General features: G+C 67.9%; 199 protein-coding genes, 2 tRNA genes and 2 riboswitches (2 of these 203 cut by a window edge). Of the genes, 100 read left to right on the forward strand and 101 right to left on the reverse strand.

Going from position 1 to position 229,351, the window contains the following annotated elements:
- The 3 genes in view from BLV92_RS03815 to mtgA are tightly spaced (at most 32 nt apart) and all read left to right on the forward strand, a layout consistent with a single transcriptional unit that may run on beyond the window.
- On the forward strand, positions 1-1,671 hold the 3' portion of the coding sequence (locus BLV92_RS03815) for a ribonuclease catalytic domain-containing protein (protein WP_090542389.1). 480 nt of this gene lie to the left of the window's left edge; the window shows 1,671 of its 2,151 coding nt (coding positions 481-2,151); its start codon lies beyond the left edge, outside the window; the stop codon is at positions 1,669-1,671.
- Positions 1,668-2,528 (forward strand): shikimate dehydrogenase, encoded by an 861-nt coding sequence (gene aroE / locus BLV92_RS03820; RefSeq protein WP_090542391.1) that lies wholly within the window; start codon positions 1,668-1,670, stop codon positions 2,526-2,528. The genes BLV92_RS03815 and aroE overlap by 4 nt, the downstream gene beginning before the upstream one ends.
- A 32-nt stretch (positions 2,529-2,560) precedes the next feature.
- On the forward strand, positions 2,561-3,283 hold the full coding sequence (gene mtgA, locus BLV92_RS03825; protein ID WP_090542393.1) for a monofunctional biosynthetic peptidoglycan transglycosylase: 723 nt from the start codon (positions 2,561-2,563) through the stop codon (positions 3,281-3,283).
- A gap of 48 nt (positions 3,284-3,331) precedes the next feature.
- Here mtgA and queF read toward each other — a convergent pair whose 3' ends face one another.
- The 3 genes from queF to ilvA are packed head-to-tail and all read right to left on the reverse strand — an operon-like array spanning position 3,332 to position 6,646.
- Positions 3,332-4,156 (reverse strand): NADPH-dependent 7-cyano-7-deazaguanine reductase QueF, encoded by an 825-nt coding sequence (gene queF / locus BLV92_RS03830; protein WP_090542395.1) that lies wholly within the window; start codon positions 4,154-4,156, stop codon positions 3,332-3,334.
- Positions 4,153-5,076: a 5'-nucleotidase gene (locus tag BLV92_RS03835; RefSeq protein ID WP_090542397.1), complete on the reverse strand. Its 924-nt coding sequence runs from the start codon at positions 5,074-5,076 to the stop codon at positions 4,153-4,155. The genes queF and BLV92_RS03835 overlap by 4 nt, the downstream gene beginning before the upstream one ends.
- Positions 5,077-5,104: 28 nt before the next feature.
- Positions 5,105-6,646 carry a threonine ammonia-lyase, biosynthetic gene (gene ilvA, locus BLV92_RS03840; protein WP_373681868.1) on the reverse strand — a complete coding sequence of 514 codons (1,542 nt, stop codon included), beginning with the start codon at positions 6,644-6,646 and terminating at the stop codon, positions 5,105-5,107.
- A 602-nt stretch (positions 6,647-7,248) separates the two neighbouring features.
- Between ilvA and BLV92_RS03845 the strand changes: the two genes are divergently transcribed.
- The 18 genes from BLV92_RS03845 (at position 7,249) to BLV92_RS03930 (ending at position 29,713) form a co-directional block, all read left to right on the forward strand.
- On the forward strand, positions 7,249-11,298 hold the full coding sequence (locus tag BLV92_RS03845) for a DUF3683 domain-containing protein (protein ID WP_090546805.1): 4,050 nt from the start codon (positions 7,249-7,251) through the stop codon (positions 11,296-11,298).
- Between the two features lie 51 nt (positions 11,299-11,349).
- Positions 11,350-11,781 carry an HIT family protein gene (locus BLV92_RS03850; protein ID WP_090542401.1) on the forward strand — a complete coding sequence of 144 codons (432 nt, stop codon included), beginning with the start codon at positions 11,350-11,352 and terminating at the stop codon, positions 11,779-11,781.
- A 10-nt stretch (positions 11,782-11,791) separates the two neighbouring features.
- Positions 11,792-12,205 (forward strand): gamma-butyrobetaine hydroxylase family protein, encoded by a 414-nt coding sequence (locus tag BLV92_RS03855; protein ID WP_090542403.1) that lies wholly within the window; start codon positions 11,792-11,794, stop codon positions 12,203-12,205.
- Positions 12,206-12,287: 82 nt separating this feature from the next.
- Positions 12,288-13,019, forward strand: a complete 732-nt coding sequence (ubiE, locus tag BLV92_RS03860; protein ID WP_090542405.1) for a bifunctional demethylmenaquinone methyltransferase/2-methoxy-6-polyprenyl-1,4-benzoquinol methylase UbiE — start codon at positions 12,288-12,290, stop codon at positions 13,017-13,019.
- 36 nt (positions 13,020-13,055) lie between these two features.
- Complete coding sequence (locus BLV92_RS03865) at positions 13,056-14,075, forward strand: Tim44 domain-containing protein (protein ID WP_090542407.1); 1,020 nt, start codon at positions 13,056-13,058, stop codon at positions 14,073-14,075.
- A 129-nt stretch (positions 14,076-14,204) separates the two neighbouring features.
- Entirely contained in the window at positions 14,205-14,831 is a 627-nt protein-coding gene (locus BLV92_RS03870; RefSeq protein ID WP_090542408.1) for a ubiquinone biosynthesis accessory factor UbiJ, read from the forward strand.
- Between the two features lie 18 nt (positions 14,832-14,849).
- Positions 14,850-16,427 carry a ubiquinone biosynthesis regulatory protein kinase UbiB gene (gene ubiB / locus BLV92_RS03875; RefSeq protein ID WP_090542409.1) on the forward strand — a complete coding sequence of 526 codons (1,578 nt, stop codon included), beginning with the start codon at positions 14,850-14,852 and terminating at the stop codon, positions 16,425-16,427.
- 43 nt (positions 16,428-16,470) lie between these two features.
- Positions 16,471-17,127, forward strand: a complete 657-nt coding sequence (locus BLV92_RS03880; protein WP_090542411.1) for a methyltransferase domain-containing protein — start codon at positions 16,471-16,473, stop codon at positions 17,125-17,127.
- Between the two features lie 161 nt (positions 17,128-17,288).
- Positions 17,289-17,633 (forward strand): FmdB family zinc ribbon protein, encoded by a 345-nt coding sequence (locus BLV92_RS03885; protein WP_090542414.1) that lies wholly within the window; start codon positions 17,289-17,291, stop codon positions 17,631-17,633.
- Positions 17,634-17,718: 85 nt separating this feature from the next.
- Complete coding sequence (locus BLV92_RS03890) at positions 17,719-18,363, forward strand: DUF502 domain-containing protein (RefSeq protein WP_090542415.1); 645 nt, start codon at positions 17,719-17,721, stop codon at positions 18,361-18,363.
- A gap of 65 nt (positions 18,364-18,428) precedes the next feature.
- On the forward strand, positions 18,429-20,234 hold the full coding sequence (gene aspS, locus BLV92_RS03895; protein ID WP_090542417.1) for an aspartate--tRNA ligase: 1,806 nt from the start codon (positions 18,429-18,431) through the stop codon (positions 20,232-20,234).
- Positions 20,235-20,467: 233 nt separating this feature from the next.
- The gene (gene nudB, locus BLV92_RS03900; protein ID WP_090546807.1) at positions 20,468-20,959 is read left to right on the forward strand and encodes a dihydroneopterin triphosphate diphosphatase; all 492 of its coding nucleotides are present in this window, start codon (positions 20,468-20,470) and stop codon (positions 20,957-20,959) included.
- On the forward strand, positions 20,959-22,377 hold the full coding sequence (locus BLV92_RS33060) for a phospholipase D-like domain-containing protein (RefSeq protein WP_090542419.1): 1,419 nt from the start codon (positions 20,959-20,961) through the stop codon (positions 22,375-22,377). Before nudB ends, BLV92_RS33060 begins: the two co-directional genes overlap by 1 nt.
- A 193-nt stretch (positions 22,378-22,570) precedes the next feature.
- The gene (locus BLV92_RS03910) at positions 22,571-23,170 is read left to right on the forward strand and encodes a TetR/AcrR family transcriptional regulator (protein ID WP_090542420.1); all 600 of its coding nucleotides are present in this window, start codon (positions 22,571-22,573) and stop codon (positions 23,168-23,170) included.
- Positions 23,171-23,244: 74 nt separating this feature from the next.
- On the forward strand, positions 23,245-25,032 hold the full coding sequence (locus BLV92_RS03915) for an acyl-CoA dehydrogenase C-terminal domain-containing protein (protein WP_090542422.1): 1,788 nt from the start codon (positions 23,245-23,247) through the stop codon (positions 25,030-25,032).
- Between the two features lie 142 nt (positions 25,033-25,174).
- Entirely contained in the window at positions 25,175-27,613 is a 2,439-nt protein-coding gene (locus BLV92_RS03920) for a 3-hydroxyacyl-CoA dehydrogenase/enoyl-CoA hydratase family protein (protein WP_090542424.1), read from the forward strand.
- Between the two features lie 30 nt (positions 27,614-27,643).
- Positions 27,644-28,843 carry an acetyl-CoA C-acyltransferase gene (locus BLV92_RS03925; protein ID WP_090542426.1) on the forward strand — a complete coding sequence of 400 codons (1,200 nt, stop codon included), beginning with the start codon at positions 27,644-27,646 and terminating at the stop codon, positions 28,841-28,843.
- Positions 28,844-28,942: 99 nt separating this feature from the next.
- Complete coding sequence (locus BLV92_RS03930; protein ID WP_090542428.1) at positions 28,943-29,713, forward strand: enoyl-CoA hydratase; 771 nt, start codon at positions 28,943-28,945, stop codon at positions 29,711-29,713.
- 66 nt (positions 29,714-29,779) lie between these two features.
- Here the strand turns inward: BLV92_RS03930 and fdhD are convergent, their stop codons facing one another.
- Positions 29,780-30,604, reverse strand: coding sequence for a formate dehydrogenase accessory sulfurtransferase FdhD (gene fdhD / locus BLV92_RS03935; RefSeq protein ID WP_090542430.1), 825 nt, complete (start codon positions 30,602-30,604; stop codon positions 29,780-29,782).
- 137 nt (positions 30,605-30,741) lie between these two features.
- On the opposite strand from fdhD, the gene BLV92_RS03940 reads away from it, so the two are divergent.
- Both BLV92_RS03940 and BLV92_RS03945 read left to right on the forward strand, forming a co-directional pair.
- Positions 30,742-31,224 (forward strand): nitrate reductase associated protein, encoded by a 483-nt coding sequence (locus BLV92_RS03940; protein WP_090542432.1) that lies wholly within the window; start codon positions 30,742-30,744, stop codon positions 31,222-31,224.
- Positions 31,225-31,369: 145 nt separating this feature from the next.
- On the forward strand, positions 31,370-34,681 hold the full coding sequence (locus BLV92_RS03945; protein ID WP_090542434.1) for a sensor domain-containing protein: 3,312 nt from the start codon (positions 31,370-31,372) through the stop codon (positions 34,679-34,681).
- On the opposite strand, the gene BLV92_RS03950 is transcribed toward BLV92_RS03945, so the two are convergent.
- Positions 34,668-35,063 carry an acyl-CoA thioesterase gene (locus BLV92_RS03950; RefSeq protein ID WP_090542436.1) on the reverse strand — a complete coding sequence of 132 codons (396 nt, stop codon included), beginning with the start codon at positions 35,061-35,063 and terminating at the stop codon, positions 34,668-34,670. The two genes, BLV92_RS03945 and BLV92_RS03950, sit on opposite strands and share 14 nt — an antisense overlap.
- A gap of 254 nt (positions 35,064-35,317) precedes the next feature.
- Here BLV92_RS03950 and BLV92_RS03955 point away from each other — a divergent pair, with 254 nt between their 5' ends.
- The gene (locus tag BLV92_RS03955) at positions 35,318-37,207 is read left to right on the forward strand and encodes an ABCB family ABC transporter ATP-binding protein/permease (RefSeq protein WP_090542438.1); all 1,890 of its coding nucleotides are present in this window, start codon (positions 35,318-35,320) and stop codon (positions 37,205-37,207) included.
- Between the two features lie 166 nt (positions 37,208-37,373).
- Here the strand turns inward: BLV92_RS03955 and murU are convergent, their stop codons facing one another.
- Both murU and BLV92_RS03965 read right to left on the reverse strand, forming a co-directional pair.
- A complete protein-coding gene (gene murU / locus BLV92_RS03960) occupies positions 37,374-38,081 on the reverse strand; it encodes an N-acetylmuramate alpha-1-phosphate uridylyltransferase MurU (RefSeq protein ID WP_090546809.1) in 708 nt (235 codons plus the stop codon).
- Positions 38,082-38,149: 68 nt separating this feature from the next.
- Positions 38,150-39,199: an aminoglycoside phosphotransferase family protein gene (locus BLV92_RS03965; RefSeq protein ID WP_177197948.1), complete on the reverse strand. Its 1,050-nt coding sequence runs from the start codon at positions 39,197-39,199 to the stop codon at positions 38,150-38,152.
- 236 nt (positions 39,200-39,435) lie between these two features.
- On the opposite strand from BLV92_RS03965, the gene BLV92_RS03970 reads away from it, so the two are divergent.
- The 4 genes from BLV92_RS03970 to rsmA all read left to right on the forward strand — a co-directional run bounded on the left by BLV92_RS03970 (position 39,436) and on the right by rsmA (position 45,189).
- A complete protein-coding gene (locus BLV92_RS03970; RefSeq protein ID WP_090542440.1) occupies positions 39,436-41,805 on the forward strand; it encodes an LPS-assembly protein LptD in 2,370 nt (789 codons plus the stop codon).
- Between the two features lie 127 nt (positions 41,806-41,932).
- A complete protein-coding gene (locus tag BLV92_RS03975; protein WP_177197947.1) occupies positions 41,933-43,294 on the forward strand; it encodes a peptidylprolyl isomerase in 1,362 nt (453 codons plus the stop codon).
- A gap of 24 nt (positions 43,295-43,318) precedes the next feature.
- Positions 43,319-44,341 (forward strand): 4-hydroxythreonine-4-phosphate dehydrogenase PdxA, encoded by a 1,023-nt coding sequence (pdxA, locus tag BLV92_RS03980; RefSeq protein ID WP_090542444.1) that lies wholly within the window; start codon positions 43,319-43,321, stop codon positions 44,339-44,341.
- 14 nt (positions 44,342-44,355) lie between these two features.
- On the forward strand, positions 44,356-45,189 hold the full coding sequence (rsmA, locus tag BLV92_RS03985) for a 16S rRNA (adenine(1518)-N(6)/adenine(1519)-N(6))-dimethyltransferase RsmA (RefSeq protein WP_090542446.1): 834 nt from the start codon (positions 44,356-44,358) through the stop codon (positions 45,187-45,189).
- A gap of 122 nt (positions 45,190-45,311) precedes the next feature.
- On the opposite strand, the gene BLV92_RS03990 is transcribed toward rsmA, so the two are convergent.
- Together BLV92_RS03990 and panE are read right to left on the reverse strand one after the other, a co-directional pair.
- On the reverse strand, positions 45,312-46,250 hold the full coding sequence (locus BLV92_RS03990; protein ID WP_090542448.1) for a DMT family transporter: 939 nt from the start codon (positions 46,248-46,250) through the stop codon (positions 45,312-45,314).
- A gap of 167 nt (positions 46,251-46,417) precedes the next feature.
- Positions 46,418-47,362, reverse strand: a complete 945-nt coding sequence (gene panE, locus BLV92_RS03995) for a 2-dehydropantoate 2-reductase (RefSeq protein WP_090542450.1) — start codon at positions 47,360-47,362, stop codon at positions 46,418-46,420.
- Between the two features lie 225 nt (positions 47,363-47,587).
- Between panE and gloA the strand changes: the two genes are divergently transcribed.
- Positions 47,588-47,974 (forward strand): lactoylglutathione lyase, encoded by a 387-nt coding sequence (gene gloA, locus BLV92_RS04000; protein ID WP_090542452.1) that lies wholly within the window; start codon positions 47,588-47,590, stop codon positions 47,972-47,974.
- A gap of 82 nt (positions 47,975-48,056) precedes the next feature.
- On the opposite strand, the gene BLV92_RS04005 is transcribed toward gloA, so the two are convergent.
- The 11 genes from BLV92_RS04005 to miaB all read right to left on the reverse strand — a co-directional run bounded on the left by BLV92_RS04005 (position 48,057) and on the right by miaB (position 60,709).
- On the reverse strand, positions 48,057-48,911 hold the full coding sequence (locus BLV92_RS04005; RefSeq protein ID WP_090542454.1) for a M48 family metallopeptidase: 855 nt from the start codon (positions 48,909-48,911) through the stop codon (positions 48,057-48,059).
- Positions 48,912-48,991: 80 nt separating this feature from the next.
- Positions 48,992-49,753: a lysophospholipid acyltransferase family protein gene (locus tag BLV92_RS04010; RefSeq protein WP_090542456.1), complete on the reverse strand. Its 762-nt coding sequence runs from the start codon at positions 49,751-49,753 to the stop codon at positions 48,992-48,994.
- Positions 49,754-49,831: 78 nt separating this feature from the next.
- Positions 49,832-50,395, reverse strand: a complete 564-nt coding sequence (gene gmhB / locus BLV92_RS04015) for a D-glycero-beta-D-manno-heptose 1,7-bisphosphate 7-phosphatase (RefSeq protein WP_090542457.1) — start codon at positions 50,393-50,395, stop codon at positions 49,832-49,834.
- 20 nt (positions 50,396-50,415) lie between these two features.
- A complete protein-coding gene (glyS, locus tag BLV92_RS04020) occupies positions 50,416-52,515 on the reverse strand; it encodes a glycine--tRNA ligase subunit beta (protein ID WP_090542459.1) in 2,100 nt (699 codons plus the stop codon).
- A gap of 16 nt (positions 52,516-52,531) precedes the next feature.
- Positions 52,532-53,539, reverse strand: a complete 1,008-nt coding sequence (gene glyQ / locus BLV92_RS04025) for a glycine--tRNA ligase subunit alpha (RefSeq protein ID WP_090542462.1) — start codon at positions 53,537-53,539, stop codon at positions 52,532-52,534.
- A gap of 245 nt (positions 53,540-53,784) precedes the next feature.
- Positions 53,785-55,554, reverse strand: a complete 1,770-nt coding sequence (gene lnt, locus BLV92_RS04030; RefSeq protein WP_090542464.1) for an apolipoprotein N-acyltransferase — start codon at positions 55,552-55,554, stop codon at positions 53,785-53,787.
- Between the two features lie 209 nt (positions 55,555-55,763).
- Positions 55,764-56,657 (reverse strand): CorC family transporter, encoded by an 894-nt coding sequence (locus BLV92_RS04035; protein ID WP_090542466.1) that lies wholly within the window; start codon positions 56,655-56,657, stop codon positions 55,764-55,766.
- Positions 56,658-57,008: 351 nt separating this feature from the next.
- Positions 57,009-57,695, reverse strand: coding sequence for a gamma-glutamylcyclotransferase (locus BLV92_RS04040; RefSeq protein WP_090542468.1), 687 nt, complete (start codon positions 57,693-57,695; stop codon positions 57,009-57,011).
- 40 nt (positions 57,696-57,735) lie between these two features.
- Complete coding sequence (gene ybeY / locus BLV92_RS04045) at positions 57,736-58,197, reverse strand: rRNA maturation RNase YbeY (RefSeq protein WP_090542470.1); 462 nt, start codon at positions 58,195-58,197, stop codon at positions 57,736-57,738.
- Positions 58,198-58,233: 36 nt separating this feature from the next.
- Positions 58,234-59,313 (reverse strand): PhoH family protein, encoded by a 1,080-nt coding sequence (locus tag BLV92_RS04050; protein WP_090542471.1) that lies wholly within the window; start codon positions 59,311-59,313, stop codon positions 58,234-58,236.
- A 22-nt stretch (positions 59,314-59,335) separates the two neighbouring features.
- On the reverse strand, positions 59,336-60,709 hold the full coding sequence (miaB, locus tag BLV92_RS04055; RefSeq protein WP_090542473.1) for a tRNA (N6-isopentenyl adenosine(37)-C2)-methylthiotransferase MiaB: 1,374 nt from the start codon (positions 60,707-60,709) through the stop codon (positions 59,336-59,338).
- A gap of 528 nt (positions 60,710-61,237) precedes the next feature.
- Here miaB and BLV92_RS04060 point away from each other — a divergent pair.
- Together BLV92_RS04060 and ribB are read left to right on the forward strand one after the other, a co-directional pair.
- Positions 61,238-61,918, forward strand: a complete 681-nt coding sequence (locus BLV92_RS04060) for a helix-turn-helix domain-containing protein (protein ID WP_090542475.1) — start codon at positions 61,238-61,240, stop codon at positions 61,916-61,918.
- 139 nt (positions 61,919-62,057) lie between these two features.
- Positions 62,058-62,247, forward strand: a riboswitch (FMN riboswitch).
- A gap of 169 nt (positions 62,248-62,416) precedes the next feature.
- A complete protein-coding gene (gene ribB / locus BLV92_RS04065) occupies positions 62,417-63,145 on the forward strand; it encodes a 3,4-dihydroxy-2-butanone-4-phosphate synthase (RefSeq protein WP_090542476.1) in 729 nt (242 codons plus the stop codon).
- 439 nt (positions 63,146-63,584) lie between these two features.
- Here the strand turns inward: ribB and BLV92_RS04070 are convergent, their stop codons facing one another.
- Both BLV92_RS04070 and glpK read right to left on the reverse strand, forming a co-directional pair.
- Positions 63,585-64,271, reverse strand: coding sequence for an HAD family hydrolase (locus BLV92_RS04070; RefSeq protein ID WP_090542478.1), 687 nt, complete (start codon positions 64,269-64,271; stop codon positions 63,585-63,587).
- Positions 64,272-64,635: 364 nt separating this feature from the next.
- On the reverse strand, positions 64,636-66,147 hold the full coding sequence (glpK, locus tag BLV92_RS04075; RefSeq protein WP_090542480.1) for a glycerol kinase GlpK: 1,512 nt from the start codon (positions 66,145-66,147) through the stop codon (positions 64,636-64,638).
- A gap of 187 nt (positions 66,148-66,334) precedes the next feature.
- On the opposite strand from glpK, the gene BLV92_RS04080 reads away from it, so the two are divergent.
- Complete coding sequence (locus BLV92_RS04080; RefSeq protein ID WP_090542482.1) at positions 66,335-66,694, forward strand: hypothetical protein; 360 nt, start codon at positions 66,335-66,337, stop codon at positions 66,692-66,694.
- 358 nt (positions 66,695-67,052) lie between these two features.
- Here the strand turns inward: BLV92_RS04080 and BLV92_RS04085 are convergent, their stop codons facing one another.
- Positions 67,053-67,250: a hypothetical protein gene (locus tag BLV92_RS04085; protein WP_166676668.1), complete on the reverse strand. Its 198-nt coding sequence runs from the start codon at positions 67,248-67,250 to the stop codon at positions 67,053-67,055.
- Positions 67,251-68,603: 1,353 nt separating this feature from the next.
- Here BLV92_RS04085 and BLV92_RS04090 point away from each other — a divergent pair.
- Both BLV92_RS04090 and BLV92_RS04095 read left to right on the forward strand, forming a co-directional pair.
- The gene (locus tag BLV92_RS04090) at positions 68,604-69,437 is read left to right on the forward strand and encodes a ferritin-like domain-containing protein (RefSeq protein WP_090542486.1); all 834 of its coding nucleotides are present in this window, start codon (positions 68,604-68,606) and stop codon (positions 69,435-69,437) included.
- A 130-nt stretch (positions 69,438-69,567) separates the two neighbouring features.
- A complete protein-coding gene (locus BLV92_RS04095; RefSeq protein WP_177197945.1) occupies positions 69,568-70,089 on the forward strand; it encodes a hypothetical protein in 522 nt (173 codons plus the stop codon).
- A gap of 169 nt (positions 70,090-70,258) precedes the next feature.
- Here BLV92_RS04095 and BLV92_RS04100 read toward each other — a convergent pair whose 3' ends face one another.
- The 5 genes from BLV92_RS04100 to BLV92_RS31375 all read right to left on the reverse strand — a co-directional run bounded on the left by BLV92_RS04100 (position 70,259) and on the right by BLV92_RS31375 (position 75,378).
- Positions 70,259-71,836: a DEAD/DEAH box helicase gene (locus BLV92_RS04100; protein ID WP_090542488.1), complete on the reverse strand. Its 1,578-nt coding sequence runs from the start codon at positions 71,834-71,836 to the stop codon at positions 70,259-70,261.
- Positions 71,837-72,058: 222 nt separating this feature from the next.
- Positions 72,059-72,679: a PAQR family membrane homeostasis protein TrhA gene (trhA, locus tag BLV92_RS04105; protein ID WP_090542490.1), complete on the reverse strand. Its 621-nt coding sequence runs from the start codon at positions 72,677-72,679 to the stop codon at positions 72,059-72,061.
- Positions 72,680-72,878: 199 nt separating this feature from the next.
- A complete protein-coding gene (locus BLV92_RS04110; RefSeq protein ID WP_090542492.1) occupies positions 72,879-74,174 on the reverse strand; it encodes a cytochrome c in 1,296 nt (431 codons plus the stop codon).
- A gap of 20 nt (positions 74,175-74,194) precedes the next feature.
- Entirely contained in the window at positions 74,195-74,956 is a 762-nt protein-coding gene (locus BLV92_RS04115) for a c-type cytochrome (protein WP_090542494.1), read from the reverse strand.
- Between the two features lie 137 nt (positions 74,957-75,093).
- Positions 75,094-75,378: a hypothetical protein gene (locus BLV92_RS31375; RefSeq protein WP_143040643.1), complete on the reverse strand. Its 285-nt coding sequence runs from the start codon at positions 75,376-75,378 to the stop codon at positions 75,094-75,096.
- An 88-nt stretch (positions 75,379-75,466) separates the two neighbouring features.
- Here BLV92_RS31375 and BLV92_RS04120 point away from each other — a divergent pair, with 88 nt between their 5' ends.
- Positions 75,467-76,393, forward strand: coding sequence for a CopD family protein (locus tag BLV92_RS04120; RefSeq protein ID WP_090542496.1), 927 nt, complete (start codon positions 75,467-75,469; stop codon positions 76,391-76,393).
- Positions 76,394-76,415: 22 nt separating this feature from the next.
- Here the strand turns inward: BLV92_RS04120 and BLV92_RS04125 are convergent, their stop codons facing one another.
- Entirely contained in the window at positions 76,416-76,715 is a 300-nt protein-coding gene (locus BLV92_RS04125) for a hypothetical protein (protein ID WP_090542497.1), read from the reverse strand.
- A 264-nt stretch (positions 76,716-76,979) separates the two neighbouring features.
- The gene (dgoD, locus tag BLV92_RS04130; RefSeq protein ID WP_090542499.1) at positions 76,980-78,128 is read right to left on the reverse strand and encodes a galactonate dehydratase; all 1,149 of its coding nucleotides are present in this window, start codon (positions 78,126-78,128) and stop codon (positions 76,980-76,982) included.
- Between the two features lie 133 nt (positions 78,129-78,261).
- Here dgoD and BLV92_RS04135 point away from each other — a divergent pair, with 133 nt between their 5' ends.
- Positions 78,262-78,960: a FadR/GntR family transcriptional regulator gene (locus BLV92_RS04135; RefSeq protein WP_309147451.1), complete on the forward strand. Its 699-nt coding sequence runs from the start codon at positions 78,262-78,264 to the stop codon at positions 78,958-78,960.
- Positions 78,961-79,395: 435 nt separating this feature from the next.
- Positions 79,396-82,563 (forward strand): sensor domain-containing protein, encoded by a 3,168-nt coding sequence (locus BLV92_RS04140; protein WP_090542501.1) that lies wholly within the window; start codon positions 79,396-79,398, stop codon positions 82,561-82,563.
- 26 nt (positions 82,564-82,589) lie between these two features.
- Here the strand turns inward: BLV92_RS04140 and BLV92_RS04145 are convergent.
- The 4 genes from BLV92_RS04145 to BLV92_RS04160 form a co-directional block, all read right to left on the reverse strand.
- Positions 82,590-82,666: transfer RNA gene (locus tag BLV92_RS04145), tRNA-Met, on the reverse strand.
- A gap of 149 nt (positions 82,667-82,815) precedes the next feature.
- Positions 82,816-84,474, reverse strand: a complete 1,659-nt coding sequence (locus BLV92_RS04150) for an MFS transporter (protein ID WP_090542503.1) — start codon at positions 84,472-84,474, stop codon at positions 82,816-82,818.
- 277 nt (positions 84,475-84,751) lie between these two features.
- Positions 84,752-86,329: a sensor histidine kinase gene (locus tag BLV92_RS04155; protein ID WP_090542505.1), complete on the reverse strand. Its 1,578-nt coding sequence runs from the start codon at positions 86,327-86,329 to the stop codon at positions 84,752-84,754.
- Between the two features lie 12 nt (positions 86,330-86,341).
- A complete protein-coding gene (locus BLV92_RS04160) occupies positions 86,342-87,148 on the reverse strand; it encodes a response regulator transcription factor (protein ID WP_090542507.1) in 807 nt (268 codons plus the stop codon).
- A gap of 232 nt (positions 87,149-87,380) precedes the next feature.
- Between BLV92_RS04160 and recA the strand changes: the two genes are divergently transcribed.
- The 8 genes from recA (at position 87,381) to BLV92_RS04200 (ending at position 95,791) form a co-directional block, all read left to right on the forward strand.
- Positions 87,381-88,460 (forward strand): recombinase RecA, encoded by a 1,080-nt coding sequence (recA, locus tag BLV92_RS04165; protein ID WP_090542508.1) that lies wholly within the window; start codon positions 87,381-87,383, stop codon positions 88,458-88,460.
- A gap of 7 nt (positions 88,461-88,467) precedes the next feature.
- The gene (gene recX / locus BLV92_RS04170; RefSeq protein ID WP_090542510.1) at positions 88,468-89,199 is read left to right on the forward strand and encodes a recombination regulator RecX; all 732 of its coding nucleotides are present in this window, start codon (positions 88,468-88,470) and stop codon (positions 89,197-89,199) included.
- A 101-nt stretch (positions 89,200-89,300) separates the two neighbouring features.
- Positions 89,301-89,993: a DUF2889 domain-containing protein gene (locus tag BLV92_RS04175; RefSeq protein WP_090542512.1), complete on the forward strand. Its 693-nt coding sequence runs from the start codon at positions 89,301-89,303 to the stop codon at positions 89,991-89,993.
- 55 nt (positions 89,994-90,048) lie between these two features.
- Positions 90,049-91,215, forward strand: coding sequence for an ADP-forming succinate--CoA ligase subunit beta (gene sucC, locus BLV92_RS04180; RefSeq protein WP_090542514.1), 1,167 nt, complete (start codon positions 90,049-90,051; stop codon positions 91,213-91,215).
- Positions 91,216-91,317: 102 nt separating this feature from the next.
- Positions 91,318-92,199 carry a succinate--CoA ligase subunit alpha gene (gene sucD, locus BLV92_RS04185; RefSeq protein ID WP_090542516.1) on the forward strand — a complete coding sequence of 294 codons (882 nt, stop codon included), beginning with the start codon at positions 91,318-91,320 and terminating at the stop codon, positions 92,197-92,199.
- Between the two features lie 166 nt (positions 92,200-92,365).
- Entirely contained in the window at positions 92,366-93,088 is a 723-nt protein-coding gene (locus BLV92_RS04190) for a TerC family protein (protein ID WP_090542518.1), read from the forward strand.
- 183 nt (positions 93,089-93,271) lie between these two features.
- Positions 93,272-93,808, forward strand: a complete 537-nt coding sequence (locus BLV92_RS04195) for a pilin (RefSeq protein ID WP_208325585.1) — start codon at positions 93,272-93,274, stop codon at positions 93,806-93,808.
- 192 nt (positions 93,809-94,000) lie between these two features.
- Positions 94,001-95,791, forward strand: coding sequence for a PglL family O-oligosaccharyltransferase (locus BLV92_RS04200; protein ID WP_090542522.1), 1,791 nt, complete (start codon positions 94,001-94,003; stop codon positions 95,789-95,791).
- Positions 95,792-95,861: 70 nt separating this feature from the next.
- On the opposite strand, the gene BLV92_RS04205 is transcribed toward BLV92_RS04200, so the two are convergent.
- Both BLV92_RS04205 and moaC read right to left on the reverse strand, forming a co-directional pair.
- Positions 95,862-96,212, reverse strand: a complete 351-nt coding sequence (locus BLV92_RS04205; RefSeq protein WP_090542524.1) for a nucleotide pyrophosphohydrolase — start codon at positions 96,210-96,212, stop codon at positions 95,862-95,864.
- A 60-nt stretch (positions 96,213-96,272) separates the two neighbouring features.
- Complete coding sequence (gene moaC / locus BLV92_RS04210; protein ID WP_090542526.1) at positions 96,273-96,752, reverse strand: cyclic pyranopterin monophosphate synthase MoaC; 480 nt, start codon at positions 96,750-96,752, stop codon at positions 96,273-96,275.
- Positions 96,753-96,976: 224 nt separating this feature from the next.
- Between moaC and BLV92_RS04215 the strand changes: the two genes are divergently transcribed.
- Positions 96,977-98,731: a M48 family metalloprotease gene (locus tag BLV92_RS04215; RefSeq protein WP_090542528.1), complete on the forward strand. Its 1,755-nt coding sequence runs from the start codon at positions 96,977-96,979 to the stop codon at positions 98,729-98,731.
- A 12-nt stretch (positions 98,732-98,743) separates the two neighbouring features.
- Here the strand turns inward: BLV92_RS04215 and BLV92_RS04220 are convergent, their stop codons facing one another.
- The 6 genes from BLV92_RS04220 to BLV92_RS04245 form a co-directional block, all read right to left on the reverse strand.
- Positions 98,744-99,325, reverse strand: a complete 582-nt coding sequence (locus BLV92_RS04220; RefSeq protein ID WP_090542530.1) for a DUF2946 family protein — start codon at positions 99,323-99,325, stop codon at positions 98,744-98,746.
- A complete protein-coding gene (locus BLV92_RS04225; protein WP_090546816.1) occupies positions 99,318-100,376 on the reverse strand; it encodes a hydrolase in 1,059 nt (352 codons plus the stop codon). The genes BLV92_RS04220 and BLV92_RS04225 overlap by 8 nt, the downstream gene beginning before the upstream one ends.
- A gap of 33 nt (positions 100,377-100,409) precedes the next feature.
- A complete protein-coding gene (locus BLV92_RS04230) occupies positions 100,410-100,856 on the reverse strand; it encodes a nuclear transport factor 2 family protein (RefSeq protein ID WP_090542532.1) in 447 nt (148 codons plus the stop codon).
- 146 nt (positions 100,857-101,002) lie between these two features.
- Positions 101,003-102,028: a lipopolysaccharide heptosyltransferase II gene (gene waaF, locus BLV92_RS04235; RefSeq protein ID WP_090542534.1), complete on the reverse strand. Its 1,026-nt coding sequence runs from the start codon at positions 102,026-102,028 to the stop codon at positions 101,003-101,005.
- A gap of 241 nt (positions 102,029-102,269) precedes the next feature.
- Positions 102,270-102,464 carry a zinc-finger domain-containing protein gene (locus BLV92_RS04240; protein WP_090542536.1) on the reverse strand — a complete coding sequence of 65 codons (195 nt, stop codon included), beginning with the start codon at positions 102,462-102,464 and terminating at the stop codon, positions 102,270-102,272.
- Between the two features lie 79 nt (positions 102,465-102,543).
- Positions 102,544-103,467: a branched-chain amino acid transaminase gene (locus tag BLV92_RS04245; protein WP_090542538.1), complete on the reverse strand. Its 924-nt coding sequence runs from the start codon at positions 103,465-103,467 to the stop codon at positions 102,544-102,546.
- Between the two features lie 450 nt (positions 103,468-103,917).
- Between BLV92_RS04245 and BLV92_RS04250 the strand changes: the two genes are divergently transcribed.
- The 7 genes from BLV92_RS04250 to BLV92_RS04280 all read left to right on the forward strand — a co-directional run bounded on the left by BLV92_RS04250 (position 103,918) and on the right by BLV92_RS04280 (position 112,438).
- Positions 103,918-105,111: a phosphoglycerate kinase gene (locus BLV92_RS04250; RefSeq protein WP_090546817.1), complete on the forward strand. Its 1,194-nt coding sequence runs from the start codon at positions 103,918-103,920 to the stop codon at positions 105,109-105,111.
- Positions 105,112-105,678: 567 nt separating this feature from the next.
- A complete protein-coding gene (gene pyk, locus BLV92_RS04255; RefSeq protein ID WP_090542540.1) occupies positions 105,679-107,115 on the forward strand; it encodes a pyruvate kinase in 1,437 nt (478 codons plus the stop codon).
- Between the two features lie 255 nt (positions 107,116-107,370).
- The gene (gene fba, locus BLV92_RS04260; RefSeq protein ID WP_090542542.1) at positions 107,371-108,435 is read left to right on the forward strand and encodes a class II fructose-bisphosphate aldolase; all 1,065 of its coding nucleotides are present in this window, start codon (positions 107,371-107,373) and stop codon (positions 108,433-108,435) included.
- A gap of 177 nt (positions 108,436-108,612) precedes the next feature.
- Positions 108,613-109,503: a phosphoribosylaminoimidazolesuccinocarboxamide synthase gene (locus BLV92_RS04265; protein ID WP_090542544.1), complete on the forward strand. Its 891-nt coding sequence runs from the start codon at positions 108,613-108,615 to the stop codon at positions 109,501-109,503.
- An 18-nt stretch (positions 109,504-109,521) separates the two neighbouring features.
- Positions 109,522-110,040: a 5-(carboxyamino)imidazole ribonucleotide mutase gene (purE, locus tag BLV92_RS04270; RefSeq protein WP_090542546.1), complete on the forward strand. Its 519-nt coding sequence runs from the start codon at positions 109,522-109,524 to the stop codon at positions 110,038-110,040.
- Between the two features lie 123 nt (positions 110,041-110,163).
- The gene (locus tag BLV92_RS04275; RefSeq protein ID WP_090542548.1) at positions 110,164-111,384 is read left to right on the forward strand and encodes a 5-(carboxyamino)imidazole ribonucleotide synthase; all 1,221 of its coding nucleotides are present in this window, start codon (positions 110,164-110,166) and stop codon (positions 111,382-111,384) included.
- Between the two features lie 16 nt (positions 111,385-111,400).
- Entirely contained in the window at positions 111,401-112,438 is a 1,038-nt protein-coding gene (locus tag BLV92_RS04280) for an L-threonylcarbamoyladenylate synthase (RefSeq protein ID WP_090542550.1), read from the forward strand.
- Positions 112,439-112,527: 89 nt separating this feature from the next.
- Here BLV92_RS04280 and BLV92_RS04285 read toward each other — a convergent pair whose 3' ends face one another.
- Together BLV92_RS04285 and dacB are read right to left on the reverse strand one after the other, a co-directional pair.
- Positions 112,528-113,781, reverse strand: coding sequence for an SGNH/GDSL hydrolase family protein (locus tag BLV92_RS04285; protein WP_090542552.1), 1,254 nt, complete (start codon positions 113,779-113,781; stop codon positions 112,528-112,530).
- A 660-nt stretch (positions 113,782-114,441) separates the two neighbouring features.
- Positions 114,442-116,103, reverse strand: coding sequence for a D-alanyl-D-alanine carboxypeptidase/D-alanyl-D-alanine endopeptidase (gene dacB / locus BLV92_RS04290; RefSeq protein WP_090542554.1), 1,662 nt, complete (start codon positions 116,101-116,103; stop codon positions 114,442-114,444).
- Positions 116,104-116,427: 324 nt separating this feature from the next.
- Between dacB and BLV92_RS04295 the strand changes: the two genes are divergently transcribed.
- The 6 genes from BLV92_RS04295 (at position 116,428) to BLV92_RS04320 (ending at position 122,133) form a co-directional block, all read left to right on the forward strand.
- Positions 116,428-117,090: a response regulator gene (locus BLV92_RS04295; protein ID WP_090542556.1), complete on the forward strand. Its 663-nt coding sequence runs from the start codon at positions 116,428-116,430 to the stop codon at positions 117,088-117,090.
- Between the two features lie 25 nt (positions 117,091-117,115).
- A complete protein-coding gene (locus BLV92_RS04300) occupies positions 117,116-118,417 on the forward strand; it encodes an ATP-binding protein (protein WP_090542558.1) in 1,302 nt (433 codons plus the stop codon).
- A 120-nt stretch (positions 118,418-118,537) separates the two neighbouring features.
- Complete coding sequence (locus BLV92_RS04305) at positions 118,538-120,034, forward strand: DegQ family serine endoprotease (RefSeq protein ID WP_090542560.1); 1,497 nt, start codon at positions 118,538-118,540, stop codon at positions 120,032-120,034.
- 213 nt (positions 120,035-120,247) lie between these two features.
- On the forward strand, positions 120,248-120,751 hold the full coding sequence (locus BLV92_RS04310; RefSeq protein WP_090542562.1) for a carboxypeptidase-like regulatory domain-containing protein: 504 nt from the start codon (positions 120,248-120,250) through the stop codon (positions 120,749-120,751).
- 229 nt (positions 120,752-120,980) lie between these two features.
- Positions 120,981-121,346, forward strand: a complete 366-nt coding sequence (locus BLV92_RS04315) for a DUF427 domain-containing protein (protein WP_090542564.1) — start codon at positions 120,981-120,983, stop codon at positions 121,344-121,346.
- A 46-nt stretch (positions 121,347-121,392) separates the two neighbouring features.
- Complete coding sequence (locus BLV92_RS04320) at positions 121,393-122,133, forward strand: SRPBCC family protein (protein ID WP_090542566.1); 741 nt, start codon at positions 121,393-121,395, stop codon at positions 122,131-122,133.
- 30 nt (positions 122,134-122,163) lie between these two features.
- Here the strand turns inward: BLV92_RS04320 and BLV92_RS04325 are convergent, their stop codons facing one another.
- On the reverse strand, positions 122,164-123,153 hold the full coding sequence (locus tag BLV92_RS04325; protein ID WP_090546818.1) for a helix-turn-helix domain-containing protein: 990 nt from the start codon (positions 123,151-123,153) through the stop codon (positions 122,164-122,166).
- 204 nt (positions 123,154-123,357) lie between these two features.
- Here BLV92_RS04325 and BLV92_RS04330 point away from each other — a divergent pair, with 204 nt between their 5' ends.
- The gene (locus BLV92_RS04330; RefSeq protein WP_090542568.1) at positions 123,358-123,993 is read left to right on the forward strand and encodes a cysteine hydrolase family protein; all 636 of its coding nucleotides are present in this window, start codon (positions 123,358-123,360) and stop codon (positions 123,991-123,993) included.
- A gap of 174 nt (positions 123,994-124,167) precedes the next feature.
- Here the strand turns inward: BLV92_RS04330 and BLV92_RS04335 are convergent, their stop codons facing one another.
- Positions 124,168-124,821 (reverse strand): TetR family transcriptional regulator, encoded by a 654-nt coding sequence (locus BLV92_RS04335; protein ID WP_090542570.1) that lies wholly within the window; start codon positions 124,819-124,821, stop codon positions 124,168-124,170.
- 421 nt (positions 124,822-125,242) lie between these two features.
- On the opposite strand from BLV92_RS04335, the gene BLV92_RS04340 reads away from it, so the two are divergent.
- Genes BLV92_RS04340 through BLV92_RS04350 form a run of 3 tightly spaced genes read left to right on the forward strand, consistent with a single transcriptional unit; the run spans position 125,243 to position 131,249 of the window.
- A complete protein-coding gene (locus BLV92_RS04340; protein WP_090542572.1) occupies positions 125,243-126,460 on the forward strand; it encodes an efflux RND transporter periplasmic adaptor subunit in 1,218 nt (405 codons plus the stop codon).
- A gap of 18 nt (positions 126,461-126,478) precedes the next feature.
- A complete protein-coding gene (locus BLV92_RS04345; RefSeq protein ID WP_090542574.1) occupies positions 126,479-129,724 on the forward strand; it encodes an efflux RND transporter permease subunit in 3,246 nt (1,081 codons plus the stop codon).
- 1 nt (position 129,725) lies between these two features.
- Complete coding sequence (locus BLV92_RS04350) at positions 129,726-131,249, forward strand: efflux transporter outer membrane subunit (RefSeq protein WP_110332487.1); 1,524 nt, start codon at positions 129,726-129,728, stop codon at positions 131,247-131,249.
- A 167-nt stretch (positions 131,250-131,416) separates the two neighbouring features.
- On the opposite strand, the gene BLV92_RS04355 is transcribed toward BLV92_RS04350, so the two are convergent.
- Positions 131,417-132,862 (reverse strand): nucleobase:cation symporter-2 family protein, encoded by a 1,446-nt coding sequence (locus tag BLV92_RS04355; RefSeq protein ID WP_090542576.1) that lies wholly within the window; start codon positions 132,860-132,862, stop codon positions 131,417-131,419.
- A gap of 492 nt (positions 132,863-133,354) precedes the next feature.
- On the opposite strand from BLV92_RS04355, the gene BLV92_RS04360 reads away from it, so the two are divergent.
- Genes BLV92_RS04360 through fghA form a run of 3 tightly spaced genes read left to right on the forward strand, consistent with a single transcriptional unit; the run spans position 133,355 to position 136,804 of the window.
- Positions 133,355-134,788, forward strand: coding sequence for a xylulokinase (locus tag BLV92_RS04360; RefSeq protein WP_090542578.1), 1,434 nt, complete (start codon positions 133,355-133,357; stop codon positions 134,786-134,788).
- Positions 134,789-134,823: 35 nt separating this feature from the next.
- Positions 134,824-135,930: an S-(hydroxymethyl)glutathione dehydrogenase/class III alcohol dehydrogenase gene (locus BLV92_RS04365; RefSeq protein ID WP_090542580.1), complete on the forward strand. Its 1,107-nt coding sequence runs from the start codon at positions 134,824-134,826 to the stop codon at positions 135,928-135,930.
- 28 nt (positions 135,931-135,958) lie between these two features.
- On the forward strand, positions 135,959-136,804 hold the full coding sequence (gene fghA / locus BLV92_RS04370) for an S-formylglutathione hydrolase (RefSeq protein WP_090542582.1): 846 nt from the start codon (positions 135,959-135,961) through the stop codon (positions 136,802-136,804).
- A 99-nt stretch (positions 136,805-136,903) separates the two neighbouring features.
- On the opposite strand, the gene BLV92_RS04375 is transcribed toward fghA, so the two are convergent.
- From BLV92_RS04375 to BLV92_RS04385, 3 genes are read right to left on the reverse strand one after another with little or no spacing between them, the layout of a single operon-like run.
- Entirely contained in the window at positions 136,904-137,686 is a 783-nt protein-coding gene (locus BLV92_RS04375) for a metal ABC transporter permease (protein WP_090546822.1), read from the reverse strand.
- Complete coding sequence (locus tag BLV92_RS04380) at positions 137,679-138,641, reverse strand: ABC transporter ATP-binding protein (protein WP_090542584.1); 963 nt, start codon at positions 138,639-138,641, stop codon at positions 137,679-137,681. Before BLV92_RS04380 ends, BLV92_RS04375 begins: the two co-directional genes overlap by 8 nt.
- A gap of 11 nt (positions 138,642-138,652) precedes the next feature.
- A complete protein-coding gene (locus BLV92_RS04385) occupies positions 138,653-139,591 on the reverse strand; it encodes a metal ABC transporter solute-binding protein, Zn/Mn family (RefSeq protein WP_090542586.1) in 939 nt (312 codons plus the stop codon).
- A 296-nt stretch (positions 139,592-139,887) separates the two neighbouring features.
- Here BLV92_RS04385 and BLV92_RS04390 point away from each other — a divergent pair, with 296 nt between their 5' ends.
- The 6 genes from BLV92_RS04390 to BLV92_RS04415 all read left to right on the forward strand — a co-directional run bounded on the left by BLV92_RS04390 (position 139,888) and on the right by BLV92_RS04415 (position 145,966).
- On the forward strand, positions 139,888-140,685 hold the full coding sequence (locus BLV92_RS04390; protein ID WP_090542588.1) for an L-iditol 2-dehydrogenase: 798 nt from the start codon (positions 139,888-139,890) through the stop codon (positions 140,683-140,685).
- Positions 140,686-140,756: 71 nt separating this feature from the next.
- Complete coding sequence (locus BLV92_RS04395; RefSeq protein WP_090542590.1) at positions 140,757-142,079, forward strand: ABC transporter substrate-binding protein; 1,323 nt, start codon at positions 140,757-140,759, stop codon at positions 142,077-142,079.
- Positions 142,080-142,248: 169 nt separating this feature from the next.
- Positions 142,249-143,193 carry a carbohydrate ABC transporter permease gene (locus BLV92_RS04400; RefSeq protein ID WP_090546824.1) on the forward strand — a complete coding sequence of 315 codons (945 nt, stop codon included), beginning with the start codon at positions 142,249-142,251 and terminating at the stop codon, positions 143,191-143,193.
- Positions 143,190-144,065 (forward strand): carbohydrate ABC transporter permease, encoded by an 876-nt coding sequence (locus tag BLV92_RS04405; RefSeq protein ID WP_090542593.1) that lies wholly within the window; start codon positions 143,190-143,192, stop codon positions 144,063-144,065. The genes BLV92_RS04400 and BLV92_RS04405 overlap by 4 nt, the downstream gene beginning before the upstream one ends.
- Positions 144,062-144,772, forward strand: coding sequence for an HAD family hydrolase (locus tag BLV92_RS04410; protein ID WP_090542595.1), 711 nt, complete (start codon positions 144,062-144,064; stop codon positions 144,770-144,772). Before BLV92_RS04405 ends, BLV92_RS04410 begins: the two co-directional genes overlap by 4 nt.
- 84 nt (positions 144,773-144,856) lie before the next feature.
- Entirely contained in the window at positions 144,857-145,966 is a 1,110-nt protein-coding gene (locus BLV92_RS04415) for an ABC transporter ATP-binding protein (RefSeq protein WP_090542597.1), read from the forward strand.
- An 85-nt stretch (positions 145,967-146,051) separates the two neighbouring features.
- On the opposite strand, the gene BLV92_RS04420 is transcribed toward BLV92_RS04415, so the two are convergent.
- The 7 genes from BLV92_RS04420 to mutL all read right to left on the reverse strand — a co-directional run bounded on the left by BLV92_RS04420 (position 146,052) and on the right by mutL (position 155,198).
- A complete protein-coding gene (locus BLV92_RS04420; RefSeq protein ID WP_090542599.1) occupies positions 146,052-146,345 on the reverse strand; it encodes a contact-dependent growth inhibition system immunity protein in 294 nt (97 codons plus the stop codon).
- A complete protein-coding gene (locus BLV92_RS04425) occupies positions 146,342-147,175 on the reverse strand; it encodes an RNase A-like domain-containing protein (protein ID WP_090542601.1) in 834 nt (277 codons plus the stop codon). Before BLV92_RS04425 ends, BLV92_RS04420 begins: the two co-directional genes overlap by 4 nt.
- Before the next feature lie 122 nt (positions 147,176-147,297).
- Positions 147,298-148,308, reverse strand: coding sequence for a sugar-binding transcriptional regulator (locus tag BLV92_RS04430; protein WP_243843922.1), 1,011 nt, complete (start codon positions 148,306-148,308; stop codon positions 147,298-147,300).
- A 50-nt stretch (positions 148,309-148,358) separates the two neighbouring features.
- On the reverse strand, positions 148,359-149,840 hold the full coding sequence (gene xylB, locus BLV92_RS04435) for a xylulokinase (protein ID WP_090542603.1): 1,482 nt from the start codon (positions 149,838-149,840) through the stop codon (positions 148,359-148,361).
- 208 nt (positions 149,841-150,048) lie between these two features.
- Positions 150,049-151,455: a D-arabinitol 4-dehydrogenase gene (dalD, locus tag BLV92_RS04445; protein ID WP_090542608.1), complete on the reverse strand. Its 1,407-nt coding sequence runs from the start codon at positions 151,453-151,455 to the stop codon at positions 150,049-150,051.
- Positions 151,456-152,082: 627 nt separating this feature from the next.
- Positions 152,083-153,063 carry a tRNA (adenosine(37)-N6)-dimethylallyltransferase MiaA gene (gene miaA / locus BLV92_RS04450; RefSeq protein WP_090542610.1) on the reverse strand — a complete coding sequence of 327 codons (981 nt, stop codon included), beginning with the start codon at positions 153,061-153,063 and terminating at the stop codon, positions 152,083-152,085.
- Positions 153,060-155,198 (reverse strand): DNA mismatch repair endonuclease MutL, encoded by a 2,139-nt coding sequence (gene mutL, locus BLV92_RS04455; protein ID WP_090546826.1) that lies wholly within the window; start codon positions 155,196-155,198, stop codon positions 153,060-153,062. Before mutL ends, miaA begins: the two co-directional genes overlap by 4 nt.
- 167 nt (positions 155,199-155,365) lie before the next feature.
- Between mutL and BLV92_RS04460 the strand changes: the two genes are divergently transcribed.
- A complete protein-coding gene (locus tag BLV92_RS04460; protein ID WP_090542612.1) occupies positions 155,366-156,067 on the forward strand; it encodes a DedA family protein in 702 nt (233 codons plus the stop codon).
- 113 nt (positions 156,068-156,180) lie between these two features.
- On the opposite strand, the gene BLV92_RS04465 is transcribed toward BLV92_RS04460, so the two are convergent.
- Positions 156,181-156,993 carry a mechanosensitive ion channel family protein gene (locus BLV92_RS04465; protein ID WP_090542614.1) on the reverse strand — a complete coding sequence of 271 codons (813 nt, stop codon included), beginning with the start codon at positions 156,991-156,993 and terminating at the stop codon, positions 156,181-156,183.
- A 473-nt stretch (positions 156,994-157,466) separates the two neighbouring features.
- The gene (locus BLV92_RS04470) at positions 157,467-158,384 is read right to left on the reverse strand and encodes a LysR family transcriptional regulator (RefSeq protein WP_090542615.1); all 918 of its coding nucleotides are present in this window, start codon (positions 158,382-158,384) and stop codon (positions 157,467-157,469) included.
- A 103-nt stretch (positions 158,385-158,487) separates the two neighbouring features.
- On the opposite strand from BLV92_RS04470, the gene BLV92_RS04475 reads away from it, so the two are divergent.
- The 3 genes from BLV92_RS04475 (at position 158,488) to BLV92_RS04485 (ending at position 160,344) form a co-directional block, all read left to right on the forward strand.
- The gene (locus BLV92_RS04475) at positions 158,488-159,051 is read left to right on the forward strand and encodes a cytochrome b (protein ID WP_090542617.1); all 564 of its coding nucleotides are present in this window, start codon (positions 158,488-158,490) and stop codon (positions 159,049-159,051) included.
- An 81-nt stretch (positions 159,052-159,132) separates the two neighbouring features.
- Positions 159,133-159,708, forward strand: a complete 576-nt coding sequence (locus tag BLV92_RS04480; protein WP_090542619.1) for a YceI family protein — start codon at positions 159,133-159,135, stop codon at positions 159,706-159,708.
- Positions 159,709-159,762: 54 nt separating this feature from the next.
- Positions 159,763-160,344 (forward strand): YceI family protein, encoded by a 582-nt coding sequence (locus BLV92_RS04485; protein ID WP_090542621.1) that lies wholly within the window; start codon positions 159,763-159,765, stop codon positions 160,342-160,344.
- A 118-nt stretch (positions 160,345-160,462) separates the two neighbouring features.
- Here the strand turns inward: BLV92_RS04485 and BLV92_RS04490 are convergent, their stop codons facing one another.
- The 11 genes from BLV92_RS04490 to ydfG form a co-directional block, all read right to left on the reverse strand.
- Positions 160,463-160,924: a BspC domain-containing protein gene (locus tag BLV92_RS04490; RefSeq protein ID WP_090542622.1), complete on the reverse strand. Its 462-nt coding sequence runs from the start codon at positions 160,922-160,924 to the stop codon at positions 160,463-160,465.
- A 115-nt stretch (positions 160,925-161,039) separates the two neighbouring features.
- Complete coding sequence (locus tag BLV92_RS04495) at positions 161,040-161,912, reverse strand: DUF72 domain-containing protein (RefSeq protein WP_090542624.1); 873 nt, start codon at positions 161,910-161,912, stop codon at positions 161,040-161,042.
- Between the two features lie 640 nt (positions 161,913-162,552).
- Positions 162,553-162,628, reverse strand: a tRNA-Lys gene (locus tag BLV92_RS04500).
- Positions 162,629-162,807: 179 nt separating this feature from the next.
- A complete protein-coding gene (gene ybgF, locus BLV92_RS04505; RefSeq protein ID WP_090542626.1) occupies positions 162,808-163,557 on the reverse strand; it encodes a tol-pal system protein YbgF in 750 nt (249 codons plus the stop codon).
- Positions 163,558-163,581: 24 nt separating this feature from the next.
- Complete coding sequence (gene pal, locus BLV92_RS04510; RefSeq protein ID WP_090542628.1) at positions 163,582-164,091, reverse strand: peptidoglycan-associated lipoprotein Pal; 510 nt, start codon at positions 164,089-164,091, stop codon at positions 163,582-163,584.
- An 18-nt stretch (positions 164,092-164,109) separates the two neighbouring features.
- Entirely contained in the window at positions 164,110-165,402 is a 1,293-nt protein-coding gene (tolB, locus tag BLV92_RS04515) for a Tol-Pal system beta propeller repeat protein TolB (RefSeq protein WP_090542630.1), read from the reverse strand.
- 124 nt (positions 165,403-165,526) lie between these two features.
- Positions 165,527-166,552, reverse strand: a complete 1,026-nt coding sequence (gene tolA / locus BLV92_RS04520; RefSeq protein ID WP_090542632.1) for a cell envelope integrity protein TolA — start codon at positions 166,550-166,552, stop codon at positions 165,527-165,529.
- Positions 166,549-166,995, reverse strand: a complete 447-nt coding sequence (tolR, locus tag BLV92_RS04525; RefSeq protein ID WP_090542634.1) for a protein TolR — start codon at positions 166,993-166,995, stop codon at positions 166,549-166,551. The genes tolA and tolR overlap by 4 nt, the downstream gene beginning before the upstream one ends.
- Before the next feature lie 18 nt (positions 166,996-167,013).
- The gene (gene tolQ / locus BLV92_RS04530; RefSeq protein WP_090542636.1) at positions 167,014-167,691 is read right to left on the reverse strand and encodes a protein TolQ; all 678 of its coding nucleotides are present in this window, start codon (positions 167,689-167,691) and stop codon (positions 167,014-167,016) included.
- Between the two features lie 154 nt (positions 167,692-167,845).
- Positions 167,846-168,352: a tol-pal system-associated acyl-CoA thioesterase gene (ybgC, locus tag BLV92_RS04535; RefSeq protein WP_090542638.1), complete on the reverse strand. Its 507-nt coding sequence runs from the start codon at positions 168,350-168,352 to the stop codon at positions 167,846-167,848.
- 90 nt (positions 168,353-168,442) lie between these two features.
- On the reverse strand, positions 168,443-169,189 hold the full coding sequence (gene ydfG / locus BLV92_RS04540; RefSeq protein WP_090542639.1) for a bifunctional NADP-dependent 3-hydroxy acid dehydrogenase/3-hydroxypropionate dehydrogenase YdfG: 747 nt from the start codon (positions 169,187-169,189) through the stop codon (positions 168,443-168,445).
- A gap of 245 nt (positions 169,190-169,434) precedes the next feature.
- Positions 169,435-169,538, forward strand: a riboswitch (ZMP/ZTP riboswitch).
- Between the two features lie 173 nt (positions 169,539-169,711).
- On the opposite strand from ydfG, the gene glyA reads away from it, so the two are divergent.
- The 7 genes from glyA (at position 169,712) to BLV92_RS04575 (ending at position 174,373) form a co-directional block, all read left to right on the forward strand.
- On the forward strand, positions 169,712-170,959 hold the full coding sequence (glyA, locus tag BLV92_RS04545; RefSeq protein WP_090542641.1) for a serine hydroxymethyltransferase: 1,248 nt from the start codon (positions 169,712-169,714) through the stop codon (positions 170,957-170,959).
- A gap of 6 nt (positions 170,960-170,965) precedes the next feature.
- Positions 170,966-171,457 (forward strand): transcriptional regulator NrdR, encoded by a 492-nt coding sequence (gene nrdR / locus BLV92_RS04550; RefSeq protein ID WP_090542643.1) that lies wholly within the window; start codon positions 170,966-170,968, stop codon positions 171,455-171,457.
- 157 nt (positions 171,458-171,614) lie between these two features.
- Positions 171,615-172,178 carry a GspH/FimT family pseudopilin gene (locus BLV92_RS04555; RefSeq protein WP_090542645.1) on the forward strand — a complete coding sequence of 188 codons (564 nt, stop codon included), beginning with the start codon at positions 171,615-171,617 and terminating at the stop codon, positions 172,176-172,178.
- Positions 172,175-172,591 (forward strand): type IV pilus modification PilV family protein, encoded by a 417-nt coding sequence (locus BLV92_RS04560; RefSeq protein ID WP_143040644.1) that lies wholly within the window; start codon positions 172,175-172,177, stop codon positions 172,589-172,591. Before BLV92_RS04555 ends, BLV92_RS04560 begins: the two co-directional genes overlap by 4 nt.
- Positions 172,588-173,388: a PilW family protein gene (locus BLV92_RS04565; RefSeq protein ID WP_090542648.1), complete on the forward strand. Its 801-nt coding sequence runs from the start codon at positions 172,588-172,590 to the stop codon at positions 173,386-173,388. The genes BLV92_RS04560 and BLV92_RS04565 overlap by 4 nt, the downstream gene beginning before the upstream one ends.
- Positions 173,389-173,420: 32 nt before the next feature.
- Positions 173,421-173,921: a pilus assembly PilX family protein gene (locus BLV92_RS04570; protein WP_244283743.1), complete on the forward strand. Its 501-nt coding sequence runs from the start codon at positions 173,421-173,423 to the stop codon at positions 173,919-173,921.
- On the forward strand, positions 173,921-174,373 hold the full coding sequence (locus BLV92_RS04575) for a type IV pilin protein (protein WP_090542653.1): 453 nt from the start codon (positions 173,921-173,923) through the stop codon (positions 174,371-174,373). Before BLV92_RS04570 ends, BLV92_RS04575 begins: the two co-directional genes overlap by 1 nt.
- Before the next feature lie 28 nt (positions 174,374-174,401).
- Here the strand turns inward: BLV92_RS04575 and BLV92_RS04580 are convergent, their stop codons facing one another.
- The 3 genes from BLV92_RS04580 to BLV92_RS04590 all read right to left on the reverse strand — a co-directional run bounded on the left by BLV92_RS04580 (position 174,402) and on the right by BLV92_RS04590 (position 175,708).
- Positions 174,402-174,851 carry a DUF3318 domain-containing protein gene (locus BLV92_RS04580; protein WP_090542655.1) on the reverse strand — a complete coding sequence of 150 codons (450 nt, stop codon included), beginning with the start codon at positions 174,849-174,851 and terminating at the stop codon, positions 174,402-174,404.
- A gap of 51 nt (positions 174,852-174,902) precedes the next feature.
- Positions 174,903-175,289, reverse strand: coding sequence for a phage holin family protein (locus BLV92_RS04585; RefSeq protein ID WP_090542657.1), 387 nt, complete (start codon positions 175,287-175,289; stop codon positions 174,903-174,905).
- A 116-nt stretch (positions 175,290-175,405) separates the two neighbouring features.
- Positions 175,406-175,708, reverse strand: coding sequence for an ElaB/YgaM/YqjD family protein (locus BLV92_RS04590; protein WP_090542659.1), 303 nt, complete (start codon positions 175,706-175,708; stop codon positions 175,406-175,408).
- A gap of 339 nt (positions 175,709-176,047) precedes the next feature.
- On the opposite strand from BLV92_RS04590, the gene BLV92_RS04595 reads away from it, so the two are divergent.
- Positions 176,048-176,686 (forward strand): peroxiredoxin, encoded by a 639-nt coding sequence (locus BLV92_RS04595; RefSeq protein WP_090542661.1) that lies wholly within the window; start codon positions 176,048-176,050, stop codon positions 176,684-176,686.
- A 98-nt stretch (positions 176,687-176,784) separates the two neighbouring features.
- Here the strand turns inward: BLV92_RS04595 and BLV92_RS04600 are convergent, their stop codons facing one another.
- A complete protein-coding gene (locus BLV92_RS04600; RefSeq protein ID WP_090542663.1) occupies positions 176,785-177,975 on the reverse strand; it encodes an acyl-CoA dehydrogenase in 1,191 nt (396 codons plus the stop codon).
- 96 nt (positions 177,976-178,071) lie between these two features.
- On the opposite strand from BLV92_RS04600, the gene BLV92_RS04605 reads away from it, so the two are divergent.
- Positions 178,072-178,875 (forward strand): IclR family transcriptional regulator, encoded by an 804-nt coding sequence (locus BLV92_RS04605; protein WP_090542665.1) that lies wholly within the window; start codon positions 178,072-178,074, stop codon positions 178,873-178,875.
- A gap of 84 nt (positions 178,876-178,959) precedes the next feature.
- On the opposite strand, the gene BLV92_RS04610 is transcribed toward BLV92_RS04605, so the two are convergent.
- On the reverse strand, positions 178,960-180,189 hold the full coding sequence (locus tag BLV92_RS04610; protein ID WP_090542666.1) for an argininosuccinate synthase: 1,230 nt from the start codon (positions 180,187-180,189) through the stop codon (positions 178,960-178,962).
- Positions 180,190-180,330: 141 nt separating this feature from the next.
- Complete coding sequence (gene argF, locus BLV92_RS04615) at positions 180,331-181,260, reverse strand: ornithine carbamoyltransferase (RefSeq protein WP_090542668.1); 930 nt, start codon at positions 181,258-181,260, stop codon at positions 180,331-180,333.
- A 445-nt stretch (positions 181,261-181,705) separates the two neighbouring features.
- On the opposite strand from argF, the gene BLV92_RS04620 reads away from it, so the two are divergent.
- The gene (locus tag BLV92_RS04620) at positions 181,706-182,053 is read left to right on the forward strand and encodes a DUF3579 domain-containing protein (protein WP_090542669.1); all 348 of its coding nucleotides are present in this window, start codon (positions 181,706-181,708) and stop codon (positions 182,051-182,053) included.
- Positions 182,054-182,321: 268 nt separating this feature from the next.
- Here BLV92_RS04620 and rpsT read toward each other — a convergent pair whose 3' ends face one another.
- Complete coding sequence (gene rpsT / locus BLV92_RS04625) at positions 182,322-182,597, reverse strand: 30S ribosomal protein S20 (RefSeq protein ID WP_090542671.1); 276 nt, start codon at positions 182,595-182,597, stop codon at positions 182,322-182,324.
- Between the two features lie 483 nt (positions 182,598-183,080).
- Between rpsT and murJ the strand changes: the two genes are divergently transcribed.
- The gene (gene murJ, locus BLV92_RS04630) at positions 183,081-184,631 is read left to right on the forward strand and encodes a murein biosynthesis integral membrane protein MurJ (protein WP_090542673.1); all 1,551 of its coding nucleotides are present in this window, start codon (positions 183,081-183,083) and stop codon (positions 184,629-184,631) included.
- A gap of 2 nt (positions 184,632-184,633) precedes the next feature.
- A complete protein-coding gene (locus BLV92_RS04635) occupies positions 184,634-185,479 on the forward strand; it encodes a SirB1 family protein (RefSeq protein WP_090542675.1) in 846 nt (281 codons plus the stop codon).
- A 95-nt stretch (positions 185,480-185,574) separates the two neighbouring features.
- On the opposite strand, the gene BLV92_RS04640 is transcribed toward BLV92_RS04635, so the two are convergent.
- From BLV92_RS04640 to lpxK, 5 genes are all read right to left on the reverse strand, one after another.
- The gene (locus BLV92_RS04640) at positions 185,575-186,333 is read right to left on the reverse strand and encodes a 3-hydroxyacyl-CoA dehydrogenase (RefSeq protein WP_090542677.1); all 759 of its coding nucleotides are present in this window, start codon (positions 186,331-186,333) and stop codon (positions 185,575-185,577) included.
- A gap of 211 nt (positions 186,334-186,544) precedes the next feature.
- Positions 186,545-187,207 carry an adenylate kinase gene (adk, locus tag BLV92_RS04645; protein WP_090542679.1) on the reverse strand — a complete coding sequence of 221 codons (663 nt, stop codon included), beginning with the start codon at positions 187,205-187,207 and terminating at the stop codon, positions 186,545-186,547.
- A gap of 282 nt (positions 187,208-187,489) precedes the next feature.
- On the reverse strand, positions 187,490-188,293 hold the full coding sequence (kdsB, locus tag BLV92_RS04650) for a 3-deoxy-manno-octulosonate cytidylyltransferase (protein WP_090542680.1): 804 nt from the start codon (positions 188,291-188,293) through the stop codon (positions 187,490-187,492).
- 84 nt (positions 188,294-188,377) lie between these two features.
- Positions 188,378-188,578 carry a Trm112 family protein gene (locus tag BLV92_RS04655; protein ID WP_090542683.1) on the reverse strand — a complete coding sequence of 67 codons (201 nt, stop codon included), beginning with the start codon at positions 188,576-188,578 and terminating at the stop codon, positions 188,378-188,380.
- Positions 188,559-189,575, reverse strand: coding sequence for a tetraacyldisaccharide 4'-kinase (gene lpxK / locus BLV92_RS04660; RefSeq protein WP_090542685.1), 1,017 nt, complete (start codon positions 189,573-189,575; stop codon positions 188,559-188,561). Before lpxK ends, BLV92_RS04655 begins: the two co-directional genes overlap by 20 nt.
- Before the next feature lie 605 nt (positions 189,576-190,180).
- Between lpxK and xseA the strand changes: the two genes are divergently transcribed.
- Positions 190,181-191,572: an exodeoxyribonuclease VII large subunit gene (gene xseA, locus BLV92_RS04665; RefSeq protein WP_090542687.1), complete on the forward strand. Its 1,392-nt coding sequence runs from the start codon at positions 190,181-190,183 to the stop codon at positions 191,570-191,572.
- Between the two features lie 373 nt (positions 191,573-191,945).
- The gene (gene sodB, locus BLV92_RS04670) at positions 191,946-192,524 is read left to right on the forward strand and encodes a superoxide dismutase [Fe] (RefSeq protein WP_090542689.1); all 579 of its coding nucleotides are present in this window, start codon (positions 191,946-191,948) and stop codon (positions 192,522-192,524) included.
- 111 nt (positions 192,525-192,635) lie between these two features.
- On the opposite strand, the gene BLV92_RS04675 is transcribed toward sodB, so the two are convergent.
- Positions 192,636-193,211: an isochorismatase family protein gene (locus tag BLV92_RS04675; RefSeq protein WP_090542691.1), complete on the reverse strand. Its 576-nt coding sequence runs from the start codon at positions 193,209-193,211 to the stop codon at positions 192,636-192,638.
- Between the two features lie 64 nt (positions 193,212-193,275).
- Between BLV92_RS04675 and BLV92_RS04680 the strand changes: the two genes are divergently transcribed.
- Positions 193,276-193,878, forward strand: a complete 603-nt coding sequence (locus tag BLV92_RS04680) for a TetR/AcrR family transcriptional regulator (RefSeq protein WP_090542693.1) — start codon at positions 193,276-193,278, stop codon at positions 193,876-193,878.
- 8 nt (positions 193,879-193,886) lie between these two features.
- Here BLV92_RS04680 and clpP read toward each other — a convergent pair whose 3' ends face one another.
- Positions 193,887-194,537 carry an ATP-dependent Clp endopeptidase proteolytic subunit ClpP gene (clpP, locus tag BLV92_RS04685; RefSeq protein WP_090542694.1) on the reverse strand — a complete coding sequence of 217 codons (651 nt, stop codon included), beginning with the start codon at positions 194,535-194,537 and terminating at the stop codon, positions 193,887-193,889.
- Positions 194,538-194,842: 305 nt separating this feature from the next.
- On the opposite strand from clpP, the gene BLV92_RS04690 reads away from it, so the two are divergent.
- On the forward strand, positions 194,843-195,793 hold the full coding sequence (locus BLV92_RS04690; RefSeq protein WP_090542696.1) for a sigma-70 family RNA polymerase sigma factor: 951 nt from the start codon (positions 194,843-194,845) through the stop codon (positions 195,791-195,793).
- Positions 195,794-196,116: 323 nt separating this feature from the next.
- Here the strand turns inward: BLV92_RS04690 and BLV92_RS04695 are convergent, their stop codons facing one another.
- From BLV92_RS04695 to BLV92_RS04705, 3 genes are all read right to left on the reverse strand, one after another.
- Positions 196,117-197,394, reverse strand: coding sequence for an EAL domain-containing protein (locus BLV92_RS04695; protein WP_090542699.1), 1,278 nt, complete (start codon positions 197,392-197,394; stop codon positions 196,117-196,119).
- A gap of 467 nt (positions 197,395-197,861) precedes the next feature.
- A complete protein-coding gene (mdtD, locus tag BLV92_RS04700) occupies positions 197,862-199,304 on the reverse strand; it encodes a multidrug transporter subunit MdtD (RefSeq protein WP_244283744.1) in 1,443 nt (480 codons plus the stop codon).
- A gap of 130 nt (positions 199,305-199,434) precedes the next feature.
- Positions 199,435-200,841 carry an aminotransferase-like domain-containing protein gene (locus BLV92_RS04705; protein ID WP_090542705.1) on the reverse strand — a complete coding sequence of 469 codons (1,407 nt, stop codon included), beginning with the start codon at positions 200,839-200,841 and terminating at the stop codon, positions 199,435-199,437.
- 172 nt (positions 200,842-201,013) lie between these two features.
- Between BLV92_RS04705 and BLV92_RS04710 the strand changes: the two genes are divergently transcribed.
- On the forward strand, positions 201,014-201,352 hold the full coding sequence (locus BLV92_RS04710; protein WP_090542707.1) for a DUF2917 domain-containing protein: 339 nt from the start codon (positions 201,014-201,016) through the stop codon (positions 201,350-201,352).
- A 34-nt stretch (positions 201,353-201,386) separates the two neighbouring features.
- On the opposite strand, the gene BLV92_RS04715 is transcribed toward BLV92_RS04710, so the two are convergent.
- Complete coding sequence (locus tag BLV92_RS04715) at positions 201,387-202,622, reverse strand: citrate synthase family protein (RefSeq protein ID WP_090542709.1); 1,236 nt, start codon at positions 202,620-202,622, stop codon at positions 201,387-201,389.
- Positions 202,623-202,741: 119 nt separating this feature from the next.
- On the opposite strand from BLV92_RS04715, the gene BLV92_RS04720 reads away from it, so the two are divergent.
- On the forward strand, positions 202,742-204,175 hold the full coding sequence (locus BLV92_RS04720) for a CoA transferase (protein ID WP_090542711.1): 1,434 nt from the start codon (positions 202,742-202,744) through the stop codon (positions 204,173-204,175).
- Between the two features lie 80 nt (positions 204,176-204,255).
- Here the strand turns inward: BLV92_RS04720 and BLV92_RS04725 are convergent, their stop codons facing one another.
- Positions 204,256-205,002 carry a GntR family transcriptional regulator gene (locus tag BLV92_RS04725; protein WP_090542713.1) on the reverse strand — a complete coding sequence of 249 codons (747 nt, stop codon included), beginning with the start codon at positions 205,000-205,002 and terminating at the stop codon, positions 204,256-204,258.
- A 147-nt stretch (positions 205,003-205,149) separates the two neighbouring features.
- Between BLV92_RS04725 and BLV92_RS04730 the strand changes: the two genes are divergently transcribed.
- Entirely contained in the window at positions 205,150-205,998 is an 849-nt protein-coding gene (locus BLV92_RS04730; RefSeq protein ID WP_090542715.1) for an aldo/keto reductase, read from the forward strand.
- 21 nt (positions 205,999-206,019) lie between these two features.
- Here the strand turns inward: BLV92_RS04730 and BLV92_RS04735 are convergent, their stop codons facing one another.
- From BLV92_RS04735 to BLV92_RS04795, 11 genes are all read right to left on the reverse strand, one after another.
- Positions 206,020-206,475 (reverse strand): hypothetical protein, encoded by a 456-nt coding sequence (locus BLV92_RS04735; protein WP_090542717.1) that lies wholly within the window; start codon positions 206,473-206,475, stop codon positions 206,020-206,022.
- Between the two features lie 1,686 nt (positions 206,476-208,161).
- Positions 208,162-210,597: a dipeptide ABC transporter ATP-binding protein gene (locus tag BLV92_RS32495; RefSeq protein WP_244283745.1), complete on the reverse strand. Its 2,436-nt coding sequence runs from the start codon at positions 210,595-210,597 to the stop codon at positions 208,162-208,164.
- On the reverse strand, positions 210,594-211,463 hold the full coding sequence (locus BLV92_RS04750; RefSeq protein WP_090542719.1) for an ABC transporter permease: 870 nt from the start codon (positions 211,461-211,463) through the stop codon (positions 210,594-210,596). Before BLV92_RS04750 ends, BLV92_RS32495 begins: the two co-directional genes overlap by 4 nt.
- Positions 211,460-212,482, reverse strand: coding sequence for an ABC transporter permease (locus BLV92_RS04755; RefSeq protein WP_090542721.1), 1,023 nt, complete (start codon positions 212,480-212,482; stop codon positions 211,460-211,462). The genes BLV92_RS04750 and BLV92_RS04755 overlap by 4 nt, the downstream gene beginning before the upstream one ends.
- Positions 212,483-212,524: 42 nt before the next feature.
- The gene (locus tag BLV92_RS04760) at positions 212,525-214,189 is read right to left on the reverse strand and encodes an ABC transporter substrate-binding protein (RefSeq protein WP_090542723.1); all 1,665 of its coding nucleotides are present in this window, start codon (positions 214,187-214,189) and stop codon (positions 212,525-212,527) included.
- Between the two features lie 450 nt (positions 214,190-214,639).
- Positions 214,640-215,662: a HoxN/HupN/NixA family nickel/cobalt transporter gene (locus BLV92_RS04765; RefSeq protein ID WP_090542725.1), complete on the reverse strand. Its 1,023-nt coding sequence runs from the start codon at positions 215,660-215,662 to the stop codon at positions 214,640-214,642.
- 22 nt (positions 215,663-215,684) lie between these two features.
- Positions 215,685-216,203: a cupin domain-containing protein gene (locus BLV92_RS04770; RefSeq protein WP_090542727.1), complete on the reverse strand. Its 519-nt coding sequence runs from the start codon at positions 216,201-216,203 to the stop codon at positions 215,685-215,687.
- A gap of 264 nt (positions 216,204-216,467) precedes the next feature.
- Positions 216,468-218,576, reverse strand: a complete 2,109-nt coding sequence (gene fusA, locus BLV92_RS04775) for an elongation factor G (RefSeq protein WP_090546829.1) — start codon at positions 218,574-218,576, stop codon at positions 216,468-216,470.
- 377 nt (positions 218,577-218,953) lie between these two features.
- The gene (locus BLV92_RS04785) at positions 218,954-219,451 is read right to left on the reverse strand and encodes a DUF192 domain-containing protein (protein WP_090542731.1); all 498 of its coding nucleotides are present in this window, start codon (positions 219,449-219,451) and stop codon (positions 218,954-218,956) included.
- 240 nt (positions 219,452-219,691) lie between these two features.
- Positions 219,692-219,889, reverse strand: coding sequence for a hypothetical protein (locus BLV92_RS04790; protein ID WP_090542732.1), 198 nt, complete (start codon positions 219,887-219,889; stop codon positions 219,692-219,694).
- Positions 219,890-220,226: 337 nt separating this feature from the next.
- Entirely contained in the window at positions 220,227-220,817 is a 591-nt protein-coding gene (locus BLV92_RS04795) for a pseudouridine synthase (protein ID WP_090542734.1), read from the reverse strand.
- 412 nt (positions 220,818-221,229) lie between these two features.
- On the opposite strand from BLV92_RS04795, the gene icd reads away from it, so the two are divergent.
- Positions 221,230-222,486 carry an NADP-dependent isocitrate dehydrogenase gene (gene icd / locus BLV92_RS04800; RefSeq protein WP_090542736.1) on the forward strand — a complete coding sequence of 419 codons (1,257 nt, stop codon included), beginning with the start codon at positions 221,230-221,232 and terminating at the stop codon, positions 222,484-222,486.
- Positions 222,487-223,236: 750 nt separating this feature from the next.
- On the forward strand, positions 223,237-224,835 hold the full coding sequence (locus BLV92_RS04810; RefSeq protein WP_090542740.1) for a multicopper oxidase family protein: 1,599 nt from the start codon (positions 223,237-223,239) through the stop codon (positions 224,833-224,835).
- Between the two features lie 81 nt (positions 224,836-224,916).
- Here BLV92_RS04810 and cspD read toward each other — a convergent pair whose 3' ends face one another.
- On the reverse strand, positions 224,917-225,123 hold the full coding sequence (gene cspD, locus BLV92_RS04815; protein ID WP_017776809.1) for a cold shock domain-containing protein CspD: 207 nt from the start codon (positions 225,121-225,123) through the stop codon (positions 224,917-224,919).
- 567 nt (positions 225,124-225,690) lie between these two features.
- Between cspD and clpS the strand changes: the two genes are divergently transcribed.
- The 3 genes from clpS to BLV92_RS04830 all read left to right on the forward strand — a co-directional run.
- Positions 225,691-226,005: an ATP-dependent Clp protease adapter ClpS gene (clpS, locus tag BLV92_RS04820; RefSeq protein ID WP_090542742.1), complete on the forward strand. Its 315-nt coding sequence runs from the start codon at positions 225,691-225,693 to the stop codon at positions 226,003-226,005.
- On the forward strand, positions 226,002-228,299 hold the full coding sequence (gene clpA, locus BLV92_RS04825; protein ID WP_090542744.1) for an ATP-dependent Clp protease ATP-binding subunit ClpA: 2,298 nt from the start codon (positions 226,002-226,004) through the stop codon (positions 228,297-228,299). The genes clpS and clpA overlap by 4 nt, the downstream gene beginning before the upstream one ends.
- 187 nt (positions 228,300-228,486) lie before the next feature.
- Positions 228,487-229,351, forward strand: the 5' portion of a protein-coding gene (locus BLV92_RS04830; RefSeq protein ID WP_090546831.1) for an amino acid permease. 470 nt of this gene lie beyond the right edge of the window; only the first 865 of its 1,335 coding nucleotides appear in the window; its start codon is at positions 228,487-228,489; its stop codon lies beyond the right edge, outside the window.

Genomic DNA, 229,351 nt, shown 5'->3' on the forward strand with positions numbered 1-229,351 from the left:
GAGGGCAAGGCGCTCGGGCTGCTGACGCGGCCCGACAAGAATTCGATCGAATACAAGGCGCTCGAAGCGGCGGCCGCCGCGCGCGGCATCTCGACCGCGCGGCTGATGCTCGAATGCGGCGGCATCGCGTCGCCGCGCGCGCTGCACGAGGCGCGTTTCCTCGCCGAATTCTTCCCGCACGGCACCGGCTTCCCGCCGGTCGAGGTCGGTCCGCTGCCCGACGATCTGCCGGATGCGGACGCGAACGTCGAGGCGTTCTCGATCGACGACGTGACGACCACCGAAATCGACGACGCGTTCTCGGTCGAGCATCTGGCGGACGGCCGCGTGCGGATCGGCATCCACATCGCGGCGCCCGCGCTCGGCATCGCGCGCGGCGACACGGCCGACACGGTCGCGCGCGCGCGCCTGTCGACGGTCTACATGCCGGGCGACAAGATCACGATGCTGCCGGACGACTTCGTCGACGCGTTCACGCTGAAGGAGGGCGGGATGCGGCCGGCGCTGTCGCTGTACAGCATCGTCAATCGCGACACGCAGGAAATCGTCGCGACCGAGACGCGCGCGGAACGCGTGTTCGTGAAGAGCAATCTGCGGCACAACACGCTCGACGAGATCGTCAACGAGGAAACGCTCGCGGCCGGCACCGGCGAGTATCCGCACAAGGCGGACATCGCGGTGCTGTGGCCGTTCGCGCAGGCGCTGTTCGAGAAGCGCCAGCAGGCGCGCGCCGGTTACGGGCTGCGCCGCGAGGTGCAGCGCAACACCGACTTCAATTTCTACGTCGAAGGCGAGCACGTGACGATCACGCCGCGCCGGCGCGGCTCGCCGCTCGACCTGATCGTCGCGGAACTCGCGATCCTCGCGAACTCGACGTGGGGCGCGCTGCTGAACGATCACGGCGTGCCCGGCATCTACCGGTCGCAGCGCGCGTTCGGCGCGCCGGGCGGCCCGAAGCGCACGCGGATGCAGACCACCGCCGCGCCGCACGAGGGCCTGGGCGTCGCGCAGTATGCGTGGAGCACGTCGCCGCTGCGCCGCTACGTCGATCTGGTCAACCAGTGGCAACTGCTCGCGTGCGTGCAGCACGGCGTCGCCGCGAAGCTCGTCGCGCCGTTCAAGCCGAAGGACGCGGACCTGTTCGCGGTCGTGCAGGGCTTCGACGAGACGTACACCGCGTATGCGGACCACCAGCGGCGGATGGAGTACTTCTGGTGCCTGCGCTGGCTGCAGCAGGAGAACCGCCGCCAGTTCGCGGCGACCGTCGTGAAGGACGACCTCGTGCGCTTCGAGGAAGTGCCGCTGCTGATGCACGTGCCGGGGCTCGGCGTGCATGCGCGCGGCACGCGCGTGCTGCTCGAACTGATGTCGGTCGACGAGCTGACGATCGAGGCGTCGGTGCGGATGCTGCACGTGCTCGACGCGCCGACCGTGACGAGCGGCGCGGAAGCGGGCGATGAAGGCGACGACGCGGGCGACGACGAAGAACTGATCGAGGCGTCGGACGAGTCGGCCGAGAGCGAGGCCGAGGCGCTCGCGGAGGCCGGCGAGGCAGGCGAGACCGAAGCCGGCGAGACCGAAGCCGGCGGGAACGAACCGGAAAACGGGCCAGGCGAGGACGGTGAATCCGCCGAGCCGGCGACGCACCACGCGGCGGGGTCGCGCGAATGAGCGCGGCGGATACGGGCGTCGAGCGTTACGCGGTGATCGGCAATCCGGTTGCGCACAGCAAGTCGCCGTCGATCCACGCGCAGTTCGCGCAGCAGACCGACGAGCGGATCGTGTACGACCGCGTGCTTGCGCCGGTCGATGGTTTCGTCGCGGAGGTGCGCGCGTTCGTCGCGAACGGCGGGCGCGGGCTGAACGTGACGGTGCCGTTCAAGCTCGAAGCGCACGCGCTCGCGGACCGGCTGTCGCCGCGCGCGGCGGCGGCGGGCGCGGTGAACACGCTGCGCTTCGACGCGGACGGCATTTTCGGCGACAACACGGACGGCTTCGGGCTCGTGCGCGACATCGAAGCGAATCTCGGCGTTACGCTGCGCGGCGCGCGGGTGCTGCTGCTCGGCGCGGGCGGCGCGGCGCGCGGCGTCGTGTTGCCGATGCTGGAGCGCGGCCCGCGCGAACTGACGATCGTGAACCGCACGGCCGCGAAGGCCGACGCGCTGGTCGCGCAGTTCGCGGAGGCCGCGCGCGCCGCCGGCTGCGCACTGAACGGCGGCGGCCCGCAGGCCGTCGAGCCGCGGCCTTACGACGTGATCGTCAACGCGACCGCCGGCAGTCTCGACGCGGCGCTGCCGGACTGCGACGAGCGCGCGTTCGGCGCGGGCACGCTCGCGTACGACATGATGTACGGCGCGCAGCCGACCGTGTTCATGCGCCACGCGCAGTCGCTCGGCGCGCGCGCGGCGGACGGCCTCGGGATGCTGGTCGAGCAGGCCGCCGAATCGTTTTACGTGTGGCGCGGCGTGCGGCCCGACAGCGCGCCGGTGCTGGCCGCGCTGCGCGCCCAACTGGCCGCGCAGACGTAGCGGCGCGCGTTCCCGAACGGAGACCGGCGACGATGCCCGCAACGAGACGCGCGCGTTCCCCTGGCTTCGGCCGCTGGCTCGGGTACGCGGGCGCCGTGTTCGCGACCGCGTGGCTCGCGACGCAACTGTTCTACTTCGCGCAGATCGCCGCGTGGAACGTCGTGAATCCGCGTTCGACCGCGTTCATGCGCTCGGACGCGGCGCGGCTCGCGCGCGAGCGGCCGGACCTCGCGATCCAGCGCACGTGGGTGCCGTACGACCAGATTTCGCGCAACCTGAAGCGCGCGATCATCGCGTCCGAGGACGCGAACTTCGCGAACAACAGCGGCTACGAAACCGATGCGATCCTGCAGGCGTGGGAGCGCAACCGTGCGCGCGGGCATATCGTGCGCGGCGGTTCGACGATCACGCAGCAACTCGCGCGCAACCTGTTCCTGTCGCGCGAACGCAGCTACATCCGCAAGGCGCAGGAACTGATCATCACGTGGATGCTGGAGACGCTGCTCGACAAGGAGCGCATCTTCGAGATCTATCTGAACTCGGTCGAGTGGGGGAATGGCGTGTATGGCGCCGAGGCCGCCGCGCGCTACTACTTCCATACGCCGGCCGCGAAACTCAGCGCGGGCCAGGCGGCGCGGCTCGCGGTGATGCTGCCGCAGCCGCGCTATTTCGACGAGCATCGCGGCTCGCCGTATCTCGCGCAGCGCGCGGCGGTGATCGCACGGCGGATGGGGGCGGCGGAACTGCCGCAGTAGGTCGGCCGGCTCGCGCCACCGTCAACACAAACGCAAACGCGTCGCCCGTTACTGCCGCGCGAGCCGCGCGTTATCCGGCATCGGCAGGTTGTAGTTGGTGCGGAACGGGTTGATGTCGAGGCCGCCGCGCCGCGTATAACGCGCATAGACCGCGAGCTTGATCGGCTTGCACGCGTGCAGGATGTCGACGAACATCCGCTCCGCGCACTGTTCGTGAAAGCCGGTGTGGTTGCGATACGAGATGATGTAGCGCAGCAGCCCTGCGTGGTCGATCTGCGGCCCCACGTAGTGAATCTGCACGCTGCCCCAGTCCGGCTGGCCGGTGACCGGGCAGTTCGATTTCAGCAGGTTCGAATACAGCGTCTCTTCGACCGGCGCTTCGTCGAACGTCGCCTTCAGCAGCGACGGGTCCGGATGATAGACGTCCGTGTCGAGGTCGAGCCGGTCGAGCGACAGCCCTTCGAATTCCTCGAACTGAAGCTTGCCGAACGTCGCCGGCTGATCGAGCCGCACCGACACCGACGCGCCGCACGCAGCCGACACGTCGCGCTTCAGCGTCTCGCGGACCACGTCGGCCGATTCGAACGGCGTCTGCGCGAACGAGCCGAGATACAGCTTGAACGACTTCGATTCGACGATGTTCGCCGAATCGGCGGGGATGAAGAATGTCGCGATTGCGATCTGCGGCTTGCCGCGCGCGTTCAGCCACGACAGTTCATACGCGTTCCAGATGTCGGTGCCGAAGAACGGCAACTGCGCGCGGATGCCGATCGCCTCGCGCGCGGCGGCGCGCGGAATCGGAAAGAGCAGCGACGCGTCGTACTGCTCGCTGTAGGCGGCGGGTTTGCCGAGCGGGGATTGTTCGGGAGTCATGATGCGTGTGCTGCGCTGTTTGCTACGTTCGCCACGCCGTTCGCGACGTGCCCGGTCGCGGTGACCGTGCGCGCCGATTCGCAGTGGCGGATCTGGTCGTCGAAGAAAAAGTCGGGTTCGAACTCGCGCAGGAACGGTCCCTTGTCGAGTCCGCCGAGGAACATCGCTTCGTCGATTTCGATGTCCCAGGCCATCAGCGTGCGGATCGCGCGTTCGTGCGCCGGCGCGGAGCGCGCGGTGACGAGCGCGGTGCGGATCCGCATCTGCGCGTTGCGGTCCGCGAGTTTCTGCAACCGGTACAGCGCGTCGAGCAGCGGCCGGAGCGGCCCCGGCGCGAGCGGCAGTTCGCGGTTGTCGCGTTCGTGGCTGATGAACGTTTCGAGGCCGTCGCGCTGGAAGATGACCTCGGCTTCGTCGGAAAACAGCACCGCGTCGCCGTCGAACGCGATGCGGATCTCGTGCGCATTGCGTCCCGCCATTGTCGCCGATTCCGGAAAGACGCGCGCGGCCGGGAAACCGGCGTCGAGCGCGCCGCGCACGTCGTCCTGGTTCGCGGACAGGAACAGCGACGCGTTCAGCGGCTTCAGGTAGCCATAAGGCGGCCGCCCGCGCGTGAACACCCCGCGCTGGATTTCGAGCTGGTGCTCGCGGCACGAGCTGAACGCGCGCAGCCCGCTGATCGGATCGCTGCGCGACAGGATCACGACCTCGACGCGATGCGCGTCCGTGTTCAGCGCGAGCAGCTTGCGGATCAGCGGGAACGCGACGCCCGGCCGGGCCGGCACCTTCAGCCGTTCGCGCTGCAATGCTTCGTACGCGCGCAGGTCGCCGGCCTCGAACACGCGGTTCTCCTCCTCGAAGTCGAACAGCGCGCGCGACGAGATCGCGACGACCAGCTTGTCGGTGAGCGAGACGGGCATGACGGGGCGAAGTCCGGGCGGCGGCGGATCAGCCGAGGAACAGCCGGTACGCCGGGTTGTGCGTCTCTTCCCAGTGCGGATAACCGAGCGTCGCGAGGAAGCGGCGGAACTCCGCGTCCTCGGCGGCCGGCACCTGGATGCCGACGAGGATCGAGCTGTAGTCCGCGCCCTGGTTGCGGTAGTGGAACAGGCTGATGTTCCAGTTCGGCGCCATCGACGACAGGAAGCGCATCAGCGCGCCCGGCCGCTCCGGGAACTCGAAGCGGAACAGGCGTTCGTCGTGCGCGAGCGGCGAGCGGCCGCCGACCATGTAGCGCACGTGCTGCTTCGACAGTTCGTCGCTGGTCAGGTCGGCGGTCGCGAAGCCGTGGGTCTCGAAGGCCTGCGCGATCTGCTGCGACTCGCCGCGATTGCGGATCTGCACGCCGACGAAGAGGTGCGCGCGCTCCGCGTCCGCGATCCGGTAGTTGAACTCGGTGACGCTGCGCGTGCCGACCAGTTCGCAGAAGCGTTTGAAGCTGCCGCGCTCCTCGGGGATCGTCACCGCGAACACGGCTTCGCGCGCCTCGCCGACTTCCGCGCGCTCGGCGACGAAGCGCATCCGGTCGAAGTTCATGTTCGCGCCGGACGTCACCGGGATCAGCGTTTCGTTCTCGATGCCTTCGCGTTCCGCATACTGCTTCGCGCCCGCGACGGCCAATGCGCCGGCCGGCTCCAGCACGCTGCGGGTGTCCTGGAACACGTCCTTGATCGCCGCGCACAGCGCGTCGGTGTCGACGGTCAGCACTTCGTCGAGATACTCCCGGCACAGGCGGAACGTCTCCTCGCCGACCAGCTTGACGGCGGTGCCGTCCGAGAACAGCCCGACCTCGCCCAGTTCGACGCGATGGCCGGCCGCGATCGACTGCGCCATCGCGCACGAATCGTCGGTCTGCACGCCGATCACCTTGATCTCCGGGCGCACCGCTTTCACGTACGCGGCGACGCCGGCCGCGAGCCCGCCGCCGCCGATCGGCACGAAGATCGCGTGAATCGGGGCCTGATGCTGGCTCAGGATTTCCATCGCGACGGTGCCCTGGCCCGCGATCACGTACGGATCGTCGAACGGATGCACGAAGGTGAGTCCGAGTTCCTGCTGCAGCTTGACCGCGTGCGCATACGCGTCGCTGTACGACTCGCCGGCCTGCACGACTTCGACGGTCGGGCCGCCGTGCGCGCGGACCGCGTCGACCTTCACCTGCGGCGTCGTCACCGGCACGCAGATCACCGCCTTCACGCCGAGTTTCGCGGCGGACAGCGCGACGCCCTGTGCGTGATTGCCCGCCGACGCCGTGATCACGCCGCGCGCGAGCGCGTCGGCCGGCAGATGCGCCATCTTGTTGTACGCGCCGCGCACCTTGAACGAGAACACCGGCTGGTTGTCCTCGCGCTTCAGGAAAACCGGGTTGCGCAGACGGGCCGACAGGTTCGGCGCGCGCTCCAGTTCGGTCTCGCGGGCGACGTCGTAGACGCGGGCGGTGAGGATCTTCTTCAGGTAGTCGTCGTGGGAGGCCATGCGGGGACGCTCGATGCGCTTGTCGTACGGGAAAGCGTCAATGATAGCGCCAACGGCGCGCGCTCTGGCCTGATCCGGGGCGCGGAGGCCGGTGTGCCGGCCATTGCCGGCGGGCGGCGAAAGCGTCGGAGCCGCGAGCAGCGGGCCGCCGGTGACCGACCTTCCGGCCGGTCGGCATGATCCCAGTCGACGCTCGCCCGGCGTTTCGCGAATCCACTTGCGAGCGGACCCGTGAGCTCGGCCGAATGCCCCTTTGCGCCGACGGTTTACCGACAGCGCGGGTCCCGATCATGCGTTAAAATCCGCTTTTGGAACAAGGATCGGAAGATGCACTGGCAGCCTCGGACCGCCCATTTGATGCCCGCACGGCGCGAGACCCGCCCTGCGGCGCAGCGGCAAGTCCGCCACGCACGATCGTGTCGCGGAATCTGAGCGCCGGGAAGCCCTCGGCGTGAACCGTGCCGCCGGTCGGGCTTCCCCCACACCTGCGTCCGCATGCAGCGACAAGCGGACCCGAATTCAGCACTGCGCCCCCCACGCGCGCCCGTCAGATGCAGCCGGCGCTCGCCTCGAACGAAAAGAGCGCGCTGCACACTGACCCAAAGAGTCGTCCAAACATGAACGCACCTCAAGTATTCGATCCTCACGGCGCGGCTGCTGCCGTGGCCGCCGATGCCGAACCGCGCCTGCGCGAGATTCCCTATAACTACACGTCGTTTTCCGATCGCGAGATCGTGATCCGCCTGCTGGGCGAGGACGCGTGGACGGTGCTGGCCGAACTGCGCTCGGAACGCCGGACCGGCCGCTCGGCGCGGATGCTGTACGAAGTGCTCGGCGACATCTGGGTCGTGCGCCGCAATCCGTATCTGCAGGACGACCTGCTCGACAACCCGAAGCGCCGCGCGCTGCTGATCGGCGCGCTGAACCACCGGCTCGCGGAAATCGAGAAGCGCCGCCGCGCCGACCTCGTCGCCCACAACGACGGCGCGGGCGTCGATCGCGCGGCGCGCGTCGAGACGCTGGTCGTCGCCGCGCGCCGCGCGGTGGACAGTTTCGCGGCCGAATTCGAGCGGATGGCCGAACTGCGCCGCCGCGCGACCAAGGTGCTCGGCCGCCGCACGCAGAAGGACAACATCCGCTTCGACGGCCTCGCGCGCGTATCGCACGTGACCGACGCGACCGACTGGCGGGTCGAGTATCCGTTCGTCGTGCTGACGCCGGACACCGAAGCGGAGATCGCCGGACTCGTGAAGGCGTGTTTCGAACTCGGGCTCACGGTGATCCCGCGCGGCGGCGGCACCGGCTACACGGGCGGCGCGGTGCCGCTTACGCCGTTCTCGGCCGTCATCAACACCGAGAAGCTCGAACAACTCGGGCCGGTCGAGCTGACCGACCTGCCGGGCGTCGCGCGTCAGGTGCCGACGATCTTCTCGGGCGCGGGCGTCGTCACGCGCCGCGTGACCGAGGCGGCCGAGCACGCGGGTTACGTGTTCGCGGTCGATCCGACGTCGCTCGACGCGTCGTGCATCGGCGGCAACGTCGCGATGAACGCGGGCGGCAAGAAGGCGGTGCTGTGGGGCACCGCGCTCGACAATCTCGCGTGGTGGCGGATGGTCGATCCGGACGGCAACTGGCTCGAAGTCACGCGCCTCGATCACAACCTCGGCAAGATCCACGACATCGAAGTCGCGCGCTTCGAGCTGAAGTGGTTCGACGGCGAGCACGCGCCCGGCGAAAAGCTGCTGCGCACCGAGGCGCTCGACATCGAAGGCCGGCGCTTCCGCAAGGAAGGGCTCGGCAAGGACGTCACGGACAAGTTCCTCGCGGGCCTGCCGGGCGTGCAGAAGGAAGGCTGCGACGGGCTCATCACGTCCGCGCGCTGGGTGCTGCACAAGATGCCCGCGCACACGCGCACCGTCTGCCTCGAATTCTTCGGCCAGGCGCGCGAGGCGATTCCGAGCATCGTCGAGATCAAGGACTATCTGTTCGAAACGTCGAAGCAGGGCGGCGCGATTCTCGCGGGCCTCGAACACCTCGACGAACGTTATCTGCGCGCGGTCGGCTACGCGACGAAGAGCAAGCGCAACGCGTTTCCGAAGATGGTGCTGATCGGCGACATCGTCGGCGACGACGCCGATGCGGTCGCCGCGGCGACGTCCGAAGTCGTGCGGATGGCGAACGGCAAGAGCGGCGAGGGTTTCGTCGCGGTCAGCGCGGAGGCGAGGAAGCGCTTCTGGCTCGACCGCAGCCGCACCGCCGCGATCGCGAAGCATACGAACGCGTTCAAGATCAACGAGGACGTCGTCATTCCGCTCCCCCGGATGGGCGAGTACACGGACGGCATCGAGCGGATCAACATCGAGCTGTCGGTCAAGAACAAGCTGCAACTGGTCGACGCGCTCGAAGCGTTCTTCAAGGCGGGCAAGCTGCCGCTCGGCAAGTCGGACGACGCCAACGAGATTCCGAGCGCGGAACTGCTCGAAGACCGCGTGCAGCAGGCGCTCGACCTGATGACGCGCGTGCGCGAGCGCTGGTCGTTCCTGCGCGACCGGCTCGACATGCCGCTGCGCGAGGCGCAGCACTATCTCGTCACGCTCGGTTACGAGGCGCTCGCGGAAAAGTTCGCGGACCGCGTGGACGCGCAGCCGGACGCGACCGTGTTCCACGTCGCGCAGGACCGCACCGTGCGCGTGTCGTGGAAGCAGGAGATCCGCGCGGAACTGCGGCAGATCTTCAACGGCGGCGAGTTCAAGCCGATCCTCGACGAGGCGCAGGCGATCCACAAGCAGGTGCTGCGCGGCCGCGTGTTCGTCGCGCTGCACATGCACGCGGGCGACGGCAACGTGCACACGAACATCCCGGTCAACTCGGACAACTACGAGATGCTGCAGGATGCGCACAAGGCGGTCGCGCGGATCATGAAGCTCGCGCGCTCGCTCGACGGCGTGATTTCCGGCGAGCACGGGATCGGCATCACGAAGCTCGAATTCCTCACCGAAGACGAGATCGCCGAATTCCGCTCGTACAAGCAGCGCGTCGATCCGCAGGGCCGCTTCAACGCGGGCAAGCTGCTCGAAGGCGCGGACCTGCGCAACGCGTACACGCCGAGCTTCGGGCTGATGGGCTACGAGTCGCTCATCATGCAGCAGTCGGACATCGGCGCGATTGCGAACTCGGTGAAGGACTGCCTGCGCTGCGGCAAGTGCAAGCCGGTCTGCGCGACCCACGTGCCGCGCGCGAACCTGCTGTACAGCCCGCGCAACAAGATCCTCGCGACGTCGCTGCTGGTCGAGGCGTTCCTGTACGAGGAGCAGACGCGCCGCGGCGTGTCGATCAAGCACTGGGACGAGTTCAACGACGTCGCCGACCACTGCACGGTCTGCCACAAGTGCGTGACGCCGTGCCCGGTGAAGATCGACTTCGGCGACGTGACGATGAACATGCGCAACCTGCTGCGCAAGATGGGCAAGAAGAAGTTCAACGCGGGCAACGCGGCCGGCATGTTCTTCCTGAACGCGACGAACCCGCAGACGATCAACCTCGCGCGCACCGCGATGATGGGCGTCGGCTACAAGGCGCAGCGCCTCGGCAACGACCTGCTGAAGAAGGTCGTGAAGAAGCAGACCGCGCGTCCGCCGGCGACGACGGGCCGGCCGCCGGTCGTCGAGCAGGTGATCCACTTCATGAACAAGAAGATGCCGGGCAACCTGCCGAAGAAGACGGCGCGCGCGCTGCTCGACATCGAGGACAACAAGATCGTCCCGATCATCCGCAACCCGAAGACGACGAACGCCGACTCGGAAGCGGTGTTCTACTTCCCGGGCTGTGGCTCGGAGCGGCTGTTCTCGCAGGTCGGCCTCGCGACCCAGGCGATGCTGTGGGAAGCGGGCGTGCAGACGGTGCTGCCGCCGGGCTACCTGTGCTGCGGTTATCCGCAGCGCGGTTCGGGCCAGTACGACAAGGCGGAGAAGATCGTCACCGACAACCGCGTGCTGTTCCACCGCGTCGCGAACACGCTGAACTATCTCGACATCAAGACGGTGGTCGTGTCGTGCGGCACCTGCTACGACCAGCTGGCCGGCTACGAATTCGAGAAGATCTTCCCGGGCTGCCGGATCATCGACATCCACGAGTTCCTGCTGGAGAAGGGCATCAAGCTCGACGGCGTGAGCGGCACGCGCTACATGTACCACGACCCGTGCCACACGCCGATCAAGACCATCGATCCGGTGAAGCTCGTGAACGAGCTGATGGGTTCGGAAAAGGACGGCTACAAAATCGAGAAGAGCGACCGCTGCTGCGGCGAATCGGGCACGCTCGCAGTGACGCGCCCCGATATTTCGACGCAGGTGCGCTTCCGCAAGGAAGAGGAGATCCGCAAGGGCGCGGCGAAACTGCGCGGCATTCCCGTGGGCGGTGTTCCGGCGGGCGGCGCGGACGAAGCGGCAGTCGCGCAGCCAGCGAGCCACGCGAACGGCTCCCCCGACGTGAAGATCCTGACGAGCTGCCCGTCGTGTCTGCAAGGGCTGTCGCGTTACAACGAAGACGCGAACATCGAAGCGGACTACATCGTGGTGGAAATCGCCCGACACGTTCTCGGCGACAACTGGATGGCGGACTACGTCGAACGGGCGAACAATGGCGGGATCGAGCGCGTGCTGGTCTGACGGCTGCGCGCTCGGGTCGCGATAAGGTCGCTATAAGCTACGAGGACGATGATGGGATGCGTATTCTGCAGTGAGGAAGGCGGCGACGTGCTGTGGCAGGACGACCGTCTGCGGGTCGTGCTCGCGACGGCGGAGAACGACTATCCGGGCTTCTGCCGGGTCGTCTGGAACGCGCATATCGCCGAATTCTCGGATCTCGGCGCGGCCGACCGGGAACACGTGATGCGTTCGGTGTACGCGGTCGAGCGCGCGCTGCGCCGCGTGATGCAGCCGGTGAAGGTGAATCTGGCGAGCCTCGGCAACCAGGTGCCGCACGTTCACTGGCACGTGATTCCGCGCTTCACGAACGATGCGCACTTCCCGCTGCCGGTGTGGGCGCCGCGTCAGCGCACGGTGTCGGAGGCGCTGCTGTCGCAGCGGCGCGCACAGGCGACGCTGCTGCGCGACGCGGTGCGTCAGGAAATCGAACAGGCGCTGGCCTGAGGTCAAAAAGATGAGTGGATTGAAAGCCGATACGCCGGTGCCGACCGGCGTCGTGGTGCACGCGCTGTCGCGCGTGCTGGAGTTGCAATATGCGGACGGCCGCAGTTTTCGGGTGCCGTTCGAGCTGATGCGCGTGTATTCGCCGTCGGCGGAGGTGCAGGGCCACGGGCCGGGGCAGGAGACGCTGCAGACCGGCAAGCGCGAGGTGACGATCACCGCGCTCGAAGGCGTCGGCAACTATGCGTTGCAGCCGACGTTCTCCGATGGCCATTCGACCGGCCTTTATTCGTGGGATCTGCTGTACGACCTCGCGACGCGCCAGGACGAACTGTGGGCCGATTACTTCGCGAAGCTGAAGGCGGCCGGCGTCGAGCGCGACGCGCCGATGCCGCCGCCCGCGGCGGCGCACGGCCACTGCCACTGAGCGTTCCTGATACGATCCGGCCTGGCCGCCTTCTGGCGCGCCGCAACATTTCAACGACAAGACCTGCGAAAGGACGAGCGCGATGAGCAAAACCCACTTCGGCTATCAGACAGTCGACGAACAGGAAAAGGCGCAGAAGGTGGCGGGCGTGTTCCACTCCGTCGCTTCGAACTACGACCTGATGAACGACCTGATGTCGGGCGGGCTGCATCGCGCGTGGAAGGCGTTCACGATCGCGCAGGCGAACGTGCGGCCCGGCGCGAAGGTGCTGGACATCGCGGGCGGCACCGGCGACCTGTCGAGCGTCTTCGCGAAGAAGGCGGGGCCGACCGGCGAGGTATGGCACACGGACATCAACGAGTCGATGCTGCGGGTCGGCCGCGACCGGCTGATCGACCGCGGCGTGATCACGCCGGCGCTGCTGTGCGACGCGGAGAAGATTCCGTTTCCGGACAACTACTTCGACGTGGTCACGGTCGCGTTCGGGCTGCGCAACATGACGCACAAGGACGTCGCGCTCGCGGAGATGCGGCGCGTGCTGAAGCCGGGCGGCCGGCTGCTGGTGCTCGAATTCTCGAAGGTGTGGGAGCCGTTGAAGAAGGCTTACGACGTCTATTCGTTCCGCGTGCTGCCGTGGCTCGGCTCGCGCTTCGCGAGCGACGCGGACAGCTACCGCTACCTGGCGGAATCGATCCGGATGCATCCGGACCAGGAAACCCTGAAGACGATGATGGAACAAGCCGGCCTCGACGCCGTGAAATATTACAATTTGTCAGCTGGCGTGGTAGCCTTACACATCGGCACAAAGTATTAGTGTTCCCAACTCTCTGTCTTTAAAGGAATTTCGATCATGTCTGAGCCTCGTGTTAATGCTTCCGGAAAGCTTTCATCGCGGTGGGCCAGACGGATCGGAGTCCTGGCCATCGTCGGTGTCGTCGTTGCCGGCAGTCTCGCGTCGCTCGACGCCGAGGCGCGCCGGATGGGCGGCGGCCGCAGCTTCGGGCGGCAGTCCGCCACCGCCACCCAGCGCAGCACCACTCCGCCGCCCGCGCAGCCGGGTCCGTCGCAGCAGCCGGGCCAGATGCAGCGCGCGCAGCCCAACGGCGCACCCGGCGCGGCGCCGGCCGCCGCCGCATCCGCGCGCTCGCGCTGGCTCGGGCCGATCGCCGGCCTCGCCGCCGGTCTCGGCATCGCGGCGCTGCTGTCGCATTTCGGTCTCGGCGAAGCGTTCGCGGGCGCGATGGCCAACATGATCGTCATCGCGCTGCTCGCGGCGCTCGGGATCTGGCTGATCCGCAAGTTCATGAACCGCCGCCGTCCGGTCGAGGCGTCGTATCAGACCGGCGCGGGCGCCGGCCTGCCGCCTTCTGGCGGGCTGCGCTCCACCGGCTACACGCAGGAGCCGCGCTACACCGCGCCGCCGACCGGCCAGTACCTCGCGCCCGAAGCGAATCCGCTGACGCCGCCGCAGGTGGGCGCGGCGCCGTCGGTGCCCGCGAACTTCGACACCGAGGCGTTCCTGCGCAACGCGAAGGTGTACTTCGTGCGCCTGCAGGCCGCGTGGGACGCCGGCAACATGGACGATATCCGTGAGTTCGCGACGCCGGAAATGTTCGCGGAGATCCGCGTCGATCTGGCCGGTCGCGGTTCGCAGGCGAACCAGACCGACGTGGTGCAGTTGAGCGCCGACCTGCTCGGCGTCGAGGAGCGCGACAACGAGTACCTCGCGAGCGTGCGCTTCGAAGGGCTGATCCGCGAGACGGCGGGCGGCGCGGCGGAGCCGTTCGTCGAGGTGTGGAACCTGTCGAAGTCCCGCCTGACCGGCGAAGGCTGGCTGCTGGCCGGCATCCAGCAGGTCGCGCCGCACTGACCGGTGTCACGCGGCGGCGCGGCACGGGTTCGCTGGCCGGTTGGCCAGCATCTGTGACCGCGCGATCGAACGTTACAATAGGAGCCCGCGCGAGCTTGTGCCCGCGCGGGCTTTCTTATTCCATGTCCGATGACCCTCGCCGCCAAGCCCTTCGCCGCTGCCGTCAATCATCTGCTCGCCCGCGAAACGTGGGCTCGCGAGCGCCTCGCCCCGTATGCCGGCAAGACCGCGCGTCTGTCGTGCCCGCCAGTCGTTCTCACGCTGCTCGTGCAGCCCGACGGTTATCTTGCCGCCGTGGACGCGCATGATGCGCAGCAGGTGGACGTCACGCTGTCGGTGCCGGCCGCCGCGCTGCCGACGTATCTGCAGGGCGGCCAGGCGGCGGTGATGAAGCACGTGAAGATCGAGGGCGACGCGGAGTTCGCGACGACGCTCGGCAAGCTCGCCGAGCATCTGCGCTGGGAGCCGGAAGAGGACCTCGCGCAGCTGATCGGCGACGCGCCGGCGTCGCGGGTCGCGTCGCTCGCGCGCTCGGCGGCGCAGCAGGCGCGCCGCACCGGGCGCAACGTGCTCGACTCGGTGGCCGAGTATCTGCTCGACGAGAATCCGCAACTGGTTCGGCGCACGGAACTCGACGGCTTCAACGCGGAGCTGTCGCGCGCGCGCGATGCGCTGGCGCGCGTCGAAAAGCGCGTGGAGCGCATCGAACAGACATTACAAGCCCGTGGCGGCGCGCGTTCGCGCAGCACGCGCTAGTCAACGGGCCTTAGAAACATGCGCTTGCTGCGTTTCCTGAAGATTTTCTATACGGTCATCCGCTTCGGGCTCGACGAAATGATGTTGAGCCGGATCAACGACCGGCGCGTGCGGCTGCTGCTGCGGATCACGACGATCGGCCGCCGCTTCGATCAACCGCCGGGCGTGCGGCTGCGTCTTGCGCTCGAAAGCCTCGGGCCGATCTTCGTGAAGTTCGGCCAGGTGCTGTCGACGCGGCGCGACCTGCTGCCGCTCGACATCGCGAACGAACTCGCGAAGCTGCAGGACCAGGTGCCGCCGTTCGACTCGGACGTCGCGATCGGCCTCATCGAGAAGTCGCTCGGCGCGCCGGTGGACGTGCTGTTCGACGAGTTCGAGAAGGTGCCGATCGCGAGCGCGTCGATCGCGCAGGTCCACTTCGCGAAGATCCGCAGCGGCCAGCACGCGGGCAAGGCGGTCGCAGTGAAGGTGCTGCGGCCGAACATGCTGCCGGTGATCGACTCGGACCTCGCGCTGCTGCGCGACATCGCGGTCTGGGCCGAGCGGCTGTGGGCGGACGGCAAGCGGCTGAAGCCGCGCGAGGTCGTCGCGGAGTTCGACAAATACCTGCACGACGAACTCGACCTGATGCGCGAGGCCGCGAACGGCAGCCAGCTGCGCCGCAACTTCTTGGGCCTCGATCTGCTGCTCGTGCCGGAGATGTACTGGGAATTCTGCACGCCGACCGTGCTGGTGATGGAGCGGATGGTCGGCGTGCCGATCAGCCAGGTCGAGCGGCTGCGCGCGGCCGGCGTCGACATTCCGAAGCTCGCGCGCGAAGGCGTCGAGATTTTCTTCACGCAGGTGTTCCGCGACGGCTTCTTTCACGCGGACATGCACCCGGGCAACATCCAGGTGAGCCTCGATCCCGCGCACTTCGGGCGCTACATCGCGCTCGACTTCGGGATCGTCGGCGCGCTGTCCGACTTCGACAAGAACTATCTCGCGCAGAACTTTCTCGCGTTCTTCAAGCGCGACTATCACCGCGTCGCGACGCTGCACATCGAGTCCGGATGGGTGCCGCCGCATACGCGCGTCGAGGAGCTGGAAAGCGCGATCCGCGCGGTGTGCGAGCCGTACTTCGACCGCGCGCTGAAGGACATCTCGCTTGGCCAGGTGCTGCTGCGGCTCTTCCAGACGTCGCGCCGCTTCAACGTCGAGATCCAGCCGCAACTGGTGCTGCTGCAAAAGACGATGCTCAACGTCGAAGGGCTCGGGCGCTCGCTCGACCCTGAACTCGACCTGTGGAAGACCGCGAAGCCGTATCTGGAACGCTGGATGACCGAGCAGATCGGGCTGCGCGGCTGGTACGAGCGCTTCAAGGTCGAAGCGCCCCAGTGGAGCAAGACGCTGCCGCAACTGCCGCGCCTCGTGCATCAGGCGCTGCTGCACCGGCAGGACCCCGCGCGCCCGGCGAACGACGAGACGATCCGGCTGATCCTCGCCGAGCAGCGCCGCACCAATCGGCTGCTGCAAGGGCTGCTCGTATTCGGCATCGCGGTCGGCGTGGGGATGGTTGCCGCGCGCGTATGGCTCGCGTTCGCGTACGGCGGTTGACGCGTCGCGCGCGAAACCCGCAGCCACGATCCGGAGATTCGGGATGAACGAACCGAAACGCCCATCGCAGCCCGCCGCGGGCATGCCGGAATTCACGACTCGCGACCCGGCGCAGCCGGCGTTCTGGGACGAGCGGTTCGAACAGGGTTTCACGCCGTGGGACCAACAGGGCGTGCAGCCGGCGTTCGAGGCGTTCGCGGTCGCGCACGCGGGGCTGCCGGTGCTGATTCCCGGCTGCGGCAACGCGTGGGAGGCGCGCTGGCTCGTCGAGCGGGGTTACGAAGTGCGCGCGATCGACTTCGCCGCGGTCGCGGTCGCGAATGCCCGCGCGGTGTTGGGCGAACACGCGCCGGTTATCGAGCAGGCCGACTTCTACGCGTATCGGCCGCCTTTCACGCCCGGCTGGATTTTCGAACGGGCGTTCCTGTGCGCGCTGCCGAAAGCGCAGCGCGGCCGGTATGCGGCGCGGATGGCCGAACTGCTGCCGCCGGGCGGGCTGCTCGCCGGCTTCTTCTTCATCGGCGACACGCCGAAAGGCCCGCCGTTCGGCATCGACCGCGCGGAACTCGACGGGCTGCTCGCGCCGCACTTCGAACTGATCGACGACCGGCCGGTCGACGGCTCGCTGCCGGTGTTCGCGGGCCGCGAGCGCTGGATCACGTGGCGCCGGCGCGCGGCGAAGACGCCGCGCGGGTCTTGATCCGCGGCAAGCCGTCCCAATCTGCGCGAACGCCGCGTCGCGCACCACGCCGCGCGCGGGCCGGACTTCGAGCGTCCGGCAATTCCCAGGCCGGCCGACCGTTTGCGGCTATAATTCAAGGCTTTGCAAGCATTTATCAGAATTTCATCAGGAAAGAGATCATGCCGATCTACGCTTATCGCTGCGACGCCTGCGGCTTCGCGAAGGACGTGCTGCAAAAGCTCAGCGACGCGCCGCTGACGCAGTGCCCGAGCTGCGGCAAGGACGCGTTCCGCAAGCAGGTGACCGCTGCGGGCTTCCAGCTGAAGGGTTCCGGCTGGTACGTGACCGATTTCCGCGGCGGCAGCGGCAGCAATAGTGCGCCGGCGACCGGCGCGAAACCCGCAGGCGACGCGGCGGCATCCGACAGCGGCAAGACGGCGGGCGGTGACGGCGGCGATGCCGCGACGTCCGCCTCGCCGTCCGCATCGGCGAGCACCGCGGCCGGCACGGCCGACGGTTCCTGAGAAACGGTGGTCCGGGTCCTGCCGACCCGGTCACGCAAGCGCTGCGGCGAGTCCCGCGCGGCCCGATGGCGGTTACGGCGGTTACATGACGACGAAGAAAACGACGACGCTCAAGACGGTGTTCCTGACCGGGCTGCTGGTGCTGGTGCCGCTCGCGATCACGCTGTGGGTGCTGAGCCTGGTCATCGGCACGATGGATCAGACGCTGCTGCTGCTGCCCGAATCGTGGCAGCCGGAGCGGCTGTTCGGCGTGAAGCTGCCGGGGCTCGGCGCGGTGCTGACGATCGCGTTCATCTTCGTGGTCGGGGTGCTCACGCATAACTTCATCGGGCAGAAGCTCGTCGAGTGGTGGAACGCGATCGTGCGCCGCATCCCGCTCGTCGGTCCGCTGTACAGCAGCATCCAGCAGGTGTCCGACACGCTGCTGTCGAGCAACGGCAACGCGTTTCGCAAGGCGCTGCTGATCGAATACCCGCGCAAGGGCTCGTGGACAATCGCATTCCTGACCGGCATCCCGGGCGGCGACGTGGTCAACCACCTGCATGAAGACCACGTGAGCGTCTACGTGCCGACGACGCCGAATCCGACGTCGGGCTTCTTCCTGATCCTGCCGAAGCGCGAGGTGGTCGAGCTGGACATGACCGTCGATGCCGCGCTCAAGTATATTGTTTCGATGGGTGTCGTCGCGCCAGCTTCACCGGCAAGGCGTCCTGTCGATCCTCCGCTGTAATACCGGGACGCCGCGCCGGTGCGCCGCGAGCCCGTTCAATTCATGCATAACGAAAGACGAACATCATGTCGATGAGATCTGAATACTGCGGTCTGGTGACCGAACAGCTGCTGGGCCAAACCGTTTCGCTGTGCGGATGGGTGCATCGCCGCCGCGATCATGGCGGGGTCATCTTCATCGACCTGCGCGATCGCGAGGGCCTCGTTCAGGTGGTCTGCGATCCGGATCGCGCCGAGATGTTCAAGGTCGCGGAAGGCGTGCGCAACGAGTTCTGCGTGCAGGTCAAGGGCGTCGTGCGCAACCGTCCGGAAGGCACGGTCAACGCGACGCTGAAGAGCGGCCAGATCGAAGTGCTGTGCCACGAGCTGAACGTGCTGAACGCGTCGGTCACGCCGCCGTTCCAGCTCGACGACGACAACCTGTCCGAGACGACGCGCCTCACGCATCGCGTGCTCGATCTGCGCCGTCCGCAGATGCAGCACAACCTGCGCCTGCGTTATCGCGTGACGATGGCCGTGCGCAAGTATCTCGACTCGCGCGGTTTCATCGACATCGAAACGCCGATGCTCACGAAGAGCACGCCGGAAGGCGCGCGCGACTACCTCGTGCCGTCGCGCGTGAACGCGGGCCAGTTCTTCGCGCTGCCGCAGTCGCCGCAACTGTTCAAGCAGTTGCTGATGGTCGCGAACTTCGACCGCTACTACCAGATCGTCAAGTGCTTCCGCGACGAAGACCTGCGCGCGGATCGCCAGCCGGAATTCACGCAGATCGACTGCGAAACGTCGTTCCTCGACGAGCAGGAAATCCGCGACCTGTTCGAGGACATGGCGCGTCACGTGTTCCAGGAAACGATCGGCGTCGAGCTGGATCCGAAGTTCACCGTGATGAAGTATTCGGAAGCGATGCGCCGCTTCGGCTCGGACAAGCCTGACCTGCGCGTGAAGCTCGAATTCACCGAGCTGACCGATGCGATGAAGGACGTCGACTTCAAGGTGTTCAGCACGCCGGCCAACACGAAGGACGGCCGCGTCGCGGCGCTGCGCGTGCCGAAGGGCGGCGAGCTGTCGCGTGGCGACATCGACGGCTACACCGAGTTCGTGCGCATCTACGGCGCGAAGGGTCTCGCGTGGATCAAGGTCAACGAGGTCGCGAAGGGTCGTGACGGCCTGCAAAGCCCGATCGTGAAGAACCTGCACGACGCGGCGATCGCCGCGATCCTGGAGCGCACCGGCGCGCAGGACGGCGACATCATCTTCTTCGCGGCGGATCGCGCGAAGGTCGTCAACGACAGCCTCGGCGCGCTGCGCCTGAAGATCGGCCACTCGGAATTCGGCAAGGCGAACGGCCTCGTGGAAGCGGGCTGGAAGCCGCTGTGGGTGATCGACTTCCCGATGTTCGAGTTCGACGAGGAAGAGAACCGCTACGTCGCCGCGCACCATCCGTTCACGAGCCCGAAGGACGAGCATCTGGAATACCTGGAAACCGATCCGGGCCGCTGTCTCGCGAAGGCTTACGACATGGTGCTGAACGGCTGGGAAATCGGCGGCGGTTCGGTGCGGATCTATCGCGAGGAAGTGCAGAGCAAGGTGTTCCGCGCGCTGAAGATCGGCCCGGAGGAAGCGCGCTCGAAGTTCGGCTTCCTGCTCGACGCGCTGCAGTACGGCGCGCCGCCGCATGGCGGCATCGCGTTCGGCCTCGACCGCATCGTCACGATGATGGCGGGCGCCGATTCGATCCGCGACGTGATCGCGTTCCCGAAGACGCAGCGCGCGCAATGCCTGCTGACTCAGGCGCCGAGCCCGGTGGACGAGCGGCAACTGCGCGAACTGCACATCCGTCTGCGTCAGCCCGAGCAGAAGGTCGCGCAGTAACTCATACGCGACGCGGCCGGCGGGCCGCATCGGGTGGTCCCGGCCGGCTGGCCGGGACGCTCGCCCGGCATCACGCGAACAGGCAATCCGACATGGAAAAGGCGCATCGAGCGCCTTTTTTGCTTTTTGCGATACATTTGGCGTAAGCCTGTGCGCGGCTGCCGCGATAATCGCGGCCAGCCGCACCATTGCACTATTGCACCCTCGCACGAGCCATCCGAATGCCCGTCATCATGCAGAAGCCGCCGAAGATTCCGGAATCCGTACTTGTCGTCATCCATACGCCGCAACTGGACGTGCTGATCATCGAGCGCGCGGACCGGCCCGGCTTCTGGCAGTCGGTCACCGGCTCGAAGGATCAGCTCGACGAACCGTTCGCGTTGACCGCGGCGCGCGAGGTCGCGGAGGAGACCGGCATCGTGGTCGGCACGCCGGACGTGCCGGCCGATGCGCTCGTCGACTGGCGCAGGGAAATCGAATATGAGATCTATCCAGTGTGGCGTCATCGTTATGCGCCGGGCGTCACGCGCAACACCGAGCACTGGTTCAGCCTGCGCGTGCCGCGTCGCGTCGACGTGACGCTCGCGCCGCGCGAGCACACCGCGTGGCTGTGGCTGCCGTATGAAGAGGCGGCCGCGCGCTGCTTCTCGTCGTCGAACCGCGACGCGATCCTGCAACTGCCCGCGCGTCTGCGCGAAGCAGGACGCCCGCCCGGAGCGTCATGATGATCGACGTCGACCACCGCAGCAGGATGCAATTGCGCCAGTTGCTGCTCGGCCGGCGCTATCGGTCGCGCTACCGCTTCACGAGCGGCAACGACGTGAAGCTGTTTTGTTCAGGGACCGAACTGTTTGGTGCGCTGATCGAGCGGATCGACACCGCGACGCGCGACGTCGCGCTCGAAACCTACATCTTCTGCGACGACGCGGTCGGTCAGGCGCTGTCGGCCGCGCTGATCCGCGCGGCCGGCCGCGGCGTGCGCGTGCGCGTGATTACCGACGGCATCGGCACCGCGCGGCTCGCGCTGTTCGACACGTGGCGCGCGGCCGGCGTCGAGCACCGGATCTACAATCCGCATCTGTTCGGCAGCTTCGGCTTTTCGCGCACGCATCGCAAGCTCGCGGTGATCGACGACCTGTATGCGTATTGCGGCGGCATCAACGTCGTCGACGATCTCGACCAGAACGGCAAGCCGTTGCCGTTTCCGCGCTGGGACTTCGCGGTCGAACTGAGCGGACCGGTCGTCGTCGACGTGCGCGAGGCAGTCGAGTTGCAGTGGCGGCGCATCCGGCTCGGCCATCGGCCGGCGTTGCAGACCGTCGCGTCGTCCGCGTCGCCGCTTTTTCCCGCCGTGCCCGCGACGGCCGGCGTCGGCCCCGGCGCGCCGCGCGCCGCGCCTGCGCCCACTGCTTCTTCGTCGTCTTCGTCCCAATACGTCGCGCGGCCTTCGACCGATCCGGCGCAGGCAGCAGGCCCGCACCGGATGTCGCAGAATCGCGCGGCGCGCCTGATCGAACGGCTGCGTGCGCGTCTGCGCGCGAGCGTGCGCGACCCGCGTACCGCGCGCGTGCCGTGCGTCGCGTTCGTCGCGCGCGACAACGTCGTGAACCGCCGCGCGATCGAGAAGGCGTATCTCGACGCGATCGGGGAGGCGCGCACCGAAGTGCTGCTCGCGAATCCGTATTTCATGCCGGGACGGCGCCTGCGCCGCGCGCTCGTCGAGGCCGCGTCGCGCGGCGTGTCGGTGAAGCTGCTGATCGGCCGCAAGGAGTTCGCGCTGCTCGATCGCGCGGTGCCGTTCCTGTATCACGCGCTGCTGAGCGCGGGCGTCCAGATTGCGGAGTACGAAAAGACGATGCTGCACGGGAAGGTCGCGGTCGTCGATTCGAAGTGGGGGACCGTCGGGTCGTCGAACCTCGACGCGTTGAGTCTTGTGCTGAACAACGAGGCGAACGTGCTGCTGGTGCTGCATCCGGAGATCGCGAAGCTGCGCGCATGCATCCTCGCCGCGTTCGACGACGCGGTGCCGATCGACCGCGCGCACTACGACGCGCGTCCCGCGTGGGAGCGCGCGCTGAACTGGCTTGCGTATTCGACGTATCGCGCGGCGATGAAGCTGCTGACGGTCGGAGGTTACGACTGAACGCGCTGCATGCGGCGCACCGCGACGCGAAGGGTCGTCGCGGATGTAATCGGGAGGCCACCCGGCTGCTGCAAAATTAGAGGACGGGTTAGAAACCGCTTTCTAATAAAGTCCTTGTTTCGAGAACGGTCGTCTACAACAATAGGACGGCCGTTCGATTCCATTCCTGCCACATCGATACGGTAAAAAAGCTATGCGAAAAGGCGAACAGACACGAGCCGCCATTCTCGACGCAGCACTGGACCTCGCGGGCCGCGACGGCCTCGAAGGACTGACGATCGGCCTGCTGGCCGAGCGCATGCAGATGAGCAAGAGCGGCGTGTTCGCGCACTTCGGCTCGCGCGAGGATCTGCAGGTCGAGGTGGTGCGCGAGTATCACCGGCGGTTCGAGGAGGAAGTGTTCTTTCCGAGCCTGCGCGAGCCGCGCGGCCTGCCGCGTCTGCGCGCAATGCTGTCGCGCTGGTTCGAGAAGCGCATCCACGAAGTGACGACCGGGTGCATCTATATCAGCGGCGCGGTCGAGTACGACGATCGCGCGGACAGCCAGGTGCGCGAGCAGCTCGTCGCGAGCGTCACGATGTGGCGCGCGGCGCTGCTGCGGGCCATTTCGCAGGCCATCGAAGAAGGGCATTTGCGGCGCGACACCGATCCCGCGCTGATGCTGTTCGAACTGTATAGCGTGACGCTCGGCCTGCATCACGACGGCCGTTTCCTGCATCTGCCGGACGCGGTCGATCATGCGTGGGCCGCGCTCGAAAAACTGATTGTTTCGTATCAGAGCGACGGCCGCTAGCGGCCGCCGACGCCGGAGGCGGCGCGGCGGCTGCGGGCAGCCCGGAAAACTCGAATCTTTGGAGAGAAGACATCATGGGACAGTACGCCGCCCCGCTGCGCGACATGCAGTTCGTGCTGCACGAACTGCTGAACGTCGAAGGCGAAGTGAAGCAGATGCCGAAGCACGCGGATCTGGATGCCGACACGATCAACCAGGTGCTGGAGGAGGCGGGCAAGTTCTGCTCCGAGGTGCTGTTTCCGCTGAATCAGGTCGGCGACCGTGAAGGCTGCACCTACGCGGGCGACGGCGTCGTGACGACGCCGACCGGGTTCAAGGAAGCGTACCGGCAGTATGTCGAGGCGGGCTGGCCGGCGCTCGGCTGCGACCCGCAGTACGGCGGCCAGGGGTTGCCCGCGTTCGTGAACAATGCGCTGTACGAAATGCTGAATTCGGCGAACCAGGCGTGGTCGATGTATCCGGGCCTGTCGCACGGCGCGTATGAATGCCTGCACGCGCACGGCACGCCGGAGCAGCAGCAGACCTATCTGCCGAAACTCGTGTCCGGCGTGTGGACCGGCACGATGTGCCTGACCGAGCCGCACTGCGGCACCGATCTCGGCATCCTGCGCACGAAGGCCGAGCCGAACGGCGACGGCTCGTATGCGATCAGCGGCACGAAGATTTTCATTTCGAGCGGCGAACACGACATGGCCGGGAACATCGTGCACCTCGTGCTCGCGCGCCTGCCGGACGCGCCGCAGGGCACGAAGGGCATCTCGCTCTTCGTCGTGCCGAAGTTCATCCCGACCGCGGCCGGCGAGCCGGGCGAGCGCAATCCGGTGAAGTGCGGCTCGATCGAGCACAAGATGGGCATTCACGGCAACGCGACCTGCGTCATCAATCTCGACAACGCGAAGGGCTGGCTCGTCGGCGAGCCGAACAAAGGCCTGAACGCGATGTTCGTGATGATGAACGCCGCGCGCCTCGGCGTCGGCATGCAGGGGCTCGGGCTCACCGAGGTCGCGTACCAGAACTCGCTTGCGTATGCGAAGGAGCGTTTGCAGATGCGCGCGCTGACCGGCCCGAAGGCGCCGGACAAGCCCGCCGATCCGATCATCGTGCATCCGGACGTGCGCCGGATGCTGCTCACGCAGAAGGCGTGGGCCGAGGGCGCGCGCGCGTTCACGTACTGGGCGGCGCTGCAGATCGACAAGGAGCTGTCGCACGCGGACGAAGCCGCGCGCAAGGAAGCCGCCGACCTCGTCGCGCTGCTGACGCCGGTCATCAAGGCGTTCCTGACCGACAACGCGTTCGAGAGCACGAACCTCGGCATGCAGGTGTACGGCGGCCACGGCTTCATCTCCGAGTGGGGGATGGAGCAGTACGTGCGCGACGCGCGAATCAACCAGATCTACGAAGGCACGAACACGATCCAGTCGCTCGACCTGCTGGGCCGCAAGGTGCTCGGCGACATGGGCGCGAAGCTGAAGAAGTTCGGCAAGCTCGTCACCGACTTCGTCGAGGCCGAAGGCGTGAAGCCGGAAATGCAGGAGTTCGTGAACCCGCTCGCGGACATCGGCGACAAGATGCAGAAGCTGACGATGGAAATCGGCATGAAGGCGATGCAGAACCCGGACGAGGTCGGCGCGGCCGCGGTGCCGTACCTGCGCACCGCCGGCCATCTGGTGTTCTCGTATTTCTGGGCGCGGATGGCGCGCATCGCGCTCGACAACGAAGCGTCCGGCGATCCGTTCTACAAATCGAAACTCGCGACCGCGCGTTTCTACTTCGCGAAGCTGCTGCCGGAAACGGCGGCGACGATCCGCCAGGCGCGCGCGGGTTCGAAGACGCTGATGGACGTCGACGAAGCGCTGTTCTGATTCCGCATCACGGCGAGAGCCGGCCGGCGCGCGACGTCGCGCCGCCGGCCCTCGCGGCGCTGCCCGTCATCCGCCGACGGCCCGCGGCGCCGCCCGCACCGACCCAATCCGCTCGACATTGCATATCCGCTGGAGGAACAACGTGAGCAATTTCATCATTCGCAAGGTGGCCGTGCTCGGCGCCGGCGTGATGGGCGCGCAGATCGCCGCGCACCTGATCAACGCCCGCGTGCCGGTGCTCCTTTTCGACCTGCCCGCGAAGGAAGGCCCGAAGAACGCGATCGCGCTGAAGGCGATCGAGAACCTGAAGAAGCTGTCGCCCGCGCCGTTCGGCGTGAAGGACGACGCGCAGTTCATCACGCCCGCGAACTACGAGGACGACATCGAGAAGCTCGCGGAATGCGACGTCGTGATCGAGGCGATCGCGGAGCGGATGGACTGGAAACACGACCTGTACCGCAAGGTCGCGCCGCACCTGAACCCGAACGCGATCTTCGCGAGCAACACGTCGGGGCTGTCGATCACCGAACTGTCGAAGGGCTTCGACGACGCATTGAAGGCGCGCTTCTGCGGCGTGCATTTCTTCAATCCGCCGCGCTACATGCACCTGGTCGAACTGATCCCGACGGAACATACGAAGCCGGAAATCCTCGACCAGCTCGAAACGCTGCTGACGAGCGTCGTCGGCAAGGGCGTCGTGCGCGCGAAGGACACGCCGAACTTCATCGCGAACCGCGTCGGCGTGTTCTCGATCCTCGCGGTGATCGCGGAGGCGAAGCAGTTCGGCCTGCGTTTCGACGAGGTGGACGACCTGACCGGCAGCCGTCTCGGCCGCGCGAAGTCGGCGACGTTCCGCACTGCCGACGTCGTCGGTCTCGACACGATGGCGCACGTCATCAAGACGATGCAGGACAACCTCGCGGCCGATCCGTTTTTCCCCGTCTACGAGACGCCCGCGGTGCTCGCGGCGCTCGTGCAGAAGGGCGCGCTCGGCCAGAAGAGCGGCGCGGGTTTCTATCGCAAGGAAGGCAAGACCATCAAGGTGCTCGACCCGAATAGCGGCGAGTACGTCGACGGCGGCGGCAAGGCGGACGAGCTGATCGGCCGCATCCTGAAGCGTCCGCCCGCCGAGCGGCTGAAGCTGTTGCGCGAGACGCAGCATCCGCAGGCGCAGTTCCTGTGGGCGATCTTCCGCGACGTGTTCCACTACATCGCGGTGCATCTCGAATCGATCGCGGACAACGCGCGTGAAGTCGACTTCGCGATCCGCTGGGGCTTCGGCTGGAACGAAGGCCCGTTCGAGGACTGGCAGGCGGCCGGCTGGAAGCAGGTCGCCGAATGGGTGAAGGAAGACATCGACGCGGGCAAGGCACTGGCGAGCGCACCGCTGCCCGCGTGGGTGTTCGACGGCCCGGTCGCGCAGGCGGGCGGCGTGCATACCGCCGAAGGCTCGTGGTCGCCGGCCGCGCAGCGTTTCGTGCCGCGCTCGACGCTGCCGGTCTACGAACGCCAGGTGTTCCGCGCGCCGCTTGCCGGGGAAGCGGGCGCCGATCCGAAGCAGTGGGGCAACACGCTGTTCGAGACCGAGCACGTGCGCGCATGGACCGACAGCCGCGCGGGCGAGGACGACGTCGTGATCGTGTCGTTCAAGAGCAAGATGAACACGATCGGCCCGGGTGTGCTCGAAGGGCTGATCCGTGCGATCGAACTCGCGGAGCAGCGCTACAAGGCGGTCGTCGTGTGGCAGCCGACGTCGCTGAAGCTCGGCACGCCGGGCGGCCCGTTCTCGGCCGGCGCGAATCTCGAAGAGGCGATGCCCGCGTTCATGATGGGCGGCGCGAAGGGCATCGAGCCGTTCGTGAAGAACTTCCAGCAGAGCATGCTGCGCGTGAAATACGCGAACGTGCCGGTCGTGACCGCGGTGTCGGGCATCGCGCTCGGCGGCGGCTGCGAACTGATGCTGCAAAGCGCGAAGCGCGTCGCGCACGTCGAGAGTTATGTCGGGCTGGTCGAAGTCGGCGTTGGTCTCGTGCCGGCCGGCGGCGGTCTGAAGGAAGCAGCGCTGCGCGCAGCCGACGCGGCGAACGCGGTCGGCGCCGCGCCGGGCGACCTGCTGCGGTTCCTGCAGAAGTCGTTCGAGAATGCCGCGATGGCGAAGGTGTCCGGCTCCGCGCTCGAAGCGCGCGCGATGGGCTACCTGAAGCCGTCGGACACGATCGTGTTCAACGTGTTCGAACTGCTCGACACCGCGAAGCAGGAAGCGCGCGCGCTCGCGGCGGCCGGCTACCGTCCGCCGCTGCGTCCGACGCAGATTCCGGTCGCGGGCCGCTCCGCGATCTCGACGATCAAGGCGTCGCTCGTGAACCTGCGCGACGGCCGCTTCATCAGCGAGCATGACTTCCTGATCGCGAGCCGCATCGCGGAAGCGGTGTGCGGCGGCGACGTGGAGGCGGGCAGCCTGGTCGACGAGGAATGGCTGCTGGCGCTGGAGCGCCGCGCGTTCGTCGACCTGCTCGGCACGCAGAAGACGCAGGAGCGGATCATGGGCCTGTTGCAGACCGGCAAGCCGGTGCGCAACTGACGCGGCACGTTACACGGATCGGAGCAAGACATGAGCAAACAGTTGCAGGACGCATACATCGTCGCCGCGAGCCGCACGCCGATCGGCAAGGCGCCGCGCGGCGTGTTCAGGAACACCCGCCCGGACGAACTGCTGGTGCACGCGATCAAGGCGGCCGTCGCGCAGGTGCCGGGGCTCGACACGAAGGTGATCGAGGACGCGATCGTCGGCTGTGCGATTCCCGAGGCCGAGCAGGGCCTCAACGTCGCGCGGATCGGCGCGCTGCTGGCGGGGCTGCCGAACACGGTCGGCGGCGTCACGGTGAACCGCTTCTGCGCGTCGGGCCTGACCGCGCTCGCGATGGCGGCGGACCGCATCCGCGTCGGCGAGGCCGACGCGATGATCGCGGCCGGCTGTGAGTCGATGAGCATGGTGCCGATGATGGGCAACAAGCCGTCGCTGTCGCCGCACATCTTCGACACGAACGAGAACATCGGCATCGCATACGGGATGGGCCTGACCGCCGAGCAGGTCGCGACGCGCTGGAAGGTGAGCCGCGAGGCGCAGGACGCGTTCGCGCTCGAATCGCACCGCCGCGCGCTCGCCGCGCAGCAGGCCGGCGAGTTCGCGGACGAGATCGCGCCGTACACGCTCGCAGAGCGTTTCCCGGACCTCGCGACCGGCCAGATTCGCGTGGATAGCCGCGTCGTCGCGCAGGACGAAGGCCCGCGCGCCGATACCTCGGCGGAAGGTCTCGCGAAGCTGCGCGCGGTGTTCGCGAACAAGGGCTCGGTGACGGCGGGCAACAGCTCGCAGACGTCGGACGGCGCGGGCGCGCTGATCGTCGTGTCGGAGAAGGTGCTCAAGCAGTTCGACCTGACGCCGCTCGCGCGCTTCGTGAGCTTCGCGGTGCGCGGCGTGCCGCCGGAGATCATGGGCATCGGGCCGAAGGAAGCGATCCCGGCCGCGCTGAAGGCCGCCGGGCTCAAGCTGGACGACCTCGACTGGATCGAGCTGAACGAGGCGTTCGCCGCGCAGTCGCTCGCGGTGATCCAGGACCTCGGCCTCGATCCGGCGAAGGTGAACCCGCTCGGCGGCGCGATCGCGCTCGGCCACCCGCTCGGCGCGACTGGCGCGATCCGCTCGTCCACCGTCGTGCACGCGCTGCGCCGGCGCAACCTGAAGTACGGGATGGTGACGATGTGCGTCGGCACCGGCATGGGCGCGGCGGGCATCATCGAGCGCCTGTAGGCGGGTCCCGCGCGGAACGGCATCGACACGGTTCGCAGGCTGCACGGTCTGCGAACCGTTTTTCACTGGAAGGCATCAGAACGACCAGGAGACGAACGGATGAGCAACGACATTCAGGTCGCGCGCGCGGACGGCGTGCTGACGATCACGATCGACCGGCCCGCGCGCAGGAACGCGCTGACCCCGGCGATGTACCAGACGATGGTGGACGCGCTGAACGCCGCGCACGACGACGCAACGGTGCGCGCGATCCTGTTTCGCGGCCATGCGGACATCTTCACCGCGGGCAACGACATCGAGGACTTCCTGAAGTCGCCGCCGGCCGGCGACGAGTCGCCGGTGTTCCGCTTCCTGCTCGCGATCTCAAGCGCAGGCAAGCCGCTCGTCGCGGCGGTGGCCGGCGCGGCGATCGGCGTCGGCACGACGATGCTGCTGCACTGCGACCTCGTTTATGCGGCCGACACCGCGCGGTTCGCGATGCCGTTCGCGCAACTGGGGCTGTGTCCGGAGGCCGCGTCGTCGCTGCTGCTGCCGCGCATCGCCGGTTATCAGGCGGCGGCGGAAAAGCTGCTGCTCGGCGACATGTTCGACGCGGCCGAGGCGCACCGGATGGGCTTCGTGAACCGCGTGCTGCCGGCCGCCGAACTCGACGCGTTCGTGGCCGCGCAACTGGCGAAGCTGACCGCGCTGCCGGCCGCGTCGCTGCGCGCGACGAAGACGCTGATGAAGCGCGCGGGCGAGCACGAGATCCGCACGCAGATGGCCGAGGAGTCGGTGCACTTCGGCAAGATGCTGCTCGCGCCGGAAGCGCGCGAGGCGTTCAGCGCGTTCCTCGAAAAGCGCAAGCCGGACTTCCGGCAGTTCGATTGAGCGGATCGGGCGGCCGCGCGATGTGAGCGGTCTTAATGCGCGGCGGCGGCCCCGCCGCGCGTGCGCTCACGCGGTCTGATAGTCGACGTAGCCCGATTCGCGGCAGAAGCTGACAAGCCGCAGCCCCGCGCGCTTCGCGATCGTGATCGCGAGCGACGACGGCGCGGAGATCGTCGCGACGAGCGGAATGCCGACGCGCGCCGCCTTGCGCACCAGTTCGTAGCTCGCGCGGCTCGACAGGAACACGAAACCCTGCTGCGGATCGACGCGTTCCAGGATCAACTGCCCGATCAGTTTGTCGAGCGCGTTGTGGCGGCCGACGTCCTCGAACGCGCGCACGATCCCGCCGCTCGCGTCGCACCACGCGGCCGCGTGCAGGCCGCCTGTGAGCTTCGTCAGCGCCTGGTGCGCGGGCAACTCGCGTGCGGCGCGCGCGAGCGCGTCCGGCGCGAGGCGCGCGAGGAAGCCCGTGTCCGGCACCAGCTCGGGTTCGAGGTCGAGCAGATCGACGCTCTCGATCCCGCATACGCCGCAGCCGGTGCGGCCCGCGAGCGCGCGGCGCTTTTCCTTCAGGCCGGCGAACGCCTGCTGCACGACGGTCAGCTGCACCTGCGCGTGCGGCAGGTCGCCTTCGTCGTGATACGCGACCTCGATGTCCTGAATGTCCGCGTTGCGGCCGACGATCCCCTCGGAGATCGCAAAGCCGACCGCGAACGCTTCGAGGTCGCGCGGCGTGCACATCATCACCGCATGCGAGATGCCGTTGAACACGAGCGCGACCGGCCATTCCTGGCCGACGTGGTCGGCCAGCGTTTCGACGCGCCCGTCGCGGTGACGGCGCACGGCCAGCTCGACAGTGCCGGGCTGGGCTTCGGTTTCCAGTGGGTTCATCTAACGATCGACTCCGGTTCGCACGGCCGTCCGGCCGCGCGGAAGGTTCTAAAATACCTCAAGCCGGCCGGGCGCGCTGCCGTCGCGAGCCCGGCCGCCAGCGAAGTTCCGGCGAAGCCGCCAACGAGGACACCGTCATGGGATTGAACGAAGCTCCGCTGCTGTTCCAGTTCGAGGTCGCGTCGTCGGAGAACCTCGCGTTCATTCCGATGGCCGTGCGCTTCAATCTGGACCGCTTCGGCCTGCGCATCTCGCTCGCGCAGTGGCAGTTGCTGCCGTACGAGGACCGGCGTCTGCTCGCGCGTTTCCCGGTCGACGACGACACGCAGATCGAGCCGAACTTCGATCATGCACTGTTCGAGATGCTGCGCACGCACGCGAACGTCGAGCCGGAATGGTTCTCGCCGGACGAGTCGCCCGCCTGGCGCGACGCGGCCACGGTGCCGGAGGGCGTCGCCCGTCAGGCGGCGCTCGCCGGGCTCGCGGCGCCCGCCGCCGCGCAGTGGGCGCAACTCGCGCCGTTCCAGCGCTACGTGCTCGCGAAGCTGTCGCGCAAGCCGGAGGCGAACCACGATTTCGTGCCGGCGATGCGCGAATTCGGGCTCGCGGCGCCGCGCTGACGCGGCCGGCCCTTTTTTTGTTTCCTCAAGCTCTTCCGGACGATGCCGTTATTCGGGTTGGCACGACGCTCGCCGGCCCACCGCCGCGGATCGCCGTCAGCCCCCCGGCGCGGCCCGCGCGCGGAACGAACGACGTTCGGAATCCATGAATCTTCATCTGACGACACGTCTGCTCATCAACCTCGCGGTCGTCGCGGCGGCGGTCGGCGCGATCGGATTCGTCGCGTACGCGCAGATCGACGCGCAGCGCGACGTCGATGCGAAGGCCGCGCAGGCGACGCGCATCCGCCATGAGCTGGACCGCTTCCGCAGCACGCTGAACGACGGGCTGGGCGCGCTCGCGCGGATCGATCGCGGCGCGCAGACGGCGGCGGATCTCGACGCGGCGTCCCGCCGCGCGCATGCGCTCGCCGCGCAGGCGAGCCAGTTGCGCGCCGACCTCGCCGGCAGCGCGGCGCTCGCGAGCGCGTTCGACGACGCGAACCGCGACGCGACAGCCGTCGCGCAGGACATCGACGCGACGCTCGCGGCCGCGCATGCTCGCACGCCGCGAGCGCCGGGCGAGCCGGCGGCCGGCGCGGCCTCCGGCGTCGCGGCGTTGCCGGACGCTTCGGTTGCCGCCGCCGCATCGGCGGCGGCGGTTTCGCCGGCCAGGGCCGCCGAACCGGCCGTCGCGGCCGCCGTTGCGCCCCACGGCGCGGCCGCCGTGCCGGCCGCCGCCGCGCCCGGCCCGACGCCGGCCGCCGTCCCGCCGCCGACCAGCGCCGAATACATGCGGCTCGACCAGGAACTGGACCAGGTCGAGCACAAGCTGTCCACGCTGCAAGGCCAGCTGGACATGACCGTCGCCGGCTCGCTCGCGGAGGCGAGCCGCGCGAGCGGGCGCGCGCTGGTGCTGCTCGCGGTCGCCGTCGCGGCCGGCGCGGCGCTGCTCGTGTACGTGTTCGGCGCGCGCGACCACGCGGCGCGCCGCAAGCTGCTCGCGCTGCGCGGGCTGCGGCAGCGCGAGGAGCGTTTCTACGGGCTTTTCGAGGCGCATCCGGTGCCGATGTACGTGTTCGACCGCGACACGCTGTGCTTTCTCGCGGTGAACGCGGCCACGGTCCAGCAGTACGGCTACTCCGAGGAAGAATTCCTGACGATGACGATCCGCGACATCCGCCCGCCGGAGGACGTGAACCGTCTCGAACAGCATCTGCAGCGCTCGGACACGCTCACGCAGCAGGTCCGCACGATGGCCGGCGTCTGGCGTCATCTGCGCCGCGACGGCTCGATGATCACCGTCGACATCTCGCACCATTCGCTGACCTTCATGGGCCGCGCGGCGGTGTTCGTGCTCGCGGACGACGTGACCGCGCAGATCGCCGCCGAAGCCGAGGCGCGGCGCTCGACCCAGATGCTCGAAACGGTGATCGACAACATCCCGCAGCGAATCTTCTGGAAGGACCGCGAGTCGCGTTATCTCGGCTGCAACATGGCGTTCGCGCTCGATGCCGGCCTGTCGTATCCGGAGCAGGTGGTCGGCAAGACCGACCACGACCTCGCGTGGCGCGAATACGCGGAACAGTTGCGCGAGCAGGACCACGGCGTGATCGAATCGGGCGTGCCGCGGATGAACGCCGAAGTCGATCTCGCGATTCACGGCGCGCGCCGCACGACGATCACGAGCAAGCTGCCGCTGCTCGACGGCGAGGGCCGCGTGATCGGCATCCTCGGCTCGTACACGGACACCACCGAGCGCCGGCGCGCGGACCTCGCGCTGCGGCTGCAAAGCCGCGCGCTCGACGCGAGCGTGAACGCGATCGTGATTACCGGCCCGGGGCCGGGCGGGCATCTGATCGAATACGCGAATCCGGCGTTCCGGCGCATCACCGGCTACGATCCGGCCGAGGTGATCGGCCAGGACTGCCGGCTGCTGCAACGCGACGACCGCGACCAGGAAGGGCTGGTCACGATCCGCGACGCGCTCGCCGCGAACCGCGAGGTGAGCGCGGTGCTGCGCAACTACCGCAAGGACGGCGCGCTGTTCTGGAATCAGTTGCTGATCGCGCCGGTGCCGGACCAGGACGGCCGCACGACGCACCACATCGGCATCATCAACGACGTGAGCGAGCTGATCCGCTATCAGGAGCAGCTCGAATACCAGGCGAACTACGACAGCCTGACGCTGCTGCCGAACCGCAACCTGCTGCGCCACCGGCTGCAGCAGGCGCTCGTCGCCGCGCAGCGGCGCGAGCGCGGGCTCGCGGTCGTGTTCATCGACCTCGACGGCTTCAAGAACGTGAACGACAGCCTCGGCCACAGCATCGGCGACGAGCTGCTGTACGTGGTCGCGGAGCGGCTGTCGCGCTGCGCGGGGCCGGGCGACACGGTCGCGCGGCACGGCGGCGACGAGTTCGTGATCCTGATGACCGACGAGGTCGACGAGGACTCGCTGATCGCGTGGATGGAGCGTGCGCGCGCCGCGATCTCCGAGCCGGTGCTGATCGGCCGCACCGAGCTGTACGTCGGGTGCAGCATGGGCGCGAGCGTGTATCCGCAGGACGGCGACGACGCCGAGACGCTGCTGAAGAAGGCCGACGTCGCGATGTACCGCGCGAAGGACATGGGCCGCAACACGTACCAGTTCTTCCAGCCGGAGATGAACGCGAGCGCCGACGCGCGGATGAACCTCGAACGCCGGCTGCGCCGCGCGCTGCGCGACGGCGAACTGCTGCTGCACTACCAGCCGCTCGTGTCGCTGCGCGACGGGCGCATCGTCGGGATGGAGGCGCTCGTGCGCTGGCGCGATCCGGAAGCCGGGCTGGTGCCGCCGTCGCAGTTCATCCCGGTCGCGGAGGAAAGCGGGCTGATCGGCTCATTGACCGAATGGGTGCTGCGCGAGGCGTGCCGGCAGAACAAGGCGTGGCAGGACGACGGGCTGCCGCCCGCGCGGGTGTCGGTGAACATTTCCGCGACGGTGTTCCAGCAGCGCGACATCACGAAGCTCGTGACCGGCGTGCTGGACGAAACCGGGCTCGACGCGGGCTGCCTCGAACTCGAACTGACCGAGAGCGCGCTGATGCGCAACGCGGAAGAGGCGGTGTCGATGCTGAACGAACTGCACGCGCTCGGCGTCGGCCTCGCGGTGGACGACTTCGGCACCGGTTATTCGAGCCTCAGCTACCTGAAGCGGCTGCCGGTGGACCGGCTGAAGATCGACCGCTCGTTCGTGTCGGATATCGGCCGCTCGGGCGACAACGAGACGATCACGTCCGCGATCATCGCGCTCGCGCATTCGCTGCAACTGGAGGTGATCGCGGAGGGCGTCGAGACGTCGGCGCAGTTCGAGTTCCTGCGCGAGCGCGCGTGCGACGAGATGCAGGGTTATTTCTTCGCGGCGCCGCTGCCGAACGACCAGATCCCCGCGCTGCTGGACGCGGGCGCCACTTACGCGGAGCGGCTCAGTCCAGCTTAGGCAGCGCGCGCGGGCGGCGGTCGCTGTCGGTCGCGACGTAGGTGAGCGTCGCTTCGGTGACTTTCACGACTTCGTCGGACAGGCGCATCCGCTGCGCGTACACGGTCACGTCGATGGTCACCGACGTGTTGCCGGTCTTCACGATGTCCGCATAGAAGCTCAACAGGTCGCCGACGAACACCGGCTGCTTGAACACGAACGAGTTCACCGCGACGGTCGCGACGCGGCCGTTCGCGCGGCGGCTCGCCGGAATCGAGCCGGCGATGTCCACCTGCGCCATGATCCAGCCGCCGAACACGTCGCCGTGGACGTTCGCGTCCGACGGCTGGGGAACGACGCGCAGCGCCGGCGGTTTTTCCGGAAGGGAGACGGGGTCGGTCATCGGTGCGTCCATGAGAAAAGCGGGCAGTACGGGGAAATTCGGAGAAGTCCGGCAGAAGCCAGCCACAGGCCAGGCATGCCGCCGCGACGGTGGCCGCAAGCGGCGCATGCTGCGTTCTGCGACAATACGGTTCGTCAGGGATTGTACGGGAAAGCGCGCCGCCGCGAAGCGCGCGGCCCGCCCGGCGGCCCGCGCGGGCGACGGTCCGCGGCCCGCGCCGCCGTCCCTGCGACCGTCCCCCTGCCGTTATACCCATGCGACGCACCTCCTCACCGAACGAATCCCTGCCGCTCGCCGCCGGTCCCCGCAACGACTGGCAGACGATCCTGTCGCTGCTGCCGTATCTGGCGACGTACCGCTGGCGCGTCGGGTTCGCGCTCGCGTGCCTGATCGGCGCGAAGGTCGCGAACCTCGGCGTGCCGGTCGTGATGAAACACATCGTCGACAACCTGTCGTCGGTCCGGCAGTTGACCGCGCTCGGGCGCTCGGAGCATTCGGACGCGATCGTGCTGATGAGCGGCGTCGGCCTGCTGGTGGTCGCGTATGCGGTCGTGCGCCTGTCCACGTCGCTCTTCACCGAACTGCGTGAGATCCTGTTCTCGAAAGTCACCGAAAGCGCGGTGCGGCAACTCGCGCTGAGGGTGTTCCGCCATCTGCACGAACTGTCGCTGCGGTTCCATCTGGAGCGGCAGACGGGCGGCATGTCGCGCGACATCGAGCGCGGCACGCGCGGCATCACGCAACTGATCTCGTATTCGCTGTACAGCATCCTGCCGACGCTCGTCGAAGTCGGCCTGGTGCTCGCGTTTTTCGTCGTGAAGTACGACGCGTATTACGCGATCGTCACGCTGGTCGCGCTCGTCGCGTACATCGCGTTCACCGTGAAGGTGACCGAGTGGCGCACGCACTTCCGCCGCACGATGAACGAACTCGATTCGCGCGCGAACTCGCGCGCGATCGACTCGCTGCTGAACTACGAGACCGTCAAGTATTTCGGCAACGAGGAGTGGGAAACGCACCGCTACGACGAGAACCTGCAACGCTACCGCGCGGCGGCGATCAAGTCGCAGCATTCGCTGTCCGCGCTGAACTTCGGGCAGCAGGCGATCATCGGCACCGGGCTCGTGTTCATCCTGTGGCGCGCGACGCAGGGCGTGATGGCGGGGCGCCTGACGCTCGGCGATCTCGTGCTGATCAACACGTTCATGCTGCAGCTGTACATTCCGCTGAACTTCCTCGGCGTCGTCTATCGCGAGCTGAAGCAGAGCCTCACCGACATGGACCGGATGTTCTCGCTGATGAACGTGTCGCGCGAAGTCGCGGACGCGCCCGACGCGCAACCGCTCGCGGTGCGCGGCGCGCAAGTGCGTTTCTCGCACGTGAACTTCGGCTACGAGCCGTCGCGGCAGATCCTGCACGACGTGAGCTTCACGATCGAGGCCGGCACGACGACCGCGGTGGTCGGCCATAGCGGCTCGGGCAAGTCGACGCTCGCGCGGCTGCTGTTCCGCTTCTACGATCTCGACCGCGCGAACGGCGGCGCGATCCAGATCGACGGACAGGACATCCGCGACGTCACGCAGGACTCGCTGCGCGCGTCGATCGGCATCGTGCCGCAGGACACGGTGCTGTTCAACGACACGATCTACTACAACATCGCATACGGCCGGCCCGCCGCGACGCGCGACGAGGTGATCGCGGCCGCGCGCGCCGCGCACATCCACGAGTTCATCGAAAGTCTGCCGAAAGGTTATGACACGGCGGTCGGCGAGCGCGGGCTGAAGCTGTCGGGCGGCGAGAAGCAGCGCGTCGCGATCGCGCGCACGCTGCTGAAGCGGCCGCCGATCCTGCTGTTCGACGAAGCGACGTCCGCGCTCGATTCGCGCTCCGAACGCGCGATCCAGCACGAACTCGACCAGATCGCGCGCAACCGGACGACGCTCGTGATCGCGCACCGGCTGTCGACGGTCGTGCATGCGGACCAGATCATCGTGATGGATCGCGGGCGGATCGTCGAGCGCGGCACGCATGCGGAACTGCTGCGCGTCGGCGGGCTGTTCGCGCAGATGTGGGCGCTTCAGCAGCAGCACGCGCAGACGGCGGGCGAGGATGCGGACGCGCCGGCGTCGATCGACGGGCGCTGACGTCGTGGTGTGCCGTGGGCGCGGCATGGCGCGATGGACACGGCATTCGCGATCTTCACGACCGGCATGGCGTTGCTGGTGCGGAACGCCCTCAAGGCTGTAGCGGCGCGGCTTCGGCGGCCGGCAGGCCGCTTTGTGTTGCGTGCTTTGCCGTGCCGCCGTGCCGTCAGCGTGAATTTCCGCTGCCGCCGAGTTCCTGGTCAAGCGCCGCCAGTTGCGCCGGCGTGCCGACGTTCTCCCATTTCCCGTCGTACAGTTCGCCGCTCGCGCGCCGCTGCGCGATCGCGTCGCGATAGTACGGCGACAGCGCTTCTTTCGCGCCGCGCGGCAGCGCGCGGAACATCCGCGTGTCGTACAGGCCGATGTTGCCGAACGTATGCCTCGGCAGGCCCGCGTCGAGCGACAGCAGCCCGTCGTCCGTCAGCGCGAAGTCGCCGGCCGGATGGAACGGCGGGTTCGGCACCATCACCAGATGCATGCCCGGCTCCGGTTGCGACGCGAGCCCGGCCGCGCGCGCGTCGAGCCGCGTGTAATCGAAGTCGCTGTGCACGTCGCCGCTCACCGCGAGGAACACCGCCGGTTCGCCGCGCGTCTCGATCAGCGGCAGCGCGTGCGCGATGCCGCCGGCCGTTTCGAGCGCGTCGTGCTCCGGCGAATAACGCAGCGCGACGTTCCAGCGCGAGCCGTCGCCGAGCGCCGCCTCGATCTGCGCGCCGAGCCACGCATGGTTGATTACGATCGTCGTGTAGCCGGCCGCCGCGAGCCGTTCGATCTGCCATTCGATCAGCGGCTTGCCGCCCGCGCGCAGCAGCGGTTTCGGACAGGTGTCGGTGAGCGGGCGCATCCGCTCGCCGCGTCCGGCGGCGAAGATCATCGCCGTGCGGTCGAAGCGCGCGCGGCTCATCGGGGCAGGCTCATGGTGGGCGTGGGAATCCGGAACGTTCAGAACGTGTAGCCGACTGCGGCGCTCTGGCCGCGCAGGTCGTCGATCAGCCGCGCGAACGGCCCGAGCGGCCGGTAGCGATGCGCGACCTTGCCGGCGTAGTCGAGGAAGCGCGGCAGGTCGGCCATGTAGTGCGCCTTGCCGTCGCGATAGTGGATCCGGCAGAACAGCCCGAGCACCTTGATGTGCCGTTGCAGACCCATCCATTCGAGTTGCCGGTAGAACTCGCCGAAGTCCGGATCGACCGGCAGCCCGGCCTTCTTCGCGCGTTCCCAGTAGTACACGAAGCAGTCGAGTTCGAACTCCTCGTCCCAGCCGATGAACGCGTCGCGCAGCAGCGACGCGACGTCATAGGTGATCGGCCCGTACACCGCGTCCTGAAAGTCGAGCACGCCGGGGTTCGGCGTCGCGATCATCAGGTTGCGCGGCATGAAATCGCGCAGCATGAACACCTGCGGCTGCGCAAGCGCGTTCGCGACCAGCAGCGCGAAGGTGCGGTCGAGCACGCCGCGCGTCGCGTCGTCGACTTCGCGGCCGAGATGGCGTTGCAGATACCACTCGGGCATCAGTTCCATCTCGCGGCGCAGGAACGCTTCGTCGAACGGCGGCAGCACGTTCGGCTTCGACGCGCACTGCCAGCGGATCAGCGTGTCCAGCGCGTCGCGCATCAGGTCGCGCGAGCGCGGGCCGGGGCCGGCGTCGGTCAGCGCCGCGAGGTACGACGCGGTGCCGAGATCGGTGACCAGCATCAGCCCCGCGTCGAAGTCCGCTTCGAGCACGCGCGGCACGTGCACGCCCGCGTCCGCGAGCCGTTGCGCGACCTGCACGAATTCGCGGCATTTTTCCGGCGGCGGCGCATCGACCGCGATCAGCGACGCGCCGTGCGCGCCGCCGCTCGCAACGCGGAAGTAGCGGCGAAAGCTGGCGTCGGCGGAAGCGGGCGCGAGCGTCGCGAGATCGAGGCCGTATTGCGGGGCGCGCGCGGCGAGCCAGGCGGTGAGCAGTTCGAGGCGGGCGTCGGTGGGGCGGGGCGCGGCGGTGAGGGTCATGAAAACCGGCTGAAAAATCGGTGGATCAACGTCTTGCCATATAATACCCCACGACTTTTTTGACGCGACTCGCGCCAAAGCCCGCACGAACGGAACGCCCGCCGATTCACCGCCTGCCTGTCCCCGGTGGATCGAAGCGGATCGTGCGCATCGCAGCCTTTCGCCGCCGGCGGCCCGCGCCGGCGAACGGCCGCGACGGAAGGGCCGGCGGCCGGGCCGATTCGCCAAAACCATACATGCCGCCCAGACAGTTTTTCCAGACGATCTCCATCAGTGACGACGGCGTGCCGGGCAAGCGGCGGCTCATCGCGGCACTTCTCGCCGTGCCGGGCTTCGTGCCCGTGCTCGCGCACGCCCAGTTGACGGGCGTGGCCGCGCAGGCGGAGCCGCTGGACGGTCCATGGAGCCTGCGGCTCGCGCCCCAGCTCGAAGAACATCCGCTCGTCGGCAACCAGCGTCCGGCGACCTTCGTGCTCGGCGATTCGACGACCGGCACCGCGAACACCGACATCGCCGCGAAAGGCGCGGCCGAAGTGCGCCGCACCGCGGCGATCGTCAAGGCGGATGCACTGCATTACGACGTCGACACCGACGTCGCGAACGCGTTCGGCAGCGTGGTGGTCGTGCAGAACGGCACGTCGTTTACCGGGCCGGATGCGCGTCTGCGCGTCGAGGCGAACGAAGGCTACATGACCGCGCCGAAGTACCACTTCGCGGCGACGGGCGGCTCGGGCAGCGCGGAGCGCGCGGACCTGCTCGACGACGAACGCTCGGTGCTGACGAACGGCACGTACACCGCGTGCCAGTGCTCGACGCATCCGGCGTGGTACATCAAGGGCAGCGAGTTCGACTTCGACACCGGCGCGGACGAAGGCGTCGCGCACAACAGCGTGCTGTTCTTCCAGGACGTGCCGATCTTCGCGAGTCCGTGGATGTCGTTCCCGCTGTCGGGCGACCGGCGCAGCGGCCTGTTGCCGCCGACCTTCTCGCTCAGTTCGACGAACGGCTACGAGCTGTCGCTGCCGTATTACTTCAACATCGCGCCGAACCGGGACTTCACGTTCACGCCGGAACTGATCTCGAAGCGCGGCGTGTTCCTGCAGGGCACCTACCGGTATCTGTCGTCGAATTACTCGGGCACGTTCACCGGCACGTTCCTGCCGAACGACGCGATCACGAAGACCAACCGCTATGCGGTGTTCTTCCAGCACAACCAGAACTTCGGCAACGGTTTCGGCGGCTACGTCTACTACAACAAGGTCTCGGACAACACCTATCCGGAAGACCTGTCGCAGCCGGCGAACCAGTTCCTCGCCGGCACGCAGCTGCTGTACCAGCAGGAAGCCGGCCTCACGTACAACAACGGCCCGTGGTCGGTGCTCGCGCGCGAGCAGCACTGGCAGACGCTCGAACCGTCGGTTCCGCCTTACGGGCGCGAGCCGCAGTTGAACGTGAAGTACGCGAAGTACAACGTCGGCGGTTTCGACTTCGGCGCGGAAGCGGACTACACGCGCTTCCGCATCACGACCGACAACGCGACCGAGGGCGACCGCGTCGTCTTCAATCCGTACCTGTCGTACTCGCTGATGGGGCCGGGTTATTTCGTGACGCCGAAGGTGCAGTGGCACTTCGCGTCGTACAACCTGAGCAACATCGGGCCGGAATCGCCGGCCGGCACGCCGAAGAACTTCACCGAATCGATCCCGACGTTCAGCTTCGACACGGGGCTCGTGTTCGACCGCTCGGTCCATCTGTTCGGGCAGGACTACATCCAGACGCTGGAGCCGCGGCTGTACTACGTGTACACGCCGTACCGGAACCAGGATTTCGCGCCGCTGTTCGACACGGCCGACTCGGACTTCGGGCTTGCGGAAATCTTCACGCCGAACACGTTCATCGGCAACGACCGGATCGCGGACTCGAACCGCATCACCGCGGCGATCACGACGCGCTTTCTGAACCCGGCGACCGGCGACGAGCGCGCGCGTTTCGTGATCGCGCAGCAGTATTATTTCCGCGACCAGCGCGTGACGCTGCTGCCGGGACAGAGCGGCTCGCAGGCGACGCATTCGGACCTGATCGCGGGCGCGTCGCTGAAGCTCGGGGCCGGTTTCGCCTCGGAAACCGCGTTCCAATATAATGCCGACAACAACCAGCTCGTGAAGGCGAGCGTCGGCTTCGGCTACAGCCCGGGACCGAGCCGGGTGGTGAACGTCGCCTACCGGTACACGCGCTCGAACACGACGCTCGACAACCAGCCGATCAACCAGTTTCTGATTTCGGCCCAGTGGCCGCTGTCGCACCGGGTGTACGCGGTCAGCCGCTTCAACTACGATCTGAACGGCCACCGGATCGTCGACGGGCTGCTCGGCATGCAATACGACGCGGACTGCTGGGCGCTCGGCGTCGGCATCCAGCGATACGCGAACGGTATCAACAACACGGGCGGGCAGAATTCGGCCACGCGCTTTCTGGCGCAGCTCACGCTCAAGGGGCTGTCGAACGTCGACAACGGGCTGGTCGCGGCATTCAAGGCGAGCGTGCCGGGCTACACGCCGCTGCCCGCCCAGCCGCCCTTGCCGTCGCGCTTCACCAACTATGAATGACGCGTGAATCCGTCCGCGCGAGCGGACGGCAGGCACGCGAGGGTGCAAAACGGGGATGCAGTCAGGACGGGCGGGACGGGCAGGACGGATGTTGTGGCCCGCCATCATTGGAGTGTTTGTGGGAATCATGAAGAAGCTTCGCGTGGCAGCGCTCGCTGCGAGTTTCACCGCCGTCGCCTGGCTGTTGCCGGCCGGCATGGCGCAGGCGCAGGAACTGCCTGCAACGATCGGCCAGACGGTCGATACGATCGCCGCGGTCGTCAACGACGGCGTGATCACGCAGCGCGAGCTGGACGATCGCGTCGAACTGATCTCGCGCCGCCTGACCCAGCAGAACGCGCCGGTGCCGCCGGTCGACCAGTTGCGCGCGCAGGTGCTGAACCAGATGGTGCTCGAACGCATCCAGTTGCAGAAGGCGAAGGAAGACGGCATCACGGTCGACGACGTGTCGGTGCAGCGCACGCTCGAACGGCTCGCGCAGGCGAACGGGATGGATCTCGCGACGTACCGCGCGCGCATCGAGTCGGCCGGCGTGCCGTGGACGACGTTCATGAACGACGCGCGCACCGAACTCACGCTGTCGAAGCTGCGCGAGAAGGAAGTGGACAGCCGGATCAGCGTGTCGGACGCCGAAGTCGCGAACTACATCGCGAGCCAGCGCGGCCCGAACGCCGGCCAGACCAACGACCTGCACTTCGAGCACATCTTCCTGAAGGCGCCGCTCAATGCGTCGGAAACCGACATCGAGGCCGCGCAGCACAAGGCCGACGCGCTGCTGAAGCAGGCCCAGGGCGGTGAAAAGTTCGAAAGCCTCGCGAAGTCGAATTCGCAGGCGCCGGACGCCGGCAAGGGCGGCGACATGGGCTTCCTGCCGCCGTCGAAGCTGCCGCCCGAGTTCGTGACCGCCGCGTCGACGCTGCGTCCGGGCGAGGTGAACCCGTCGGTGATCCGCACCAGCGACGGCTTCGAGATCGTGCGCCTCGTCGAGCGCCGCTCCGGCCAGGGCACGAGCGCCGATGCGCCGAAGCTCGTGCAGACGCACGTGCGCCACATCCTGCTGCGCGTCGGCGACGGGATGTCGGAGCCGGAAGCGCGCCAGCGGCTGCTGCAGATCCGCCAGGACGTCGCGTCGGGCGGCGACTTCGCGAAGTTCGCGCGCACCTATTCGCAGGACGGTTCCGCGTCGCAGGGCGGCGATCTCGGCTGGGTCAGCCCCGGCGAGACGGTGCCCGAATTCGAGCGCGCGATGAACACGCTGCAGGACGGCCAGGTCAGCGAGCCGGTGCGCACCGAATACGGTTATCACCTGATCCAGGTGCTCGAACGCCGCGAGGCGCAGGGCTCGGTCGCGCAGCAGATGGATCTCGCGCGCCAGGCGATCGGCCAGCGCAAGGCGGAGCAGTCGTATGCGGACTGGCTGCGCGAACTGCGTGACAGCGCGTACGTCGATTACAAGATCGGCGCGATCGGCAACGGCGCGCAGCAGTAACACGCTCATCGGAGGGATTGCGTCGTGAACGCCTCGGCTACTTCATCGCCGGATCCGCGCGGGCCGAAACCGCTGCGGATCGCGATCACGACCGGCGAGCCCGCCGGCGTCGGTCCCGAACTCACCGCGGTCGCGCTCGCGGGCGCGGCCGCCCACTGGCCGGACGCGCAGTTCGTCGCGCTCGGCGACGGCGCGCTGCTTGCGGAACGCGCGCGGGCGGCCGGCGTCGACTGGTCCGCGATCGTGGACGGCGCGCGCGTCGCGGTCGAATCCGTGCCGCTCGCGGCGGCCGTGCGGGCCGGCCGGCTCGACGCGGCGAACGGCCGTTACGTGCTCGAACTGCTCGACCGCGCGATCGACGGCGCGCTTTCCCGCGACTTCGACGCAATCGTTACCGCGCCGTTGCAGAAGAGCACGATCAACGATTGCGGCGTGCCGTTCACCGGCCATACCGAATATCTCGCGGAGCGCACGCAGACGCCGCGCGTCGTGATGATGCTGTCCGGCACCGGCGTGCGGCCGCTGCGCGTCGCGCTCGCGACCACCCATCTGCCGCTGAAGGACGTGTCCGCGGCGATCACGATCGACGGCCTCGTCGACACGCTGCGGATCATCGACCACGACCTGCGCGCGCATTTCGGCGTGCCGCAGCCGCGCATCCTCGTGACCGGCCTGAACCCGCATGCGGGCGAGAACGGTTATCTCGGCCGCGAGGAGATCGACACGATCGCGCCGGCGCTCGCCGTCGCGACGTCGCACGGCATCGACGCGCGCGGCCCGTATCCGGCCGACACGCTGTTCCAGCCGCGCTACCTGAACGAGGCGGACTGCGTGCTCGCGATGTTCCACGATCAGGGGCTGCCGGTCCTCAAATACGCGACGTTCGGCGAAGGCATCAACGTGACGCTCGGTCTGCCGATCGTGCGCACGTCGGTCGATCACGGCACTGCGCTCGACCTCGCCGGCACCGGCCGCGCGGACGCGGGCAGCCTGATCGCGGCGATCGACACCGCGGTGTCGATGGCGCGCCATCGCCGCGTCGCCTGATACTCCATTCGAAGATGTCCACCAGCAGACAGCATCAGGGGCACGTCGCGCGCAAGCGCTTCGGGCAGAACTTTCTCGTCGACGCCGGCGTGATCGACTCGATCGTCAACGTGATCCGGCCGCAGAAGGGCGAGCGGATCGTCGAGATCGGACCGGGCCTCGGCGCGCTGACCGGGCCGCTGATCGAGCGCGCGGCAACGCCCGATGCGCCGCTGCATGCGGTCGAACTCGACCGCGACCTGATCGTGCGCTTGCAGAAGCGGTTCGGCGGCCTGCTCGAACTGCACGCGGGCGATGCGCTCGCGTTCGACTTCGGCTCGCTCGCCGCGCCCGGCGACAAGCCGACGCTGCGGATCGTCGGCAACCTGCCGTACAACATTTCGAGCCCGCTGCTGTTTCACCTGACGACCTTCGCGGACCGCGTGATCGACCAGCACTTCATGCTGCAGGACGAAGTGGTCGAACGGATGGTCGCGGAGCCGGGCAGCAAGGCGTTCGGCCGGCTGACGGTGATGCTTCAGTACCGCTACGTGATCGACAAGCTGCTCGACGTGCCGCCGGAGTCGTTCCAGCCGCCGCCGAAGGTCGATTCGGCGATCGTGCGGATGATTCCCTATGCGCCGCACGAACTGCCGGCGGTGGACGAACGGTTGCTCGGTGACCTCGTGACGGCCGCGTTTTCGCAGCGGCGCAAGATGCTGCGCAATACGCTCGCTTCGTATCGCGACCGCGTGGACTTCGACGCGCTGGGCTTCGACCTCGCGCGCCGCGCGGAGGACGTATCGGTGAGCGAGTACGTGCAGGTCGCGCAGTCGCTCGGCGGCGCGGCGGGGAACGCGCCGGCCTGAACGGCGCGAACCCGGGCGACGTCGCCGCCTGGGTTTCGGGACACCTGCTTCAATGCTTCAGCTGCGACCGGGTGCGCCGCGCGCCCGGTCGCGCATTCCAGAAGATCCGCGTCGTATCGCGCTCATCGCTGCCGCGCCGGCGCATTCACGAGCGCGATCCCCGCGAGCACGAGCCCGGCCGCGCCGACGAAGCGCCCGCTGAACGATTCGCCGAGCAGCAGCACGCCGAACGTGACGCCGAACAGCGGCGTCAGGAACGAGAACACCGCGAGCCTCGACGCCATGTAGCGCGTGAGCAGCCAGAACCACGCGAGATAGCTGACGAACGCGACCACCACCGCCTGATAACCGAGCGCGAGCATCGCGATCGGCGTGATATCGCGCACCTGCCATTCGCCGGTCGCACCCGCGAGCGCGAGCAGCACGACCGCCGACACCGCCAGTTGATAGAACAGCGTCTTGCTGGCGCTCGCGTGCGCGAGCGTCGTCGTGCGCACGACCACCGTCGTCGCGGCCCATGCGATGCCGCCGAGCACGCCGAGCGCATCGCCGGCGACACCCATCAGCAGCGCCTGCGCGTCGCCCGCCGACGCGCCGGTGCGCGAGAAGCCGTCCGCGAACGCGATCGTCATGCCGGCGAACGCGATCGCGATGCCGATCCATTGCGTGCGCCGCAGCTTCTCGCCGGGCGTGAACCAGTGCAGCCCGAGCGCGGTGAAGCACGGCGCGGTGTACAGGAACACGGCCATCCGCGATGCGCTCGTCATCGTGAGGCCGAAGAAGATGAACACGAACTCGGCCGCGAACAGCACGCCGGCGAGCAGGCCGGCCGCGAGCGTGCCGTCGTCGCGAAAGAGCGGCGTGCCGCGGGCGCGCGACCAGCCGTACACGAGCCCCGTGGCGATCAGGGAGCGCAGCCCCGCCTGAAGCACGGGCGGCAGCGCGGTGTTGGTGGTCTTGATCGCGACCTGCTGCAATCCCCAGATCGCGCACAGCACGATCATCAGGATCACGGCCTGGCTGTCCGGCGCGCGGCGGACCGGCAAAGCGGCGGTGCTCATCGACAGGTGGGCGTCGTGGAGTTGAAAGGCGGATCGCTACGATAGCAAATCGGCCGCTGCGCCGGGACCATGTCCTTGCCGTGCGCAGGGAGGCGGCCGCGCCGCGCGCGCGGGTTTGTCGAGCGACGTGCGCGCGGTGTCGGCCGGGGTTTCGCGCGGCTCGTCGTTCAGACCGGCGCGCCTGTTTCGCGCCGCGCGTCGTAGGCCTTCAACTGGCTGTACACGATGCGCAGCACCGTCAGTTCGCCGGGCTTCTGCTGATCGCCGCCGCCGCGCCGGATCATGTCGCCGAGCACGTGATCGGCCTCGGTGCGCGAGCCGTTCTGCACGTCGCGCAGCATCGACGCGGTCAGCGTCGAGTTGCGCGCGAACAGCATCGAACGCGCGCGCTCGACGAACGCGTCGCGCACCGGCGTGCCGTTTTCGGCGGCGACCGTGCGGCATTCGGAGAAGATCCGCCCGATCACCGTTTCGCCGTCCGGCGTCGCGAGGATGGCGCCGACCGGCGCGCGAAAGAGGCATGTGCTGCCCGCGAGCGACGCGAGGAACACCCACTTCTCCCACATCTCCTGCATGATGTGCGGCGTCGCCTTCGAATCGAAGCCCGCGTTGCCGAGCGCATCGGCGACCGCGTTCACGCGCTCCGACAGCCCGCCGCCGATCTCGCCGAACGCGATCGCGTGCGAGTCGTTCAGATGGACGATCTCGCGTTCGGCATTCAGCGTCGCCGCGATCAGGCACACGCCGCCGAGCACCGCGGACGTGCCGAAGCGCTGCTGCAGCGTCTCCAGATGGCGCATCCCGTTCAGGAACGGCAGGATCAGCGTGTGCGGGCCGACGGCCGGCGCGAACGACGTGATCGCGTCGTCGAGGTCGTATGCCTTGCAGCCGAGCAGCACCAGATCGAACGATTCGTTCAGCGTATCGCTCGTGACGGTCTTCACGTCGCGCAGCGTCAGGTCGCCGCGCGGGCTGCGGATCACGAGGCCCGCATCGCGCAGTTGCGCGGCGCGCGCGGGCCGCACCAGAAACGTCACGTCGCGCCCGGCGGCGGCCAGCCGGCCTCCGAAATAACCGCCCAGTGCGCCCGCACCCACGACCAGAATACGCATGTCCCTTTCCTTTATATGAATGAATGGCCGCAGACCTCGCCTGCATGTCGCCGTCGTCTTGCGACCGCGCGCCGATGACCGACGCATGCGGCCGCGCGTTCGCGAACGCCGTCCATGCTAGTGCAAATCGGCGCTCGATGCCGGATGCGGCCGGCAACGGCCGGCAGCTTGCGCGCGTTTTTGGTACAGTCCGGTTTTTCACGATGGCAAAACACGGAGTACACGATGCGCCTGCTTCACACGATGATCCGGGTCGGCGACCTCGATCGTTCGATCAAGTTCTACACCGAACTGCTCGGCATGAAACTGCTGCGTCGCGACGACTATCCGGACGGCCGCTTCACGCTCGCATTCGTCGGCTACACCGACGAGCGCGACGGCACGGTGCTCGAACTGACCCACAACTGGGACACGCCTTCATACGACCTCGGCAGCGGCTTCGGCCACCTCGCGGTCGAAGTGGACGACGCGTATGCGGCATGCGAGCGGATCAAGGCGCAGGGCGGCACCGTCGTGCGCGAAGCCGGCCCGATGAAGCACGGCACGACGGTGATCGCGTTCGTGACCGATCCGGACGGCTACAAGATCGAGTTCATCCAGAAGAAGCCGTAACCGCAACGAACGGCGCGCCTGTCCTGGCGGAAGAGGGAGGGCGGCGCGCCCGCATCGCGACGCGGTTCGTGCCGCGCGAGCGTCACATCGCCGGCACGAGTTCCGGCGGATGCTGCCGCAGCGCCTTGCGCGCTTCGCGGAACTCCGGAAAGATCGATTCGACCGTCTTCCAGAAGCGCGGGCTGTGGTTCATCTCGCGCAGATGCGCGAGTTCGTGCGCGACGACGTAATCGACGATCGACAGCGGGAAATGGATCAGCCGCCAGTTCAGGCGGATGCGTCCGTCGCTGGAGCAACTGCCCCAGCGCGTCGCAGCCGACGACAGCGCATACGAGCGGAACTCGACGCCGAGCTTCGGCGCATACGCACGCAGCCGCTCGCCGAAGATGCGCGTCGCCTCGTGTTGCAGCCAGCCCTGCACGCGGTCCTTGATCTGCTGCGGGTCCGCGTGCGGCGGCAGCGGCAGCGCGAGCACGCGCGCGGTTGCGTCGAACGACAGTTCCGCCGCGCCGAGCGTCACGCGCACCGGCTTGCCGAGATACGGCACTTGCGCGCCGTCGCTCCATTCGATGCGCGGCAGCGCGCGCTGTTCGACGCGGGTCTGCCATTCGGAGAGTTTCGCGAAGATCCAGCGTTGTTTCTCCGCGATCGCGGTTTCGATGTCCGCGAGCGTGACCCAGCGCGGCGCGGTGATCGTGAGCCCGGTGCCGTCGATCGAGAAGCCGATCGAGCGGCGCGCCGAACGCCTGAGCCGGTATTGCAGCGTCTGCGCGCCGAGCGCGAGCGTGCGCAGCTTCACGCCGTCGGGCAGCGGCGCGGCCGGCGGCACAGCGTTGACGGAAGGGGGTGCGCCCGGCGCCGGCGCGCCGAACAGCGGCAGGTCGAGTTGCCGGTTGTCGAGCGCCGCGGACGGACGCGACGGGGGAGGCTTCTGCATCGTGTGGCCTGGCCTTCAGCGGGGGGAGCGTGCAAACGCGCGGTGCGCGAGAAGGCCGTTGCGCGAGCGCGGCTGCCGCGTCAGATCCGGGCCGTGGTTGCGGATGCCGCACCGGTGTCGCGGTACGCGGCCGGATCGATGCGACGCATCTCGCTTTCGATCCAGCTTTCGACGCGCGCATTCACTTCGTCGGGCGTGAGCCCGGTGGTATCGATGGGCTTGCCGATCGACACCGTGACTATACCCGGATATTTAATGAACGAGTTGCGAGGCCAGACGCGCCCCGCGTTGTGCGCGACCGGCACGACCGGCGCGCCGGCCGCGAGCGCGAAACGCGCGCCGCCGGTCTTGTACTTGCCCTGTCTGCCGACCGGCGTGCGCGTGCCTTCGGGGAACATGATGACCCACGCGCCTTCGGCCATCCGCACCTTGCCCTGGCGCGTGACCGACTCGAACGCATATTTGCCGGCCTTGCGGTCGATGTGAACCATCTTCAGCATCCCGAGCGCCCAGCCGAAGAACGGCACGTACAGCAACTCGCGCTTGAACACGTAGCACAGCGGTTTCGGCATCAGCGCGGGGAACGCGAGCGTTTCCCACGCGGACTGATGTTTCGACAGCATGACCGCGGGACCGTCCGGCAGGTTCTCGAAGCCTTCGATCCGGTAGCGGATGCCGTTCAGCCAGCGCGCGACGAACAGCGTCGTATGGCACCAGCCGACCGCCATCCTGTAGCGCCGGTCGGCGTTCATGAACGGGAACGCGATGAAGCACGCGGTCGCGTACGGCGCCGTGAACACGATGAGATAGATGAACAGCAGCAGCGAGCGGATGAAGAGCATCGGTCGTGACCGGTCGGTGAGGGCGGCGCGCAGGCGCCGTGCGGAGTGACGGGGAAGCGCGCGAAACGTTCGAAGGGCTCAGTCGGCCTCGCGCGCGAGGAAGTCGAGCGCGAACGCGCGCAGGTCGTCGTGAACGAGCGTGCCTTCCGGCAGCCCGCCGGCCGCGAGCGTCTTTTCGCCCTTGCCGGTGAGCACGAGGTGCGTGCGAAAGCCGAGCGCCGCGCCCGCCTGCAGATCGCGCAGCGAGTCGCCGACGACCGGTGTGTTTTCCGGATCGATCTCGAAGCGCTCCGCGATCATCCGCAGCATGCCGGGCTGCGGCTTGCGGCAGTCGCAATGATCCTCCGCCGTGTGCGGGCAGAAGAACACCGCGTCGATGCGCCCGCCGGCCGACGCGGCCAGGCGGTGCATCTTCGCGTGCATCGCGTTCAGCGCGGCCATGTCGAACAGGCCGCGGCCGATGCCGGACTGGTTCGACGCGACCGCGACGCGATAACCCGCCTGGGTCAGGCGCGCGATCGCTTCGAGGCTGCCGGGGATCGCGACCCACTCGTCCGGCGACTTGATGTACGCGTCGGAGTCGAGATTGATGACGCCGTCGCGGTCGAGGATCACTATCTTTCGGGCGGAACTGGTCGGCATGGCGAACGCTCGTCGGTCGATCAGGCGGCGAGCCGCGAAATGTCCGCGACGCTGTTCATCTGCTTGTGCAGCGCGTTCAGCAGCGCGAGCCGGTTCGCGCGCAGCGCCGGGTCTTCCGCGTTGACCATCACGTCGTTGAAGAACGTGTCGACGGTCTCGCGCAGCGCCGCGAGCGCGGTCAGCGCGCCGGTGTATTCGCGCGCGGCCAGCTGCGTCTCGACGCGCGGCGCGACCTGCTGCAACTGCGCGTGCAGCGCCTTCTCGGCGGCCTCGACGAGCAGCGCCACGCGGATGTCCGCGACCTCCACGCCTTCGGACTTCTTCAGGATGTTCGAGATCCGCTTGTTCGCGGCCGCGAGCGACGCCGCTTCCGCGAGCGCCGCGAATTCGCGCACCGCGTCGAGCCGCGCGACGATGTCGTCGAGGCGCGTCGGGTTCAGCGCGAGCACCGCGTCGATCCCGGTCGCCGCGTAACCGCGTTCGCGCAGCAGCCCGCGCAGGCGATCCATGAAGAACTCGTACAGCGCGGCCGTCGGGTCGGTCACCGCGGCGACGCCCGCGAACTCCGCATACGCGGCGTTCAGCAGTTCAACCACGTCGAGCGGCAACTGCTTCTCGACGAGAATGCGCAGCACGCCGAGCGCATGGCGGCGCAGCGCGAACGGGTCCTTCTCGCCGGTCGGTTGCAACCCGATGCCCCAGATGCCGACCAGCGTTTCGAGCTTGTCCGCGAGCGCGACGATCGTGCCGGTCTGCGTCGCCGGCAGCGCGTCGCCGGAAAAGCGCGGCTGATAATGCTCGGAGCACGCGAGCGCGACTTCGTCCGCCTCGCCGTCGTGGCGCGCGTAGTAGGTGCCCATCGTCCCCTGCAGCTCCGGGAACTCGCCGACCATGTCGGTCAGCAGGTCGGCCTTCGCGAGCCGCGCGGCGCGCATCGCGAGCGCGATGTCCGCGCCGCTCTTCTGCGCGATCACGCCGGCCAGCGCCTCGACGCGCTCGACGCGCTGCAACTGCGAGCCGAGCTTGTTGTGATAGACGACGTTCGCGAGCAGCGGCACGCGGTCCGCGAGCGGCTTCTTCTGGTCCTGCTCGAAGAAGAACTTCGCGTCCGCGAGGCGCGGGCGCACGACACGCTCGTTGCCTTCGACGATCTCGTCCGGCGTGTCGGTCGCGATGTTCGACACGATCAGGAAGCGCGAGCGCAGCCGGCCGGCGTCGTCGGTCAGCGCGAAATACTTCTGGTTCGTCTGCATCGTCAGGATCAGGCATTCCTGCGGCACCTTCAGGAACTCGTCCTCGAAGCGGCATGCGTAGACGACCGGCCATTCGACCAGCGCGGTCACTTCGTCGAGCAGCGCGTCCGGCATCACGACCTGGTCGTCGCCGGCCGCCGCGAGCAGTTGCGTGAGGATCGCTTCCTTGCGCTGCGCGAAGTTCGCGACGACGAAACCCTTCTGTTCGAGCGTGTGCGCGTATTCGTTCGCGTCCGTGAACGCGATCAGCCCGTCGGACAGGAAACGGTGGCCGCGCGTCGTGTCGCCGGCATCGACGCCGAACGCGGTGACCGGCACGAGCGCGTCGCCGTGCAGCGCGATCAGCCGATGCACCGGACGCACGAACTGCACGTCGCTGCCGTCCGGCCGCTGGTATTTCATCACCTTCGGGATCGGCAGCTTCGCGAGCGTTTCGTCGAGCGCGGCCTGCAGGCCGTCCGCGAGCGTCGCGCCGGGGGCCGCGTAGCGCAGGAAAAACGCTTCGCTCTTGCCGTCCTGCGCGCGTTCCAGATCGCTCACGGGGAAGTCGGGGAAACCGAGCGCGGCGAGTTTCTTCGCAAGCGGCGCGGTCGGCTGGCCGTTCGCGTCGAGCGCGACCGACACCGGCAGCACCTTCTCGCGCACGTCCTTTTGCGGGGCGACGCCGCGCACGTTCTTCACGAGCACCGCGAGGCGGCGCGGCGTGGCGTAGCGTTCGAACGACAGCGCGCCTTCGATCAGGTCGCGCGCGGCGAGACGGGCGGCGACACCTTCGGCGAACGCGTCGCCGAGGCGCGCGAGCGCCTTCGGCGGCAGTTCCTCGGTCAGCAGTTCGACGAGGAGGGAGGCATGATTAGCTTGAGTCATTGTGCAGGTGATCCGGTCATTCCTCGCCGAACTTGCGTTCGACCTTCAGCGGCGGCGCCCAGGCGGGCATGGCGGCGTCCTGTTCGTCGGTGGTGAGGCCGGGCACGCCCTGCACCGGATTGCCGAGCATCGGGAAACCCAGCTTCTCGCGCGACTCGTAATACGCCTGCGCGACCGCGCGCGACAGCGCGCGGATGCGGCCGATATAGGCGGCGCGCTCGGTCACCGAGATCGCGCCGCGCGCGTCGAGCAGGTTGAACGTGTGGGCGGCCTTCAGCACGAGTTCGTATGCGGGCAGCGCAAGCTGCTGCTCCATCATCCGCTTCGCTTCGCCTTCGTATGCGTTGAAGAACGTGAACAGCAGCTCGACGTTCGCGTGCTCGAAGTTGTAGGTGGACTGCTCGACCTCGTTCTGGTGATACACGTCGCCATAGGTGAGGCGGCGCAGTTCTGGACCGTTCGGGCCTTGCTCCTCCCACTCGGTCCACACGAGGTCGTACACGTTCTCGACCTTCTGCAGATACATCGCGAGGCGTTCGAGGCCGTACGTGATCTCGCCGAGCACCGGCTTGCAGTCGAGGCCGCCGACCTGCTGGAAGTACGTGAACTGCGTGACCTCCATCCCGTTCAGCCACACTTCCCAGCCGAGGCCCCATGCGCCGAGCGTCGGGTTTTCCCAGTCGTCCTCGACGAAGCGCACGTCGTTCTGCTGCAGGTCGAAGCCGAGTGCTTCGAGCGAGCCGAGGTACAGGTCGAGGATGTTTTCCGGCGCGGGCTTCAGCACGACCTGGTACTGGTAGTAGTGCTGCAGGCGGTTCGGGTTCTCGCCGTAGCGGCCGTCCTTCGGGCGGCGCGACGGCTGCACGTACGCGGCGCGCCACGGCTCGGGGCCGATCGCGCGCAGGAAGGTGTGGACGTGCGACGTGCCGGCGCCGACTTCCATGTCGATCGGCTGGAGCAGCGCGCAGCCCTGCTTGTCCCAGTAGGACTGGAGCGTCAGGATGATTTGCTGAAACGTGAGCATGAAGTGCCTGCAGTGCCTCTTGTGCCTTCTTGTGCCTGTTGGGAGGCGGGAAGCGGCGCGCCCGGCGCGCCGCGCGACGCGGGTCATCCGCCGTGCGCGGCCGCGGCCGGGGGCGGCCACGTGCTAAAACGTTGAATTTTACCGGATTGCCGCTTCGTTGCGACCGGCGCGGCGATTCGGGCCGTGCCGACGCGATGCGCGCGGCGGTTTGCGCGGCTGGGCCGTAATCGCCCGGGGTCCGCCACTTATCGTTCGGCGTCCGCTGCCGTTCGCCGTTTCGCGCGGCCCGGCCCGAACGCGAAACCGAACGCGAGCAGCAGCAGCGACACCGCGAGCACCGTGTTGTTGCCGCTCATCACGTACGGCGTGAAACCCGTCGTCCCCTGGATGCGCACGTCGAGCGAGCCCTCGGTGAACGTCGGCAGCCGCGCGATCACGTTGCCGTGCCCGTCGATCGCGGCGGTCACGCCGGTGTTCGTCGCGCGCAGCATCGGGCGGCCGGTTTCGAGCGAGCGCATCCGCGCGATCTGCAAATGCTGGTCGAGCGCGATCGTGTCGCCGAACCACGCGAGGTTCGTCGAGTTGATCAGCACGCCGGCCGACGTCGGGTTCTCGCGCACCGTGCGCGCGACTTCCTCTCCGAAGATGTCCTCGTAGCAGATGTTCACCGCGACCGGCTGGTTGTGGACCATGAACGGCGGCTGCACCGGCGCGCCGCGCGCGAAGTCGCCGAGCGGGATGTTCATCAGGTTCACGAACCAGCGGAAGCCCCACGGCACGAACTCGCCGAACGGCACCAGATGATGCTTGTCGTAGCGGTACAGGCCGGCCACGCCGGGCGTGATGCCGAACAGGCTGTTCGTGTAGTCGATCACGCGGCCTTCCGGCGTCACGGTGCCGCCGACCGCGCCGAACAGGATCGCGGTGCCGGTCGAGTCCGCGAAGCGGCGGATCGCGAGCGCGAACGGCTCCGGCATCTGCTGGAGCAGCACCGGCACCGCGGTTTCCGGCGTGACCACGAGATCGGCCGGCTTGTCGGTGATGAGCCGCCGGAACTCGTCGAGCGCCGCGACCATCCCGGCTTCCTCGAACTTCATCTCCTGCTTGACGTTGCCTTGCAGCAGCCGCACGTCGAGCGGCGCGTTCGCGGGGAGCGTCCACGACACCAGCGGCAGCAGCAGTCCCGCGACGATCAGCGCGGCCGCGCCGAGCGCGGGCGTCGCGATCCGCGAGCGTTCGACGGCGCGGGCGGCGTTGCCGGTGCGCCGTGCCGCGCGCGCTTCGCTGACCCGCACAAGTGCCTGCACGACGAGCGCCGCGACGAGCGCGAGCATCCAGCCGACGCCGTACACGCCGACGATCGGCGCGAAACCGGCGAGTGGGCCGTCGACCTGCGGATAACCGCTCGCGAGCCACGGAAAGCCGGTGAACACGGTGCCGCGCGCCCATTCGCCGAGCGCCCACGCGCTCGCGAACGCGAATGCGCCGTGCCATGTCGGCGAGAACGGGCGCGGGTCGCGGGCCGCGGTGTTGCCGTTCCCATGGCTCGCGTGGCCCGCGCAGAACGACCACAGCGCCGCCGCGAGCGCCGGATACAGGCCGAGGTACAGCGAGAACAGCACGAGCGCGGCGCCGGCGAGCGCGGCGGGCATCCCGCCGTACGTGTGCATGCTGACGTACAGCCACCAGACGCCGGTCACGAAGTTGCCGAAGCCGAACGCCCAGCCGGTCAACAGCGCGCTTCGCCAGCCGGTCGTGCGCGTGAGCCAGAAATAGAAGAACGCGAAAATCGCGATCGACAGCCAGCCGCCGTGCGGCGTCGGCGCGAACGACAGCGTGTGCAGCGCGCCGGCGGCGACCGCCGCGACGTAGTGCCAGAACGGCAGCGTGCGGCGGGTCGCGGCGGCGACGCGGCCCGCGCCGTTTGCGTTGCTCGCGCTTCGTGAGCTTGCTGCGCTGTCTGCGCCGGTCGGGCGCGCGTCGTCGCGCGCGGGGGATCGGATCGGTTCGGCCATCGGACGTTTCGGGAGGGCGCGCGGATCGGCCCGCGCGCGGGATTCGGACAGGGCGGCGTCGCAGCGGCGGCGGACCGGAGCGGCTGACGGTTCGGGCGGCCCGGCCGCCGTGCGTTATGCGGCGTCGGCCGCAATTGTCGCAGGTTGTGATGACGGCGGACGACGCGTGCATTGTTGGCCGCCGCGCTGGCCGCGAAGGATCGCGCCGCTCAGGTGCCCGGCGGCTGCACCGCCGCTTCGCGCTGGCCGGCGAGCGGGTCGCGGCGCACGAGCAGCACGTGCAGCTGGCGCGCGTCCGCGCGCAGCACCTCGAAGATCAGGTCGTCGATCCGCACCTTCTCGCCCCGGTGCGGCACGCGGCCGAAGCGATGCGTGACGAGCCCGCCGATCGTATCGACCTCCTCGTCGGAGAAGTGCGTGCCGAACGCCTCGTTGAACTGCTCGATCTCGGTCAGCGCGCGCACGCGGTAGCGGCCGTCCGGCGATGCGATGATGTTGCCGCTTTCCTCGTCGAAATCGTATTCGTCCTCGATGTCGCCGACGATCTGCTCCAGCACGTCCTCGATCGTAATCAGGCCCGCGACGCCGCCGTATTCGTCGACGACGAGCGCGATGTGGTTGCGGTTCATCCGGAAGTCGCGCAGCAGCACGTTCAGGCGCTTCGACTCCGGGATGAACACGGCCGGGCGCAGCATTCCGCGCACGTCGAACTCCTCTTCCGCGTAGTAGCGCAGCAGGTCCTTCGACAGCAGCACGCCGATCACGTTGTCGCGGTTGCCCTCGTACACCGGATAGCGCGAGTGCGCTTTTTCGAGCACGAACGGAATGAATTCGTCGGGGCTTTCGGCGATGTTGATCGCGTCCATCTGCGCGCGCGGCACCATGATGTCGCGCGCGCACAGTTCGGACACCTGGAACACGCCTTCGATCATCGACAGCGAGTCCGCGTCGATCAGATTGCGTTCGTGCGCGTCCTGGAGAATTTCGAGAAGTTCGCTGCGCGAGTCGGGCTCGGGCGAGATGAAGTCGGTCAGCCGCTCAAGGAGGGAGCGCTTTTCCTGCGGTTTTTCGGTCTGTCGTCGACTGGGATAGGAGTCGTTCATGGCGGTGCGCCCCACGAGGCCGGGCGCGCTGTTGCGGAGCGTTAAGGATACACCACGCCTGTGGCGCGCCCGTGTCCGCGAGCGCGCCGGCCGGGCGCCGCGCGGCACACGGTTTCATCGTAGCGCAGATGCTGCCGTGCGGCAGCGCTTTCGCGGTTCGTTCGCCATTGGGCCAGTGCCGGGAATCTGACGACTCCGATTCCCCATACGGTTTGCGGCCGGCGAACGAATCGGCGGACTTTGACGTTTGCCTTTCGGACTTTCCGCTCTCATGACGCCGCTGCGCGGTTCGGGACTCGCGGGCGGCGAGTGGTGGTGTGCGAAGCCCGAGCGCAGCGGCGGGGAAAGCGCCTATCCGCAGCACCGCTGCAACAGTCTCTCCAGCGCGCGATCCGGCATTCCGCTTGCGCGCAGCGCCTCGACCGTGCGCCGCACGTAGTCGAGCGTCGTGCCGTAGCGGCCGGTCGCGCAGCCGAACACGGTCCGCACGGTGTCGTCGGTGAGCTTGCCGGTGTACGACGGCACGTCGCGCCGCATCACGAACGCGAGCGCGGCGACGCGCCGTCCGTCGTCCAGCGCGCACGGCAGCCACGCGGGCCGGTACGAGCCCATCGCCATTTCGCGCCGCCACAGTGCTTCGAGGTGGGGCATCACGCCGTCCGCGGCGAGCCGGAACGCGACGCCGGCGCACGAGCCGCCGCGGTCGAGCGCGAGCACGAGACCCGGCTGTTCGGGCGTGCCGCGATTCACGCGCGACCACAGATACAGCCCGCGATGGTAGCCATGCACGCGCGAGCGCACGCTCTCGACGGTCGGCAGCCCCGGATTCCAGATTAGCGAGCCGTAACCGAACAGCCACAGGTCGGTTGCGCGGTCCCAGCGCGACAGCGCGCAGTCGAGCGATGCGCCGAGTTCGTCGTCGGTGAGCAGCCGCGATTCGCCGAGCTTCGGCGGGTAGCCGCCGAAGCCGCCGTCATCGCCGCCGTTGACCGGGGCGGGCAACGGCGGGCCGGAGGCGTCGGGGGCTTTTTCGCTCATGGTCGGGCGGGCGTTGGCGGACGGGCTGAACGCGGCGGCGTTATTTATACGGGTCGGGGAAACCGAGCGACGTGAGGATGTCGGTCTCGATCGACTCCATCTCCTCGGCTTCCTCTTCGACTTCGTGATCGTAACCCTGCGCATGCAGCGCGCCATGCACGAGCAGATGCGCGTAGTGCGCGCCGAGCGGCTTGCCCTGCTCGGCCGCTTCCTTCTCGACGACCGGGCAGCACAGGATCAGGTCGCCGGTCACCGGGTCGTTTTCGCTTTCCGCGTACGCGAACGTCAGCACGTTGGTCGCGTAGTCCTTGCCGCGCCACGTGCGGTTCAGCAGCCGGCCTTCGTCGGCGTCGACGAAGCGCACCGTCAGCTCCGCGTCCGCGAAGAGGGCCGCCTTCAGCCACGCGGCGACCGTCGCGCGCGGCAGCGCGGCCTTGTGTTGCGGGAACGCCTTCGCGGCGGGGAACTGGAGCGTCAGTTTCAGTTTCGGGGCGCGGGCCATGACGGGTCGGGTCGGCGGATAGGGTCGTCGGGGCGGTCAGCGCGCATCCGCGCCGCCGTCCTTCTTCGCGTGCGCGTCGTAGGCCTCGACGATGCGCGCGACGAGCGGATGCCGCACCACGTCCGCGCTCGTGAAGCGCGTGAGCGCGATCCCGCGCACGTCCGTGAGCACCTGCTGCGCCTCGATCAGCCCGCTCTTGTGGCCCCGCGGCAGGTCCACCTGGGTGGTGTCGCCGGTCACGACCGCCTTCGAGCCGAAGCCGATCCGCGTGAGGAACATCTTCATCTGCTCGGGCGTCGTGTTCTGCGCCTCGTCGAGGATGATGAACGCGTGGTTCAGCGTGCGGCCGCGCATGTACGCGAGCGGCGCGATTTCGATCATCTGCCGCTCGAACATCTTCGCGGTCTTGTCGAAGCCGAGCAGGTCGTAGAGGGCGTCGTACAGCGGCCGCAGATACGGATCGACCTTCTGCGCGAGGTCGCCCGGCAGGAAGCCGAGCCGTTCGCCCGCCTCGACCGCCGGACGCGTCAGCACGATGCGCTTCACCTGATCGCGTTCGAGCGCGTCGACCGCGCAGGCGACCGCCAGATAGGTCTTGCCGGTGCCGGCCGGGCCGATGCCGAACGTCACGTCGTGCGAGATGATCTGCTTCAGGTATTCGCGCTGCGCGGGCGTGCGCCCGCGCAGGTCGGCGCGGCGCGTGTACAGCTTCGGGCCTTGCTCTTCGGGGTCGAGGCCTTCGATCACCGGTTCGTCGAACGGATGGTCCGGGTCGCCGCGAAAGCGCGGATCGAGTGTGTCGCCGCCGTTCCCGTTGCCGGACGGGCGCGGGTCGCTTGCCCGGCTGGCCAGGTGCCGCGCTTCGACGAGCGCGAGCTGGATGTCGTCGACCGACAGCGGATCGCGCGCCTTGTTGTAGAAGTTTTCGAGCGCGGTGAGCGCGGTTTTCGCGCCGCGGCCGCGGATGGAGATGCGATGGCCCCGGCGCGACAGCGTGACGTCGAGCGCCTGTTCGATCTGCCGGAGGTTTTCGTCGAGCGGGCCGCACAGGTTCGCGAGGCGGGCGTTGTCGTCGCGCGGCGCGTTGAATTCCAGGGTCTGCTGGTTGGGCTTCAAGATGTCGGTGGATTCCAGGTCTTCAGTGCGCGAGCGCGGACGCGGCGTCGTGCGCGAGCACCAGTTCGCCGCGCAGCGAGTGCGGGTACGCGTGATTGATCTTCACGTCGATCATCTGGCCGATCAGACGCGCGTGTGATGCGACCGGCGCCGGGAAATTCACGACGCGGTTGTTCTGGGTGCGGCCGGACAGTTCGGTCGGGTCCTTGCGCGACGGACCTTCGACCAGAATCCGCTCGACCTTGCCGACCATCGACTGGCTGATGCGCGCGACGTTTTCCTCGATCGTCGCCTGCAGATGCTGCAGGCGTTTGAGCTTCACTTCGCGCGGCGTGTCGTCGTGCAGGTTCGCGGCCGGCGTGCCGGGACGCGGGCTGTAGATGAACGAGAAACTCGTGTCGTAGCTCATCTCGTCGACGAGCGCCATCGTCTTCGCGAAGTCGTCCTCGGTCTCGCCGGGGAAACCCACGATGATGTCGGTCGACAGCGACAGGTCCGGACGGATCGCGCGCAGCCGGCGAATCACCGACTTGTATTCGAGCACCGTGTAGCCGCGCTTCATCGCCATCAGCACGCGGTCGGAGCCGTGCTGGACCGGCAGGTGCAGATGGCTGACCAGCTTCGGCACCTTCGCGTACGCGTCGATCAGCCGTTGCGTGAACTCCTTCGGATGCGACGTCGTATAGCGGATCCGCTCGATGCCGGGAATGTCGGCAACGTATTCGATCAGCGTCGCGAAGTCGGCGACGTCGTGCGAGCCGGCCGTCAGCGCGCCACGATAGGCGTTCACGTTCTGGCCGAGCAGCGTCACTTCGCGCACGCCCTGGTCCGCGAGGCCGGCGATTTCGGTCAGCACGTCGTCGAGCGGGCGCGACACTTCCTCGCCGCGCGTGTACGGCACCACGCAGTAGCTGCAGTATTTGCTGCACCCTTCCATGATCGACACGAACGCGCTCGGGCCTTCGACGCGCGCGGGCGGCAGGTGGTCGAACTTCTCGATCTCCGGGAACGAGATGTCGACCTGCGGACGGCCGCTCGCGCGGCGCGCGTCGATCATCTGCGGCAGGCGGTGCAGCGTCTGCGGGCCGAACACCAGATCGACGTACGGCGCGCGCGCGACGATCGACGCGCCTTCCTGGCTCGCGACGCAGCCGCCGACGCCGATCAGCAGGTTCGGATTCGCTTCCTTCAGCTCGCGCACGCGGCCGAGGTCGGAGAACACCTTTTCCTGCGCCTTTTCGCGCACCGAGCAGGTGTTGAACAGGATCACGTCCGCGTCTTCGGGCGTGTTGGTCTTGATGAGGCCTTCGGCGGCGCCGAGTACGTCGACCATCTTGTCGGAGTCGTACTCGTTCATCTGGCAGCCAAAGGTCTTTACATAAACTTTCTTCGTCATCGGGGGCGCCGTTCGCAGTGGTTGACCTGGGGGCGTTGTCTTAACGGACTACGGGTGAAATGAGGGTGGTATCGCGCGGGCCGCGTTGGCGTTCGTTCTTTTGGGGTGTTTCCGGCGGCGCCCGATCCAGCACTCGGCGTAATCCATAATTATAGCCGGTTGCGGAGTGGGGTTTTCGGGGCGGCGGAGGCGGCCCGGGGCTGGTTTCAACCGTCGCCACCGCCTTCTCCTTCGTACGAACGGCCGGATGATTGATGGTTGTTCCCGGGAGTGTCCTCTGCGACTTGCATCTCGCCAGCTTTTCCAACCTGCCGGCCGCCATCCACGCGATACCGTCAAATCAGGCGAGATAACGGATGACGGGTCGCCCCTTGTATCCAAAGGATTCCGCGATATCGGAGAATACGTTAAGACACCGCCAGCGATAACAGTGTGAAGATAACTTCGTTGGGACGACCGACCCCCGATGCTAGGCTTGCCTCCATTCATGCTCGTGCGCCGCGTGTGCGGCGCGTTCCGGAGGCAGTCATGCATCTACCCCTTACGCTCGTCCGCGACGCGGAAGCCGGCGACGGCGCCCACGGCGCGCGCGCCGAAGGCCCGTTCGATTCGCTCGAAAACCTGGTCGGCGTGAACCTCGCGCGGTTGCGCGCCGAACGTCAACTGTCGCTCGACGCGCTCGCTCGCGCGTCCGGCGTGTCCCGCGCGATGCTCGCGCAGGTCGAGTCCGCGCGCAGCGTTCCGTCGATCAAGGTGCTGTGCAAGGTCGCGGCCGCGCTGAAGGTGTCGGTGTCCGCGTTCCTGCGGCGTCACGCGGTCAACGGCTTCGAGCATCTGCCGGCGGATCGCGCGAAGCGCGTCGTCAGCGCGGACGGACGCTACTCGGCGCGTGCGCTGTATCCGGACAGCGAGCCGGCGAGCGCCGAATTCCACGAACTGCGGATCGCGCCGCTGCACACCGAGCATGGCGCGCGCCGCGCGCCGGGCACGACGATGAATCTCGTCGTCAGCGAAGGGACGCTTGAAGTCAGCGTGCACGATCAGCGCCAGTTGCTCGCGACCGGCGACGCGATCGTGTTCGACGCGGACCAGCCGCACAGCCTGCGCAATCCCGGCGATACCGAAGCGCGCGTGTTCCGCGTGACGGTGAACGCCGAGACGCCGCCGCGCTGGGACGTGCAGCCGGATGCGTCGCGGTCGGTGCAGTAACGCAGGCCGCCGTCGCAGCCGCGACGGCCGCTGAACGCCGCGCGAGAGCATCACCGCGCTTGCGGCATGGTTTTTTGGCCGGCCTGCACGATGTGGTCGGCTGTTGTATTCTCTGTCCGCCGGTTGATCCGGCAAATCAGTGCGTCTTCAGGGCGGGGTGAGATTCCCCACCGGCGGTATGCCGGTCTGGCCGAAACGGCCGGCCGACGAGCCCGCGAGCGCCTGCGCGAATTTTTCCAGTCCCGTGGCATTGCCATGGGCGCGCAGGGTCAGCAGATCTGGTGCGAAGCCAGAGCCGACGGTCATAGTCCGGATGGAAGAAGATGTGCAGATGGTCATGTTTGCCCCCGCGCAGCCTCAACCGAAAGGCGGCGCGAACGTGTCCCGCGTGGCGGGGCGCGGTTTCCGCGCGAGCGTTACGGCGGCGCGGCCGGGCGTCCTGTCTGTTTGCAATGCCCTGAAACGTTTTTCGCCCAACTCTTGCGAGGAGCGTTTCACATGTCCTTCACCGCCAGTTCCGCTTTTTCCTCCGACGCCGGACATCCGTCCGACGCCTCCGCCGATCTCCCGCTGCTCGACACCGAACCGGTGCCGCCGCGCATCGCCGCCGCGTTGCAGGCCATGCGCGAAGGCCGCCCGGTCGTGCTGCAGGACGACCACGACCGCGAGGACGAGGCCGATCTGATCGTCGCCGCCGAGCGCCTCACGACGGGGACGATGGCGCTCTTCATCCGCGAATGCAGCGGCATCGTGTGCCTGTGCCTGTCCGACGAGAAGGTGCGCGCGCTCGAACTGCCGCCGATGGTCCCGCACAACGAAAGCCGCAACCGCACCGCGTTCACGGTGTCGATCGAGGCGCGCGACGGCGTGAGCACCGGCGTGTCGGCGGCCGACCGCGTGACGACGATCCGCGCGGCGATCGCGCCGGATGCGAAGCCGTCCGACATCGTGCGTCCCGGCCACGTGTTCCCGCTGCGCGCGGCGCCGGGCGGCGTGCTCGCGCGGCGCGGCCATACCGAGGGGACCGTCGACCTGGCGGTGCTCGCGGGTCTCGCGCCGGCCGGCGTGCTGTGCGAACTGATGAACCCGGATGGCACGATGGCGCGCGGCGCGCAGGTCGAGCGTTTCGCGGCCGAGCATAACCTGCCGATGCTGACGATCGCGGAACTGGTCGAGTTCCGGCAGTCGCTCGCGGCGACGCGCGAGTGCTGCGCGGACGAGGCTTGAGGGTTGCGGTTTTTTACGCTTGCCTGGGCTGGCTGGCGTCGTTGTTCTGAAGGGCGGTTGTGGTATCGCCGCCCGTTGCGCGGGTCGTGTGGCGCGGCCTGCGCATTACCGGCCCGCGCGCTAAACAGCGGCAACGGATCTCTGCGTGTCTGTGCGCTTACGCTGGGCGAGCGACGGCTTGCGGCTGCACGTCGCGGAACGCGTCGCGCAGCGCCGCACTCGACAGCACCGGTAACTGATCGCCCGCGTCGGCGGGTGTTACCTTCCCAACGCGTGATTGCGAGTGACCGCCTTTGTTTTGCCGGCGCTGCGGGTTAGAACTACATACGTCGCCGCTAACTCGCCGCGCAGCGTGAGGTCCGCTGGCTCGGGCAACCGGCCACTGCACGCCGTTGGGCGTTGCGCTTCCAGCAACCGCCCTTCGCCACGGCGCGGCGGCTTACGACTGCACGTCGCCGAACTCCCCCCGCAGCGCCGCGTCCACCAATGCCGGCAGTTGCTCCATCCGGTCGAAGATCCGCGTGATCCCCATCTCCGTCAGCACGTTCGCGTAGCCGGCCGGGATGTGGCTCGCGCCGACGAACGCGACCGTCATCATCCCCGCCGCGCGCGCGGCGTTCAGGCCCGACACGCTGTCCTCGACGACGAGGCAGCGCGCCGGCTCCACGCCGAGCTGCCGCGCGGCGTACAGATAGACGTCCGGGAACGGCTTCGGCCGTTCGACCTGCTCCGCGCTGAACACGCGCGGCCCGAAGATCGTGTCCAGCCCCGCGCGCCGCACCGACGCGCTGACGCGGGCCATCCGGCTGTTCGACACGACCGCGGCCGGCAGCCCGATGCGCTTCAGCGCATCGCGCACGCCGATGATCGGGCTCACCGATTCCGCGAGCGCGACGTCGATGTTGTGCTCGATCGTGTCGAGGAAGTCGGCGGGCATCGCGAGATCGAAGCGGGCGGCAAGGTCCGCGAGGAAACGCGACGTCTGCTGGCCGAACGCCGTCTTGACGGACGCGCGGAAGTCGATGCCGGGGAACGTCTGGCTGAGCGTGTCGAACAACACGCGATCGGCGACGACTTCGCTGTCGACGAGCACGCCGTCGCAGTCGCAGATGAGATGGTCGATCATCGGTGAAGGTGAAACAGGATGGACAGGTGGTGACGCGGCGGATCGGCGGACGCTTCGGGAGCGCGGGATCAGACCAAAACCGCAATGATACGTGCTTTTCGGCGGCGGCTTTCGACGCCGAAGGGTAGCGCGATGGTAAAGGCGCGGGGCGGTTGTGGTGGGACAGGCGCGGCCTTTGGGGGCGGTGCGGGTGCGGTCACGCTTACGTGTTGGTTACACCGTTCGGCCCGCGAGCGTTGGCTGTTTTCGTAGCGAGTCCGGGCCACACGTTCGACTCGCCGGCCCGGTTGCTCGATGCCGGCCCGCGCCGATGCACGTCGGCACGCTTCACCGCGCGCCATCGCACTTGCGCGCCCGCGACCCTTCACGCCCCGTCGTCGCCATCATCGGCCCATGCCTTCGCGGCGCGCACCGCGCGCTGCCAGCCCGCGATGCTGTGCGCGACGTCGTCGCGCGGGAGCTTCGGCGAGAAGCTTCGATCCAGCTTCCATTGCTGCTGGAGTTCGTCGACGTCGCGCCAGAACCCGACCGCGAGGCCCGCCAGATACGCGGCGCCGAGCGCGGTCGTCTCGCTGACGCGCGGCCGCGCGACGTCGACGCCGAGGATGTCCGCCTGAAACTGCATCAGCAGGTCGTTTACGCACGCGCCGCCGTCGACGCGCAGTTCGTCGATCCGGATGCCCGCGTCGGCCCGCATCGCGTCGAGCACGTCGAGCGACTGGTACGCGATCGAATCGAGCGCCGCGCGCGCGATGTGCGCGGCCTGCGTGCCGCGCGTGACGCCGAACAGCGTGCCGCGCGCCCGCGCGTTCCAGTGCGGCGCGCCGAGTCCCGCGAACGCGGGCACCAGGTACACGCCGTCCGCGTCCGCGACACTCGCTGCGAGCGCCTCGATGTCCGACGCGCGGCGAATGATGCCGAGCCCGTCGCGTAGCCACTGCACCACGGCGCCCGCGATGAAGATGCTGCCTTCGAGCGCGTAGTGAGTCTCGCCGCCGATCTGCCACGCGAGCGTCGTCACGAGATTGCGGCTCGATTCGATCGGCTGCGTGCCGGTGTTCATCACGAGGAAGCAGCCGGTGCCGTAGGTGTTCTTCACCATGCCCGGCCGCACGCACATCTGGCCGAATAGCGCCGCGTGCTGGTCGCCGGCGATGCCCGCGAGCGGAATGTCCGGCGCGAATACCGCAGTTTGCGCCGCTCCGTAGACCTCCGACGACGAGCGGACCGTCGGCAGCATGCTGCGCGGAATGTCGAACAGCGCAAGCAGTTCGTCGTCCCATTGCAGCGTGTGGATGTTGAACAGCATCGTGCGCGACGCGTTCGTCGCGTCGGTCACGTGCAGCGCGCGCCGCGTGAAATTCCACACGAGCCAGCTGTCGACCGTGCCGAACGCGAGCCGCCCCGCGCGCGCCTTCTCGCGCGCGCCGTCGACGTGATCGAGAATCCAGCGGATCTTCGTCGCGGAGAAGTACGAGTCGATCGGCAGGCCGGTCTTCGCACGTACGGTCGCCTCGAAACCGCGCGCCTTCAGGTCGTCGCAGAACGACGCGGTGCGGCGGTCCTGCCATACGATCGCGTTGTAGATCGGCTGGCCGGTGTCGCGGTCCCAGACGATCGTCGTCTCGCGCTGGTTCGTGATGCCGATCGCGGCGATCGACGAGCCGGCGACGCCCGCGTGCGTGACCGCCTCGGCGGCGACGCCGGCCTGGGTGGACCAGATGTCCTGCGGGTCGTGCTCGACCCAGCCGGGGTGCGGATAGATCTGCCGGAACTCCTTCTGCGCGTTCGCGACGACGTTGCCCCGGCGGTCGAACAGCATCGCCCGCGAGCTGGTGGTGCCCTGGTCGAGCGCGAGTATGTACTGGTCCTGCATCGTCCCGTCTCCATGAATGGCGCGGGTGGGGCGAAGGGAAGCCCGCACGCGTACCGACCAGCATAACGGGAAAGCAGGGCGGTTTCGCCCTGGCCGGATGGCCAGGATGCTGGCGCGCGTCGCGCACTCCGACGATACTCACGTCAGGCAACTACCGTCGAAGAGGAGAACCATGCGAGGAATCGCAATGATCGGGGCCGCGGCGCTCGTCGCGGCGTGCGCGGGCACGCCCGGTGTCGAGGGCGGCTGGCGCGCGCCGTCGCTCGTCGCGCTGCAGCAGGTGTGCGGCGCGCAGGCGGTCGATTTCGGCCCGTATGCGGGCGCGGTCTATTCGGCGCTGTTCGACGCGTATGTCGCGAACCGGCGCGGCCGGCTCTCGCACGAGCAGTTCTGCGGCTTCGAGGCCGGGCTGGCGCAGCAGTACGCGAAGCTCGGCACGAGCGGCGACCCGCAGGCGCGCAGCCAGTGGATCACGTTCCTGAACGACCAGCGCGCGACCGCGATAAGCTGGCGCGCGGCCGCCGACCCGACGTTGCGCGCGGGTTGACGGGCGCGGTTGCGGCGCGCTGACGTGGGTGGCCGGCGCACTGATGCCGGACACGCGTTGGATGACAACGTGCGTCGGCTTGCGGTTATCCCGGACGATACGGCGGCGGCTGGCTCGCCACGAGGCGCACGATGGCAAAAAAGAGGTCACGCGGGCATGAAGCGCGCGGGTCCGCGTGACCATGCACTGCAGGCGTGTTCGTCTACAGCCGTGCGCCTGCATCGGGGATCGTATCGGCGTCGCGCGTGAGAGTGGTCCTGACGGCTGCGTGCGCGCGCCGGCCTGAAGTATCGGCCGCTGCCTGCCGGACGTGCCGCGACGCGGCAGGCGGCAAAAGATGACGGGAAGCCACGAAAAGCTACGAAAAGCGTTTGATCGCCCGCAGCGCGGAGTCGCCGGACTCGGTGAGTCGCCATTGTTCGAAGCCGGAGGCCAGCCGTTCCAGTTCGACGAGCTGCCGTTCGAGCAGCGCATCCAGTTCTTCGCGTTCCATGTCGAGCTGGTTGGGCGCGTCCTTCACGAGCAGCAGTGTGGCGAATTCATGCGGACTCAGCATCGTTCTCTCCATGTTGCCGCATCAGAGGTCGCCTTGCCGCGGCCGGAGAACGGCGGCGGGCGAGCGGCGACAGGATGCGGTGGGCGTGAGCGAAAGCCTGCGGCGCCGCGCGGATCGGTCGGGCGCCGGCGCTCCCGACGGTGTCCCGGGAGCGCTGGGGGCTCCGGGCGTGATCGGCAGCGGGAACTGGAGTGTAGTCAACCGCACACAGTTGTACAAACTCGCCCCGAAAATTTTCGGGTTGACATTCGTCTGGCTAAAAAGCGGTTCGGGACGGCACGGAAATCCGCGAATTCACTTGAAGTTCGTGCCGCGACGCGGCAACGGGGAGCGCACCTGGCGGGCAGCAGGGTCGGGGCGGGCGGCGGGTCGGGTTTCTGCGGAGCCGGGCGCGGCGGAGGCCATCGGCCTATGCCGCCTGGATCGGGGGCGCTTCCCGTTTCGGCTCGTTTTTGGAAACCTGGCGCGCGGTGCATTTCCGGCTTCTTGCGCCGGATCGGCCGGTTGGCCTCTGCTGCCGGTGTCATCAGACATAACCTTTGCCCCGGGCCTCGCAACTACCGCGGGGTGAAGCGGAAAGGCGCCGCGCCGCGCATCTCACTCTTCGCGGTCCGCAGGGCAACGGCGTTATCCGTAACCGGCTCAGTCACGCTTCTGATCTGCCGCAAAGGCGGCGGATGTTCAAGCTCACCGTGGTGCTGAACGCAGGGCAACCGTCCAGTTGGCCGCGCTCGGATTTCTCTGCCGGTTCGATCTCGGTGCGCGGCGGCCGAAGTCCCGTGTATGAGCGTCGCCGGGACAAGGCCCGCGTTTTCACCTGTCGCATGGGTCGTATGGACGCAACGAATCATCGGACCTCAATGCGGCGAGTTAAGCCTGCATTGACATCGCGCAGGCTTTCACGAGCCTCGACATCATCGCGTTCCCTCCATCCCAATCGACGCCGCACCAGGCGCGCCCAACCCCATCGCGTTGTAACGAACCGCAATATCCGGTCGCACGACATATCCGCAGACCGATATACAGTCGGATCTAGACTTGACGTAAAGGCCCGCCGCCGTAGCCGTCCCCGACCGAATCGCCGCAGCCCATACGTCAGAAAAAACCGTCAGTACTGCGATGCCTGCTGCAAGCGATTCGTCAAACGTCCGAAAGCGTAGCCGTTAGAGCAAAGCCTCGACGCCTGTGAGGCGCTTTTTTCCGGAACCGGGGGCACCGGGAGCGGTCTGTGCTCTATCCGCTGCAGGTCGGCGGTACAACAGCTAAGATGCAGTAACGAAGCCTGGTACTTTCTCCGCGCGGCAACGCAACCGCCCATGCCGCGAGTCGATACCGCCTTTGGAGCACGACATAATGCCCAACGACAACGAGCGTCGCCATGTGATGCCCTGGCGCATAGAGGACATCGATCTCACCCGCATCGACCGTCAGCGCGCGGCCGCCAACGAGGACCTGCTGCTGCTGCTGTGTGCGGCATCGTTCATCGAGAGCGGCTCCGATCTTTATACGAGCAACCTGAGCGTGTTCTTCAACGACGACCCCGAGGTCGCCGAATGGCTCAACAACGAGTGGGAGCACGAAGAGCTTCAGCACGGCCGCGCGCTGAAGACGTACATCCAGCACGTGTGGCCCGAGTTCGACTGGGACACCGCGTTCCGCAACTTCTTCGACGAGTATTCGAAGACCTGCTCGTTCGAGGAGTTCGAGAAGACCCGCGCGCTCGAAATGGTCGCGCGCTGCGTGGTCGAGACCGGCACCGCGACGCTCTATCGCGCCATCAGCGAATGCTCGGACGAGCCGGTGCTGAAGCAGATCACCGACAACATCCGCATCGACGAAGTCCGTCACTACAAGCACTTCTTCCGCTACTTCAAGAAGTACAACCAGGTCGACGGCCATGGACGTTTCGCGGTGCTCGGCGCGCTGTTGCGCCGCGTGATCGAGATCAAGAACGAGGACTCGGAGATCGCGCTGCGCCATGTGTTCGCGATCCGCTACCCGGACCGCGCGAACGACGCCGCCTATACGCGCGAACTCACCGCGCGCGTGAACCGGCTCGTGCGGCACAATCTGTCCGCCGACATGTGCGTGAAAATGCTGTTGAAGCCGCTCGACCTGCCGGCGAAAATCCAGCCGGGCGTCCATTACCCGCTTGCGAAGCTGACGCAGCACGTGTTCTTCCGCTGATCGACCGGCGGCGCGCGCGGTGCGCGCCCCGGCGAACGAGCAGGCCCGCGTCGCAGCGGGCCTTTTCTTTTGAAGCGGAATGCGCAGGCCGTCATCCGCAGCCCCACACCTGATACGAAGGACCACGACGATGAACGACGACACGAAGATGCGCGCGAGCGGCCGCGCGGCCGGCCTCGCGCAGTTCGACAGATGGCCCGCGCCGCTGCTCGCGTGGTTCGACGGGAGCGCGCTGGCGGACAAGACCGGCTTCACCGCGTCGCTGGTCACCTGCAACGCCGACGGCCGGATCGGCACGTCGCTGCTCGGCGTCGGCGAACTGTACGCGGCGAGTCCGCGCACGCTGCGCTTCGCGTTATGGGCGCAGTCGCGCGGGGCCGGCGCGCTCGCGACTCACGCGCGCGCGGCGCTGACGTTCGTGTTCGACGCGGCGTTTTATCAGGTGCAGCTGGAAGTCGAGCCGTTGCCGTCGGAGGCGGCGAAGCAGGCGGGGCTCGCGTGTTTCGACGGGACGATCGCGGCTGGCGAAGTGCAGCGCGTCAGTTATGCGCAGCTCGATCAAGGGATCGGCTTTTCGCTGGGCGACGACGTGCGGGACGCGGTGTTGACGCGCTGGGAAGCGCAGATGGAGATGCTGAAGGGGCTGGGCTGATACGGACGGTCCGTCGCGTATGAACGAGGCCCCCGCTGCCGGTTTCGATAGACGCGGACCGGCGGAAAGCGGAAAGCCCGGGAAAGCCCGTTACCGGCGAGACGGTCCTTCGACGAACCGTCTCGCCCGGCATCCCGACATCGCGATGCCGGGTCGCGATGCGGCGGGATCAGTGTTCGCGCGGACCGTCGCCGTTGCGGCGCGACGCGTTGCCCGGACGGCTGCCGAGCAGTGCGCCCGGATTCGACTGCGGCTTGCGCTGTCCGCGACCCTGCGCGCTGTCGTGCGACGCGTTGCGCGGACGGTCGTGATCGCGCGTGGTGTCGCGGCGCGTTGGCGGTTCGCCGCGCGAAGGGGCCGCACCGTGATTGGACTTCGCGCCTTGCGGCTTGTTGCCCGGACGCGCGCCCGCACCCGCAGCGGCGGGTTTCGCCGCACCCGACGCCGCGCGCGGCGCACCGTTGCCGCCGCCCGAACGACCTTGCGCGGCAGGCTTCGCGCCTTGCCCTTGCCCTTGCCGTTGACCTTGCCCCTGACCTTCGCGCGGCGCGCGACCGCCGCCGCCTCCGCCCTGACCGCGCCGCAGGATCGGTTCCGGCTTCGCGTTCGGGTCCGGCTCGAAGCCGGCGATCACTTCCTGCGGCACCGACCGCTTGATCAGCTTCTCGATGTCCTTCAGCATCTGATGCTCGTCCACGCAGACGAGCGACACCGCCTCGCCGGTCGCGCCCGCGCGCCCGGTGCGGCCGATCCGGTGCACGTAGTCTTCCGGCACGTTCGGCAGGTCGAAGTTGACGACGTGCGGCAACTGGTCGATGTCGATGCCGCGCGCGGCGATGTCGGTCGCGACCAGCACCTGCAGCGTGCCGTCCTTGAACTCGGCGAGCGCGCGCGTGCGCGCCGACTGGCTCTTGTTGCCGTGGATCGCGAGCGCGCTGATGCCGTCCTTCGTCAACTGCTCCGCGAGGCGGTTCGCGCCGTGCTTCGTGCGCGTGAATACGAGCACCTGAAACCAGTTGTGCTGGCGGATCAGATGCGTGAGCATCTCGCGCTTGCGATCGCGGTCGACCGGATGGATCTTCTGCGCGACCGTCTCGGCGGTCGTGTTGCGGCGCGCGACCTCGATCAGCGCGGGCGAATCGAGCAGATTGTCCGCGAGCGCCTTGATCTCGTCGGAGAAGGTCGCCGAGAACAGCAGGTTCTGCCGCTTCGGCGGCAGCTTCGCGAGCACGCGCTTGATGTCGTGGATGAAGCCCATGTCGAGCATCCGGTCGGCCTCGTCGAGCACGAGGATCTCCAGTTGCGACAGGTCGATCGTCTTTTGCTGCATGTGATCGAGCAGGCGGCCCGGCGTCGCGACGACGATGTCGACGCCGCGCTTGAGCGCGTCGATCTGCGGGTTGATGCCGACGCCGCCGAACATCACGGTGGACTTCAGCTTCAGGTACTTGCCGTACGCGCGCACGCTTTCCTCGACCTGCGCGGCGAGTTCGCGCGTCGGCGTGAGGACCAGCGCCCGCACGACGCGCCGGCCGCTTGCGGCGGCGGGCATCGTCGACAGGCGTTGCAGGATCGGCAGCGTGAAGCCGGCCGTCTTGCCGGTGCCGGTCTGCGCGCCGGCGAGCAGATCGCCGCCTTCCAGCACGGCCGGAATCGCCTGCTTCTGGATCGGGGTGGGGGACGTATAGCCTAGTTCGTTGACGGCACGGAGCAGCGGTTCGGACAAGCCGAGAGAATCGAAAGACATAAATACTCGTTGTAATGCTTGATGCGGTGGCGCGAACGGCCGCGCGCGCGTCGATGACGACGCGCGCCTGCGGACCCGATGGTCCGGCCGGTCGCGAAACGGGCGGCACGCCAGTGCGCGTGCCGAAGGTCGGCGGTCTATCAAGACCCGCCGGCTGGCGTTAAGTTGCATCGCGCTGCCGCGGACACTGCGGCGGCGGCGCGATGGCTTCGCATTGACGCATCACGCGACGTAGCCCGCGATGCTGACGAATTGACAGGCGCTTCCCGCGAGTACGAACAGGTGCCAGATACCATGTCCGTGCCGGATGCGCTCGTCGTTGACGAAAAAATAAATCCCTGCGCTGTAGATGACGCCGCCCGCCAGCAGCCACGCGGCGCCGGCGGCGGGCAGCGCGTCGATGAGCGGGCCGACCGCGACGAGCGCGAGCCAGCCCATCACGACGTACAGCACCATCGACAGCATCCGCGTGCGCCTGCCGAGCGTCAGCTCCTGCGTGATGCCGAGCGCCGCGAGGCCCCAGCTCACGCCGAACAGCGACCAGCCCCAGGGGCCGCGCAGCGTCACCAGCGTGAACGGAGTATAGCTGCCCGCGATCAGCAGATAGATCGCGGAGTGATCGCATTTCTGCAGGAACGCTTTCAGGCGCGGGCCGCGCACGCCGTGATACAGCGTCGAGATCGTGTACAGCGCGCACAGCATCGCGCCGTACACCGCGAAACTCACGACCTTGTATGCATCGTGATCCAGTGCGCCCAGTGTCACCAGCGACACCAGTGCGGCTAACGACAACATCGCGCCGACCAGGTGAGTAATGCTGTTCAGACGCTCCCCAGCGTGCATGCGAACTCCTTTTCCCCTCTTGCGCGCGCCCGCGCGGCGCGCGTTCCTGCAGTCTCGCGTGGCCCGGGATTCGCGGCCCGCCGCGCGAGGTATCGCAAAACGGCGGCAAAACGGCGAAGGGCGCGGCCGGCGTTGTGTCGCCGGCTGCGCCCCCGAGGCTGATGCCGTAACTATAACAGGCGCCGCCGACCCGCGCCGGTCAGTCGAGCGGAGCCGAACGCAGATCCGCGACCTGCTGCGGCGAAACCGGCGTGCCCTTGTTGCCCCACGACATCCGGATGTACGTGACCACCGCCGCCACTTCCTGGTTCGACAGCGACTGCGCGAACGGCGGCATTCCGTAAGGTTTCGGGTTGCCGGTGGTGCTCGGCGGATAACCGCCGTTCAGCACCATGCGGATCGGGTTCACCGCGGAATGCATCTGGATCGACTGGTTGTTCGCGAGCGGCGGGAAGTTCGGCGGCATGCCGAGACCGTTTTCCGCATGGCACTTCGCGCACTGGTCGTGGTAGATCTTCTGCCCCTGCTGCAACAGTTCGCCGCCGAACGCTTCGGACGTCTCCATCTGCATCGTTTCCGGCGGCTCGCTTCGCTGCGGGATCGTCTTCAGGTACGTCGCCATCGCGCGGATGTCCTCGTCGGACAGGTATTGCAGGCTGTTGTGCACGACGTCGGCCATCGGGCCGAACACCGCGCCGCGTTGCGACACGCCGGTCTTCAGCAGGTCCGCGATGTCCTGGATGTCCCAGTCGCCGAGGCCGCTTTCGGCCGACGTCAGCGACGGCGCATACCAGTTCTGCAACGGGATCAGCCCGCCCGCGAACGCCGCCGAGCTGACCGGGCCGCCCGCGATGTTGATCGACGTGTGGCACATCGAGCAGTGGCCGAGCCCTTCGACCAGATACGCGCCGCGATTCCATTCGACCGATTTCGTCGGGTCCGGCTTGAACTCGCCCTCGCGGAAGAACAGCGTGCGCCAGCCGATCAGCAGGTTGCGGTTGTTGAACGGGAACTTCAGTTCGTGCGGCCGGCTCGGCACGTTCACCGGCGGCATCGAGCGCAGGTACGCGAAGATCGCGTCCGCGTCCGCGCGCGACACCCGCGTGTAGCTCGCGAACGGGAAGCCCGGATACAGGAGGCTGCCGTCCTTCGAGCGGCCGGTGTGCATCGCGCGGTAGAAGTCGTCGGCGCTCCACGTGCCGATCCCGTACTGGTCGTCCGGCGTGATGTTCGGCGTGTACATCGTGCCGAACGGCGTCGCCATCGGCAGGCCGCCCGCGAACGGCTTGCCGCCGCGCACCGTATGGCACGCGACGCAGTCGCCGGCGCGCGCGAGATACTCGCCGTGCTTGATCAGCTCCGCCTGGTCGGACGGCGTCGCCGCGACCGCCGCGCCGTTGTGCAGGGGGTCCGTGCCGGTCCACAGCACCGGCGCGAGCGCGATGGCCGTCGCGACGACGGCCGCGGAAAGTGCGAACAGGGGCTTGCGGTTCATTCGATGTCTCTCCCGGCGCCTTATTGCGGTTCGCTGCCGCACGCGAGCGGCGTCTTCAACGAGCGCGCCGGTGCCGGCACGGGGTTCTGCGGCGCGGGCTGCGTCGACAGCCAGGCCGCGACCGCGCTCACGTCCTCGTCGGACAGGCGCGTGGCGATCGTGTGCATGCAGTCGGGCTCGATCGCGCGGCGCGAGCCCGAACGCCATGCGCCGAGCTGCGCGCTGATGTAATCCGGATGCAGGCCGACGAGGCCCGGAATCGCGGGTTCCATCCCGGTCAGCGAACTGCCGTGGCACGCGACGCACGCGGGCACCTGCTTGCCCGCATCGCCGTGCAGCACGATGTCCCGGCCGCGCGCGAGCACGGTGTCGGAGACGTTCGGTTTCGCGGGCGTCGGATACGGCGGGCGCTGCTGCGAGAAGAACGTCGCGATCTGCTTCAGGTAGTCGTCCGAGAGATACGTGACGAGGTAGTTCATCGGAGGGTACTTGCGGCGACCCTCGCGGAAGTTCAGCAACTGGTTGAACAGATAACCGGCGGGTTTGCCGGCGAGGCGCGGGAAGTAGTCGTTGTCGGTTCCCTGGCCATGCGTGCCGTGACAGGCGGTGCAGCCCTGCACGCGCGCCTCCATCGTGTCGGGCGCCTTCGGCTGCGGGGTCTGCGCGTGCGCGGCGCTCATGACGCAAGCCGAGCCGATCATCAGCAGGAGCGCCCCCGACGGAGCGGCAAGCACACGGAAAAGCGGGCGGAAGATACGTCTTGGGGACACGCGTAACTCCATCTTTTATCGTGGACCTGACCGAACTTCGACCGGTTCGGATTCGAGGCGGCGCGCGATGAAAATCTGAAGGCCGTGCGCGCTGCGGGCGACGCGAAACGATTCTAGCATCGGAAGCGATATGGTGACTATTTGCCACATCAGGCACGATGCTCGCCGGTTCGAGCCCGTCCGGGACGACCAGGCTCGATGCCGAACCGGCGATTCTGCACTTGTTCGACGAACCGCGGCGCGTAGCTGCGCGGCCTGTCGCGCAAGGCCGCTTCGGCGCGCTGCTGGGGGCGTGCATCGAGCCGGTCTCGAATCGACGTTGAACCGATATGCGCATCGGCTATCGAACCCTGCACCCCGCGTTCCACCGCAGGCGACATGCCCGGCGGCGCGTCTCTTGTTGTTTCCTTGCCACTGATTCTCGATGACTCCAATTGTATTTTCCTGCTTCATGCCGCATGCCTTCGCGGCGCTCCGTTTCGTACCCGATGCATCCGATGAAATCCGTCGCGCGGTGATCCGATGAAGACCGACTGGCTGTGGCTCGGGCAGGTCACGATGGCCGCGCTCGTCAACGTGTCGTTCGCGTTCGCGGTGGGCTCGACGTTCTTCGCCGCGTGGCTGCGGGCGGACGCGCGCAATCAGGCGGCGCCGGCGCGCGCCGCGTGGCTGCGCGCACAACGGTCGCTGCGCGCGGCCGCGTTCGTGCTCGTGGTCGCACTCGCGATGTGGCTGCTCTATGAAAGCGCCGCGATCAGCGGCAGCGCGTTGCCGGCCGCGTTCGGCGTCGTGCCGACCGTGCTCGCGCAGACCCACGTCGGCGCCGCGTGGATCGTCGCGTTCACCGGTTCCGTCGTGCTGCTGATCGCGGCGTTCGTCGATGGCGGTCCGCTGCGCGACGGCGTGTCGTGGCTCGCGATCGTCGTCGTGTCGGCGGGCCACGCGGCGCTCGGTCATGCGGCCGATGCCGGGCTCGTGTCGGCGGCGCTCGGGCTGCATACGCTGCACGTGTTGTCCGCGAGCGTGTGGAGCGGCATCGTGATCGCGGGCGGGCTGTCGGTGATGCCGGCGCTCGGCACGTCGGCCGCGCGCGGCGTGCTGATCCGCACCGCTGGACAGGTGTCGTCGCTCGCGCTGTTCGCGGTCGGCTTCGTGCTGGCGACCGGCCTGTTCAACGGGGTGCGCGGCACCGGCGGCTCGCTGGCCGCGCTTGCGCACAGCGCTTGGGGACACGTGCTGTTGCTGAAGCTCGTGCTGGTGCTGTTCGCGGTGGTGCTCGGCGGGCTGAACCGCATTTCGACGCTGCCGCGGCTGAAGCGCACCGCGTCCACCGCCGACGCGCGCGACTTCGCGAACTTGCTGTATCTGGAAGGGCTGCTGATGATCGGCGTGCTGGTCGTCGCGGCCGCGCTCGCGCATAGCGTGCCGGGTTACGTGATGATCGGCTGATGCTTTGTTGCGCGCGTGCCCGTCATTCGTAGCCGAGACGGTGGCTGAGGATTGGCGCGAAAAAAAGCGCGACCGCGCTGCCGAGCACGTTGCCTTCGAATTGCGCGAGCGCGTTGGCGGCCCAGCCTTGCGCGATTGCGTCGGCGAGCGACGGCATGCAGTACAGCGCCGCCGCCGCGACGAACAGGCGCTCGACGGTCACGATGCGCCAGCCGTACGCGCGCGCGACCGCCGCGCCGATCACGCGCAGCACGCCGAACGTGACGAGTGCGCCGACGGTTGCCTGCTCGCGGATCAGATAGTCGGGAAGCGGCGCATACATGGGAGTCCGTGCCTGCGATGAAGGGCGGTGGAACAACCTTCAGCAAGCAATGGACCCATACACGGTCGCGAATGTGCGCGAGACCGCATGACGCGCGGCGCGCGCCGTGCAGTGCGGGTCGCCGGGGGGGACGCGCGGCGCGCGTAGCGAAGCCGTGCGCCGCGCGCATCGTTCGTCGCCGCGAAAATGCCGCTCGAACGTTACATCGATGAAACGTCGTTCGCGCGCGGCTTCGAGCGCCGCGCGCCGTTCAGCGCGCCGCGCTCACCATTCGGCGACGCTGCCGTCCGCGTGACGCCACACCGGATTGCGCCAGCGGTGGCCGGTCTTCGCCATTTCGCGCACCTTCTCCTCATTGACCTCGATGCCGAGCCCCGGACCCTGCGGGATCGACACGAAGCCGTTTTCATATTTGAACACTTCCGGATTGCGGAGGTAGTCGAGCAGGTCGTTGCCGCGGTTGTAGTGAATCCCGAGGCTCTGTTCCTGGATGAACGCGTTGTAGCTGACCGCGTCGAGTTGCAGGCAGGTCGCGAGCGCGATCGGCCCGAGCGGGCAGTGCAGCGCGAGCGCGACGTCGTAGGCCTCGGCCATCGCGGCGATCTTCCGGCATTCGGTGATGCCGCCCGCGTGCGACGCATCCGGCTGGATGATGTCCACGTAGCCGCCCGCGAGGATGTGCTTGAAGTCCCAGCGCGAGTACAGGCGCTCGCCGAGGGCGATCGGCGTGTTCGTGTGGTTCACGATGTCGCGCAGCGCCTCCGCGTTCTCGGACAGCACCGGTTCTTCGATGAACATCAGTTTGTACGGATCGAGTTCCTTCGCGAGCACCTTCGCCATCGGCTTGTGCACGCGGCCGTGGAAGTCCACGCCGATGCCGACGTGAGGGCCGACCGCGTCGCGCACCGCCGCGACGTTCTCGATCACGCGCTCGACCTTGTCGAACGTATCGACGATCTGGAGTTCCTCTGAGCCGTTCATCTTCACCGCGGTGAAACCGCGCCCGACGACGTCGCGCGCGTTGTTCGCGACGTCGTTCGGCCGGTCGCCGCCGATCCACGAATACACCTTGATGCGGTCGCGCACCTGGCCGCCGAGCAGCGCGTGCACCGGCACGCCGTGATGCTTGCCCTTGATGTCCCACAGCGCCTGATCGACGCCGGCGATCGCGCTCATCGAGATCGGGCCGCCGCGATAGAAACCCGCGCGATACATCACCTGCCAGTGGTCCTCGATCAGCAGCGGGTCCTTGCCGACCAGGTAGTCGGCCAGTTCGTGCACCGCGGCCTCGACCGTGTGCGCGCGGCCTTCGACGACCGGCTCGCCCCAGCCGACGATGCCCTCGTCCGTCTCGATCTTCAGGAACAGCCAGCGCGGCGGCACGACGAAGGTTTCGAGGCGGGTGATCTTCATGGCGGGGTCTCCTTGCTGAATGACGGGTGCGTGGGGCCGCGCGGCCCGGGAGTCACATGCTACTGCAAAACGCCTTTTAAAATACGATTAATAGTATTATTTGGCGGTCGTTCCCATTATCTGGGCCGTTGCTGTGTCGACCGGGAGAACAGCCATTCAGCAAGATCTGCACGGAACCGTCGCTTACGAACTCGGCAGCGCGATCCTGCGCGGCGACTATGCGCCGGCGTCGGTGCTGCCGCGCGAGGCCGAGTTGATGGGCGCCTTCGGCGTCAGCCGCACGGTGCTGCGCGAGGCGCTGCGCACATTGACGTCGAAGGGGCTCGTCGAATCGCGGCCGCGGGTCGGCACGCGCGTGCGCGCGCGCGACGCGTGGAACCTGCTCGATGCGGACGTGCTGCAATGGTATGCGCGGGTCGCGCCGCCGGTCGCATTCGCGCTGAAACTGCAGGAGATGCGCGAGATGATCGAACCGTTCGCCGCCGGGCTCGCGGCGAGCGCGCGCGACGAAGCGGCGCTTGCCACGCTGGCCGACGCGCACGGCGCGATGGCGGCCGCGCGCAATGTCGACGAATGGGTGCGCGCGGACCTGCGCTTTCATCTGGCGGTGCTCGCCGCGTGCGACAACGAACTGCTGGTGCCGCTCGGCACGCTGATCGAGCGGACGCTCGAAGGGCAACTAAGGCTGAACGCGAAGCGCGCCGACGTGTACAACGCGGCGCTGCCCGCGCATACCGCGGTGTACGACGCCATCCGCCGTGGCAACGCGGCGCTCGCGCGACGCGCGATGACGAAACTGCTGACGACGACGCGCGAGCGGATCGAGCAATGATGCGGCCGCGGGCTTATTTGCCCGCGCCGCTGCCTTGATACGACGTGCCGCCGTCGCACGAATACGCGGCCGGCGCGGCGCCGAGCAGCGCTAGCGCCGCGATTACCAGAAGCAGTCGAGCTTTCATGTCGGTTCTCCAGGGCACCCGCGGACGCGGGCATCACGAGTCAGCATAGGTCGCGCAGCTTACAGCGGCGTGGCGCCTGGCTGGCAAACGGATCAGCGGATCAGCGGAACGTCGCGCTCCGCCGGCGGCGCAACCCGCGTGCCCATATCCGCCTTTCGCCGCATGTTCACAAAGCTGCAACGTTGTTGTGGCCCGCTATCGGTCATGGGGCGGGAAGCGCGCCGGGGAGAGCTTTTTCCTGTCCGGTCGCTCAAGATTCGGGCGGCAATCTCCGATATCCCGAGAGCGTATCGAGGCGGGACGGAGCGATGAACAGAAGGCGGGGAACGGGTCTCGGAGAGGGCAGCGAGCTGACGCCGGCCGACCGCAGGAAAGCGTCTGCGCTGTTCGGCAGCGCGCGCGTGCAGATCGTCACGGCGATCGCGGTGCTGTGCATTCTCGCGGCGATCGGCCTCAACACCGCGCTCGCGCTGTGGCAGACGCGCGAGCAGAACAATGCGCTCGGCCAGCAGCGTTCGGTCGCGCTGATCAAGCACAATCTCGACGAATTGCAGCAGGCGCTGCTCGACGAACACGAGCAGCTTTATACCGTGATCGGCACGCGCCCGTTCTATCGGCGCGCCGCGTACATCTTTCCGCTGCCCGCGCTGATCGACTACACGACCAGCGCGCAGCACGCGTGCGGCAGCGACGAACGCTGCATCGGCCTGCTCGAAGAACTGAAGGACATGATCCGGCATCTCGGACGCCTCAGCAACGACCTCGCGATGCGGTCGATGCTGAAGCCGGGCAGCGTGACCGTCAGCGCGCCGGCGCTCGGCGAGATCGACGCGCGTTTTTTCCAGACCATGGGGAAGATCGTCGAGATCCGCATCGGCGCGGACGCCGACCTCGATTCGTCGGTGAGCCGCGCGTCGCTGGACGCGAAACGCGTGTCGTATTTCCTGCTCGGTTCGGGCCTCGCGGCCGCCGTGATGCTGTTGATGCTGCTCACGCGCAACGCGCGAATCATGAAGACGCTGCGCGTCGCGCTGCGCACCGCGAACAGCAACCGCGCGAAATATCAGCGCCTGTTCCTGCAAAACCCGCTGCCGATCTGGATCGTGGACGACGAGACCGGCTGCATCGTCGCGGTCAACGAGTCGGCCGTGAAGGCGTTCGGCTACGGCGAGGCGGAACTGCTGACGATGAGACTCGGCGTGTTGCGTTCCGAAGAGCGGCCGCAACTGCTCGACCCGGCGCTGGAGGCGCGCACGCTGTCCGACGACGGCGCGGTCGGCGTGTGGGACCACCGGACGAAGTCGGGTGCGCGGCTGTCGATGATCGTCCATCACCTGCATACCGACTTCGACGGACGCCGCGCGACGATGTGCGTGATGCTCGACATCACCGGACAACTGACCGCGCAGGCCGAACTGTTCCGCTCGATGCAGATGCTCGAACACGTGCTCGACCACATTCCGCAGGGCATCGCGTGGAAGGATTCGTCGCATCGTTACGTCGGCGGCAACGAGATCTATGCGCGCGACGCGGGCCTTGCGTCGCGGCGCGAACTGGCCGGCCTCACCGATGCCGATCTGCGCTGGGGCGACGACCCCGACGCAGTGCGCGCCGAGGACGTCGAGGTGATGGCCGGCGCACTCGTGAAGGAGCACGTCGAGCGCGCGGCGATCGCGGTGGACGGCAGCACCGTGTGGATCTCGGAGACGAAGCTGCCGCTCGTCGATCCGTCCGGCACCGGCGTCGGCGTGCTGACCGCGTACGACAACATCACGTCGCGCCGCAAGTCCGAACTCGCGCTCCGGCTCCAGGCGCGCGCGCTCGATGCGAGCATCAACGGCATCGTCATCGCGGAGGCGGACGACGGGCGCCACCCGATCACCTACGTGAACCGCGCGTTCGAGCGGATGACCGGGCTTACGTCTGCCGCGGTGGTCGGCCGCGACTTCGGCTCGCTGTTCGGCGACGGAGACGCGGAGAGCTGGAGCGGCGTGCGCGACGCGCTGAAGTCGGGCATCGACGCAAACGTGACGCTGAAGTGCGACCGGACCGACGGCACCACGTTCTGGAATCACGTGCTCGTCGCGCCGGTGCCCGATCCGAACGGGACCGTCACGCACCATGTCGGCGTGATGAGCGACGTGACGGACGTCGTTGCGTATCAGGCGCGGCTCAAGCACCAGGCGCGCTACGACTCGCTGACCGGCCTGCCGAACCGCACGCTGCTCGACGAACGGCTGGCCGCCGCGATCCAGCGCGCGGCGTCGACCGGCGATCACGTGTACGTGCTGTTCCTCGACCTCGACCACTTCAAGGAAGTGAACGACTCGCTCGGCCATCGTGTCGGGGACGCGCTGCTCACGCAGATCGCCGGCCGTGTGAGCGTGGTGATCGAGCCGTCCGACACCATCGCGCGCTACGGCGGCGACGAGTTCATCGTCGTGCTCGAACGCAGGCGCGGCGCGCCCGTCACGCCCCTGCTCGAAGGCCTGCTGGCCGTGATGGCCGCGCCAGCGCGCGTCGGCGAGCACGAACTGTTCATCGAGGCGAGCATCGGGGTCAGCACGTATCCGGGCGACGGCGCGGACGCCGACACGCTGATCCGCAACGCGGATGCCGCGATGTATCTCGCCAAGGCAAGCGGGCGCAACCAGTATCAGTTCTACCGGCCGGAGCTGAGCGAGTCGGCGGCCGCGCGCCTGCGGATGTCCACGCGGCTGCGCGTTGCGCTGCGCGACAGCGCGCTGACCGTGATGTACCAGCCGCAGTACGACATGTCCACCGGCCGGGTGGTCGGCGCGGAGGCGCTGCTGCGGTGGCACGACGCCGAGCTGGGCCACGTGTCGCCGGCCGTGTTCATTCCGGTCGCGGAGGATACGGGCCTGATTCGCGGGATCGGCGAGTGGGTGCTGCGCAAGGCGTGCGCGCAGGGCGCCGAGTGGAACTGCGGACCGCGCAGCGCGGTGCGGATTTCGGTGAACGTGTCGCCGTTGCAGTTCGAGCACAGTGATCTGCCGGCGGTCGTCGCGGATGCGCTGACCGAATCGGGGCTGGCGCCGGAGATGCTGGAACTCGAAGTGACCGAGGGCGCGCTGATGCGCAACGCGGATCACGCGGCGGGCGTGCTCGCGCAACTGCGGGAGATGGGCGTGCGGATCGCGATCGACGACTTCGGGACCGGCTATTCGAGCCTGAGCCACCTGAAGCGTTTCCCGGTGGACCGGATCAAGATCGATCGCGCGTTCATCAAGGAGATCGGCGCGGATTCGGAGACCGAGGCCATCACGCTTGCCGTTATCGCGATGGCGCGGGCGCTACGGTTCGACGTGATCGCGGAAGGCGTCGAGACGGAGACGCATCGGCGGTTCCTGCTCGATCACGGATGTGTCGAGGCGCAGGGGTTTTTGTACAGCCCGGCGGTGCGGGGGGACGCGCTGGAAGCGCTGATCGAGGGAGCGGAAATGACAAAGGGTTAGCCGAAGCTAACCCTTTGTTTTGAAGCTGGTGGCGAATCAGGGATTCGAACCCCGGACCTGCGGATTATGATTCCGTCGCTCTAACCGACTGAGCTAATTCGCCGAAAGAAGGCGAATTATGATGATGCTGACGGGGGCTGTCAACCCCCGTCAGCATCTTTTTTCATGCCCGGACTTTCTCGCCCGCCGCCCGTCCGTGTCGCAGCGGGGAGCGCAGATCCCCCGCGACAGAACCGGCCTGGCAGACCTCGCTCAATCCTGAGCGTAGATGTCCGAGTCCTTGGTCTCCTTCACGAACAGCATGCCGATCACGAACGTCACCAGCGCGATCACGATCGGATACCACAACCCCGAGTAAATGTTGCCCTGCGCCGCGACGATCGCGAACGCGGTCGCCGGCAGGAAGCCGCCGAACCAGCCGTTGCCCACGTGGTACGGCAGCGACATCGACGTGTAGCGGATCCGGGTCGGGAACATCTCGACCAGCATCGCCGCGATCGGCCCGTACACCATCGTCACGAAGATCACGAGGATCGTCAGGATCACCACCGTCATCGGCCAGTTCAGTTGCGCCGGGTCGGCCTTCAGCGGATAACCCGCCGCCTTCAGCGCGTCCGCGAACTGCTTGTCGAATGCCGCGCCGCGTTCCTTTGCATCGGCCGCATGGCCGATGAACGAGTCGATCACCGTGTCGCCGACCTTGATCTGCGCAACCGTGCCCGGAGGCGCGGCGACGTTCGAGTAGTTCAGGCCAGCCTTCGACAGCGCGCTCTTCGCGATGTCGCACGACGACGTGAACCGCGACGTGCCGACCGGATTGAACTGGAACGAGCACTCGGACGGATCGGCGATCACGACGATCGGCGCGCGCTGCGTCGCGGCTTCGAGCGCCGGGTTCGCGAAGTGCGTGAGCGCCTTGAACAGCGGGAAGTACGCGAGCGCCGCGATCAGGCAGCCGGCCATGATGATCGGCTTGCGGCCGATCCGGTCGGACAGCGCGCCGAACAGCAGGAAAAACGGCGTGCCGATGAGCAGCGCGAGCGCGATCAGGATGTTCGCGCTCGCGCCGTCGACCTTCAGCGTTTGCGTGAGGAAGAACAGCGAGTAGAACTGGCCCGTGTACCAGACCACGGCCTGGCCGGCCGTCAAGCCGAACAGCGCGAGAATCACGACCTTCAGGTTCTTCCACTGGCCGAACGCTTCGGTCAGCGGCGCCTTCGACACCTTGCCCTCGGCCTTGATCCGCTTGAACGCCGGCGACTCGTCGAGTTGCAGCCGGATCCACACGGACACCGCGAGCAGCAGGATCGACGCGACGAACGGGACGCGCCATGCCCATGCGCCGAACTGCTCTTCGCCGACGAACGTGCGCACGCCGAGGATCACGAGCAGCGACAGGAACAGGCCGAGCGTCGCGGTCGTCTGGATCCATGCGGTGTAGTAACCGCGGCGTCCGGCCGGCGCGTGCTCGGCGACGTAGGTCGCCGCGCCGCCGTATTCGCCGCCGAGCGCGAGGCCCTGCAACAGCCGCATCGCGATGAAGATCACCGGCGATGCAATGCCGATCGCCGCATAACCGGGCAGGAAACCGACGACGAACGTCGACAGGCCCATGATCACGATGGTCACGAGGAACGTGTGCTTGCGGCCGACGAGGTCGCCGAGCCGCCCGAACACGATCGCGCCGAACGGGCGCACCGCGAAGCCGGCGGCGAAGCCCAGCAGCGTGAAGATGAACCCGGCGGTCGGATTGACGCCGGAGAAAAAGCTCTTGCTGATGAAGGCCGCCAGCGAACCGGCCAGATAGAAGTCGTACCACTCGAACACGGTGCCGAGCGACGACGCGAAGATCACGCGCTTCTCGTCCTTCGTCATCGGCGCATGCGCTACTTGTCCGCCAACGGTTGCCATAAATGTCTCCGGTATTGATATGCGTGTGGCCCGCCGGGCGGGGCGGTCCTGCGGAGCATTATTGGAACGGAAACTTACGGGGTTCTGACGTGCCCGTCGGCAGCTCGCAAGTGGCGTGCGATGCAAAAACGTCTGCCAACGTCGTCTAGTTGGCTGCTTAACTCTGCGAACGGATCGTTACTGCGCGCGGCGAGCGAAACGATCCGGGCGTTTCCGGACGTCGTGTAAGGGAAAGTCCCATCCCTTCGCAGTCAGTTTTCGCGGCGCGTTACGTGCATTACGCGCGGTCCGCGCGCAGCCGCAGCGTGATCCTGACGAGCGTGCCGGCAAGACGCGGGCTCTGCTGATAGACGTTGTCGTCGATCGTCAGCGTGCCGCCGTGCATCGTCGCGATCTCGCGGACGATCGCGAGGCCTAGCCCGCTGCCGTCGCCGTCGCGGCCGAGAATCCGGTAGAAACGCTCGATCACGCGCTCGCGCTCGGCGGCCGGGATGCCGATGCCGGTATCCTCGACCTCCAGATGCGCGACGCCCGCGGCCGGCTCCGGCCGCACCCGCACGGTGATCCGCCCGCCCGCCGGCGTATAGCGGATCGCGTTGTCGATCAGGTTCGACAGCATCTCGCGCAGCATCACCGGATGGCCGTCGACTTCGACCGGCACGTCGTCGTCATCGGGGCCTTCGTAGCCGAGGTCCATCTGCTTCGCGAGCGCCGGCTGCACCCAGTCGCGCACCGCGTGGCGCGCGACTTCGGTTACGTCGACCGGCGTGAAGATCTGGCCGGACAGCCGGTTCTCCGCGCGCGCGAGCGCGAGCAGTTGCGTGACGAGGCGCGCCGCGTGCTCCGAACTCGTCGCGATCTGTTCGAGCGAGCGGTGTACTTCGGGCGACACGTCCTGGCGCAGCGCCAGTTCGGCCTGGGTGCGCAGGCCGGCGAGCGGTGTTTTCATCTGGTGCGCGGCGTCCGCGATGAAACGCTTCTGCAGTTCCATGTTCTGTTCGAGGCGCGTCAGCAGGTCGTTGAACGACGTGACGAGCGGCTCGATTTCGGGCGGCGCGCGGCGCGCTTCGAGCGGCGACAGGTCGTCGGGCCGGCGCGTGCGGATGTTCGTCTGCAGCGCGTGCAGCGGCGCGAGCCCGCGCGACAGCCCGAACCAGACGAGCAGGATCGCGAGCGGCAGGATCACGAACTGCGGCAGGATCACGCCCTTGATGATGTCGTTCGCGAGCTGGCGGCGCTTGTCGAGCGTCTCCGCGACCTGCACCAGCACCGGCTGCGCGCCGGCCGTGCGCGGCAACTCGACGGTCGTGTACGCGACGCGGATGTCGATGCCGTGCAGCGTGTCGTCGCGGAATTCGACGAGGCCAGGCGGCGGGCGATCCTCGTCGTGCGGCAGCGGCATGTCGCGGTCGCCGCCGATCAACTCGCCGCGCGTGCCGAGCACTTGGTAGAACACGCTGTCGATGTTGTCGGCACGCAGGAAGTCGCGCGTCGAGTCGGCGAGCGACAGCTCCGCGACGCCGTTCACCGGATGGATCTGCCGCGCGAGCACGTAGGCGTCGGTTTCGAGCGCGCGGTCGAACGGCCCGTTCGCGATCGACTTCGCGACCAGATAGGTGACGGCGATGCTCATCGGCCACAGCAGCAAAAGCGGCGCGAGCATCCAGTCGAGAATTTCGCCGAACAGCGAGCGCGGGCGCGCGTCGGCGGCGGCTTCGGTTTCGTCGGGCGGCGCGAACGGGTTCGCGTAGCGGGCGTCGCGCGCTTCGTCGTCGAGGGCGTCGGCTCCCGGCGTGTCGGCGCCGGAGGCCTTGGCTGGCCGGGCGGCATGCGCGGCGTGAGCGGGCTCGGCCATCGGCGTGGGCGCCTACTTGTAGTGGTGGCTCGCGGGCATCGCCGCCGGCGGCGCGTTCGGCAGCACGCCTTGCGGCGCGGCCGGCGCGGCGACGGTCGCGGCGGGCGGGCCGGCGGTTGCGCCAGCCGCGGTTGCGGCGGCCGTCCCGGCCGGCGGTTCTTTTTCGAGGCAGTAGCCGAGGCCGCGCACGGTGACGATCCGCACACCGCCCGCTTCGAGCTTCTTGCGCAGCCGGTGGACGTAGACCTCGATCGCGTTGTTGCTGACTTCCTCGCCCCATTCGCACAGGTGATCGACGAGTTGCTCCTTCGACACGAGCCGGCCGAGCCGTTGCAGCAGCACTTCGAGCAGGCCGAGTTCGCGCGCGGACAAATCGAGCACCTGGTCGTTGATCCGCGCGATCCGCCCGACCTGATCGAACGACAGCGCGCCGTGTCGCACGACGGTCGGGCCGCCGCCCGCGCCGCGCCGGGTCAGCGCGCGCACGCGCGCTTCGAGTTCGTTCAGCGCGAACGGCTTCGCCATGTAGTCGTCGGCGCCGAGGTCGAGGCCCTTCACGCGCTCGTCGACGCTGTCAGCGGCCGTGAGGATCAGCACCGGCAGGTTCGAGTTCCGCGCGCGCAGGCGGCGCAGCACTTCGAGGCCGGGCATTTTCGGCAGTCCGAGATCGAGGATCAGCAGGTCGAACGCCTGCATCGACAGCGCGGCGTCGGCTTCGATGCCGTTCTTCACGTGATCAACGGCATAGCCCGACTGGCGGAGTGATCGGACGAGTCCGTCCGCGAGTATGCTGTCGTCTTCGGCAATGAGAATTCGCATGATGATGCGCCAGCGTCGCTGTGGCCGGCGCCGTGCTGGGCGGCGCGCAGCGGTCTCCTGAGGATTCGTGGCCGCGGCAGCCCGGGTGGGCCGCGTGTCATCTCGCGCGGCGGTTCGCCGGGGCTTGCCAAAACCACTGTTTTTTTATACAGTGTCTGCGTTCGTGCGCGCGGCGGGTGGAAAGTGCCGCGCACCTGCCTCAGACGCCGTTCATCATAGCAAAGGACGATTCATGGAAGATAGCAAGAAAGGCTCGGCTGGACTGACTGCTGAAAAGGGCAAGGCGCTCGCCGCCGCGCTCGCGCAGATCGAAAAGCAGTTCGGCAAGGGGTCGATCATGCGGCTCGGCGACGGCGAGGCAGTCGAAGACATTCAGGTCGTGTCCACCGGCTCGCTCGGCCTCGACATCGCGCTCGGCGTCGGCGGCCTGCCGCGCGGCCGGGTGGTCGAGATCTACGGTCCGGAATCGTCGGGCAAGACCACGCTCACGCTGCAGGTGATCGCCGAAATGCAGAAACTCGGCGGCACGGCGGCGTTCATCGACGCGGAACACGCGCTCGACGTGCAGTACGCGTCGAAGCTCGGCGTGAACGTGCCGGAACTGCTGATCTCGCAGCCGGACACCGGCGAGCAGGCGCTCGAAATCACCGACGCGCTGGTGCGCTCGGGCTCGATCGACATGATCGTGATCGACTCGGTCGCGGCGCTCGTGCCGAAGGCGGAAATCGAAGGCGAAATGGGCGATTCGCTGCCGGGCCTGCAGGCGCGGCTGATGTCGCAGGCGCTGCGCAAGCTGACCGGCACGATCAAGAAAACGAACTGCATGGTCATCTTCATCAACCAGATCCGGATGAAGATCGGCGTGATGTTCGGCAACCCGGAAACCACGACGGGCGGCAATGCACTGAAGTTCTACGCGTCGGTGCGTCTCGACATCCGCCGGATCGGCTCGATCAAGAAGAACGACGAGGTGATCGGCAGCGAAACGCGGGTGAAGGTCGTCAAGAACAAGGTGGCGCCGCCGTTCCGCGAGGCGGTGTTCGACATCCTGTACGGCGAGGGCATCTCGCGCCAGGGCGAAGTCATCGACCTCGGCGTGCAGGCGAAGATCGTCGACAAGGCGGGCGCCTGGTACAGCTACAACGGCGAGCGCATCGGCCAGGGCAAGGACAACGCGCGTGAATTCCTGCGCGAGAATCCGGACATCGCGCGCGAGATCGAGAACCGCATCCGCGAATCGCTGGGTGTCAGCGCGATGCCGGCGGGCGCCGTGACGGACGGCGGCGTCGAAGTCGCGGGCGAAGAAGAGTAATCCGCTCGTGATCCGCAAGGGCTGGTCCGCGCCGGTGGCGCCTGTGTCAGGCGAAACGGCCGAGGCTGGTCCGCGCGGTGAGCCGCGCGATGTTCGCGATCCTTTCGACGACATCGACGAAACCCATCCTGACGCGCGTGCGGACGGCGAAACGCGCACGTCGAGTTCGCGGGCTTCGCGGCGCTCTCCTTTCTCCACCGGCCGGCGCGCTGCGGAAGGCGATGTTTTCGAGCGTGATTCCGAGTCCGGCTCTTCGGCTGCGCGCCGGTCCGCTTCCGATGCCCAACGTCCCGGCCGTTCGCTGAAAGGCCGCGCGCTCGCCTATCTGTCGCGCCGCGAATACAGCCGGGCGGAGCTGTCCCGCAAGCTGGTGCCGTTCGCCGAAGACGCCGACGCGCTGGAGGCGTTGCTCGACGCGCTCGTCCGCGACGGCTGGCTGTCCGACACGCGGTTCGCGGAAAGCGTCGTCCACCGGCGCGCAGCGCGCTCCGGCGCGAACCGGATCGTCAGCGAACTGAAGCGCCACGCGGTCGGCGACGCTCTGATCGAGCAGATAGACGCCCAGTTGCGCGAAACCGAGCTTGTCCGGGCGCAGGCGGTGTGGCGCAAGAAGTACGGTCAACTGCCGGCGACGCCGGCCGAACGGGCGCGGCAGGCGCGGTTTCTGGCGGCGCGGGGTTTTTCGCTCGCAATCATCGGAAAGATTCTGAAAGGCATCGACGACTGGGCGGACGGCTGACGGGCCGCCGGGAAGCCCCTGCGGCGCCTGCGACTTCGGGCTGTCTCGAAAACCCGATATGCTAAAATCAAACGGTTTTCCAATCCGGTCTTACCTCAAGCATGCCGCTTCCCCAGCCTGTGTCCCGCCAGCTGCGTCACCAGCGCGCAATCCGGGCGGTCGCATACGAGCGGGAGGACGGCCTGTGGGACATCGACGCGTGCCTGACCGACCATAAGCCACGCGACGTGCTGCTCGGCGGCGGTGTCCGCCCTAATGGCCTGCCGATCCATGAACTCTGGCTTCGCATCACGATCGATCGCAAGCTCAATGTCGTCGACGCGCACGCGTCGTCCGACTGGGTGCCGTATGACGGTCAGTGCCAGAACGCCAATCCCGCCTATCGTGCCCTTATCGGGCTCAATCTCCTGCAGAATTTCCGCCGCGAAGCGGGCCGGCTCCTCGCCGGCACGGTCGGCTGCACGCACCTCACGGAGCTGTGCGGCGTGCTGCCGACCGCCGCGATCCAGGCGTTCGCCGGGGAAGTGTGGGATTCCCGGAACGGATCGCCGGGCGGCAAGTCCGGACCGGAGATCGGCAAGACGGCCGGCGGCAGCCCGTCCGCCGGCGACACGCCGCCTTTCCAGTTGGGTCGCTGCCACGCGCTGCGGTTCGACGGCGAGGCGGTTCAGCAGTTTTACCCGCGCTGGTATGGCCATGTGCCGCGTTCGATCGAACGCGGCACAGACGAAGCCGGCTTGCGCACCGAGTGCAGCCCGAGCCGTGACGGCGGGGCGGATGCTCGGCGCGCATGAACAAAGACAGCGGAATCGAAGTTCAATCCAACTCTCAGACTGAAGGGAATCACGCATGAAGATTCACGAGTACCAGGGTAAGGAAATCCTGCGGAAATTCGGAGTCGCGGTACCGCGCGGCACGCCGGTGTTCTCGGTGGACGACGCGGTCAAGGCCGCTGAAGAGCTGGGCGGCCCGGTCTGGGTCGTCAAGGCGCAGATCCACGCGGGTGGCCGCGGCAAGGGCGGTGGCGTGAAGGTCGCGAAGTCGCTGGACCAGGTCCGCGAATACGCGAACCAGATCCTCGGCATGCAGCTCGTCACGCATCAGACGGGTGCGGAAGGCCAGAAGGTCAACCGCCTGCTGATCGAAGAAGGCGCGGACATCAAGAAGGAACTGTATGTCGGCCTCGTGATCGACCGCGTGTCGCAGAAGGTCGTCGTGATGGGTTCGAGCGAAGGCGGCATGGACATCGAAGAAGTCGCCGCGAAGACGCCGGAAGCGATCCACAAGGTCGCCGTCGATCCGTCGAAGGGTCTGCAGGATGCGGAAGCCGACGATCTCGCGAAGAAGATCGGCGTGCCGGACGCATCGATCCCGCAGGCTCGCGCGATTCTGCAAGGTCTGTACAAGGCGTTCTGGGAAACCGACGCGTCGCTCGCCGAAATCAACCCGCTGATCCTGACCGGCGACGGCAAGGTGATCGCGCTCGACGCGAAGTTCAACTTCGACTCGAACGCGCTGTTCCGTCATCCGGAAATCGTCGCGTACCGCGATCTGGACGAAGAAGATCCGGCTGAAGTCGAAGCGTCGAAGTTCGACCTCGCGTACATCTCGCTCGACGGCAACATCGGCTGCCTCGTGAACGGCGCGGGCCTCGCGATGGCGACGATGGACACGATCAAACTGTTCGGCGGCGAACCGGCGAACTTCCTCGACGTCGGCGGCGGCGCGACGACCGAGAAGGTCACCGAGGCGTTCAAGCTGATGCTGAAGAACCCGGGCCTGAAGGCGATCCTCGTGAACATCTTCGGCGGCATCATGCGCTGCGACGTGATCGCCGAAGGCGTGATCGCCGCGTCGAAGGCGGTGGACCTGAAGGTGCCGCTCGTCGTGCGCATGAAGGGCACGAACGAAGAGCTCGGCAAGAAGATGCTCGCCGATTCCGGCCTGCCGATCATCTCGGCGGACAGCATGGAAGAGGCTGCGCAGAAGGTCGTCGCGGCCGCCGAAGGCAAGTAAGGCGCTTATCACCGGATACGAATGGCGGCGCGATGGCGCGCGGACTGCTCGCAGCGATGCAGTCCGTGCGACGCGCGACGCCAAACGAACAGAGGTCAATACATGTCGATTCTGATCAACAAAGACACCAAGGTCATCACGCAGGGCATCACCGGCAAGACCGGTCAGTTCCATACCCGTGCGTGCCGTGAGTACGCGAACGGCCGCGAGGCGTTTGTCGCCGGCGTGAACCCGAAGAAAGCCGGCGAAGACTTCGAAGGCATTCCGATCTACGCGAGCGTGAAGGAAGCGAAGGCCGAGACCGGCGCGACCGTGTCGGTCATCTACGTGCCGCCGGCGGGCGCGGCTGCTGCGATCTGGGAAGCGGTCGAAGCCGACCTCGACCTCGCGATCTGCATCACCGAAGGCATTCCGGTTCGCGACATGATCGAAGTGAAGGACCGCATGCGTCGCGAAGGCCGCAAGACGCTGCTGCTCGGGCCGAACTGCCCGGGCACGATCACGCCGGACGAACTGAAGATCGGCATCATGCCGGGCCACATCCACCGCAAGGGCCGCATCGGCGTCGTGTCGCGCTCGGGCACGCTGACGTACGAAGCGGTCGGCCAACTGACGGCGCTCGGCCTCGGCCAGTCGTCGGCGGTCGGTATCGGCGGCGACCCGATCAACGGTCTGAAGCACATCGACGTGATGAAGATGTTCAACGACGATCCGGACACGGACGCCGTCATCATGATCGGCGAGATCGGCGGTCCGGACGAAGCGAACGCCGCTTACTGGATCAAGGACAACATGAAGAAGCCGGTCGTCGGCTTCATCGCGGGTGTCACCGCGCCTCCGGGCAAGCGGATGGGCCACGCCGGCGCGCTGATCTCGGGTGGTGCTGACACCGCCGAAGCGAAGCTGGAAATCATGGAAGCGTGCGGCATCAAGGTCACGAAGAACCCGTCCGAGATGGGCCGCCTGCTGAAGTCGGTGCTGTAACAACGGCGAAGGACGGCCAGCGCGAGCGCCGGCCGTTTTTTTGCTATGCTTTCGGAATCCTTTCTCAAGGGTTCCGACCAGAAGCGAGGAGCGCGTGAAAGCCTCCTCGCTTTTTTATTGCCCCGTCTTTTTGCACGGTTCCGGCCGCCAACCCACATCGCCGTTTATGTTCGAGTTCCTTTCGACGCTCCACTGGGGCGCAGTCTTCCAGATCATCGTCATCGACATCCTGCTCGGCGGCGACAACGCGGTCGTGATCGCGCTCGCGTGTCGCGATCTGCCCGCGCAGCAGCGCCTGCGCGGGATCCTGTGGGGGACGGCCGGCGCGATCGCGCTGCGCGTCGCACTGATCGCGTTCGCGGTGGTGCTGCTGAACGTGCCGCTGCTGAAGTTCGCGGGCGGTCTGCTGCTGCTGTGGATCGGCGTGCGGCTGCTCGCGCCCGCGCATCTCGAACACGCGAACGTGAAGCCGGCGGACAAGCTGATCGGCGCGATCAAGACGATCATCGTCGCGGATGCGGTGATGAGCCTCGACAACGTCATCGCGATCGCGGGCGCGGCCGAGGCAGCCGATCCGCAGCATCGGATCGCGCTCGTGATCTTCGGGCTGATGGTCAGCATTCCGCTGATCGTGTGGGGCAGCCAGTTGGTGCTGAAGCTGCTCGATCGTTTCCCGATCGTCGTCACGCTCGGCGCCGCGCTGCTCGGCTGGATCGCGGGCGGGCTGATCGTCAACGACCCGGCCGGCGACCGCTGGCCGCTGCTCGACACGCCGGCCGCCGAATATGGGATGAGCATCGCGGGTGCGGTGTTCGTCGTCGCGCTCGGTCATCTGCTGAAGCGGCGCAATGCGCGCCGCGCGGCGGCGCACCCGGCCGAGCCGCAGTGAGCATTCGGCGCGCGTCTACTCTGACAGTCGCGCGCCTACATCTTGAGGCCGACTGCGCAGCGCACGACGCGGCCGTTACGATCGAAACGCCGGTCCACTCTCGGGCCGGCGTTTTTGGCTTCAGGAGCCCTGGAAATGATCGTAACCGCTGTCGGACCGACCCCGCCGTTGCCGCGCTGGCTGATGCGCTTTGCCCGTCGCTGGCTGCCGAGGGGGTTCACGTTGATCGAACTGATGATCGTGCTCGCGATCGTCGGTGTGATCGCCGCTTACGCGATCCCCGCGTATCAGGACTATCTCGCGCGCAGCCGGGTCGGCGAGGGGCTGTCGCTCGCGTCGTCGGCGCGGCTCGCGGTGGCCGAGAACGCGGCGAGCGGCAATGCGTTCGGAGCGGGTTACTCGACGCCGCCTTCGACGCGCAACGTGGACTCGATCCAGATCGACGACACGACCGGCCAGATCGCGATCGCCTTCACGACCCGCGTCGCGCCGGCCGGCTCGAATACGCTGGTGCTCGTGCCGTCGGTGCCGGACAACGCGGACGCGCCGACCGCGCGCGTCGCGCTCGCGCAGGGCACCGTGCAGGGCGGGGCGATCACGTGGGAATGCTTCACGGGAGGCAAGTCCGCGTCGTCGCTCGGCGCGCCGGGCTCGGGGCCGATGCCCGCCGATGCGGCGACGCTGCCGTCGAATCTCGCGCCGCCGGAGTGTCGCGCATAGCGGGACGCCTGGTGTGGCTGTGGGGGCGAGGCCGTGCGGCGCAGCGAGCGGAATCGCGAATCGATGACGCGAAAGGCGGGAGAGCAACGGAACGACGGGAAGCAGGCTCGCGCCGGAACGCGACCGGCCTGGGCCGCACAGACGCGGAAAAGTTTTGTATAGTGCGCCGGTTCCCGACGTTCCCGGTTCTCCATGCCTTCATCCTTTGCGCGCTACCTTACATTCATCCTGCTGGCCGCCGCGTTTACGCTGCCGTACGCAGTTCCGAACCACACGTACCCGATTCCGACGTTCTATGCCGAGTTCACCGCGCTGACGACGCATCTGCTCGTCGGCGCGGCCGTGCTGCTGCTCGTGCGGTCCGCGCGTCCGGTCGTGCCGTTCGCGTCGCCGCGGGTCGCGCTGGTGCCGCTCGGGTTCGGGCTGCTGCTGATCGCGCAGACGATCGTGCTGCCGGTCGCGATGCCCGCGATGAACTGGCTCGGCGCCGGTTATCTGCTCGCGGCGCTGATGGCGACGCATGCCGGTTATGGGATCGCGCGCACGCAGCAGGTGCCGGCGGCGATGCGCTGGATCGCGTTTGCATTGCTGTTCGGCGGCGTGTTCTCGGTGGGCTGCCAGATCGTCCAGCTGTTTCACTGGGAGAAGATCGTCACGCCGTTCGTCGTCGCGTACAACTTCACGGTCGAGCGGCGGCCGTTCGGCAACATGGCGCAGGCGAACCACCTCGCGACCTACATCGCGTTCGCGGTCGCCGCCGCGCTGTACCTCGTGCAGACGCGGCGGCTCAACGTGCTGCTGTGGCTGGTGCTGTCGGCGGTGTTCTCGGGCGGGCTCGCGCTGACGGTGTCGCGCGGACCGTGGTTGCAGATCGCGGTGATCGTCGTCGCCGGTTTCTGGATGGCGCTCGTCGGTGCGGGACATGACGGCAGCCGTCGACGCGACGCGCGCGCGTGGCTGCTGCCGATCGTGCTGCTCGCGATCTTTGTCGCGGTGAACGCGTTCGTGCGCTGGGCCAACATCCGCTACGACCTGCAACTGGACCAGTCGGCCGCCGACCGCTTCAAGGACGCCGGCCAGATCGCGCCGCGCATCGCGCTGTGGCGCTATGGCCTGACGATGTTCAAGACGCACCCGCTGCTGGGCGTCGGCTGGGGCGATTTTCCGATCCATCAGTTCGAACTGGTGAAGGCGCTCGGCGGCGTCGAGATCGCGAACAACGCGCACGACATCTTCATCGACCTGCTCGCGAAGACCGGGCTGATCGGCATCGCGATCGCGGTGCTCGGCCTCGTCGCGTGGTTCGTGCGCGCGCTGCGCGTGCCGCACGCGCCGGAACGCGTGTTCGGCTTCGCGCTGATCGGCGCGCTCGTGATGCACGCGCTGGTCGAATATCCGCAGCAGTATCTGTTTTTCCTGCTGCCGGCGATGTTCCTGTTCGGCCTGCTCGAAGGCCGGCCGCTGCGGTTCGTGCCGCCGCGCGTGTCGGCGGCCGTGTATGCGGTACTCGTGCTCGGCGGGCTTGCGTCGCTATATCCGGTGCTGCGCGACTACAACCGCTCCGAGGTGCTGTATTACGGTTCGCATCCGGCCGAGCAATACGGCAATGCGCCGTCGTTCCTGTTCCAGCCGTGGGGCGACTACGGGATGGCCACGCTGCTGCCGATGACGGCCGACAACCTGCCGATGAAGCTCGCCGCGCACGAACGCGCGATCGCGCTGCTGCCCGGCGAGACGGTGTTGCGCCGTTATGCCGTGTTGCAGGCGTTGAGCGGCGATACGGCCGGCGCGTTCGACACGATGGACCGGCTGAAGATTTTCTCGACCGAACTGCACGACTGGCCGACGCAGTTGTCGGCGGTGTACGGGCTCGTCGACGAACACAAGTCGCTGGCCGCGTTCAAGGCGGAACTGGTGAAGCGGTATGGCACGGCGCCGGCGCAGTCGGACGACGAAGAAGAGGACGACGACGATTCCGATTGATGGAACGCCGCCCGCGCGGCACGCGAATCGATGCGACAGGCCGGCGGGCGATCGCCGGTCCGTTTGTCGATCAAAGCCGCGAATACTTGGTCGACACGCCTTTCGCCTTGTCGACCGGATAGCGTTCGCCGTTCAGCTTGAGTTTTTCGGCGGCCGCATCGAGCAGATCGAAGCCGGCCGTGTGCGCGACGAGCATCAGATACAGCAGCACGTCGGCGCACTCGTGTTCGACGTTCCTGCGCTGCGCGGGATCGCGCAGCATCGCGTCGATGTCCGCATCCGTCTTCCACTGCACCGTCTCCAGCAGTTCGCCGGCTTCGATCGTCGTCGATACGATCAGATTGCGCAGTGTGTGGAATTGCTGCCAGTCGCGGGCGTCGCGAAAAGCCAGTAGTTGCTTGAGCAGGTCGTCGTGGGTCATGGCGCGGCCGGAAAGAAAGGGTTTTTCGCGGGACGATGCGGCTCGGATCGGATCGCGTAATCAGCCTTGCGCCACCCAATCCCCCGACTTCCCGCCATGTTTTTCCATCACCTTCACGTCGGTGATGGTCATCCCGCGATCGACGGCCTTGCACATGTCGTAGACCGTCAGCAAGCCGACCTGCACCGCGGTCAGCGCCTCCATCTCGACGCCGGTGCGCCCGAACGTCTCGACCTGCGCGGTGCAGTGCACGGCCGACTGCGCTTCGTCCAGCGCGAAATCGACCTTCACGCGCGTCAGCGCGAGCGGATGGCACAGCGGGATCAGGTCGGCGGTGCGCTTCGCGCCCTGGATCGCGGCGATCCGCGCGACGCCGATCACGTCGCCTTTTTTCGCGTGGCCGTCGCGGATCAGCGCGAACGTCGCGGGCAGCATGCGGATCGAGCCGCGTGCGACTGCGATGCGCTTCGTCTCCGACTTGTCGCCGACGTCGACCATGTGCGCGTCGCCGGCTGCATCGAAATGGGTGAGTTCGGGCATGTTGGGTCTCCGTCGAGGGCGCCTATCATAGCAGCGCCATGGCGGCGCCGCGCCGCCGGCGATGCCGCGCGCAGGGGCTGTCGCCGCGCGCGGAGCCGACGTGTCGCTGTCGCCGCATCGAAAGTATCGGGCTACAGTCGGGCTACAATCCGTAAGCGGTTGTCCGGTCGCACGGCGCGCGCCCGGGTGCGGCGCCGATTGTCTGCTTCCCCGATCCTGTCTCAATGCGTGTGAAACGGCTGCTTGCTGCATGGTTGTGCGCATCGCTCGCGGTGCCGTCCGGCGCGTTCGCGCAGCGGCCGGCCGGTGCGCCGGCCGCATCCGGCGCGGCGCCGGTGCTCGCGCCCGGCGACGCATCGCTGCTGCCGGGCCAGCCGGCGCTCGTCAGCGGCCCGCTCGACGACGACACCGACATCCCGCTGCCCGGTTCGATCGCGCCGGGCGTGTTCGGCACCTACGGCGGCGCGCAGAGCCGCTTCTCGGGCCAGCCGGGCAGCCGCGCGAACGACAGTCTGCGCGCGCTGTCATGGGTGCCGCAACTACCCGATCTCGGCGACGGCTCCGGCGGCTCGCTGACGCCGCAGGCCGAGCGCCGGATCGGCGAGCGCGTGATGCGCGAGATCCGCACCGATCCCGATTACGTCGGCGACTGGCTCGTGCGCGACTACCTGAATTCGGTCGCGGCGAAGCTGTCGGCGGCGGCGAGCGCGCAGTTCGTCGGCGGCTATCGTCCGGACTTCGATCTGTTCGCGATGCGCGACGGGCAGATCAACGCGTTCTCGCTGCCGGGCGGCTTCATCGGCGTGAACACCGGGCTCATCGTCGCGACGCAGACCGAGTCCGAACTGGCGTCGGTGCTCGCGCACGAGATGGGCCACGTATTGCAGCGGCATATCGCGCGGATGCTCGCGCAGAACGACCGCAACGGCTACACCGCGCTCGCGGGAATGCTGCTCGGCGTGCTGGCCGGCGTGCTCGCGCGCAGCGGCGACCTCGGCAGCGCGATCGCGATCGGCGGTCAGGCGTATGCGGTTGACAGCCAGTTGCGCTTCTCGCGCGCGGCCGAGCACGAGGCGGACCGCGTCGGTTTCCAGTTGCTGAACGGCGCGGGTTACGACCCGTACGGGATGGTCGCGTTCTTCGAGCGGCTCGACCGCGCGTCGATGGGCGACGCGGGCGTCCCAGCGTATGCGCGCACGCACCCGCTGACAGTCGAACGGATCGCGGACATGGAGGATCGCGCGCGCCGCACGTCGTACCGGCAGCCGCGCCAGGCGCCCGAGTACGCGTTCGTGCGCGCGCGCGTGCGGGTGTTGCAGGACCGCTCGCGCACCGACCATCTCGACCAGATCGCGCGGCTGCGCTCGGAGATCGAGGACCGCACGGCGGTGAACGTCGCGGCGAACTGGTATGGGATCGCGTTCGCGCAGATGCTGATCGAGCGTTACGACGACGCGGCCGCGTCGCTCGCGAACGCGCGCCAGGCGTTCGTCGCGTTCGAATCCGAAGAGGGCGCGAGCGTGCGCAGTTCGCCCAGTCTCGACGTGCTCGCGGCCGACATCGCGCGCCGCGCGGGCCGCAACGACGACGCGGTGCAACTCGCGACGGCGGCGCGCCGCGCGTGGCCGGATTCGCACGCGGCGACCGACGCGCTGCTGCAATCGCTGCTCGGCGCGCGGAAGTTCGCGCAGGCGCAGGCGCTCGCGCTGCACGAAACGCAGGCGGAGCCGTCGCAGCCCGCGTGGTGGCAGTATCTCGCGCAGGCGAGCGTCGGGGTGGGCGACGGGCTCGCGCAGCGCCGCGCGCTCGCGGAGAAGTTCGCGCTCGACGGCGCGTGGCCGTCCGCGATCCGGCAGTTGAAGGAAGCGCGCGACATGAAGACGGTCGGCTACTACGACCTGTCGAAGATCGATGCGCGGCTGCACGAGTTCGAGACGCGCTACAAGGAAGAGCGCGAGGACGAGAAGGACCGGGGGTGACGCGGGGCGGCGTTAGCCGTGTTGCGCCGCGTCGGCGGGGCTTGCAACGAACCCGAACCGCTTCGCCACTTCATCGCGCAGCACCGGCTGCAAGCTCAGCGCGACGTCCTCGCGCCAGTGGAACGTGCCGCCGCTGCCATCGTCCGCGAGTTCCGCATGTTCCGAGAACAGTCCGAGATCGTGATCGTGCAGCACTGCGATGCGCTCCGGCGTCGAACCGTCCGCGAACAGCACGCTGCCCGCGTCGTCGACGAACGCGGCGGCCGGCACGAACGGCTGGCCGGTCTGGTCGGTGAACACGGGCAGACCGCCGTCGTCGCGCGACAGCCGCACGACCCACGGCGTGTATTCGAGTTCGACGTACACGCGCTGCGGCCCGTTCTGGAAGAACCACTGGCCGTCGTCGTCGCATTCGTAGTTGCGGTTGATGAAGCCGAGCAGCGCCGCATGGCGGATCGGCGTGCCGGGCGCGCGCTGCGCCTGCGCGGCCTCGTCGCGCATGCGCCAGTTGCCGCGCGCGTCGAGCCGCAGCCAGCCGGTGCAGTGCGGCACGTTCGGCCAGCGCGCGAGCGCCTGTTTGACGATCTCATCCATGCTGGACGAACGGCGCGAAATAACCGAGCACGCGTTGCGTGAGCCACTGGTAGCGGCCCGGGAACGGCCCGGTCATGAAGCCGACATGGCCGCCGTGCTTCGGCTGGTCGAGTTCGATGGCCGGACCGACGTCGGCGCGCGCGGGCAGCACGCGGCCGGGCAGGAACGGATCGTTGCGCGCGTTCAGCACGAGCGTCGGCACGACGATCTCGCCGAGCAGCGGCCGCACGGTCGCGCGCGTCCAGTAGTCGTGCGCGTTGCGAAAGCCGTGCAGCGGCGCGGTGACGACGTCGTCGAACTCGAACATCGTGCGGCTCGCGAGCATCGCCTGCGGATCGAACAGGCCCGGGTACTGTTCGAGCTTGCGCATCGCCTTCACCTTCAGCGTCTTCAGGAAGCTGCGCGTGTACACCATGCCGAAGCCGCGCGACAGCATTGCGCCGCCCGCGTGCACGTCGAGCGGCGCGGAGATCGCGGCGGCGGCGGCCACGACCGACGCCTCCTCGCGGCGCTGCGCGAGCCAGTGCAGCAGCACGTTGCCGCCGAGCGACACGCCCGCCGCGACGACCGGCCCGCGATGCTGGGCGGCGAGCCGGCGCAGCACCCAGTCGACTTCGTTCGCGTCGGCGAGGTGATAGAAGCGCGGCAGCAGGTTCAGCGGGCCGCTGCAACTGCGGAAGTGCGGGATCACCGCATGCCAGCCGCGCGCCTGGGCGGCGGCGGTCAACGCGCGCGCATAGTGCGAGCCGGAGCCGCCTTCGAGCCCATGGAACAGCACGAAGAGCGGCGCGTCCGGCGGCGGCGCGGGCGTGGCCGCGTCGTTCGCCCAGTCGAGTTCGATGAAGTCGCCGTCCGGCGTGTCCCAGCGTTCGCGCCGGTAGGCGACGTCCGGCAGCCTGGAGAACAGCGCCGGCACGATGGTCTGCGCGTGCGGGCCGACGAGCCACAGCGGCGCGCGGTACGACGGCGCGGATGCGGGACGGTGCGGCGCGGTCTGCCTCGGCTCGCCTGCGTCCGGCGACGCGCCGCGACCGGACGGATTCTGCTGCATGGTGCTCATGCCCGCGTCACCCGCCGCGCACGCTCAGTGCAGCGCGCCCGCGCCATGGCGCAGTTTCGCCGCGAACTGGCTCGCGGCCGAATCGGGCATCCGGCTCGCGTGGATGTGCGCGATTCGCCATTCGCCGCGCTCGTGCACCATCACGTAGGTCGTGAACACCATCGTCGGCACCGCGGCCGGATCGACCGGCCGGTGTGCTTCCGCGATCGCATAAACGACGGTGCCGAGACTGTCGTACACGCGGATGTCGAGCGGCTCGATCGACACCGGCGCCGCTTCGAGCTGCGACGCGAGACCCGAGCGGATGTTCGACAGCCCATGCAGATGCGAGCCGTCCGGGCAGATGCAGCTGACGAACTCCTCGTCGATCCACAAGCCCATCAAGGTGTCGATGTTCACTTCCGCAACGGCCTGGTAATACGCGTTGAGAGTGTCCGCTGCGGCTTCGAAGATGTGGGCAAAACGTGGCATGGCTCGTCGGTCTGATAGCGCGCGAAGGCGCGGGTTGTCTTGCGGGCCGGCAGTCGGGGTCGGCCCGGCCGCGTCGCGGATGCGCGCGGGCGGCCGGGCGGCGCGCCGCGCGAATTCCATCTCCGCGGCCGGCGCGCGTGGAGCGCCTAGCGTTGCGCGAGCAGCATGCCGCGCAGATCGCCGAACACCTGCGCCGCGCTTAGCTCGCGCAGGCAGTTCAGATGGCCGAGCGGGCATTCGCGCTGAAAACAGGGACTGCAATCGAGATGCAGCCATTGTACCTTTGCAAGCTCGGACAAGGGCGGCGTGTGGCGCGGATCCGTCGAGCCGTACACCGCGACGAGCGGCCGGCGCAGCGCGGCCGCGACGTGCATCAGCCCCGAATCGTTGGTGACCACCGCGCTCGCGCGCGAGATCAGCGCGCAGGCTTCGCCAAGCGCGGTCTGTCCGCACAGGTTGCGCACGTTCGACGCGCGTTCCGCGATCGCCTGCGCGAGCGGCGCGTCCTTCGGCGAGCCGAGCGCGACGATCTTCGCGTACGGGAACGACTGGCCGACGAGTTGCGCAAGCTCCGCGAAGTGTTCGGGCGGCCAGCGTTTCGCGGGGCCGTATTCGGCGCCGGGGCAGAACACGAGGAGCGGCACGCGGGTGTCGAGGTTGAAGCGCGCCGACACGCGCGACGCCTCGTTCGGGTCCGTGTCGAGACGCGGCATCGGCAGGTCGTCGGGCACGGTCGCGCCCGGCGCGTAGGCGAGCGCCGCGTAGTGGCGGATCATCGGCGGCCGCTCGTCCTTCGGCGGATTCGCGTGGCGCACGTTCAGAAGGCCGTAGCGGTTCTCGCCGGTGTAGCCGATCCGCAGCGGAATGTGCGCGAGCCACGGGATCAACGCGGACTTCAGCGAGTTCGGCAGCACATAGGCGGCGTCGTAACCGACGTCGCGCAGGTCGCCCGCAAGCTGCCAGCGGCGCAGCAGTTGCAGCTTGCCGTGCGCGAGATCGGTCGCGTACACGTCGCGGATTTCGGGCATCCGTTCGAGCACGGGCGCGACCCACGTCGGCGCGATCGCGTCGATCGCGATGCGCGGATGCAATTTCACGAGCCGCGACAGGAGCGGCTGCGCCATCAGTGCGTCACCGATCCAGTTCGGTGCGATTACCAGCGCGCGGCGCATCGGGTGTCTGTGTCAGGAAGTCGAGGAGGCTCCGCGCGGCGACGCGCGGAACGCGGTTGTTCGGAACAGCGGTCCGCCGGCCGCGCGCAGGCGGCAGACGAAACAGGAAATGACCGGGGGTGCCGATGCGGGCCGGCCGCGGCGCGCGACAGCGCGCACGATGCGGCGGCGCTGCCGTGCGGCGACGGATGACCCAGTTGCGGGCCACGCGCGACGACGCGCGGCGAGCGTGCGTCGGTCGTCAATGGCCGTGCAGCACTTCGCCGTCGCGCAGCTTGTAGCGCGTGCCGCAATACGGGCAGCGCGCCTCGCCGTGCGTGACGTCGATGAACACGCGCGGGTGCATGCTCCAGCGCGGCATCGACGGGTTCGGGCAGTAAGCGGGCAGGTCTTTGGCCGACAGTTCGACCAGCGGCATTTCCTTGATTTCGCTCATGAGGATCAGTCTCGTTGTAGCTGTGGGGACGCGGCGTTCGTGCGCCGCGTGCGCCTTCGCATGCGGGTTCGCCGGACGCTCAGACCTTCGTCAGCCAGTGCGCGTACTTGTCGCTCTTGCCGGACACGACGTCGAAGAACGCGGACTGCAACTGTTCCGTGATCGGGCCGCGCGAGCCGCTGCCGATCGTGCGGTTGTCGAGTTCGCGGATCGGCGTGACTTCGGCGGCGGTGCCGGTGAAGAACGCTTCGTCGGCGGTGTACACCTCGTCGCGCGTGATGCGCTTCTCGATCACCTGGATGCCGGCGTCGCGCGCGAGCGTGATTACCGTATCGCGCGTGATGCCGTCGAGGCACGACGACAGGTCCGGCGTGTACAGCTTGCCGTTGTTCACGAGGAAGAAGTTCTCGCCCGAGCCTTCGGACACGTAGCCGTCGACGTCGAGCAGCAGCGCTTCGTCGTAGCCGTCGGCGATCGCTTCCTGGTTGGCGAGAATCGAGTTCACGTACCAGCCGGACGCCTTCGCGCGCACCATCGACACGTTCACGTGATGGCGCGTGAACGACGACGTCTTCACGCGGATGCCCTTCTTGATGCCGTCCTCGCCGAGGTACGCGCCCCACGGCCATGCGGCGACCGCGACGTGGATCGTGTTGCCCTTCGCGGACACGCCGAGTTTTTCCGAGCCGACCCAGATGATCGGGCGGATGTAGCACGATTCAAGCTTGTTTTCGCGGACGACTTCGCACTGCGCGGCGGCGAGCGTCGCGTGGTCGAACGGCACGTCCATCTGGAAGATCTTCGCGGAATTCAGCAGGCGCTTCGTGTGCTCCTGCAGGCGGAAGATCACGGTGCTGCCGTCGACGGTCTGATAGGCGCGCACGCCTTCGAATACGCCCATCCCGTAGTGCAGCGTGTGGGTCAGCACGTGGATCGTGGCGTTGCGCCAGTCGATCAGCTTGCCGTCCATCCAGATCTTGCCGTCGCGATCGGCCATTGACATACGAATTCTCCAGGCGGGTACAGAGTGATAACGGGTTCGCACCGTCCGCGCCGGACGGACCGTTTGCGCGACGCGAAGGGCGTCGGCCTGGCGCGCACGGCGCGCCGGAAAAGCGGGTCTCTGGTTCTGCGGGCGGCAAAGACGCGTATTTTAGCGTCATTTGCCGCCCGCACGGGCGCGCGCGGGCTGCCGGGCGCGATATTTGCCGTACAGCGAGCGCGCATTGCGCCGCGCGCGCATGCCGCCAAGCCGCGGCGTTTCCCCAAATATCGGGCATCCGCGGATACACGCGTCAGATCGCGGTGGGTATCGGCTAAAATACCGATCCTGAAATCCGATGCCGTCGCCGGGCGCGCCGGCTTGCCGCGCACGAGGTCCCGCGAAGCCGCTGCCGCGCAGCGTCTGCCATCGCCTTCCCACCCTTACGCACTGTCACGCACTGTCATGTCCATGAACAAGGTTCTGCGTCTCTCCGATCTGATCTCCGAAGGCAAGCTTGCGGCCAGGCGGGTGTTCATCCGCGCCGACCTCAACGTGCCGCAGGACGACCACGGCAACATCACCGAGGACACCCGCATCCGCGCGTCGGTGCCGGCGATCAAGGCCGCGCTCGACGCCGGCGCGGCCGTGATGGTCACGTCGCACCTCGGCCGTCCGACTGAAGGCGAACTGAAACCCGAGGACTCGCTCGCGCCGGTCGCGAAGCGCCTCGCCGAACTGCTCGGCCGCGACGTGCCGCTCGTCGCGAACTGGGTCGACGGCGTCGAGGTCGCGCCGGGCAGCGTCGTGCTGCTCGAAAACTGCCGCGTGAACAAGGGCGAGAAGAAGAATTCGGACGAACTGGCGCAGAAGCTGGCGAAGCTCTGCGACGTCTACGTGAACGACGCGTTCGGCACCGCGCACCGCGCGGAGGCGACCACCCACGGGATCGCGAAGTACGCGCCGATCGCGTGCGCCGGCCCGCTGCTGGCCGCCGAACTGGATGCGCTCGGCAAGGCGCTCGGCGCGCCGAAGCGGCCGCTCGTCGCGATCGTCGCCGGCTCGAAGGTGTCGACCAAGCTGACGATCCTGAAGTCGCTCGCGGAGAAGGTGGACCAGTTGATCGTCGGCGGCGGCATCGCGAACACGTTCATGCTCGCGGCCGGCCTGAAGATCGGCAAGTCGCTCGCGGAAGCCGACCTCGTCGCCGAGGCGAAGGCGATCATCGACGCGGCCAAGGCGCGCGGCGCGTCGGTGCCGATTCCGACCGACGTCGTCACCGCGAAGGAATTCGCGGCGACCGCGAAGGCCGAGGTGAAGGCGGTGGCCGACGTCGCGGACGACGACCTGATCCTCGACATCGGGCCGGAAACGGCGAAGGCGCTCGCCGCGCAGCTGGAGAAGGCCGGCACGATCGTATGGAACGGCCCGGTCGGCGTGTTCGAGTTCGACCAGTTCGGCAACGGCACGAAGACGCTCGCGGAAGCGATCGCGAAGTCGCCGGCGTTCTCGATCGCCGGCGGCGGCGATACGCTCGCGGCGATCGCGAAATACGGCATCCACGATCAGGTCAGCTATATCTCGACCGGCGGCGGCGCGTTCCTCGAATTCCTCGAAGGCAAGACATTGCCGGCGGTCGAAGTGCTCGAATCGCGGGCGGCCTGAGTGGCGTCGCGCGCGCCGGCTCGCGATCCAGCGAAGCCGGAACAGGCCCGCGCCGGACGCGGGAAACGCGCGGCAACGACTGCGCGCGATGCGCAACGCGACGCTCCCGCCGCTGACGAAACCGTAAGCCGGGGGGCGGTGAAGAACCCGGCGGCGAAAGACCCGGCGGCGAACTCGAAGGCAAGCCGCGCCGGAGCCGCCTCAAGACCGGCCGAGCCGGGCCACGCCGAAACCGGCCGCCGCGCGTCCGGCGCAGCACCAGCAGATCCAGCCGCGGCGGCGCCAGCCGGCGCGGCAAAGCGGAGCGCGCCAGTCGGCGCGCGATCCGCCGAACCGGCGGCGAGCGCCGCGGGCGCCGCGCCAACGCGCGCCGCGTCCCGCGCGCCGGCCGTCCCGGCGCAGGCAACGGCGGCGCCTTCCGGCGCTGCATCCGCGCCCGCCCCATCCTACAAAGCGACGCCGGCCCGAACCGGCGCGCATCCCGGGGCCGCCGCCGGTGCGGCGAACCCCGGCTGCCCGTCTCGCAGCAGCGCCTTTCACAGCGATCCCATCCACACGAGGAGATTCATGCATCGCGCTACCAAGATTGTCGCCACCATTGGCCCGGCTTCCAGCGCGCCGGACGTCCTGCTGCAGATGATTCGGGCGGGACTCGACGTGGTGCGTCTCAACTTTTCGCACGGCACCGCGGACGATCATCGCCAGCGCGCCGAAACCGTGCGGGAATGCGCCCGCCAGGTCGGCCGCGAAGTCGCGATCATGGCCGACCTGCAAGGGCCGAAGATCCGCGTCGGCAAGTTCGAGAACGGCAAGACCACGCTCGTGCCGGGCCACCCGTTCGTCCTCGACTCGGAATGCGAACTCGGCAACGACGACCGCGTCGGCCTCGATTACAAGGACCTGCCGCGCGACCTGAAGCCGGGCGACGTGCTGCTGCTGAACGACGGGCTGATCGTGCTCGACGTCGTGCGCGTGATCGGCAGCGAGATCCACACGACCGTGCGCATCGGCGGCGAGCTGTCGAACAACAAGGGCATCAACCGCCAGGGCGGCGGCCTCACCGCGCCCGCGCTGACCGCGAAGGACATGGAGGACATCCGCACCGCGATGTCGCTCGGCGCGGACTTCGTCGCGGTGTCGTTCCCGAAGAACGCGACCGACATGGAGATGGCGCGCCAGCTCGCGAACATCGCGGGCGCGCCGTACGGCATCAAGCCGAAGATGATCGCGAAGATCGAGCGCGCGGAAGCGATCCCCGCGTTGCAGGAGATCCTCGACTCGTCGGACGGCATCATGGTCGCGCGCGGCGACCTCGCGGTCGAAGTCGGCAACGCGGCGGTGCCGGCGCTGCAAAAGCGCATGATCCGGATGGCGCGCGACTCGAACAAGTTCGTGATCACCGCGACGCAGATGATGGAGTCGATGATCCACGCGCCGGTGCCGACCCGCGCGGAGGTGTCCGACGTTGCGAACGCGGTGCTCGACGGCACCGACGCGGTGATGCTGTCCGCGGAGTCGGCGGCCGGCAAGTATCCGGTGCAGACGATCGAGACGATGGCCGCGATCTGCGTCGAGGCCGAGAAGTCCGAGCAGTCCGAACTCGACAAGGATTTTCTCGACCGCACGTTCACGCGGATCGACCAGTCGATCGCGATGGGCGCGCTGTTCACCGCGTTCCATCTCGGCGCGAAGGCGATCGTCGCGCTGACCGAGTCCGGCTCCACCGCGCTGTGGATGTCGCGCCACTGGACCCACGTGCCGATCTTCGCGTTGACGCCGCGGGTCGGCAGCGAACGCGCGATGACGCTGTTCCGCAACGTCACGCCGCTGCATCTCGACACCAGCTCCGATCGCGACACCGCGCTCCAGCAGGCGCTCGAAGTCGTCGTCAGCAAGGGTTACGCGTCGCGCGGCGACATGGTGGTGCTGACGGTCGGCGAGCCGATGGGGCAGCCGGGCGGCACCAACACGCTGAAGATCGTGCGCGTCGGCGACGCGCTCTGATCGACTGCGCTGACCGCGCGCCGGGCGGCCGGCGGGTCGCGCGCCGTGTCGGCGCGATCCGCCGGACTACCCGCCTGCGCCGCGGAATTGTTGCGCAATGTATCTTTCCGCCGGGAACAGGCATTGCTTCGCGATAAAATTCGCGCTAACGAAATCGCGGCACGGACCGCGACCAGGCCGCCACGACGGCCTCGACCGGCTGCGCAAGACGGCCGGCGGCACGACAGATTCGTTTCAAATCAAAGGAGTAGGACAATGCCTCTCGTATCAATGCGTCAACTGCTGGATCACGCCGCCGAAAACGGCTACGGTTTGCCCGCGTTCAACGTGAACAATCTCGAACAGGTGCAGACCATCATGGCCGCCGCCGACCAGGTCGGCGCGCCGGTGATCATGCAGGCGTCGGCAGGCGCGCGCAAATACGCTGGCGAAGCATTCCTGCGTCATCTGATCGAGGCGGCTGTCGAATCGTATCCGCACATCCCGGTCGTGATGCACCAGGACCACGGCCAGTCGCCGGCGGTCTGCATGGCGGCGATCCGCAGCGGCTTCTCCAGCGTGATGATGGACGGCTCGCTGCAGGCCGACGGCAAGTCGGTCGCGTCGTACGAGTACAACGTGGACGTGTCGCGGAAGGTCGTCGAGATGGCGCATTCGATCGGCGTCACGGTCGAGGCGGAACTGGGCGTGCTCGGCTCGCTGGAAACGATGATGGGCGACAAGGAAGACGGCCACGGCGCGGAAGGCACGATGACCCGCGAGCAACTGCTGACCGACCCGGAGCAGGCCGCCGACTTCGTGAAGCTCACGCAGTGCGATGCGCTCGCGATCGCGATCGGCACGTCGCACGGCGCGTACAAGTTCTCGAAGAAGCCGACCGGCGACATCCTGTCGATCGCCCGCATCAAGGAGATCCACGCGCGCATTCCGAACACGCACCTCGTGATGCACGGTTCGTCGTCGGTGCCGCAGGAACTGCTCGCGGAAATCCGCGAGTTCGGCGGCGACATGAAGGAAACCTATGGCGTGCCGGTCGAGGAGATCCAGGAAGGCATCCGCCACGGCGTGCGCAAGATCAACATCGACACCGACCTGCGCCTCGCGATCACCGGCGCGATCCGCCGCTACCTGGCGGAGAATCCGTCGAAGTTCGATCCGCGCGACTACCTGAAGCCGGCGCGCGAAGCGGCGAAGAAGGTCTGTGTGGACCGCTACCTCGCGTTCGGCTGCGAAGGCCAGGCGTCGAAGATCAAGCCGGTCGCGCTCGACAGGATGGCCGAGCGCTACAAGTCGGGCGAGCTGGCGCAGATCGTTCGGTAACGTTTTGAGGTATTGCCGGCGGGCGGGGCGCGTCATGCGGTCCGTCCGTCGCGAACGGCTCATTGCGTCGCCGTTTTCCGCCAGTCCGGGGAACGGCGACGGGTTTTTGGTTTACTCTTATCGGTTCCGGTCTCGATCGAGACGACGGTCCCGCCACGTTTCTAGCGAATCACGACGATGTCTACCCTCTACGAATCCACGCTCCGCTCGCTGCCGCTCCTCGGCCGCGGCAAGGTCCGCGACAACTATGCGGTGGGCAACGACAAGCTGCTGATCGTCACGACCGACCGCCTGTCGGCGTTCGACGTGATCATGGGCGAGCCGATTCCGGGCAAGGGCCGGGTGCTGAACCAGATGGCGAACTTCTGGTTCGACCGGCTGAAGCACGTGGTGCCGAACCACCTGACCGGCGTCGATCCGGAAACGGTCGTCGCCGCCGACGAAGTCGAGCAGGTGAAAGGCCGCGCGGTCGTCGTGAAGCGGCTGGAGCCGATTCTCGTCGAGGCGGTCGTGCGCGGCTACCTCGCGGGCAGCGGCTGGAAGGACTATCAGGCGACCGGCGCGATCTGCGGCGTCGCGCTGCCGCCGGGCCTCCAGAACGCGCAGAAGCTGCCGGAGCCGATCTTCACGCCGGCCGCGAAGGCCGAGATGGGCCACCACGACGAGAACATCACCTACGACGAGATGGAGCGCCGCATCGGCACCGAGCTGTCGGCGACGATCAGGGACATCTCGATCCGCCTGTACAGGGAAGCCGCCGACTACGCGGCGACGCGCGGCATCATCATCGCGGACACGAAGTTCGAATTCGGCCTCGACAACCACGGCGAGCTGTATCTGATGGACGAGGCGCTGACCGCCGACTCGTCGCGCTTCTGGCCGGCGGACCAGTACCAGGTCGGCACGAACCCGCCGTCGTTCGACAAGCAGTTCGTGCGCGACTGGCTCGAAACCCAGGACTGGAAGAAGGAGCCGCCGGCCCCGAAGCTGCCGGACGACGTGATCGCGAAGACGTCCGCGAAGTACCAGGAGGCGCTGGAGCGCCTCACCGGCCAGAAGCTCGCGTGAACCCGAAGGACCTCTGTGATGACTGAAGCGCAGACCGCTCACCAGCACGCCGCGCCGCTCGTCGGCGTGTTGATGGGCTCCAGCTCGGACTGGGAAACGATGAAGCACGCGGTCGCGATCCTGCAGGAGTTCGGCGTCGCGTACGAGGCGAAGGTGGTGTCCGCGCACCGGATGCCCGACGAGATGTTCGAGTACGCGGAGCGCGCGCGCGAGCGCGGGCTGCGCGCGATCATCGCGGGCGCGGGCGGCGCGGCCCATCTGCCGGGCATGCTCGCCGCGAAGACGACGGTGCCGGTGCTCGGCGTGCCGGTCGCGAGCAAGTATCTGAAGGGCGTCGATTCGCTGCATTCGATCGTGCAGATGCCAAAGGGCGTGCCGGTCGCGACGTTCGCGATCGGCGAGGCGGGCGCGGCGAACGCGGCGCTGTTCGCGGTGTCGATCCTGAGCGTGACCGAGCCCGACTACGCGAACCAGCTTGCCGCATTCCGCGTGCGCCAGAACGAAGCCGCGCACGCGATGGTGTTGCCGGCGCTGTGAGCGCCGTGTCAGGTGTCGCCTCTGGTGACACATCGGGCGCCGCGCTCGCGGCGCGCCGACGCTAAACCCCGGTGACGCTGCGCGCCGTCCCCCCGCCGCAGCGTTCCGCGACCGAATACAACGATGAACCCAGACCACAACACCCCGGTTTCCCCGATCCTGCCCGGCGCCTGGCTCGGCATGGTGGGCGGCGGCCAGCTCGGCCGCATGTTCTGCTTCGCCGCGCAGGCGATGGGCTACCGCGTCGCCGTGCTCGACCCGGACCCGAACAGCCCGGCTGGCAGCGTCGCCGACCGCCATCTGCGCGCGCCGTACGACGACGAAGCCGCGCTGACCGAACTCGCGCGGCTGTGCGCGGCGGTCTCGACCGAATTCGAGAACGTGCCCGCGCAGAGCCTCGACGCGCTCGCGAAAACGACGTTCGTGAGCCCGGCGGGCCGCTGCGTCGCGATCGCGCAGGACCGGATCGCGGAGAAGCGGTTCATCGCGGCGGCCGGCGTGCCGGTCGCGCCGCACGTCGTGATCGAGTCGTCGCAGGCGCTCGCCGCGCTGACCGACGACGCGCTCGCGGCCGTGCTGCCGGGCATCCTGAAAACCGCGCGGCTCGGCTACGACGGCAAGGGCCAGGTGCGCGTGACCAATGCGGACGAGGTGCGCGAGGCGCATGCGTCGCTCGGCGGCGTGCCGTGCGTGCTCGAAAAGCGGCTGCCGCTGAAGTTCGAGGTGTCCGCGCTGATCGCGCGCGGCGCGAACGGCGCGACGGCCGTGTATCCGCTCGCGCAGAACACGCATCGCAACGGCGTGCTGTCGCACACGATCGTGCCGGCCCCGGACGCGAGCCCGGCGCTCGTGCAGCAGGCGCAGCAGGCCGCGTTGCAGATCGCCGCGAAGCTCGGTTACGTCGGCGTGCTGTGCGTCGAGTTCTTCGTGCTCGAAGACGGCACGATGGTCGCGAACGAGATGGCGCCGCGCCCGCACAACTCCGGCCACTACACCGTCGATGCGTGCGCGACGAGCCAGTTCGAGCAGCAGGTGCGCGCGATGACCGCGATGCCGCTCGGCGACACGCGCCAGCACTCGCCGGCCGTGATGCTGAACATCCTCGGCGACGTGTGGTTCCCGTGCGGCGCCGGCGAGTCGAAGGCCCAGAAGGGCGCCGCGCCGGTCACGCCGCCGTGGAACGAGGTGGCGGCGATGCCGGCCGCGCGGCTGCATCTGTACGGCAAGGAGGACGCGCGCCCGGGCCGCAAGATGGGCCACGTGAACTTCACCGCGCCGACGCTCGACGAGGCGCGCGCCGCCGCGCGCGACTGCGCGCGGCTGCTGCACATCATCACCGGTTGAGAGGCGCGCGCCCGTGATGCCGGACCAGCCTCGATCCGCCGACGCGCCGCGCGTCGATCCAGCCGACATCGAGCGCGCGGCCGCGCTGCTCGACGCAGGGCAGCTCGTCGCGTTTCCGACCGAGACCGTGTACGGCCTCGGCGGCGACGCGCAGAGCCCCGACGCGGTCGCGCGGATCTACGCGGCGAAGGGGCGGCCGGCGAACCATCCGGTGATCGTGCATCTGCCGCCGGGCGGCGATCCGCGCTACTGGGCCGCCGACTGGCCGGAGGCCGCGCAGAAGCTCGTCGATGCGTTCTGGCCCGGCCCGCTGACGCTGATCGTGAAGCGCCATCCGCGCATTCCGGATGCGGTGAGCGGCGGGCAGGATTCGGTCGGGCTGCGCTGTCCGTCGCACCCGGTCGCGCAGGCGCTGCTCGCGGCGTTTTCGGCGCGGCGCGGCGGGCAGGGCGGCGTCGCCGCGCCGTCCGCGAACCGCTTCGGCCACGTGAGCCCGACCACCGCGCAGCACGTGCGCGACGAATTCGGCCCGTCGATCCACGTGCTCGACGGCGGGCCGTCCGACGTCGGGATCGAATCGACGATCGTCGACCTGTCGCGCGGCTTTCCGGCGCTGCTGCGGCCCGGCCACGTGACGCCGGACGACATCGCGCGGGTGCTCGGCGAAGCGCCGCGTCTGCCGGACGGTTCCGACGCGACCGCGCCGCGCGCGTCCGGCACGCTGAAGGCGCACTACGCGCCGCGCACGCCGCTCGCGCTGCTGCCGTTCGACCTGCTCGAACCGTTGCTGGCGGCGCGGACGGCGGATGAACCGGTCGCGCTGGTCGCGCGTGCGTCGCGGGCGGGCGCGTGGGCGAGCGCGCCGGGCGTGCGTTTCGTCGCCGCGCCCGAAGATCCGCAGGCTTATGCGCGCGAGCTTTATCGCTTGCTGCGCGCGCTCGATCGCGCGAACGTCGCGCGAATCCTGATCGAGAAGCTGCCCGAAACGATCGAATGGATCGCGGTCAACGACCGGCTCGGCCGCGCGGCGGCGGCGTTCGAGGCGCAGGAGTAGGTGGCCGGTTAGACCGCGCGCGGCGGCGCTGGACGTAAAAAAGCCCGGCTCGAAAGAGCCGGGCTTTTTGCTTTCAGCGTCCGCCGCGCCTATTTGCCGAGGCCGGTCTTCGCGATGGTCTGCTCGACGTATTGCGCGAACAGCGCGTGCATGTGCGTGCTCGGGTGGACCAGGTCGGCGAACATGTACGTCTGGTCCGCGTTGGCCGTCGTGTACGTCTGCGGCGAGCAGAACAGCGACGACGCGAACTGGGAGCCGTACTGTTCGGCCGTGATGCCGCCCGCCAGCACTTCCGGATGCTGCTGCGCGTACTGTGTCGCGCTGGCCTGCATCGACTGCAGGTTGCACGCGGTGCCGGTGTTCGACACCGTGAAGCCCTCGGCCTGGTAGTTCGGCAGCGCGACGGTGTCGAGCCACGTGAATGCATCGGCGACGATCACCTGGCCCGACTGGATCAGCGGCTGGATCAACTGCTCCACCATCCCGTTGTAGGCGGCGGTGACGCCCGTCAGCACCGCGGCCGTGCCGGCCTGCTGCGCGTCCGCGGTGACGCCCTGCGGCGTCTGGCCGATGTCCGGCACCGTCATCAGCACCACGTGCGTCGCGCCCGAGCTGACGATCTTCTGGATCTGCGTCGCGAGCGCGACGGCCGCCTGCGCGACCTGGGTGTTGTTCGATTGCAGGTAGCCGGCGATGAACTGCACCTGGCCCGCCGGCGTGTTCGGCACCTGCTGGGCCGCGACGGCTTGCGGGAAGCCGGTTTGCAGCGCAGTCGCCAGCGCGGTGAGGTTCTGCGCGGTCGAGAACTGGAAAATGTCGTTCGCGCCGCCGTTGACCAGCACGAGCTGGTTCGCGTTGAAGCTGCCGTGCGCGGACAGATAGTTGCCGATCTGCGTCTCGACCGGCACCGTGGTCGCCGCCGCGTTGTTCGGCAGCCATCCCATCCCCTGCGGATTCGCCGCGCTGACGTCCGAGCCGCCCTGCGCGTAGCCGAGCCCGCCCGTCGCGGTGAGCGGCAGCCCGAAGCCGCCTTCGTAGGCCGGGGAGATCGTGCCGCCGTAGTATTCGGCGATTTTCTGCACCCAGATCTCGCCCGGATTCGTCGTGAACTTGCCGCCGCCGAAGCCGGGGAGGATGTTCGGCGTGTAGGTGCCGACGTCGGACAGGCTGTCCCCGAACGACACGACCTGCAGCGTCACGCCGCCGGCCGGCGTGTTGCTCGCGTTGTTGTTGTTGTCGCCGCCACCGCCGCCGCATGCGGCGAGCAGCGCGAAGGCCGCGCTGGCGATGGCGATCTGCGTCGTGCGCAGCAGCTTGCGATGGGTCGTTGCTCGTTGCTTCATGTTGACTTCATCTCCTCGTTGTGTGGCCTCTGACGCCGTGTGTTGCAGGCCGTGCGTTGCCTCGCGGGCAAGGCCGACAGCCTGCCGGATCCTTTGCGGTTCGCGCGATCCGGGTCCGCCCCTGGTGTTGTTTTTACGCACGATCGTTCGGCGCGGTGCGAGCGTGGGCCGAACGCTTCCCGCCCACGTGAAGGCAGGTGTGGCGGCCATGCGGGCAGGGTTTCGCGCCGGTTCGTTTCGGTGAACCTGGTAGACGGTGAGATGCCGGCGCGTGGGCGGGAGCAGCGAAGCGCGATGGCCGTCGTGCGCGTGCGAGGCGGTCGTCGCGGTCGCGACGTCGTCGTGATCCGCATGCTGCGTGGCGGCGGGTCGTGCCGGCACGCCGCCGCACGCCGTCACCGGATGCGTCGCGTCGAGCTGCACCGGGGTCTCCTCCTGATGTCTGGCCGGCGCTGCTGCGCCGTGCGTCGTCGTTGCTGTTTTTCGTGCGCGGCGGCTTCGTTCGGGCGTCGATTGCGCCGGCGCTTTCACGTCTGCTGCCGTACCGGCTGGCGACGCGCGATGCGCGCCGCCGCCGCACATTGCCCGTCAGGGTACACGGGCAGTGCTTGCGCCGGGCGGGGCTTCGCTAGAGGAAAGCTTCCAGCGCCGGGCACGCGCTCAATGCGCGCCGCGGCGGCGGGCTTCTTTGCGCAGATGCTTCGGCGCGCGCTTCGGATGCGGTTCGACGTACACCGGCGCTTCTTCAGGCATGCCCTGGTACACCCATTCGAGCAGCGCGTCGTGCGCGGCGCGCGCCGCTTCCGCGCGCGGATCGTTGATGAGGCTGACGACGACATAGGTCTCGCCGTTCGCGCCCGCGACGTAACCGGCGATCGCGCGCACGTCGCGCAGCGTGCCGGTCTTGATGTGCGCGTTGCCGCCGACCGGCTGGTTCGCGAGCCGGTTGCGCATCGTGCCGTCGACGCCGGCGACCGGCAGCGAATCGACGAACACCTGCGCGACCGGACTCGCGTTCGCGGCCTGCAGCAGGTTCGCGAGCGACAGCGCGCTCACGTGTTCGTCGCGCGACAGCCCGCAGCCGTTGTCCAGCACGAGTTCGGGCATGTCGACGCCGTTGCGGCGCAGGAACGTCGTGACCGCGGACGCGGCCTTCGCGGTCGTCGAAGGCGACCTGGACGCGACGGCGCCGAGCGTCAGGAACAGGTTGCGCGCCATCACGTTGTTGCTGAACTTGTTGATGTCGTGCACGACGTCCGCGAGCGGCGGGCTCTGATGGACCGCGACGAGCCGCGCGCCCGGCGGCACCTTGCCTTCGCGGATCGCGCCGCCGAAGCTGCCGCCGGCCTGCTGCCACAGTGCGAGGAAGCCGCCCGCGAAGAACGCCGAATGATCGACCGGCGCGGCCATGTTGATCGACCGCTCGCCGCAGCGCATCGCGTAAGCGCCGGCGAAACTCGCGGTGACCTCGCCGTTCGCGCCGGGCTCGATCTGCGGCGTCGGCAGCAAACCGTTGCATGCGCCGGCGCGCATCCGGATGTGGTTGTCGATCTGCAACTGCGAGATCGGCGGGATCACGTCGACCGATACGCCTTCGCGCGACGGCGCGAGCGTGAACGTCAGCGACTTGAACGCGTACAGCAGCGGGTCGGGGCCGACGTTGTACGGCGCGTTCGCGTCGTCGTCGAACGGCGGCAGGTCGCGCGTCGACGCGTCGAACTCGGTCTTGTCGAGCACCAGCGCGCCGTCGATGCGCGTGATGCCGGCCGCGCGGATCTTCTGCACGAGGTCGATCAGCTCTTCAGGCACCAGCTTCGGGTCGCCGGTGCCCTTGATGTACAGGTCGCCGTGCAGCACGCCGGACGCATCGACCGAGCCTTCCGTGTACGCGCTCGTGCGCCAGCGGAAGTCGGGGCCGAGCATCGACAGCGCGGTCCACGTCGTGACGAGCTTCATCGTCGACGCGGGCATCATCGGTTGGCCGGCGTTGACCGCGACGCTCGGCAGCCGGTCGCCGATCTTCTCGATCACGACGCTGACGTCCGACAGCGGCACGTGCGCGCGCTGGAGGCCGGCCATCACCGACGGCGGCAGCACGGTCGTCACGTTGACGGCCGGCGTGCGTTCGCCGGCCGGCTGCGCGAGCGCCGGCTGCGCGCCGATCAGCGCGGCGCACGCGAGCGTTGCCGCGGCGGCGAGGCGGGCGAAGGGGCCGTGACGGAGCGCAGCGGGCGGGAACGACGGGACGTGCGTGGCGCGCGATGAACGGGAGCGCGGGCGGGAACGGTCGGCGGACGGAGCAACGGGCAGGGCGGGCGGCATGAAAGAAGCGGATGGCTAAAACGGTCGGGGCGGATGCGGTCCGGCGGCAGGGGGGCCGCGCGCGGCCGCATCGGACGACGGGCACGCGCGCGGCGTCGCGAAGCGTCGTCCGGGGTGGGGATCGCCTCGCGCCGCCGCGCGCCGCAAAAGCGCCCATTGTAAAGACCTCGCGCGGGCGCGCGCAAAGCCGCGCGAAGGCGGCGGCGCGATCGGCCCGGCGGGCGGCGGCGGCCGCTTGTGCCGCGCGCGCATCGCGGGGCGCTAGAATGCGCAATAATTTCCGCGAATCGCGGCCGCCCTGCCGCCCCGATGGCCTCAATTCCAATGCGCATACTGCTTGTCGAAGATGACCGCATGATCGCCGAAGGCGTGCGCAAGGCGCTGCGCGGCGAGGGTTTCGCCGTCGACTGGGTCGAGGACGGCGAAGCCGCGCTGTCGGCCGCGAACGGCGAGTCTTACGATCTCGTGCTGCTCGATCTTGGGCTGCCGAAGCGCGACGGGCTCGACGTGCTGCGCACGCTGCGCGCGCGCGGTCACGCGCTGCCGGTGCTGATCGTCACCGCGCGCGACGCGGTCGCCGATCGCGTGAAGGGCCTCGACGCGGGCGCGGACGACTACCTGATCAAGCCGTTCGATCTCGACGAACTCGGCGCGCGAATGCGCGCGCTGATCCGCCGCCAGTCGGGCCGCAGCGAATCGATGATCCGCCACGGCACGCTGACGCTCGATCCGGCCGCGCATCAGGTGACGCTCGACGGCGCGCCGGTCGCGCTGTCGGCGCGCGAGTTCGCGCTGCTCGAAGCGCTGCTGGCGCGGCCGGGCGCGGTGCTGTCGAAGTCGCAGCTCGAAGAGAAGATGTATGGCTGGGGCGAGGAGATCGGCAGCAATACCGTCGAGGTGTACATCCACGCGCTGCGCAAGAAGCTCGGCGCGGATCTGATCCGCAACGTGCGCGGACTCGGCTACATGATCGCGAAAGAAGCGTGACGCGACCGCGGAGACCGACTAGCCGATGCGTTCGATCCGACGACAATTGCTGTTCTGGCTGCTGGCCCTCGTGGTGGCCGGCGTAGGGCTCGCGGGCTGGCTGATCTACCGGCAGGCGCTCGCCGAGGCGAACGAACTGTTCGACTACCAGTTGCAGGAGATCGCGGCGGCGCTGCCGTCCGAGCCGTTCAACGCGATTCTCGGCTCGCGCGACACCGGCGACGAAGGGATCGTGCTGCAGATCTGGAATCGCAACGGCGTGCTGATGTACTACTCGCATCCGCGCGCGCCGCTCGCGCCGCGCGCGGAACTGGGATTCTCGACCGAACGCACGGATCGCGGCGACTGGCGCGTGTATGGCGCGATCGTCGGCGACAACGTCGTGCAACTGGCGCAGCCGGTGTCGGTGCGCAACCGCCTTGCGGCGAACGTCGCGCTGCGCACGCTGTGGCCGCTGATCGTGCTGCTGCCGTTCCTCGGGCTTGCCGTGTGGATCGTCGTCGGGCGCGGGCTTGCGCCGCTGACGCGGGTTGCGCGCGCGCTCGACACGCGTCATCCGGAGGGGCTCGATCCGCTGCCCGAAAGCGGCGTGCCGCGCGAGGTCACGCCGCTCGTGCATGCGCTGAACGCGCTCCTTGCGCGGCTCGAACAGGCGCTCGACACGCAGAAGGCATTCGTTGCCGACGCCGCGCATGAACTGCGCACGCCGCTCGCGGCGGTGCAGATCCAGGCGCAGCTCGTCGCGCGCGCGAAGGACGACGACGCGCGCCGCGATGCGCTCACCGATCTTCAGGCCGGCGTGACGCGCGCGACGCGCCTCGCGGAGCAACTGCTCGCGCTCGCGCGTTCGGAGCCGGACAGCCGGGCGAGGGCGCGCGACGTCGATCTGCATGCGTTGCTGGAGGACTGCGTCGCGGCTTACGCGCCGCTTGCACAGCAACGCGGCGTGGATCTCGGCATTGAAGAAAGCACGGCCGCGATGGTCCACGGCGATCCCGACGCATTGCGCGTGATGCTCAACAATCTGCTCGACAACGCGACGAAGTACACGCCGGATGGCGGCCGCGTCGATGTGAGCTTGCGGATCGACGGCGGCCGTCCGCTCGTGACGATTGCCGACAGCGGGCCGGGCATTCCCGTGGATGAGCGTCCGCGCGTGTTCGATCGTTTTTATCGCGTCGGCGCGGGTGCGACGCGCGCGCGGACCGATGTGTCGGGCAGCGGCCTCGGGCTTGCGATCGTGCGTCGCGTCGCTGCGCAGCATGACGCGACGGTGACGCTCGGCGATTCGTCCGCGGGCGGGTTGCGGGTCGAAGTGAGGTTCTGATCGCGGCCGCGCGGCTGCCTTTGCGCGGGATTTTGCGACGCTCCGGGGATTAAGACTGCCTTAAGTGACGCCACGTACGCTTCGCGGCACCACTAAAGCATTTCGCCGAAGGAGCCCGCAATGAACGTAAAAATCTTTACCCGCAGTGCCGTGGCCATCGCCATTGCCGCCGCGTTGTCGGCGGGCTATGTGGCAGGGCGCCGGGATATGCCCGCGCCCCAGGTCATCTCGCCGGCCGAAGCCGCCGCGTTGATGCCCGCCGAAGCCGCCGCGAAAACCGGCATCCCTGATTTCTCCGGACTCGTCGAAACCTACGGTCCGGCCGTCGTCAACATCAGCGCGAAGCATGTCGTGAAGCAGGTGTCGCGGCGCGCGAGTCCGCAGCAACTGCCGATCGACCCGTCCGATCCGTTCTACCAGTTCTTCAAGCACTTCTACGGCGGCATGCCGGGCATGCAGGGGCCTGACGGCGGCGATCAATCCGACCGGCCGAGCGCGAGCCTCGGCTCCGGCTTCATCATCAGCGCGGACGGCTACATTCTGACGAACGCACACGTGGTCGATGGCGCGAACGTCGTGACCGTGAAGCTGACCGACAAGCGCGAATACCGCGCGAAGGTCGTCGGCGCGGACAAGCAGTCCGACGTCGCGGTGCTGAAGATCGATGCGAAGGATCTGCCGACGGTGAAGATCGGCGATCCGCGCCAGAGCAAGGTCGGTCAGTGGGTCGTCGCGATCGGTTCGCCGTACGGCTTTGACAACACGGTGACGTCGGGCATCATCAGCGCGAAGTCGCGTTCGCTGCCTGACGAGAACTACACGCCGTTCATCCAGACAGACGTGCCGGTGAACCCCGGCAATTCGGGCGGCCCGCTGTTCAATCTGCAAGGCGAGGTGATCGGCATCAACTCGATGATCTATTCGCAGACTGGCGGCTTCCAGGGCCTGTCGTTCGCTATCCCGATCAACGAGGCGATCAAGGTCAAGGACGACCTCGTGAAGACCGGTCACGTGAGCCGCGGCCGTCTCGGCGTGGCGGTGCAGTCGGTGAACCAGACGCTAGCGGATTCGTTCGGCATGCAAAAGCCGCAGGGCGCGCTCGTCAGCTCCGTCGATCCGGGCGGTCCGGCCGCGAAGGCGGGTCTCCAGCCGGGTGACGTGATCCTGTCGGTGAACGGTCAGCCGGTCGACGACTCGACGATGCTGCCGTCGCTGATCGCCGGCATCAAGCCGGGCAGCAAGGCGGATCTGCAAGTGTGGCGCGACAAGGCGTCGAAGACCGTCGGCGTCACGATCGGCACGCTCGGCGATACGAAGGTCGCGTCGAACGATACGCCGCAGTCGGACGTGCAAGGCCGTCTCGGGGTCGCGGTGCGGCCGCTGACGCCCGAAGAGATGAACGGCAGTTCGCTCACGCACGGTCTCGTCGTCGCGCAGGTCGGCGGTGCGGCGGCCAGCGCCGGCATCCAGGCGGGCGACGTGATTCTCGCGGTCAACGGCCGGCCGGTCAGCAACGCGCAGCAGCTCAAGCAGATGGTTGCGCAGGCGGGCAACAGCATCGCACTGCTGATCCAGCGCGACGACGCGCAGATCTTCGTGCCGGTGGATCTCGGTTGACCTTCGCGGATGCGGCGGGCTCGCTGAACGCGTCGCCTGCCGAAAACCGCTAACCTGTGGTCGGTTCCAGCGCGGGCGGGGAATACCCGCCCGCGCTGCCGTTTGCCGGAACGCATCGCGTGTCCGGTCTCTTGCCAGCGTTTCCCCGTCCGATGGAGTGGGCACGCACCTTGCGAAAGCCCGAAGTCGGCAAACCTGTAAGGAGCGACCACGATGGAAAAACAACGCAATTCGCACCGGATCGTTTCGATGCTGATCGCGGCGGCCGTCGCAGGCGGCGTGGCGGGCGGCGCAGCCGCGCAGACGGACGCGGGCGGCACGGTCGGCGGAACGACGACGGACAACACCAGCGCCGGCAACATCCACCCGACCGGCATGCCGCAGACCGAGCAGCAGGGCGACGTGTCGTTCGTGTCCGGCGGCGTCGGGCTCGACGAATCCACCGCGCTGCGGCGCGCGCAAAGCCAGTGGCCGCTGTCGCTGCGCTTCACCGGCCCGAGTTCCGCCTACGTCGCGAACGTTCACGTGCAGATCGTCGACGCGGGCGGCAAAACGGTGCTCGACACGGCGTCGAAGGGGCCGTACATGCTGGTTCGCCTGCATCCCGGCCGCTACACGATCCACGCGACCTACAGCGACGTCGCGCGGTCGCAGACGGTGACGGTCCGCGGCAACGGCAGCGCGCGCGCGACCTTCGCATGGCAGGTCAGCCGCTGACGCGGCCGGTTCCGCACGGATGGTCGCGCAGCCGCGCGCAGTTTCACCGATAATGAAGCCACGGGCCGCCCCGTGGCTTTTTTACGTCGCCGGCCCGCTGGGGTCGTGCATCGGGCCGCGCCGGTTCGTACCGACACGCACCGACGAAAAGGCCGGCATGCCACACGAAGCCGGCCGGCAGGACGACAGCGCGCGACAGCCGCGCCACGCATCAGCCAGGGAGCCGAACATGGCCGTCGAACCAGACGCCGGTCACCGCATCGACATTACCGCCAATCACCATCGGGTCCGGGTGATCCACGGCGGCGTCACGTTCGCGGATACCCACGCTGCGTTGACCCTGTCCGAATCCGGGCTCCCCGACGTGTTCTACTTCCCGCGCGCCGACGTCAACATGGCGCGGCTGGAGCGGTCGGCGCACACGTCGCACTGTCCGCACAAGGGCGACGCATGCTATTTCCATCTGCGCACCGAGAGCGGTCTGGTCGAAAACGCAGTCTGGAGCTACGAGGAGCCGTTCGACAGCGTGCTGCGGATCGGGGGATATCTGGCGTTTTACGCGTCGCGCGTCGACCGGATCGATCAGACGTCTTGACCGATACCTGATCGATACGTCGAGCGCTTATCGGAGAACCCTCGCCATGGAACTGAACGACGCGTTGAGAATTCCGCTGGCGCCGTCCGTCGTCTGGGACGCGCTGCAGGATGCCGCTCTGGTGCGCGCGAGTTTCGCGCACTGCGAGTCGTTCCACCGGCTGTCGCCGGGCGAATATGCGCTGACGTTCACCGTGCCGCTCGGCCCGCTGCGCGCGCGCTACGAGGTGCGCGCACACATCGCGCACGACGTCGAGCAGCCGCTGCCGATGCCGCAGACGCCGCGGCGGATACTGAGTTTTCGCGCGCGGGCGGACGGGATCGGCTCGCTGCGCGGCCAGATCGATGTGGCGCTGCGGGCCGAAGAGGACGAGGCAGAGGCGGACGGCGGCCAGCGCACGCGGATCGACTATTCGGTATGGGCCACGCTGACCGGGCCGCTCGCCGAACTGCCGCCGCGCCAGATCGAAAACGCGCTGCACGGACTGGCGGACGACTTTTTCACCGAGTTCTGCGCGGTCGTCGAGGCGAAGCACGGGCAGGGGCCGAACCGCGTGAGCGATGCGCCGCCGCGCCGGCAGCACGTGTTCCTTCGGCCGATCAGCATGGCCGGCATTGCGCGGCGCGCGCATCTGCTGCCGGGGCAGTACGGCAACACGCTGAGCGGCCGCGCGGCGGGCATGCTGCCGCACGAGCCGACGCCGCACGCGGTGCCTTACTGGGCGTGGGCGGCGATGATCTTTTTCGTCGCGCTGCTGCTCTACTTCGCGCGGCGACTGACTTCCTGAATTGCGGTCCGGCGGCGACGCGACGCGTCGTCAGCCGCCGCGAAACTCCCTTCGCCACGACGACGGCGACGTGCGGAACGCCTCCATGAAATGCTGACGCAGCGACGCGGCCGAGCCGAAGCCCGCACGCTGCGCGACGTTGTCGATCGGCTCGTCGGTGGTTTCCAGCAGTTGCTGCGCGCGCGTCAGACGCTCGCCGAGCAGCCACGCGCCGACCGTCGCGCCGGTCGTCTGCCGGAACTGGCGCGTGAACGTGCGGCGGCTCATCAGCGCGCGCTGCGCGAGCGAGTCGAGCGTGTGCGGCGCGTCGAGGTTCTCCCGGATCCAGTCGAGCATGCCGGACAGCCGGGTGCCGCGTCCGCGCGCGGCCAGCGGCTGCTGCACGTACTGCGCCTGGTTGCCCTGCCGGTGCGGCGGCACGACGAGGCGTCGCGCGACGTAGTTCGCGGCCGGCGTCCCGCACAGGCGGCGCAGCAGGTGCAGACAGCAGTCGAGGCCGGCCGCCGTGCCGGCGGACGTCAGCAGGTCGCCATCGTCGATGTACAGCACGTCCGGATCGACGCGCACCTGCGCGAAGCGGCCCGCGAAGTCGTCCGCCCACGCCCAGTGGGTCGTCGCAGTGCGGCCGTCGAGCAGGCCCGCGTGCGCGAGCACGTACGCGCCGAGGCACAGCCCGACGACGATCGCGCCGCGCGCATGAGCGGTGCGCAGCGCGTCGCAGAGCGCGTCCGGCGGCGGTTCCGCCGCGTCGCGCCAGCTCGGCACGATCACGACGTCGGCGTCGGCCAGTCCATCGAGACTGTGCGGCGCGGCGATCGTGAAACCCGCCGTCGTCGATAGCGGGCCGGCCTCCGCCGCGCACACGCGCAGGTCGAACGGCGGCACGCCGCCTTCGGGGCGCTCGTCGCCGAACACGATGCACGGCACCGACAGGTGGAACGGACTCACGCGGTCGAACGCGATCACCGCGACGACACGCGGCGATGCGGAGCGGGTGGCAGAGGCGCTGGAAGCGGGCATGGCGGCGGACTCGTTCAGGCGGACCATCGACATGGCCCGATCGTGACGCGTGACGAATGGCCCGATTCTAGCGAAAGTTGTCTTTCGGGCCGCTGTCGGCGCGCGCGGCGAGGCGGAACAATGCAGCCATCGATCTTTCCATGGTCGATCCCGTCACCGTCAACCGGTCGAACCGGAACAAAACCGCATCCCAGGGAGCCTGCCATGTCCGCCATTCCCCGCCGCGCGCTCGTCGTGATCGACGTGCAGAACGAATACGTGACCGGCGATCTGCCGATCGAATACCCGGACGTCCGGACCTCGCTTGCGAACATCGGCCGCGCGATGGACGCCGCGCGCGCGGCCGGCGTGCCGGTCGTCGTCGTGCAGAACTTCGCGCCGGCCAGCTCGCCGCTGTTCGCGCGCGGCAGCGCCGGCGCGGAGCTGCATCCGGTCGTCGCGTCGCGCGAGCGCGACCATTACGTCGAGAAGTCGCTGCCGAGCGCGTTCGCGCAGACCGGCCTCGCCGACTGGCTCGCCGCGCGCGGCATCGACACGCTGACGGTCGCCGGCTACATGACGCACAACTGCGACGCGTCGACCGTGTTCGAGGCGACCCACCGCGGGTTGAAGGTCGAATTCCTCGCGGACGCGACCGGCTCGGTGCCGTACGAGAACGACGCGGGTTTCGCGAGCGCCGAGGACATCCACCGGGTGTTCAGCGTCGTGATGCAGTCGCGTTTCGCGGCGGTCGCGACGACCGATGCGTGGCTCGCGGCCGTCGAGGCCGGCGTGCCGCTGCCGGTCAGCAACATTTATGTGTCGAACCAGAAGGCGCGAGCGACGCAGGCGGCCGCGTGACAGCGCACTGAACGGCCGCGGCGGACCGAAGTGGCGCTGCCGCGGCGCGATTGCGGGAAGCCCGCCGCAGCAATGCCCAGCAGCGGCGGACAGCAGCCGTGAGCGGCCGGGACGAACGCCAGGACAACGAACCGGAGCACGAAGGCAGGCGGGGATGACGCGCCCCGGCGCGGACTAACGCGTCGGCGCCTCGTTCCCGTTGCGCAGCGCCGGACTGAACCGCAGCGCGTCGAGCAGCGCATCGACCGCCGCTTCCGCGCCGGCCGCGACGTCGAACAGGTCCGGCAGGATCGCCATGTCGCGCAGCGCGCCGCCGATGAACGAATGGACGACCCGCGCCGCGCGCGCCGGGTCGAGGTCGGCCGGCAACTGGTGCTTAGAGATCGCGTTGCGCAGCCCTTCTTCGAGCTTCCCCAGCCCTTCGCGCATGTTCGACTGATGGCGGGTCATCACCGGCCCCATCTCTTCGACGAACTCGCACTTCAGAAACAGGATGTCGAACACGCGGCGGCGGCGCGCGTCCGTCGCCGTGTTGCGCAGGCATAACGTGCACATTTCGCGGATCCGGCCGAGCGGATCGATTTCGTTGGGATCGACGGACGCCGCCTTCAGCTCGTCGAGCGGCAGCAGCACGCGGTCGAACATCGCGGTGAACAGGTCGCCCTTGTTCGCGAAATGCCAGTAGATCGCGCCACGCGTGACGCCCGCCGCGTGCGCGATATCGGCCAGCGACGTCCGGGACACGCCCTTGTCGTAAAAGAGCCGCTCGGCGGCGTCGAGGATACCGTTGCGCGTCTCCTGCGCTTCCTCTTTGGTGCGTCGGACCATGTTCTGCGGTTTGCGGTAATGGCGGGATGTCTCCGCTGCTTTTTAAACGCGGGACGCAACAATCGATCTATGCGTCTGCCAGATTACGAACTGAACGTGCGTCCGAAAGCGTCCGGGAAGCATTTTGTCCTTTTACATGCATTCACGAATGTATCTATAATAGCACCCCACCGATTGGTCACCCCAACCTGTGATGTCCGGTTAATATCCGTCACTGGCCACAGAGATCTTACGAATTCCTTCGCGCGACGGTTTGTTCGGCCGCGCGTTCTGTGTCGTCCGGCGGGTGTGCGGGCTGGTCCGCGCCGTTCGTCCCGCCCGGGGGCCGTCAAGTGTTGCCACTCTGGCGTGCGTTGTCGTCCTGCACCAGATTCCGGACGCCGCATTCCTTTTAATGTCAGTCATAGACAGAGGTCGCTCCATGCGCGTCGAACGGGTTCCATTTCGCCTAATCAGTGCCGCGACGGCTGCCATAGTGCTCGCAGCGTGCGGGCAGAAGCAGTCTGCACCGCCGCCGCAGACACCCGAAGTGGGTGTCGTCACCGTCCAGCCGACTCCGGTGCCGGTCGTCTCCGAACTGCCGGGCCGCACCAATGCGTTCCTCGTCGCGCAGGTGCGCGCGCGGGTGGATGGCATCGTGCTGCGCCGCGAATTCATCGAAGGCACGATGGTGAAGGCGGGGCAACGGCTGTACAAGATCGATCCGGCTCCGTACATCGCCGCGCTGAACAACGCGAAGGCGACCCTCGCGCGCGCGCAGGCGAACCTCGTCTCGACCACCGCGCAGGCGAACCGCTACAAGGTGCTGGTCGCATCGAACGCGGTCAGCAAGCAGGACTACGACAATGCGGTCGCCGCCGAAGGCCAGGCCGCCGCCGACGTGAACGCCGGCAAGGCGTCGGTCGATACCGCGCAGATCAACCTCGGCTACACGGATGTCACGTCGCCGATCACCGGCCAGGTCGGCATTTCGCAGGTGACGCCGGGCGCGTACGTGCAGGCGAGCCAGGCGACGCTGATGTCGACGGTCCAGCAGCTCGACCCGATGTACGTCGACCTCACGCAGTCGAGCCTCGACGGCCTGCGGCTGCGCCGCGAGGTGCAGGAAGGCCGCCTGAAGACGAACGGCCCGAACGCCGCGAAGGTCAAGCTGTTCCTCGAAGACGGCCGCACCTATCCGGAAACCGGCAAGCTGCAGTTCACCGACGTGACGGTCGACCAGACTACCGGCTCGGTGACGATCCGCGCGATTTTCCCGAACAAGGACGGCGTGCTGCTGCCCGGCATGTTCGTGCGCGCGCAGATCGAGGAAGGCATCAACAACGACGCGTTCCTCGTGCCGCAGATCGGCGTCACGCACGACCAGAAGGGTCAGGCGACCGCGCTCGTCGTCGGACCGGACAACAAGGTGTCGCTGCATACGCTCGTCACGGCCGGCACGCAGGGCCAGAACTGGGTCGTGCAGGGCGGACTCGAAGCGGGCGACCGCGTGATCGTGCAGGGCACCGAGAAGGTTCGCCCGGGCGCGACCGTGAAGCCGATTCCCGCGCAGCTCCCGCCGCCGCCCGCAACGGGTCCGCTGGCGGCACCCGCATCGGCCAGCGGCGCGCAGCCGGCATCCGCTGCGTCCGGCGCGTAATAACAGGGGGCCTGTTTCATGGCAAAGTTCTTTATCGATCGCCCGATTTTTGCGTGGGTGATCGCCATCATCCTGATGCTAGCGGGCATCGCGTCGGTGTTTACGCTGCCGGTCGCGCAATACCCGACCATCGCGCCGCCGGCGATCCAGATCAGCGCAACCTATCCGGGCGCGTCGGCCAGCACGGTGGAAGACACCGTCACGCAGGTGATCGAGCAGCAGATGAGCGGTCTCGACCACTTGCTGTACCTCGCGTCGACCAGTGACGACTCCGGCACCGCGACCATCACGCTGACGTTCGCCGCCGGCACGAATCCGGACATCGCGCAGGTGCAGGTGCAGAACAAGCTGCAACTGGCGACGCCGATCCTGCCGCAGGTCGTGCAGCAGCTCGGCATCAAGGTCACGAAGTCGAGCAGCAGCTTCCTGCTGGTGATGGCGTTCGTGTCCGAAGACGGCAGCATGCAGAAGTACGACCTCACGAACTACGTGGCGTCGAACATCCAGGATCCGGTCAGCCGGATCGACGGCGTCGGCACGGTCACGCTGTTCGGCTCGCAGTACGCGATGCGGATCTGGCTCGACCCGACCCGCCTGACGAACTACGGGCTCACGCCGGTCGACGTGACGGCGGCGCTCACCGCGCAGAACGTGCAGGTCGCGGGCGGCCAGCTCGGCGGCACGCCGGCGGTGCCGGGCCAGGCGCTGCAGGCGACGATCACCGAGGCGACGCTGCTGCGCACGCCGGACGAGTTCGGCAACGTGCTGCTGAAGGTGAACCAGGACGGCTCGCGCGTGCTGCTGCGCGACGTCGCGCGGATCGAACTCGGCGCCGAGAACTACAACTTCGACACGAAGTACAACGGCCAGCCGACGGCGGGCTTCGGCATCCAGCTCGCGACCGGCGCGAACGCGCTGCAGACCGCGAAGCTGGTGCGCGCGAAGATCGACGAGCTGTCGAAGTACTTCCCGCACGGTCTCGTCGTGAAGTATCCGTACGACACGACGCCGTTCGTGCGGCTGTCGATCGAGGAAGTGATCAAGACGCTGCTGGAAGGCATCGTGCTGGTGTTCCTCGTGATGTACCTGTTCCTGCAGAACCTGCGCGCGACGCTGATTCCGACGATCGCGGTGCCAGTCGTGCTGCTCGGCACGTTCGCGATCATGGCGGCGGTCGGCTTCTCGATCAACACGCTGTCGATGTTCGGCCTCGTGCTCGCCATCGGCCTGCTGGTGGACGACGCGATCGTGGTCGTCGAGAACGTCGAGCGGGTGATGGCGGAAGAAGGGCTATCGCCGAAGGATGCGACCCGCAAGGCGATGGGCCAGATCACCGGCGCGCTCGTCGGCGTCGCGCTCGTGCTGTCGGCGGTGTTCGTGCCGGTCGCGTTCTCCGGCGGTTCGGTCGGCGCGATCTACCGGCAGTTCTCGCTGACGATCGTCGCGGCGATGGTGCTGTCCGTGCTGGTCGCGTTGATTCTGACGCCGGCGCTGTGCGCGACGATCCTGAAGCCGGTCCAGAAGGGCGACCACGGCGTGAAAACCGGCTTCTTCGGCTGGTTCAACCGCACGTTCGAGAGGAGCCGCGACAAGTACCACAACGGCGTGTACCACGTGATCCGCCGTTCGGGCCGCTGGCTCATCATCTACATCGCGGTGATCGTCGCGGTCGGGCTGCTGTTCGTGCGGCTGCCGAAGTCGTTCCTGCCGGACGAGGATCAGGGCACGATGTTCGTGCTCGTGCAGACGCCGTCCGGCTCGACCCAGGAAACGACCGCGCGCACGCTGACGAACATCTCGAACTACCTGCTCAACGACGAGAAGGAAATCGTCGATTCGGTGTTCACGGTGAACGGTTTCAGCTTCGCGGGCCGCGGCCAGAACTCCGGTCTCGTGTTCGTGCGGCTGAAGGACTACTCCGAGCGGCAGCACGCGAACCAGAAGGTGCAGGCGCTGGTCGGCCGGGTGTTCGGGCACTTCGCGTCGTACAAGGATGCGATGGTGATCCCGGTGAATCCGCCGTCGATTCCGGAACTCGGCACCGCGTCGGGCTTCGACTTCCAGCTTGAGGATCGCGCGGGTCTCGGCCACGAGGCGCTGATGGCCGCGCGCAACCAGTTGCTCGGGATGGCCGCGCAGGATCCGATGCTCGCGCTCGTGCGCCCGAACGGCCTGAACGACACGCCGCAGTTCAAGGTCAACATCGACCGCGAGAAGGCGGAGGCGCTCGGCGTGACGGCAGCGGCGGTCGACCAGACGTTCTCGATCGCGTGGGCGTCGCAGTACGTGAACAACTTCCTCGATACCGACGGCCGGATCAAGAAGGTGTACGTGCAGGGCGATGCGCCGTTCCGGATGAACGAGTCCGACATGCATACCTGGTACGTGCGCAACGGCACGGGCGGGATGGTGCCGTTCAGCGCGTTCGCGACCGGCCACTGGACCTACGGCTCGCCGAAGCTCGAACGCTACAACGGGATCTCGTCGGTCGAAATCCAGGGGGCGGCGGCGGCGGGCAAGAGTACCGGCCAGGCGATGACGGCGATGGAAGCGATCGCTGCCAAGCTGCCCGCGGGCATCGGCTACGAGTGGACCGGCCTGTCGTTCCAGGAACGCCAGTCGGGTTCGCAGGCGCCTATCCTGTACGGCATCTCGATCCTCGTCGTGTTCCTGTGTCTCGCGGCGCTGTACGAAAGCTGGTCGATTCCGTTCGCGGTCATCATGGTGGTGCCGCTCGGCGTGCTCGGCGCGCTGCTCGCGGTCACGCTGCGCGGTCTGGAAAACGACGTGTTCTTCCAGGTCGGCCTGCTGACCACCGTCGGCCTGTCCGCGAAGAACGCCATTCTGATCGTCGAGTTCGCGCGCGAACTGCAGCAGGGCGAGGGGATGGGACCGGTCGAGGCGGCGCTCGAAGCGGCGCGGCTGCGGCTGCGGCCGATCCTGATGACGTCGATGGCGTTCGTGCTCGGCGTGCTGCCGCTCGCGATCAGCAACGGCGCGGGTTCGGCGAGCCAGCACGCGATCGGCACCGGCGTGATCGGCGGGATGCTGACGGCGACGTTCCTCGCGATCTTCATGATCCCGATGTTCTTCGTCGTGATTCGCGCGAAGTTCTCCGGCGACAAGGAAGATCCGGCGGTGGCGCTCGGTCATTACGAAGAGCACCATGCGCACGACCATGACGACGATGCCGGCAACGCGGGCGGCACGGGCGGCGACGGCGGTTCCGGTGGCGGCAACGGTTCGGGCAAGGAAGGACATTGAGATGCTTAAACATTCGGTAATCGCAGTCGCCGCCGCGCTCTTCGCCGCGGGCTGCACGATGGCGCCGAAGTACGTGCGCCCGGACGCACCGGTGTCGTCCGCGTTCCCGCAGGGCGGCGTGTACGGCACGCAGCCGGCCGTCGGCGCGGGCGGCCGCAGCGCGAACGGCGCGGCGGCCACGGACATCGGCTGGCGCGACTTCTTCGTCGATCCGCGCCTGCAGCAGCTCGTGACGATCGCGCTGAAGAACAACCGCGACCTGCGCGTGTCGGTGCTGAACATCGAGGCCGCGCGCGCGCAGTACCAGATCACGCGCGCGGAACTGCTGCCGACGCTCGACGGCGTCGGTTCGGGCTCGATCCAGCGTTATCCGGCCGGCGTTTCGTCGACCGGCGGGCCGTTGATCTCGCGGGCCTACAACGTCGGCCTGTCCGCGTCGTGGGAACTCGACCTGTTCGGCCGCGTGCAGAGCCTGAAGGACGAGGCGCTCGCGCAATACTTCGCGACCGCGCAGGCGCGCAAGGCGGCGGAAATCTCGCTGGTGTCGCAGGTCGCCGACCAGTATCTGACGATGCTGGCCGACGACGACCTGCTGACGGTCACGCGCGACACGCTGAAGACCGCGCAGGAGTCGTACAACATCACGAAGCTGCAGTTCGACAACGGCACCGGCAGCGAACTCGATCTGCGCCAGGCGCAGACCGTGGTCGAGACCGCGCAGGCGAACCTGCAGGCGCAGGAACGCGCGCGCGCGCAGGCGGAGAACGCGCTCGTGCTGCTGATCGGCGAACCGCTGCCGGCGGATCTGCCGGCGGGACAAAAGCTCGATTCGCAGGATCTGCTGACGGACGTGCCGGCGGGCTTGCCGTCCGATCTGCTGACGCGCCGTCCGGACGTGATGGAAGCCGAACAGACGCTGCTCGCGGCGAACGCGAACATCGGCGCGGCGCGCGCGGCGTTTTTCCCGCAGATCTCGCTGACCGGCGCGTTCGGCACCGCCAGCCCGACGCTCGGCGGCCTCTTCAAGGCCGGCACCGCCGCGTGGAGTTTCGCGCCGCAGATCGCGCTGCCGATCTTCGAGGGCGGCCAGAACATCGCGAACCTCGATCTCGCGCACGTGCAGAAGCGCATCGAGATCGCGAACTACGAGAAGGCGATCCAGTCGGCGTTCCGCGAAGTGGCGGACGGGCTTGCCGCGCGCGGCACGTACGACCAGCAGATCGCGGCGCTGGAGCGCAACACCTTCGCGAATCAGCGTCGGCTCGACCTGTCGGACCTGCGTTACCGCAACGGCGTGGACAGCTATCTGTCGGTGCTGACCGCGCAGACGGACCTGTACGCGGCGCAGCAGGAGTTGATCTCGGCGCGGCTCGCGCGGCTGTCGAACCTCGTCGACCTGTATCGCGCGCTCGGCGGCGGGTGGATCGAGCACGCGGGCGACACGCCGCGTCCGGCCGACGCGCCGGTCGATTACGGCGCGGCGAGCGCACCGGTCGCGGCTTCGGCGCCGGCATCGGCGGGCTGATCGACGCGACGCGGCTGTCGGCCGTTACGGCGGCATCGCAAGCGGAAAGCGCCACGGGAGACCGTGGCGCTTTTTTATTGCCTGGCGTAGCGGATGGCGGATACCGTTCGCGGAGACGGGTGATGCCCAGGTGCCTGGCGCACAGCGTCCAGGCACCGACGCACGAATCACCGCATCGCCGCTTGCGGCATCTCCTGACCCGCTTCGCGCGTGCCGTCGTCGCTACCGTCCGGCGCCGCATGACGTCCGTCGAAGTCGCGTCCCGCGCGGCGGATCGCCCGCCGCGCCGCGCTTTCTCGGCTCACGCCGTTGAACACGAGGTTCAGCACGACCGCCGACACCGACGCGAGCAGGATCCCGCTATGCAGCAGCGGCGACAGCGCGGCGGGCAGCCTCGCGAAGAAAGGCGGCGACACGACCGGCACGAGCCCGAGGCCGATACTCACCGCGACGATGAACAGGTTGTGCTGGTTTTTCACGAAGTCGACCTTCGCGAGCACCTTGATCCCGCTCGCGGCGACCATCCCGAACATCACGATGCCCGCGCCGCCGAGCACGAACGGCGGCACCGACGCGACCGTCTGCGCCATCTTCGGAAAGAGCCCGAGCGCGACGAGGAGCGCGCCGCCGGTCGCGCACACGTAGCGGCTTTTCACGCCGGTCACGCCGATCAGCCCGACGTTCTGCGAGAACGACGTGTGCGGGAACGAATTGAACACGCCGCCGATCAGCGTGCCGAGCCCGTCGACGCGCAGCCCGCGCACGAGCGCGCGCTGGTCGACCGGACGCTCGACCATGTCGCCGACCGCGAGGAACATGCCGGTCGATTCGATGAACGTGACGAACATCACGGTGACCATCGTCGCGATCGCGAGCGGATCGAAGTGCGGCATCCCGAAGTGGAACGGCATCACGAAACCGACCCACGGCGCGGCGGTCACGCCGTCGAGGTTCACGCGCCCGAGCGCGAGCGCGGCCGCGAAACCCGCGACGATGCCGAGCAGCACCGAGATGTTCGCGACGAAACCGCGCCCGAAGCGGTTGATCAGCAGGATCAGCGCGAGCACCGCGAGCGACAGCCCGAGGTAGACCGGGTTGCCGTAGTCCGGATTGCCGACGCCGCCGGCCGCCCAGTTGATGCCGACCTGCATCAGCGACAGCCCGATCACCGCGATCACGGTGCCGACGACGACCGGCGGAAAGAAGCGCAGCAGCTTGCCGATCATCGGCGCGAGCACGATGCCGATCGCGCCGGCCGCGATCGTCGCGCCGAACACGTCGAGCAGGCCGAGCGACGGATTCGTGCCGATCGCGATCATCGGCCCGACTGCCGCGAACGTGCAGCCCATGATGACCGGCAGGCGGATGCCGAAGATCCACACGCCGAGCGTCTGGATCAGCGTCGCGATTCCGCACGAGAACAGGTCCGCGCTGATCAGGAACGCGACCTGATCCTTCGGCAGCTTCAGCGCGCCGCCGACGATCAGCGGCACCGCGACCGCGCCCGCGTACATCACCAGCACGTGCTGGACGCCGAGCGTCAGCAGTTGCCCGGCCGGCAGCCGGGCGTCGCACGGGTGGACCGCATGGGTATCGTTGCCCGTCGTTTGCATGTCGTCAGCCTCCGGTCGTTCGCGTCAGAAAGTGAGGTCCAAGGTAGGCCGGACGAAAATGCGCAACAAGACCGCTGGGGCCTATTCCATGGTTTCCGGGGGCGATATGCGAACGCGCCGGCCGGTGCGTCGTCGCGCATCGTGGCGATGCGAAGCGGGTGGTCAGGCGCGCTGTATCCGGTCGGGGCAGAGGCGCATACGGATTGCCCGCGAGGGGGAGCGGGGGCCTGCTGCCAGGCAGTCGGCGCGAGGTGCGAGCCGTCTGGGCGACGCGCGACGGCGTTAGCGTGCGGGGCGTCGCGGTCGTTTTCTTCGCGTATCGCAGCGTTTATGGTGTGTATGCCGCGTCGCGCATGCGGTCATTTTTGCGTGCCGTTGCAACTGGCCGGGTTAACCCGCGAATGCCTGCGGTTGGCGCGTCACCGCCCTGCGATGTCACGTTATGCGTAGACGCCGGTATGATGCCGTTTTCATCCGCCACCGACGTCGTTCATGAGCCCATCGTCCGCGCGTTTTCTCGGCATCGATCTCGGCACCGGTTCGCTGAAGCTCGCGGTCGTCGATGAGCGCGGCGTCGAGCGCGCGGCCGCGAGCGCCGCTTATGGGTTCGAGACGCCACAGCCGGGCTGGGCCGAGATCGCGGTCGAACGCTGGTGGGACGCGCTGCGCGAAGCCGCCGCGCAACTGCCCGCCGATGAACGCGCGGCGGTGCGCGCAATCGGCCTGTCCGGGCAGATGCACGGCGTCGTGCTGACCGACACCGCGGGTCAGGCGTTGCGTCCCGCGCTGCTGTGGCCCGATACGCGCGCGCTCGCGCTGCTCGACGCATGGCCGCAGCCGCAGCCAAATCCGGTTTCGCCGGGCATGGCGGGGCCGTTGCTGCGCTGGGTCGCGCGGCACGAGCCGGCCGTTGCGGCCGCCGCCCGTTACGCGCTGCAGCCGAAGGACTGGCTGCGCGTCGCGCTCGGCGGCGCGGCGCTCGCCGATCCGTCCGACGCGTGCGCGACCGCATTGGCCGCGCCGGACGGCGAGTGGGATCACGCATTGATCGCGCGCCTCGGTCTGCCGCCGCACTGGTTCGTGCCGCTCGCGCCGTCGTTCGGGCAGGCGGGCGCGTTGTCGATCGAGGCGGCCGAGGCGCTGGGTCTGCCGCCCGGCATCGCGATCGCGACCGGCGCGGGCGACACGCCGTGCGCGGCGCTCGGCAGCGGCCTCGCGGACGACGGCGACGCGCTGCTGACGACCGGCAGCGGCGGCCAGATCGTCGTCACGTCGCGCGGCGAGCCGGTTGCGGTGCGCGGGCTGCATCGCTATCGCGCGGCGACCGGCCACTGGTACACGATGGCCGCGATGCAGAACGTCGGTGTGGCGCTCGAAGCGGCGCGCGGCTGGCTGTCGTACGATTGGCGCGGCGCGTACGATGACGCGTTCGCGGCCGAACCGTCCGCTACGCTCGCGTTCCTGCCGTATCTGAGCGGCGAGCGTTCGCCGTGGCTCGATCCGGCCGCGCGCGGCGGCTGGCTCGGCGCGGGTCTCGGCGACACGCGCGGCACGCTGATGCGCGCCGCGTTCGAAGGCGTTGCGTTCGCGTTGCGCGCGGGCCTCGACGCGATCCGGGCGGGCGGCGTCGACGTGACGACGCTGAAGCTCGCGGGCGGCGGCTCCGTCGATCCGCGCTGGCGGCAACTGCTCGCCGATGCGCTCGACGTCGAACTTTACGCGCTCGATTGCCCGAACGCGGCGGCGCGCGGCGCGGCGCTGCTCGGCGGGCTCGCGTGCGGACACTGGCGCAGCGGCGATCTCGCGGCGCTCGCACCCGCGTCGTCACCCGTTGCACTGCCGTCGCGCGATGCGGCGCTCGCGCGGCGCTACACGCGTTTTATCGATTTGTACGGCCGCGTGCGAAGCTGGTTCGCGGCCGCCTAACCCCATTTCTTGGCGACTCACAGGAGCATTCGAAGATGAAAACCAAAGCAGCCGTCGCATGGAAGGCCGGTGCGCCGTTGACCATCGAGGAAGTCGATCTCGAAGGCCCGCGCGCGGGCGAAGTCCTGATCGAGGTGAAGGCAACGGGGATCTGCCACACCGACTACTACACGCTGTCCGGCGCGGACCCGGAAGGCATCTTCCCGGCGATCCTCGGCCATGAAGGCGCGGGCATCGTCGTCGATGTCGGTCCCGGCGTCGGTACGCTGAAGAAGGGCGACCACGTGATTCCGCTCTACACGCCCGAGTGCCGCCAGTGCAAGTTCTGCCTGTCGCGCAAGACGAACCTGTGCCAGGCGATCCGCTCGACGCAGGGCAAGGGGCTGATGCCGGATTCGACGTCGCGCTTCTCGCTCGACGGCAAGCCGCTGTTCCACTACATGGGCACCTCGACGTTCTCGAACTACATCGTCGTGCCGGAAATCGCGGTCGCGAAGATCCGCGAGGACGCGCCGTTCGACAAGGTCTGCTACATCGGCTGCGGCGTGACCACCGGCGTCGGCGCGGTCGTTTATTCGGCGAAAGTCGAGGCGGGCGCGAACGTCGTCGTGTTCGGGCTCGGCGGCATCGGCTTGAATGTGATTCAAGGCGCCAAGATGGTCGGCGCGGACAAGATCATCGGCGTCGACCTCAACCCGAAGCGCGTCGAACTCGCGAAGAAGTTCGGGATGACGCACTTCATCAACCCGAACGAGGTCGAGAACGTCGTCGATCACATCGTGCAGTTGACCGACGGCGGCGCGGACTATTCGTTCGAATGCATCGGCAACGTGAAGGTGATGCGCCAGGCGCTCGAATGCACCCACAAGGGCTGGGGGCAGTCGTTCATCATCGGCGTTGCGGCGGCGGGCGAGGAGATCAGCACGCGGCCGTTCCAGCTGGTGACGGGCCGCGAGTGGAAGGGCTCGGCGTTCGGCGGCGCGCGCGGGCGCACCGACGTGCCGAAGATCGTCGACTGGTACATGGAAGGCAAGATCAACATCGACGACCTGATTACGCACACGCTGCCGCTCGACAAGATCAACGACGGCTTCGACCTGATGAAGAAGGGCGAGTCGATTCGCTCGGTGGTGCTGTACTGACCCGCCCGAACCGAAACGGAGGCGCACGATGCTGGAGATAGTCGAGGAGCACGCGTGTTTTGGCGGCGTGCAGCGGATCTACCGTCACGAGTCGAAGACGATCGGTTTGCCGATGCGGTTCTCGGTGTTCCTGCCGCCGCAAGCGGACGAGGGCCGCGTGCCGGGGCTGTTCTACCTCGCGGGGCTGACCTGCACCGAGGAGACGTTCCCGATCAAGGCGGGCGCGCAGCGTTACGCCGCGCAGCACGGCCTCGCGCTGATCGCGCCGGACACGAGCCCGCGCGGCGCGGGCGTGCCAGGCGAGACGGATGCGTGGGACTTCGGCGTCGGCGCGGGTTTCTACGTCGATGCGACGCGCGCGCCGTGGTCGACGCACTACCGGATGTACTCGTACGTGCGCGACGAACTGCGCGACGCGGTGACGTCGAACCTGCCGGTGGACGGCGACCGGCTCGGCATCTTCGGGCATTCGATGGGCGGACATGGCGCGTTGACGCTCGCGCTGCGCAATCCCGACGTGTATCGCTCGGTGTCGGCGTTCGCGCCGATCGCCGCGCCGACGCGCTGTCCGTGGGGGGAGAAGGCGTTTTCGGGTTATCTCGGCGACGATCGCGAAGCGTGGAAGCAGTACGACGCGAGCGAACTGGTCGTGAACGCGTCGCGCCGGTTCGACGAGGGCATCCTCGTCGATCAGGGGCTTGCGGACCAGTTCCTGGCGAACCAGCTGAACCCGGACGTGTTCGAGGCCGCGTGCCGCGCGGCGGGGCAGCCGCTGACGCTGCGCCGTCACGACGGTTACGACCACGGCTACTTCTTCATCCAGACGTTCGTCGGGGATCACATCGCGCATCACGCGCGGGTGTTGTCGAAGTAGCGACGTAGCGGAGCGGTTCCGCTTCAAAAGCAAAAGGCGTTGCGTGAACCCCGCGCAACGCCTTTTTTATCGGCTTGACCGGTCGAGCGGGGCGCCCGCCTATCTCCGCCCGATCAGGCTCGCGCCATACACGAGCGCCGCGAGCGCGGTGATCCAGAAGCTCGTCGGCCAGTCGGTGTAGTACGCGAGCGTCACGCCGAGCCACGCCTGCGCAAGCGCGAGCGCGGCGGCGAGCACGAGCCCGGCCGACAGGCGCGTCGTCAGGTTCTGCGCGGCGGCGGCCGGGCCGACCATCAGCGTGAACACGAGCAGCACGCCGACGATCTGCGTGCACGCGGCGACCGCCAGCGCGGCGATCGCGAGGAACAGCACCGACACGAGCCGCAGCGACACGCCTTTCGCTTCCGCGAGTTCCGGCTGTAGCGACGCGAACAGCAGCGGCCGCATGATCGCCGCGAGCGCCGCGAGGCTCGCGACCGCGAGCGCGGCGAGCACGCCGAGCGTATCGCGGCTCACGCCGAGCACGTTGCCGAACAGCAGCGCGGTCACCTGCGTTGCATACGACGTGAAGAAATGCAGGAACAGCAGCCCGAAGCCGAGCGCGAGCGACAGCGTCACGCCGATCGCGACGTCGCGGCCCGCGAGCTTCTCGCCGAGCGCGCCCATCGACACGCCGGCCATGAGCGTGAAGCCGACCATCCCCCAGATCGGCGAGATGCCGATCAGCACCGCGCCGGTCGCGCCGGTGAAGCCGACGTGCGACAGCGCATGGCCGGCGAACGTCTGTCCGCGCAGCACGAGGAAATAACCGACGATGCCCGCGAGCACCGCGACGATGCCCGACGCCGCGAAGGCGTTCACCATGAAATCGTATTCAAGCATCGTGCGTGTGGCCGTGTCCGTGTGCATTGCCGCCGCGCGGCGCGTGGCCGTGCGTGTGATCGTGCCCGTGGGCATGATCGTGTTCATGTTCGTGGTCGTGTTTCTCGATCTCGACGCCGCCGGACATCACGAAGATGCGGCCGTTCACGCGCATCACGTCGATCGGCGCGCCGTACAGCCGCGACAGCACCGGCGACGTGATCACCTCGTCGACGCCGCCGAGCGCGGCGACGCCGTTGCCGAGGTACAGCACGCGGTCGAGCGCGTTCAGCAGCGGATTCAGCTCGTGCGCGGAGAACAGCACCGCAATGCCGAGTTCGCGCTGCACGCGCCGCACCAGTTCGACGACGCCGCGCTGGTGGTTCGGATCAAGGGAGATCAGCGGCTCGTCGAGCAGCAGCAGCTTCGGGTCGCCGAGCAGGCATTGCGCGAGCAGCAGGCGCTGGCGCTCGCCGCCCGACAGCTCGGACAGCGGGCGGTCCGCGAGCGCCCTCGCGCCGACCAGGTCGAGCACGCGCGCGACGTCCTGGCGGACCGCGTCGTTCGCGAGCGGCAGGCCCCAGCGATGGCCGTCGGCGGCCATCGCAACGAAGTCGCGGCCGCGCACGCGGCGGCTCGCGAGCGCGGTGCGGATCTGCGGCATGTAGCCGATCGCCGGGTTGCCGCGCACGACCGGCTCGCCGAGCACGCGGATCGCCCCCTGCGCGGCCGGCACGAGGCCGAGCACCGCGCGCATCAGCGTGGTCTTGCCCGCGCCGTTCGGCCCGAGCACGCCGATGAATTCGCCCTGGTTCACCGCGAGGTTCGCGTCGCGCAGGATCGTGCGTTCGCCGAGCGCGAGCGTGACGCCGGCGAGCGTCAGCACCGGCGTCTGCGCGTGACGGCGCGGCGAGGCATTCCCGGTGGCGTGCTGTCGATCCGGATGGCCGGAGGCTGTCGAGCCAGCCGCTGTCATGAAGTGTTTCCTTATTGATTCGTTGCCGCGCCGCTCGCCGCCAGCGCGTGGTCCAGCGCGTCGAGCTGCGTCAGCATCCATTGCTGGAAGCGGGTGTTCTCCGGTTCCGTTTCGGTGACGCTCATCGTCGGCACCTTCGACTGCTTCGCGAGGCCGAGCATCCGGCGCGTCAGCGCCTCGGTCGCCTGGCTGTTGTAGATCAGCACGCGCACGCGCCGCTCGCGCAGGTCGCGTTCGAACGCGGCGATGTCCGACGGGCTCGCTTCGGTGTCGTTCATCGTCGCGAGCTGGAACCGCAGGTTGCGCATGTCGAGGCCGATCGCGTCGGCCATGTAGCCGAACACCGGCTCGGTGGCCGTCACCGGGGCGCCATGATAGCGCGAGCGCAGCGCGGCGACCTTCGCGTCGATCGGTTGCAGCGACGCGATGAACGTCGCAAGGTTCGCATCGTACACGCTCTTGTGCGCGGGGTCCGCCGCGGCGAGCGCCGCGCCGACCGCGCGCGCGACCGCCGGCATCGTGTCCGGTTCGTACCACAGGTGCGGATTGTCGCCGGCCTTCTTGCCGACGAGGTTCGCCGCGACGATCGTCGTGCGGCCGGTTGCCTGGCTCGCGCCGAGCAGCTTCTCCATCCACGGGTCGTAGTCCGCGCCGTTGTACACGACGATGCGCGCGTGCTGAAGCGCGCGCGCGGTCTTCGGGCTCGCCTCGAACAGGTGCGGGTCCTGGTCCGGGTTGCTGAGGATGCTGGTCACGGCGACGTGCGAGCCGCCGATCTGCTTCACGACGTCGCCGTAGAAGTTCTCGGCCGCGACGACCGGCACCGGCGCGTCCTGCGCGCGCGCGGCGGTCGAGAAGCCGAAGGCGGCGGTGGTTGCGACGGCCAGGGCGGCGGCGAGCCGGCGGGCGGCGCGGCGCAGCGGGCGCGACGCGGGAAGCAGCGTGTTCATCGTTTCTATCCTCGTTCGAGTAGATGGTCCGGCGGGTTCGGGCGGCCGCAGCGACGCGGCGGTCGCCCGTGCGGATTCGCGAAGGCGAAATGATATAACGTAGCGAAGATTTTGGGCGAGTCGCAAGAAACCCGGCGAGCTTGCGCGCTGCACCATCGAAATCTCGTTACCCGCCTTGACAGGGCCGGTCGTGTATCCGATCATTCGACCACAAATAGAGCAATTGTTCGCGAGATGGGCGTTCGTTCAATCGACGCCACCCCGCGCGACGACGTGGACGAACCGGAGACGACCCCGTGGCCCAACACCCGGCGGCAGGACGTTTGCAGGACAAGGTGGCGCTGCTGACCGGCGCCGCGAGCGGCATCGGCGAGGCGGTCGCCCGCCGTTATCTGGACGAGGGCGCGCGCTGCGCGCTCGTCGACGTGAAGCCGGCGGACGGCATCGCGCCGCAACTGGCCGCCGCGTATCCGGGCCGCGTGCTCGCGCTTGGCGCCGACGTCACGCGCCGCGACGACATCGAGCGCATCGTCGGCACCACGGTCGAACGCTTCGGCCGCATCGACATCCTGTTCAACAACGCCGCGCTGTTCGACATGCGGCCGCTGCTCGACGAATCCTGGGATGTGTACGACCGGCTATTCTCGGTCAACGTGAAGGGGATGTTCTTCCTGATGCAGACGGCCGCGCGCCGGATGGTCGAGCAGGGCGGCGGCGGCAAGATCGTGAACATGGCGTCGCAGGCCGGGCGGCGCGGCGAGGCGCTCGTCGCGCACTATTGCGCGACCAAGGCCGCGGTGCTGAGCTATACGCAGTCGGCCGCGCTGGCGCTCGCGCCGCACCGGATCAACGTGAACGGAATCGCACCGGGGGTCGTCGACACCCCGATGTGGGAAGAAGTCGACGCGCTGTTCGCGCGCTACGAACACCGGCCCGTCGGCGAAAAGAAGCGCCTCGTCGGCGAAGCGGTGCCGCTCGGCCGGATGGGCGTCCCCGCCGACCTGACCGGCGCCGCCGTGTTCCTCGCGTCGGCGGATGCCGACTACATCACCGCCCAGACGTTGAACGTCGACGGCGGCAACTGGATGAACTGAGCGCGCGCGGGGTCGCCGCGCCGGCCAGCCCACCGCCAGCACATAACGCAGCACACAACAGGAGACAAGCGATGAAACCAGCCTTCAAGACGGCGATCCGCGCACTGGGCGCCGGAGCCGTCACGCTCGCGGCATCTGGCGCATTCGCGCAGACCGTCACGATCGCGATGCTGAACAATCCCGACATGATCGAGCTGAAGAAGCTGGCGCCGGCGTTCGAGAAGGCGAATCCGGGCGTCAAGCTGAACTGGGTGATCCTCGAAGAGAACGTGCTGCGCCAGCGCGCGACCACCGACATCACGACCAACAGCGGCCAGTTCGACGTGGTGATGATCGGCGCATACGAGGCGCCGCAGTGGGGCAAGCGCGGCTGGCTGTCGCCGATGACGAACCTGGCCGCGAGCTACGACCTGAACGACGTCGTGAAGACCGCGCGCGACGGCCTGTCGTACAACGGCACGCTGTATGCGCTGCCGTTCTACGTCGAAAGCTCGATGACCTATTACCGCAAGGACCTGTTCGCGGCGAAGGGCCTGAAGATGCCCGACCAGCCGACCTACGACCAGATCGCGCAGTTCGCCGACAAGCTGACCGACAAGGCGGCCGGCACCTACGGCATCTGCCTGCGCGGCAAGGCGGGCTGGGGCGAGAACATGGCGTACGTGTCGACGGTCGTGAACACGTTCGGCGGACGCTGGTTCGACGAGAAGTGGCACGCGCAGCTCACGACGCCGGAATGGAAGAAGGCGGTCGGCTTCTACGTCGATCTGCTGAAGAAGGACGGGCCGCCGGGAGCCAGCTCGAACGGCTTCAACGAGAACCTGACGCTGATGTCGTCGGGCAAGTGCGCGATGTGGATCGACGCGACCGTCGCCGCCGGCATCCTGTACAACAAGCAGCAGTCGCAGGTGGCCGACAGGATCGGCTTCGCGGCCGCGCCGATCGCGGTGACGCCGAACGGCTCGCACTGGCTGTGGACGTGGGCGCTCGCGGTCCCGAAGTCGTCGAAGTCGCAGGACGCGGCGAAGAAGTTCATCGAATGGGCGACGTCGAAGGACTACGTCGAACTGGTCGCGAAGGATGAAGGCTGGGCGTCGGTGCCGTCCGGCACGCGGCAGTCCACCTACGCGCGCGCCGAGTACAGGCAGGCCGCGCCGTTCTCCGACTTCGTGCTGAAGGCGATCACGACCGCCGACCCGAACCATCCGACCGCGCAGCCGGTGCCGTACACGGGCGTGCAGTTCGTCGGCATCCCGGAGTTCCAGTCGTTCGGCACGGTGGTCGGCCAGAGCATCGCTGGCGCGGTCGCCGGGCAGATGAGCGTCGACCAGGCGCTCGCCGCGGGCAACGCGGCGGCCGACCGGGCCGTTGCGCAGGCCGGTTATCAGAAGTAACGTGGTGCGACGCGGGCGGCGCGCGATGCGCCGCCGCGCGCCCCGCTTGCCGTAACCGCAGTTGCCGCGGCGGCGTCCGGCTCATCCCGTGCCGGACCGGCAGCGGCGACGCGAACGCGCGCCGTTTGTCCCGCCGCGCGCTCGCGTAACCGAACAGGTGGTCACGATCATGCGTCATCTCCATCCCCCCCTGATGTCCGCGCCCAGCCGCGATCGCGGCAAGCCCGCGCAACTCGTCGAGGAGCGGCGTTCCGCGTCGCGCTGGCTCGTCTCGCCGTCCGTCGCCGTGCTGCTCTTGTGGATGACGATCCCGCTCGCGATGACGATCTGGTATTCGTTCACGCGCTACAACCTGCTGAACCCCGACCTGAAGGGTTTCGCCGGCTTCGACAACTACCGCTACCTCGCGACCGATCCGTCGTTCATCCCGTCGATCGTGCACACGCTCCAACTGATCGTGTCGGTGCTCGTCATCACGGTGGTCGGCGGCGTGCTGATGGCGGTGCTGTTCGACCGCAAGTTCTACGGGCAGGGCATCGCGCGCCTGCTCGCGATCGCGCCGTTCTTCGTGATGCCGACCGTCAGCGCGCTGATCTGGAAGAACATGATCCTGCATCCGGTGTACGGACTCGTCGCCGTCGCCATGCGCGCGGTCGGGCTCACGCCGATCGACTGGTTCGCCGAATATCCGCTCGGCGCGGTGATCGCGATCGTCGCGTGGCAGTGGCTGCCGTTCGCGTTCCTGATCCTGTTCACCGCGATCCAGTCGCTCGACCAGGAGCAGAAGGAAGCGGCGCGCATCGACGGCGCCGGGCCGTTCGCGATGTTCTTCTACATCACGCTGCCGCACCTGCGCCGCGCGATCGCGGTGGTCGTGATGATGGAGACGATCTTCCTGCTGTCGATCTTCGCGGAAATCTACACGACGACCGGCGGCGGCCCCGGCAACGCGACGACCAACCTCACGTATCTGATCTACTCGCTCGGCCTGCAGCAGTTCGACGTCGGGCTCGCGTCCGCGGGCGGCATTCTTGCCGTCGTGCTCGCGAACATCGTGTCGTTCTTCCTCGTGCGGATGCTCGCGCGGAACCTGAAAGGGGAGTACGAAAAATGAGCCAGCTTGCTGCTTCGACCGAAGCCCCCAATTCGCCGGACGCGGTGAACCGCTCGTCGTGGTTCGCGCTGGCGGGCCGCGCGCTGCCGGGCATTCTTGCGTGGCTGATCGCGCTGGCGCTGTTCTTCCCGATCTTCTGGATGACGATCACCGCGTTCAAGACCGAGCAGCAGGCCTACGTGCCGACGCTCTTCTTCATGCCGACGCTCGACAGCTTCCGCGAGGTGTTCGCGCGCAGCAACTACTTCGCGTTCGCGTGGAACTCGGTGCTGATCTCGGCCGGCGTGACGATCGTGTGCCTGATCCTCGCGGTGCCGGCCGCGTATGCGATGGCGTTTTTCCCGACCCGCCGCACGCAGAAGATCCTGCTGTGGATGCTGTCGACGAAGATGATGCCGTCGGTCGGCGTGCTCGTGCCGATCTACCTGCTGTGGAAGAACGCTGGGCTGCTCGACACCGTGTCCGGCCTCGTCATCGTGTACACGCTGATCAACCTGCCGATCGCGGTGTGGATGGCGTTCACGTACTTCAACGAGATTCCGCGCGACATTCTCGAAGCCGGCCGCATCGACGGCGCGGCGACGTGGCAGGAGATCGTCTACCTGCTGATGCCGATGGCGGTGCCGGGCCTCGCGTCGACCGCGCTGCTGCTCGTGATCCTGTCGTGGAACGAGGCGTTCTGGAGCATCAACCTGTCGAGTTCGAACGCCGCGCCGCTGACCGTGTTCATCGCGTCGTATTCGAGTCCCGAAGGGCTGTTCTGGGCGAATCTGTCGGCGGCGTCGCTGCTCGCGGTCGCGCCGGTGCTGATCGTCGGCTGGCTGTCGCAGAAGCAATTGGTGCGCGGCCTCACGTTCGGAGCGGTCAAATGACGGGAGCGACGGGAGCGAACACGGCGGTGATCCGCGCGCTGATCTGCGACTGCGACGGCGTGCTGATCGACAGCGAGGCAGTGGCCGCGCGCGTGCTCGTCGCGGAACTCGAAGCGCGCTGGCCCGGCGCGCAGGTCGGGCCGGTCGTGATGCCGCTGCTCGGCCAGCGCATCGAGCGCGTGCTCGCCGGCGCGGCGGCCGAACTCGGGCGCACGCTGGGCGCCGACGATGTCGCCGCGATCCGCGCGGTGGCGGAATCGTCCGCGATGGAAGCGCCGCTGTTCCCAGGCGTCGCCGAGGCGCTCGGCGCGATCGCGTTGACGAAGGCGTGCGCGAGCAACAGCTACACCGCGGTCGTGCGCCAGGTGCTGGACCGCACCGGCCTCGTCGCGTTCTTCGGCGACCGCGTGTACTGCGCGGATCTCGTCGAGCGGCCGAAACCCGCGCCGGACGTGTATCTCGCGGCCGCGCGCGGCCTGGGCGTCGAGCCGGCCGCGTGCGTCGTCGTCGAGGACAGCGTCGCCGGCGTCACCGCCGCGCACGCGGCCGGGATGACGGTGCTCGGTTTCGTCGGCGGCTCGCACATCGGCCACGCGCATGCGCTCGCGCTGCGCGACGCGGGCGCGAGCGACGTGTTCGACCAGATGGACGCGCTGCCCGAACTGATCGCGCAGCGGATGCGCAACGCGGCGGTCGGCTCGCATTGAGCGGGCGGAGCGCACGCAATCGAAACAACAGCAGCAACGCGGCGCAAGCCCTGCCGGCCGCGCCGCAATGAAAGGAGACACATCATGGCAAGCGTGATCCTGCGAAACGTGCTGAAGCGCTACGACGACACCGAAGTGCTGCGCGACGTGAACCTCGACATCGCGGACGGCGAGTTCGTCGTGTTCGTCGGCCCGAGCGGCTGCGGCAAGACTACGCTGATGCGGATGATCGCGGGCCTCGAAGACATCAGCGGCGGCGAGTTGCTGATCGACGGCACGCGGATGAACGACGTGCCGCCCGCGAAGCGCGGCATCGCGATGGTGTTCCAGTCGTACGCGCTGTATCCGCACATGACGCTGTACGACAACATGGCGTTCGGGCTGAAGCTCGCCGGCGCGAAGAAGCCGGAGATCGACGCGGCCGTGAAGAACGCCGCGAAGATCCTGCACATCGATCATCTGCTCGACCGCAAGCCGAAGCAGCTGTCCGGCGGCCAGCGGCAGCGCGTCGCGATCGGCCGCGCGATCACGCGCAAGCCGAAGGTGTTCCTGTTCGACGAACCGCTGTCGAACCTCGACGCCGCGCTGCGCGTGAAGATGCGCCTCGAATTCGCGCGGCTGCACGACGAGCTGAAGACGACGATGATCTACGTGACGCACGACCAGGTCGAGGCGATGACGCTCGCGGACAAGATCGTCGTGCTGTCGGCCGGCAACGTCGAGCAGGTCGGCAGCCCGGCGCGGCTGTATCACGCGCCGGCGAACCGCTTCGTCGCGGGTTTCATCGGTTCGCCGAAGATGAACTTCCTCGACGGCGTCGTGCAGCAGGTGATGGGCGACGGCGTGCTGGTCCGTTATGCGACCGGCGAGACGCAGAAGGTCGCGGTGGAGCCGGGGCGCGCGAAGGAGGGCGACAAGGTGACGGTCGGCATCCGGCCCGAGCATCTGCATGCGGTGACGGCCGAATCCGGCGTCGCGGCGAGCACGATGGCGGTCGAATCGCTCGGCGACGCCGCGTATCTGTACGCGGACTGCGCGGTCGCGCCGGATGGGTTGATCGCGCGGATTCCGCCGCTGGAGCGGCACGAGCGCGGCGAATCGCTGAAGCTTGGCGCGACGGCCGATCATTGCCATCTGTTCGATGCGGACGGGATCGCGTTCGAGCGGAAGATTGTCGAGGTGCTGGCGGCTTGAGGTGAGGGCGGCGCGGCTGCGTGGCGTCGTTGGGCGGTCGTGCGGGCAGGATGGCCTGGCCGTATGACTGCTCGTGCAGCGACGGCTAACCGGCCAGCAGACCCTTCAGCTCCTCCAGAAAGGAAGCGGTTGTGTAGCCCCAAAGTTTCGGATTGAAATCGTGTCCGTATAACGCGTAAAAGACTTCGTCGAGGTTTTTTCCGGCTTCTTTTTTGAACTTCGATATCTCGCTTAGCGTGTCCTCGATTTCTCCGTGCGAGCTATCCCTTTTGAAGCACGACACCACTTCCTCCAACGTGTCCCCCCAATAGTCGGAATCCTGATTGAGATACGCGCCGAACAGTGTGTGGAATTGGGGATACGATTGCTGGTCGATCATTTCGGAAGGTACGACGTAAGAATGTAGTAGGGCATTCCGTTATGTCGTTCGAATGCAAGTACGACCCGAACTACGCTCATGTCCTTGAGTTTTCCCGTTGCTCTCGGGATGCCATAGCCGACTTTTTTTCCGACGTCCAGTTCCAGAACCAGCGGGCGCATCGGATTTGTCCGAGACCAGTTCCTGATTGCCAAGGCATTCGATTCCATCACTCTGGAAATTGCCCATTCCGCCGCCTGCAAGTTCCGGAACGACGACACCACGTCTCGTTTCGGCTCCAATCGTAACCGCTCCAGCAACTGCGCCTCGGTCCGCCCGACATGCTTGCGCAGCGTATGCCCTCCAACGCGGCTGCCGGCTTTCGCCTCGTGCATGTCGAGGCTGATGCGGCCCAGCGTGACCCGTGCCGCGCGCGCCGCGCGGATCGAGCCCGCGAAGCCGAACGGCACCGCGATATCGAGCGACAGCCCGATGCGGCTCGCGAGGTCGGGGCTCGCGTTCATCGCTTCGGCCAGCTTCGCGGCGCCGCGCTGCGTCAGCGTGTCCGTATCCTGAGCAGTCCAGACCTGCCGCCAGCCCGCCGCCGCCGTATCCGAGCCGTGCGCGCCGAACACGATGCAGCCGGCCTTGCTCGCCAGCGTCGGTTCGGGCAGCACGCACAGCGCGCCCGCGCCGACCATTTCCAGCACGCCGCCGACGATCTGCAACCCGCCCCAAAGCCGGTTGGAAAGCATCTCGGCCTGGTTGATCGACTGGCGGCCGAGCACCGCCGCGAGTTGCGCTGCGCTCAGTACGACGCGCACGCCGTCCCGGTCATCGGCCTGTGCCATGCGGAAGCCCCCGCTACGGATTGAGAGGGCTTCGATGCTGCCAGGCGATCAGGGACCGCGATATGGGCGATGGATGATTCTGCGTCGAGTGCGGACGAACGAACGTCCGCCCGCGTGTCGCGTCAACGCGGCAGCGGGTCCGTCGTGCTCCGCCGGGCGGTTTTCTTCGGCGTCGCCTGCGCGTCCTCCGCCGCGAGCGCCGCGCGCGCAGACTGCTCGTCGGTCACGAGCCCGGACAGCCAGCCGCCGCGCAGCGCGGCGATCACCGCATCGCGCTTGCGCTCGCCGCCCGCGAAGCCGATCGTCGGCCGCTTCGGCGGCGAGTCGAGCCGCACGCTCGTCACGCGCCGGCCGGTCGCGGAGTCGATCCGCTGGCCGTTCGCGTCGATCGGCAGCCCGAGCATCTCCGCGATCGCGCCCAGCTGCATCAGCTCGCGCACCTCGGCCGACGTGATGAAGCCGTCCTCGTGCAGCGGGCAATTCAGGCCCATGTTGCCGATCCCGACGAACGCGACGTCGGCGTCGCCGGACAGCGACTCGACGATCCGGTACAGCCGGTGATTGCACCACTGCGCGCGCTCGGCCTCGTTATCGGCGATCAGCGGCGCGGGCAGCAGGAAGTGCTTGCCGCCGGTCTTTTCGGAGATGTGCAGCGCGACGTCGTAGCGGTTCGACGAACCGTCCTGCGCGATCGCGCCGACCATCGACACGAGCCGGTGCTGCGGCCGTTCGAGTTGCGCGATCTGATCGACGGCCGCCTTCAGCGTGCGGCCGCTGCTGACCGCGATCACCATCGGCCGCTCCTCGGACAGATAACGCTCCATCACCTGCGCGCCCGCGACCGCGAGCTTGCGGTCGATCTCGTCCGCGCTGTCGCTGTCCACCGGCACGACCTCGCACATCGCGAGGCCGTAACGCTTCGACAACTGATCCGCGAGCGCGAGACAGTCCGCGAGCCGGTGATCGACGCGCACGCGGATCAGGTTCTTCTCGACCGCGAACGCGACGAGCCGCTGCGCGACCGGCCGCGACACCTGGAGCTTCTCTGCGATCTCGTTCTGCGTGTTGCCGGCGACGTAATAGAGCCACGCGGCGCGGGTGGCGAGATCGAGTTTTTCGTTGGACCTGGACACGGTGTTGGCCCTGCAATGGCGTGATCGACGGAGGACGTGCGGCGCGGTGCTTACGCAAGCCGCTCGCGCGACGGCTCGTACAGCGGCCGCACGTGCCGGTACAGCGCGCGGAAGCGTTCGAGCCGCTCGCGCAGCGCCGCGTGCCGCTCCGCGTCCGGCGTGTATTCGGCGACAACCGGCGCTTTCGTCAGCACGTCGGCCGGCGAGCCGCCCGCCGCGAGCCAGCCGAGCCGCGCCGCGCCGAGCGCCGCGCCGGTTTCGCCGCCGCCGTGCTGGCGCGTCGGCGTCAGGAACGCGTCCGCGACCAGTTGCGACCAGTACGCGCTGCGCGCGCCGCCGCCGAGCATCGACAGCGCACTGACCTCGGTGCCGGCGCTGCGCAATGCGTCGAGGCCGTCGGTCAGCGCGAGCGTCACGCCTTCGAGCACCGCGTAACCGAGCAGCGCGCGGTCGGTCGCATGCGTGAGGCCGAAGAACACGCCCTGCGCAAACGGGTCGTTGTGCGGCGTGCGCTCGCCGGACAGATACGGCAGGAACAGCGGCGCGTCGTCGAGCGCGTCGGGCGCGAGCGCGGCGACTTCGGCGAGCAGCGTCGGCTCGTCGGTCGATGCGAGCTTGCAGACCCAGCGCAAACAACTCGCGGCGGACAGCACGACGCTCATCTGGTGCCAGCGGTTCGGAATCGCGTGGCAGAACGCATGCACGGCCGACGCCGGGTTCGGCCGGAAGCGGTCGCCGACCACGCACAGCACGCCGGACGTGCCGAGCGACACGAAGCCGTCGCCGGGCTGCGTCGCGCCGATGCCGATCGCGCTGGTCGCGTTGTCGCCGCCGCCGGCCGCGACGATCACGTTCTCGCGCAGGCCGAATTCGCGGGCGACCTCGGGCAGCAGCGTGCCGGACGGCGCGCTGCCTTCCGCGAGCGACGGCATCTGCGCGCGCGTCATCCCGCACGCGTCGAGCAGCGCGTCGGACCAGTCGCGTTTCGCGACATCGAGCCACAGCGTGCCGGCCGCATCCGACGGGTCGGATACCTTGCCGCCGGTCAGCTTCAGGCGCAGGTAGTCCTTCGGCAGCAGCACGCACGCGGTGTCGCGGAAAATCCGCGGCTCGTGGCGCGCGACCCACAGCAGCTTCGGCGCGGTGAAGCCGGGCATCGCGAGATTGCCGGCGACCCGGTGCAGTTGCGGCGCGCGGTCGGTGAGTTGCGTGCATTCGTCGACCGCGCGCATGTCGTTCCACAGGATCGCGGGGCGCAGCACGTTGTCGCGCGCGTCCAGCAGCACCGCGCCGTGCATCTGGCCGGACAGGCCGATGCCGCGCACCTGCGCGAAGGCGTCCGGATGCCGTTCGCGCAGCGCGTGCAGCGCGCGGCGCGTGCCTTCCCACCAATCCTGCGGGTCCTGTTCGGCCCAGCGCGGATGCGGGCGCGACACGGTGAACGGCGAGCCGGCGGTGCCGATCGCGCGGCCGTCGGCCGCGAGCAGCAGGACTTTCACTTCGGACGTGCCGAGGTCGATGCCGAGGTACATGGTGGGCGTCAAGCCTTCGTCGTTGGGATGCGCTACTTTAGCCGCGCGCGCGCCGCCGCGCCATGCGCGGCGACCCGGGGGGCCGCGCCGCGATGCGCGGCGGCGGCTTCGTAACGCGTGGAAGGGAGGCGCCGCGCGGCGCCGGACGACGCATGCGCGGCAGGGTTCGTGCGCGGCGGCCGGACGACGCCGGCGCGCGCCGCGTTCGTCATGCGCGGGCGTGGCGCGCCGCGAGCCATGCGTCGACGCGCGCGAGCGCATCGCGCAGCGCGCCGCCGAGCGCGGCGCTGCCCGCGAGGCCGCCCCACAGCAGCTTGTCCGCGCAGAACACCGCGAGCGGGTCGGGGGCCGCGAACATCCGGCGCACCGCGTCCGCGTCCATCACGCCGTCCTGGTACGTGTAAGGCAGAGCGCCTTCGTTCCAGCGTTCGAGGAAGCGGAAGAACAGCGCGGGCAGCATCGCGGTGGCGGCCGGCGTCGCGCCGGCGGCGATCCGCTGCGCGAGCGTCGGCGCGATGAAGCCGGGGATCTTCGAGAAACCGTCCGCCGCGACACGCTGGTTGGTGTCCTGGATGTACGGGTTGCTGAAGCGGTCGAGCACAACGTCGCGATACTGCGCGAGATCGAGCGGGCTCGGCGTCAGGCACGGGATCACGTCGTCGGTCACGTAGTCGTGCGCGAAGCGGCGGATGTCGGGGTCCACCGTGCCTTCGTGGATGTACGACAGGCCGACCAGCGTGCCGGCCCACGCGATGCAGCTATGCGTCGCGTTCAGGATGCGGATCTTCGCTTCCTCGTACGGCATCACCGACTCGACGAGTTCCGCGCCCGCGCGCTCCCACTCGGGCCGCCCCGCGCAGAAGTGATCCTCGATCACCCACTGGATGAACGCCTCGCCCATCACCGGGCACGCGTCGTCGACGCCGGTCGTGGCCTTCACGCGCTCGCGGACGTCCGGCGTCGGGCGCGGCGTGATCCGGTCGACCATCGAGTCGGGGCATGCGGTGTTCGCGTCGAACCAGTCGAGCAGCGGCGTCGCGCCGCGCAGCGTCAGGAACTCGCGCATCCCGTTGCGAAAGCGCCTGCCGTTGCTGCGCAGGTTGTCGCAGGTCTGCAGCGTGACCGGGCCGCCGCCGCGCGTCTTGCGCGCGTCGAGGATCGCCGCGAGCGCGCCGTAGATCGTCGTGCGCGCGCCGCCCAGATCGGCGGCGAGGTCGGGGTTCGCGATGTCGAGCCGGTCGTGTTCGTCGAGGTAATAACCGCCCTCGGTCACGGTGAACGAAATGATCCGGCACGCCGGGTCCGCGCCGGCGTCGACGAGCCGGCCGAGATCGGCGGACCACGGCAGCACGCGGTCGATCGAGCGGATCGTCTCGTAGCTGCGCTTGCCGTCCGGCGTCACGGTTTCGAGCGTATAGACGCCGTGTTGCGCGGCGAGCGCGTCGAGCACGGGGTTCATGTCGGCGCGGATGTTGCCGACGGTCAGCGACCAGTGCGGGCCGGCGTCGGCGCACGCGAGGTTCGCGCGATGCAGATACCACGCCTGATGCGCGCGGTGAAACGACCCGGCGCCGATGTGAAGGATCACGTGCGAGCCGCTGCGTTCGCTGTTCATCAATGTCTCCTGAGAGGCGGGATGCGCGCGTCGGATGCGCGTCTGTAGTCGGGGCCGGCTGCTTCGCGATGTCGCGGCGACCGGAACAATTGCTCTTCGATTGAACGAATGATCGTATTCGGTCGGGCGAAAGTCAAGGCGGTGGACGGCGGTTTGATTGGCGCAGTGCGGCGGGCGGGGAAGGGGGCGCATCGGCGGAACGCTCGGCGGCGCGCGGGTTAGCGGGGATGTTGTCCTGCACAAACCGGCGCTGAAGGCGAAAGCGTGGCGGGGGCGGCGGGATCTCGCGACGCGGGTAGGGCTGCAGAGGATGGTCCGGGGCCAGCCGATCTGGAGTCGATGTCCGCCAGCGACACCGGCAAGACGGGCGATGGATCGAGCGGCAGCACTGGCGCGGCACCTTGATTCCGGGCCTGGCAGCGAACGCGCCGTACAACGTGAGACTAACGGCGGCATAGGATGCTAGCGCCTGGCATCGACGGATCGCTGCGGCTTCTCTTTTGTCGCGCAGGCTGCCTGTACTGCGGAGCTATGCGGCCGTTCGTTGCGCGACGCGGTGCGTCCGCACCGCGGTCCCGATGCGCGCGAGACGCACCGCTTTTGTCGAAGCGCGACGCGCCAGCAGCGTTACGGTTCGATCACCCGCGTGAGCGCCGCCACCGCCTGCTCCGTCGCATCGTCCGCGCAGCAGTCGACGACGATCCGCTCCGGCATCGACCGCAGCCACGTCAACTGCCGCTTGCACAACTGACGCGTCGCGAAGATGCCCTTGTCGCGCATCGTGTCGTAGTCGGTCGCGCCGTCGAGGTATTCCCACGCCTGCCGGTAGCCGACGCAGCGCATCGACGGCAGCCCGGGGTTCAGATCGCCGCGCGCGCGCAGCGCCTTCACTTCGTCGAGGAAACCCGCGGCCAGCATCGCATCGAAGCGCCGCGCGATGCGCGCGTGCAGCACGCCGCGATCGGACGGCTCCAGCGCGACCGGCACGAAGCGGTAGCGCGCCGCGTCGTCGTCGCGTGCGACGGGCGCGGCGAGCAGCGCCGACATTGGCTGTCCGCTCAGCACGAACACTTCGAGCGCGCGCTGGATTCGCTGCGAGTCGTTCGGCGCGAGCCGCGCGGCCGTCGCCGGATCGACCGCCGCGAGCCGCGCGTGCAGCGCGGGCCAGCCGTCGCGCGCGGCGTCCGCGTCGAGCGCCGCGCGCACGGCCGGATCGGCGGACGGCAGGTCGTTGAGTCCGTGCGTGAGCGCACGGTAGTACAGCATCGTGCCGCCGACCAGCAGCGGCACGTTCCCGCGTTGCGCGATCTCGCCGGTCGCGCGCAGCGCGTCCGCGCGGAAGTCGGCGGCGGAATACGCGTCGGCGGGATCGACGATGTCGATCAGGTGATGGACGACCGCCGCGCGCTCGGCCGCCGACGGCTTCGCGGTGCCGATGTCCATCCCGCGATAGACGAGCGCCGAATCGACGCTGACGATCTCGACCTCGCGGCCTTGCGCGCGCAGTTGGCCCGCGAACGCGAGGGCGGCCGCGGTCTTGCCGGACGCGGTGGGGCCGAGCAGACACGCGACGGCGAGCGCGTCGTGCGAAGCGGGTGGCGGGTTCATTGACCGCGCATGAACAGGCGGTCGAGGTCCGCGAGCGTCAGTTGATACCACGTCGGCCGCCCGTGGTTGCACTGGTCCGCGCGCTCGGTCGCTTCCATCTGGCGCAGCAGCGCGTTCATCTCGTCGAGCGTCAGGCGGCGGTTCGCGCGGACCGCGTGATGGCACGCGAGCGTGCCGAGCATCTCGTGCTGGCGCTCGGTCAGCACGCGCGAGCCGCCGTACGCGTGCAGGTCCGCGAGCACCGCGCGCGCGAGCGCGGGCAGGTCCGCGTCCTTCAGCAGCGCCGGCACCGCGCGGATCGCGATCGACGTCGGCGACAGCGCCGCGAGATCGAAGCCGAGCGCGTCGAGCGTCGCCTTCTCCTCGTCGACGACGCCGACCTCGACCGGATCGGCCGTCATCGGCAGCGGGATCAGCAGCGGCTGGACCGCGAGCGAGCGTTCGGCGAGCGCGTGCTTGAACTGCTCGTACAGGATCCGTTCGTGCGCGGCGTGCATGTCGACGATCACGAGGCCGCGCGCGTTCTGCGCGAGCACGTAGATGCCGTGGATCTGGCCGAGCGCGAAGCCGAGCGGATGATCGTCGGCCGCGTTGAAGTCGTGCGCGGAAGGCGGCGGGACGAACGGCGCCGACGCGGCGCCGTCGGCCTGCGCGGCCGTCGCGCCATCCGACGCGCCCGCGCCGACGTCCTTGCGGCCGAACAACGCGTCGTATAGCGCGAGCGGCTGGGCGACCGGCAGCGTGCCCTGGGTCATCCGCGACTGGCGCAGCCATGTGTTGCCGGCGCCGCCGCTTCCCGAGGAACCTGCGCCGCCGCTGAAACCGCTACTGCGCGCAGCCGAACCGAAGCCGCCCGAGCTGCCGGAACCGAAGCCGCCTGAACTACCGAATCCGCTCGAACCGCCTGAACCGAATCCGCCCGCACTGAACCCCGCCGTGCCGCCGGCACCGCCCGCGAGTCCACCCGCGCCGTCCGCCGGACGCGCTTCGAGATGCGCGGCGTGGCCGCCCGACGTTGTCTCCGGCGACGCGCCCGCGTGCCGCGCAAGCGCGCGCTGCACCGCATGGAACACGAACTGGTGGATCGAGCGCGAATCGCGGAACCGCACCTCGATCTTCGACGGATGCACGTTCACGTCCACCGACTCGGGCGGCAGGTCGAGGAACAGCACGTAGGACGGGTAACGGTCGCCGTGCAGCACGTCCTCGTACGCGGCGCGCACCGCATGCGTGAGCAGCTTGTCGCGCACGAAGCGGCCGTTCACGAAGAAATACTGCTGGTCCGCGCGGCCGCGGCTCGCGGTCGGCAGCCCCGCGCAGCCGTACACCGCGAGCGGCCCGGCGGATTCGTCGAGCGGCAGGTGCGCGGTCGCGAACGTCTCGCCGAGAATCTTCGCGACGCGCGCGGCCGGCTCGGTCGCGTTCCAGTGCTCGACCGCGCGGCCGTTGTGCAGCACCGAGATCGCGACGTCGGGCCGCGCGAGCGCGGCGCGCCGGATCATCTCCAGGCAATGGCCGAGTTCGGTCTGCTCGCTCTTCAGGAACTTGCGCCGCGCGGGCGTGTTGAAGTACAGCTCGCGCACCTCGATCGTCGTGCCCTGGGTGCCGGCCGCCGGCGCGAGCACGCCGGTCTGCGCGTCGATCTTCACGGCATGCGGCGCGTCGGCGGTGCGGCTCGTGATGGACATCTCGGCCACCGACGCGATCGACGCGAGCGCCTCGCCGCGAAACCCGAGCGTCGCGACGCTTTCGAGTTCCGCGAGCGAGCGGATTTTGCTGGTCGCGTGCCGCATCAGCGCGAGCGGCAGTTCGCGTTCGGGAATCCCGCAGCCGTCGTCGGCGATCGAGATGCGCTTCACGCCGCCTTCGTCGAGCAGGATGCGCAGTGTCGTCGCGCCGGCATCGAGCGCATTTTCGAGCAGTTCTTTCACGACCGACGCGGGGCGCTCGACCACCTCGCCGGCGGCGATCTGGCTGATCAGTTGATCGGGCAGCGGCTGGATCGCGCGCGCGGGCTGCGCGAAACGCTGCGGCGCGGCCGGGCGGCCTGCGTCCGCTGCGTTTGCGTCCGATGGAGCAGGGACGGCGTCGGGCAAAGCGGCGCCGGGAGCGGCAGGATCGGTGTACGAGGACATGCGCGCCATTATAGCGATTCGACCTTGCGCGTCCCGGCACGCGGAGTCCGCGCGGCCGGCGGTTTTTTCGTGGCGCGCGGCACTTTCGGTATCATGGCGCGGTCAATCGCGCTTCTCGTCCCTTCTCGCCCCGGTGCGCCGCCGCGCCCGCCCTACAAGGAATCTATTTGGACACGCTGCTGCATTTCGTGAACCTTGTCCTGCACATCGACAAGTTCCTCGGCGACTTCATCCATCTGTACGGCGCGTGGGTGTACGCGGTGCTGTTCCTGATCGTGTTCTGCGAGACCGGGCTCGTGGTCCTGCCGTTCCTGCCCGGCGACTCGCTGCTGTTCATCGGCGGCGCGTTCGCGGCGACGCACGAGATGGACCTCGGCCTGCTGATCGCGCTGCTCGTGATCGCGGCGGTCACCGGCAACACGCTCAACTATCTGATTGGCCGCGCGATCGGGCCGGCGGTGTTCAACACGCGCATTCGCGGACTCGAACGGTTCCTCGACCGCGCCGCCCTGCAAAAGACGCACGATTTCTACACGCGCCACGGCGGCAAGACGATCGTGCTCGCGCGTTTCATCCCGGTCGTGCGCACGTTCGCGCCGTTCGTCGCCGGCATCTCGCAGATGAGCATGCGGCGCTTCCAGCTCTTCAACATCGCCGGCGCGCTGCTGTGGGTGCTGTTGCTCGTGCTGCTCGGTTATTTCTTCGGCAACATTCCGTTCATCCGCCAGTACCTGAACGTGATCGTGCTGGTCGGCATCGGCGCGGCGGTCGTGCCGGTCGTGATCGGCGGGGTGTGGAAGATGCTGCGCCGGAACCGCGACGCGCAGCGCGGCGCGGTGCGGCCGCCGAACGGCAGCCCCCGGCCCTGACATCTCGCGCATCTCGCTCGGAGAGGCGCATATGAAAACGGCATCGCGATGACAGCGATGCCGTTTTTTCTTGCGTGAACGGATGCGAGCGGATCGACGCGGCGGGCGCGGCGTTATGCGGTGCGGCGCACGAGCGTCGGCGTCTCCGGCGTCGGGTAGCCGGCCTCGCGGAATGTCTCGACGATCGCGCGGTTCGTGTCGAAATACACCTGCCAGTAGTTGTCGTTGCTCGTGTACGGGCGCACGCACAGCAGCGGGCCTTCCGGCGTGAACGACAGCAGTTCGACGTTCGGCGGCGGCTCCTGCACGACATTCGGGATCTTCGCGATCGCCGCGCGCAGCCGGTTCGCCGCGTCGACCGGATCGACGCCGTTCGCGATCTTCGCGGTCAGTTCGACGCGCCGCACCGGCAGCACGCTGAAGTTCGTGATCGTGTCCGAGAAGACCTTGTTGTTGCCGATGATGTTGATTACGTTGTCCGGCGTGACGATCGTCGTGCCGAAGATGCCGAGTTCATGCACGGTGCCGGTCACGCCGCCCGCGGTCACGAAGTCGCCGACCTTGAACGGCCGCAGCACCTGCATGAACACGCCGGCCGCGAAGTGCGCGAGCAGGCCGCCCCACGCAGTGCCGACCGCGAGGCCGAGACCGGCGAGCAACGCGGCGAACGACGTCGTCTGCACGCCGAACACCTGCAGGATCGCAAGGACCAGCAGCAGGTTCAGCACGCCGCTCAGGATCGAGCCGAGGTAATGCGCGAGCGTGGGATCGATGCGCTGGTTGCGCCCGAGCATCCGCCGCAGCAACCCGGCGATCAGGTTGATCGCCCAGCGCCCGACGATCCACAGCACGATCGCCGCCAGCACTTTGGTCCCGAAGTCGATGCCCCGGGTCATCACGAATACGCGGATGGTGTCGAAGTCCAAGATGCCCTCGTTTCAGTCGGTGAGATTCGTGGAAGCCATACGGCGTGACCGGCGGGACGGGCAGACAGGACGCGTGGATGAGGCGCGCAGCGCGGGCGTCGCGGCGGACCGCCCGCTGGTTTTTCCCCCACGAGAGTTATAGCCGACGGCGCGGGCCGTCGCAAGCGGCGTTCCCGGCCGGCGGCGGTCGCGGTGTGCGGGATATGCGGGCTGCATTGCTCCGGTTCGATTCGAGCGAGGCGGGGCGCTCAAGTCACGGGTGAATGCGGTGAAGCATTCTGTCGATGTGGGGGGCGGCGCTCGACGTTCGTTGTCGCGGCGCGGAGAGACGAGCGTGTGCAGTCGCGGCTGTCGCGACAGTTACGACTACGCGCTGGTTGGCTGATGGTTCGGTTGAAAGCGCGTCGTTGGTTCGATGGGGGTTAGGCACGATGCCGTCGCGTCGGGCATATGGCATCACGACCCGCACGAACTCACCGCGCATCGGGCAACGGCTCGCCCGGCGGTTTCCCGTTCGACAGATAGCGGCTCAGCCAGCGGCTCGCCGGTCCGATCGCCGCGTCGGTGCGGTGGATCAGCGACACGTTGTAGTTCACCGAGCGCCGGTCCGACAGCGCGATCGACACGAGCCGGCCTGCCTGCAAGTCCGCTTCGACCAGATGCCGCGGCATCGACCCCCAGCCTAACCCCGCGAGCAGCAGCCGATGTTTCGCGCCGAGGTCGCCGAGCTTCCACGTGCGGTTGCTGTACACGCCGAACGTCTGCCCTTCGGTGAGCCGGCTGCGGTCCGCGAGCACGAGCTGCGTATGCTCGCGCGCCTCGGAGATCGGTATCGGCGGCCCCGGCCTCGCGAGCGGATGACCGGGCGCCGCGACCAGCATCAGTTCGACGGTGGCGATCGACTCCGCCTCGATCACGTGCGGCCAGTTGTGGTTCGGCCCGCTGATGCCGAACGCGCAGTCGCCGTCGAGCACCAGCTTCAGCACGCCGCCGAGCGCCTCCATCGTGAGGTTCAGCGCGACGGTCGGGAACGCGAGCGCGAACGCCTGCAACGCTTCGACGAGCCGCTGCGACGGGAACATCACGTCCACCGCGACCGACACCTCGCCTTCGAGCCCGCGTTGCAGGCCGAGCGCCTTTGCGCTCAACTGGCCCATCAGCAGGTCGAGGCGGCGCGCGTCCGCGAGGATCGCGCGGCCCGCCGGCGTCAGTTCCGGCTTGCGCCTGCCGCGCTCGAACAGCGCGACGCCGAGCATCGTCTCCAGATTCGCGATCGTATAGCTGACGACCGACTGCGCGCGGTCGAGTTGCCGCGCGGCGGCCGAGAAACTGCCGGTTTCGGCGACGGCGATCAGCGCGCGCAACTGTTCGAGACTCGGCGAGCGATCCATGTGGTATCCAAAAAATGGATGGTAACGATCCATTCTAGACGATTGTTTGAATATATCCGGCCGGTTAAAGTGGCCCCTTTCTTATCCTGGAATGTTTCGTCCGATGAACCTCGCCGCACGGGCCGCCCGCCGCTATACGGGCATCGCGATGCTGCTGCACTGGCTGATCGCCGCGCTGATCGTCTGGGGCTTCGCGCTCGGCTGGGTGATGACCGACATTCCGGGCATCACGCCGACCAAGCTGCGCTACTTTTCGTGGCACAAGTGGATCGGCGTGACCGTGCTCGCGCTGGTGCTCGTGCGGATCGTCTGGCGCGCGACCCACGCCGCGCCGCCGCTGCCCGCGTCGATGCACGCGTGGGAGCGGCTCGCCGCGCACGCGGGCCACGCTGCGCTGTATCTGCTGATGGTCGCGATACCCGTCACGGGCTACCTGTATAGTTCGGCGGCCGGCATCCAGGTCGTGTATCTCGGCATCTGGCCGCTGCCGGTGCTGATCGGCCCGGACAACGCATTGAAGGCCGTGCTGCGCACCGTGCACGTGACGCTGAATTACGCATTGCTTGCGATGGTCGCCGCGCACCTGCTCGCGGTCGTCAAGCACCAGTGGCTCGACCGGCAGCGCATTCTCGCGCGGATGCTGCCGTTCGGCACGCCGCGCGATTGATGCACGACTGACGCCCGGCGCCGTTCGATCCATCCATTCGCTCCTTTACCCGTTTCAATCATCCGATTCCGGTGACCCGACATGAACCGACGTTTCGTTAGCACCGCTTCCGTTGTCGCGCTCGGCGCGACGCTCGCCGCCGCCGCGGCGTTCTGCATCGACGCGAACGCCGCCGCCGATCCCGCGAAGAACGCCGTGACCGCCGTCTTCAAGCAGATGAACGTGCCGGTCGAAGGGCACTTCAACAAGTTCGCGGCCGACGTGCATTTCGACCCGGCGAACGTCGGTACGTCGAGCGCGAAGCTCGACGTCGACGTCGCGAGCTTCGACATCGGCTCGCCCGACTACAACAAGGAAGTCGCCGGCGACGAGTGGTTCGATACCGCGCATTTCCCGCACGCGACGTTCGTGTCGTCGCAGATCAAGCCAGGCGCGAACGGCACGTATTCGGTCGCCGGCAAGCTGACGATCAAGGGCAAGACGACCGACGTCGTCGTGCCGGTGCAGTACCACAAGGACGGCGCGAACCAGGTGTTCGACGGCACGCTGCCGATCAAGCGGCTTGCATACGGCATCGGCACCGGCGAATGGAAGGACACGTCGGTCGTCGCCGACGACGTGCAGATCAAGTTTCACATCGTCACCGCCGCGCGGTGACTCCCTCACGCATCAACGCACACACGTTGCTTCAATAACAGGACCCTCTAACACATGAAGACCACCGTTTTCGCCGCGGCCGCGCTGGCCGCCGCCCTTGTCACGCCCGCGTTCGCCGCGCCGGTCACGTACAACCTCGACCCGACGCACACGTACCCGAGCTTCGAGACCGACCACTTCGGCGGCGTGTCCGTGTGGCGCGGCAAGTTCACGAAGTCGAGCGGCACCGTCGTGCTCGACCGCGCGGCGAAGACCGGCACTGTCGACGTGACGATCGACGCGTCGTCGATCGACACCGGCAACGCGGCGCTCGACAAGCACGTGCAGTCGCCGGAACTGCTCGATGCCGCGAAGTACCCGACGGCGACCTACAAGAGCACGTCGATCCGCTTCGAAGGCGACAAGCCCGTCGAAGTGATCGGTTCGTTCACGCTGCATGGCGTGACGAAGCCGCTGAACCTGAAGATCGACTCGTTCAAGTGCTTCCAGAACCCGATGCTGAAGCGCGAAGTGTGCGGCGCGGACGCGAAGGGTGAATTCGACCGCGCGGATTTCGGCGTGGACTACGGCAAGACGTATGGCTTCAAGATGGCGACGACGCTGCAGATCCAGGTCGAAGGCGTGAAGGCCGACTGAGCGCCCGAAGCCGACGCCGCGCCGACGACGGGCGCGGCGGCCGGATGAGAAAAAGCCCGCATGGCCCGGTTCGAGCGTGCGGGCTTTTCGTTTGGCGGACCTGCGCGGCGCGTGCGGATCAGCGCACGGATTGGCCTATGACGCGCGGTTCCAGCGCGACGTCGACGATCTGTTGATGCCACACGCTGCACGTCGCCTTCACCGGCACCCACAGATACTTGCCGCGCACCTTCGCGAAGCCGCGCATGCTGATCAGCGAGTCGAGCGGCGTCGCGGATGCGCCGGCCGATCCCGATACCGATGCCGACGACGACGGCACCGGCGTCGAGTCCGCACCGTCGTCCGGGCGCTCGATGCGCGCGTTCAGCACGCGCCGGTCCGGCACGAGCAGCGAGTCGTAGCGCGACGTCCGGTGCACCCACTGATCGAGCGCCGCAACGCAGTTGACGACCGTATCGGGTACGCGCAGACGGCTCAGATATTCGTAGTTTTCCTGCGGCGCCGGTTGCAGTTGCGCGTGCACGCGCAGGCTGATCCAGAAGAGCGCGAGGAACGCGCAGACGAACGTGGTTGCCTTCATCGGTGAGTGCGCCCCGTAGAAGCGGAGCGGGGAGAACAGCGGAAAGCGAGCGAGTATACCTGGCGGCGTCATGCGATGCACAAATGCACAAGGATTACGCAGGCACCGATGCGTCTTAGCGCGAGGTCAACCGGTTCGCGAGCCGCTGTGCGTCGAAAGGCGCTTTCACTTTCTGATCGTTGTCGAAATAGCAGAACACGTCGCGGCGCTTGCGCGCGGGCGCCTTCGCGGTCGAAATCAGCACCGCGTCGTCCGGCTGGCCGCCCGACGACCACGCGTCGATGCGCGCGGCCCAGCGGTCGAGCGCCGGGTCGGAATACGCGCCGCCGTATAGCGTCTCGGTGCCGTGCAGCCGCAGATACACGAAGTCCGCGGTCACGTCCTCCGCATACGGCCAGTCCGCGACCGCATCCGAGATCACGAACGCGATCCGATGCCGGCGCAGGATCGCGATGAACTCGGGGACGCAGAAGCTCGCATGGCGGATCTCGATCGCGTGACGCAGCTTGCGATTGTCGTGCACGTCGAACCACGGCTGCTTCACGCGCGCATCGTGCTGTTTTGCGAGCGCGGCCGCCGTCTGCGTGTCGGCCGGCAGCAGCGCGGCGAAGCGTTCGAGCCGCTCCGGATCGAAGCGGAACGTCGGCGGAAACTGCCACAGGAACGGGCCGAGTTTCGTGCCGAGCGCGAGCACGCCGGATGCGAAGAAGTTCGCGACCGCGGGCCGTGCGGTGTCGTCGCGAAAGCGCAGCATGTGCGTCAGGTAGCGCGGACCTTTTACGCTGAAGACGAAGTCGTCGGGCGTCGCGTCGTGCCACGCGCGGAAGCTGGTGGTCGTCTGAAGCGAGTAGTGGGTGCCGTTGATCTCGATGCTCGACACCGCGCGCGACGCGAATGCAAGCTCGAGCGACTGCGCGAGATCCGGCGGGTAGAACACGCCGCGCCATCCTTCGTAGCGCCAGCCGGAGATGCCGATGCGGATCGTCATGGTAGGGGGCGAGTCAGGAGCGGCGGGATCGGGCAGATGGCGACGGTTAGCAAGCGGTGTGCCGTGCGCGTGTCGCGGGTGGTGCGCATGGGCGGGAAGCGCGGCGAATTCGGTCGATCGTACTGCGGCGCGTGCGGCGATGACGCGAAAGCGGCGGGTCTGCCTGGCTCGCGCTGATTCGTGCGGTTCAGTCGCGCCGGCAGCTCGCGGGGCGAGGCGTTGATTGACGGAAGAGTGGGCGCGACGAATATCAGCCGCCGGTTGCGCGAAGGAACGAAGGCGCGCGTCGGCGCGTTTTGGCCTGGGTCTTTTAGCTTGAGTCAACGCGACGCCGGTTAGCGGTGCGCGTATCGAGGCAGGGAGAGTACAGTTCGTCGGCTGCCACAAGCAGCGTCACTGTTGTTGCAACGCGTGTGCCGGTTTTTACGGGACCGGCGCACGCTCCGAACGACCAGTGCGGATGTTTGCAGTGAGGCGCAGTGAGGGATGTGAGCCGGTTCGAGAGAATCGGCTTTTTTTCTTTCTTGCGGGCGATGTCGTCCGGTCCGGTCGCCATGAATCGTGGCACACCCCACACCACCCGTCGCCGGAAAACAAAAAGCCCAGTCGCTACGACCGGGCTTCAATGTCTGAATCTTTTTGGTAGGCCGTACTGGATTCGAACCAGTGACCAACGGATTAAAAGTCCGCTGCTCTACCAGCTGAGCTAACGACCCAAAAGAAGCGGGATTATAGCGACGGCCGAATGGCCTGTCAAGAAAGCGCGGAAGCGAGAAAAGGCCCGGCACACGCCGTGTGCCGGGCCTTTGATGCAAGAGCCGTGCATTCGCTGGCCGGCAAGCTCGCATCGCGCAAAACCTGCCAGGCCGAGCAGCCGCGACGCGAGCCGAGCCGCTTATTTAAGTTGCGACAGCTTGCTCTGCGCCGCTTGAGCAACATCCGAACCGCCGTACTGCGCGACAAGCTGTTCGAGCGTGCGTTTCGCCTGCGCCTTCTGCCCTTGTTCGAGCTGGTTGTTCGCGATCGCGAACAACGCTTCCGGCGCGCGCGGATGCTGCGGATAACTCTTGACCACGTTCTGCCACGTCGCCGTCGAACCCTTGTAGTCCTTCTGCGCGTACAGCGCGTTGCCGAGCCAGTACTGCGCGGTCGGCTGATACGGGCTATCCGGATACTTCGTGATGAAGCTGCGGAACGCCGCCGCCGCACCCTTGAAGTCGCCGCTGCGGAACTGCTGCGAAGCGGCGTTGAACGCCTCCGTTTCGCCCGGCTGGACCGTGCCCTGCACGCCGTCCACGGTCTGTTGCTGCGGCTCGAACTTCTTGAGCCGAGTGTCCAGATCCGTGTAGTAGTCCTTCTGCTGCTTCTGCAGCGTCGCCAGCTGGTTCGCCATGTCCTCGTTCTGACCACGCAGCGTCGCGACCTGCTGGTTCAACTGGTCGATACGGTTGGACTGGTCGAGGATCGTGCGCTGGGCGGCGGACATCTGACTCGTCAGGTTATCCGTCTTCGCGCGCAGATCGAGGATCGCCTGGCGCGCCTGATCGTCGTCGAAGAGACCCGCGTGGGCCGGCATCGCCGCGAAGGCGGCGCCGGCCACGGAAGCGGCTGCGGCCACCCGCAGCCAGGAGAAACGGTGCGACATACGCCCCTTCATCCGATACGTCGATTACTGTTGATAGACGAGATCCGCACGGCGGTTCTGCGCCCACGACTCTTCGTCGTGGCCGAGCGCAACCGGCTTTTCCTTGCCGAGGCTGACCGCTTCCATTTGCGAGTCGGCGACGCCCATCAGCGCGAGCGAACGACGCACGGCTTCAGCACGGCGTTGGCCCAGCGCGAGGTTGTATTCGCTCGTGCCGCGCTCGTCGGTGTTGCCCTGGATCAGGACGTGGCGTTCCGGATGCGTCTTCAGATATTGCGCGTGAGCTTGCAGCACCGACTGGTACTCGTCCTTCACCGAGTAGCTGTCGAAGTCGAAGTACACGCTGCGCTTCGCGAGCGGGCTGTTCGGATCGTTCAGCGGATCGACGGTCACCTGCGCAACGGCGTTCGGGTTCGGCTGCGTGCCGAGCGCGCCTTGCGTCGCGTTCTGGTCGGTCTTCACCCCCGACTTGCACGCGGCCAGCGCGCCGATCATCAAGACTGCCAAGGCCAAGCGGGCTTTATTGGACATCATTTTTTCTCTCCTGAAGTGTTATTGCATGAAAGGGCCCCAGGACGGCTCGCGAACGACGCCGCCCTGAACGGACAGGATCTGCCGCGTGCGACCGTCGGTCGACACAGCAGCCAGCACGCCACGGCCGTTCACCTGAGTGGCGTAAAGAACGTATTGACCATTCGCCGCGAAGCTCGGCGATTCGTCATGTGTTGTGTCGGTGAGCGCGGTCGCCGTCCCGGATTGCAGATCCTGAATGTACAACTTAAAACCGCCGCCCGTTCTTGAGATGTACGCGAGCTGCTTGCCGTCCGGGCTTACGCGCGCACTCGTGTTGTAGCTGCCGCTGAACGTCACGCGCTGCGCGGAGCCAGAGCTTTCGCCCTGGGCCGGCATCCGGTAGATCTGCGGCTGGCCGCCGCGATCGCTCGTGAAGTAGATCCACTGGCCGTCAGGAGAGTAGGTGGGTTCGGTGTCGATCGTCGTGCCCTGCGACAGACGGCGCAGCCCCGAGCCGTCCGCGTTGACCGCGAAGATCTGCGTGTTGCCCGTGCGCGACAGCGCGACCGCGAGCGTGCGGCCGTCCGGCGACCACGCGGGTGCGCTGTTGTTGCCCTTCTGGTCGGACACGATCACGCGGCGGCCGGTCGGCAGGTCGTGCACGTAGACGATCGGCTTGCGCTTCTCGAACGATACGTAAGCGACCTTGGTCCCGTCCGGCGACCACGCCGGCGAGATGATCGGCTCCGGGCTCGACAGCGCGATATGCGCATCCTGTCCGTCGGAATCCGAAATCTGCAACTGGTAGCGGCCGCCGGTGCGGATCACGTATGACAGGCGCGTCGCGAACACGCCGCGGTCGCCGATCAGCTTCTGATAGATGTAGTCCGCGACCTTGTGCGCGCTCATCCGCAGGCCGCTCGGCGGGCTCACCAGCACGAGGCCGCCGAGGCTTTCCTGCTTCACGGTGTCGTACAGCTTGAAGCGCACTTCGTACTGGCCGTTCGCGAGGCGGTTCACGCTGCCCGCGACGAACGCGTTCGCGCCTTTGGCCTTCCAGCTGCCGAGATCGACCGAATCGGTTTCCGCGACCGGCGTGCTGCCCGCGTCGATATTGGTGAACTTGCCGCTGCGCTGCAGGTCCGCGCGGACGATCGCGCTGATCTGCTGCGGCGAGCTGGCTTCGTTCGCGAAGGTCGCGGTGGCGATCGGAAACTGGGTGGAGCCGACCCCGGTCACGAGGACGTTGAGTTGCGCGTGCGCCGCAGTGCCGGCCGCGATCAGGCACGACGCGACAAGGGTGCGCAGGCCAAGCTTCGTCATCAGACTCATGCTGTGATGTTTCCTGAAAAAGCGAATTTGTGACAACCATGCAACAGCAGACAGACCGGCAAACGTGTCATTCGTTCCGCGTCCGATCTGCTGTGCGCTTGACTTCAAAGGCCCCTCGCCGCCCTCAGCCCGCAGGGCGCAGCGTGATTGTAAAAGTTGCCGGCGTCTTGCCGTTCGTATCGAGCGGCATCGGATCCGAGCGCTGCACCGCGCGCAGCGCCGCATCGTCCCACTGCGCATTGCCGCTGCCGCGCACGATCGTCGCCGACAGCAGCGTGCCCGTCGGAGCACAGCGTACCGACACAACCGTTTCGAGGCCCTGCGTCTCGCCGGCCCAGATGATATTTGGCCGCACGCGCCGCTGCACCTTTTCCGCGTAGCCGGCCGACGCCGCGTTGCCGCCCGCGCCGCTGCCGGTGCCGCTCTTGCCGAGCCCGTCGCCGCCCGCGCTGGTGCCGCCGCCGGCGAGGCCCTGCATCTGCGCGATGCGCGCGCGACGCTCCTGATCGACCTTCTTCGCCTGCGCGTCGGCCTGCGCCTTCGCGTCAGCCTGCGCCTTTGCCTTCGCCGCCTTTTGCGCGTCAGCCTTCTTCTGCGCGTCCAGTTGCGCCTGCTTTTCCTGTTCTTCCTTCTGTTGCTGCAACTGCTGCTGTTTCTTCTGGTCGGCCAGTTGCTGCTGCTTCTGCCTTTCGGCCGCCTGCTGTTCCTGCTGCTGTTTGGCCTTCGCCGCCTTCTGCGCGGCGAGGTCGGCGGCCTGCTGCGCCGCGAGCTGCTGCTGGCGCTTCGCTTCCGCTTCCTGTTGCTGCTGCAGCTTTAAGCGTTGCTGCTCCGCGAGCTGCGCCGCGCGCGCCGCCTCTTCCTGACGGCGCTTCTGCTGCTGCAGCGCGATGTCGGCGTCCTCGTCCTGCACCGGCGGAGGCGGGGCAGGGGCGACCGGCGCGGGCGGCGGCACCGGGCGCGGCGTCGACAGGTCCGGCACGTCGGTCCACAGTTCGGCTTCCGCGCCCTCCGGCGTGCTGTTCTGCCACTGGATGCCGTGGTACAGGAACAGGCCGAGCAGCACGTGCATCACCAGCGCAAGCGCGAAAGCACGCCACGTGCCGCGCTCACGCGGAGGCTGAAGCGGCGAGCGGGGATTCTTCCGGGTCATTGCGATTTGACGAGCAGTCCAACGCGCTTCACGCCATGGGCCTTCAGGTCGGACATCACGTTCATCACGGTTTCGTACTTGACCGCCTTATCGGCGGCGATCACGACCGGCTGGTCGGGATGGCTCTGCTGGCGGTCGGACACGAAGCCGTTCAGGTCGGCCCGCGTCATGTCTTCCTGCTGGGTGGCGCCGGCGTCGTCCTTGTAGCGTACGCTCAGTTTGCCGTCCGGGCGGATGTTGACCACGACGGGCGGCGTCTGCTGCTGCTGCGACGCGCCGCCGACGGTCGGCAGGTTGACGATCGACGGCGCGACGAGCGGCGCGGTCACCATGAAGATGACGAGCAGCACCAGCATCACGTCGATGTACGGCACGACGTTGATGTCGGCCATCGAACGGCGGGAGCGGCCGCCCCGCATGCTCGAACGAACGGAGGAACCCATCGTCGACTCCTTGCTGGCTTAATGGGCCTGACGTTGCAGGATGTTCGAAAATTCTTCGATGAAGGTTTCGAAGCGGATCGCGAGGCGGTCGATGTCGTGCGCGTAGCTGTTGTACGCGACGACCGCCGGAATCGCGGCGAACAGGCCGATCGCGGTGGCCGTCAGCGCCTCGGCGATGCCCGGCGCGACGTTCGCGAGCGTCGCCTGCTGCACGTTCGCGAGGCCGCGGAACGCGTTCATGATGCCCCACACCGTGCCGAACAGACCGATGTACGGGCTCACCGAGCCGACCGACGCGAGGAACGCCAGGTTCGCTTCGAGCGCGTCCATCTCGCGCTGGAACGCGGCGCGCATCGCGCGGCGGGCGCCGTCGAGCACCGCGGCCGGGTCGTTCAGGCGTTTTTCCTTCGCCTTCAGGAACTCGCGCATGCCGGACTCGAAGATCCGTTCCAGCGCGCCGATCGTATGGCGGTTGTTCGCGGCGCTCTGATACAGCGCCTGCAGGTCGCCGCCAGACCAGAAATCGCGTTCGAAGCGTTCGGTCTGCGAGCGGGCGCGGCGGATCGCAAACCACTTGCGGAAGATGAACGTCCAGGAAATCACCGACAGCAGCAGGAGAAGCCCCATCACTGCCTGGGCCAGCAGGCTCGCATTAAGAACGAGTGAGATGATCGACAGATCTTGTGTAGTGTTCATAGATGTTCGTTGTGGCGTCCCGGAACGGACGTGCGGCCGCGATACGGAGCGATGCCGCCCGCGCGTGGTGCGCGGGCTTCGGCGCCCGTGCGGCCGAACCCTGCTTGGTCCTGGTTTGCCCGTCCCGAGTTCACTGGCGTCGTATCAACGGTAATTACCGGCTTGCCGTTGACACGACAGCCGGGTGTTTCTGCGGTCGGTTATCCGGGCCGCGCCGCAACGCGTCGTGCACGTGGCCGGGAATCGGCGCCGGACGCATCGCAGTCTGCTCGACACACGCGACGCGGATGCTGCCCGTCGCGAGCAGCGTGTCGCCGCGCCACGCTTCCTGCATGAAATCGACGGACGCGCGGCCGAGCCGCTCGATCCGGCTGACGATCGTCAGCAGATCGTCGAGGCGCGCGGGCGCCCGGTAGTCGAGCGCCGTGCTCCGCACGACGAACAGCGCGCCGGACTCGGCGGCGAGCCGGTGCTGATCGACGCCGCAGGCGCGCAGCCATTCGGTTCGCGCGCGCTCGAAGAACTTCAGGTAGTTCGCGTAGAAGACGATGCCGCCGGCGTCGGTGTCCTCGTAATACACGCGGATCGGCCAGATGAAACCGTGATCGGCGCCGGACTGCGCGGCTTCCGGAGGGCGGGCGGATGTTTCCATGCCGCGCATTCTACCGGAACGCACCCGCGCCCAACCGCTTCGTCCGACGGAATCCGGCCACGGGCGGGCCGGGAGCGGGAGTGAGCGCCGCGAACCCGGTCAGCCCCGGTGCACGCTGAGGCCCGCAAACGACTGCGCGACGGGCATCAGCTCGATCGTGTTGATGTTCACGTGCGCGGGACGCGTCGCGATCCAGTAGATCGAATCGGCGATGTCCTCGGCGGTGAGCGGCTGCACGTCCTTGTAGACGGCCGAGGCCTTCGCGTCGTCGCCGCGGAAGCGCACGTTCGAGAATTCGGTGCCGCCGCACAGGCCCGGCTCGATGTCGGTCACGCGGACCGCTGTGCCGGCCAGGTCCGCGCGCAGGTTCAGGCTGAACTGGCGGACGAACGCCTTCGTCGCGCCGTACACGTTGCCGCCCGGATACGGCCAGCGGCCGGCGATCGAGCCGAGATTGAAGATGTGGCCCCGATTGCGGTCGACCATGCCGGGCAGGAACGCGTGGGTGACCTGCACCAGCCCGGTGCAGTTGGTCTCGATCATCGTTTCCCACTCGTCGAGCGACGCGCGCTGCGCGGGTTCGACGCCGAGCGCGAGGCCGGCATTGTTGACGAGCACGTCGATCGCGGCGAAATCGGCCGGCAGCGCTGCGGGCGCGGCTTCGACGGCCGCGCGGTCGCGCACGTCGAGTTCGATCGGCAGCAGCGCGTCGCCGAGTTCGGCGGCGAGCGCGTCGAGCCGGTCCTTGCGGCGCGCGGTGGCGACGACGCGGTGGCCGCCCTTCACGAAAGCTCTGGCGATGGCGGCGCCAAATCCTGCGGACGCGCCGGTGACGAATACGATCATGACTGCTCCCCTGGTCGGTAGAAGGCGAAGAAAGGGCAAAGCCTACTTCCAATGCGGCGCTGCGGCAAGGAACGTGCCGCGTCGGCTTCACGGCGTCGGAAGTCGCGGCGGGACGAAGGCGGCCAAGGCGGCCGGACCGGCGCCCGAGCGCCGGTGACCGGCGGCGGCGAGCGACGCCGAGGCCCCGCGCGGCGGCGGGTTCAGCCGGTTGCCTATTCGGGGCGGTTCCAATACACTAACGCGCTCAATCCCTGCGTGACTGGCGATAAGGCCCCGTCAAAAGGCCCAAGGTGGAGCGACCCACCGTGAAGCGCAGGGTGCCGTTTTGCCGTTCGCCTGGGCAGCCGAATTCCGCGCGCGTCGTTCGCGCTGCCGGGCTGTCCTGCCTCGCGTGGCACCTTCCTCCGCCACGTCAAGGCTGGCTTCTCCGCCAGCAGCGCCACGTATCCCCTGCATCCCTTGCGTGGCCTTACGTGTTTCGCGCGAAATCCGGTCAACCTGAACACACTCAACGGAATCCGTATGTTTGACAGAGCCGAAAGCACCATCGCCAAAGTCGATCCCGAACTGTGGAGCGCGATCGAACTCGAAAACCGCCGTCAGGAAGAGCACATCGAACTGATCGCGTCGGAAAACTACACGAGCCCGGCCGTGATGGCCGCACAGGGCTCGCAGCTCACGAACAAGTACGCCGAAGGTTATCCGGGCAAGCGCTACTACGGCGGCTGCGAATACGTGGACATCGTCGAGCAGCTCGCGATCGACCGCGTGAAGCAGCTGTTCGGCGCGGAAGCCGCGAACGTGCAGCCGAACTCGGGTTCGCAGGCGAACCAGGGCGTGTTCTTCGCGATGCTGAAGCCGGGCGACACGATCATGGGGATGAGCCTCGCGCACGGCGGTCACCTGACGCACGGCTCGCCGGTCAACATGTCGGGCAAGTGGTTCAACGTCGTCAGCTACGGGCTGAACGAAGCCGAAGACATCGACTACGAAGCGGCCGAGAAGCTCGCGCAGGAACACAAGCCGAAGCTGATCGTCGCGGGCGCGTCGGCGTTCGCGCTGCGCATCGACTTCGAACGCCTCGCGAAGATCGCGAAGAGCGTCGGCGCGTATCTGATGGTCGACATGGCGCACTACGCGGGTCTCATCGCGGCGGGCGTCTACCCGAACCCGGTGCCGCACGCGGACTTCGTGACGACGACCACGCACAAGAGCCTGCGCGGCCCGCGCGGCGGCGTGATCCTGATGAAGGCCGAGTACGAGAAGCCGATCAACTCGGCGATCTTCCCGGGCATCCAGGGCGGTCCGCTGATGCACGTGATCGCCGGCAAGGCCGTTGCGTTCAAGGAAGCGCTGTCGCCGGAATTCAAGGAATACCAGCAGCGCGTCGTCGACAACGCGCGCGTGCTCGCGGAAACGCTGGTGAAGCGCGGCCTGCGCATCGTGTCCGGCCGTACCGAAAGCCACGTGATGCTGGTCGACCTGCGCGCCAAGAAGATCACCGGCAAGGCTGCGGAAGCCGCGCTCGGCGCCGCGCACATCACGGTGAACAAGAACGCGATCCCGAACGATCCGGAAAAGCCGTTCGTGACGAGCGGCGTGCGCCTCGGCTCGCCGGCGATGACGACGCGCGGCTTCGGCGTGAAGGAAGCCGAGCAGGTCGGCAACCTGATCGCCGACGTGCTCGACAATCCGGAAGACGCGGCGACGATCGAGCGCGTGCGCGCGCAGGTCGCCGAGCTGACGAAGCGCTTCCCGGTCTATCGCTGATCCGTCATGCGCTGCCCCTTCTGCCGGCACGAGGACACGCAGGTCGTCGATTCCCGCGTGTCCGAGGACGGCGCCGCGATCCGGCGCCGTCGCCGCTGTCCGTCCTGCGACAAGCGTTTTACGACGTACGAGCGGGTCGAGCTGGCGATGCCGGCCGTGGTCAAGAAGGACGGCAGCCGCACCGAATTCGACCGCCGCAAGATCGCGGCCAGCATGAAACTCGCGCTGCGCAAGCGCCCGGTTTCGGCTGACGCGATCGACGAGGCGGTCGCCCGCATCGAATATCAACTGCTCGGCAGCGGCGAGCGCGAGGTGCGCAGCGAGCGCCTCGGCGAACTCGTGATGGCCGAACTGCGCGAACTCGACAAGGTCGCGTTCGTGCGGTTCGCATCCGTCTACCGGCGCTTCGAGGACGTCTCCGAATTCGAGGACGTGATCGAGGAATTCCGCCGCATGGCCGGCCCGGCCGCGCCCGCGAAGCCGACCGGCAAGCGCTGAGTTTTCGCGCAGATTCATTTTCCTTCCTCGCCGTTCTTCTCTTCACGCGACCATTGTTGCGTGCCTCGGCACGCGCCGATAGCTGGCCGTTCGGCCGATTGTCGCGTCCCGTTCCGATCGCTAGATTGTCTGCAACGAATCGACATGAGGATTGCAGATGAAATCGCCTCGACCGTGGTCGCGTGGATGCAGCGGCGTCACGCTGATTGAATCGATGATCGTCGTGGTGCTGCTCGCACTGTGCGCGACCGTCGCGACGCCGACGTTCGTTGCATGGCGCGTGCGCGACCAGATCGACGCGCGCGCGGGCGCGTTGCTCGGCACGCTCGCGTACGCGCGCGGCGAGGCGATCCGGCGTCAGACGCGCATCATCGTTTGCCGGATCGATGCACAGCGCAACTGTCTTGCGGCGGGTGCCGCGTGCCCGTCGTCCGGGCTGCTCGACTGGTCGTGCGGCTGGGCCGTGATGGCGGGGAGCGAAGGCGCGTGGCGGCCGCTGCGCATTCAGTCCGGGCTGGATGAAATCGGCGTGGCGTCGCCGTTGACGAACATCGCGTTCACGCCGCCCGCCGGACAGGCGATCGGCACGCTGCGGCATTTCGAGGTCGCGCCTCGTGCTTCCTCTGTTGCTCCCGCGAAGGATGGGCGATGGCGGCGCTGCATTCGCATCGCATCCGGCGGGCGGGCGCGCATCAGTGACGGCCTGTGCGAGGCTTCGTGATGAAACTGCTGCGAGCGCATGGGCAGGCGAGGGGATCGACGCTTCTCGAAGTCGCGCTAGCCGTGGCCATCATGGCGGCCAGCGGTGTCGGGCTGATCGCGACGCAACTGTCGCTGTCGCGGCATGCGCAAACGGCGGCGGTTCGTGCGCAGGCGGTGTTCATTGCCGATGCGCTGGCGGAGGCGGCTGTTGAAGGAAGCTCGGGTATTGGCGCTGGCGATCAGTGGAGAACGCGTGCTTCGGTCGTGATACCCGGCGGTGCGGTGTCGATCGCGTCGGCGGGTATCGATGCGTCGGTCGCGACAGTGACGTGGCCCGCAAAGCCGTACGGATCTGCCGCCGCGCCGCAGCCGTGTGCTGGTGCGCCGGCATCGCCGGGCCGCGAATGCGCATCGCTCACGTTCGCGCGATGAGGCCGCGCTGTCCGCTTACCGTGCGCGCGAGTCGCGGCCATACGTTGCTCGAATTGATGATCGCGGCGGCGCTCGGCATCGTCGTGGTCGCCGGCACGGTTGCGGCGTACCGCTCGCAGCGCGCGGCATTTGCGTATGCGGCCGACGCCGCGCGCATCCATGATGCCGGCATGAACGCGCTGCTGCTGATCGGCGAGCAGATCCAGATGGCGGGGTTCGAGCCGGCCGATTCGACCGACGACGTTGTCGCCGCGCCGCTGTTCGGCTGTACGTCCGGGCGTCCGGTCGTCGCGCACGACACCGTCACGTGCGAGCCGTTGTCGAGCCGGTCAGACGGCATCGCGGTCCGTTATGTCGGCGATGGCGAATCGACGTGGCTGTCCGCGACCGGACAGGTGACGGACTGCCTGGGGCAAGCGGTCGGCCCGCCTGGCGCGACCGTCGTGAACCGCTTCTACGCGAAGCCGGGTGCGTCGACCGGCGAGCCGGAACTGTATTGCGAAGGCGCCGGCAACGAAGGCACGGCGCAGCCGTTGGTCGAAGGCGTCGAACGGTTGCGGCTTCGATACTGGCTCGACGGCGCGGCACAGGCAGTCGATGCGTCGGCGCTGACTTCCGATCAATGGGCGATGGTCGCGGCCGTCGATCTTTGCGTGCTCGTACGTGGAGCGGCATTGGGCCGGCGCGTTCGTTACGTCGATTGCGACGGCGTGTCGTCGGCGGCCGACGACGGGCGCGCGAGGCGGGCGTTCCGGCGGCACGTCGCGATTCGCAACAGGCCGGGGGCGCAGCCATGACTGAGCGAAGGTCTTTGCTCATCCGGTGCTGCATGCGGTTGGGGCGGAAGCAGCAAGGCATCGCATTGCCGATCGTGCTGATGATCGTCGCGATGATGCTCGTCACGTCGTCCGCGTGGTTCGAATCGGCGTTGCTCGACGCGCGCAACGCGAGCGCGACGGCCGATCATCAGCAGGCGTTCCATGCAGCCGATTCGGCGCTGCGGCTTTGCGCCCGTGCGTTGATGTCCGGAGCGATGGTCGCGCCGCTTCCGCCCGACGAGTCCGGCGAGCCATCCGCATGGCGTCAGCCGCGCGATTTCGACGCACGCGCCGTTGTTCCGATCGAACCATGGCCGGGCTCGGTGCGGTCGCCACAGTGCATGATCGAGAGCTGGAAGCTCGAAACGCGTCCGGAAGCCCGCGCATTCCTGTTGACCGCGCGCGGCTTTGGCGCGTCGGTCGACGCGCAGAGCTGGCTTCAGCTTCAACTGGTGATCGACGGAACCGATGTCGAGTCGCACTGGCGGCGTGTCGTCGCGAGGCCGTTCTGATGTCACGTCACAGGGGTGAACAGGAAGCGACGGTGCGTGACAGCGGGTTCACGCTGCTGGAACTCGTCGTCGCGCTGGCGATTGCGGCGATCGTCGCCGCGTTTGCGTTGCCGGCTTATCACGGGCAGATCGCTCGCGGACATCGCACCGATGCGATCACCGCGCTTTATCGCGCCGCGCAGTTCGCCGACACTGCCGCGCCGGATGCGAACACGCTGCCGGCGGGCCTCGATCAGTCGCCGTCGTCAGGCGTGGCGGTGTATCGATTGAGTCTGTCGCGGGGCGACGAAACGAACGGCGGGTATGTGATCGAAGCGCGTCCGACCGAGCCCGGACCGATGCGGGACGACGCGTGCGGCACGTTCCGGCTCGATGCCACGGGCACGAGAACGAATGTCCCGCCGGGCGACGCATCCGCGCCGACGCTCGGTGAATGCTGGCGGGATCGTTAAGCGCAGCGGCGTGAGACAGGCGACAGGTTCACTCTTCGTCGATGCCCGAACTGCGTGCGGAAGTCCGTCGCTGTTGCCGGATCTGCTGCCACACGCGATACGCTTCCCAAGCGGTGAACGCGATGCCGGTCCACTTGATCAGCGGCCGCGCGGTCGAGACGACGCTTGCGCGCAGCGGCTTCGCGAGTATCAGCGATACGAGCGAACTGAGCATCGGATATTGCTTGAGCAACCCGCCGACCGTCGAACCCAGCGGGCCGCCGCGTTGCTTGCCGAAGCCCGGAACGAGGAAGCGCAGCCAGCTGAAATGCGTGACCGCTTCGCGCAGGTGCACGTACGATTCGAGCAGTTCGGCCCGCTCGACGTCCGCGCGCACGATCAGCAGCTCTTTGCGCAGCGCGCGCAGTTGCGGCGTCGAAAGCTCTTTCGCGGGCGGGCGCTTCGGGCGGAACGTGGAGTCCGGATGGGATTGGCTCATGGCGGATCGTCGGCGGGCGGTGAGGGCGGAAGCGTAACGGGCAGTGGCCGGCTAGTGCTTGCGGAACAGCTCGTGGTCTTTCTCGAATTCGTTCAGCGTCGCCTGGAACATCAGCGGCGCATTGCGCAGCCCCTGGCGCGCTTTCACGCCGCAGACGATCGCGGCAAGCGCATACACCGCGGTGATGCCGGCGAGCGCCTGCCAGCGATAGGTGTCCCAGAACGCAATCGCGATCAGTGCGGTCAGCGCGATCAGCGCGAGGGTCGCGAGCAGCGTGGCCGCGAGCCCGAGAAAGAGCACCCCGATCAGGCGGTCCTTTTCCTCGGCCAGTTCGATGCCGATCAGTTCGAGCCTCGTTTCGAGGATCGAGAACACGGCACCGATGATGCGGCGCAGCGGACCGTGCTCCGCTCGCTGCGATTGGCTGTCTGTCGTCATGGCAAGAGGCGGTTGCGCATCGGGATGCGCGGCTGAGAGAGGGCGGACGCACGCTGTGCGCCCACCCCGATCCACGCGGCGCGCGTGCGCGAACCGCTTGTCGCTGTATTAGCTGCTTACTTGCGGTTGATCAATAGTCCGATCAACACGCCGACGCCGGCGGCGATGCCGATCGACGTCCACGGATGCTCGTGCACGTAGTCGTCGGTCGCGCGCGCGGCCTTCTTGCCTTTTTCGACCACGACGACCTGGACGTCGGCTGCCTTTTCCTTCGCTTGCTTCAGGCGCGTCAACGCCGTTTCGCGCAGTTCGGACGCGCGTTCGCCAGTTGCGCTGGCGGCCTGCTTCAGCAGGTCCTCTGCGTCCGCGAGAACGGTTTTGATATCCGACATCAGTCTCTCCTTGTTGACTTCTGACATTGACTGCTCCCTTCGTGTCACGCCACGCGTGAATCGTAACAAAGAAACGGCTGCTGGCGAGCGCGGCGCGCCGCCTTCAGTTGCGCGCTCGCACGAACCGTTCCCGATGACTGCCCGTCGTGTTCGCAACGAGTCGTTCATGATCGAACGACGTGCGGATCGATTGACGTTGATCTGGCCCGTTAAGTTTCCACGATAACGGACAAAATTACAAAAACTCATAACGGTGTGAGCCGATGTTCGTTCGCGGTGCGCAGCGGCTCCCGTATGCTTTAAAGTTGTGAATTCCCACAGCCGCTGGACGCGAGTGCGCGTCCGCACCGTTCAAGGAGCTGCATCATGAGTCTACGTCTTGGCGACACCGCGCCCGACTTCGAGCAGGATTCGAGCATCGGCCGTATCCGTTTTCATGAGTGGCTGGGCGATAGCTGGGGCGTGCTGTTTTCCCACCCGGCCGACTTCACGCCGGTCTGCACGACCGAACTGGGTCTCACCGCGAAGCTCGCCGGCGAATTCGAAAAGCGCGGCGTGAAGACGATCGCGCTGTCGGTCGACAGCGCCGAATCCCACAAGGAGTGGATCAAGGACATCAACGAGACGCAGGCAGCCAGCGTCGGTTTCCCGATCCTCGCGGACGGCGACCGCAAGGTGTCCGAGTTGTACGACATGATCCACCCGAATGCGAACGAGACGCTGACCGTGCGCTCGCTGTTCGTGATCGACCCGAAGAAGAAGGTGCGCCTGATCATCACGTATCCGGCGAGCACCGGTCGCAACTTCGACGAAGTGCTGCGCGTGATCGACTCGCTGCAACTGACCGACAACTACCAGGTGGCGACGCCGGGCAACTGGAAGCAGGGCGACGACGTGGTGATCGTCCCGTCGCTGAAGGACGAGGAAGTGATCAAGCAGAAATTTCCGAAGGGCTACAAGGCGCTGCGTCCGTATCTGCGACTGACGCCGCAGCCGAACAAATAAGCGCAGCCGGCTCCATGGCCGGTGGAAACGAAAAGCGCCGCACATCGTGCGGCGCTTTTTTGTTGATGCGGCACAGGCGCGCAGGAGCGCGCCCGACGTCAGAAGAACGCCTGAATGCCGGTTTGCGCGCGGCCGAGAATCAGTGCGTGGATGTCGTGCGTGCCTTCGTACGTGTTCACGACTTCGAGGTTCACCAGGTGCCGCGCGACGCCGAACTCGTCGGAGATCCCATTGCCGCCGAGCATGTCGCGCGCGAGCCGCGCGATGTCGAGCGATTTGCCGCACGAGTTGCGCTTCATGATCGACGTGATCTCGACTGCCGCCGTGCCTTCGTCCTTCATGCGGCCGAGCCGCAGCACGCCTTGCAGGCCGAGCGTGATTTCGGTCTGCATGTCGGCGAGTTTCTTCTGGATCAACTGGTTCGCGGCCAGCGGGCGGCCGAACTGCTTGCGGTCGAGCACGTATTGGCGCGCGGTGTGCCAGCAGGCTTCGGCCGCGCCGAGCGCACCCCACGCGATCCCGTAGCGTGCCGAGTTCAGGCACGTGAACGGTCCGCGCAGGCCCTTCACGCCCGGCATCAGGTTTTCTTCCGGAACGAACACTTCGTCCATCACGATTTCGCCGGTGATCGACGCGCGCAGGCCGACCTTGCCGTGAATCGCCGGCGCCGACAGGCCCTTCCAGCCTTTTTCGAGGATGAAGCCGCGGATGTCGTCCTTGCCGTCCTCTTCGAGCTTCGCCCACACGACGAACACGTCGGCGATCGGCGAGTTCGTGATCCACATCTTCGCGCCGGACAGCGAATAACCGCCGTTCACCTTCTTCGCGCGGGTGACCATGCTGCCGGGATCGGAGCCGTGATTCGGCTCGGTCAAGCCGAAGCAGCCGATCCACTCGCCGCTTGCGAGCTTCGGCAGGTACTTCTCTTTCTGCGCGTCCGAGCCGAATTCGAAGATCGGCACCATCACGAGCGACGACTGCACGGACATCATCGAGCGATAGCCGGAATCGACGCGTTCGACTTCGCGCGCGATCAGCCCGTAGCTCACGTAGTTGAGGCCGGGGCCGCCATACTGCTCGGGGATCGTAGGGCCGAGCAGGCCGATTTCGCCCATTTCGCGGAAGATCGCGGGATCGGTCGATTCGTGACGGAACGCTTCGAGGACGCGCGGCGCGAGCTTGTCCCGCGAATACGCGAGCGCGGCGTCGCGCACCATGCGTTCGTCTTCGGTGAGCTGCTGGTCGAGCAGCAGCGGATCTTCCCATTGAAACTGGGCGTTTGCGGCCATGGCGTCTCTCCTGAAAGGAATCTTTTCGCTTGACGGAAGTTCCGCTACGCGAAACAATGTTTTGCAAATTCGCACAAGTGTATCACTGGGACGGCCATGTCTGCATCGATTTTGCCCACCTCCATCGCGTCGCCCGACGCGCCGATCGACGAGCGCAAGTTCGTCGTCGCGCTGGCGCGCGGTCTCGAATTACTACGTGCATTTCGTCCCGGCGAGACATTGCTCGGCAACCGCGATTTCGTCGAACGCACCGGTTTGCCGAAGGCGACCGTCAACCGGCTCGCTTACACGCTGACGGTGCTCGGCTACCTGCGCTTCGACGATACGTTCGGCAAATATGCGCTGGACGCCGGCGTGCTGTCGCTCGGCTTCGCGCTGCTGTCCGGCAACGACACGCTCGAACTGGCGCGGCCGCACATGCGGTCGTTCGCGCGGGAGGTGGGGGCGGCCGTGTCGCTCGGATGTCGTGACGGGCTCGACATGGTGTATCTCGAAACGATCCGCAGCGAGACCGCGCTGACGCTCGGACTCGCGTCGGGATCGAAGTTGTCGATGCTGACGAGTTCGATGGGGCGCGCGTATCTGGCGGTGCAGACGCCGGACGCGCGCGCGGCGCTGATCGCCGATTTGCAGAAGGCGGCGGGACCTGACGGACCCGCGCTCGTCACGGCCGCGCAGCGCGAGATCGACGCGTTCGCGACCGAGCGGTGCTGTTATTCGTTCCGCGACTGGCACGACGACGTGAACGCGGTCGCGGTGCCGTTCCGCGAGCCGCGTGATGGACGCTGGCTCGTGCTCAGTTGCAGCGGGCCGGCGTCGTCGATGGGCAAGGAGGTGTTTCGCGAGCGCGTTGCGCCATTGCTGAAGCAGCTCGCGAGGCGGCTCGGCAATACTGCGTGACCGGTACGATTCACTGCTCGCCCAAAGCAAAAACGCCAGGACATCGTCCTGGCGTTTTCGTTTGCTTCGGCGCAGCGAGCGCGATTACTTGTTGCGCTGACGGCGTGCGTTTTCCGCGATCCGCATACGCAGTGCGTTCAGCTTGATGAACCCGCCGGCGTCGGCCTGGTTGTAGGCGCCGCCGTCGTCGTCGAACGTCGCGATCGTCTTGTCGAACAGCGTGTCCTTCGAATCGCGCGCGACGACCGACACGCTGCCCTTGTACAGCTTCACGCGCACCCAGCCGTTCACGTTCTGCTGCGTGTGGTCGATCAGCACCTGCAGCGCGCGGCGCTCCGGGCTCCACCAGTAGCCGTTGTAAATCAGCGCCGCATAACGCGCGAGCAGATCGTCCTTCAGATGCGCGACTTCGCGGTCGAGCGTGATCGACTCGATGCCGCGGTGCCCCTTCAGCATGATCGTGCCGCCCGGCGTTTCATAACAGCCGCGCGACTTCATGCCGACGTAGCGGTTCTCGACGAGGTCGAGGCGGCCGATGCCGTGCTTGCTGCCGAGACGGTTCAGTTCGGTCAGCGCCTCGGCCGGGCTCACGCGCTTGCCGTTGATCGCAACCGGGTCGCCGTGCTCGTACTCGATGTCCACGTATTCGGCGGCGTCCGGCGCCTGTTCCGGCGACACCGTCCAGCGCCACATGTCTTCCTCGGCTTCCGCCTTCGGGTCTTCGAGGTGACGGCCCTCGAACGAGATGTGCAGCAGGTTCGCATCCATCGAATACGGCGCGCCGCCCTGGCGGTGCTTCATGTCGATCGGAATGCCGGCCTTTTCCGCGTACGCGAGCAGCTTCTCGCGCGACAGCAGATCCCACTCGCGCCACGGGGCGATCACCTTGATGCCCGGTTCGAGCGCGTAATAGCCGAGTTCGAAGCGGACCTGGTCGTTGCCCTTGCCGGTGGCGCCGTGCGAGACGGCCTGCGCGCCGGTGGCGCGCGCGATCTCGATCTGGCGTTTCGCGATCAGCGGACGCGCGATCGACGTGCCGAGCAGATATTCGCCTTCGTACAGCGCGTTCGCGCGGAACATCGGGAACACGAAGTCGCGCACGAACTCTTCGCGCAGATCGTCGATGAAGATGTTTTCCTGCTTGATGCCGAGTTGCAGCGCTTTCTTGCGTGCCGGCTCCAGTTCTTCGCCCTGGCCGATGTCGGCGGTGAAGGTGACGACTTCCGCGTCGTAGTTGTCCTGCAACCACTTCAGGATGACGGAGGTGTCGAGACCGCCCGAGTAGGCGAGCACGACTTTCTTGATATCGCTCATGGTGAACCCGTGACTGGAGAGAATCTGCGCATGCCGGCGGTCCGGATGCGCGAAAACGATATTTTGACACCAAACGGCGGATGCGCCGTATTTTCGCGGCGACGCCGGCCGGATGGCCGACGCGTCGCCCGTGCCTGCCGCTCAGTGATTCAGCTTGCCGAGCAGCAGATATTCCATCAGCGCCTTCTGCACATGCAGACGGTTTTCCGCTTCGTCCCACACGACGCTCTGCGGACCGTCGATCACTTCGGCGCTCACTTCCTCGCCGCGATGCGCGGGCAGACAGTGCATGAAAAGCGCGTCCGGCTTCGCGCGCGCCATCATTTCGGCATCGACGCACCAGTCGGCGAACGCCTTCTTGCGCGCCTCGTTTTCCGCCTCGAAGCCCATGCTGGTCCACACGTCGGTGGTCACGAGATCGGCGCCGTCGCACGCGAGGTGCGGATCGTCGAACTCGTCGACGAACGGCGCGCTTTCCGGTGCGACGAGCGCGCGGTCGAGCCGATAGCCGGGCGGCGTCGACAGCCGCAGCTTGAAGTCGAGAATCTGCGCGGCCTGGATCCACGTGTACAGCATGTTATTGGCGTCGCCGACCCACGCGACCGTCTTGCCGCGAATCGGGCCGCGATGCTCGTAGTACGTGAAGATGTCCGCGAGCACCTGGCACGGGTGGTACTCGTTCGTCAGCCCGTTGATCACCGGCACGCGCGAGTTTTCCGCGAAGCGCTGGATGATGTCCTGGCCGAACGTGCGGATCATGATGATGTCGACCATCCGCGAGATCACCTGCGCGGCGTCCTCGATCGGCTCGCCGCGGCCGAGCTGCGTGTCGCGCGTGCTCATGAACACCGCGTGGCCGCCGAGCTGGAAGATCCCCGCTTCGAACGACAGGCGCGTGCGCGTCGAATTCTTCTCGAAGATCATCGCGAGCGTGCGGTCGTGCAGCGGGTGATACGTCTCGTAGTTCTTGAATTTGCGCTTCAGGATGCGCGCTCGCTCAAGCACGTAATCGTAATCGTCGAGCGAGAAATCCTTGAACTGCAGGTAGTGGCGAATGTTCCGGGAAGTCATGAAACAGGAACGGCGCCCATCCGGCCGGTGCTGCACGATGCCGGCTGGCGACGCCGCGATTATGAGTGGTAAGTCAATGCAGCATAAAGGATTTTGCGCATTTTGACGAGCCGTCCAAAACGCCCGTGCAATGGGGCTTTGGCTGTCTTTACAGGCGAAAGGAGTCTTGTGTGCAGTGCGGAAAAAGGTCCGCTGCGCTATAATCGCGACGTTTTCTCTCAGGCACGGCAGCAAGTCCGAAGCTTAAAAACGGCTTGCGGATGCGGCCTGTTGGCCCGGTTGGCGCGCGTTCCGGCATACGGGGGTGCGCGCTGCGCGAGGCCGTCGTTTCCTACCCGGGGATGGCTCTTGCGCGCGTGGTTTGCAGGCCCGAATCCGCATGTCGAGGAGCGGGGCGGCGCGTTCGTGGCGCGGTCGCCCGAGGCAGTCATACAGGTACCCCTAAATGGCCGAAGCACCCCCAACCGAATACTTCATTCAGGGCATTACCAGCAGCGGGAAGCGGTTTCGACCTAGCGACTGGTCCGAGCGTCTGGCGGGTGTGATGTCATCTTTCGGGCCGAAGGCGTCGGTGAATGCGCGGGGGCCAAACGCCTATCTCCGATATTCGCTGTACGTGCGGCCGACGATGATCGGCGACCTCAAGTGCGTGGTGCTCGACTCCCGGTTGCGTGACATCGAGCCGATGGCGTTCAACTTCGTGATGAACTTCGCGAAGGACAACGATCTCGTCGTGACCGAAGCGTGTGAACTGCCGATCGGACACGCGGCGCAGCAACGCGAACCACGCTGAATCTCGACGCATTGACGCTTCACCGGATCGCGGCGCAGGTCGCGGTCCTGGATCTGTCATTCGCAATGCAGCCGTTGAACAAAGGCCCGCGCAAGCGGGTTTTTTTACGTGCGTTACGTGCATGCGTCGGCGACGCGGCAGTGCATCTCGTGCTCGTGCCGTCCACTGGAATCCCCGGCGACGGTGCGTACAAAAAAACCCGCCGAAGCGGGTTTTAATGCGGCGCAGCGGAAACAGGAGGCGGCCCGCCGTGGCGGGCCAGCCGGATTTACTGCGCGTTGGCCTGCAGCGCCTTGACGGCGGCCGCGAGGCGGCTCTTGTTGCGAGCGGCCTTGTTCTTGTGAACGATCTTCTTGTCGGCAATGATGTCGAGCGTCTTTGCCGATGCCTTGAAAATTTCAGCGGCCTGAGCCTTGTCGCCGGCTTCGATCGCCTTGCGAACAGCCTTGATGGCGGTGCGGAACTTCGAGCGCAGTGCCGAGTTGTGCGAGTTAGCCTTCGCGGCCTGACGGGCGCGCTTGCGTGCTTGTGCGGAGTTAGCCATGACGGTTCCTTGTCCTGTTCCTGTTTCCAGCCCGACCCGTGAAGCGGGGCGGTGCTGCATGCCTTTGGGTTTTCACTTCCGGAACAGGCCGTTGCCGATCGTCCGAAAGCATGAAAGTCAAACTGATGCGAGCGATGTCGCTCTCATCCTCGCCCCATCCGAAAGCGCGCTTCGGGGGCGCTTCAGGGCGGCTGGGTGCCGCTCCTGCCGCTCCATGTGCCGCTGTGCGCGCTCCGCGAGCCGTGAAAAGGCTTGGGTGAGCTTCGAAACCGGCGATTATAGCAACAAAATCAGGGGGGTGGCAACCTCGGGCTGGTTCGCCGCATGGCGCGTGTGGGCCGCCTGCGACGGTTCGCATAGGGTACGCCGCCGGATGCGCTTGTCGATGTCGATCGAACGGATCCGTGCGATCGCGGTCCGAACGGCTGGCCGTGCCGCCGCTAACGGAGCCGGCCGCCGACGCACCCGTATAATAAGCGCCCCATGAATCTATTCCGAGCCCTGCTGACGGTCAGCGGCTTCACGCTGCTGTCGCGCGTGACCGGACTGGCCCGCGAGACGTTGATCGCCCGCGCGTTCGGCGCGAGCCAGTATACGGACGCGTTTTACGTCGCGTTCCGCATTCCGAACCTGCTGCGCCGGATCTCGGCGGAAGGCGCGTTCTCGCAGGCGTTCGTGCCGATCCTCGCGGAGTTCAAGAGCCAGAAGGGCCACGACGCGACGCGCGCGCTCGTCGACGCGACCTCGACCGTGCTCGCGTGGGCGCTCGCGATCCTGTCGCTGCTCGGCATCGCCGGCGCATCGGTCGTCGTGTTCGCGGTCGCGTCCGGGTTGAAGAGCAACGGCGACGCGTTCCCGCTCGCCGTCACGATGACGCGCATCATGTTCCCGTACGTCGTGTTCATCTCGCTGACGTCGCTCGCGTCCGGCGTGCTCAATACATACAAGCAGTTCTCGCTGCCCGCGTTCGCGCCGGTGCTGCTGAACGTGTCGTTCATCGCGGCGGCGCTGTTCGCGGCGCCGCATATGCGTCAGCCGGTGTATGCGCTCGCGTGGGCGGTGATCGTCGGCGGCGTGCTGCAATTCCTTGTGCAACTGCCCGGCCTGAAGCGGATCGACATGATGCCGCACATCGCGCTGAACCCCGTGCGCGCGCTCGCGCATCGTGGCGTGAAGCGCGTGCTCGGCAAAATGGTGCCCGCGATGTTCGCGGTGTCGGTCGCGCAGATCAGCCTGATCATCAACACGAACATCGCATCGCATCTCGGCCCCGGCGCGGTGTCGTGGATCAACTACGCGGACCGGCTGATGGAGTTCCCGACCGCGCTGCTCGGCGTCGCGCTCGGCACGATCCTGCTGCCGAGCCTGTCGAAGGCGCACGTCGATGCCGATCCGCACGAGTATTCGGCGCTGCTCGACTGGGGATTGCGCGTCACGTTCCTGCTTGCCGCGCCGAGCGCGGTCGCGCTGTTCTTCTTCGCGCAGCCGCTGACCGCGACGCTGTTCCATTACGGCAAGTTCGACGCCGAGTCGGTCGTGATGGTCGGCCGTGCGCTGGCCGCCTATGGCGTCGGCCTGATCGGGCTCATCCTGATCAAGATCCTCGCGCCCGGTTTTTACGCGCGTCAGGACATCAAGACGCCGGTGAAGATCGGCATCGGCGTGCTGGCCGCGACGCAGGCGAGCAACTACGTGTTCGTGCCGCTCTTCGCGCACGCCGGGCTTACGCTGTCGGTCGGGCTCGGCGCGTGCATCAACGCGCTGCTGCTGTATATCGGGCTGCGGCGGCGCGGCATCTACACGCCGTCGGCCGGCTGGCCGGTGTTCGTCGTGCAGATGCTCGGCGCGTGCCTCGTGCTCGCCGGCGCGATGCACTGGTGCTCGATCAATTACGACTGGATCGGGCTGCGGCAGACGCCGTTCGCGCGGATCGTGCTGCTCGGCGCCTGCCTCGTGCTGTTCGCCGCGCTATATTTCGGTATGCTGTGGCTGATGGGCTTCAAGTACGCTTATTTCAAGAGGCGGACGAAGTGACGATGAATACGCGGGTTCTCGATTATTTCAACGCGCTCGTCGCCGACGACGACAGCCTGCCGCTCACCGAGGCGGCGCTGGCGATCGCGCAGGACGCGTATCCGGACCTCGATCTGCAAGGCACGCTCGCGGAGATCGACGAACTCGCGCTGCGCGTGCGCCGGCGCATGCCGGACGGCGCGGACGTGCACCAGCGGGTCAGCATCCTGAATCGCTGCTTCTTTCGCGAACTCGGCTTCGCGTCGAACCTGAACGATTACTACGATCCGGATAACAGTCACCTGAACGTCGTGCTGAAGCGGCGGCGCGGCATTCCGATTTCGCTCGCGGTGCTGTATCTGGAACTCGCGAGCCAGCTCGATCTGCCGGTGCGCGGCGTGTCGTTTCCGGGCCACTTCCTGTTGCGCGTGATCGCGCCGGAAGGCGACGTGATTCTCGATCCGACGACCGGCCGGTCGCTGTCCGAATCCGACATGGTCGAACTGCTCGAACCGTATGTCGCGAACGCGGGCGAATCGGTCGCGCGCGCGTTGCGGATGCTGCTGGAGCCGGCGACGCGCCGCGAGATCGTCGCGCGGATGCTGCGCAACCTCAAGGCGACGTACGTGCAGACCGAACGCTGGCAGCGTTTGCTCGCGATCCAGCAGCGGCTCGTGATCCTGCTGCCGGGCAGCATCGAGGAAGTGCGCGATCGCGGTTTCGCGTATGCGCGGCTCGATTATCTGCGGCCGGCGCTCGAAGACCTCGAACGGTATCTGGAGGAGCGGCCGGAGGCCGAGGACGCGACGGTCGTCGAATCGCAGTTGTACGAACTGCGGCAGCGCACGCTGGACAACGAGCAGGGCTGATTTCTCCACCACGCCCGCTTCGACAGGCGTCCCGCATAAACAAAAAGCCTGCGCTGGACATCGCAGGCTTTTTCGTCATCAGGCTCGCGGCGCGGTTACTTCGGCTGCATCCGGATCGCGCCGTCGAGGCGGATCACCTCGCCGTTCAGCATTGGATTCTCGACGATCTGCTTCACGAGCATCGCGTATTCGTCCGGTTTGCCGAGCCGCGGCGGGAACGGCACCATCGCGCCGAGCGCGTCCTGCACTTCCTTCGGCATGCCGAGCAGCATCGGCGTCTCGAAGATGCCCGGCGCGATCGTCATCACGCGGATGCCGCTGCGCGACAGGTCGCGCGCGACCGGCAGCGTCATCGCGACGACGCCGCCCTTCGACGCGGCATACGCCGCCTGGCCGATCTGGCCGTCGTACGCCGCGACCGACGCGGTGTTCACGATCACGCCGCGTTCGCCGAGTGCGTTCGGCTCGTTCTTCGCGATCGCGGCGGCCGCGAGGCGGATCATGTTGAACGTGCCGATCAGGTTCACCGACACGGTCTTCGAGAACAGATCGAGCGGGTGAGGGCCGTCCTTGCCGACCGTCTTCGACGCGGGCGCGACGCCCGCGCAGTTCACGAGGCCGCGCAGCGTGCCGAGCGCAGTGGCCGCGGCGACCGCTGCGGCGCCGTCCTCTTCGCTCGCGACGTTGCACTTCACGAACGCGCCGCCGAGTTCCTGCGCGAGCGCGCGGCCCGCGTCTTCGTTCAGGTCGGCGATCACGGGTTTGCCGCCTTCCGCGGCGACGAGGCGCGCGGTGGCCGCACCGAGGCCCGATGCGCCGCCGGTGATCAGGAATACGCTGTCACGGATCTGCATGTCTCTTGCTCCTTGCGGATTTGTTCTTGTCTTGTAGTGATGCGGGCAAGCTGGAGGCCGCCGCGCAGGCGAGCGCCGTATGCAACGTTGGTGCAACGACGCCGGCCAGGCCAGCCGGCGGACCGCCATCCCGCACGCGATCCGCAGGGGCCGGTTGTGCTGCGCCGACAGACAGCGCCGGACGATTCCGGCCTGCCGGCGCAGGAGGGATTTACTTCAGCGCGTCGAACACGCGCGAACGGATTTCGTCGACGGTGCCGAGGCCGGAGATGCTGCGATACTGCGGCGCCTTCAGGCCGTTTTCTTCGCCGCGCTTCGCCCAGTCGCTGTAATACGCGATCAGCGGCTTGGTCTGCGCGACGTACACGTCGAGGCGCTTGCGCACCGTCTCTTCCTTGTCGTCGTCGCGCTGGATCAGCGGCTCGCCGGTCACGTCGTCGACCATGTCGTTCTTCGGCGGATTGAACTTCACGTGATACGTGCGGCCCGACGCGGCATGCACGCGACGGCCGCTCATCCGCACGATGATCTCGTCGAACGGCACGTCGATTTCCAGCACGTAGTCGATCGCGACGCCGGCCTGCTTCATTGCTTCGGCTTGCGGCAGCGTGCGCGGAAAGCCGTCGAACAGATAGCCGCTCGCGCAGTCCGGCTGCTGCAGGCGTTCTTTCACGAGATTGATGATCAGCTCGTCCGTGACCAGTTCGCCCGCATCCATGAACCGCTTCGCCTCGACGCCGAGCGGCGTGCCGGCCTTCACCGCCGCGCGCAGCATGTCGCCGGTCGAGATCTGCGGAATGCCGAACTTCTCCTTGATGAAGTTTGCCTGGGTTCCCTTGCCCGCGCCCGGGGCGCCCAACAGGATCAAACGCATGTGACCAATCTCCGATCTATGTGAATTCTTGCGGCGCGGCGGCTGCGGGAAGCGAGCAGCATCGGCGGCGCCGGGAGTCTCCTTCGCGTTTCGCGGCCGCCGGCGAACGACGCATGGGCAGCGGGCGGTGTGTTCCGCGCGGCAGCATCCGGGGGGACGGCGCAGCGGACAATGCCTGCAACGAACGGGAGAGACCCCGGCTCGTAAAGGCTCCGGAAGGCTCGCGCAAGCAACCGATTATGCCATGGCTTCCCGCGCGTACGACCGGAATTAAGGACCGGACTATGGCCTGAACAACGCCTGCACGCGGGCGAGATCGGCGGGTGTATCGACGCCCGGCGCGGGCGCTTCGGCAGTCACGCGCACCGCGATCCGCTCGCCGTGCCACATCGCGCGCAACTGTTCGAGCGCCTCGACGTGCTCGATCGGCGACTGTTCGAGCGACGGATAGCTGCGCAGGAATTTCGCGCGGTACGCGTACAGGCCGATATGCCGGTAAACGACCGCCGGTGCAGGCGGCGCGGGCATCTGCGCGAGATCGAGACGTTCCGGCGACCAGTGCGGCAGCCATGCGTCGCGCGCCCACGGAATCGGCGCGCGCGAGAAGTACAGCGCAACGCCGCGCGCGTCGAGCACGACCTTCACGACGTTCGGACTGAAGATCTCTTCCGGAGCCGAAATCGGGTGTGCGGCTGTTGCGATTGCGCAATCCGGATGCGCGGCAAGGTGCGACGCCACGTCGCACACCAGCGCCGGATCGATCAGCGGTTCGTCGCCCTGCACGTTGACGACGAGGGTGTCGTCGCTCCAGCCGAACGTTTGCGCGACCTCCGCGAGCCGGTCGGTGCCGGACGGATGGTCGGCGCGCGTGAGCACCGCGTCGAAGCCGTGCTCGCGCGCGGCGTCGAGCACGCTCTGCGCGTCCGACGCGATCAGCACCTGCTGCGCCCCCGACGCGCGCGCGCGTTCGGCGACGCGCACGACCATCGGCTTGCCGCCGAGGTCGGCGAGCGGTTTGTTCGGCAGCCGTGTGGACGCGAGGCGCGCGGGCACGACGGCGATGAAGGGAGGAACGGAAGCGGTCATCGCGGGTATCGGCGGAAAGGAAAACGCGCCGGCTAGCCGGCGCGAAAAGGAAAGACGTTGCGGCGCGGCGAGCGCGCGCGAAGCTCAGGCGGCCGGGCCGGCCGGATCGACCGGCGTGCCTTCGACGGTCTGGCGCGCCTCGTCGACGAGCATCACCGGGATGCCGTCACGGATCGGATAAGCGAGCTTGTCCGCGTTGCAGATCAGCTCCTGCGCGGCGCGATCGTAGCTGAGCGGGCCCTTGCAGATCGGGCAGACCAGGATTTCAAGCAGACGGGCGTCCACGGAGTTTCTCCACAACCAGGGTGATGAGGCGATGATCGAGCGCGGCGGCGACCGGGACAACCCAGATCCGCGCGTCGTTCCAGGCGCCCAATTTTACTGCATCCTTTTCGGTAATCAGGATCGCATCGGCGACGACGTCGGTGAACGGGTTCGTCGCGAACGCGTAGTGATCGGGCAGCGCGAGCGTTTGCGGCGCGAGGCCGGCCGCGCGCAGCATCGCGAAAAAGCGCTCCGGCGCGCCGATCCCGGCCGCCGCGACGACCCGTTGGCTCGCGAACTGCGCGAGCGGACGGCGCAGCGCCGGGTTCGACAGATGCCATGCGTCGCCGGATTCGACGCGCAGCGCGAACGTATTCGGCCACGCCGGCAGCGTGCGTTCGAACGGGTTGTTGATCAGAGTGGCGTCGCGATGGCGCGACAGCGGCTCGCGCAGCGGACCGGCCGGCAGCAGGAAGCCGTTGCCGCCGAGCCGATGGTCGAACACGACGAGTTCGACGTCGCGCGCGAGGCGGTAATGCTGCAGGCCGTCGTCGCTGACGATCACGTCGACGTCCGGGTGCGCGGCGCACAGCGTCTGCGCGGCCGCGACGCGGTCGGGCGACACCCAGACCGGCACGCCGGTGCGCCGCGCGATCAGCAGCGGCTCGTCGCCGGCGACCCGTGGCGGGGTGGCCGGCGTGACCGGCGTCGGACGCTCGACCTTCGCGCCGTAGCCGCGCGATACGACGCCCGGCGTGAAGCCCGCCGCGCGCAGCGCCTCGACGAGCGCGATCACCGTCGGCGTCTTGCCGGTGCCGCCGACCGTCACGTTGCCGACGACGACGACCGGCGCCGGCACCCGCACCGACTTCAGCCAGCCGACCTCATACGCGGCGCGGCGCGCGGCGGTCACCGCGCCGAACACGGCCGCGAGCGGCGTGAGCGCCCACGCGAGCGGGCCGCGCCGACGCCATTCCTGCGTCAGCCGCGCCTCGATGCGGGAGAGGGCGCCGCTCATCGGCTGAAGTCGCCGGGGAGACCGGTCAGGCGGTCGGGCAAGGCAGGCATCGGCGAGGTTCTCCTGGCGATGGACGGGAAATGCTTCGGACGGCAGGCTGCGAGACAGTCGCGGTTGCGTCGTCCCCGGCGCATCGAGCGGGAATCAAGCAGCAATGAAGCAGCCGAGGCGCTCGCGCGAGGCCGCCGCAACGGTCATGCAACGGTCACGGCGGCTAGCCGCGAACCCGGCACTCTAGCGCGTGAGCCGCTCGCGCGGCAAGCCGTTCGTCAGGCGTGGCCTGTTCTCCGCAAACGTTGGCGAATTGTTCCATTTCGGAATTGTCCTGTGGATAACTTTGTGGAGAAAGCCTCGGCCGCGTCCGCTCAAAGGCCGGCAGACCGGGCTTCTATCGGCGCAATAGATTTTTTGAATCTGTTAAATCTTATAAAAATCATGAGGTTATGAAGAAATTGGCCGTTCCCGCTGCAGCCGGGAACGGCTTTCGCGGCTTCTGCGCACAATGTGGACACTTCTACCGAGCCGCGACGCCCGCCAATTCGCGCTGGACGGCGGCTGGCCGCTCGGTCTATCGTCTGTCCGGCCAGCTTTTTTGCATCCATCAGATGAATTCCGATCGTTTCTCTGCGTCACCTTTCGCCTCCGGTCCGTCCGGCGGCGGCGACGTCGTCGTGCCGGTTTCGGCGCTCAACCGCGCCATCGGCGCGATGCTCGAACGGTCGTTTCCGCTCGCGTGGGTGTCCGGCGAAGTGTCGAATTTCACGCGCGCCGCGAGCGGCCACTGGTACTTCTCGATCAAGGACGCGCAGGCGCAGATCCGCTGCGTGATGTTCCGCGGCCGCGCGCAGTACGCGGAGTTCACGCCGCGCGAAGGCGACCGCATCGAGGTGCGCGCGCTCGTGACGATGTACGAGCCGCGCGGCGAACTGCAACTGAACGTCGAGGCGGTGCGCCGCACCGGCCAGGGGCGGTTGTACGAGGCGTTTCTGCGGCTGAAGGCGCAACTCGAAGCGGAAGGGCTGTTCGACCCCGCGCGCAAACGCGAGCTGCCGACGCATCCGCGCGCGATCGGCGTGATCACGTCGATGCAGGCGGCCGCGCTGCGCGACGTGCTGACGACGCTGTGCCGGCGCGCGCCGCACGTGCCGGTGATCGTCTATCCGGCGCCGGTGCAGGGAGCGGGCGCGGCCGAGAAGCTGACCGCGATGGTCGAGACCGCGAACGCGCGCGCCGAGGTCGACGTGCTGGTGCTGTGCCGCGGCGGCGGGTCGATCGAGGACCTGTGGTCGTTCAACGACGAAGGGCTCGCGCGCGCGATCGCGGCGAGCGGGATTCCGGTCGTCAGCGGCGTGGGTCACGAAACCGACTTCACGATCGCCGATTTCGCCGCGGACCTGCGCGCGCCGACGCCGACCGGCGCGGCCGAACTGGTGAGCCCGCAGCGCGTGCTGCTGTTGCGCGATCTGGACCAGCGTCACGCGGCGCTCGCGCGCGGCTTCGGCCGGATCATCGAACGCCGCGCGCAGCAGCTCGACTGGCTTGCGCGGCGACTCGTGTCGCCGGCCGAGCGGCTCGCGCAGCAGCGCACGCATCTGCGTCAACTGCAATTGCGGCTCGCGTCGGCCGGCACGCGCGCGGCAAGCGACGCGCGTGCGCGCTTCAACGTGCTGCAGATGCGCTGGCAGCGCTCGCGTCCCGATCCGGCCGCGCAGCGCACGCGGATCGATACGCTGTCGCGCCGCCTCGACGACGCGTTCGCGCGGCAGCACGAACGTCAGCGCGCGCGCATCTCCGAACTCGCCGCGCGGCTCGAAGTGCTGAGTCCGCAGCGCACGTTCGAGCGCGGTTATGCGGCGCTGCTCGACGTGCAGACCGGCGCGGCGGTGCGCTCGCCGGCGACGCTGAAGCCGGGCCGGCGCTTGACCGTGCATCTCGCGGAAGGCAGCGCGGACGTCGCACTGAGCGACGTGCAGCCGCGTCTCGCGGACGGATTCTGACGATTGGCCTGCATGCGCGACCACTGCACGCGTGCGGGCTCGGCGCTTGCTGGACCGTCGCGCGGCCGGCATCGCATCGCGTATCGGTTCATCGGATGGTGAGGCTGTAGCGACGTGCGCGCGTGCCGGTCGACGTCGCGCGGTCTGCGTCGATCGCGTTGTGCATGACGGTCTGTTGACAACGCAGCAGCGCATCCGCCGATGCAGCGCGCAGCCCGCTCCCCGTGGGCGATGCGCGGCGGCGAACCTCGCGCTCCGCATAAAGGCCGGTCGTTTGCGGGGTTATTCCAAGTCGCCTACAATCCATTGCTCCATGCCGGTTATTACGCTGATACGCTGACTCCCCCCATAACACGACAGAAGGAACCGCATCATGTCATTTACGCTCCCGCCGCTGCCGTTCGCGAAGAACGCGCTTGTCCCGCACATGTCGGAAGAGACGCTTGAGTTTCACTACGGCAAGCATCACCAGGCGTATGTCACGAACCTGAACAACCTGGTTCCGGGCACCGAGTTCGAGAAGCTGTCGCTCGAAGAGATCATCAAGAAGTCGTCGGGCGGCGTGTTCAACAACGCAGCCCAGGTGTGGAATCACACGTTCTTCTGGAACGGCCTGTCGCCGCAAGGCGGCGGCGCACCGTCGGGCGCGCTCGGCGACGCGATCAACGCGAAGTGGGGTTCGTATGACGCGTTCAAGGAAGCGTTCTCGAAGGCCGCGGTCGGCAACTTCGGCTCGGGCTGGACGTGGCTCGTGAAGAAGGCGGACGGCTCGCTCGACATCGTGTCGACCAGCAACGCCGCCACGCCGCTGACCACCGATGCGACGCCGCTCTTGACGATCGACGTGTGGGAACACGCTTACTACATCGACTACCGCAACGCGCGTCCGAAGTTTGTCGAAGCGTTCTGGAACATCGTGAACTGGGACTTCGCCGCGAAGAATTTCGCCTGAGCGTCGTCGCCGCGCGCAGGCATCATCATGTGATGCAATGCGCGCAGCCATGCAAAAAGCCCTCGGCATCGCTGTCGAGGGCTTTTTTGTTGGCGCGGCGCGCGGCTTTCGTTATGCGAGCGCGTCGATCACCTGCTGCGTCGTGCGCACGTGTCCCATGCGGCAGAACACGTTGTCCACCGTGAAGCGGTGCCACTCTTCGCTCATGCTGGTCGTCGCGTCCTCGACGAACACGAGCTTGTAGCCCAGATCGAACGCGTGGCGCGCGGTCGATTCGACGCCGAAGTTCGTCGCGATCCCGCAGATCGCGATCGTCTGGATGCCGCGGCGGCGCAGGTGCTGTTCGAGGTCGGTGCCGTAGAACGCGCCCCACTGGCGCTTCGAGACGACGAGGTCGCCCGGCTGCACGCCGGCTTCCGGCACGAGTTCCGAGGCCTGCTCGGGCGCGGGCGGCGCATCGGGCGCGCGCATCGGCGCATCGGACGGCAGATGCAGCAGTTCGTTCAGCGGCACGCGCACGTACACGACGGTCGCGCCTTTCGTGCGCATCGCGGCGGCGACGCGCGCGCCGTTCTCGACGACCTGCGGTCCGCTGTACGGCGCGAGCGGACGGCTCACGATGCCGTGCTGAAGGTCGATCAGCACGAGCGCGGTCGTGCTCGGGTCGAGTGAAAGGGCTTGCGTCATGGGTCACCTGTATGTGAGGATGGGCTCACATCATGATACCAAAAACATGAGGACGTTTTCAGATATGGCGGATCCCGCAGCAGCGCGGCGCGTGCCGCGCCAGGAACGTGCGGCGCGCACCGTCGATGCGCTGCTCGCCGCGGCCGGCGATGCGTTCGCGGAGCGCGGCTTCGACGCGGCGACGATGACGCAGATCGCGCAGCAGGCAGGCGTGTCGATCGGCGCCGCGTATCAGTACTTCCCGAACAAGGAGGCGCTCGCGTTCGAGCTGCGCCGTCGCTATGGCGACGAGATGGACGCGCGCTGGAGCGCGCTGATCGAGGCGCACGACGCATTGCCGCTGCCGGAACTCGTCGGGCGTCTGTTCGACATGATGGTCGAGTTGATGGGCGCGTATCCCGCATATCTGCCGCTGTTGTCGGTGCCGCTCGGGTTCCGGCGCGACGCGGCCGTGCGCAACCGGCTGCGCCAGCGTTTCGCCGCGTTGTTCCGCCGTTACAACGACACGCTGTCCGCCGACGACGCGTACCGCATCGCCGAGGTGATGCTGCAGGTCGTGAAGAGCCTCAACCCGCTGTACGCGGCGGCGAAGCCGAAGGAGCGCAGGCTGCTCGTCGCCGAATACAAGGGCGTGCTGGCCGCCTGGCTCGCCGCGCGGCTCGGTTAACGGTCTGGTTAGCGGTCTGGTTCGAACGCTTCCCCGCGCGACGTCAGCACGCGGTCGATCAGCCCATATGCGGCGGCTGCTTCGGCGGACATGAAATGGTCGCGGTCGGTGTCGCGGCCGATCTGCCCGATGCTTTGTCCCGTGCGTTCGGCGAGCACCGCGTTCAGCCGCTCGCGCAGATACAGCACCTCGCGCGCCTGGATCTCGACGTCGGCGGCCGTGCCCTGGCCGCCGCCCGATGGCTGGTGCGCCATGATCCGCGCGTTCGGCAGCGCATAACGCTTGCCCGGCGCGCCGGCCGCGAGCAGGATCGCGCCCATGCTCGCCGCGAGACCCGTGCACAGCGTCGAGACGGCCGGCTTCACGAACTGCATCGTGTCGTAGATCGCGAGGCCGTCGTACACCGAGCCGCCCGGCGAGTTGATGTACAGGCTGATGTCCTTCTCCGGGTTCTCCGCTTCGAGAAACAGCAGTTGCGCGACGACGAGGCTCGCGGTCTGGTCGTTGACCGGTCCGACGAGGAACACGATGCGTTCGCGCAGCAGCCGCGAATAGATGTCGTATGCGCGCTCGCCGCGGCTCGACGTTTCGATCACGGTCGGCACGAGATTGAGCGCGGACGGCGGCAGGAAGGACGGATACGGATGGGACGGATGCATGAAGGCCTCGCGATGGTGGAGTGCGTCGGGTCGGTGCGCGGCGAGAGTTTCGCGGCGCACGTCGCGATCAAGACGCGCGGCGGCCTCGCGATGTGACAGCGGCCGCAGGTGAATCGTGAGTGCGCGGCGATCGTGTGAATCGATGGCCACTCCGGCACGCAACGGTGAAGTCCCGCGACGACGCACGCACGCCGACCCGCGACACGGATTGCGAGTATCTTTTTTCGCAGCGGCTGTCACATCGCGGCGACGCCGCGCGTCTAGCGAAGAACGGCCAACAGGCGCAATACGAAGGAGCGGGACGAATGACGCAGATATCCGACGACCGGACCCCCCTGTTCGACGCGCTGCGCGGGCGGCTGCTGTCGCTGGCGGCACGTGTGCTCGGCAGCCGCGCGGAAGCGGAGGACGTGGTGCAGGACGCGTGGTTCAAATGGCAGGCCGCCGATGCGGACGCGCTGCGCGCGCCGCAGGCGTGGCTCGCGACGGTGACGGTGCGGCTTGCGATCGACCGGTTGCGGCGGCTGCGCCGCGAGCGGACCGGCGACGCGTTCGCGCGTTTCGTCGAGCCGTGGCTCGACGGCGCGGCGCCGTCGGCGGAGGAGGCCGGCCTGCGCGCGGCGCGGCTTTCCGACGGGCTGCGGCTGCTGCTCGACCGGCTGACGCCGGTCGAGCAGGCCGCGTTCGTGCTGCGTGTCGCGTTCGATTGCGACTATGCGGAGATCGCCGCGCTGACCGGCTGCAAACCCGCGCATTGCCGGCAGATCGTCCATCGCGCGAAGGAGCGGCTCGCGCGCGATGCGGCGCGCGAGCCGGCCGGCGATCCGGTGCGGCACGAGGAGACGGTCGAGCGTCTGCGCGAGGTGCTGGATGCGCAGGACCGCGCGGGATTGATGCAACTGTTCGGCGCGGAGACGGCCGTTGCCGCGCATCGCGTTCGAACGGCTCCGCTCGATGCCGAAGCGCAAACGCCGTCGATGCGCGCCGATGCGCTCACGCTCGACGGCGAGCCTGGCGTCGCGCTGTTCGCGCCCGATGGCGAACTGGCGGCGTGGCTGCGTTTCATCGTGGTCCGCGACGAGCGGGGCGAGCCGTTCGTCTGCGTGGCCGTCGCGGCCGACACATCGACGGTCGAGCGTGCGAATCGCCGTTTCGGCGGCCGCGCTGTTCGGCGGCTACTGGCGGGTATCGCCGCCGGCGGGCCGGCAATCGGCACGCCGGTCGTCAGCAGCACGAACGCTGTAGCATTCGCATAGCGGCGCATCGGCCGCGATACCCCGCGTCGGCAGGGTGTCACTCAGGTTCGACTGTGCTGTTTCGCGGCTACGTTCCCGTCGATGTCGAGGCGCCGCATCCGCGCACCGTGCGCGGCGATCGACGCGGTTACGGTCACGCACCGCGTGGCTTACGTTCATCTGTGCTGTTTTGCGGGCACGTTCCCGGTGATGTCGGGTGCGCGCTGTGCACGGCGATCGACGCGGTCACAGCCACGCACGGCGCGGCTTGCGTTCGACTGCGCCGCTTCGCGGTCACGCGCCCGTTGACGTCGGCGCACCCATCCGCGCGCCGCGACTGCCGCTCAACTGCGCTGCTTCGCGGCCACGTCCCAGTTGATGTCGACGCACAGCACCTGCATCCCATGCGCGCCCTGCGCGGCAATCGACGCGGTCACGCACAGGTGCGCCTCGTTGATCGACAGATAAGGCGGCGTCACGTGCACGCGGCCCGGCGCGCGCATCGCCTCGATGAAATACGGCCGCCGTTCCCAGCTCGCGCCTTCGGAATGCAGCAGCGGCCGGAAGCGTTTCGCGCGCTGCGTCGTGCGGCCGTCCGGCAGCACGTTGTCGCCGATCTGGCGGCCCGAGCCGTCGAGCAGGAAGCAGCGCGCGGTCTGGTCGAGGCCGAGCAGCGGCAGCGTCGCGTCGCCCATCGTCGCGCCCGCCGCGAGTTTCGCGCTCGCCGCTTCGAGCGCGCGCACGTACGGCGCCAGCCGTTCGGCCTGCATCCGTTCGCGCGCGGCGACGCGCTCGCGTTCGCGCGCGGACAGATCCTCCATCAGATGCGCGGCGACCTCGTGCTTCACCGGCTCCACGTCCGGCCGCGCGAAATACGCGCCCTGCACGAAGTCCGCGTTCGATTCGAGCGCGATCAGCGCGTCGCGCTCGGTCGCGAGGCCGCCCATCAGCACCAGTTGCCCCGATTCGTGCAGCATCGACACGAGGCCCGGCAGCACCCGCTCGATGTGCGGATGGCGGCTCGCCTGCGCGAGCAGGCTGCGGTCGATCGTGACGATGTCGGGCCGCAGTTGCCACACGCGGTCGATGTTCGAATGTTTCGCGCCGAAGCCGTCCAGCGCGATCAGGAAGCCGGACTTGCGCAGGCCGTCGATGATCTCCGCGAAGCGCGTGTTTTCGCCGCCCGCCTGCTCGGACACTTCGAGCACCACGCGCTGCGGCGGCAGGCCGAGCGCCTTCAGGCCGGCGAGCAGCGCGTCGCCGTAGCTGGTGTCCATCAGCGCGGCCGGGTGCAGGCTCAGGAAGAGCCATTCGTCCTGGCAGTCGAATGCGTTGAAGTTGCCGAGATGCAGCGATTCGGCGAGCCGCCCGAGTTCGAGCAGGTCGCCGCGCCGCGCGGCCTGCGTGAACACTTCCTGCGACGGCACGTGGTGTCCGTGCTCGTCGTGCGCGCGCAGCGACGCGTGATAGCCGATCGCGCGGCGGTGCGCGACGGAGAACACGGGCTGGAACACGCTGAATACCGTGTAGCCGCCGTACAGCACGGTGCGACGGGCGCCTTGTTCTCCGGCGACCGGCCGGGACTGGAAGCCGGGGGGATCGAGATCGATCATGCTCGTCATATCGGTGGGTGGCGCGCGGCGCGGACGGCACGCGGGTGCGTCAAGTTTACAGGATAGGGCAGCAAGAAGCATGCAAGTGGCGGTCGCGGGCGGGGGCGGCCGTTGTATCTGCGCCGCGTCGCGGGGCATGAGCGGCGTGGGCCGCAGTCGCGAACCGCGCGGCGCGTCGACGAAACGGAGCGGCGGAATGCGCGGCGCGCACCGCGCGATCGCCGGTTGCACTCCGGCGGTGCGTGGTGCGCAACCGTGGGACGGAAGGCGGGCGAGGCGATGCGAGGACGGCAGCGCGCAACGGAGGGGGCGGCAGCACGGGTACGGCGACGCTTGCACATCGGCGCAGGCAGGGCGCGGCGGCCGGGGGAAAAAGGCACGTCAGCGCCAAACAGAACGCACGTTGTCCGAAACCACGACGCGCGCGAGAACTCCGTCGCGTGCCTCCGCGCGGCGATCGTTCCGCTACGCCGCCGCTACGTCCGCTCCGACGGATCGATCTTCTTCGCGGGCCGCCGCACGTCCGACGACAACTGCGCGAAGATCCACGACGACCCCGCCGTGATGATGCCGACGCACAGGAACGTCGCGTGGAACGCCGGGATCACGTTCGCCGACGTCGTATGCCCGATGAGTCCGGTGAAGGTTTGCAGCAGCGCGCCCGCGACGGTCACGCCGAGGCTCATCGACAGCATCTGCACGAGCGAGAACAGGCTGTTGCCGCTGCTCGCGCCGCCGGTGCCGAGGTCCTTCAGCGTCAGCGTGTTCATCGCGGTGAACTGCATCGAGTTCACGCCGCCGAACAGCGCGAGCTGCACGATGCGCAGCCACAGCGGCTCGGCCGTCGTCGTCAGCGCGAAGCTCGCCATCGCGAGGCCGACCAGCACCGTGTTCGCGACCAGCACGCGGCGATATCCGTAACGCACGATCAGCGTGGTCGCGAGCCGCTTCGAGCCCATCCCGGCCGCCGCGGTCGGCAGCATCATCAGGCCCGCTTCGAACGGCGAGTAACCGAGCGCGACCTGCAACAGCAGCGGAATCAGATACGGCATCGCGCCGCTGCCGATCCGCGCGAACAGGTTGCCGAGCAGCCCGACGCTGAACGTATGGATGCGGAACAGATCGAGCGAAAAGATCGGATAGGGCACGCGCACCGCATGCAGCCCGTACGCGACGAACGCCGCGAGGCTCAGGATCAGCAGCACGAGCACGGTTGCGTGCTGGATGCCGAGTTCGCTGCGCCCGTCGAGCGCGAACGTGATCGCGACCATCCCGATCACGAGCAGCAGGTAACCTGGCAGATCGAACTTCGGCGTGTCGGGGTTGCGGCTGTCGAGCATGTAGACGAACGTCGTGACGCAGCCGACGACGCCGACCGGCACGTTGATCAGGAAGATCCAGTGCCACGACGCGATCTGCACGAGCCAGCCGCCGAGCGTCGGGCCGATCAGCGGGCCGATCAGGCCCGGGATCGCGACGAACGCGAGCGCGGGCAGATAACGTTCGGCCGGGAACGTGCGCAGCACCGCGAGCCGGCCGACCGGCAGCAGCATCGCGCCGCCGACGCCCTGCACGATGCGCCACCAGACCAGTTGCGTGAGCGTATGCGCGTTCGCGCACAGCAGCGAGCCGATCGTGAACACGAGGATCGCGCTGAAGAACACGCGCCGCGTGCCGAGCTTGTCCGCGAGCCAGCCGGACACCGGGATCATCACCGCCATCGTCAGCGAATACGCGATCACGACCGACTGCATGCTGAGCGGCCGTTCGCCGAGGCTCTCGGCCATCGCCGGCAGCGCCGTGTTGACGATCGTCGCGTCGAGCGTCTGCATGAAGAAGCCGGTGGCGACGAGCCACAGCATCACGGTGAGCGAACGGGACGAAGGCGGGGCGGCGGGGGACGGCGTGGAAGCGGGCATGGGCACGAAGGGTCGCAAGGGCCGGGTCACTGGCAGCCGCCATTGTAGGGAAAACGACCGCGCGGCGCAGTTCGCGGGCGGCGCATCGGGCATGCCCGGCGCGCATCGTCGGCGCGTTTTCGATGCGTCGTCAGGCGGCGAGCCGGACCGCCGCCGCGAAAAACGCCTGTGCGCGCGGGTCGTTCACGAACGCTGCGTTGATGCGGATCCACGGGCTCGGGCCGCCGTCCGGGCGGAAGTAGCCGCCCGGCGACACGTGGACGCCGAGCGGCTCGCCGCACGCGGCAAGCCGCTCTGAGTCGTCGACGTGCGGCACCCGCGCCCAGACGAACTTGCCGCCGGACGGCCGCGCGAACAGTTCCCAGCCGTGGTCTTCGAGCGTCGCGATCGCCGCGCCGAGCGCGTCGCCGATGCGCCGGCGCAGCCGGTCGAGGTACTTGCGATACGCGCCGCGCTCCAGCAGCGCGACCGCGACCGCCTGCGCGAAGCGCGATCCGCTGATGCTCGTCAACGCCTTGATCGACGCGAGATCGCGCGTGATCGCCGGGTCCGCGACCACGTAGCCGACCCGCAGCGACGACGACAGCGTCTTCGACAGCCCGCCCACGTAGACGACGTGCTCGAACTGGTCGAGCGCCGCGAGGCGGTCGCTCGCGTCGGTCTGGAAGTCCGCGTAGATGTCGTCCTCGACGATCGTGAAGCGATGCTCGCGCGCGAGTTGCAGCAGCCGGAACGCAACCGGCGGCGCGATCGTCGTGCCGGTCGGGTTGTGGAACACCGGGTTCACGAAGAACACGCGCGGCCGGTGCAACGCGAGCATCGCGTTCAGCCGTTCGAGGTCGGGGCCGTCCGCGTTGCGCGGAATGCCGACCAGCTGCACGCCGTGCAGCTTCAGCAGGCCGAACAGGTTGTAGTAGCCGGGGTCCTCGACGAACGCGGTGTCGCCGGGCTTCAGCAGGTAGCGCATCAGCAGGTCGAGCCCTTCGCTCGCGCCTTCGGTGATCAGGATCTGCTGCGCGTCCGCGACGATGCCGAGCGGCGCGAGGCGGTTGCGCAGATGCTCGCGCAGCGTCGGGTCGCCGAACGGCGGCGCGTAGTCGACGAGGCTCGACGGATCGGTGCGCGATACGTGGCGGATCGCCTGCGCGAGCGCATCGATGTCGCGCCACGACTGCGGGATCGAGCCGCTGTCGAGTTCGAGCATCTCGCCGGGCCGGTTCAGCTGCCGCAGGATGTGCACCGACTCGTCGGCCGCGCGCGCGAGGTCGCACGCGCCCCTGCTGCCGGCGTCGGCGCGCGCGTGCTCGCTCACGTAGAAACCCGAACCGTGCCGCGAGTCGAGATAACCGAGCGACACCAGCCGGTCGTATGCCTCGATCACCGGGAAGCGGCTGATCCGGTAGTCGGCCGCGAACTGCCGGATCGACGGCAGCCGCGCGCCCGGATGCGCGGCGCGCGAGCGGATCCACGCCTGCACGCCGGCGACGATCTGGTCGGTGAGCGGCACGGCGCTCGCGCGGTCGAGTTCGAGTTTCATGCGGGCCTCGCGATGGGCGGATGGATCGTATGGAGGGCATGCGACGGTGATGCCGACTGTCCGGTTTTTCGACTGCACAGTTCTGCGCGAACTGTTCGGAACTGTGCATGGGAACGGGACGCGCCGCTCGCAATAATGCTCGAACCGAACAGGGGGTTCAAGGAGCACTGCAATGCGTGAGATCCGGATTTTCGAGCTGGCGCACGACGAGCCGGCACAGCTTTGGCGGCCCGCGCAGCCGCTTCGGCTGCAGGTGAGCGAAGGCGAGCTTTGGCTGACGATCGAAGGGGACGCCGGCGACTACTGGCTGCGCAACGGCGAGTCGTGCGCGCTGCCGGCGCGGGCGAAGGTGTGGGTCAGCGCGGGCCGCGCGGGCGCGCGGTTTCTGCTCGCGCTGGGCGGCGCGTCGGCGTCGGCGCGGGCCGCCGCGATCGGCGAGCGCCATGCGGCGCGCGCGTTCGCGACGGCCGGATGGACGGCGCGCTGGCCGTGGTCGTCGAGAGCCGCGTGAGGTTGAAGCGTTGCCGTCGCGGGGGCGCGGCGTTTCATGCGCCGGCGTCGAACTCGCCGACATATCGCGCGCGCGGCCGGATCAGCCGGCCGTCGGCGGTCTGTTCCAGGGCGTGCGCGATCCAGCCGGTCACGCGGGCGGCGGCGAACAGCGCGAACGCCGCGCCGCGCGGCAGGTTCAGCACGCGCTCCAGCGACGCGAGCGCGAAATCGACGGTCGGCCGCGCGCCGGTCGTCTCCATCACCGCCTGAATCAGCGCGTCGATTCCGGTCATTGCCGAACGCGCGGCGCCGCGCTGGCCGAGCAGATCGAGCAGCAGACGCGCGCGCGGATCGCCGTCCGGATACAGCGGATGCCCGAAGCCCGGCAGCGGCGCGCTTCGGTCCGACGCGCCGCGCTCGTCCGGCGCGAGGCGTTCCGCGAGGAAACGATGCAGGTCCGGCGCGCGCGACGCGTCGTCGAGCAGCGCGGCGACGCGCATCGTCTCGCCGCCGTGGCGCGGGCCGCCGAGCGCCGCGAGCCCGCCCGACGCTGCGCCGAACAGATGCATGCCGGTCGACGTGATGCAGCGGACCGTGAACGTCGATGCGTTCAGCTCGTGGTCCGCGCACAGGACGAGCGCCGCGCGCAGCAGGTCGGCCGCCGCGCGGCCGCGCAGACCCCATGCGTGCGCGAACTGGCGATGCAGCGGTTCGTTCGACGACGCGGCCGAGATCAACGCGGCCGCGAGCAGCCGCATCAGCATCGCGCCGCTGTCGAGTTGCGCATCGCGGCCCTGCGCCCACACGCGCGGAATCTGCGCGGCGGCGGCCGGCAGCAACACCAGCGCGCGTTCGAGCGGCGTGTGTGCGCTCCATAGCTTCAGCCACGCGGACCATTGCGCGGACGCGATCGGCGCGGCCGGCGCATCCGCGATCCGGCGCGGCGCGCATTCCCACAGCAGCGCGGCGACGTCTTCGAGCGTCGCGTCGCGCGCCAGTTCGACCGCGTCGTGGCCGCGATAGAACAGCTTGCCGTCCGCGATCAGCGTGATCGACGATTCGAGCACCGGCACGCCCCAGTCCAGCACCTTCTGCGCGACCTTGCCCGCGCGCCGGCCGTCGGCCTTGCGGCGCGCGAGCCGGCGCACGTCGGCGGCCGGGTAGCGGTTCTGCCGCGTATCGACGCCGGGCGCGGAACGCAGCAACCCGCGGCTCACATACGCATAGAGCGTCGCGCGGCTGATGCCGAGCGCCTCGGCGGCCTCGGCCGCGGTCATATAGCTGGACATGGGTGGCGCCTGCTCGCTGAACGGAGAAATCAATCTATGTTGATTATTCCAATCAAGATTGATCGAAGCAAGGCCGGCTTCTAGACTCGAAGCACCTCGTTCATGGAACCTTGCCGATCATGACTCCCCGCGGCGCGCTCGAACACCTGTGGATGCTGGCCGACTGCAACCCGGCCGCGCTCGACGATTTGCACGTCGCCGGCGACGATCCCGGCCTGCCGTCGATCTATCGCGTCGGCACGCTGGCCGCCGCGACGATCGGCGCGGCCGGGCTCGCGGCGGCCGAATGTTTTCGCGTGCGGACCGGCCGCCGGCAGCGCGTCGACATCGACGTGCGGCGCGCGCTCGCCGCGTTTCGCAGCGAGCGTTACCTGCGCGTCGGCGGCGATGCGCCGATCGAGCTTCGGCATCCGGTGACCGGCTTCTTCGCGACGCGCGACGACCGCTGGATTCAGTTGCACGCGAACTTCCCGCATCATCTGAAGGGCATCGTCGACGTGCTCGGCTGCGCGGACGACCCTGCGTCGGTCGCCGCCGCGATCCGCGAATGGGACGGCGCGGCGCTCGACGACGCGCTCGCGGCCGCCGGCCTGTGCGCGGCGCTCGTGCGCTCGCCGCGCGAATGGGCGGCGCTCGATCAGGCGCGCGCGGTCGCGAGCCTGCCGCTGTTCGAGATCGAGCGGATCGGCGACGCGCCGCCCGAGCCGATCGCGTCGATCACGTCGATCACCACGCGCGACGCCGCGCGGCCGCTCGACGGCGTGCGCGTGCTCGACCTCACGCGGATCATCGCAGGGCCGGTCGCGGGCCGCACGCTCGCGCATCACGGCGCGGACGTGCTGCTGGTCAACGGCCCGCATCTGCCGAACATCGCGCCGCTCGTGATCGACAACGGGCGCGGCAAGCGGTCGGCGACGCTCGACCTGCGCGACGCGGCCGCGTGCGAGCAGTTGCGTTCGCTCGCGCGCGACGCCGACGTGTTCCTTCAGGCGTACCGGCCGGGCGCGCTCGCGTCGCGCGGGTTTGCGCCGGAACAACTCGCGCGACTGCGGCCGGGGATCGTCTGCGTGTCGGTGTGCGCGTATGGGCATCGCGGGCCGTGGGCCGGGCGCAGAGGGTTCGACAGCCTCGTGCAGTCCGCGAGCGGGATCGTGTGGAACGAGAGCAGCGCCGCGTCGCCTGCGCGCGACGGCCGGCCGTTCGGCGCGCCGCGCCATCTGCCGTGCCAGGCGCTCGATCACGGCACCGGATATCTCGCGGCGTTCGGCGCGATGGTCGCGCTCGCGCGTCGGGCGCAGGAGGGCGGAAGCTGGCACGTGCGCGTGTCGCTCGCGCAGACCGGGCGCTGGCTGCAGACGATGGGACAGATCGAGGACGGCTGGCGCGCGCCGGACGTCGGGCTAACCGACGTCGCGGACTGCATCGAGCAAACGGCGTCGCCGTTCGGCACGGTCCGCGCGATCGGGCCGGCGGAACGGCTGTCGCTGACGCCCGCGTTTTACGCGCGCCCGCCGGTGCCGGTCGGCACCGATGCGGCGCGCTGGGACGCGTAGCGCGCTGCTTCGTTGGCGTATCGCCGTTCGGGGTTCGCGGCCTGCGCGGCCGTTGCCGCGCAGCGCGCGTGGCGAACCCGCTACTTGCGCAGTTCCGCGACGAAGTCGTAGTAGTCGTTGCGGCAGTACGTGTCGGTGAGTTCGATCGCGCGCTGATCGGCGGTGTAGCCGACCCGCGTGATCAGCAGCAGCGCCTCGTTCGGCGCGAGGCCCATCTGCCGCGCGATCTCGTCGGTCGCGTTGACTGCGCGGAAGTGTTGCAGCGCGCGCACGATCGCGAGCCCGCGCTGGTCGAGGAAGCTGTACAGCGAATCGCCGATCGCCTGCGGATCGGGGATCAGCGCGGCCGGGAACGTCGAGTTCTCGACGGCCATCACGATGCCGTCCGCGAGCCGCAGTCGCTTCAATCGCGTGACCGCCGCCGCCGGCGACAGCCCGAGCTGGATCACCTCGTCGCGGCTCGCCGGCTGGATCTCGCGCGACAGCCATTGCGAACTCGGCGTGAAGCCGCGCTGGCGCAGCATCTCGCTGAAGCTCGTGAGGCGCGACAGCGGGTCCTCGTAACGCGGCGTGATGAAGCTGCCCGCGCCCTGGGTCCGGCGGATCAGTCCTTGTTCGACGAGCAGCGCGATCGCCTTGCGCGCGGTGATCCGCGAGACGCCGAGCGCGTCCGCGAGCACGCGTTCGGACGGCAGCGCCTCGCCGGCGTGCCAGCGGCTGTCGTGGATGGCCTGGCTCAGCTTGCGCGCGAGCTGGAGGTAGAGCGGCGTATCGTTGTCCGGGTCCGGGCGCAGGTCGCGCCAGCGGTCTTCCGTAGGAGCGTTCATGGAGTGGCGGCTGGGAAGGCGAACGGCAATTCTATATCGACAGGTGATTGCAGGGTCCCGCGCGACGGCCGGCGTATTGATGCAGGAGACGCTACACTGGCCGCCGGCCGTTTCGCGAAACGACGCGCCGCCCAGGGAGGAGAAGCCATGACGACCACCGGTATTGCAACTGTCGCGCTGCCCGACGGCGAACGCATCCCGAAGCTCGGGCTCGGCACCTGGGAGATGGGCGAGCGGCCCGCGCGCCGCGCGGACGAGATCGCCGCGTTGCGCGAAGGCATCGCGCTCGGGATGACGCTGATCGACACCGCCGAGATGTACGGCGACGGCGCGACGGAAACGCTGGTCGGCGAGGCGTTGCGCGGTTTGCGCGATCAGGCGTTTCTGGTGAGCAAGGTGTATCCGCACAACGCGAGCCGGCGCGCCATGCAGCAGGCGTGCGAAGCGAGCCTGAAGCGGCTCGGCACCGACCGGCTCGACCTGTATCTGCTGCACTGGCAGGGCGGCGTGCCGATCGACGAGACGATCGAAGGATTCGACGCGTTGCGCCGCGCGGGCAAGATCCGCCATTGGGGCGTCAGCAACTTCGACACGGCGGACATGGACGAGCTGTTCGCGACGCCGGGCGGCGATCAATGCGCGACCAACCAGATCCTGTACAACATCGCGCGGCGCGGGCCGGAGTTCGACCTGCTGCCGTGGAGCGCCGCGCACCGGATGCCGGTGATGGCGTACAGCCCGGTCGATCATGCGCGGCTGCCGAAGCGTTCGCCGCTCGACGAGATCGGCGCGGCGCATGGGGTGTCCGCATGGCGGGTCGCGCTGGCGTGGGTGTTGAGACAGCCGGGCGTACTGGCGATTCCGAAGGCGGGGCGGGTCGAGCACGTGCGCGACAACCACGCCGCGCTCGACCTCGTGTTGAGCGACGCCGACTACGCGGCGCTCGATGCGTTTTTCAGGCCGCCGCGCAGCAAGCGTGCGCTGGAGATGCTGTAGCCGCGCGACGGAGCGGTCGAGTTACGTGCACGCGTGACGCGAATGCACGGAGCCGAGCAGCGCGACTTCGGCGGGCGTCGCCTTCAGCGCGTCGGGGCTTACCTGGCCCGCGTCGGTGACGAATTCCTGGACGATCGTCGCGACCGGCACGTCGCGCAGGCACAGCGACACGCGCTGCATCTCGCCGGCCGGCGGCGCTGCGCGCTGGCCGAGGAACAGCACGCCGTACTGATAACCGTGGATGATGCCGCGCACCGCGCCGACGCACTGGCCTTGCGCGACGTTGTCGCCCTGTTGCTGGCAGAGTTGCGCGAGCGACCATGCGGAGAAGGTGGGATCGACGGGGGGCGCCGGTTGCGCGGTGGCGGCCGTTTGCGGCGCGGCGGTCTGCGCGTTCGCCGCACCCGCCCAGACGAGCGACGCGGCGGCGAGGACGCCGACGGCGCGCAGGACAACACGAGGGATGGTGTGCATCATTTTCTTGTTCTCCTGTCGGGGGTGAACCGTTAGGAGAGGCGCGGCCGGAGAATGGTTCCGCAGACGGCGCGAACCGACGCGTGAACCGGTGCGTCGGCTGATGCGTGAGCCCTGCGCGATGCCTGTGATCGATGCCGTGCGCATGCGATCCGGGCGTCGGCGGCGGCTCCGGCCGGGGGACCGGGACCGCCGCCGGACCTGCCAGGACTGACGCGACCGGCCGTCGCGTCAAGCCGGAATGGCCCCGCGGCGCATGGATCAAGCGCCGCGATGCGTACGCTTGTTAACGTCCGCTGCCGCCACCGTGGCCGCCGCCGTACCCGCCGCCCGGGCCACCCGACGAACCACCCCTGCCGTATCCGCCTCCAAAGCCGCCTCCGAAGCCTCCACCGCCAAAACCGCCGCCATGGCCGCTGCTGCCGTGAGCGCCGGACGACCCACCTGACGATCCGCTTCCAGAGTTGCCGTTTGCTCCGGATGAGCCGCTGCCGGATGAGGAACCGTGTCCCGATGGACCCGCGGGGCCGCCGTGCGCGCCGCTGCAACTACAGCCGCTGCCCGGACCCCCTGGACCACCCGGACCACCCGGACCACCCGGACCACCCGGACCACCCGGACCACCCGGACCACCCGGACCACTCGATCCGCCCGACCCCTTCGACCCACCCGACGCGTTGCTCGTGCCTTTGCTGCCTCCGGACGACCCTCCCGGCCCGCTGCTGCCGCCCGATACGCCACCGCTTCCGCCACCGCTGGCCCCCGCGTTGCCCGACCCGCCGTGACGCTGCGCGCCGCAGTTGCCGCCGTCGCCGGGACACGTCGCGAGCATGAACACCGCGGACACGTCGCGTTCGGTCGCAGCCGGCGATGCGTCGATGTCCGCCTGCGCGAGCATCGTCGCCGACGCCCCGCTCGCGGCAAGCGGCGGGGCTGCGTCGAGCACCCAACCGGGGATGACGTTGCCGTCATCCCCCGCATGGGCCGCGATTCCCGGAAGCAGCATGCCGACTCCGACAGCGAGCGTCGCCATTCCCCGAGCCCATCGATAGCAGTACGGATCGACTGCCCCGTTCTTCATTTCGTTCTCCCGGGACACGGCGGCATGGCGACGCCGCCGTCTCTCGCGCTCCTCGTGCGCGGCGCCACGCCGTCGCCGGGCGTGTGGGCCGCTCCCCGTATGGTCGGTTCCGCTTCATGCCGGCTAGCGCCGCACTCGACGTGCGGCCCGCGCTGCGTGCAGGCGTTCGCGTGATCCGCAGCACCCGGGCACGGCGACGTCCACCGGCGCGCACGGCGTCGCATGCGATCCGTCGTCGTCTGCGTGGGCAGACGGGGCGAATCCAGGTGCGTCGCGCGGCCGGTTTCCGCGTGCCGGCGCGATCACCCGCGAGATCGCGCCGGCTGTCGTCGAGCCGGATGCCTGGCGTCTGTTTAGCGAGTTCCATGCCATTGGCGTTCGACGCGGCGTTCCCGGCGCGGCTGTTTCAGGCGAGCGAAAAAACACCGTGAAAACGTTTCGACGATGAAACGCGGGCCGTTATGAAGGGGTCGAGCCGTTGCAGACGTGCGCGAGTCGAGGTGCGTGGGTCTACCGCGCGTATGAAGCGGGAGCCGGCGTGAACGGCGATCTATCGGATGCCGCCGCAACGAAGCGCCGCCGTATGCGGGTCGATCTATGGAAGCCGTTCATCGTTGCGCGGCGTCGTCCTTGGCGGATTGCAGTGCGCGTAGCTCGGCAGCGGGGATATGGCAGCGTATCGAGTGACCCTCGCCCGCGTCGGCGAACGGCGGATGCTCGTTGTCGCAGATCGCGCCGAGCCTGTGCGGGCATCGCGCGCGGAACACGCAGCCGCGTCGTTGCGCGTCGGCCGGCGTCCGTTCGTCATCCGTCTCGTTGCTCACGCTGCCGTCGCGCGACGCGGCAAGCAGCGTCTCGGTGTACGGATGACACGGACCGCCGAACACCGCGCCGGCCGGTCCGCTTTCGACGACCTGTCCCGCGTAGAGCACCGCGACGCGATCCGCCAGATAACGGACCACGTCGAGGTCGTGCGAGATGAACAGATAACTGACGTCGTGTTCGCGTTGCAGCCGTGCGAGCAGGTTCAGGATCGCCGCCTGCACGGACACGTCGAGCGCGGAAGTCGGCTCGTCGCAGACCACGACGCGCGGTTCGCCGGCGAATGCCTGCGCGATCGCGACGCGTTGCTTGAGCCCGCCCGACAGTTGCCGCGCGCGCGCCGCGAGATAACGCGACGGCAGGCGCACCGCGTCAAGCAGCGCGGCGATGCGCGAATCGCGGGGCGTTGCGTCGTCATCGGGGCGCGCAGGCGACGACTGTGTTGACTCGCCCGGCAGCGCGCGTTCGACCAGTTGCCGCACGGCGAGCGCACGGTTCAGCGACGCGTCGGGGTTCTGGAACACCAGCCGCAGCGCCTTCAGTTGCCGCGCGGTGCGTTGCGCGACGCGCGGCGCGAGCGGTTCGCCGTCGAGTTCGATGCGGCCGCCCGCGTCCGGCTCGATAAGGCCGAGCAGCAGTTTCGCGAGCGTCGTCTTGCCGCTGCCGGATTCGCCGACGAGGCCGAGCGTTTCGCCGGCGCGCAGTTCGAGCGAGACGCGATCGACCGCGCGCACGGCGCGCGAGCCGCGGCCGAACGTGCGGGTGACGTCGATCGCGCGCAGCACGATGGGCACTTCGGGGGCGGGTGCAATGCGTTCGTCGCTTGGAGGATCGACTTCCGCGTCGTCCCGTCGATCGACTGTTGCCTGACCGCCGTGTTCGTCATGTGCCGGGACGTCATGGTCGGCGTCGCGCGAGCCGGCAGCGTGCGCTTCTTCGGCAGAAGGGGCGTCAGGCTCCTCCTCGCGGCGAATGACTTCCTCCGCGTCGCCGCCCACGGTCGCATCGGCGTCGCGGATGCCGGCATCGATGGGTTCGTCCGGCAACGACGTCGCGTCCAGCGCGCCGCGTGGGCCGGCGGCGCGTTCATCATCGGCCGGATCGCGCCCATCGCGCCCATCGCGCGCAGCATGCCCGACGCGCCGCTCATCGTCGTCGCCAGGCCCGAACGGCAACTCGATCGCGCGCTCGTGATAATGACAACGCGCCATCTGCTCGCCGTGCGCCGCGTTCATCCGGTGCGGCGGCGGCGCGTCGCGCACGCATCGTTCGTCCGCGAGCCGGCAGCGCGGCGTATACACGCAGCCGCGTTGCGTCACCCCCGGCGCGGGCAGTTCGCCGGGAATCGTATCGAGCGGCCCGGCCGCCTTGCTGCGCCCCGGCGCGGGCAGGCAGCGCAGCAGCCCGACCGTGTACGGATGATGTGGCCGGGCGAACACGTCGCGCGTCGTCCCTTCCTCGACGAGGCGTCCCGCATACAGCACGCCGACGCGCTCGCACATCCGCCCGATCACCGCGAGGTCGTGGCTGATCAGCAGCACCGCCATCCCGAGTTCCGCGCGCAACTGCGCGATCAGCGCGAGGATTTCCGCCTCGACGGTCGCATCGAGCCCGGTCGTCGGTTCGTCGAGGATCAGCAGCGACGGGTTCGGCGCGAGCGCCATCGCGATCACGACGCGCTGCTGCATGCCGCCCGACAACTGATGCGGATAAGCGGCCATCACGCGCTCCGGGTCCGCGATGCGCACCCGTTCGAGCAGCGCGGGCGTGCGCGCGAGCGCGTCGTCGGGACTCGCGCCCGCCGCCTCGAACGCCTCGCTGACCTGGCGCGCGATCGTCAGCGACGGGTTCAGCGCGCTCGCCGGGTCCTGATAGACCATCGACACCGCGTGCGCCCGCAGCGTCCTCAACCCTTCGGCGTCGAGCGCGAGCACGTCCTCGCCGGTCACCGCGAGCCGCGCGGCGCGCACGCGGCCGTTGCGCGGCAGGCAGCGCAGCGCCGCGAGCGCCACCGTCGACTTGCCGCAGCCCGACTCGCCGACGAGCCCGTACGCTTCGCCGGGGCGGATGCGCAGCGACACGTCGGTCAGCACGTCGCGGTCGCGTCCGCGCGTGCGATACGACACGGTGAGGCCGACGAGCGTCAGCGCATCGGCCTCGCCGTCGCGCGGCGCGGCGAACGCCGGGAACGTGGAGCGGGCGGCGGCGCGCGGCGCGCTCATGAGGCGAGCGCCTCGCGCACGCTGTCCGCGACGAGGTTCACGCCGACGACGAGCGACGCGATCGCGGCCGCGTCGAACGCGACCGTCCACCACGCGCCGCCCGCGAGCAGCGTGTACGACTCGGACAGCGCGAGCCCCCAGTCCGCGGACGGCGGCTGGATGCCGAAGCCGAGGAACGACAGCGTCGCGACTGCGAAGATCGCATAACCGAGCCGCACGGTCGCCTCGACGACGATCGGCGGCCACACGTTCGGCAGGATCTCCGCGAACATCACGTACGGCGCGCGCGCGCCGCGCAGCCGCGCGGCCGCGACATAGTCGAGATGCCGCTCGGTCAGCACCGCCGCGCGCACGGTGCGCGCGACGAGCGGCGCGAACGTGATGCCGATCACCAGCACGATCGCGGGCGTCGAGCCGCCGACCGCCGCGAGCACGAACAGCGCGACGATCACGAGCGGCAGCGCGAGCACCGCGTCGAGCGCGCGCGCGACGAGCGTGCCGGCCCAGCCCGCGAAATAGCCGGTCACGAGGCCGAGCGCCGCGCCGGCGAGCGTGCCGACGACGGTCGCGAGCGGCGCGACGCCGAGGATGTCGCGCGCGCCGACGATCACGCGCGAGCACACGTCGCGGCCGATCTCGTCGGTGCCGCACCAGTGGCCGGGGCCGGGCGGCAGCAGCGAATTCAGCGGATCGGACGCATACGGATCGTGCGGCGCGAACCACGGGCCGGCGATCGCGCAGACGATCCACCAGGCGACGATCAGCGCGCCCGCGACGAACGACGGGGAGCGCAGCAGCAGCCGCAGCGTCGCGAAACGCGGTTCGGGGGCCGCTTCGGCGGCGGAGTCGGGCAGCGTCGTGCTCATGCGCGTTCTCCGGTGAGGCGCAGCCGCGGGTCGAGCAGCCGGTGCAGCGCGTCGGCGGCGAGCGTCGCGAGCGTATAGACCGCGCCGACCGCGAGCACGCCCGCTTCGAGCAGCGGAAAGTCCTTCGCCTGCGCGGCGTTGTAGATCAGCGAGCCGATGCCGGGATAGCGGAACAGCGTCTCGACCACGACGAGTCCGCCGATCAGGTAGCCGAGCTGCGTCGCGGCGACGGTGACGGTCGGCAGCAGCGCGTTGCGCAGCACGTGCCGCACGATCACGACGCGGCGCGGCAACCCCTTCAGGATCGCGGTGCGGGTGTAGTCGGCGTCGAGCGCGTCGATCATGCCGGCGCGCGTGATCCGCGCGAGGTAGCCGAAGAACACCAGCACGAGCGGCAGCACCGGCAGCACCAGATGCCGCAACTGTTCGCCGACGCCCGCGCCCGGCGGCGCGCCGGCATCAATCGGCAGCCAGCGCAGCCACACCCCGAACACGAGGATCAGCACGATCGACGACACGAACTCCGGCACCGCGCTCGCGCACAGGCCGCCGGTGCTGATCGCGCGGTCGGGCCAGCGGTCCGCGTGCAGCGCGGCGAACACGCCGCCCGCGATGCCGAGCGGCACGACCACGACGAACGCGAGCAGCCCGAGCTTCGCCGATTGCAGCAGCGCGTCGCCGACGAACGGCGCGACCGGCTGCCGATACGTCCACGACTGGCCGAAGTCGCCGCGCAGCGCATGCGCAATCCACGCGGCGTATTGATCGAGCAGCGGCCGGTCCGCGCCCAACTGATGGTTGAGCGCGGCGACCGCGCGCGCGTCGGCGAGCGGGCCGAGCACCGCGCGGCCGATGTCGCCGGGCAGCCACTGGCCGCCCGCGAATACGAGCACCGACAGCAGCCATAGCGTGAACAGCGCCCACGCGAAACGCGCGGCGACGAAGCGCGCGACGCGCAGCGCGTCCGCGCGGCCGGACGGGTCGCCGGACAGCGGGGGGCGGGTGGCAGTGGTCGGCATCGGACTCCCGGTTCGCTTGCGCGCGAGAAACAGTGGATGGCGTCAGGCCGCGAGCACCGCGCGGTCGAAATACAGCTGCGCGAGCGCGGTGAAGCGCACGCCTTGCAGCGCCGCGCGCTGCGCGATCAACTGGTCGTAGAAGTACGGGATGATGACCGGCGTTTCGTCGAGCAGCAGCGTTTCGATCTGCGCGGCGATGCGCTTCTGCTCGACGAGGTCGAGCGCCGCGACGAACTGCGCGACGAGCCGGTCATATTGCGGATTCCTGAAGTGCGCGGCGTTCCACGTGCCGCCGCTCGTCAGCGGCGCATTGAGGAACACGTTCGGCACGCCGCGATGGCCGTAATCGGTGATGCCGAGCGGCGCGTCGAGCCAGTCCGACCGGCCGTAGGCGCCCGCGCCGTAATACTGCGCCTGGCTCTCGATGCGCAGCCCGATGCGCACGCCGATCGCCTTCGCCGCGTTCTGCACGATCACCGCAAGCTCCGGTATCTCCATGTACTTCTCGGTCGTCAGCGTCACGTCGAAGCCGTTCGCGACGCCCGCCTCGGCCAGCAGGCGGCGTGCCTTCGCGACGTCGATCCGGCGTTGCGGCACGTCGGTCGCGGTCGACGGAAACACCGGCGCGAACGGGCTGTCGTTGCCGACCGACGCACGGCCGCGAAACAGCCCGCGCGCGAGCACGTCGCGGTCGATCGCGAGCGCGAGCGCCTGGCGCACGCGTTTGTCGCGGAATGCCGGCACGTCGTTGCGCATGTGGATCTGCCGGTGCGCGCTCGATCGCACGCCGAGCACCTTGAAGTGCGGATCGTCGAGGATGCCGATGCCGCCCTGCACGGTGAACGTGCCCATTGCGTCCGCGTCGTTGCCGAGCAGCGCGAGCAACTGCGCCTGCTCGTCGGCATAGAACGTGAACTGCACGCGCTGCGGCAGCGCCTTGTCGCCCCAGTAGTCGGGATTGCGCACGAAACTCGCGCCGCGCCGCGCCCGGTAGCTCTCGAAGCGCAGCGGGCCGGTGCCGATGAAGGTCTTTTCGTAATCGCCCGCGTAGTTCGCGGGCAGCAGCACTGCGTTGTAGTTGTCCGATGACACGTAGTACGGGAAGTTGCCGTTCGGCGCGTCGAGATGGAACGCGACCGTATGCGCATCGACCGCCCGCGTGCCGCCTTTCGACAGCACGCCCTTCAGCACCGACAGCGCGGCCGAGCCGGTCGCCGGGTCCGCGAGCCGGTCGAACGTCGCGACGACGTCGCGCGCGCCGAACGGCTGGCCGTCGTGAAACTTCACGCCGGGCCGCAGCCGGAACGTCCAGACGTCCGCTTTCGCGTTCGGTTGCCACGACAGCGCCAGCGCCGGTTGAAGCTGGTTGTCCGCGTCGTCGTTGAGCAGGAATTCGCCGGTCTGGTTCAGCAGGCACAGGCCGCCCGCGTCGGTGACGGTCAGCGGGTCGATCGCGCCGGCGGGCATCAGGTGCGCGACGCGGATCGTCTGGTCGGTCGGCTGCTGCTGCTGTGTTTGGGCTTGTGCGGCGGGTGTCGACGCGAGGCCGCTGCCCGCGAGCGCGAGGCCGAGCACGCTCGCGTGCCGCAGCAGTTCGCGGCGCGTGACGCGGCCGGCGAGGAACGCGTCGATCGCAGGGTTGCCGTGCGCGCCGGCTCGCGCGCGCAAGGCTTCGATGCAGGGCAGATCGAACGGCGGACGTTTCATCGGTGCGGGTTCCGGGCGGTTCCGTTGGCTTGCGCGCCCGGTGCCGGCAGAGAAGCGGCGAGGGCGCGACGGCGACGTGCGGTGCGGCAGGCGACGAATGCGGGTCCAGTGTAAGCGATTCGGCGCGGCGGGGCGAACGGGGGACTGGATGGGCGCAGGGGGAACCCGGCGGCGGCGCGAGTCTGTCGCCGCAGCAAGGCTTTCGCGGATGGGACCGCGGCAGGGCGTGCGTCAGCCGGTTCGGCTGACTGGCGGCGGAACGTGTGCGGGCGGAGTTTCAGCGTGCTCGCCGACGCGAAGCTCGAACGGGCGCCGGGCGTCGCTGCGCGCGCGCCGGCGATGGGGCGTGTGCCGGATGTCTGGGCATATGCCGGATAGCCGGCGCGTGGCGGAGACCGAGTGGTTGCCGGGTATCCCGCGCGTGACGAAGCCTCGCCTCGCGGCGGCGTGTCAGCGCGTAGTGGCGCTGGCCGGCCGCCGCCAGCGATGGAACAGCACCGACCCGATCCAGCACGCGATGAACGCGGCGACGATCCCATAACCGAGTTCGCCGAAGCGGTCGTTCAGGTCCGCGACGACGCTCCATGCGCCGCCGCTCAGGCCGAGCTTGTCGGACAGCAGCCCGAGCGCCTCGACGCCGCCGATCGCGATCGCGACGAGCGCGGACACGAACGTGATGCTCGCGTTGTAGTACAGCTTGCGCTTCGGGTCGTCCATCGCCCAGCCGTACGCGTGGACCATCAGCACGTTGTCGGTCGAATCGACGAGCGTCATGCCGGCGGTGAAGAGCGCGGGGAACACGAGGATCGAATAGAGCGGCAGCCCCTTGCCCGCCTCGGCGGCCGCGATCGCGAGCAGCCCGATCTCGGTCGCGGTGTCGAAGCCCAGCCCGAACAGCACGCCGACCGGGTACATGTGCCAGCTTTTCGTGACCAGCGCGAACAGCGGCCGCAGCGCGCGCGACAGCAGGCCGGCCGGCGCGGGCGCCGTCGCGGCGGCCAGCGCCGCGTCGCCGCCGCGCTGCACCTGACGGTAGCGGCGCCACACGTCGCGCAGGATCACGAGGTTCACGCCCGCGAGCACGAGCAGGAAGCTGGCCGACACCAGCGTGCCGATCGTCGAGCCGACCGCGTGGAATTCGTCGAAGCGGCCGTGCAGCGACAGCGCGGTCAGCGCGATGCCGGTGGTCGCCGCGATCACGATCGTCGAGTGGCCGAGCGAGAACGCGAGGCCGACGCCGAGCGGCCGCTTGCCCTGCTGCATCAGCTTGCGGGTCACGGCGTCGATCGCGGCGATGTGGTCCGCGTCGACCGCATGGCGCAGCCCGAAGCCGTACGCGAGCAGCGCGGTGCCGAGCAGCAGCGGATAGTGGCGGAACGCGATCAGCGCCCACGCCCATGCGGCGACGTTGGCGAGAATCAGGCCGGCATACAGCGGGACGATGCGGGAGCGGAGCGACAAGGCGGGCTTCATGGGCAGAGGGCGCAGGGACGGCTCAATGGTCGTGCGGATGGCGATGGATCGGATCGACCCAGTAGACGGCTTCGGGCTGTTCGACGGCGTCGATGTTCAGGTTCACGACGACCGCCTCGTTGTCGCTGCGCACGAGCACGCATTCGAGCGGATCGTCGGTGCTCGCGTTGATCTCCTGGTGCGGCACGTACGGCGGCACGAAGATGAAGTCGCCGGGACCGGCCTCGGCGGTGAATTCGAGGTGCTCGCCCCAGCGCATCCGCGCATGGCCGCGCACCACGTAGATCACGCTTTCGAGCGCGCCGTGATGATGCGCGCCCGTCTTCGCGTTCGGATGAATCGTCACCGTGCCGGCCCACAGCTTCTGCGCGCCGACACGCGCGGCGTTGATCGCGGCCGCGCGGTTCATGCCGGGCGTCTGCGCGGTGTTCGCGTCGAGCTGGTCGCCGCGGATCACCTTCACGCCGTGCTCGCGCCAGTCGGGCTCGGCGTGATCGCCGGCCTCGTCCTCGTCGTGCGAATGGTCTGGATCGTGGCTCATTGCGTCTCCTGACGGCGCGGCGGATTTTTGTGCGCGCGCGGGCTCAACATGGGAGGAACGTGAACGGACGGCCGCCGCGGGACGCGGGTTCGCGGGTTAGATCGAAGCGGCGACACCGTGCGGCCGGGAGCGCCATGCGGCCGGGCCGCCTATTGTGGCACGTTCAAAAATGCGCCGCCGCGCGGCGCTTCATGCAAAAAGCCCGTTCGCGTGAGGCGCGAACGGGCTTTTCAGGCGCGGTTGCCGGAACCGGCTATCGGCGCATCACGACCGCTTCGTGTTGATCACCGCATCCGCGACGTTCTGCGGCGTTTCCGCGTAGTGCTTGAACTCCATCGTGTACGTCGCGCGGCCCTGGGTCAGCGAACGCAGCGACGTCGAGTAGCCGAACATTTCGGACAGCGGCACTTCGGCGCGCACCAGCTTGCCGCCGCCGCCCGCGATGTCCTCCATCCCCTGCACGATGCCGCGGCGGCTCGACAGGTCGCCCATCACGTTGCCCATGAAGTCCTCGGGCGTCTCGACCTCGACCGCCATCATCGGTTCGAGCAGCACCGGCTTCGCGCGCCGCATCGCTTCCTTGAACGCCATCGAGCCGGCCATCCGGAACGCGTTTTCGTTCGAATCGACGTCGTGGTACGAGCCGAACGTCAGCGTCACCTTCACGTCGACGACCGGATAACCCGCGAGAATGCCGGACTTCAGCGTCTCCACGATGCCCTTGTCCACGGCCGGGATGAACTCGCGCGGAATCACGCCGCCCTTGATCGCGTCGACGAACTCGTAACCCTTGCCCTGCGGCTGCGGTTCGAGCGAGATCACCGCATGGCCGTACTGGCCGCGGCCGCCCGACTGCTTGACGAACTTGCCCTCGACGTCCTCGACCTTGGTGCGCACCGTCTCGCGATACGCGACCTGCGGCTTGCCGACCGTCGCCTCGACGCCGAACTCGCGCTTCATCCGGTCCACGAGAATTTCGAGGTGCAGCTCGCCCATCCCGGAGATGATCGTCTGCCCGGACTCCTCGTCGGTCTGCACGCGGAACGACGGGTCTTCCTGCGCGAGCCGGTTCAGCGCGATGCCCATCTTCTCCTGGTCGGCCTTCGTTTTCGGCTCGACCGCCTGCGAGATCACCGGCTCCGGGAAGATCATCTTTTCGAGGATGATGACGTGCGCCGGATCGCACAGCGTATCGCCCGTGGTCGCTTCCTTCAGGCCGACCGCCGCCGCGATGTCGCCCGCGCGCACTTCCTTGATTTCCTTGCGCTCGTTCGCGTGCATCTGCAGGATCCGGCCGAGCCGTTCCTTCTTCTCCTTGATCGCGTTCAGCACCGTGTCGCCCGATTCGATGACGCCCGAGTACACGCGGAAAAAGATCAGCTGCCCGACGAACGGGTCGGTCATGATCTTGAACGCGAGCGCGGAGAACGGCTCGTCGTCGCTCGGATGGCGCTCGATCTCGCGGTCGTGCTCGTCGTGGCCGAGGATCGCGGGCACGTCGATCGGCGACGGCAGATAGTCGATCACCGCGTCGAGCATCGCCTGCACGCCCTTGTTCTTGAACGCGCTGCCGCACAGCATCGGCACGATCTCGTTCGCGATCGTGCGTTTGCGCAGCGCGCCCTTGATTTCCTCCTCGGTCAGGCTCTCGTGATCGTCGAGGTACTTTTCGAGCAGCGTCTCGTCGGCTTCGGCCGCGGCCTCGACCATCTTCTCGCGCCACTCGTGCGCGAGGTCGACGAGGTTCGCCGGGATCTCGGCGTACTCGAACTTCACGCCCTGGCTTTCGTCGTCCCAGACGATCGCCTTCATCTTCACGAGATCGACGACGCCCTGGAAGTGATCCTCCGCGCCGACCGGAATCTGGATCGGCACCGCGACGCCCTTCAGCCGCTCGCCGATCTGCTTCTGCACGCGAAAGAAGTCCGCGCCGACGCGGTCCATCTTGTTCACGAACGCGATGCGCGGCACCTTGTACTTGTTCGCCTGGCGCCACACGGTTTCCGATTGCGGCTGCACGCCGCCGACCGAGTCGTACACCATGCACGCGCCGTCGAGCACGCGCATCGAGCGTTCGACTTCGATCGTGAAGTCGACGTGGCCCGGCGTGTCGATGATGTTGATCCGGTGCTCCGGATAGTTGTTCGCCATCCCGCGCCAGAACGCGGTGGTCGCGGCGGACGTGATCGTGATGCCGCGTTCCTGTTCCTGCTCCATCCAGTCCATGGTCGCGGCGCCGTCGTGCACTTCGCCGATCTTGTGATTCACGCCGGTATAGAACAGGATGCGTTCCGTCGTCGTGGTCTTGCCGGCGTCGATGTGGGCGCTGATCCCGATGTTGCGATAGCGCTCGATGGGAGTCTTGCGGGGCACGTTGATCTCCTTGGAATGGCGCGCCTGAAACGGGCGCCGGGCGGCTCGCGGCGCGTGCTGCGAGCCGCCCGGCGAAGCGCGGCGCACGGCCGGAAAGCCGCCGCGCCGCATTCTGCGGCCTCTAGCATAGCGCGGGCGCGGCGCTTTTGCTGGACGCGCGCCGGTCGGGTGCGCGCGTTGTGCAGGCGTTGCGCCGGGCGCGAAAAAAGCCGCTGCGCGCAGGGCGGCAGCGGCTTTCGTCCGGAGTGGGAAGCGGCGGTGACGGCGGCGGGGAAAAGCGGACAGTCGGGCTGGGATCGCGGCGCGAAGTCCGGCGCGTTTTATCACCGCGGTGAACGCGGCGCGCGGCGGATGTTCCGCATCGCGCCGCGACCGCGTCACTGCGCCGGCGGCAGACCCTGAATCTTCGTGCCGGGCTTGATGCCCTTCGCGGCGAACCAGCCCTTGCTCATTTCGAGCGCATACACGCCGTTGTTGCGCGGGCAGTGGTTGTCGGTCGTCTCGGCCTGCATCTCGTCGATGTCGGTGATCGTGCCGTCCGCCCGGATGAACGCGATCGACAGCGGGATCAGCGTGTTCTTCATCCAGAAGCAGTGCACCGCGTTTTCGCCGAACACGAACAGCATCCCTTCGTTCGGCGCGAGCTGTGAGCGGTACATCAGCCCCTGTTCGCGATCCGCGTCGTTCGCGGCGACCGCGGCGTCGATCACGAACATGCCGGCGGTGAGCTTCACGCGCGGAAATTCGCCGGGCTGCTTCGCGCCGGGCGGCATCTGTTGCGCATGCGCGGCGCCGGCCGCGAACGAGAGAGCGGCGAGCGGCAGGACGGTAGCCAGCGCGCAGCGCGCGATGAGCGAGCGCAGGGAAAATCGCACGAATGAACTCCTTCGGAAATTGACCCGCGCATGTTACGCGAGTCCGTTGGCGCGGGTCAAAAACGCAGCATCGTTCGCATGCGAGAAACGGATCGTGGATGCGGGAGAACGAAGCGCAAAAAGCGGGAATGCAAAAAAGCAGAAGCAGAAAAGAAAAAGGCAGATCGCCTTGCGGTGACCTGCCTTTCGAACGCGGAGGAAACGACGGATGCCGCTGCCTGCCTACGTCTTACGAAGCGCTTACTCCGAAGCTGCCGAAGCGGCGTCAGCCTTCGCTGCCTTCTTGTGCGCTGCCTTCTTGTGGGCCTTCTTGTGAGCAGCCTTGTGCGGTGCCGAAGCAGCGTCGGCAGCAGCCGGAGCGGCTTCCGGAGCCGATGCTTGTGCGAATGCAGCCGTTGCGAACAGGCCAGCGACCAGAGCAGCGATCAGTTTGTTCATGTTGTGAATCCTCAGCTTGAGTTAATTTAACCAAGTGACCCGGTTATTGAGTCAGGTCGGTAAACGTGCCATCCACCTTTCGGTTGACAGTCGCAGACGACAAATTGCGCTTGCTCCTGCCAGCGGTCGGGACCACGCGCATGCGATGACGCACAGTGCATGGGAACCTGAAGGCTGAATGCCGGATAGCTTCGGGCGGCATCTGCGTCCGATAACGCGCCGTATTGCGACGTGGTTGACGCGAAGTTTTCATTTGCATCGACGAACATCGAATAACGCAAAACGCTCCGCCTGCTCATGAGTTACGCGATGAATTCGAAAAGCGCTTTCGCGACAGTCACTTGAGCGCGCGCGGCATGGCTTCGCGCGACTGCCACGGAGAATCGGGAGGCACGTTGACGCAGTCGCCCGGTTGCAGGCCGAGCGTAAAGATGTCGAGCGCGCCGATCGCGACGCGCACGAGACGCAGCGTCGGAAATCCGGCCGCGGCGGTCATCCGGCGCACCTGGCGGTTCTTGCCTTCGCTGATCGCGAGTTCGATCCATGTCGTCGGGATCGACGCGCGATGGCGGATCGGCGGATCGCGCGGCCACAACGCGTCGGGTTCGCCGATGCGTTTTACGCGGCACGGCTGCGTGACGAAGTCGCCGAGATCGACGCCGCGTTCGAGCGCGTCGAGCGCCGCGCGATCGGGTTCGCCCTCGACCTGCGCCCAGTAGCGTTTGACGAGCTTGCGGCGCGGTTCCGCGATGCGGGCCTGGAGTGCGCCGTCGTCGGTGAGCAGCAACAGCCCTTCGCTGTCCGCGTCGAGACGGCCGGCCGGATAGACGCCCGGCGTCTTCACCCAGTCCGCGAGCGAAGCGCGCGTTTCGTGCGGCGAAAACTGGCAGATCGTGCCGAACGGTTTGTTGAGGGCAATGAGGCGCATGACGGGTGGAGAGCGGGCTGGAAGGCCGTGCGGGCAGGGCGATCCTATGGCAAATGGCGAGATCTTAATGCATAATACGAAACGGCAAGTCTTTTGTCTTATATAAGACCTAAGATTGAACCGGATCGCCGCCGACACGGCGCATCGCTGCTGCGACGCAGCATCCGGCGTGTCCGGATCCACGGCGCGCGCGGGCCGGCGTGGGCTAGAATAGCGGCCTGTCCGCGATGCGGGCGGACCGCGCAGCCGACGGCGCGCGGCGTCGCCGCAGCGCGCAACGGTCCGCCGCTGGCGAGCCCGCCGCGAACCCGGCCATGCCGGGAAACGCAGCCGGCATACGCCGCGTCGGGGCAGACCCGGTTCCCCAGTTCCAAACCCGCTTCCCCCTGCAAAGCCTTCACTGGAGTCGATCATGCCGTATCAGCACATCAAGGTTCCGACGGGCGGTGACAAGATCACCGTCAATGCGGATTACTCGCTCAACGTTTCCGATCAGCCGATCATCCCTTACATCGAAGGCGACGGCACCGGCTTCGACATCACCCCGGTGATGATCAAGGTGGTCGACGCGGCGGTCGAAAAGGCATACGGCGGCAAGCGCAAGATCCACTGGATGGAAATCTACGCCGGCGAAAAGGCGACCAAGGTCTACGGTCCGGACGTGTGGCTGCCGGACGAAACGCTCGACGTGCTGAAGGAATACGTCGTGTCGATCAAGGGTCCGCTGACGACCCCGGTCGGCGGCGGCATCCGCTCGCTGAACGTCGCGCTGCGCCAGCAGCTCGACCTGTACGTCTGCCTGCGCCCGGTGCAGTACTTCAAGGGCGTGCCGTCGCCGGTGCGCGAGCCGGAAAAGACCAACATGGTGATCTTCCGCGAGAACTCGGAAGACATCTACGCGGGCATCGAGTGGGCGGCCGACTCGGAAGGCGCGAAGAAGGTCATCAAGTTCCTGCGCGAAGAAATGGGCGTGACGAAGATCCGCTTCCCGGAAACGTCGGGCATCGGCATCAAGCCGGTTTCGCGCGAAGGCACGGAACGTCTGGTCCGCAAGGCGCTTCAGTATGTGATCGACAATGACCGTCGTTCGCTGACGCTCGTCCACAAGGGCAACATCATGAAGTTCACCGAAGGCGCGTTCCGCGACTACGGCTATGAACTCGCGCAGAAGGAATTCGGCGCGGAACTGATCGACGGCGGCCCGTGGATGAAGTTCAAGAACCCGAAGACGGGCAACGAGATCGTCGTGAAGGACGTGATCGCCGACGCGTTCCTCCAGCAGATCCTGCTGCGTCCGGCCGAGTACGACGTGATCGCGACGCTGAACCTGAACGGCGACTACGTGTCGGACGCGCTGGCCGCACAGGTTGGCGGCATCGGCATCGCGCCGGGCGCGAACCTGTCGGATTCGGTCGCGATGTTCGAAGCGACGCACGGCACGGCGCCGAAGTACGCGGGCAAGGACTACGTGAACCCGGGTTCGGAAATCCTGTCGGCTGAAATGATGCTGCGCCACCTCGGCTGGACCGAAGCGGCCGACCGCATCATCGCGTCGATGGAGAAGTCGATCCTGCAGAAGCGCGTCACGTACGACTTCGCGCGTCTGATGGAAGGCGCGACGCAAGTGTCGTGCTCGGGCTTCGGTCAGGTGCTGATCGAGAATATGTAAGCACGAGACGATGCGGGCCGTTACGGCTCGCATCGCAAACCCCGGCGGACCGATGGTTCGCCGGGGTTTTTTATTTGCGGTTTGTCTTATGTCGATGCGCGGCGCGCGGAATCGTGCGCTGACGGACTGCGTCGGAATCGCGCGGTCGCTGCGCGCCGTTCTTCGTGCCGCATCGTTGCGCTATCATCTCCGGACATCTGTCGTCCGCGTCAATTCGATTCCATATGACCGTCCCGTTACGCATCCTCGCCGCACTCGCGTTCGCGCTGCTTCTGCTGCGCGGTGCGTTCGCATGCGAGCCCGTGCAGGCCGCGGCGACGATGCCGGCCGCGTGTCATCACGCGATGCAATCGGTGTCGAAGGAATGCGCGCATCGTGGTTCGATCCCGCAAGGCGGGTCCGCGGCATGTCATGCCGGCTGCTGCGTCGGCTGCGGGTCTCATTGCGGGCCGCTGTCCGCCATGGTCGTCTTCGATGTCGGCGGTCCGCAGCGCGGCGCGCCGCCAGTGTTTGCGGAAACACGTCGCGCGAGCATCGTGCGCGCACCACTGCTTCCTCCCCCGATCGTTTGAGCGCGCGCGACTCCGCATTTCACGGAGTCACGTCTTTTCGCTTTCACTCTGCGCCCGCCGCGCGTCGCACCACGACGCGCCGACGTGTGCGCAGCAACGAACGATCGCGTGCGCGGCCAGCCCTCTCCATCCATCAGCGGTTGGCACACGCGCGCACGCAAGCATGAGGAAACTTTCGATGATCCGCAGAGAATTTCTGGTTCGCGGCCTCGGCGCGGCCGCCGCGTCGATGTTCGCGCGCAGCGTATTCGCGCAGGCCGCCGCGCAGTCGATGCCGATGGGCGACATGCCGATGCACGGGATGCACGACATGCACGATATGGCGTCGATGTCGGGCGGCATGTCGATGCAGTCGCCGCTCGCGGCGCCCGACGCGTTGCCGTCCGGCGCGCCGCTGCCCGCGCTGCGCAGGCTCGCGAACGAAAGCCGCGAGCCCGGTTTGTTCCGCGCGACGCTCGTGGCGCAACCGGTCGTGCGTCAGTTGCTGTCAGGTCAGCCGGCGACGCAGTTCTGGCAATACGGCGACGACGATGGCGGCCCGGTGATCGGACCGCTGATCGACGTGAACGAAGGCGACACGGTCGAGATCCGTTTCGTGAACCGCCTGCCGCAGCCGTCGACGATTCACTGGCATGGCCTGCCGGTGCCGCCGGACCAGGACGGCAATCCGTCCGATCCGGTCGCGCCCGGCGCGACGCGCGTGTACCGCTTCACATTGCCGGCCGGCAGCGCGGGTACCTACTGGTATCACCCGCATCCGCACATGCTCGCCGCCGAGCAGGTGTTTCGCGGACTCGCGGGGCCGATCGTCGTGCGCGCGGCCGACGATCCGCTCGCCGGCTGGCCCGAGCGTCATCTGCTCGTGTCCGACCTGAAGCTGTCGGCCGACGGCACGATCCCGGCGAACGGCATGATGGACTGGATGAACGGGCGCGAAGGCCAGTTCGTGCTGGTCAACGGCGCGCTGCGGCCGCGCTTCGACGTGAACGGCACGGAACGCTGGCGCGTATGGAACGCGTGCAGCGCGCGTTATCTGCGGCTCACGCTCGGCGTCGGACAGACGTTCGACCAGATCGGCACCGACGGCGGCCTGCTGCAGACGCCGCGTCGCGGGCTCACCGAACTGCTGCTCGCGCCGGCCGAGCGTGTGGAACTGATCGTGCGCGCCGGCGCGCAGCCCGCGCAGGTGTCGCTGATCGACGCGCAGTACGACCGGCGCAAGATGACGATGGCGCGCGGCCGTTTCGTGCCGCCGGACGCGGACCGCGTGCTGGCCGACATTCGCCTGACGCCGGCGGCCGACGCGCGCGAACTGCCCGCGCGGCTGCGCACGATCGTGCCGTTCGGGCCGGCGGCCGCGCAGCGGTCGGTCGTGTTCGACGAGGCGATGGACATGCACGCGATGCATCAACCGGGCGCGTCGGCGGGCGGGATGCCGCGCGGCATGAAGTTCATGGTGAACGGCAGCGTGTTCGATCCGGCTCGCATCACGCTGACGAGCCGGCGTGGTGAAGTCGAGCACTGGACGATCGAGAATCGCACCGATATGGATCACCCGTTTCACCTGCATGGCGCACAGTTCCAGGTGATCTCGCGCGAAGCGGACGGCAAGCGGGCGGCGGAACCGTTTCTCGCGTGGCGCGACACGGTGAACGTGCGGCCCGGCGAATCGGTGCGGATTGCGGTGGTTCAGCGCGAGGCGGGGGACCGCATGTTTCACTGCCACATTCTGGAGCACGAATCGCTCGGAATGATGGGCACGCTGCGAGTGGTTTAACCGCGCATTATCACGCGCATATTGCAGAAAAAAGAAAACCCGGCACGGGCCGGGTTTTCTCAGTACGGGTACCGAACTGGATCAGGCTGCCGCCTGGATGTTCGATGCCTGTTTGCCCTTCGGACCCTGGACGACTTCGAAACTCACTTTCTGACCTTCCTTGAGCGTCTTGAAGCCATTCATCTGGATAGCCGAAAAGTGAGCGAACAGGTCCTCGCCGCCTTCATCCGGCGTAATGAAGCCAAAACCTTTCGCATCGTTGAACCACTTGACCGTACCGGTTGCCATACCAACTTCCCCTGTAACACTCATGTCACTACGAGCACGTACGAAGAGTCGAATGATCGCGGAAAACGACCGCTTACCCTTCACCAGCTCACCAACGGCATTTTTTCGAATTTGTGGCGGTTGAAAAAAGTGCCAGCTTGATTGTTGAGGCTCTTTATTCTGCTGTCAAGAATATTTTGAGATGCCCGGTGACGCGTTGTAAAGAACCCATTTCCAGGGTTTTTCCGCCTTTTCTTGTGCGTACACGTACAAGCAGTCCATCTTGAAAAGTCGCATAATCGACGCAGATGGGAGTCTCCCCCGCCACACCGGCCGGGCTGGCACGTTACGTGATACGGCTAACGGTGAGGTCCGGCGGCGGCGCGCCGGTTGTGCGATACTCGATTCGACCGGTGGGGCATGCGGCGCTGCCGGAAGCTGACAATATCGACGGCCGGCACCGCAGCCGGCCGTCGCGACAGGGAAGGGCGCGAAGGTCTGCCGCAGGATTTTCGCGCCGGCGACACCGGCCGGCCGGTCGGGTTTCGGCAGGATTGCGGGCCTGTCCGAGTTGTTTAGAATGGGCGTATGGCGATTATCCCGGACAAGCAGGACGGCACCGTACTGGAGAGGCAGGAGCAAAAGGCCAAGCCGCCCTCCATGTACAAGGTCGTGCTGATGAACGACGACTACACGCCGATGGAATTCGTCGTGATGGTAGTGCAGGAATATTTCAACAAAGACCGCGAGACCGCAACGCAGATCATGCTGAAGGTGCATCGCGAGGGCAGGGGAGTTTGTGGGGTCTATACGCGGGATATCGCGTCGACCAAGGTTGAGCAAGTCGTTACCCATGCACGGCAGGCCGGGCATCCGCTGCAGTGTGTGATGGAGGAAGCATGATTGCCCAGGAACTGGAAGTCAGCCTGCACATGGCGTTCATGGAAGCACGTCAGGCGCGGCATGAGTTCATCACGGTCGAGCACCTGCTCCTCGCGCTGTTGGACAATCCGACGGCGGCGGAGGTGCTTCGCGCGTGTGCCGCGAATATTGAAGACCTGCGTCAGAACCTGCGCAACTTCATTCACGACAACACCCCCACCGTGCCCGGCACGGACGATGTCGATACGCAGCCCACGCTCGGTTTTCAGCGTGTGATCCAGCGCGCGATCATGCACGTGCAATCGACATCGAACGGCAAGAAGGAAGTGACCGGCGCGAACGTGCTGGTTGCGATCTTCGGCGAAAAGGACTCGCACGCGGTGTACTACCTGCAGCAGCAGGGCGTCACGCGTCTCGACGTCGTGAACTTCATTTCGCACGGCATCGCGAAGACGAGCAGCGGCGACGCTGCGAAGGCGAGCGACGCGAATCCGGAAGCGGAAGACGCGGCCGCGCAGAAGGAAACGCCGCTCGCGCAGTTCACGCAGAACCTGAACCAGATGGCGAAGGATGGCCGGATCGACCCGTTGATCGGGCGCGAATCGGAAGTCGAACGCGTGGTGCAGGTGCTGTGCCGGCGCCGCAAGAACAATCCGCTGCTGGTCGGCGAGGCCGGGGTCGGCAAGACGGCGATCGCGGAGGGCCTCGCGTGGCGGATCACGCGCGGCGAGGTGCCGGACATCCTCGCGGACGCGCAGGTGTATTCGCTCGACATGGGCGCGTTGCTCGCGGGCACCAAGTATCGCGGCGACTTCGAGCAGCGTCTGAAGACCGTGCTCAAGGAACTGAAGGAACGCCCGCACGCGATCCTGTTCATCGACGAAATCCATACGCTGATCGGCGCGGGCGCCGCGTCGGGCGGCACGCTGGACGCGTCGAATCTGCTGAAGCCGGCGCTGTCGTCGGGTACGTTGAAGTGCATCGGCGCGACGACGTTCACCGAGTATCGCGGCATCTTCGAAAAGGATGCGGCGCTGTCGCGGCGCTTCCAGAAGGTCGACGTGATCGAGCCGACCGTCGAGCAGACCGTCGCGATCCTGCGCGGGCTGAAGTCGCGCTTCGAGGAGCATCACGGCGTCAAGTATTCGTCGGGCGCGCTGAACGCGGCCGCCGAACTGTCGGCGCGCTTCATCACTGACCGTCATCTGCCGGACAAGGCGATCGACGTGATCGACGAAGCGGGCGCGGCGCAGCGCATCCTGCCGAAGTCGAAGCAGAAGAAGACGATCGGCAAGGGCGAGATCGAGGAGATCATCTCGAAGATCGCGCGCGTGCCGGCGCAGAGCGTGTCGCAGGACGACCGCAGCAAGCTGCAGACGCTCGATCGCGACCTGAAGGCGGTCGTGTTCGGCCAGGACCCGGCCATCGACGCGCTCGCCGCGTCGATCAAGATGGCGCGCGCGGGCCTCGGCAAGACCGACAAGCCGATCGGCTCGTTCCTGTTCTCCGGCCCGACCGGCGTCGGCAAGACCGAAGTGGCGCGGCAGCTCGCGTTCACGCTCGGCATCGAGCTGATCCGCTTCGACATGTCGGAGTACATGGAGCGTCATGCGGTGAGCCGGCTGATCGGCGCGCCGCCGGGCTACGTCGGGTTCGACCAGGGCGGTTTGCTGACCGAGGCCGTCACGAAGAAGCCGCATTGCGTGCTGCTGCTCGACGAAATCGAGAAGGCGCATCCGGACATCTTCAACGTGCTGCTGCAGGTGATGGACCACGGCACGCTGACGGACAACAACGGCCGCAAGGCGGACTTCCGCAACGTCATCATCATCATGACGACGAATGCGGGGGCCGAGTCGATGCAGAAGTCGACGATCGGCTTCACGACGCGCCGCGAGCAGGGCGACGAAATGGCCGACATCAAGCGGCTCTTCACGCCGGAGTTCCGCAACCGTCTGGATGCGACGATCAGCTTCCGCGCGCTCGATGAGGAAATCATCATGCGCGTCGTGGACAAGTTCCTGATGCAGCTCGAAGACCAGTTGCACGAGAAGAAGGTCGACGCGGTCTTCACCGACGCGCTGCGCCAGCATCTGGCGAAGCACGGCTTCGATCCGCTGATGGGCGCGCGGCCGATGCAGCGTCTGATCCAGGACACGATCCGTCGTGCGCTGGCCGACGAACTGCTGTTCGGCAAGCTGATTACCGGCGGCCGCGTGACGGTCGATGTGGACGAGAACGACAAGATCCAGTTGACGTTCGACGAGAACCCGGCGCCGCGCAATCCGAACCCGGAAGCAGTCGAAGTAGAATAACGGCTTCGTTTCAGGTTCATCCCGAGCGAAACGGCGCGGACTTTCGGGTCCGCGCCGTTTCGCTTTTTTGCGTGCGCGCTGGCGCGCACGGCGCAGAGGTCTGGTTTTGGCAATAGAGAAGAAACACGCGTTCGATTCGATTGTCGAGCGCGAGCGCGGGTTGCGCCGGGGCTTGAGCGCCGGCCAGATGACGATGATCGCGATCGGCGGCGCGGTCGGCACCGGGTTGTTCCTCGGCAGCGGTTTCGCGATCAGCTTCGCCGGGCCGGGCGTGCTGGTGTCGTATGCTGTCGGCGCGCTGATCGCGCTGCTGCTGATGGGCGCGCTGGCCGAGATGACGGTCGCGCATCCGACATCCGGGTCGTTCGGCGCGTATGCGGAGCACTACATCGGGCCGCTTGCGGGTTTCGTGGTCCGTTACGCGTACTGGTCCGCGTACGTGCTCGCGGTCGGCACCGAAGTCGCGGCGATCGCCGTCTACATGAAGTTCTGGTTCCCGGGCGTGCCGGGGCTGTGGTGGATCGTCGGATTCTCCGCCGCGCTGATCGCCGTGAACGCGATGAGCGTGCGCGCGTACGGCACGATCGAATATCTGTTTTCGAGCCTGAAGATCGCGGCGATCGTCGCGTTCATCCTGCTCGGCGCGTGGTACGTGTGGCGCGCGCCGGCCGGCTCGGGCGTCGGCTTCGCGAACTACACCGCGCACGGCGGGCTGATCCCGAAGGGCTGGTGGGGCGTGTGGGTCGGCACGATCGTCGCGCTGTTCAGCTATCTCGGCGTCGAGACGATCGCGGTCGCCGCGGCCGAAGCGCAGGACCCGCAGCGCGCCGTCACGCGCGCGTTTCGCGGCACGATCCTGCGTCTCGTGCTGTTCTATCTGCTGACGCTTGCGTTGATGCTTGCGATCGTGCCGTGGACCGAAGCGGGCGCGAACCAGAGCCCGTTCGTCAAGGTGATGGCCGAAACGGGCGTGCCGTATGCGGCCGGCGCGATCAACTTCGTCGTGCTGGTCGCCGCGCTGTCCGCGATGAACAGCCAGTTGTACATCACGA

Source organism: Paraburkholderia caballeronis, from assembly GCF_900104845.1.
Classification (GTDB): Bacteria; Pseudomonadota; Gammaproteobacteria; order Burkholderiales; family Burkholderiaceae; genus Paraburkholderia; species Paraburkholderia caballeronis.

Bases quoted from the DNA above. Each gene is read 5' to 3' on its own strand.
- aroE (WP_090542391.1), top strand. From the start codon at position 1,668: ATGAGCGCGGCGGATACGGGCGTCGAGCGTTACGCGGTGATCGGCAAT.
- mtgA (WP_090542393.1), top strand. From the start codon at position 2,561: ATGCCCGCAACGAGACGCGCGCGTTCCCCTGGCTTCGGCCGCTGGCTC.
- queF (WP_090542395.1), bottom strand. From the start codon at position 4,156: ATGACTCCCGAACAATCCCCGCTCGGCAAACCCGCCGCCTACAGCGAG.
- BLV92_RS03835 (WP_090542397.1), bottom strand. From the start codon at position 5,076: ATGCCCGTCTCGCTCACCGACAAGCTGGTCGTCGCGATCTCGTCGCGC.
- BLV92_RS03845 (WP_090546805.1), top strand. From the start codon at position 7,249: ATGAACGCACCTCAAGTATTCGATCCTCACGGCGCGGCTGCTGCCGTG.
- BLV92_RS03850 (WP_090542401.1), top strand. From the start codon at position 11,350: ATGGGATGCGTATTCTGCAGTGAGGAAGGCGGCGACGTGCTGTGGCAG.
- BLV92_RS03855 (WP_090542403.1), top strand. From the start codon at position 11,792: ATGAGTGGATTGAAAGCCGATACGCCGGTGCCGACCGGCGTCGTGGTG.
- ubiE (WP_090542405.1), top strand. From the start codon at position 12,288: ATGAGCAAAACCCACTTCGGCTATCAGACAGTCGACGAACAGGAAAAG.
- BLV92_RS03865 (WP_090542407.1), top strand. From the start codon at position 13,056: ATGTCTGAGCCTCGTGTTAATGCTTCCGGAAAGCTTTCATCGCGGTGG.
- BLV92_RS03870 (WP_090542408.1), top strand. From the start codon at position 14,205: ATGACCCTCGCCGCCAAGCCCTTCGCCGCTGCCGTCAATCATCTGCTC.
- ubiB (WP_090542409.1), top strand. From the start codon at position 14,850: ATGCGCTTGCTGCGTTTCCTGAAGATTTTCTATACGGTCATCCGCTTC.
- BLV92_RS03880 (WP_090542411.1), top strand. From the start codon at position 16,471: ATGAACGAACCGAAACGCCCATCGCAGCCCGCCGCGGGCATGCCGGAA.
- BLV92_RS03885 (WP_090542414.1), top strand. From the start codon at position 17,289: ATGCCGATCTACGCTTATCGCTGCGACGCCTGCGGCTTCGCGAAGGAC.
- BLV92_RS03890 (WP_090542415.1), top strand. From the start codon at position 17,719: ATGACGACGAAGAAAACGACGACGCTCAAGACGGTGTTCCTGACCGGG.
- aspS (WP_090542417.1), top strand. From the start codon at position 18,429: ATGTCGATGAGATCTGAATACTGCGGTCTGGTGACCGAACAGCTGCTG.
- nudB (WP_090546807.1), top strand. From the start codon at position 20,468: ATGCAGAAGCCGCCGAAGATTCCGGAATCCGTACTTGTCGTCATCCAT.
- BLV92_RS33060 (WP_090542419.1), top strand. From the start codon at position 20,959: ATGATCGACGTCGACCACCGCAGCAGGATGCAATTGCGCCAGTTGCTG.
- BLV92_RS03910 (WP_090542420.1), top strand. From the start codon at position 22,571: ATGCGAAAAGGCGAACAGACACGAGCCGCCATTCTCGACGCAGCACTG.
- BLV92_RS03915 (WP_090542422.1), top strand. From the start codon at position 23,245: ATGGGACAGTACGCCGCCCCGCTGCGCGACATGCAGTTCGTGCTGCAC.
- BLV92_RS03925 (WP_090542426.1), top strand. From the start codon at position 27,644: ATGAGCAAACAGTTGCAGGACGCATACATCGTCGCCGCGAGCCGCACG.
- BLV92_RS03930 (WP_090542428.1), top strand. From the start codon at position 28,943: ATGAGCAACGACATTCAGGTCGCGCGCGCGGACGGCGTGCTGACGATC.
- fdhD (WP_090542430.1), bottom strand. From the start codon at position 30,604: ATGAACCCACTGGAAACCGAAGCCCAGCCCGGCACTGTCGAGCTGGCC.
- BLV92_RS03940 (WP_090542432.1), top strand. From the start codon at position 30,742: ATGGGATTGAACGAAGCTCCGCTGCTGTTCCAGTTCGAGGTCGCGTCG.
- BLV92_RS03945 (WP_090542434.1), top strand. From the start codon at position 31,370: ATGAATCTTCATCTGACGACACGTCTGCTCATCAACCTCGCGGTCGTC.
- BLV92_RS03950 (WP_090542436.1), bottom strand. From the start codon at position 35,063: ATGACCGACCCCGTCTCCCTTCCGGAAAAACCGCCGGCGCTGCGCGTC.
- BLV92_RS03955 (WP_090542438.1), top strand. From the start codon at position 35,318: ATGCGACGCACCTCCTCACCGAACGAATCCCTGCCGCTCGCCGCCGGT.
- murU (WP_090546809.1), bottom strand. From the start codon at position 38,081: ATGATCTTCGCCGCCGGACGCGGCGAGCGGATGCGCCCGCTCACCGAC.
- BLV92_RS03965 (WP_177197948.1), bottom strand. From the start codon at position 39,199: ATGACCCTCACCGCCGCGCCCCGCCCCACCGACGCCCGCCTCGAACTG.
- BLV92_RS03970 (WP_090542440.1), top strand. From the start codon at position 39,436: ATGCCGCCCAGACAGTTTTTCCAGACGATCTCCATCAGTGACGACGGC.
- BLV92_RS03975 (WP_177197947.1), top strand. From the start codon at position 41,933: ATGAAGAAGCTTCGCGTGGCAGCGCTCGCTGCGAGTTTCACCGCCGTC.
- rsmA (WP_090542446.1), top strand. From the start codon at position 44,356: ATGTCCACCAGCAGACAGCATCAGGGGCACGTCGCGCGCAAGCGCTTC.
- BLV92_RS03990 (WP_090542448.1), bottom strand. From the start codon at position 46,250: ATGAGCACCGCCGCTTTGCCGGTCCGCCGCGCGCCGGACAGCCAGGCC.
- panE (WP_090542450.1), bottom strand. From the start codon at position 47,362: ATGCGTATTCTGGTCGTGGGTGCGGGCGCACTGGGCGGTTATTTCGGA.
- gloA (WP_090542452.1), top strand. From the start codon at position 47,588: ATGCGCCTGCTTCACACGATGATCCGGGTCGGCGACCTCGATCGTTCG.
- BLV92_RS04005 (WP_090542454.1), bottom strand. From the start codon at position 48,911: ATGCAGAAGCCTCCCCCGTCGCGTCCGTCCGCGGCGCTCGACAACCGG.
- BLV92_RS04010 (WP_090542456.1), bottom strand. From the start codon at position 49,753: ATGCTCTTCATCCGCTCGCTGCTGCTGTTCATCTATCTCATCGTGTTC.
- gmhB (WP_090542457.1), bottom strand. From the start codon at position 50,395: ATGCCGACCAGTTCCGCCCGAAAGATAGTGATCCTCGACCGCGACGGC.
- glyS (WP_090542459.1), bottom strand. From the start codon at position 52,515: ATGACTCAAGCTAATCATGCCTCCCTCCTCGTCGAACTGCTGACCGAG.
- glyQ (WP_090542462.1), bottom strand. From the start codon at position 53,539: ATGCTCACGTTTCAGCAAATCATCCTGACGCTCCAGTCCTACTGGGAC.
- lnt (WP_090542464.1), bottom strand. From the start codon at position 55,554: ATGGCCGAACCGATCCGATCCCCCGCGCGCGACGACGCGCGCCCGACC.
- BLV92_RS04035 (WP_090542466.1), bottom strand. From the start codon at position 56,657: ATGAACGACTCCTATCCCAGTCGACGACAGACCGAAAAACCGCAGGAA.
- BLV92_RS04040 (WP_090542468.1), bottom strand. From the start codon at position 57,695: ATGAGCGAAAAAGCCCCCGACGCCTCCGGCCCGCCGTTGCCCGCCCCG.
- ybeY (WP_090542470.1), bottom strand. From the start codon at position 58,197: ATGGCCCGCGCCCCGAAACTGAAACTGACGCTCCAGTTCCCCGCCGCG.
- miaB (WP_090542473.1), bottom strand. From the start codon at position 60,709: ATGACGAAGAAAGTTTATGTAAAGACCTTTGGCTGCCAGATGAACGAG.
- BLV92_RS04060 (WP_090542475.1), top strand. From the start codon at position 61,238: ATGCATCTACCCCTTACGCTCGTCCGCGACGCGGAAGCCGGCGACGGC.
- ribB (WP_090542476.1), top strand. From the start codon at position 62,417: ATGTCCTTCACCGCCAGTTCCGCTTTTTCCTCCGACGCCGGACATCCG.
- BLV92_RS04070 (WP_090542478.1), bottom strand. From the start codon at position 64,271: ATGATCGACCATCTCATCTGCGACTGCGACGGCGTGCTCGTCGACAGC.
- glpK (WP_090542480.1), bottom strand. From the start codon at position 66,147: ATGCAGGACCAGTACATACTCGCGCTCGACCAGGGCACCACCAGCTCG.
- BLV92_RS04080 (WP_090542482.1), top strand. From the start codon at position 66,335: ATGATCGGGGCCGCGGCGCTCGTCGCGGCGTGCGCGGGCACGCCCGGT.
- BLV92_RS04085 (WP_166676668.1), bottom strand. From the start codon at position 67,250: ATGCTGAGTCCGCATGAATTCGCCACACTGCTGCTCGTGAAGGACGCG.
- BLV92_RS04090 (WP_090542486.1), top strand. From the start codon at position 68,604: ATGCCCAACGACAACGAGCGTCGCCATGTGATGCCCTGGCGCATAGAG.
- BLV92_RS04095 (WP_177197945.1), top strand. From the start codon at position 69,568: ATGAACGACGACACGAAGATGCGCGCGAGCGGCCGCGCGGCCGGCCTC.
- BLV92_RS04100 (WP_090542488.1), bottom strand. From the start codon at position 71,836: ATGTCTTTCGATTCTCTCGGCTTGTCCGAACCGCTGCTCCGTGCCGTC.
- trhA (WP_090542490.1), bottom strand. From the start codon at position 72,679: ATGCACGCTGGGGAGCGTCTGAACAGCATTACTCACCTGGTCGGCGCG.
- BLV92_RS04110 (WP_090542492.1), bottom strand. From the start codon at position 74,174: ATGAACCGCAAGCCCCTGTTCGCACTTTCCGCGGCCGTCGTCGCGACG.
- BLV92_RS04115 (WP_090542494.1), bottom strand. From the start codon at position 74,956: ATGGAGTTACGCGTGTCCCCAAGACGTATCTTCCGCCCGCTTTTCCGT.
- BLV92_RS04120 (WP_090542496.1), top strand. From the start codon at position 75,467: ATGAAGACCGACTGGCTGTGGCTCGGGCAGGTCACGATGGCCGCGCTC.
- BLV92_RS04125 (WP_090542497.1), bottom strand. From the start codon at position 76,715: ATGTATGCGCCGCTTCCCGACTATCTGATCCGCGAGCAGGCAACCGTC.
- dgoD (WP_090542499.1), bottom strand. From the start codon at position 78,128: ATGAAGATCACCCGCCTCGAAACCTTCGTCGTGCCGCCGCGCTGGCTG.
- BLV92_RS04140 (WP_090542501.1), top strand. From the start codon at position 79,396: ATGAACAGAAGGCGGGGAACGGGTCTCGGAGAGGGCAGCGAGCTGACG.
- BLV92_RS04150 (WP_090542503.1), bottom strand. From the start codon at position 84,474: ATGGCAACCGTTGGCGGACAAGTAGCGCATGCGCCGATGACGAAGGAC.
- BLV92_RS04155 (WP_090542505.1), bottom strand. From the start codon at position 86,329: ATGGCCGAGCCCGCTCACGCCGCGCATGCCGCCCGGCCAGCCAAGGCC.
- BLV92_RS04160 (WP_090542507.1), bottom strand. From the start codon at position 87,148: ATGCGAATTCTCATTGCCGAAGACGACAGCATACTCGCGGACGGACTC.
- recA (WP_090542508.1), top strand. From the start codon at position 87,381: ATGGAAGATAGCAAGAAAGGCTCGGCTGGACTGACTGCTGAAAAGGGC.
- BLV92_RS04175 (WP_090542512.1), top strand. From the start codon at position 89,301: ATGCCGCTTCCCCAGCCTGTGTCCCGCCAGCTGCGTCACCAGCGCGCA.
- sucC (WP_090542514.1), top strand. From the start codon at position 90,049: ATGAAGATTCACGAGTACCAGGGTAAGGAAATCCTGCGGAAATTCGGA.
- sucD (WP_090542516.1), top strand. From the start codon at position 91,318: ATGTCGATTCTGATCAACAAAGACACCAAGGTCATCACGCAGGGCATC.
- BLV92_RS04190 (WP_090542518.1), top strand. From the start codon at position 92,366: ATGTTCGAGTTCCTTTCGACGCTCCACTGGGGCGCAGTCTTCCAGATC.
- BLV92_RS04195 (WP_208325585.1), top strand. From the start codon at position 93,272: ATGCGCTTTGCCCGTCGCTGGCTGCCGAGGGGGTTCACGTTGATCGAA.
- BLV92_RS04200 (WP_090542522.1), top strand. From the start codon at position 94,001: ATGCCTTCATCCTTTGCGCGCTACCTTACATTCATCCTGCTGGCCGCC.
- BLV92_RS04205 (WP_090542524.1), bottom strand. From the start codon at position 96,212: ATGACCCACGACGACCTGCTCAAGCAACTACTGGCTTTTCGCGACGCC.
- moaC (WP_090542526.1), bottom strand. From the start codon at position 96,752: ATGCCCGAACTCACCCATTTCGATGCAGCCGGCGACGCGCACATGGTC.
- BLV92_RS04215 (WP_090542528.1), top strand. From the start codon at position 96,977: ATGCGTGTGAAACGGCTGCTTGCTGCATGGTTGTGCGCATCGCTCGCG.
- BLV92_RS04220 (WP_090542530.1), bottom strand. From the start codon at position 99,325: ATGGATGAGATCGTCAAACAGGCGCTCGCGCGCTGGCCGAACGTGCCG.
- BLV92_RS04225 (WP_090546816.1), bottom strand. From the start codon at position 100,376: ATGCAGCAGAATCCGTCCGGTCGCGGCGCGTCGCCGGACGCAGGCGAG.
- BLV92_RS04230 (WP_090542532.1), bottom strand. From the start codon at position 100,856: ATGCCACGTTTTGCCCACATCTTCGAAGCCGCAGCGGACACTCTCAAC.
- waaF (WP_090542534.1), bottom strand. From the start codon at position 102,028: ATGCGCCGCGCGCTGGTAATCGCACCGAACTGGATCGGTGACGCACTG.
- BLV92_RS04240 (WP_090542536.1), bottom strand. From the start codon at position 102,464: ATGAGCGAAATCAAGGAAATGCCGCTGGTCGAACTGTCGGCCAAAGAC.
- BLV92_RS04245 (WP_090542538.1), bottom strand. From the start codon at position 103,467: ATGTCAATGGCCGATCGCGACGGCAAGATCTGGATGGACGGCAAGCTG.
- BLV92_RS04250 (WP_090546817.1), top strand. From the start codon at position 103,918: ATGAACAAGGTTCTGCGTCTCTCCGATCTGATCTCCGAAGGCAAGCTT.
- pyk (WP_090542540.1), top strand. From the start codon at position 105,679: ATGCATCGCGCTACCAAGATTGTCGCCACCATTGGCCCGGCTTCCAGC.
- fba (WP_090542542.1), top strand. From the start codon at position 107,371: ATGCCTCTCGTATCAATGCGTCAACTGCTGGATCACGCCGCCGAAAAC.
- BLV92_RS04265 (WP_090542544.1), top strand. From the start codon at position 108,613: ATGTCTACCCTCTACGAATCCACGCTCCGCTCGCTGCCGCTCCTCGGC.
- purE (WP_090542546.1), top strand. From the start codon at position 109,522: ATGACTGAAGCGCAGACCGCTCACCAGCACGCCGCGCCGCTCGTCGGC.
- BLV92_RS04275 (WP_090542548.1), top strand. From the start codon at position 110,164: ATGAACCCAGACCACAACACCCCGGTTTCCCCGATCCTGCCCGGCGCC.
- BLV92_RS04280 (WP_090542550.1), top strand. From the start codon at position 111,401: ATGCCGGACCAGCCTCGATCCGCCGACGCGCCGCGCGTCGATCCAGCC.
- BLV92_RS04285 (WP_090542552.1), bottom strand. From the start codon at position 113,781: ATGAAGCAACGAGCAACGACCCATCGCAAGCTGCTGCGCACGACGCAG.
- dacB (WP_090542554.1), bottom strand. From the start codon at position 116,103: ATGCCGCCCGCCCTGCCCGTTGCTCCGTCCGCCGACCGTTCCCGCCCG.
- BLV92_RS04295 (WP_090542556.1), top strand. From the start codon at position 116,428: ATGCGCATACTGCTTGTCGAAGATGACCGCATGATCGCCGAAGGCGTG.
- BLV92_RS04300 (WP_090542558.1), top strand. From the start codon at position 117,116: ATGCGTTCGATCCGACGACAATTGCTGTTCTGGCTGCTGGCCCTCGTG.
- BLV92_RS04305 (WP_090542560.1), top strand. From the start codon at position 118,538: ATGAACGTAAAAATCTTTACCCGCAGTGCCGTGGCCATCGCCATTGCC.
- BLV92_RS04310 (WP_090542562.1), top strand. From the start codon at position 120,248: ATGGAAAAACAACGCAATTCGCACCGGATCGTTTCGATGCTGATCGCG.
- BLV92_RS04315 (WP_090542564.1), top strand. From the start codon at position 120,981: ATGGCCGTCGAACCAGACGCCGGTCACCGCATCGACATTACCGCCAAT.
- BLV92_RS04320 (WP_090542566.1), top strand. From the start codon at position 121,393: ATGGAACTGAACGACGCGTTGAGAATTCCGCTGGCGCCGTCCGTCGTC.
- BLV92_RS04325 (WP_090546818.1), bottom strand. From the start codon at position 123,153: ATGCCCGCTTCCAGCGCCTCTGCCACCCGCTCCGCATCGCCGCGTGTC.
- BLV92_RS04330 (WP_090542568.1), top strand. From the start codon at position 123,358: ATGTCCGCCATTCCCCGCCGCGCGCTCGTCGTGATCGACGTGCAGAAC.
- BLV92_RS04335 (WP_090542570.1), bottom strand. From the start codon at position 124,821: ATGGTCCGACGCACCAAAGAGGAAGCGCAGGAGACGCGCAACGGTATC.
- BLV92_RS04340 (WP_090542572.1), top strand. From the start codon at position 125,243: ATGCGCGTCGAACGGGTTCCATTTCGCCTAATCAGTGCCGCGACGGCT.
- BLV92_RS04345 (WP_090542574.1), top strand. From the start codon at position 126,479: ATGGCAAAGTTCTTTATCGATCGCCCGATTTTTGCGTGGGTGATCGCC.
- BLV92_RS04350 (WP_110332487.1), top strand. From the start codon at position 129,726: ATGCTTAAACATTCGGTAATCGCAGTCGCCGCCGCGCTCTTCGCCGCG.
- BLV92_RS04355 (WP_090542576.1), bottom strand. From the start codon at position 132,862: ATGCAAACGACGGGCAACGATACCCATGCGGTCCACCCGTGCGACGCC.
- BLV92_RS04360 (WP_090542578.1), top strand. From the start codon at position 133,355: ATGAGCCCATCGTCCGCGCGTTTTCTCGGCATCGATCTCGGCACCGGT.
- BLV92_RS04365 (WP_090542580.1), top strand. From the start codon at position 134,824: ATGAAAACCAAAGCAGCCGTCGCATGGAAGGCCGGTGCGCCGTTGACC.
- fghA (WP_090542582.1), top strand. From the start codon at position 135,959: ATGCTGGAGATAGTCGAGGAGCACGCGTGTTTTGGCGGCGTGCAGCGG.
- BLV92_RS04375 (WP_090546822.1), bottom strand. From the start codon at position 137,686: ATGCTTGAATACGATTTCATGGTGAACGCCTTCGCGGCGTCGGGCATC.
- BLV92_RS04380 (WP_090542584.1), bottom strand. From the start codon at position 138,641: ATGACAGCGGCTGGCTCGACAGCCTCCGGCCATCCGGATCGACAGCAC.
- BLV92_RS04385 (WP_090542586.1), bottom strand. From the start codon at position 139,591: ATGAACACGCTGCTTCCCGCGTCGCGCCCGCTGCGCCGCGCCGCCCGC.
- BLV92_RS04395 (WP_090542590.1), top strand. From the start codon at position 140,757: ATGAAACCAGCCTTCAAGACGGCGATCCGCGCACTGGGCGCCGGAGCC.
- BLV92_RS04400 (WP_090546824.1), top strand. From the start codon at position 142,249: ATGCGTCATCTCCATCCCCCCCTGATGTCCGCGCCCAGCCGCGATCGC.
- BLV92_RS04405 (WP_090542593.1), top strand. From the start codon at position 143,190: ATGAGCCAGCTTGCTGCTTCGACCGAAGCCCCCAATTCGCCGGACGCG.
- BLV92_RS04410 (WP_090542595.1), top strand. From the start codon at position 144,062: ATGACGGGAGCGACGGGAGCGAACACGGCGGTGATCCGCGCGCTGATC.
- BLV92_RS04415 (WP_090542597.1), top strand. From the start codon at position 144,857: ATGGCAAGCGTGATCCTGCGAAACGTGCTGAAGCGCTACGACGACACC.
- BLV92_RS04420 (WP_090542599.1), bottom strand. From the start codon at position 146,345: ATGATCGACCAGCAATCGTATCCCCAATTCCACACACTGTTCGGCGCG.
- BLV92_RS04425 (WP_090542601.1), bottom strand. From the start codon at position 147,175: ATGGCACAGGCCGATGACCGGGACGGCGTGCGCGTCGTACTGAGCGCA.
- xylB (WP_090542603.1), bottom strand. From the start codon at position 149,840: ATGTACCTCGGCATCGACCTCGGCACGTCCGAAGTGAAAGTCCTGCTG.
- dalD (WP_090542608.1), bottom strand. From the start codon at position 151,455: ATGAACAGCGAACGCAGCGGCTCGCACGTGATCCTTCACATCGGCGCC.
- miaA (WP_090542610.1), bottom strand. From the start codon at position 153,063: ATGAACCCGCCACCCGCTTCGCACGACGCGCTCGCCGTCGCGTGTCTG.
- mutL (WP_090546826.1), bottom strand. From the start codon at position 155,198: ATGTCCTCGTACACCGATCCTGCCGCTCCCGGCGCCGCTTTGCCCGAC.
- BLV92_RS04470 (WP_090542615.1), bottom strand. From the start codon at position 158,384: ATGGATCGCTCGCCGAGTCTCGAACAGTTGCGCGCGCTGATCGCCGTC.
- BLV92_RS04475 (WP_090542617.1), top strand. From the start codon at position 158,488: ATGAACCTCGCCGCACGGGCCGCCCGCCGCTATACGGGCATCGCGATG.
- BLV92_RS04480 (WP_090542619.1), top strand. From the start codon at position 159,133: ATGAACCGACGTTTCGTTAGCACCGCTTCCGTTGTCGCGCTCGGCGCG.
- BLV92_RS04485 (WP_090542621.1), top strand. From the start codon at position 159,763: ATGAAGACCACCGTTTTCGCCGCGGCCGCGCTGGCCGCCGCCCTTGTC.
- BLV92_RS04490 (WP_090542622.1), bottom strand. From the start codon at position 160,924: ATGAAGGCAACCACGTTCGTCTGCGCGTTCCTCGCGCTCTTCTGGATC.
- BLV92_RS04495 (WP_090542624.1), bottom strand. From the start codon at position 161,912: ATGACGATCCGCATCGGCATCTCCGGCTGGCGCTACGAAGGATGGCGC.
- ybgF (WP_090542626.1), bottom strand. From the start codon at position 163,557: ATGTCGCACCGTTTCTCCTGGCTGCGGGTGGCCGCAGCCGCTTCCGTG.
- pal (WP_090542628.1), bottom strand. From the start codon at position 164,091: ATGATGTCCAATAAAGCCCGCTTGGCCTTGGCAGTCTTGATGATCGGC.
- tolB (WP_090542630.1), bottom strand. From the start codon at position 165,402: ATGAGTCTGATGACGAAGCTTGGCCTGCGCACCCTTGTCGCGTCGTGC.
- tolA (WP_090542632.1), bottom strand. From the start codon at position 166,552: ATGACCCGGAAGAATCCCCGCTCGCCGCTTCAGCCTCCGCGTGAGCGC.
- tolR (WP_090542634.1), bottom strand. From the start codon at position 166,995: ATGGGTTCCTCCGTTCGTTCGAGCATGCGGGGCGGCCGCTCCCGCCGT.
- tolQ (WP_090542636.1), bottom strand. From the start codon at position 167,691: ATGAACACTACACAAGATCTGTCGATCATCTCACTCGTTCTTAATGCG.
- ybgC (WP_090542638.1), bottom strand. From the start codon at position 168,352: ATGCGCGGCATGGAAACATCCGCCCGCCCTCCGGAAGCCGCGCAGTCC.
- ydfG (WP_090542639.1), bottom strand. From the start codon at position 169,189: ATGATCGTATTCGTCACCGGCGCGTCCGCAGGATTTGGCGCCGCCATC.
- glyA (WP_090542641.1), top strand. From the start codon at position 169,712: ATGTTTGACAGAGCCGAAAGCACCATCGCCAAAGTCGATCCCGAACTG.
- nrdR (WP_090542643.1), top strand. From the start codon at position 170,966: ATGCGCTGCCCCTTCTGCCGGCACGAGGACACGCAGGTCGTCGATTCC.
- BLV92_RS04555 (WP_090542645.1), top strand. From the start codon at position 171,615: ATGAAATCGCCTCGACCGTGGTCGCGTGGATGCAGCGGCGTCACGCTG.
- BLV92_RS04565 (WP_090542648.1), top strand. From the start codon at position 172,588: ATGAGGCCGCGCTGTCCGCTTACCGTGCGCGCGAGTCGCGGCCATACG.
- BLV92_RS04570 (WP_244283743.1), top strand. From the start codon at position 173,421: ATGCGGTTGGGGCGGAAGCAGCAAGGCATCGCATTGCCGATCGTGCTG.
- BLV92_RS04575 (WP_090542653.1), top strand. From the start codon at position 173,921: ATGTCACGTCACAGGGGTGAACAGGAAGCGACGGTGCGTGACAGCGGG.
- BLV92_RS04580 (WP_090542655.1), bottom strand. From the start codon at position 174,851: ATGAGCCAATCCCATCCGGACTCCACGTTCCGCCCGAAGCGCCCGCCC.
- BLV92_RS04585 (WP_090542657.1), bottom strand. From the start codon at position 175,289: ATGACGACAGACAGCCAATCGCAGCGAGCGGAGCACGGTCCGCTGCGC.
- BLV92_RS04590 (WP_090542659.1), bottom strand. From the start codon at position 175,708: ATGTCAGAAGTCAACAAGGAGAGACTGATGTCGGATATCAAAACCGTT.
- BLV92_RS04595 (WP_090542661.1), top strand. From the start codon at position 176,048: ATGAGTCTACGTCTTGGCGACACCGCGCCCGACTTCGAGCAGGATTCG.
- BLV92_RS04600 (WP_090542663.1), bottom strand. From the start codon at position 177,975: ATGGCCGCAAACGCCCAGTTTCAATGGGAAGATCCGCTGCTGCTCGAC.
- BLV92_RS04605 (WP_090542665.1), top strand. From the start codon at position 178,072: ATGTCTGCATCGATTTTGCCCACCTCCATCGCGTCGCCCGACGCGCCG.
- BLV92_RS04610 (WP_090542666.1), bottom strand. From the start codon at position 180,189: ATGAGCGATATCAAGAAAGTCGTGCTCGCCTACTCGGGCGGTCTCGAC.
- argF (WP_090542668.1), bottom strand. From the start codon at position 181,260: ATGACTTCCCGGAACATTCGCCACTACCTGCAGTTCAAGGATTTCTCG.
- BLV92_RS04620 (WP_090542669.1), top strand. From the start codon at position 181,706: ATGGCCGAAGCACCCCCAACCGAATACTTCATTCAGGGCATTACCAGC.
- rpsT (WP_090542671.1), bottom strand. From the start codon at position 182,597: ATGGCTAACTCCGCACAAGCACGCAAGCGCGCCCGTCAGGCCGCGAAG.
- murJ (WP_090542673.1), top strand. From the start codon at position 183,081: ATGAATCTATTCCGAGCCCTGCTGACGGTCAGCGGCTTCACGCTGCTG.
- BLV92_RS04635 (WP_090542675.1), top strand. From the start codon at position 184,634: ATGAATACGCGGGTTCTCGATTATTTCAACGCGCTCGTCGCCGACGAC.
- BLV92_RS04640 (WP_090542677.1), bottom strand. From the start codon at position 186,333: ATGCAGATCCGTGACAGCGTATTCCTGATCACCGGCGGCGCATCGGGC.
- adk (WP_090542679.1), bottom strand. From the start codon at position 187,207: ATGCGTTTGATCCTGTTGGGCGCCCCGGGCGCGGGCAAGGGAACCCAG.
- kdsB (WP_090542680.1), bottom strand. From the start codon at position 188,293: ATGACCGCTTCCGTTCCTCCCTTCATCGCCGTCGTGCCCGCGCGCCTC.
- lpxK (WP_090542685.1), bottom strand. From the start codon at position 189,575: ATGAGCGGCGCCCTCTCCCGCATCGAGGCGCGGCTGACGCAGGAATGG.
- xseA (WP_090542687.1), top strand. From the start codon at position 190,181: ATGAATTCCGATCGTTTCTCTGCGTCACCTTTCGCCTCCGGTCCGTCC.
- sodB (WP_090542689.1), top strand. From the start codon at position 191,946: ATGTCATTTACGCTCCCGCCGCTGCCGTTCGCGAAGAACGCGCTTGTC.
- BLV92_RS04675 (WP_090542691.1), bottom strand. From the start codon at position 193,211: ATGACGCAAGCCCTTTCACTCGACCCGAGCACGACCGCGCTCGTGCTG.
- BLV92_RS04680 (WP_090542693.1), top strand. From the start codon at position 193,276: ATGGCGGATCCCGCAGCAGCGCGGCGCGTGCCGCGCCAGGAACGTGCG.
- clpP (WP_090542694.1), bottom strand. From the start codon at position 194,537: ATGCATCCGTCCCATCCGTATCCGTCCTTCCTGCCGCCGTCCGCGCTC.
- BLV92_RS04690 (WP_090542696.1), top strand. From the start codon at position 194,843: ATGACGCAGATATCCGACGACCGGACCCCCCTGTTCGACGCGCTGCGC.
- BLV92_RS04695 (WP_090542699.1), bottom strand. From the start codon at position 197,394: ATGACGAGCATGATCGATCTCGATCCCCCCGGCTTCCAGTCCCGGCCG.
- mdtD (WP_244283744.1), bottom strand. From the start codon at position 199,304: ATGCCCGCTTCCACGCCGTCCCCCGCCGCCCCGCCTTCGTCCCGTTCG.
- BLV92_RS04705 (WP_090542705.1), bottom strand. From the start codon at position 200,841: ATGAAACTCGAACTCGACCGCGCGAGCGCCGTGCCGCTCACCGACCAG.
- BLV92_RS04710 (WP_090542707.1), top strand. From the start codon at position 201,014: ATGCGTGAGATCCGGATTTTCGAGCTGGCGCACGACGAGCCGGCACAG.
- BLV92_RS04715 (WP_090542709.1), bottom strand. From the start codon at position 202,622: ATGTCCAGCTATATGACCGCGGCCGAGGCCGCCGAGGCGCTCGGCATC.
- BLV92_RS04720 (WP_090542711.1), top strand. From the start codon at position 202,742: ATGACTCCCCGCGGCGCGCTCGAACACCTGTGGATGCTGGCCGACTGC.
- BLV92_RS04725 (WP_090542713.1), bottom strand. From the start codon at position 205,002: ATGAACGCTCCTACGGAAGACCGCTGGCGCGACCTGCGCCCGGACCCG.
- BLV92_RS04730 (WP_090542715.1), top strand. From the start codon at position 205,150: ATGACGACCACCGGTATTGCAACTGTCGCGCTGCCCGACGGCGAACGC.
- BLV92_RS04735 (WP_090542717.1), bottom strand. From the start codon at position 206,475: ATGATGCACACCATCCCTCGTGTTGTCCTGCGCGCCGTCGGCGTCCTC.
- BLV92_RS32495 (WP_244283745.1), bottom strand. From the start codon at position 210,597: ATGAGCGCGCCGCGCGCCGCCGCCCGCTCCACGTTCCCGGCGTTCGCC.
- BLV92_RS04750 (WP_090542719.1), bottom strand. From the start codon at position 211,463: ATGAGCACGACGCTGCCCGACTCCGCCGCCGAAGCGGCCCCCGAACCG.
- BLV92_RS04755 (WP_090542721.1), bottom strand. From the start codon at position 212,482: ATGCCGACCACTGCCACCCGCCCCCCGCTGTCCGGCGACCCGTCCGGC.
- BLV92_RS04760 (WP_090542723.1), bottom strand. From the start codon at position 214,189: ATGAAACGTCCGCCGTTCGATCTGCCCTGCATCGAAGCCTTGCGCGCG.
- BLV92_RS04765 (WP_090542725.1), bottom strand. From the start codon at position 215,662: ATGAAGCCCGCCTTGTCGCTCCGCTCCCGCATCGTCCCGCTGTATGCC.
- BLV92_RS04770 (WP_090542727.1), bottom strand. From the start codon at position 216,203: ATGAGCCACGATCCAGACCATTCGCACGACGAGGACGAGGCCGGCGAT.
- BLV92_RS04790 (WP_090542732.1), bottom strand. From the start codon at position 219,889: ATGAACAAACTGATCGCTGCTCTGGTCGCTGGCCTGTTCGCAACGGCT.
- BLV92_RS04795 (WP_090542734.1), bottom strand. From the start codon at position 220,817: ATGCGCCTCATTGCCCTCAACAAACCGTTCGGCACGATCTGCCAGTTT.
- icd (WP_090542736.1), top strand. From the start codon at position 221,230: ATGCCGTATCAGCACATCAAGGTTCCGACGGGCGGTGACAAGATCACC.
- BLV92_RS04810 (WP_090542740.1), top strand. From the start codon at position 223,237: ATGATCCGCAGAGAATTTCTGGTTCGCGGCCTCGGCGCGGCCGCCGCG.
- cspD (WP_017776809.1), bottom strand. From the start codon at position 225,123: ATGGCAACCGGTACGGTCAAGTGGTTCAACGATGCGAAAGGTTTTGGC.
- clpS (WP_090542742.1), top strand. From the start codon at position 225,691: ATGGCGATTATCCCGGACAAGCAGGACGGCACCGTACTGGAGAGGCAG.
- clpA (WP_090542744.1), top strand. From the start codon at position 226,002: ATGATTGCCCAGGAACTGGAAGTCAGCCTGCACATGGCGTTCATGGAA.